General features: G+C 69.2%; 215 protein-coding genes, 2 tRNA genes and 7 pseudogenes (2 of these 224 running past the window's edge). 117 read left to right on the forward strand and 107 right to left on the reverse strand.

Annotation, left to right across the window (positions count from 1 at the left end):
* Positions 1–502, forward strand: the 3' portion of a protein-coding gene (locus tag ACRXBZ_RS30070; RefSeq protein ID WP_433881925.1) for an ROK family protein. Its footprint begins 431 nt before the window's first position; the window shows 502 of its 933 coding nt (coding positions 432–933); its start codon lies beyond the left edge, outside the window; the stop codon is at positions 500–502.
* Positions 503–629: 127 nt separating this feature from the next.
* On the opposite strand, the gene ACRXBZ_RS30075 is transcribed toward ACRXBZ_RS30070, so the two are convergent.
* Positions 630–1,100 carry a DUF308 domain-containing protein gene (locus tag ACRXBZ_RS30075; RefSeq protein WP_433881926.1) on the reverse strand — a complete coding sequence of 157 codons (471 nt, stop codon included), beginning with the start codon at positions 1,098–1,100 and terminating at the stop codon, positions 630–632.
* On the reverse strand, positions 1,097–1,864 hold the full coding sequence (locus tag ACRXBZ_RS30080) for an alpha/beta hydrolase (protein ID WP_433881927.1): 768 nt from the start codon (positions 1,862–1,864) through the stop codon (positions 1,097–1,099). The genes ACRXBZ_RS30075 and ACRXBZ_RS30080 overlap by 4 nt, the downstream gene beginning before the upstream one ends.
* Positions 1,865–2,056: 192 nt before the next feature.
* On the opposite strand from ACRXBZ_RS30080, the gene ACRXBZ_RS30085 reads away from it, so the two are divergent.
* The 10 genes from ACRXBZ_RS30085 (at position 2,057) to ACRXBZ_RS30130 (ending at position 10,310) form a co-directional block, all read left to right on the forward strand.
* A complete protein-coding gene (locus ACRXBZ_RS30085; protein WP_433881928.1) occupies positions 2,057–2,806 on the forward strand; it encodes a lysophospholipid acyltransferase family protein in 750 nt (249 codons plus the stop codon).
* Between the two features lie 44 nt (positions 2,807–2,850).
* Positions 2,851–3,348, forward strand: a complete 498-nt coding sequence (locus ACRXBZ_RS30090) for a polyadenylate-specific 3'-exoribonuclease AS (RefSeq protein ID WP_433881929.1) — start codon at positions 2,851–2,853, stop codon at positions 3,346–3,348.
* Positions 3,349–3,578: 230 nt separating this feature from the next.
* A complete protein-coding gene (locus ACRXBZ_RS30095; RefSeq protein WP_433884015.1) occupies positions 3,579–4,604 on the forward strand; it encodes a 6-phosphofructokinase in 1,026 nt (341 codons plus the stop codon).
* A 459-nt stretch (positions 4,605–5,063) separates the two neighbouring features.
* Positions 5,064–5,906: a helix-turn-helix domain-containing protein gene (locus ACRXBZ_RS30100; RefSeq protein ID WP_433881930.1), complete on the forward strand. Its 843-nt coding sequence runs from the start codon at positions 5,064–5,066 to the stop codon at positions 5,904–5,906.
* A gap of 29 nt (positions 5,907–5,935) precedes the next feature.
* Entirely contained in the window at positions 5,936–6,184 is a 249-nt protein-coding gene (locus ACRXBZ_RS30105) for a DUF397 domain-containing protein (RefSeq protein WP_433884016.1), read from the forward strand.
* A gap of 105 nt (positions 6,185–6,289) precedes the next feature.
* Positions 6,290–6,727: a hypothetical protein gene (locus tag ACRXBZ_RS30110; protein ID WP_433881931.1), complete on the forward strand. Its 438-nt coding sequence runs from the start codon at positions 6,290–6,292 to the stop codon at positions 6,725–6,727.
* Entirely contained in the window at positions 6,724–7,245 is a 522-nt protein-coding gene (locus tag ACRXBZ_RS30115) for a DUF3558 domain-containing protein (RefSeq protein ID WP_433881932.1), read from the forward strand. Before ACRXBZ_RS30110 ends, ACRXBZ_RS30115 begins: the two co-directional genes overlap by 4 nt.
* 11 nt (positions 7,246–7,256) lie before the next feature.
* On the forward strand, positions 7,257–8,726 hold the full coding sequence (locus tag ACRXBZ_RS30120) for a PPE domain-containing protein (protein WP_433881933.1): 1,470 nt from the start codon (positions 7,257–7,259) through the stop codon (positions 8,724–8,726).
* A gap of 172 nt (positions 8,727–8,898) precedes the next feature.
* Positions 8,899–9,717, forward strand: a complete 819-nt coding sequence (locus ACRXBZ_RS30125; protein WP_433881934.1) for an ESX secretion-associated protein EspG — start codon at positions 8,899–8,901, stop codon at positions 9,715–9,717.
* Positions 9,718–9,980: 263 nt separating this feature from the next.
* The gene (locus tag ACRXBZ_RS30130) at positions 9,981–10,310 is read left to right on the forward strand and encodes a hypothetical protein (RefSeq protein ID WP_433881935.1); all 330 of its coding nucleotides are present in this window, start codon (positions 9,981–9,983) and stop codon (positions 10,308–10,310) included.
* A gap of 1 nt (position 10,311) precedes the next feature.
* On the opposite strand, the gene ACRXBZ_RS30135 is transcribed toward ACRXBZ_RS30130, so the two are convergent.
* Positions 10,312–11,100 carry a hypothetical protein gene (locus tag ACRXBZ_RS30135; protein ID WP_433881936.1) on the reverse strand — a complete coding sequence of 263 codons (789 nt, stop codon included), beginning with the start codon at positions 11,098–11,100 and terminating at the stop codon, positions 10,312–10,314.
* Positions 11,101–11,290: 190 nt separating this feature from the next.
* Here ACRXBZ_RS30135 and ACRXBZ_RS30140 point away from each other — a divergent pair, with 190 nt between their 5' ends.
* Positions 11,291–11,767: a PPOX class F420-dependent oxidoreductase gene (locus ACRXBZ_RS30140; protein WP_433881937.1), complete on the forward strand. Its 477-nt coding sequence runs from the start codon at positions 11,291–11,293 to the stop codon at positions 11,765–11,767.
* A gap of 182 nt (positions 11,768–11,949) precedes the next feature.
* Positions 11,950–13,389, forward strand: coding sequence for a class II 3-deoxy-7-phosphoheptulonate synthase (locus ACRXBZ_RS30145; protein WP_433881938.1), 1,440 nt, complete (start codon positions 11,950–11,952; stop codon positions 13,387–13,389).
* A gap of 76 nt (positions 13,390–13,465) precedes the next feature.
* Here the strand turns inward: ACRXBZ_RS30145 and ACRXBZ_RS30150 are convergent, their stop codons facing one another.
* A complete protein-coding gene (locus tag ACRXBZ_RS30150) occupies positions 13,466–13,603 on the reverse strand; it encodes a hypothetical protein (protein WP_433881939.1) in 138 nt (45 codons plus the stop codon).
* 62 nt (positions 13,604–13,665) lie between these two features.
* On the opposite strand from ACRXBZ_RS30150, the gene ACRXBZ_RS30155 reads away from it, so the two are divergent.
* Positions 13,666–13,914 carry a LysR family transcriptional regulator gene (locus tag ACRXBZ_RS30155; RefSeq protein WP_433881940.1) on the forward strand — a complete coding sequence of 83 codons (249 nt, stop codon included), beginning with the start codon at positions 13,666–13,668 and terminating at the stop codon, positions 13,912–13,914.
* On the opposite strand, the gene mptB is transcribed toward ACRXBZ_RS30155, so the two are convergent.
* Positions 13,903–15,495 (reverse strand): polyprenol phosphomannose-dependent alpha 1,6 mannosyltransferase MptB, encoded by a 1,593-nt coding sequence (gene mptB, locus ACRXBZ_RS30160; RefSeq protein WP_433881941.1) that lies wholly within the window; start codon positions 15,493–15,495, stop codon positions 13,903–13,905. The genes ACRXBZ_RS30155 and mptB overlap by 12 nt on opposite strands.
* Positions 15,496–15,721: 226 nt before the next feature.
* Entirely contained in the window at positions 15,722–17,701 is a 1,980-nt protein-coding gene (pknB, locus tag ACRXBZ_RS30165) for a Stk1 family PASTA domain-containing Ser/Thr kinase (RefSeq protein ID WP_433881942.1), read from the reverse strand.
* Between the two features lie 171 nt (positions 17,702–17,872).
* Here pknB and ACRXBZ_RS30170 point away from each other — a divergent pair, with 171 nt between their 5' ends.
* Positions 17,873–18,238, forward strand: coding sequence for an Rv2175c family DNA-binding protein (locus ACRXBZ_RS30170; protein ID WP_210435026.1), 366 nt, complete (start codon positions 17,873–17,875; stop codon positions 18,236–18,238).
* A gap of 114 nt (positions 18,239–18,352) precedes the next feature.
* On the opposite strand, the gene crtI is transcribed toward ACRXBZ_RS30170, so the two are convergent.
* Both crtI and ACRXBZ_RS30180 read right to left on the reverse strand, forming a co-directional pair.
* Positions 18,353–19,816 (reverse strand): phytoene desaturase family protein, encoded by a 1,464-nt coding sequence (gene crtI / locus ACRXBZ_RS30175; protein ID WP_433881943.1) that lies wholly within the window; start codon positions 19,814–19,816, stop codon positions 18,353–18,355.
* Complete coding sequence (locus ACRXBZ_RS30180; protein ID WP_433881944.1) at positions 19,816–20,946, reverse strand: polyprenyl synthetase family protein; 1,131 nt, start codon at positions 20,944–20,946, stop codon at positions 19,816–19,818. Before ACRXBZ_RS30180 ends, crtI begins: the two co-directional genes overlap by 1 nt.
* A 236-nt stretch (positions 20,947–21,182) precedes the next feature.
* Here ACRXBZ_RS30180 and ACRXBZ_RS30185 point away from each other — a divergent pair, with 236 nt between their 5' ends.
* Entirely contained in the window at positions 21,183–22,052 is an 870-nt protein-coding gene (locus ACRXBZ_RS30185; protein WP_433884017.1) for a methylenetetrahydrofolate reductase, read from the forward strand.
* A gap of 3 nt (positions 22,053–22,055) precedes the next feature.
* Here the strand turns inward: ACRXBZ_RS30185 and ACRXBZ_RS30190 are convergent, their stop codons facing one another.
* The gene (locus ACRXBZ_RS30190) at positions 22,056–22,745 is read right to left on the reverse strand and encodes a DUF3153 domain-containing protein (RefSeq protein ID WP_433881945.1); all 690 of its coding nucleotides are present in this window, start codon (positions 22,743–22,745) and stop codon (positions 22,056–22,058) included.
* A 230-nt stretch (positions 22,746–22,975) separates the two neighbouring features.
* On the opposite strand from ACRXBZ_RS30190, the gene ACRXBZ_RS30195 reads away from it, so the two are divergent.
* Complete coding sequence (locus ACRXBZ_RS30195; RefSeq protein WP_433881946.1) at positions 22,976–24,655, forward strand: DUF885 domain-containing protein; 1,680 nt, start codon at positions 22,976–22,978, stop codon at positions 24,653–24,655.
* A 238-nt stretch (positions 24,656–24,893) separates the two neighbouring features.
* On the opposite strand, the gene ACRXBZ_RS30200 is transcribed toward ACRXBZ_RS30195, so the two are convergent.
* Positions 24,894–25,463 carry a GNAT family N-acetyltransferase gene (locus tag ACRXBZ_RS30200; protein WP_168587294.1) on the reverse strand — a complete coding sequence of 190 codons (570 nt, stop codon included), beginning with the start codon at positions 25,461–25,463 and terminating at the stop codon, positions 24,894–24,896.
* A 178-nt stretch (positions 25,464–25,641) separates the two neighbouring features.
* Between ACRXBZ_RS30200 and ACRXBZ_RS30205 the strand changes: the two genes are divergently transcribed.
* Both ACRXBZ_RS30205 and ACRXBZ_RS30210 read left to right on the forward strand, forming a co-directional pair.
* The gene (locus tag ACRXBZ_RS30205; protein ID WP_433881947.1) at positions 25,642–26,223 is read left to right on the forward strand and encodes an SAV_6107 family HEPN domain-containing protein; all 582 of its coding nucleotides are present in this window, start codon (positions 25,642–25,644) and stop codon (positions 26,221–26,223) included.
* Positions 26,220–26,990 carry a maleylpyruvate isomerase N-terminal domain-containing protein gene (locus ACRXBZ_RS30210; RefSeq protein WP_433881948.1) on the forward strand — a complete coding sequence of 257 codons (771 nt, stop codon included), beginning with the start codon at positions 26,220–26,222 and terminating at the stop codon, positions 26,988–26,990. Before ACRXBZ_RS30205 ends, ACRXBZ_RS30210 begins: the two co-directional genes overlap by 4 nt.
* 433 nt (positions 26,991–27,423) lie before the next feature.
* On the opposite strand, the gene ACRXBZ_RS30215 is transcribed toward ACRXBZ_RS30210, so the two are convergent.
* Complete coding sequence (locus tag ACRXBZ_RS30215) at positions 27,424–31,992, reverse strand: ATP-dependent helicase (RefSeq protein WP_433884018.1); 4,569 nt, start codon at positions 31,990–31,992, stop codon at positions 27,424–27,426.
* A 531-nt stretch (positions 31,993–32,523) separates the two neighbouring features.
* Between ACRXBZ_RS30215 and ACRXBZ_RS30220 the strand changes: the two are divergent.
* Positions 32,524–34,355: pseudogene (locus ACRXBZ_RS30220) on the forward strand (Hsp70 family protein).
* Positions 34,356–34,360: 5 nt separating this feature from the next.
* On the opposite strand, the gene ACRXBZ_RS30225 reads toward ACRXBZ_RS30220, so the two are convergent.
* The gene (locus ACRXBZ_RS30225) at positions 34,361–34,489 is read right to left on the reverse strand and encodes a hypothetical protein (protein WP_263399679.1); all 129 of its coding nucleotides are present in this window, start codon (positions 34,487–34,489) and stop codon (positions 34,361–34,363) included.
* Between the two features lie 37 nt (positions 34,490–34,526).
* On the opposite strand from ACRXBZ_RS30225, the gene ACRXBZ_RS30230 reads away from it, so the two are divergent.
* Positions 34,527–34,721, forward strand: coding sequence for a DUF3046 domain-containing protein (locus ACRXBZ_RS30230; RefSeq protein ID WP_150070255.1), 195 nt, complete (start codon positions 34,527–34,529; stop codon positions 34,719–34,721).
* Positions 34,722–34,933: 212 nt separating this feature from the next.
* Here ACRXBZ_RS30230 and ACRXBZ_RS30235 read toward each other — a convergent pair whose 3' ends face one another.
* Entirely contained in the window at positions 34,934–35,704 is a 771-nt protein-coding gene (locus ACRXBZ_RS30235; protein WP_246868314.1) for a DUF4383 domain-containing protein, read from the reverse strand.
* Positions 35,705–35,967: 263 nt separating this feature from the next.
* On the opposite strand from ACRXBZ_RS30235, the gene recA reads away from it, so the two are divergent.
* From recA to ACRXBZ_RS30250, 3 genes are all read left to right on the forward strand, one after another.
* Positions 35,968–37,008 carry a recombinase RecA gene (gene recA, locus ACRXBZ_RS30240; protein WP_093265124.1) on the forward strand — a complete coding sequence of 347 codons (1,041 nt, stop codon included), beginning with the start codon at positions 35,968–35,970 and terminating at the stop codon, positions 37,006–37,008.
* 27 nt (positions 37,009–37,035) lie between these two features.
* The gene (locus ACRXBZ_RS30245) at positions 37,036–37,656 is read left to right on the forward strand and encodes a regulatory protein RecX (protein ID WP_433881949.1); all 621 of its coding nucleotides are present in this window, start codon (positions 37,036–37,038) and stop codon (positions 37,654–37,656) included.
* Positions 37,657–37,852: 196 nt separating this feature from the next.
* Positions 37,853–38,491 carry an HAD family hydrolase gene (locus ACRXBZ_RS30250; RefSeq protein ID WP_433881950.1) on the forward strand — a complete coding sequence of 213 codons (639 nt, stop codon included), beginning with the start codon at positions 37,853–37,855 and terminating at the stop codon, positions 38,489–38,491.
* Positions 38,492–38,785: 294 nt separating this feature from the next.
* Here the strand turns inward: ACRXBZ_RS30250 and eda are convergent, their stop codons facing one another.
* The gene (gene eda, locus ACRXBZ_RS30255) at positions 38,786–39,421 is read right to left on the reverse strand and encodes a bifunctional 4-hydroxy-2-oxoglutarate aldolase/2-dehydro-3-deoxy-phosphogluconate aldolase (RefSeq protein ID WP_433881951.1); all 636 of its coding nucleotides are present in this window, start codon (positions 39,419–39,421) and stop codon (positions 38,786–38,788) included.
* A gap of 151 nt (positions 39,422–39,572) precedes the next feature.
* Positions 39,573–41,420 (reverse strand): phosphogluconate dehydratase, encoded by a 1,848-nt coding sequence (gene edd, locus ACRXBZ_RS30260; protein WP_433881952.1) that lies wholly within the window; start codon positions 41,418–41,420, stop codon positions 39,573–39,575.
* 177 nt (positions 41,421–41,597) lie between these two features.
* Here edd and ACRXBZ_RS30265 point away from each other — a divergent pair, with 177 nt between their 5' ends.
* Positions 41,598–42,212, forward strand: a complete 615-nt coding sequence (locus tag ACRXBZ_RS30265; RefSeq protein WP_433881953.1) for a transporter substrate-binding domain-containing protein — start codon at positions 41,598–41,600, stop codon at positions 42,210–42,212.
* 178 nt (positions 42,213–42,390) lie between these two features.
* On the opposite strand, the gene ACRXBZ_RS30270 is transcribed toward ACRXBZ_RS30265, so the two are convergent.
* The 4 genes from ACRXBZ_RS30270 to ACRXBZ_RS30285 all read right to left on the reverse strand — a co-directional run bounded on the left by ACRXBZ_RS30270 (position 42,391) and on the right by ACRXBZ_RS30285 (position 45,623).
* Positions 42,391–43,254, reverse strand: a complete 864-nt coding sequence (locus tag ACRXBZ_RS30270) for an amino acid ABC transporter permease (RefSeq protein WP_168587300.1) — start codon at positions 43,252–43,254, stop codon at positions 42,391–42,393.
* The gene (locus ACRXBZ_RS30275) at positions 43,251–43,898 is read right to left on the reverse strand and encodes an amino acid ABC transporter permease (RefSeq protein ID WP_433884019.1); all 648 of its coding nucleotides are present in this window, start codon (positions 43,896–43,898) and stop codon (positions 43,251–43,253) included. The genes ACRXBZ_RS30270 and ACRXBZ_RS30275 overlap by 4 nt, the downstream gene beginning before the upstream one ends.
* Before the next feature lie 67 nt (positions 43,899–43,965).
* Entirely contained in the window at positions 43,966–44,865 is a 900-nt protein-coding gene (locus tag ACRXBZ_RS30280; protein ID WP_168587301.1) for a glutamate ABC transporter substrate-binding protein, read from the reverse strand.
* A gap of 29 nt (positions 44,866–44,894) precedes the next feature.
* The gene (locus ACRXBZ_RS30285) at positions 44,895–45,623 is read right to left on the reverse strand and encodes an amino acid ABC transporter ATP-binding protein (protein WP_433884020.1); all 729 of its coding nucleotides are present in this window, start codon (positions 45,621–45,623) and stop codon (positions 44,895–44,897) included.
* A 243-nt stretch (positions 45,624–45,866) separates the two neighbouring features.
* Here ACRXBZ_RS30285 and miaB point away from each other — a divergent pair, with 243 nt between their 5' ends.
* The 4 genes from miaB to ACRXBZ_RS30305 are packed head-to-tail and all read left to right on the forward strand — an operon-like array spanning position 45,867 to position 48,576.
* A complete protein-coding gene (gene miaB / locus ACRXBZ_RS30290) occupies positions 45,867–47,342 on the forward strand; it encodes a tRNA (N6-isopentenyl adenosine(37)-C2)-methylthiotransferase MiaB (protein WP_433881954.1) in 1,476 nt (491 codons plus the stop codon).
* Positions 47,330–47,806, forward strand: coding sequence for an Rv2732c family membrane protein (locus ACRXBZ_RS30295; RefSeq protein ID WP_246868316.1), 477 nt, complete (start codon positions 47,330–47,332; stop codon positions 47,804–47,806). Before miaB ends, ACRXBZ_RS30295 begins: the two co-directional genes overlap by 13 nt.
* A 55-nt stretch (positions 47,807–47,861) precedes the next feature.
* A complete protein-coding gene (locus ACRXBZ_RS30300; RefSeq protein WP_433881955.1) occupies positions 47,862–48,092 on the forward strand; it encodes a tyrosine-protein phosphatase in 231 nt (76 codons plus the stop codon).
* Entirely contained in the window at positions 48,022–48,576 is a 555-nt protein-coding gene (locus ACRXBZ_RS30305; protein WP_490885443.1) for a tyrosine-protein phosphatase, read from the forward strand. Before ACRXBZ_RS30300 ends, ACRXBZ_RS30305 begins: the two co-directional genes overlap by 71 nt.
* Positions 48,577–48,629: 53 nt before the next feature.
* On the opposite strand, the gene ACRXBZ_RS30310 is transcribed toward ACRXBZ_RS30305, so the two are convergent.
* Positions 48,630–49,955: a DUF349 domain-containing protein gene (locus ACRXBZ_RS30310; protein ID WP_433881956.1), complete on the reverse strand. Its 1,326-nt coding sequence runs from the start codon at positions 49,953–49,955 to the stop codon at positions 48,630–48,632.
* A 352-nt stretch (positions 49,956–50,307) separates the two neighbouring features.
* Here ACRXBZ_RS30310 and ACRXBZ_RS30315 point away from each other — a divergent pair, with 352 nt between their 5' ends.
* From ACRXBZ_RS30315 to ACRXBZ_RS30335, 5 genes are all read left to right on the forward strand, one after another.
* Positions 50,308–51,012 (forward strand): class III extradiol ring-cleavage dioxygenase family protein, encoded by a 705-nt coding sequence (locus ACRXBZ_RS30315; protein ID WP_433881957.1) that lies wholly within the window; start codon positions 50,308–50,310, stop codon positions 51,010–51,012.
* A 297-nt stretch (positions 51,013–51,309) separates the two neighbouring features.
* A complete protein-coding gene (gene miaA / locus ACRXBZ_RS30320) occupies positions 51,310–52,221 on the forward strand; it encodes a tRNA (adenosine(37)-N6)-dimethylallyltransferase MiaA (protein WP_433881958.1) in 912 nt (303 codons plus the stop codon).
* A 100-nt stretch (positions 52,222–52,321) separates the two neighbouring features.
* Complete coding sequence (gene dapF / locus ACRXBZ_RS30325; protein ID WP_433881959.1) at positions 52,322–53,164, forward strand: diaminopimelate epimerase; 843 nt, start codon at positions 52,322–52,324, stop codon at positions 53,162–53,164.
* Between the two features lie 191 nt (positions 53,165–53,355).
* On the forward strand, positions 53,356–54,723 hold the full coding sequence (hflX, locus tag ACRXBZ_RS30330; RefSeq protein WP_433884021.1) for a GTPase HflX: 1,368 nt from the start codon (positions 53,356–53,358) through the stop codon (positions 54,721–54,723).
* Positions 54,720–55,778 (forward strand): NHL repeat-containing protein, encoded by a 1,059-nt coding sequence (locus ACRXBZ_RS30335; protein WP_433881960.1) that lies wholly within the window; start codon positions 54,720–54,722, stop codon positions 55,776–55,778. Before hflX ends, ACRXBZ_RS30335 begins: the two co-directional genes overlap by 4 nt.
* Positions 55,779–56,056: 278 nt before the next feature.
* On the opposite strand, the gene lexA is transcribed toward ACRXBZ_RS30335, so the two are convergent.
* Complete coding sequence (gene lexA / locus ACRXBZ_RS30340) at positions 56,057–56,779, reverse strand: transcriptional repressor LexA (protein ID WP_433881961.1); 723 nt, start codon at positions 56,777–56,779, stop codon at positions 56,057–56,059.
* Between the two features lie 212 nt (positions 56,780–56,991).
* Here lexA and ACRXBZ_RS30345 point away from each other — a divergent pair, with 212 nt between their 5' ends.
* The 7 genes from ACRXBZ_RS30345 (at position 56,992) to ACRXBZ_RS30375 (ending at position 64,988) form a co-directional block, all read left to right on the forward strand.
* Positions 56,992–57,456 (forward strand): LysM peptidoglycan-binding domain-containing protein, encoded by a 465-nt coding sequence (locus ACRXBZ_RS30345; RefSeq protein WP_433881962.1) that lies wholly within the window; start codon positions 56,992–56,994, stop codon positions 57,454–57,456.
* 367 nt (positions 57,457–57,823) lie between these two features.
* Complete coding sequence (gene nrdR / locus ACRXBZ_RS30350; protein WP_168587311.1) at positions 57,824–58,318, forward strand: transcriptional regulator NrdR; 495 nt, start codon at positions 57,824–57,826, stop codon at positions 58,316–58,318.
* Between the two features lie 163 nt (positions 58,319–58,481).
* Positions 58,482–61,307 (forward strand): vitamin B12-dependent ribonucleotide reductase, encoded by a 2,826-nt coding sequence (locus ACRXBZ_RS30355; protein ID WP_433881963.1) that lies wholly within the window; start codon positions 58,482–58,484, stop codon positions 61,305–61,307.
* A gap of 145 nt (positions 61,308–61,452) precedes the next feature.
* A complete protein-coding gene (locus ACRXBZ_RS30360; protein WP_433881964.1) occupies positions 61,453–62,412 on the forward strand; it encodes an MFS transporter in 960 nt (319 codons plus the stop codon).
* Positions 62,413–62,677: 265 nt separating this feature from the next.
* Entirely contained in the window at positions 62,678–63,814 is a 1,137-nt protein-coding gene (locus ACRXBZ_RS30365) for a methyltransferase (RefSeq protein ID WP_433881965.1), read from the forward strand.
* A gap of 22 nt (positions 63,815–63,836) precedes the next feature.
* Positions 63,837–64,160, forward strand: a complete 324-nt coding sequence (locus tag ACRXBZ_RS30370) for a methyltransferase family protein (RefSeq protein WP_433881966.1) — start codon at positions 63,837–63,839, stop codon at positions 64,158–64,160.
* A gap of 66 nt (positions 64,161–64,226) precedes the next feature.
* Complete coding sequence (locus ACRXBZ_RS30375; RefSeq protein WP_433881967.1) at positions 64,227–64,988, forward strand: SDR family oxidoreductase; 762 nt, start codon at positions 64,227–64,229, stop codon at positions 64,986–64,988.
* Between the two features lie 371 nt (positions 64,989–65,359).
* Here ACRXBZ_RS30375 and ACRXBZ_RS30380 read toward each other — a convergent pair whose 3' ends face one another.
* The gene (locus ACRXBZ_RS30380) at positions 65,360–65,659 is read right to left on the reverse strand and encodes a hypothetical protein (RefSeq protein WP_168587318.1); all 300 of its coding nucleotides are present in this window, start codon (positions 65,657–65,659) and stop codon (positions 65,360–65,362) included.
* 157 nt (positions 65,660–65,816) lie between these two features.
* Here ACRXBZ_RS30380 and ACRXBZ_RS30385 point away from each other — a divergent pair, with 157 nt between their 5' ends.
* A complete protein-coding gene (locus tag ACRXBZ_RS30385; RefSeq protein ID WP_433881968.1) occupies positions 65,817–67,598 on the forward strand; it encodes a Xaa-Pro dipeptidyl-peptidase in 1,782 nt (593 codons plus the stop codon).
* 322 nt (positions 67,599–67,920) lie between these two features.
* Positions 67,921–69,024 carry a DUF4192 domain-containing protein gene (locus tag ACRXBZ_RS30390; RefSeq protein ID WP_168587320.1) on the forward strand — a complete coding sequence of 368 codons (1,104 nt, stop codon included), beginning with the start codon at positions 67,921–67,923 and terminating at the stop codon, positions 69,022–69,024.
* Positions 69,025–69,068: 44 nt separating this feature from the next.
* Here the strand turns inward: ACRXBZ_RS30390 and galE are convergent, their stop codons facing one another.
* From galE to ACRXBZ_RS30405, 3 genes are all read right to left on the reverse strand, one after another.
* Entirely contained in the window at positions 69,069–70,031 is a 963-nt protein-coding gene (galE, locus tag ACRXBZ_RS30395) for a UDP-glucose 4-epimerase GalE (protein WP_433881969.1), read from the reverse strand.
* A gap of 87 nt (positions 70,032–70,118) precedes the next feature.
* A complete protein-coding gene (galK, locus tag ACRXBZ_RS30400; RefSeq protein ID WP_433881970.1) occupies positions 70,119–71,297 on the reverse strand; it encodes a galactokinase in 1,179 nt (392 codons plus the stop codon).
* Positions 71,294–71,989 (reverse strand): iron-dependent transcriptional repressor DtxR, encoded by a 696-nt coding sequence (locus tag ACRXBZ_RS30405; protein ID WP_168587323.1) that lies wholly within the window; start codon positions 71,987–71,989, stop codon positions 71,294–71,296. The genes galK and ACRXBZ_RS30405 overlap by 4 nt, the downstream gene beginning before the upstream one ends.
* A 122-nt stretch (positions 71,990–72,111) precedes the next feature.
* Here ACRXBZ_RS30405 and ACRXBZ_RS30410 point away from each other — a divergent pair, with 122 nt between their 5' ends.
* The 4 genes from ACRXBZ_RS30410 to ACRXBZ_RS30425 all read left to right on the forward strand — a co-directional run bounded on the left by ACRXBZ_RS30410 (position 72,112) and on the right by ACRXBZ_RS30425 (position 77,089).
* Positions 72,112–72,963: a sulfurtransferase gene (locus ACRXBZ_RS30410; RefSeq protein ID WP_433881971.1), complete on the forward strand. Its 852-nt coding sequence runs from the start codon at positions 72,112–72,114 to the stop codon at positions 72,961–72,963.
* Between the two features lie 75 nt (positions 72,964–73,038).
* Positions 73,039–74,214: an acetoin utilization protein AcuC gene (locus tag ACRXBZ_RS30415; RefSeq protein WP_433881972.1), complete on the forward strand. Its 1,176-nt coding sequence runs from the start codon at positions 73,039–73,041 to the stop codon at positions 74,212–74,214.
* Positions 74,183–76,909: a bifunctional acetate--CoA ligase family protein/GNAT family N-acetyltransferase gene (locus tag ACRXBZ_RS30420; RefSeq protein ID WP_433881973.1), complete on the forward strand. Its 2,727-nt coding sequence runs from the start codon at positions 74,183–74,185 to the stop codon at positions 76,907–76,909. Before ACRXBZ_RS30415 ends, ACRXBZ_RS30420 begins: the two co-directional genes overlap by 32 nt.
* A gap of 57 nt (positions 76,910–76,966) precedes the next feature.
* On the forward strand, positions 76,967–77,089 hold the full coding sequence (locus ACRXBZ_RS30425) for a hypothetical protein (protein ID WP_433881974.1): 123 nt from the start codon (positions 76,967–76,969) through the stop codon (positions 77,087–77,089).
* A gap of 51 nt (positions 77,090–77,140) precedes the next feature.
* Here ACRXBZ_RS30425 and ACRXBZ_RS30430 read toward each other — a convergent pair whose 3' ends face one another.
* Positions 77,141–78,385: a YeeE/YedE family protein gene (locus tag ACRXBZ_RS30430; RefSeq protein WP_433881975.1), complete on the reverse strand. Its 1,245-nt coding sequence runs from the start codon at positions 78,383–78,385 to the stop codon at positions 77,141–77,143.
* Positions 78,386–78,654: 269 nt separating this feature from the next.
* Here ACRXBZ_RS30430 and ACRXBZ_RS30435 point away from each other — a divergent pair, with 269 nt between their 5' ends.
* Positions 78,655–78,990: a hypothetical protein gene (locus ACRXBZ_RS30435; RefSeq protein ID WP_433881976.1), complete on the forward strand. Its 336-nt coding sequence runs from the start codon at positions 78,655–78,657 to the stop codon at positions 78,988–78,990.
* A gap of 96 nt (positions 78,991–79,086) precedes the next feature.
* Here ACRXBZ_RS30435 and ACRXBZ_RS30440 read toward each other — a convergent pair whose 3' ends face one another.
* Positions 79,087–80,739, reverse strand: a complete 1,653-nt coding sequence (locus ACRXBZ_RS30440; protein WP_433881977.1) for a fumarate hydratase — start codon at positions 80,737–80,739, stop codon at positions 79,087–79,089.
* Between the two features lie 201 nt (positions 80,740–80,940).
* Between ACRXBZ_RS30440 and ACRXBZ_RS30445 the strand changes: the two genes are divergently transcribed.
* Positions 80,941–81,663 carry a tyrosine-protein phosphatase gene (locus tag ACRXBZ_RS30445; protein WP_433881978.1) on the forward strand — a complete coding sequence of 241 codons (723 nt, stop codon included), beginning with the start codon at positions 80,941–80,943 and terminating at the stop codon, positions 81,661–81,663.
* 537 nt (positions 81,664–82,200) lie between these two features.
* Here ACRXBZ_RS30445 and ACRXBZ_RS30450 read toward each other — a convergent pair.
* The 3 genes from ACRXBZ_RS30450 to ACRXBZ_RS30460 form a co-directional block, all read right to left on the reverse strand.
* The gene (locus ACRXBZ_RS30450; protein WP_168587328.1) at positions 82,201–83,172 is read right to left on the reverse strand and encodes a sigma-70 family RNA polymerase sigma factor; all 972 of its coding nucleotides are present in this window, start codon (positions 83,170–83,172) and stop codon (positions 82,201–82,203) included.
* Between the two features lie 286 nt (positions 83,173–83,458).
* Entirely contained in the window at positions 83,459–83,884 is a 426-nt protein-coding gene (gene dtd / locus ACRXBZ_RS30455) for a D-aminoacyl-tRNA deacylase (protein WP_168587329.1), read from the reverse strand.
* Positions 83,881–85,395 carry a DUF7782 domain-containing protein gene (locus tag ACRXBZ_RS30460; RefSeq protein WP_433881979.1) on the reverse strand — a complete coding sequence of 505 codons (1,515 nt, stop codon included), beginning with the start codon at positions 85,393–85,395 and terminating at the stop codon, positions 83,881–83,883. Before ACRXBZ_RS30460 ends, dtd begins: the two co-directional genes overlap by 4 nt.
* Before the next feature lie 166 nt (positions 85,396–85,561).
* On the opposite strand from ACRXBZ_RS30460, the gene ACRXBZ_RS30465 reads away from it, so the two are divergent.
* Positions 85,562–85,756: a hypothetical protein gene (locus ACRXBZ_RS30465; protein WP_433881980.1), complete on the forward strand. Its 195-nt coding sequence runs from the start codon at positions 85,562–85,564 to the stop codon at positions 85,754–85,756.
* A gap of 165 nt (positions 85,757–85,921) precedes the next feature.
* Here the strand turns inward: ACRXBZ_RS30465 and ACRXBZ_RS30470 are convergent, their stop codons facing one another.
* The 4 genes from ACRXBZ_RS30470 to ACRXBZ_RS30485 all read right to left on the reverse strand — a co-directional run bounded on the left by ACRXBZ_RS30470 (position 85,922) and on the right by ACRXBZ_RS30485 (position 88,106).
* On the reverse strand, positions 85,922–86,242 hold the full coding sequence (locus ACRXBZ_RS30470; protein WP_433881981.1) for a hypothetical protein: 321 nt from the start codon (positions 86,240–86,242) through the stop codon (positions 85,922–85,924).
* A 493-nt stretch (positions 86,243–86,735) separates the two neighbouring features.
* The gene (locus ACRXBZ_RS30475; protein WP_433881982.1) at positions 86,736–87,380 is read right to left on the reverse strand and encodes a GNAT family N-acetyltransferase; all 645 of its coding nucleotides are present in this window, start codon (positions 87,378–87,380) and stop codon (positions 86,736–86,738) included.
* A 70-nt stretch (positions 87,381–87,450) separates the two neighbouring features.
* Positions 87,451–87,768, reverse strand: a complete 318-nt coding sequence (locus tag ACRXBZ_RS30480; RefSeq protein ID WP_433881983.1) for a helix-turn-helix domain-containing protein — start codon at positions 87,766–87,768, stop codon at positions 87,451–87,453.
* Complete coding sequence (locus ACRXBZ_RS30485; protein ID WP_433881984.1) at positions 87,765–88,106, reverse strand: type II toxin-antitoxin system RelE/ParE family toxin; 342 nt, start codon at positions 88,104–88,106, stop codon at positions 87,765–87,767. Before ACRXBZ_RS30485 ends, ACRXBZ_RS30480 begins: the two co-directional genes overlap by 4 nt.
* Positions 88,107–88,206: 100 nt before the next feature.
* On the opposite strand from ACRXBZ_RS30485, the gene ACRXBZ_RS30490 reads away from it, so the two are divergent.
* The 4 genes from ACRXBZ_RS30490 to istB all read left to right on the forward strand — a co-directional run bounded on the left by ACRXBZ_RS30490 (position 88,207) and on the right by istB (position 91,994).
* Positions 88,207–88,785 carry an HhH-GPD-type base excision DNA repair protein gene (locus tag ACRXBZ_RS30490; RefSeq protein WP_433881985.1) on the forward strand — a complete coding sequence of 193 codons (579 nt, stop codon included), beginning with the start codon at positions 88,207–88,209 and terminating at the stop codon, positions 88,783–88,785.
* Between the two features lie 6 nt (positions 88,786–88,791).
* Complete coding sequence (locus ACRXBZ_RS30495) at positions 88,792–89,334, forward strand: RNA 2'-phosphotransferase (protein ID WP_433884022.1); 543 nt, start codon at positions 88,792–88,794, stop codon at positions 89,332–89,334.
* A 417-nt stretch (positions 89,335–89,751) separates the two neighbouring features.
* The gene (gene istA, locus ACRXBZ_RS30500) at positions 89,752–91,224 is read left to right on the forward strand and encodes an IS21 family transposase (protein WP_433883877.1); all 1,473 of its coding nucleotides are present in this window, start codon (positions 89,752–89,754) and stop codon (positions 91,222–91,224) included.
* Entirely contained in the window at positions 91,221–91,994 is a 774-nt protein-coding gene (gene istB, locus ACRXBZ_RS30505; protein WP_433879554.1) for an IS21-like element helper ATPase IstB, read from the forward strand. Before istA ends, istB begins: the two co-directional genes overlap by 4 nt.
* Positions 91,995–92,019: 25 nt before the next feature.
* Here istB and ACRXBZ_RS30510 read toward each other — a convergent pair whose 3' ends face one another.
* On the reverse strand, positions 92,020–92,280 hold the full coding sequence (locus tag ACRXBZ_RS30510) for a hypothetical protein (protein ID WP_433881986.1): 261 nt from the start codon (positions 92,278–92,280) through the stop codon (positions 92,020–92,022).
* Positions 92,281–92,379: 99 nt separating this feature from the next.
* Between ACRXBZ_RS30510 and ACRXBZ_RS30515 the strand changes: the two genes are divergently transcribed.
* Entirely contained in the window at positions 92,380–92,748 is a 369-nt protein-coding gene (locus tag ACRXBZ_RS30515) for a hypothetical protein (protein ID WP_433881987.1), read from the forward strand.
* Here ACRXBZ_RS30515 and ACRXBZ_RS30520 read toward each other — a convergent pair.
* On the reverse strand, positions 92,715–93,389 hold the full coding sequence (locus ACRXBZ_RS30520) for a lysophospholipid acyltransferase family protein (protein WP_433881988.1): 675 nt from the start codon (positions 93,387–93,389) through the stop codon (positions 92,715–92,717). The two genes, ACRXBZ_RS30515 and ACRXBZ_RS30520, sit on opposite strands and share 34 nt — an antisense overlap.
* 148 nt (positions 93,390–93,537) lie before the next feature.
* Here ACRXBZ_RS30520 and ACRXBZ_RS30525 point away from each other — a divergent pair, with 148 nt between their 5' ends.
* The gene (locus tag ACRXBZ_RS30525) at positions 93,538–93,885 is read left to right on the forward strand and encodes a DUF3099 domain-containing protein (protein ID WP_433881989.1); all 348 of its coding nucleotides are present in this window, start codon (positions 93,538–93,540) and stop codon (positions 93,883–93,885) included.
* Positions 93,886–93,942: 57 nt separating this feature from the next.
* Positions 93,943–94,191: a DUF3039 domain-containing protein gene (locus ACRXBZ_RS30530; RefSeq protein ID WP_168587338.1), complete on the forward strand. Its 249-nt coding sequence runs from the start codon at positions 93,943–93,945 to the stop codon at positions 94,189–94,191.
* 25 nt (positions 94,192–94,216) lie between these two features.
* Here the strand turns inward: ACRXBZ_RS30530 and ACRXBZ_RS30535 are convergent, their stop codons facing one another.
* Positions 94,217–95,248 carry a YihY/virulence factor BrkB family protein gene (locus ACRXBZ_RS30535; RefSeq protein WP_433884023.1) on the reverse strand — a complete coding sequence of 344 codons (1,032 nt, stop codon included), beginning with the start codon at positions 95,246–95,248 and terminating at the stop codon, positions 94,217–94,219.
* A 341-nt stretch (positions 95,249–95,589) separates the two neighbouring features.
* On the opposite strand from ACRXBZ_RS30535, the gene ACRXBZ_RS30540 reads away from it, so the two are divergent.
* Together ACRXBZ_RS30540 and ACRXBZ_RS30545 are read left to right on the forward strand one after the other, a co-directional pair.
* Complete coding sequence (locus tag ACRXBZ_RS30540) at positions 95,590–97,359, forward strand: DEAD/DEAH box helicase (protein WP_433881990.1); 1,770 nt, start codon at positions 95,590–95,592, stop codon at positions 97,357–97,359.
* A 75-nt stretch (positions 97,360–97,434) separates the two neighbouring features.
* Positions 97,435–98,646, forward strand: a complete 1,212-nt coding sequence (locus ACRXBZ_RS30545) for a cysteine desulfurase-like protein (protein ID WP_433881991.1) — start codon at positions 97,435–97,437, stop codon at positions 98,644–98,646.
* A 142-nt stretch (positions 98,647–98,788) separates the two neighbouring features.
* Here the strand turns inward: ACRXBZ_RS30545 and ACRXBZ_RS30550 are convergent, their stop codons facing one another.
* The 4 genes from ACRXBZ_RS30550 to ppgK form a co-directional block, all read right to left on the reverse strand.
* The gene (locus tag ACRXBZ_RS30550) at positions 98,789–98,974 is read right to left on the reverse strand and encodes a DUF7455 domain-containing protein (protein ID WP_168587342.1); all 186 of its coding nucleotides are present in this window, start codon (positions 98,972–98,974) and stop codon (positions 98,789–98,791) included.
* 523 nt (positions 98,975–99,497) lie between these two features.
* Positions 99,498–99,806, reverse strand: coding sequence for a hypothetical protein (locus ACRXBZ_RS30555; protein WP_433881992.1), 309 nt, complete (start codon positions 99,804–99,806; stop codon positions 99,498–99,500).
* Positions 99,807–99,973: 167 nt separating this feature from the next.
* Positions 99,974–101,395, reverse strand: a complete 1,422-nt coding sequence (locus ACRXBZ_RS30560; protein WP_246869205.1) for an RNA polymerase sigma factor — start codon at positions 101,393–101,395, stop codon at positions 99,974–99,976.
* A 223-nt stretch (positions 101,396–101,618) separates the two neighbouring features.
* The gene (ppgK, locus tag ACRXBZ_RS30565; protein WP_433881993.1) at positions 101,619–102,380 is read right to left on the reverse strand and encodes a polyphosphate--glucose phosphotransferase; all 762 of its coding nucleotides are present in this window, start codon (positions 102,378–102,380) and stop codon (positions 101,619–101,621) included.
* Positions 102,381–102,482: 102 nt separating this feature from the next.
* Here ppgK and ACRXBZ_RS30570 point away from each other — a divergent pair, with 102 nt between their 5' ends.
* Positions 102,483–103,274: an inositol monophosphatase family protein gene (locus tag ACRXBZ_RS30570; RefSeq protein WP_433884024.1), complete on the forward strand. Its 792-nt coding sequence runs from the start codon at positions 102,483–102,485 to the stop codon at positions 103,272–103,274.
* An 87-nt stretch (positions 103,275–103,361) separates the two neighbouring features.
* Here the strand turns inward: ACRXBZ_RS30570 and cei are convergent, their stop codons facing one another.
* Positions 103,362–104,054, reverse strand: a complete 693-nt coding sequence (gene cei, locus ACRXBZ_RS30575) for an envelope integrity protein Cei (RefSeq protein WP_433881994.1) — start codon at positions 104,052–104,054, stop codon at positions 103,362–103,364.
* A 479-nt stretch (positions 104,055–104,533) separates the two neighbouring features.
* Between cei and ACRXBZ_RS30580 the strand changes: the two genes are divergently transcribed.
* On the forward strand, positions 104,534–104,833 hold the full coding sequence (locus tag ACRXBZ_RS30580; protein WP_010695032.1) for a DUF4193 domain-containing protein: 300 nt from the start codon (positions 104,534–104,536) through the stop codon (positions 104,831–104,833).
* A 203-nt stretch (positions 104,834–105,036) separates the two neighbouring features.
* Here the strand turns inward: ACRXBZ_RS30580 and ACRXBZ_RS30585 are convergent, their stop codons facing one another.
* Positions 105,037–105,543, reverse strand: coding sequence for a DUF3093 domain-containing protein (locus ACRXBZ_RS30585; RefSeq protein WP_190817298.1), 507 nt, complete (start codon positions 105,541–105,543; stop codon positions 105,037–105,039).
* 24 nt (positions 105,544–105,567) lie between these two features.
* Here ACRXBZ_RS30585 and dut point away from each other — a divergent pair, with 24 nt between their 5' ends.
* The 4 genes from dut (at position 105,568) to ACRXBZ_RS30605 (ending at position 108,007) form a co-directional block, all read left to right on the forward strand.
* A complete protein-coding gene (gene dut, locus ACRXBZ_RS30590) occupies positions 105,568–106,059 on the forward strand; it encodes a dUTP diphosphatase (RefSeq protein WP_168587348.1) in 492 nt (163 codons plus the stop codon).
* A gap of 4 nt (positions 106,060–106,063) precedes the next feature.
* Positions 106,064–106,702, forward strand: a complete 639-nt coding sequence (locus ACRXBZ_RS30595) for a DUF3710 domain-containing protein (protein ID WP_168587349.1) — start codon at positions 106,064–106,066, stop codon at positions 106,700–106,702.
* 193 nt (positions 106,703–106,895) lie between these two features.
* Positions 106,896–107,273 carry an OB-fold nucleic acid binding domain-containing protein gene (locus ACRXBZ_RS30600; protein ID WP_168587350.1) on the forward strand — a complete coding sequence of 126 codons (378 nt, stop codon included), beginning with the start codon at positions 106,896–106,898 and terminating at the stop codon, positions 107,271–107,273.
* Positions 107,270–108,007, forward strand: a complete 738-nt coding sequence (locus ACRXBZ_RS30605; RefSeq protein WP_168587351.1) for a DUF3159 domain-containing protein — start codon at positions 107,270–107,272, stop codon at positions 108,005–108,007. The genes ACRXBZ_RS30600 and ACRXBZ_RS30605 overlap by 4 nt, the downstream gene beginning before the upstream one ends.
* Before the next feature lie 98 nt (positions 108,008–108,105).
* Here the strand turns inward: ACRXBZ_RS30605 and ACRXBZ_RS30610 are convergent, their stop codons facing one another.
* Both ACRXBZ_RS30610 and ACRXBZ_RS30615 read right to left on the reverse strand, forming a co-directional pair.
* Positions 108,106–108,777 (reverse strand): potassium channel family protein, encoded by a 672-nt coding sequence (locus ACRXBZ_RS30610; protein WP_168587352.1) that lies wholly within the window; start codon positions 108,775–108,777, stop codon positions 108,106–108,108.
* A complete protein-coding gene (locus tag ACRXBZ_RS30615) occupies positions 108,777–109,442 on the reverse strand; it encodes a potassium channel family protein (protein WP_433881995.1) in 666 nt (221 codons plus the stop codon). The genes ACRXBZ_RS30610 and ACRXBZ_RS30615 overlap by 1 nt, the downstream gene beginning before the upstream one ends.
* Before the next feature lie 226 nt (positions 109,443–109,668).
* On the opposite strand from ACRXBZ_RS30615, the gene ACRXBZ_RS30620 reads away from it, so the two are divergent.
* The 8 genes from ACRXBZ_RS30620 (at position 109,669) to ACRXBZ_RS30655 (ending at position 119,963) form a co-directional block, all read left to right on the forward strand.
* Entirely contained in the window at positions 109,669–111,696 is a 2,028-nt protein-coding gene (locus ACRXBZ_RS30620) for an APC family permease (RefSeq protein ID WP_433881996.1), read from the forward strand.
* A complete protein-coding gene (locus tag ACRXBZ_RS30625) occupies positions 111,668–112,903 on the forward strand; it encodes a class I SAM-dependent RNA methyltransferase (RefSeq protein WP_433881997.1) in 1,236 nt (411 codons plus the stop codon). Before ACRXBZ_RS30620 ends, ACRXBZ_RS30625 begins: the two co-directional genes overlap by 29 nt.
* A gap of 208 nt (positions 112,904–113,111) precedes the next feature.
* Positions 113,112–114,254, forward strand: a complete 1,143-nt coding sequence (locus ACRXBZ_RS30630; protein WP_433881998.1) for a hypothetical protein — start codon at positions 113,112–113,114, stop codon at positions 114,252–114,254.
* A 1,031-nt stretch (positions 114,255–115,285) separates the two neighbouring features.
* Complete coding sequence (dxs, locus tag ACRXBZ_RS30635; RefSeq protein WP_168587357.1) at positions 115,286–117,226, forward strand: 1-deoxy-D-xylulose-5-phosphate synthase; 1,941 nt, start codon at positions 115,286–115,288, stop codon at positions 117,224–117,226.
* 185 nt (positions 117,227–117,411) lie between these two features.
* A complete protein-coding gene (locus ACRXBZ_RS30640; RefSeq protein WP_168587358.1) occupies positions 117,412–118,098 on the forward strand; it encodes a response regulator transcription factor in 687 nt (228 codons plus the stop codon).
* 4 nt (positions 118,099–118,102) lie between these two features.
* Positions 118,103–119,248 (forward strand): sensor histidine kinase, encoded by a 1,146-nt coding sequence (locus tag ACRXBZ_RS30645; protein ID WP_433881999.1) that lies wholly within the window; start codon positions 118,103–118,105, stop codon positions 119,246–119,248.
* Between the two features lie 62 nt (positions 119,249–119,310).
* Positions 119,311–119,562: a type II toxin-antitoxin system Phd/YefM family antitoxin gene (locus ACRXBZ_RS30650; RefSeq protein WP_433882000.1), complete on the forward strand. Its 252-nt coding sequence runs from the start codon at positions 119,311–119,313 to the stop codon at positions 119,560–119,562.
* On the forward strand, positions 119,562–119,963 hold the full coding sequence (locus ACRXBZ_RS30655) for a type II toxin-antitoxin system VapC family toxin (RefSeq protein ID WP_433882001.1): 402 nt from the start codon (positions 119,562–119,564) through the stop codon (positions 119,961–119,963). Before ACRXBZ_RS30650 ends, ACRXBZ_RS30655 begins: the two co-directional genes overlap by 1 nt.
* An 84-nt stretch (positions 119,964–120,047) precedes the next feature.
* On the opposite strand, the gene ACRXBZ_RS30660 is transcribed toward ACRXBZ_RS30655, so the two are convergent.
* The 3 genes from ACRXBZ_RS30660 to ACRXBZ_RS30670 all read right to left on the reverse strand — a co-directional run bounded on the left by ACRXBZ_RS30660 (position 120,048) and on the right by ACRXBZ_RS30670 (position 124,136).
* Positions 120,048–120,629, reverse strand: coding sequence for a Uma2 family endonuclease (locus ACRXBZ_RS30660; protein WP_433882002.1), 582 nt, complete (start codon positions 120,627–120,629; stop codon positions 120,048–120,050).
* Between the two features lie 109 nt (positions 120,630–120,738).
* Positions 120,739–122,898 (reverse strand): 3-hydroxyacyl-CoA dehydrogenase NAD-binding domain-containing protein, encoded by a 2,160-nt coding sequence (locus ACRXBZ_RS30665; protein ID WP_433882003.1) that lies wholly within the window; start codon positions 122,896–122,898, stop codon positions 120,739–120,741.
* Complete coding sequence (locus ACRXBZ_RS30670) at positions 122,895–124,136, reverse strand: thiolase family protein (RefSeq protein ID WP_433882004.1); 1,242 nt, start codon at positions 124,134–124,136, stop codon at positions 122,895–122,897. Before ACRXBZ_RS30670 ends, ACRXBZ_RS30665 begins: the two co-directional genes overlap by 4 nt.
* A 296-nt stretch (positions 124,137–124,432) precedes the next feature.
* Here ACRXBZ_RS30670 and ACRXBZ_RS30675 point away from each other — a divergent pair, with 296 nt between their 5' ends.
* A complete protein-coding gene (locus tag ACRXBZ_RS30675) occupies positions 124,433–124,981 on the forward strand; it encodes a TIGR03086 family metal-binding protein (RefSeq protein WP_433882005.1) in 549 nt (182 codons plus the stop codon).
* A 49-nt stretch (positions 124,982–125,030) separates the two neighbouring features.
* Here ACRXBZ_RS30675 and ACRXBZ_RS30680 read toward each other — a convergent pair whose 3' ends face one another.
* The 3 genes from ACRXBZ_RS30680 to ACRXBZ_RS30690 form a co-directional block, all read right to left on the reverse strand.
* Positions 125,031–126,278, reverse strand: a complete 1,248-nt coding sequence (locus ACRXBZ_RS30680; RefSeq protein WP_433882006.1) for an HRDC domain-containing protein — start codon at positions 126,276–126,278, stop codon at positions 125,031–125,033.
* A gap of 95 nt (positions 126,279–126,373) precedes the next feature.
* The gene (locus tag ACRXBZ_RS30685) at positions 126,374–126,934 is read right to left on the reverse strand and encodes a LuxR C-terminal-related transcriptional regulator (protein ID WP_029535248.1); all 561 of its coding nucleotides are present in this window, start codon (positions 126,932–126,934) and stop codon (positions 126,374–126,376) included.
* 568 nt (positions 126,935–127,502) lie between these two features.
* Positions 127,503–128,072: a DUF3000 domain-containing protein gene (locus ACRXBZ_RS30690; protein ID WP_433882007.1), complete on the reverse strand. Its 570-nt coding sequence runs from the start codon at positions 128,070–128,072 to the stop codon at positions 127,503–127,505.
* Between the two features lie 277 nt (positions 128,073–128,349).
* On the opposite strand from ACRXBZ_RS30690, the gene hemE reads away from it, so the two are divergent.
* From hemE to ACRXBZ_RS30715, 5 genes are read left to right on the forward strand one after another with little or no spacing between them, the layout of a single operon-like run.
* On the forward strand, positions 128,350–129,441 hold the full coding sequence (hemE, locus tag ACRXBZ_RS30695) for a uroporphyrinogen decarboxylase (RefSeq protein WP_168587366.1): 1,092 nt from the start codon (positions 128,350–128,352) through the stop codon (positions 129,439–129,441).
* The gene (hemG, locus tag ACRXBZ_RS30700; RefSeq protein ID WP_433882008.1) at positions 129,441–130,877 is read left to right on the forward strand and encodes a protoporphyrinogen oxidase; all 1,437 of its coding nucleotides are present in this window, start codon (positions 129,441–129,443) and stop codon (positions 130,875–130,877) included. The genes hemE and hemG overlap by 1 nt, the downstream gene beginning before the upstream one ends.
* 4 nt (positions 130,878–130,881) lie before the next feature.
* Positions 130,882–131,577, forward strand: a complete 696-nt coding sequence (hemQ, locus tag ACRXBZ_RS30705; protein WP_168587368.1) for a hydrogen peroxide-dependent heme synthase — start codon at positions 130,882–130,884, stop codon at positions 131,575–131,577.
* Positions 131,578–131,631: 54 nt separating this feature from the next.
* Positions 131,632–131,868, forward strand: a complete 237-nt coding sequence (locus ACRXBZ_RS30710; RefSeq protein ID WP_168590247.1) for a FitA-like ribbon-helix-helix domain-containing protein — start codon at positions 131,632–131,634, stop codon at positions 131,866–131,868.
* Entirely contained in the window at positions 131,865–132,266 is a 402-nt protein-coding gene (locus ACRXBZ_RS30715) for a type II toxin-antitoxin system VapC family toxin (protein ID WP_433882009.1), read from the forward strand. The genes ACRXBZ_RS30710 and ACRXBZ_RS30715 overlap by 4 nt, the downstream gene beginning before the upstream one ends.
* A 3-nt stretch (positions 132,267–132,269) precedes the next feature.
* Here the strand turns inward: ACRXBZ_RS30715 and ACRXBZ_RS30720 are convergent.
* From ACRXBZ_RS30720 to ACRXBZ_RS30745, 6 genes and pseudogenes are all read right to left on the reverse strand, one after another.
* A pseudogene (locus tag ACRXBZ_RS30720) lies at positions 132,270–132,483 on the reverse strand (peptide-methionine (R)-S-oxide reductase); the annotation flags it as partial.
* A 105-nt stretch (positions 132,484–132,588) separates the two neighbouring features.
* Positions 132,589–132,978 (reverse strand): hypothetical protein, encoded by a 390-nt coding sequence (locus tag ACRXBZ_RS30725; protein WP_433882010.1) that lies wholly within the window; start codon positions 132,976–132,978, stop codon positions 132,589–132,591.
* The gene (locus ACRXBZ_RS30730) at positions 132,975–133,139 is read right to left on the reverse strand and encodes a type II toxin-antitoxin system HicA family toxin (RefSeq protein WP_433882011.1); all 165 of its coding nucleotides are present in this window, start codon (positions 133,137–133,139) and stop codon (positions 132,975–132,977) included. The genes ACRXBZ_RS30725 and ACRXBZ_RS30730 overlap by 4 nt, the downstream gene beginning before the upstream one ends.
* A 119-nt stretch (positions 133,140–133,258) precedes the next feature.
* The gene (gene msrB / locus ACRXBZ_RS30735) at positions 133,259–133,675 is read right to left on the reverse strand and encodes a peptide-methionine (R)-S-oxide reductase MsrB (RefSeq protein ID WP_433882012.1); all 417 of its coding nucleotides are present in this window, start codon (positions 133,673–133,675) and stop codon (positions 133,259–133,261) included.
* A 45-nt stretch (positions 133,676–133,720) separates the two neighbouring features.
* Entirely contained in the window at positions 133,721–134,800 is a 1,080-nt protein-coding gene (locus ACRXBZ_RS30740; protein WP_433882013.1) for a winged helix DNA-binding domain-containing protein, read from the reverse strand.
* Between the two features lie 51 nt (positions 134,801–134,851).
* Positions 134,852–135,151, reverse strand: coding sequence for a hypothetical protein (locus ACRXBZ_RS30745; protein WP_168587373.1), 300 nt, complete (start codon positions 135,149–135,151; stop codon positions 134,852–134,854).
* Between the two features lie 390 nt (positions 135,152–135,541).
* On the opposite strand from ACRXBZ_RS30745, the gene ACRXBZ_RS30750 reads away from it, so the two are divergent.
* Positions 135,542–136,318, forward strand: coding sequence for a DUF4389 domain-containing protein (locus tag ACRXBZ_RS30750; RefSeq protein WP_433882014.1), 777 nt, complete (start codon positions 135,542–135,544; stop codon positions 136,316–136,318).
* Positions 136,319–136,321: 3 nt separating this feature from the next.
* On the opposite strand, the gene ACRXBZ_RS30755 is transcribed toward ACRXBZ_RS30750, so the two are convergent.
* Positions 136,322–136,864 carry an AAA family ATPase gene (locus ACRXBZ_RS30755; protein WP_433882015.1) on the reverse strand — a complete coding sequence of 181 codons (543 nt, stop codon included), beginning with the start codon at positions 136,862–136,864 and terminating at the stop codon, positions 136,322–136,324.
* 344 nt (positions 136,865–137,208) lie between these two features.
* The gene (locus ACRXBZ_RS30760) at positions 137,209–138,762 is read right to left on the reverse strand and encodes an alpha/beta hydrolase (RefSeq protein WP_433882016.1); all 1,554 of its coding nucleotides are present in this window, start codon (positions 138,760–138,762) and stop codon (positions 137,209–137,211) included.
* A gap of 177 nt (positions 138,763–138,939) precedes the next feature.
* Here ACRXBZ_RS30760 and ACRXBZ_RS30765 point away from each other — a divergent pair, with 177 nt between their 5' ends.
* Positions 138,940–139,875: an EamA family transporter gene (locus ACRXBZ_RS30765; RefSeq protein WP_433884025.1), complete on the forward strand. Its 936-nt coding sequence runs from the start codon at positions 138,940–138,942 to the stop codon at positions 139,873–139,875.
* Between the two features lie 196 nt (positions 139,876–140,071).
* On the opposite strand, the gene ACRXBZ_RS30770 is transcribed toward ACRXBZ_RS30765, so the two are convergent.
* The 12 genes from ACRXBZ_RS30770 to ACRXBZ_RS30825 all read right to left on the reverse strand — a co-directional run bounded on the left by ACRXBZ_RS30770 (position 140,072) and on the right by ACRXBZ_RS30825 (position 147,305).
* A complete protein-coding gene (locus tag ACRXBZ_RS30770) occupies positions 140,072–140,971 on the reverse strand; it encodes a 2-dehydropantoate 2-reductase (RefSeq protein ID WP_433882017.1) in 900 nt (299 codons plus the stop codon).
* Positions 140,972–140,981: 10 nt separating this feature from the next.
* A complete protein-coding gene (locus ACRXBZ_RS30775; RefSeq protein ID WP_433882018.1) occupies positions 140,982–142,094 on the reverse strand; it encodes an ATP-dependent DNA ligase in 1,113 nt (370 codons plus the stop codon).
* A 304-nt stretch (positions 142,095–142,398) separates the two neighbouring features.
* Positions 142,399–143,010 (reverse strand): alkaline shock response membrane anchor protein AmaP, encoded by a 612-nt coding sequence (amaP, locus tag ACRXBZ_RS30780; protein ID WP_433882019.1) that lies wholly within the window; start codon positions 143,008–143,010, stop codon positions 142,399–142,401.
* Positions 143,007–143,543 carry a DUF6286 domain-containing protein gene (locus tag ACRXBZ_RS30785; protein ID WP_433882020.1) on the reverse strand — a complete coding sequence of 179 codons (537 nt, stop codon included), beginning with the start codon at positions 143,541–143,543 and terminating at the stop codon, positions 143,007–143,009. The genes amaP and ACRXBZ_RS30785 overlap by 4 nt, the downstream gene beginning before the upstream one ends.
* Positions 143,544–143,546: 3 nt before the next feature.
* Entirely contained in the window at positions 143,547–143,942 is a 396-nt protein-coding gene (locus ACRXBZ_RS30790; RefSeq protein ID WP_168587379.1) for an Asp23/Gls24 family envelope stress response protein, read from the reverse strand.
* Positions 143,939–144,124 carry a hypothetical protein gene (locus ACRXBZ_RS30795; RefSeq protein ID WP_433882021.1) on the reverse strand — a complete coding sequence of 62 codons (186 nt, stop codon included), beginning with the start codon at positions 144,122–144,124 and terminating at the stop codon, positions 143,939–143,941. Before ACRXBZ_RS30795 ends, ACRXBZ_RS30790 begins: the two co-directional genes overlap by 4 nt.
* A 37-nt stretch (positions 144,125–144,161) precedes the next feature.
* A complete protein-coding gene (locus ACRXBZ_RS30800; protein WP_433882022.1) occupies positions 144,162–144,413 on the reverse strand; it encodes a hypothetical protein in 252 nt (83 codons plus the stop codon).
* On the reverse strand, positions 144,413–144,715 hold the full coding sequence (locus ACRXBZ_RS30805) for a hypothetical protein (protein WP_433882023.1): 303 nt from the start codon (positions 144,713–144,715) through the stop codon (positions 144,413–144,415). The genes ACRXBZ_RS30800 and ACRXBZ_RS30805 overlap by 1 nt, the downstream gene beginning before the upstream one ends.
* An 88-nt stretch (positions 144,716–144,803) precedes the next feature.
* Positions 144,804–145,319, reverse strand: a complete 516-nt coding sequence (locus tag ACRXBZ_RS30810; RefSeq protein ID WP_433882024.1) for an Asp23/Gls24 family envelope stress response protein — start codon at positions 145,317–145,319, stop codon at positions 144,804–144,806.
* 120 nt (positions 145,320–145,439) lie between these two features.
* Positions 145,440–146,006, reverse strand: a complete 567-nt coding sequence (locus ACRXBZ_RS30815) for a hypothetical protein (protein WP_433882025.1) — start codon at positions 146,004–146,006, stop codon at positions 145,440–145,442.
* Complete coding sequence (locus tag ACRXBZ_RS30820; RefSeq protein ID WP_433882026.1) at positions 145,999–146,556, reverse strand: RNA polymerase sigma factor; 558 nt, start codon at positions 146,554–146,556, stop codon at positions 145,999–146,001. The genes ACRXBZ_RS30815 and ACRXBZ_RS30820 overlap by 8 nt, the downstream gene beginning before the upstream one ends.
* Positions 146,553–147,305 carry a pyrimidine reductase family protein gene (locus ACRXBZ_RS30825; RefSeq protein ID WP_433882027.1) on the reverse strand — a complete coding sequence of 251 codons (753 nt, stop codon included), beginning with the start codon at positions 147,303–147,305 and terminating at the stop codon, positions 146,553–146,555. Before ACRXBZ_RS30825 ends, ACRXBZ_RS30820 begins: the two co-directional genes overlap by 4 nt.
* 93 nt (positions 147,306–147,398) lie before the next feature.
* On the opposite strand from ACRXBZ_RS30825, the gene zapE reads away from it, so the two are divergent.
* Positions 147,399–148,424: a cell division protein ZapE gene (zapE, locus tag ACRXBZ_RS30830; RefSeq protein ID WP_433882028.1), complete on the forward strand. Its 1,026-nt coding sequence runs from the start codon at positions 147,399–147,401 to the stop codon at positions 148,422–148,424.
* 21 nt (positions 148,425–148,445) lie between these two features.
* Here zapE and rocD read toward each other — a convergent pair whose 3' ends face one another.
* Positions 148,446–149,684: an ornithine--oxo-acid transaminase gene (rocD, locus tag ACRXBZ_RS30835; RefSeq protein ID WP_433882029.1), complete on the reverse strand. Its 1,239-nt coding sequence runs from the start codon at positions 149,682–149,684 to the stop codon at positions 148,446–148,448.
* Positions 149,685–149,822: 138 nt separating this feature from the next.
* Between rocD and ACRXBZ_RS30840 the strand changes: the two genes are divergently transcribed.
* Positions 149,823–150,914, forward strand: coding sequence for a lactonase family protein (locus ACRXBZ_RS30840; protein ID WP_433882030.1), 1,092 nt, complete (start codon positions 149,823–149,825; stop codon positions 150,912–150,914).
* 136 nt (positions 150,915–151,050) lie between these two features.
* Here the strand turns inward: ACRXBZ_RS30840 and ACRXBZ_RS30845 are convergent, their stop codons facing one another.
* A complete protein-coding gene (locus tag ACRXBZ_RS30845) occupies positions 151,051–152,712 on the reverse strand; it encodes a serine/threonine-protein kinase (protein ID WP_433882031.1) in 1,662 nt (553 codons plus the stop codon).
* Between the two features lie 226 nt (positions 152,713–152,938).
* On the opposite strand from ACRXBZ_RS30845, the gene ACRXBZ_RS30850 reads away from it, so the two are divergent.
* From ACRXBZ_RS30850 to ACRXBZ_RS30865, 4 genes are all read left to right on the forward strand, one after another.
* Positions 152,939–154,462, forward strand: a complete 1,524-nt coding sequence (locus tag ACRXBZ_RS30850; protein WP_433882032.1) for a sugar ABC transporter ATP-binding protein — start codon at positions 152,939–152,941, stop codon at positions 154,460–154,462.
* Positions 154,455–155,465, forward strand: coding sequence for an ABC transporter permease (locus ACRXBZ_RS30855; RefSeq protein WP_433882033.1), 1,011 nt, complete (start codon positions 154,455–154,457; stop codon positions 155,463–155,465). The genes ACRXBZ_RS30850 and ACRXBZ_RS30855 overlap by 8 nt, the downstream gene beginning before the upstream one ends.
* 143 nt (positions 155,466–155,608) lie before the next feature.
* A complete protein-coding gene (locus tag ACRXBZ_RS30860; RefSeq protein ID WP_433882034.1) occupies positions 155,609–156,625 on the forward strand; it encodes a substrate-binding domain-containing protein in 1,017 nt (338 codons plus the stop codon).
* A gap of 147 nt (positions 156,626–156,772) precedes the next feature.
* Positions 156,773–157,417 (forward strand): trimeric intracellular cation channel family protein, encoded by a 645-nt coding sequence (locus tag ACRXBZ_RS30865; RefSeq protein WP_433882035.1) that lies wholly within the window; start codon positions 156,773–156,775, stop codon positions 157,415–157,417.
* Between the two features lie 332 nt (positions 157,418–157,749).
* Here the strand turns inward: ACRXBZ_RS30865 and ACRXBZ_RS30870 are convergent, their stop codons facing one another.
* Positions 157,750–158,943 (reverse strand): low temperature requirement protein A, encoded by a 1,194-nt coding sequence (locus ACRXBZ_RS30870; protein ID WP_433882036.1) that lies wholly within the window; start codon positions 158,941–158,943, stop codon positions 157,750–157,752.
* A 66-nt stretch (positions 158,944–159,009) separates the two neighbouring features.
* Between ACRXBZ_RS30870 and ACRXBZ_RS30875 the strand changes: the two genes are divergently transcribed.
* Both ACRXBZ_RS30875 and ACRXBZ_RS30880 read left to right on the forward strand, forming a co-directional pair.
* A complete protein-coding gene (locus ACRXBZ_RS30875; RefSeq protein WP_433882037.1) occupies positions 159,010–159,810 on the forward strand; it encodes an Fpg/Nei family DNA glycosylase in 801 nt (266 codons plus the stop codon).
* Between the two features lie 273 nt (positions 159,811–160,083).
* Positions 160,084–160,947: a 3-hydroxybutyryl-CoA dehydrogenase gene (locus ACRXBZ_RS30880; protein ID WP_433882038.1), complete on the forward strand. Its 864-nt coding sequence runs from the start codon at positions 160,084–160,086 to the stop codon at positions 160,945–160,947.
* 178 nt (positions 160,948–161,125) lie between these two features.
* Here ACRXBZ_RS30880 and ACRXBZ_RS30885 read toward each other — a convergent pair.
* The 3 genes and pseudogenes from ACRXBZ_RS30885 to ACRXBZ_RS30895 all read right to left on the reverse strand — a co-directional run.
* Positions 161,126–161,317 (reverse strand): annotated as a pseudogene (locus ACRXBZ_RS30885) (alpha/beta fold hydrolase); the annotation flags it as partial.
* A 40-nt stretch (positions 161,318–161,357) separates the two neighbouring features.
* Positions 161,358–161,570: pseudogene (locus ACRXBZ_RS30890) on the reverse strand (alpha/beta fold hydrolase); the annotation flags it as partial.
* A complete protein-coding gene (locus ACRXBZ_RS30895) occupies positions 161,567–162,613 on the reverse strand; it encodes an alcohol dehydrogenase family protein (protein WP_433882039.1) in 1,047 nt (348 codons plus the stop codon). The pseudogene ACRXBZ_RS30890 and the gene ACRXBZ_RS30895, both read right to left, overlap by 4 nt.
* A 125-nt stretch (positions 162,614–162,738) precedes the next feature.
* On the opposite strand from ACRXBZ_RS30895, the gene ACRXBZ_RS30900 reads away from it, so the two are divergent.
* Complete coding sequence (locus ACRXBZ_RS30900; protein ID WP_433882040.1) at positions 162,739–163,299, forward strand: TetR/AcrR family transcriptional regulator; 561 nt, start codon at positions 162,739–162,741, stop codon at positions 163,297–163,299.
* On the opposite strand, the gene ACRXBZ_RS30905 is transcribed toward ACRXBZ_RS30900, so the two are convergent.
* Positions 163,300–163,953 carry a GntR family transcriptional regulator gene (locus ACRXBZ_RS30905; RefSeq protein ID WP_433882041.1) on the reverse strand — a complete coding sequence of 218 codons (654 nt, stop codon included), beginning with the start codon at positions 163,951–163,953 and terminating at the stop codon, positions 163,300–163,302. It abuts the gene before it with no gap.
* Positions 163,954–164,107: 154 nt separating this feature from the next.
* Here ACRXBZ_RS30905 and ACRXBZ_RS30910 point away from each other — a divergent pair, with 154 nt between their 5' ends.
* Both ACRXBZ_RS30910 and ACRXBZ_RS30915 read left to right on the forward strand, forming a co-directional pair.
* Entirely contained in the window at positions 164,108–165,289 is a 1,182-nt protein-coding gene (locus ACRXBZ_RS30910; RefSeq protein ID WP_433882042.1) for a CaiB/BaiF CoA transferase family protein, read from the forward strand.
* Positions 165,286–166,479 (forward strand): acyl-CoA dehydrogenase family protein, encoded by a 1,194-nt coding sequence (locus tag ACRXBZ_RS30915; RefSeq protein WP_433882043.1) that lies wholly within the window; start codon positions 165,286–165,288, stop codon positions 166,477–166,479. Before ACRXBZ_RS30910 ends, ACRXBZ_RS30915 begins: the two co-directional genes overlap by 4 nt.
* 230 nt (positions 166,480–166,709) lie before the next feature.
* On the opposite strand, the gene ACRXBZ_RS30920 is transcribed toward ACRXBZ_RS30915, so the two are convergent.
* Complete coding sequence (locus ACRXBZ_RS30920; protein ID WP_433882044.1) at positions 166,710–168,173, reverse strand: amidase; 1,464 nt, start codon at positions 168,171–168,173, stop codon at positions 166,710–166,712.
* Between the two features lie 188 nt (positions 168,174–168,361).
* On the opposite strand from ACRXBZ_RS30920, the gene ACRXBZ_RS30925 reads away from it, so the two are divergent.
* Positions 168,362–169,531 (forward strand): MFS transporter, encoded by a 1,170-nt coding sequence (locus ACRXBZ_RS30925; RefSeq protein WP_433882045.1) that lies wholly within the window; start codon positions 168,362–168,364, stop codon positions 169,529–169,531.
* 65 nt (positions 169,532–169,596) lie between these two features.
* On the opposite strand, the gene ACRXBZ_RS30930 is transcribed toward ACRXBZ_RS30925, so the two are convergent.
* Positions 169,597–170,403 (reverse strand): SAM-dependent methyltransferase, encoded by an 807-nt coding sequence (locus ACRXBZ_RS30930; RefSeq protein WP_433882046.1) that lies wholly within the window; start codon positions 170,401–170,403, stop codon positions 169,597–169,599.
* Between the two features lie 109 nt (positions 170,404–170,512).
* Here ACRXBZ_RS30930 and ACRXBZ_RS30935 point away from each other — a divergent pair, with 109 nt between their 5' ends.
* From ACRXBZ_RS30935 to ACRXBZ_RS30945, 3 genes are all read left to right on the forward strand, one after another.
* Positions 170,513–171,631: an S-(hydroxymethyl)mycothiol dehydrogenase gene (locus tag ACRXBZ_RS30935; RefSeq protein ID WP_433882047.1), complete on the forward strand. Its 1,119-nt coding sequence runs from the start codon at positions 170,513–170,515 to the stop codon at positions 171,629–171,631.
* Positions 171,631–172,260, forward strand: coding sequence for an MBL fold metallo-hydrolase (locus ACRXBZ_RS30940; protein ID WP_168587402.1), 630 nt, complete (start codon positions 171,631–171,633; stop codon positions 172,258–172,260). The genes ACRXBZ_RS30935 and ACRXBZ_RS30940 overlap by 1 nt, the downstream gene beginning before the upstream one ends.
* Positions 172,261–172,432: 172 nt before the next feature.
* Positions 172,433–172,846, forward strand: a complete 414-nt coding sequence (locus ACRXBZ_RS30945; RefSeq protein ID WP_433882048.1) for a DUF7134 domain-containing protein — start codon at positions 172,433–172,435, stop codon at positions 172,844–172,846.
* On the opposite strand, the gene tnpB is transcribed toward ACRXBZ_RS30945, so the two are convergent.
* Entirely contained in the window at positions 172,832–174,217 is a 1,386-nt protein-coding gene (tnpB, locus tag ACRXBZ_RS30950) for an IS607 family element RNA-guided endonuclease TnpB (protein WP_433882049.1), read from the reverse strand. The two genes, ACRXBZ_RS30945 and tnpB, sit on opposite strands and share 15 nt — an antisense overlap.
* 110 nt (positions 174,218–174,327) lie before the next feature.
* Between tnpB and ACRXBZ_RS30955 the strand changes: the two genes are divergently transcribed.
* From ACRXBZ_RS30955 to ACRXBZ_RS30965, 3 genes are all read left to right on the forward strand, one after another.
* Positions 174,328–174,714 (forward strand): histidine kinase, encoded by a 387-nt coding sequence (locus ACRXBZ_RS30955; RefSeq protein WP_433882050.1) that lies wholly within the window; start codon positions 174,328–174,330, stop codon positions 174,712–174,714.
* A gap of 268 nt (positions 174,715–174,982) precedes the next feature.
* A complete protein-coding gene (locus tag ACRXBZ_RS30960; protein WP_433882051.1) occupies positions 174,983–175,462 on the forward strand; it encodes a sensor histidine kinase in 480 nt (159 codons plus the stop codon).
* Positions 175,463–175,498: 36 nt separating this feature from the next.
* Entirely contained in the window at positions 175,499–176,194 is a 696-nt protein-coding gene (locus tag ACRXBZ_RS30965) for a response regulator (RefSeq protein WP_433882052.1), read from the forward strand.
* A 48-nt stretch (positions 176,195–176,242) separates the two neighbouring features.
* On the opposite strand, the gene ACRXBZ_RS30970 is transcribed toward ACRXBZ_RS30965, so the two are convergent.
* Positions 176,243–177,553 carry an IS701 family transposase gene (locus ACRXBZ_RS30970; RefSeq protein WP_433877961.1) on the reverse strand — a complete coding sequence of 437 codons (1,311 nt, stop codon included), beginning with the start codon at positions 177,551–177,553 and terminating at the stop codon, positions 176,243–176,245.
* Positions 177,554–177,752: 199 nt separating this feature from the next.
* On the opposite strand from ACRXBZ_RS30970, the gene ACRXBZ_RS30975 reads away from it, so the two are divergent.
* Positions 177,753–178,802 (forward strand): Gfo/Idh/MocA family protein, encoded by a 1,050-nt coding sequence (locus ACRXBZ_RS30975; RefSeq protein WP_433882053.1) that lies wholly within the window; start codon positions 177,753–177,755, stop codon positions 178,800–178,802.
* Between the two features lie 189 nt (positions 178,803–178,991).
* On the opposite strand, the gene ACRXBZ_RS30980 is transcribed toward ACRXBZ_RS30975, so the two are convergent.
* Positions 178,992–179,153, reverse strand: a complete 162-nt coding sequence (locus ACRXBZ_RS30980; protein ID WP_433882054.1) for a hypothetical protein — start codon at positions 179,151–179,153, stop codon at positions 178,992–178,994.
* A 147-nt stretch (positions 179,154–179,300) separates the two neighbouring features.
* On the opposite strand from ACRXBZ_RS30980, the gene ACRXBZ_RS30985 reads away from it, so the two are divergent.
* The 11 genes from ACRXBZ_RS30985 to ACRXBZ_RS31035 all read left to right on the forward strand — a co-directional run bounded on the left by ACRXBZ_RS30985 (position 179,301) and on the right by ACRXBZ_RS31035 (position 190,226).
* Positions 179,301–181,721: a phosphoketolase family protein gene (locus ACRXBZ_RS30985; RefSeq protein WP_433882055.1), complete on the forward strand. Its 2,421-nt coding sequence runs from the start codon at positions 179,301–179,303 to the stop codon at positions 181,719–181,721.
* Positions 181,718–182,809, forward strand: coding sequence for an acetate/propionate family kinase (locus tag ACRXBZ_RS30990; RefSeq protein WP_433882056.1), 1,092 nt, complete (start codon positions 181,718–181,720; stop codon positions 182,807–182,809). The genes ACRXBZ_RS30985 and ACRXBZ_RS30990 overlap by 4 nt, the downstream gene beginning before the upstream one ends.
* 617 nt (positions 182,810–183,426) lie before the next feature.
* The gene (gene ehuB, locus ACRXBZ_RS30995) at positions 183,427–184,311 is read left to right on the forward strand and encodes an ectoine/hydroxyectoine ABC transporter substrate-binding protein EhuB (RefSeq protein WP_433882057.1); all 885 of its coding nucleotides are present in this window, start codon (positions 183,427–183,429) and stop codon (positions 184,309–184,311) included.
* Positions 184,312–184,329: 18 nt separating this feature from the next.
* Entirely contained in the window at positions 184,330–185,022 is a 693-nt protein-coding gene (ehuC, locus tag ACRXBZ_RS31000; protein WP_168587410.1) for an ectoine/hydroxyectoine ABC transporter permease subunit EhuC, read from the forward strand.
* Positions 185,019–185,675 (forward strand): ectoine/hydroxyectoine ABC transporter permease subunit EhuD, encoded by a 657-nt coding sequence (ehuD, locus tag ACRXBZ_RS31005; protein ID WP_433882058.1) that lies wholly within the window; start codon positions 185,019–185,021, stop codon positions 185,673–185,675. Before ehuC ends, ehuD begins: the two co-directional genes overlap by 4 nt.
* Before the next feature lie 13 nt (positions 185,676–185,688).
* A complete protein-coding gene (gene ehuA, locus ACRXBZ_RS31010) occupies positions 185,689–186,447 on the forward strand; it encodes an ectoine/hydroxyectoine ABC transporter ATP-binding protein EhuA (protein ID WP_433884026.1) in 759 nt (252 codons plus the stop codon).
* A gap of 261 nt (positions 186,448–186,708) precedes the next feature.
* On the forward strand, positions 186,709–186,978 hold the full coding sequence (locus tag ACRXBZ_RS31015) for a hypothetical protein (RefSeq protein WP_433882059.1): 270 nt from the start codon (positions 186,709–186,711) through the stop codon (positions 186,976–186,978).
* 562 nt (positions 186,979–187,540) lie between these two features.
* The gene (locus ACRXBZ_RS31020; RefSeq protein ID WP_433882060.1) at positions 187,541–188,176 is read left to right on the forward strand and encodes a reverse transcriptase domain-containing protein; all 636 of its coding nucleotides are present in this window, start codon (positions 187,541–187,543) and stop codon (positions 188,174–188,176) included.
* The gene (locus ACRXBZ_RS31025; protein ID WP_433884027.1) at positions 188,127–189,029 is read left to right on the forward strand and encodes a group II intron maturase-specific domain-containing protein; all 903 of its coding nucleotides are present in this window, start codon (positions 188,127–188,129) and stop codon (positions 189,027–189,029) included. Before ACRXBZ_RS31020 ends, ACRXBZ_RS31025 begins: the two co-directional genes overlap by 50 nt.
* A 141-nt stretch (positions 189,030–189,170) precedes the next feature.
* A complete protein-coding gene (locus ACRXBZ_RS31030; RefSeq protein WP_433882061.1) occupies positions 189,171–189,776 on the forward strand; it encodes a transposase in 606 nt (201 codons plus the stop codon).
* A 30-nt stretch (positions 189,777–189,806) separates the two neighbouring features.
* Positions 189,807–190,226 carry a transposase gene (locus ACRXBZ_RS31035; protein WP_433882062.1) on the forward strand — a complete coding sequence of 140 codons (420 nt, stop codon included), beginning with the start codon at positions 189,807–189,809 and terminating at the stop codon, positions 190,224–190,226.
* A 227-nt stretch (positions 190,227–190,453) separates the two neighbouring features.
* Here the strand turns inward: ACRXBZ_RS31035 and ACRXBZ_RS31040 are convergent.
* Positions 190,454–191,188, reverse strand: a pseudogene (locus ACRXBZ_RS31040) (IS982 family transposase); the annotation flags it as partial.
* Positions 191,189–193,033: 1,845 nt separating this feature from the next.
* On the opposite strand from ACRXBZ_RS31040, the gene ACRXBZ_RS31045 reads away from it, so the two are divergent.
* The gene (locus ACRXBZ_RS31045; protein WP_433882063.1) at positions 193,034–195,031 is read left to right on the forward strand and encodes an APC family permease; all 1,998 of its coding nucleotides are present in this window, start codon (positions 193,034–193,036) and stop codon (positions 195,029–195,031) included.
* Between the two features lie 59 nt (positions 195,032–195,090).
* Here the strand turns inward: ACRXBZ_RS31045 and ACRXBZ_RS31050 are convergent, their stop codons facing one another.
* The 5 genes from ACRXBZ_RS31050 to ACRXBZ_RS31070 form a co-directional block, all read right to left on the reverse strand.
* Complete coding sequence (locus tag ACRXBZ_RS31050) at positions 195,091–195,621, reverse strand: LLM class flavin-dependent oxidoreductase (protein WP_433882064.1); 531 nt, start codon at positions 195,619–195,621, stop codon at positions 195,091–195,093.
* 88 nt (positions 195,622–195,709) lie between these two features.
* Positions 195,710–196,111 carry an MsnO8 family LLM class oxidoreductase gene (locus ACRXBZ_RS31055; RefSeq protein ID WP_433882065.1) on the reverse strand — a complete coding sequence of 134 codons (402 nt, stop codon included), beginning with the start codon at positions 196,109–196,111 and terminating at the stop codon, positions 195,710–195,712.
* A gap of 231 nt (positions 196,112–196,342) precedes the next feature.
* Positions 196,343–198,682 carry a hypothetical protein gene (locus ACRXBZ_RS31060; RefSeq protein WP_433882066.1) on the reverse strand — a complete coding sequence of 780 codons (2,340 nt, stop codon included), beginning with the start codon at positions 198,680–198,682 and terminating at the stop codon, positions 196,343–196,345.
* A 32-nt stretch (positions 198,683–198,714) separates the two neighbouring features.
* Positions 198,715–198,786: transfer RNA gene (locus ACRXBZ_RS31065), tRNA-Gly, on the reverse strand.
* A gap of 23 nt (positions 198,787–198,809) precedes the next feature.
* A tRNA-Pro gene (locus ACRXBZ_RS31070) sits at positions 198,810–198,881 on the reverse strand.
* A gap of 349 nt (positions 198,882–199,230) precedes the next feature.
* Between ACRXBZ_RS31070 and ACRXBZ_RS31075 the strand changes: the two genes are divergently transcribed.
* On the forward strand, positions 199,231–200,055 hold the full coding sequence (locus tag ACRXBZ_RS31075; RefSeq protein ID WP_433882067.1) for a hypothetical protein: 825 nt from the start codon (positions 199,231–199,233) through the stop codon (positions 200,053–200,055).
* Positions 200,052–200,252 (forward strand): annotated as a pseudogene (locus ACRXBZ_RS31080) (IS110 family transposase); the annotation flags it as partial. The gene ACRXBZ_RS31075 and the pseudogene ACRXBZ_RS31080, both read left to right, overlap by 4 nt.
* A gap of 337 nt (positions 200,253–200,589) precedes the next feature.
* Here ACRXBZ_RS31080 and ACRXBZ_RS31085 read toward each other — a convergent pair.
* The 5 genes from ACRXBZ_RS31085 to ACRXBZ_RS31105 all read right to left on the reverse strand — a co-directional run bounded on the left by ACRXBZ_RS31085 (position 200,590) and on the right by ACRXBZ_RS31105 (position 208,541).
* Complete coding sequence (locus ACRXBZ_RS31085; RefSeq protein ID WP_433882068.1) at positions 200,590–202,149, reverse strand: hydantoinase B/oxoprolinase family protein; 1,560 nt, start codon at positions 202,147–202,149, stop codon at positions 200,590–200,592.
* Entirely contained in the window at positions 202,146–204,095 is a 1,950-nt protein-coding gene (locus tag ACRXBZ_RS31090; RefSeq protein WP_433882069.1) for a hydantoinase/oxoprolinase family protein, read from the reverse strand. Before ACRXBZ_RS31090 ends, ACRXBZ_RS31085 begins: the two co-directional genes overlap by 4 nt.
* Before the next feature lie 272 nt (positions 204,096–204,367).
* Positions 204,368–205,378: a transposase gene (locus ACRXBZ_RS31095; RefSeq protein WP_433882070.1), complete on the reverse strand. Its 1,011-nt coding sequence runs from the start codon at positions 205,376–205,378 to the stop codon at positions 204,368–204,370.
* A gap of 59 nt (positions 205,379–205,437) precedes the next feature.
* Positions 205,438–207,246, reverse strand: coding sequence for a group II intron reverse transcriptase/maturase (gene ltrA, locus ACRXBZ_RS31100; protein ID WP_433877539.1), 1,809 nt, complete (start codon positions 207,244–207,246; stop codon positions 205,438–205,440).
* Between the two features lie 611 nt (positions 207,247–207,857).
* Positions 207,858–208,541, reverse strand: coding sequence for a transposase (locus ACRXBZ_RS31105; RefSeq protein WP_433877538.1), 684 nt, complete (start codon positions 208,539–208,541; stop codon positions 207,858–207,860).
* A 702-nt stretch (positions 208,542–209,243) separates the two neighbouring features.
* On the opposite strand from ACRXBZ_RS31105, the gene ACRXBZ_RS31110 reads away from it, so the two are divergent.
* A complete protein-coding gene (locus ACRXBZ_RS31110; RefSeq protein WP_433882071.1) occupies positions 209,244–211,982 on the forward strand; it encodes an ABC transporter transmembrane domain-containing protein in 2,739 nt (912 codons plus the stop codon).
* Positions 211,983–212,080: 98 nt separating this feature from the next.
* Here ACRXBZ_RS31110 and ACRXBZ_RS31115 read toward each other — a convergent pair whose 3' ends face one another.
* The 8 genes and pseudogenes from ACRXBZ_RS31115 to ACRXBZ_RS31150 all read right to left on the reverse strand — a co-directional run bounded on the left by ACRXBZ_RS31115 (position 212,081) and on the right by ACRXBZ_RS31150 (position 216,086).
* A complete protein-coding gene (locus ACRXBZ_RS31115; protein WP_433882072.1) occupies positions 212,081–212,449 on the reverse strand; it encodes a DUF4180 domain-containing protein in 369 nt (122 codons plus the stop codon).
* Positions 212,442–212,636 (reverse strand): hypothetical protein, encoded by a 195-nt coding sequence (locus ACRXBZ_RS31120; RefSeq protein WP_433884165.1) that lies wholly within the window; start codon positions 212,634–212,636, stop codon positions 212,442–212,444. The genes ACRXBZ_RS31115 and ACRXBZ_RS31120 overlap by 8 nt, the downstream gene beginning before the upstream one ends.
* A 58-nt stretch (positions 212,637–212,694) precedes the next feature.
* Positions 212,695–212,745: pseudogene (locus ACRXBZ_RS31125) on the reverse strand (helix-turn-helix domain-containing protein); the annotation flags it as partial.
* Between the two features lie 296 nt (positions 212,746–213,041).
* Entirely contained in the window at positions 213,042–213,764 is a 723-nt protein-coding gene (locus tag ACRXBZ_RS31130) for an MFS transporter (protein WP_433884028.1), read from the reverse strand.
* Positions 213,765–213,984: 220 nt separating this feature from the next.
* Entirely contained in the window at positions 213,985–214,317 is a 333-nt protein-coding gene (locus tag ACRXBZ_RS31135) for an MFS transporter (RefSeq protein ID WP_433882073.1), read from the reverse strand.
* Between the two features lie 34 nt (positions 214,318–214,351).
* Entirely contained in the window at positions 214,352–215,530 is a 1,179-nt protein-coding gene (locus tag ACRXBZ_RS31140) for a M20 metallopeptidase family protein (protein ID WP_433882074.1), read from the reverse strand.
* 49 nt (positions 215,531–215,579) lie between these two features.
* Entirely contained in the window at positions 215,580–215,810 is a 231-nt protein-coding gene (locus tag ACRXBZ_RS31145) for a hypothetical protein (protein ID WP_433882075.1), read from the reverse strand.
* A gap of 90 nt (positions 215,811–215,900) precedes the next feature.
* A complete protein-coding gene (locus ACRXBZ_RS31150) occupies positions 215,901–216,086 on the reverse strand; it encodes a hypothetical protein (protein ID WP_433882076.1) in 186 nt (61 codons plus the stop codon).
* A 249-nt stretch (positions 216,087–216,335) separates the two neighbouring features.
* On the opposite strand from ACRXBZ_RS31150, the gene ACRXBZ_RS31155 reads away from it, so the two are divergent.
* Positions 216,336–216,752, forward strand: a complete 417-nt coding sequence (locus tag ACRXBZ_RS31155; RefSeq protein WP_433884029.1) for a VOC family protein — start codon at positions 216,336–216,338, stop codon at positions 216,750–216,752.
* A gap of 343 nt (positions 216,753–217,095) precedes the next feature.
* Here the strand turns inward: ACRXBZ_RS31155 and ACRXBZ_RS31160 are convergent, their stop codons facing one another.
* The 4 genes from ACRXBZ_RS31160 to ACRXBZ_RS31175 are packed head-to-tail and all read right to left on the reverse strand — an operon-like array spanning position 217,096 to position 221,459.
* Positions 217,096–217,425: a hypothetical protein gene (locus ACRXBZ_RS31160; RefSeq protein WP_168587424.1), complete on the reverse strand. Its 330-nt coding sequence runs from the start codon at positions 217,423–217,425 to the stop codon at positions 217,096–217,098.
* The gene (locus tag ACRXBZ_RS31165) at positions 217,422–219,419 is read right to left on the reverse strand and encodes an nSTAND3 domain-containing NTPase (protein WP_433882077.1); all 1,998 of its coding nucleotides are present in this window, start codon (positions 219,417–219,419) and stop codon (positions 217,422–217,424) included. The genes ACRXBZ_RS31160 and ACRXBZ_RS31165 overlap by 4 nt, the downstream gene beginning before the upstream one ends.
* A complete protein-coding gene (locus tag ACRXBZ_RS31170; protein WP_433882078.1) occupies positions 219,416–220,150 on the reverse strand; it encodes a toll/interleukin-1 receptor domain-containing protein in 735 nt (244 codons plus the stop codon). Before ACRXBZ_RS31170 ends, ACRXBZ_RS31165 begins: the two co-directional genes overlap by 4 nt.
* A 34-nt stretch (positions 220,151–220,184) precedes the next feature.
* A complete protein-coding gene (locus tag ACRXBZ_RS31175; protein WP_433882079.1) occupies positions 220,185–221,459 on the reverse strand; it encodes a helix-turn-helix domain-containing protein in 1,275 nt (424 codons plus the stop codon).
* A 139-nt stretch (positions 221,460–221,598) separates the two neighbouring features.
* Here ACRXBZ_RS31175 and ACRXBZ_RS31180 point away from each other — a divergent pair, with 139 nt between their 5' ends.
* A complete protein-coding gene (locus ACRXBZ_RS31180) occupies positions 221,599–221,892 on the forward strand; it encodes a hypothetical protein (protein WP_433882080.1) in 294 nt (97 codons plus the stop codon).
* A gap of 184 nt (positions 221,893–222,076) precedes the next feature.
* On the opposite strand, the gene ACRXBZ_RS31185 is transcribed toward ACRXBZ_RS31180, so the two are convergent.
* Positions 222,077–222,955, reverse strand: the 3' portion of a protein-coding gene (locus ACRXBZ_RS31185) for an NAD(P)/FAD-dependent oxidoreductase (RefSeq protein ID WP_433882081.1). 216 nt of this gene lie beyond the right edge of the window; 879 of the gene's 1,095 nt are visible here — the last part of the coding sequence; the start codon falls outside the window, past its right edge; it ends in the stop codon at positions 222,077–222,079.

A 222,955-nucleotide genomic window follows, 5' to 3' on the forward strand; every position in this document is an offset into this window, starting at 1 on the left:
CCGCGGGGCCTACGGAATCGCGCCAGAGCTCGGGCACCTGCGCGTCGTCCCAGCCGGGCGGCCGTGTTCGTGCGGAAAACGCGGCTGCTGGGAGCGGTATTGCAGCGGCACCGCTCTGGCGGCCACCGCAGCGGAACTCCGGCAGGAGGAGCCGGGAGCGCCGGTCGAGCAGACCGGTGTCGAGGTGGCGCGCGCGGCGGAGGCGGGGGATCCGGTCGCCCGCCGCGCGGTGGCCGACCTGGCGCGCTGGCTGGGCGAGGGCCTCGCGCTGGTCACGGACGTCTACGACCCGGAGGTGGTGGTGATCGCCGGCGGGGTCTCCGACTCGGCGCACCTGTTCCTCGACGATGCCCGCGAGTACTACGCTACGGCCATCACCGGAGCCGGGCACCGACCGCTGGCGAGGATCGCGGTGGCCCACTACGGGGATTCGGCGGCCATGATCGGCTCGGCGGCCCTGGCCCGAGAACACGCCTTAACCAAAGCCCCACACCTGACCTGACGTCGCAATTTCAATGGAAATCGAAGGTCCGATTTCCATTGAAATTACGGAAGTTCTCCACAGCGTCCGGCGTGTCGGGCTCAACACACCGGAGTTCCGCAATTTCGATTGAAATTGCGGGATGACGTCAGACCTGGGCTCCGTCGTCGTTGCCGGAGTTCGGCGGGCCCTGGCGCAGCCGCAGCAGGAGCCATCCGATGCCCGCGCTGATCAGCACCAGCCCCAGCGGCATCGAGAGCGAGCTGGCCATCCCGGCCAGGCCGGGCACCAGCAGTACCAGCACGCCGACCGCGATCACCGCGATCCCCAGCAGCGTGGTGATGCGCGGGGTGGGCAGCGGTGGCGGTTCCGGCGGGACGAAGTGCTCTTCCTCCTCGTCGGGCTGCGGCGTCCAGTCCCGCGGTCCCGAGTCGCGCTCGGGCTGCGGCTCGACTTCGGCCGCGTCCGAGACCGCACTCGCGGTATTCGCGGAGCGGTCGGAGGGGACGTCCTCGGGCCACCGCGCGAACGTCGAGTCCCGCTCCAGGTCGGCGACTATCTCGGCGAATGCGGCGTCGATGTCCTCCGGCCCATCGGGGTTGTCGCGGCGCGTGTTCATACGACTTCCTCGGCCCGGTCGCGGTGGATTCGTTGCAGGAACTCGACGCTACCGGCGAACACCGCCCGCGCGTCATGGTCCAACGTCGCTACGTGGAAGCTGTCGGCCAGCACGACCTCCGCGAGATCAACGCTTGCGACCCCGTCCAGCACGATCGCGGAGTTGACCGGTTCGACGATGTGGTCGACGGTCGACCGGAACAGCAGTAGCGGCTGGCGCACCCGGCCGAGGTCGTCGCGCACGATCCCCCACAGCTGCTGGAGGCTGGCCATCGCGCGCAGCGGCAACCGGGCGTAGGCGAGTTCGAAACCGCCGGGTTTGGCGATGTCGCCGGGGATCCCGCCGACCGCCGGCCACAGCCGACTCAGCAGCGGCAGCAGCCGGGCAGTCTTGCGCAGCGTCGTCACCGAGGGGTTGACCAGCACGATCCCGGCGATTTCGGGATGCCGCTGGGCCAGTCGCAGGGTGAGGGTGCCGCCCATGGACTGGCCGAACACGAACACCGACCGGCACCGGTCGCGCAGTTCGGCGAGCGCGGCCTCGGTGGCGTGGTACCAGTCCAGCCAGGTGGTCCGGTTCAGGTCCGGCCACCGGGTGCCGTGGCCCGGCAGCAGCGGGCAGCGGACCGTGTATCCCTCCGCCGCCAGGTGCTCGCCCCAGGCCCGCATGCTCTGCGGGGTGCTGGTGAAGCCGTGGCAGAGCAGCACGCCGATGTCTTCCGATCCCTCGTGGACGAACGGTTCGGCACCGGGGAGCACGGGCACCGCGGCCTCCCAACAGCATCGGCGAGCCAGTACCGCCTCATCGTCGCATGCGAGGCCGACATGCGGGGCGGCCTTGGCGATTCATCCGCGATCGCACCGGCGAGATCACCGACGGCGAGGCCGCATTGTGCCGGTTCTCGGGGCTCCGTAGGCTGAGCAGGGAAGTCGGCGGGGCGAGGAGGCGGCGCAGCGGTGTTGTACTGGGTGATGAAGCACTTCTTGCTCGGGCCCTTGATGAAGCTGTTCTGCCGTCCGAAGGTCGAAGGCGTCGAGCACGTGCCGACCACCGGCGGCGCGATCCTGGTCAGCAACCACCTGGCGGTCGCCGACTCGTTCTTCATGCCGCTGATGATGCCGCGGCGGGTGACGTTCCTGGCCAAGCGCGAGTACTTCACCGGCAAGGGCTTCAAGGGCAAGTTCAAGAAGTACTTCTTCTCCGGCGTCGGGCAGGTGCCGATCGACCGGTCCAGCGGCGCCGCCGCGCAGGCCGCCCTGGACACCGGCGTCCGCCTGCTGCGTGAGGGGAAGCTGCTGGGCGTCTACCCGGAAGGCACCCGGTCCCCGGACGGCCGGCTTTACAAGGGCAAGACCGGTGTGGCGAGGATGGCGCTGGAGTCGAAGGCGCCGGTGATCCCGATCGCGATGTTCGGCACCGATCGGGTCAATCCAATCGGGTCGAAGATGTGGTACCCGCACAAGGTGGTGGTGAAGGTCGGCCCGCCGCTGGACTTCTCCCGCTACGAGGGCATGGCCGGCGACCGGTTCGTGGAGCGGTCGATCACCGACGAGATCATGTACGCCCTAATGGAGCTCTCCGGGCAGGAGTACGTCGACGTCTACGCCGCTAAGGTCAAGGACGACCTGGCCGCGCAGGGCAAGCACGTGGCGGGCTGGAAGACGCAGCAGCCCGCCGAGCGCCTCCCGGAGTCCAAGGCCGGCTGACGGCCCGCGACCGGACCGGAACCGCCGCCACCTAGGCTGACCTGGTGCGGTACTTCTACGACTGCGAGTTCATCGAGGACGGACACACCATCGAGCTGGTGTCGATCGGGGTGGTCGACGAGTCCGGCCGCGAATTCTACGCGGTGTCCACCGAGTTCGACGCGTCTCGGGCCGGTGCCTGGGTTCGGCAGCACGTCCTGCCGCAGTTGCCGCTGCCCGCCGATCCGTGCTGGCGCTCCCGCGCCCGGATCCGCGAGGACCTGTACTCATTCCTGACCGCGCGCAGCGGGAACATCGAGCTGTGGGCCTGGTACGCGGCCTACGACCACGTGGCGCTGGCCCAGCTCTGGGGCGCGATGCCGCTGCTGCCGTCGCGGATCCCGAAGTTCACCCGCGACCTGCGGCAGCGTTGGGAGGACCTCGGCAAGCCGAAGTTGCCCGCCGCGCCGGACAACGCGCACGACGCCCTGGCCGACGCCAAGCACAACCTCGAACGCTGGCGGGTGATGGAGGAGGTCCGCCGCAAGCGCGGTTTCGCCTGATTTCCGACTCGTGAGGGGGCCGGTTCCAGCTGGAACCGGCCCCCTTTTTTGCCGGATTCCTCGGGCTGGTGTTGCCGGTCGTCTGCCGGGACCGGTATCGCGACCGGTATAACGTCCCGGATACTTGCTGCAACGATCCAGTTCGTGCCACGCTGTGACGCAGGGGAGACGCAGATCACTCCCCGTCCGGGCTGGATCAGAGGAGGCGGGGAAAAGCGATGCCGACTGGAATGCGTGTCGGAGTGCTCACCGGTGGCGGCGACTGCCCCGGGCTCAACGCGGTGCTCCGCGCGGTGACCCGCAAGGGGATTTCGGTGCACCAGCACGAGATCCTGGGATTCCGCAACGGGTGGCGGGGCCCGGTGGAGGGCCTGACCACGCCGCTGACCCTCGACAAGGTGGAGGAGATCCTCAACCGGGGCGGCACCATCCTGGGCTCGTCGCGCACCAACCCGTACAAGGTCGACGACGGGATCGCCAAGCTGAGGGCGACCCTGGAAGAGAACCGGGTGGACGCGCTGATCGCGATCGGCGGCGAGGACACCCTCGGCGTCGCCGAGCAGCTCACTCACGACGGGGTGCCGGTGGTCGGGGTGCCGAAGACGATCGACAACGACCTGGACGCCACCGACTACACGTTCGGCTTCGACACGGCGGTGCACATCGCCACCGAGGCCATCGACCGCCTGCGGACCACTGCGGAGTCGCACCACCGGGCGCTGGTGGTCGAGGTGATGGGTCGGCACGCGGGGTGGATCGCGCTGCACTCCGGGCTGGCGGGCGGCGCGAACGTCATCCTCGTGCCAGAGCAGCCGTTCAGCGTCGAGAAGGTCTGCGCCTGGGTGGAGCAGCGCTTCGAGCGCCAGTACGCGCCGATCATCGTGGTCGCGGAGGGCGCGGTCCCGGAAGGCGGCAAGGAGCTGCTGCTGACGGGGGAGAAGGACGCCTTCGGCCACGTCCGCCTGGGCGGTGTCGGCACCTGGCTGGCGGAGGAGATCGCGGCGCGCACGGGCGAGGAGTCGCGCGCGGTGGTGCTCGGCCATGTGCAGCGAGGTGGCACGCCGACGGCTTACGACCGGGTGCTGGCGACCCGCTTCGGCCTGCACGCGATCGACGCGATCACCGAAGGCGACTACGGCAAGATGGTGGCGCTGCGCGGCACAGACATCGTGCGAGTCCCGCTCCGCGACGCGACGGCATCGCTGAAGACGGTGCCCCTGGAACGCTACGCAGAAGCCGAAGTCCTTTTCGGCTGACCCCTTTTTGATAGGCGCCGCCGCCTATTCGTACGTTCAAACCCAAACGAGATGCAGGTTCGACCGCCGCGACAACCGGCTGAGCGCGCCTCGGCGGACCGGAAGCTGGCCCGGACCCGACCGGATGCGCTGACCACATCGGCGCAGTCGTCGAACGCCATGCCCCAGTACTCGACCTGCGCGTCGTGACGATCGCCGAACTCCTCGCACAGGGCGAACAACCGTGGCGCGGTTTCCCTTGCCAGGTCATGAAGTTCGGCCATGAACTCCTCCCGACTCCCCAACGGCTTCCCCGGCATTGCGGCCTCCTCTGTGGTGATGATCACGACAGACCTAACGGTAGTGCTAACTTGTTAGCTAATCCATTACCTGATCGAGTGTGGCGTGCGCTGGTCACTCGAAAGAGGCGCGCAGCCGCCGTGCACACTTGGGACCTCTGTGTGGTGGGAGGTAGAAGACGTGGCTGAACGTGGCGATCCTTCTGCGTTGCGATGGCTGATTGGCAACGAACTCCGGCACTGCCGGATGCAGGCGGGCAGAACGGTGTCTGATGCCAGCAAGGTTCTCTCGTGCAGCCACGGGAAGATCACACATCTTGAGACGGGTCGCTATCAGCAGCAACCGTCCGAAATCGCGGAACTTCTTGAGTTCTACGGCGTTCCTCGACACGACATCGACCGGTTGGTCAGCCTGACGGGTAGCTCCGATGCGCGTACCTGGTGGGCACCTTGGGCGAACGTCGTGCCGGACTGGTTCAAAACCTTTGTAGGGCTGGAAGGTTTGGCCAGATCGGAGTTCAACTACGAGACTGCATTGCTGCCGGGCTTGCTGCAAACCGAGGAGTACGCCCGCGCAGCGACGGTTGCTACCGGCTTTGTTCGCCCGGATCACAGCGAGCGGTTCGTGTCCTTTCGGCTGGCACGGGCGGATCGTCTCACCTCTGATGATCCGCTCTCGTTGCATGCTGTGATCGAGGAATCGGCACTGGTGCGCAGCATCGGCACGCACGAGGCGAGGCAGAAGCAGTACCGTCAGCTGCTTGACGCTTCGGAACGAGCCAACGTCACGATTCAGGTGATCCGGCCGCAGGACGGGCCGCATGCGGCAGTGAGCGGGCCGTTCTTCCTCTTTGAGTTCGACCAGGCCAGGACCATCGGCTACACCGAGCTGCTCGACGGCGCTGTATATATCCAGGACCCTGATCAGGTCAACACTTATATGATGACTGCGAAGAACCTTCAGGAAACGGCCATGCAGCCTGACGATTCGCTCGCGCTGATCGAGTCGCTGATCGACACCTGACGTGGAGGCGCACAGTGCAGGTCCGCCAGATGAGCTTGCGGTGGCGAAAGTCCAGCTATAGCGGAAACAACGGTGCTTGTGTCGAGGTGGCGTTCGTCGATGGGCACGCGCTCTCAACGTGGCGGAAGTCCAGCTACAGCGACAACGGTGCCGACTGTGTCGAGGTCGCTCGCGGCCATGGGGTCGTTGCGGCTCGGGACTCGAAGGATCCGGCTGGGCCCGTGTTGGTGTTCTCACGGGCTCGGTGGGCTTCGTTCCTGGCTAGGCTTAACGGGTGATGTGAGCCCCCTCATGTGATCATCTTCCGGGTTCACCCGCGCGTGGGATGTCCGGTTCGCTAGGGTTCTCTCGGGTTGGGTGATCTGTGCCGGAGGGGGCTCGGGATGGCTGACGCGTACTTGTCTGGGGATCTGGGGTCGGCCGACGGCTTCGCCGGTGCTGGTGCGGCGCTGGGCGCGATCGCGCAGCAGAACGACCAGATGTCGCAACAGGTTTCGGCTGGCAAGCTGAAAATGAACCCCGACGCAGCCAACAAAGCCGCAGAGGTGTATGAGCGCGAGGCCGATGAGGTTGAGCGGCTAGCAATGAAGGCTGATGGGCTCAGCCGCGTGGAGGGGTTAGGGGAGTACCGCTCCGCGCAGGAGTTGGCGACCAAGTTTGGCCAGAAAGCTAAGAACGGTACGACAGGCGCTGCTGACCTGCTGCGGAAGCTAGCCGACGAGTTGAGGCGAAAGGCTGACCTCTTTCGCCAGGCGGCGAAGGACTACGTTGCCACTGACGAGCAGATCGGTCAGGACTTGCAGAGGGGTAGTCAGCCGTGAAGGTGTTTTCTCGGTCGGTGGTCGCAGCGTGCGCCGGTGCAGCCTTGCTGGCGGCAGCCGGTTGCGGCGGTGGTGCTGCTAAACAGAAGCCAGAGCCGACACAGGAAAAACAGGGGCTCTCGCAGGTTGATCCCTGCACGATGGTTCCGCCTGAAGTGCTGGAGTCGTTTGGTCTGCGGGGGCCCGGCGAACCAGACTCGAATACATCGTCGGAGCCTGGCTGCTACTTCAATGGCGAACGAATTGCTGGGATCTTCTACAAAAACCAGGAGAAGACGGTCGAGTCGTACGGCCGGCAGGACAATTGGGCGAAGTTTGACCGTGCAGAGGTCGATGGGCGTCCTGCAGCGAGTGCCATCGACAAGGGCTCGACGCAGGCGCGGATCTGCTCGGCGTTGTTCGATGCGGGTGGTGGCGTGATCATCCTTACTGTTACCGAGAAGCGCGACCAGGGACTTGATGAGTGTGCTGAGGGTTTGAAGATTGCTGAGGCTATTGCGCCTCGGATGCCGAGATAGCTGGGGGATCGATGGGGTTTTTGGAGTGGGCCGGGGGTGTGGCCGAGGACGTCGGCGGCGCCGTCGTTGATGGTGCCACCGCCGTGGGCAACGCCGTCGCAGAAGGCGCTGGCCAGGTCTACGACACCGGCGCGGACCTGTTCGGCTACAACTCCCGGGCACAAAACGCCCAGGGGGCCGCTGCTACTGCTTCCGAGGAGTACAACGAGAAGTTGCGCCAGCAGCTTGAGGCGCAGAACAGTGCGATGGGTAGCGGCCTGGAGTTCGACCCCGCATCGATCACCCAGCAGGAGAACTGGCAGTCCTACAGCCATCAGGACCTCTACGACACCAACCAGCGTTCGCTGGACCAGGGCAAGGCCACCGAAGCCGCCCAGCAGTGGCGGGAGGTTGCCGCAGAGCTGAAGGACATCGGGCCGGAACTACAGAGCGAGGCCGGTTCGGCGATCGCTGGTGGCTGGGAGGGTGACGCCGCCGATGCGGCCAACGAGTCGTCGGAACCGCTGGTCAACTGGATTTCCGGCAGTTCCGAGGCGTTCCACCTGACCGGTAACAAGATTGAGGAAGCCGCTTCGGCTGCCGGTCAGGTCAAGGCGATGGTTCCCGAACCCGAGGGGCACCACTACGGCCGGACCATGCTGGCCAGCATCCCGACCGGAGTCGTTGGTGGCGGTGTCGATGCGCTGGCGCAGATGCGGGAGCGGCAGCAGGCCGAGCGCGGGGCGCAGGAGACGATGGGGCGGGTGCTCAGTCCCACGTACTCCAATGTGGACACTTCGGTTCCGGCGTATCGGGACCTCAACAACAAGCCCCCGCCGCCGCCCCCGCCGCCGATCGAGCCGCCGCCCCCGCCGGTTCGCCCGAGGGACCGCAGGGGCAGCGGACAGCCCTCGACGCCTTCGGTCGCCAACGTCGGCGACATCATCGGCGGCGACCCCAACATTCCGGCAGAAACCCGATCGGCGTGGACACCGGGCGACTCGCCGGCGAGGCTGTCAGGTGATCTGACCGGGATCCGCACCGCCGGATTTCCCGGTCGTACTGGAAATGGGGACGTGGGCGTCGGCTACCTGCCCGGTCCCGGAGCGGGACGCACCGGACCTGGTGGCCCCGGCGGCGGACCGGGCCGCGGCGGGCCTGGCGGTGGCTCGGGAATGGGTCGCGGTGGTGCCGGTGGTGCTGGCGGCGGTAAGCCCGGCGGACTCGGCGCAGGTGGCGCCGGTCGGCCCGGTGCGGGTGCGCTCGGAGCCGGGGGTCGCGCCGGAGTCGGCGGGCTCGGCGCAGCCGGCGGCGCGGGCACCGGTGCCGCGGGTAGCGCGGCCGGACGCGGCGGCGCGGGCGCCGGTGGAATGGGTGCGGCCGGTCAGCGCGGCCAAGGCAGCGAAGACCAGGATCACGAGCGTCCCGGGTGGCTCGAAGAGCAGGACGACATCTGGCTCGAAGACATGCCCAAGACCGCGCCACCCGTGTTCGGCGCCTGACCACTCCGCAATTTCAATGGAAATTGCGGATCGTCGGCGTGTCGCACCACGACACGCCGACACCTGTGGACAACTTCCGCAATTTCAATGGAAATCGAAGGTCCGATTTCCATTGAAATTGCGGCAAATTCGACCACACCGACCACATCGATCACTCCTTGGGGGAGGACACGTGGCCATCGTCGGCCGCTGGCAACTGCACCCGCTGCACCTCTACCTCGTCCGCAGCTACCTCGAACTCGACGACCTGACGCTGCCGCTGGAAGGACCGGCCTACGGGCGCACCAAGCAGCAGCTCGGCGAGGTCGCCCAGCGTGAGGCCGGCACCATGGCGGAACTGGGCATCCTGGTGAACAACGAGGTCGACCAGGGCCTGGCGCAGGCGTTGAAGGTGCTCACAAAGCCGTACCTGTGGGTCGACTCGCTGTGGTTCCCGGACTTCGCCAGCGACGCTGCCTGGCGCACCGTCGCTGCCTTGACCGAAGGCGACCGGGTGGTGCTCGGCGTGCAGGGGCCGGGGGAGACCGACCGGTTCGGTGGTCCGCTCACCGTCGAGGTGCACGAGAAAATGCAGCTCTCCCAAGCGGTTCTGCCGACGCTGCCGCCCGCGCCGCCGGGCAACCGCCCCGCCGTGCGGGCGCCGGCCAGCTCCCTCAAGTCGGCCCCACAGGCCGAGGAGATGCCGGACAGCATGATGCAAGAGGTTACGCAGTCTCGCGGCAGCAGCGGTGACCAGCAGGTGGCCGCGTACAACGAGATCGGGAACGCGGTGCACGTGCGCGGCGGCCAGATCGCGGCGAACCTGCGCGACCCGCACGGCCGGGTCCGCCGGTCGCCGGTGGTGCGCTGGTTCGACAACGCCGAGCCCGACGGCCGTTACCTCGACCACGCCGAACGCGGCTCCACCGGCGAGCAGATGTTCGTGCTAACCCCCGCAGACGCAGGTCAGATCCGCAGCGGCATCGACCGGCTGATCGCCGCCGTGCGCTGACCTCGTCCCGCCATGTGGGCGCAGTTGTTCCACTGGTTAGGCGAGCTCCTCGCGAGTGGGCCGCGCACGGTCAACGACCCGAAGGGAAGCCGTGCCCACGCAACCGGTCGCCGAGCGCGAGCCGGTGCTCATCTGCTCGGCGCGGGACGTCACCGAACTGGTCAACTCGGGTATGCGGCACGGGGCAGCCACGCGAAGATGATCGTGCTGTTGGCGTTAGGCGCGATCTTCCTGGACGCCTACGACCTGATCGCTGGCCTTACGTGCTTTTCGCGATCTTCGCGCTGGGCGCGTTCATGTTCGCGCAGGCATCCGGGCCGGGCGCGCACTTCATGAGCTTCGCGTCGCTGAGCTGCCCGACGATGCGTGGCACTGGGATCGGCTTCAACCAGGGCACTCTGCGGGTCGGCTCCACGCTGGCGCTGTTCTTCTTCCCGGTGCTCGGCGCGTCCCTGGGCAGCGGCGTGTTCTGGGTGATCGCGCTCGCCCCGCTGATGGGTCTGGTGGCGCTGCTGGCCAAGCGCTGGGAGCCCGTGGGCTACGACGCGGCCGCGATCGAGGAAACCTGGCAGAGGGAAGCCGCGGCGCGCTGAGCTAGCTCGGCTTCTTCCAGACCACGACGTCCAGCACTAGCTGCGAGCCCTGGGCATCGCGGACGACGATCCGCCCGTAGGCGCCGGTGGTCGTCTTCACGCAGAACGCGGCGCCGGTGACGAGGTAGTTGCTGCTGATCGAGCTGTAGTAGCCGGCCCGCACGCAGTCCTCGAAGGTCGCCTGGGCGGTGGCCACCGCGATGTCCTCGCGCGCGTAGAGGTAGCCAGAGCTGTTTTCGAGGTCGTGCCCGGAAGAGTCCTCCGTCCGCTTGGCGACCCAAAGCGGTTCGGCGGAATCCAGATCCAGGGCGTAGCCACTGGTCAGCACGATCGGCTTGTCGCCGCTCTCGCGGCCGACCGCAGGGTCGACGGAGGTGGAGCTGGTCTGTGACGCCGAGGCGGTGGCCGGCGGCCGCGGTGTGGTCGGGTTGGGCGTGGTCGGGCTGGTCTGATGCGGCAGATCGGTCGCCTGGCCGCTCGCCTGATCGGGCACCGCCAGTAGTGATCGGGTGGCCACCACGGCGATCATGGCTGCCCCTGCCACGATCCCGGCGACCGACAGCACCACCCACCGGTCGACGGGTTTGCCGAGGCTCGCCCACAGATGCACCACGCCCAGCAGCAGTGCGATCGCGGCGATGACCACGGCGACGTTCTGCGTCGAGCTCATCAGCAACGCGACCACCGCGGCGACGTCGGCGAGGATGCTGATCGGCCACAACCGCTGCGACATCGCCTTGCGCTCCGGCTGCGCTTCCTGCCGTGGTTGCTGACCCGGTCCCCACGTCACCGGCCGCTCCTCTCGCGTCGTCGACGGGGCGAGAGCCTAGCGCCAGAGGTGTCGCGTCAGGGCCGGTTTGCGATGGTCGAGGCCGATTCGGATGATCTTCCCGGGCGGCGGCTCGGGGTCTGCGTTGACGCGGTGGGGTCTCCCGGAACAAGATCGACACACCATCGGCGCAGCGGAACCCGGAGCACGCATGTCGCGACGCGGCCAGATCACCATGTCCGAGGACGAGATCGTCGACTTCATCGCCCAGCGCCGGATCGTGGTGCTGGCGACGCTGAAGAGCGACGGGCGGCCACATCTGGTGCCGATGTGGTTCGTGCACGACGGCCCCGTGATCGAGGTGTGGTCCTACGGCCGGTCGCAGAAGACGTTGAACCTGCGCCGGGACCCGCGGGCCACGCTGCTGCTGGAGACCGGCACGGAGTACGGCGAGCTGCGCGGCGTCTCGCTGGAGTGCGACGCGGAGGTCCTGGAGGCCCCAGCGGACGTCGAGCGCATCGGCATGGGCCTGGCCGAGCGCTACGGCGGGGCAGCCCCGAGCGGTCTCGCGTCGAGCGAGGAAGCTCGGGAGGCCCTGCGCACCAAGGCGGCGAAGCGCGTCGGGCTGCGCTTTGCCCCGATGCGGACGATCACCTGGGACCACCGCAAACTCGGCGGCGCGCACTGAATCGAAGCCCACTGGGCGATCCGCTATGTGGGACGGCTCTCCCGGAGTTAAAGGGGTAGCGCCCAGCGCTTATTCTGTGAACGTGAACTGGACCGTCGACGTGCCGGTGGCCCATGGCTACGCGGCCCGGACGTCGCGCCTCCAGAGTTCTTGCTGACGCATCACCAATCGAGGAAAAGTTCATGTCCAATGACCCTGTAAGTGCAGCTCAAGGTGCCGATGCGTCGGGTTTGAAATCATGGACCGTCGACGTCCCCGTAGATGACCTGCCCGAGCTGCCACCGCTGCCGCCGGAGATGCGCGCCCGCCTCGACGACGCGCTGGCCCGTCCCGCCGTGCAACAGCCGCAGTGGCCGAACCAGGACCAGGCCGGCAACGTCCGGAAGGTGCTGGAGAGCGTTCCGCCGGTGACCGTTCCCTCCGAGGTGAACCAGCTGCGTCAGCACCTCGCCGCGGTCGCCAGGGGCGAGGCCTTTTTGCTGCAGGGCGGGGACTGCGCGGAGACGTTTGCGGACAACACCGAGCCGCACATCCGCGGCAACATCCGCACGCTGCTGCAGATGGCGGTAGTGCTGACCTACGGCGCGAGCATGCCGGTGGTCAAGGTCGGCCGGATCGCTGGGCAGTACGCCAAGCCGCGGTCCAGTAACACCGACGCGCTGGGCCTGCCGTCCTACCGCGGCGACATGATCAACTCGCTGACCGCCACCGAGCAGGCACGCCGCCACGACCCGTCGCGGCTGATCCGCGCCTACGCCAACGCCAGCGCCGCTATGAACCTCTCCCGCGCGCTGACCAGCGCCGGGATGGCCGCGCTGACCAAGGTGCACGACTGGAACAAAGACTTCGTGCTCAACTCGCCGGCCGGTGAGCGCTACGAGTCGGTCGCCGCCGAGATCGACCGCGGCCTGCGCTTCATGTCCGCCTGCGGCGTCGACGACTCCAGCCTGCACGCGGTGCAGTTCTACGCCAGCCACGAGGCGCTGGTGCTGGACTACGAGCGCGCCATGCTCCGGCTGGACACCTCCGGCGACCAGCCACGGCTCTACGACCTGTCCGGGCACTTCCTGTGGGTGGGGGAGCGGACCCGCCAGCTGGACGGCGCGCACATCGCGTTCGCCGAGCTGATCTCCAATCCGATCGGCATCAAGATTGGCCCGGGCACCACGCCCGAGCAGGCCGTCGAGTACGTCGAGCGGCTGGACCCGAACAACGAGCCCGGCCGGCTCACCCTGATCAGCCGGATGGGCAACGGCAAGGTGCGCGACGTGCTGCCGTCGATCGTGGAGAAGGTCACCGCCTCCGGGCACCAGGTGATCTGGCAGTGCGACCCCATGCACGGCAACACCCACGAGGCCAGCACCGGCTACAAGACCCGGCACTTCGACCGGATCGTGGACGAGGTGCAGGGCTTCTTCGAGGTGCACCACCGGCTCGGCACGCACCCGGGCGGTATCCACATCGAGCTGACCGGCGAGGACGTCACGGAGTGCCTCGGCGGCGCCCAGGAGATCTCCGACGCCGACCTGGCGGGGCGCTACGAGACGGCCTGCGACCCGCGCCTGAACACCCAGCAGTCGCTGGAGCTGGCGTTCCTGGTCGCGGAGATGCTGCGCGGCTGAACCAGCAGGACGCACGCGGGAGGGCCCGGAACCAAAACGGTTCCGGGTCCTCCCGCGTTTCGCGCAGCCCGATTCGTCACTTGGCGAGGGCGATGTCGAGGGCGTGCGCGACGTGCAGGCGGGTGGAGTCGAACAGAGGCAGCGGGCTGTCGTCCGGTCCGAGCAGCAGGGTGATCTCGGTGCAGTCGAACGACCTCGTGCCCGACAGCCTCACCCGCGGCCGCAGGTTCCGGTAGCCGGATCTTGCTTGGTGCGGGCCCAAGCGAAACTTGGGGCGTGGACGCGCAGCGGTTGTTGGTTTTCCGGGAGATCGTGCAGGCGGGCTCGCTCGGTGCGGCGGCACGGGCGCTGGGCTGGACCGAACCCGCCGTCAGCCAGCACTTGCGGCGGCTGGAACGCCAGGCGGGCACCGCGCTGGTCCTGCGTCATTCGCGCGGCGTTGCGCTGCCCGAAGCCGGGCAGGTGCGCTTGCCAGGCATGCCGAAGCACCGCGACCAGGCCGGGTGGGTTCGGTCAGCGCTGTGATCCGTGCACTTCGCGGGGCGGGCGACCAGTTGTGACCGTGCGCGACAGCTTGCCGAAGGTGCTGCTCAGACCCAGCGGGTCGAAGCGGACCAGCGACAGCGCGCCGAGCAAGGCGGCGCCGATCCCGACCGCGACGAACGGCCAGTTGTACATCGCCTGCTCGCCATCGGGGTAGTAGGCCAGCACCAGCGCGATCGAGGCGCCGACCACGTAGGACAGCGCCCGCGGAGTCCAGAGGAAGGCGCTGCCCAGGGCCAAGCCCCAGGTCGTGTACCACGGCAGCAGGACCGGCGACAGGAGCGCGCCGCAGCACAGCACGATGGCCGCCCGGCGCACCGCCTCGGGCCCGCCGTCGCGGGCCTGCCACCAGTTCCAGGCGAGGATCGCCACCAAAAGCACCGAGCCGAGCGTGCGCGTGGCACCCACGAAAGGCCAGATGTTGGTCTCGCCGAACAGCGACACCAGGCTGTGCAGCGCCTGCCCCACGGCGGTCGGCGCGGACAGGTAGTTGACGATCATGCCGGGCGCGGACAGCGCGGAAAGCCAGCCGAAACCGACCTTGGCGAGCGCCGTGCAAGCGCCGAAGACCACCACGAACACGCCCACCGCCGGGAACACGGCGCGGAGGAAGCGTCGCCACAGCGGCCCCTCCAGCCGGGATGCCCAGATCCACACCAGGAGCGGCAGGGCGAGCCCGGCGGTCGCCTTGATGGCCATCGCTGCCGACACCAGCGCGATCCCGGCGACGTTCTTGCATTCGAGCATCAGCAGCGTGCCGACCGACAGCAGCCCGATCATCAGCATGTCGTTGTGCGGGCCGCCGACCAGGTGCACCACCGTCATCGGGCTGGCCGCGACCAGCCAGAGCGCGACCGGCAGCCGCCCGCCGAGGTGCCGGACCAGGCCCGGGAGGGCGCAGATCAGCATCACCAGGCCGCCCAGCAGCACCAGCCGCATCACGATGACGCTGGCGATGATGTCGTGCCCGGCCAGCAGGATCACGCCCTTGGCGACGCCGATGAACAGCGGCCCGTACGGGGCGGGCGTGGTCTGCCAGGTCGGGTGCACATTCTCCGGGATCGGGCCGGTCAGCGCGGACGGGCCGACGCCATAGGGGTCGAGGCCGTTCAGCGCCAGCAGGCCCTGGCCCAGGTAGCTGTAGACGTCGCGGGTGAACAGCGGCGGCGCGATGAGCATCGGGCCAAGCCAGGCGGCGGTCGCCCACAGCACGCCGCGGGAGGTCACCAGGTGCGCGATCACCCCGCGGCCCAGCCGCACCCACGCCCACACGAGTAGTGCGAAGCCGACGTAGACGACCGTCACCGCCACATCGCGACCGTGGCCGTAGCGCAGCACCGACAGCGGCCCGGAACCGAGGACGGGGTCATTGACGAGCGTCCCGCCGGCGCCGAAGGAGCCGATCAGCAGCAGCACGGACCCGATCGCGCCCAATGCGATGGTGCGCAAGGGCAGCGGACGACGAGGTGGCCGACGTCCGCCGAGACTGGGCAGGTCGGCTGTGGTGTTGTTGGTCCGTTCGGACCAGTCGGGAGCCGACTCGATCGAAACACTCGGGGGCATTGTGCTCCCAATAGTTCCACAATCGTCCGTCCGAGCCGCCGTGACCAGGTCAGATCGGTCCTGTCGTGGCCTTCGGTCGCGCTTTTCGGTGACGGCCGCCCGTCGAGTCCCCGCTGGTAGACCCTGGCAGGGCGAAAACGTTACAGCGACGAGAAGAGATCAGGATCACATTGCGCGTCGTTCATTTCTGGCCGGTCGGCGGGTGCGCGCACCTGCGAACCGGTGCTCAGAAAGCGGTCGCGTGGATCGTCGTACCGGGCTCGACCCGGCTGCCGGGAAGCGGGTACTGGCCCAAGATCACCATGTTCGGCCGCTCAAAGAACGCCTGCACGCTCAGCTGCAGTCCCAGCGCGGCGACCTGCTGCTTCGCCTCGTCCACCTGAACACCGTTGAGGCTGGGCACCTGGACCGCGTTGGACAGCACCACGCCGATCCGCGGCTGGCCGACCAGCCGGAGTTCGCTGCCGATGGCCGGATCGGTGCTGATGACGTGGTCGCCGTCGACGCCGGAGTCGAACTGGCGCCCCGCCTCGTAGGGGTCGAAGCCGGCGTTGCGCAGCGTGGTGAAGGCGTCGTCCCGGCTCATCCCGCGCACGTCGGGCACCTTCACCGGGGGCGGGCCCTTGCTGACGATCAGGGTGACCTCGGCGCTGATGTTCAGTGCGGTGCCGGGGGCGGGGTTGACACTGATGACCCGGCCTTCGGGCACCGTGGTGTGGTATTGGTCACCGGACTCGTCGTGCTTGGGCTGCAGCTTGGCGTTGCGGATCGCGCTCTCCGCCTCGGCAACCGTGGTGCCCTCGGCGACCTGCGGAACCTTGGGCTTGCCCAGCGAGACGACGAGATCCACGGTTCCGCCGCTGCGCACCCGGGAGCCCTCGCCCGGGTTGGAGCTGATCACCACGCCTTCGGCGATGGTGTTGTTGTACTCCTTGGTGACGTTGCCGGTCAGCTCCGTGCCCTCCAGCGCCTGCTGCGCCGCTGCCTCCTGCTCGCCGACGACGCGCGGCACCTGCACGTAGCTGCCGATGCCCAGCCAGTACGCCGCGTCCCCCACCAGCGCGGCCAGCACCAGGACCACGACGGTCCACACCACGACCGTCCGCCTGCCGCGGCGGCGATCCCGCTCCGGCCCGCTGGGCGCAGCGCCGGAGAACTCCTCGGTGTGGTCGCCGGTGGCGGGGCGCGCCATCGCACGGGTGCGCTGCGGGCCGGCGGACGTGTCGCGGACGGCCGGGATCTGCTCGGTCGGCGGATCTCCGGCCGCGACCGGCGGCGTCAGCTGCCTGGTGCGCTCCTCGGACGCCGGGACCGGCACGGCCACCGGGGCGATGCCGAGTTCGGTGCGCACCCGCTCCAGCTCGGCGAGGAACGCCTCGGCGCTCTCCGGGCGCTGCGCCGGGTCGCGCCGCGTGGCGCGGAAGACGAGGTCGTCGACGGCCGGTGGGATCTTCGGGACCAGCTCGCCCGGCGGCGGGACGTCGTCGTTGACGTGCCGGTACGCCACCGAAAGCGCGGTGTCGCCGACGTAGGGCGGGCGGCCGGTCAGCATCTCGTAGAACACGATCCCGGCGGCGTAGACGTCGGAGCGAGCGTCGGCGGCCCCGGTGGTCACCTGCTCCGGCGACAGGTACGCGACGGTGCCCAAGATGACGCCGCCGCTGGTCGTGCCCGCCTCGGCCGCAGCCCTGACCAGACCGAAGTCGGCGACCATGACCGAGCCGCCGGTGCCGATCAGCACGTTCTCCGGCTTGACGTCGCGGTGCACCATGCCGGCCTGGTGCGCGGCGCCCAGCGCCGAGAGCACCGGCGCCATGACGCTCAGCGCCATCGCCAGCGGCAGGCGGCCACCCCGGTCCATGATCAGATCGCGCAGCGTGCAGCCCTCGACGAGCTGCATCACCAGGAACACGTGGTCGCCGGCTAGGCCGTGGTCCACGCCCTGGTCGTAGACGGCGACGATGTCGGGGTGGTGCAGCCGGGCCGCCGCACGCGCCTCGCGCTCGAAGCGCTCGACGAACGAGCGGTCGCCGGAGTACTGGGCGTCCATCACCTTGATGGCCACCGGCCGGTCCAGCCGGGTGTCCAGGCCGCGGTAGACCGTGGACATGCCGCCGCGGGCGATCAGCGAATCGACCCGGTAACGGCGTTCGAGCATGGCTCCGACGAGGCTCGCGCCGCCGCTGGAGCGTGTCTCAGAAGTCATCTTCCGCCAACCGCCGGGTAACCTTTCCAACCCGATTGTGGCAGGCCGCGCGGGCGGTCCGGGGAACACCTCCGCACTCGGATGTGGGAACGATCACGATCTTGATCGTAGGTCGACGATAATTCGTGCGGTGCACGGCATCGCGGTCGGTCATGTGGCAAGGTGTGCAGCGTGAGTGCGATCCCTGCTGCCCCGGATGTGCTCGCTCCCGATGTGGAGGTTGTCCCGCTGCCCGACGTCGCCGAGCGGCTCGGTCAGCCCGTGACCCGGGTGCACCAACTGATCCGAGATGGCCATCTGCTCGCTCTGCGCAGGAACGGCGTACTGGGCGTGCCCACCGCGTTCCTCACCGACACCGAAGTGGTGAAGGGGCTGGCGGGCACTATCACGCTGCTCCGGGACAACGGCTACCGGGAGGACGAGATCCTGCGGTGGCTGTTCACCCCGGACGACTCGCTGCCCGGAACGCCGATCGACGCCCTGCGCGGCGACCGCGGCCGGGAAGTGAAGCGGCGGGCCCAGGCGATGGGCTTCTGAGGCCATCGGAAGGGTTCGGGCGGCCCGGCGAGTCGCGAGCGCAGCCGGGCCAGTAGCCGTGAGTGCTTCTGGGGGCTATGGCGCCCAGAAGCACTCACGAGCTTTGAGCATCGGTCAGCCGGTGATGCGTTGTGCGGCGAGCTTGCCAGACAACAAGACCGGCGGAACTCCGACGCCGGGTGTCGTGCCGGAGCCGGCGAGCACGGCGTTGGCCAGGCCGCGCACCAGGTTTCGCGGCCGGAACGGCCCTGTCTGCGCGAAGGTGTGCGCGGCTGAGAACGGCGTTCCTGCTGCGTGCCCCTGGGCCGCCCAGTCCGCCGGGGTGACCAGTTGCTGCGCCTCGATCGCGGCACCGAAGCCGGCGAAGCCGCGCCGTTCCAGCGTGCCCAGCAGCTCGTCGCGGTAGGCCGGGCCGACCCGGTCCCAGTCGATCGGCCCCGTGCGCAGGTTCGGGCACGGAGCGAGCACATAGTGCAGCTCGCGGCCGTCGGGTGCCAGCGACGGATCGGTCGCGGTCGGGCGGGTGATCAGCAGCGATGGGTCGGTCATCAGCCTGCCGTCACGGATGATCTCGGTGAACGTGCCGTGCCAGGCCGCGCCGAAGGAGATCGTGTGGTGGGCGCCGGACCAGCCGCGGGTGGTCCCGGCGTGCAGCACCACCGCCGACGGTGACCAGCGCAACCGCCGTCGCGGGCGGTGGTCCAGGAGCTCGTGCACGACCGGCAGGTCGGGTGTGAGCACGAACGCATCGGCCGCGATGCGGGCACCGTCTGACGTGCGCACCGCGGCGATCCGATCGCTCCGCCGCTCCAGCTCGGTCACCTCGGCGTTGTAGCGGAACTCGACGCCCTCGCCCGCCGCCGCATCGGCGAGCGCGGTCGGGACCTCATGCATGCCGCCGCGCGGGAACCACACGCCGTTGACGGTGTCCATGTACGAGATGACCGCGTACATGGCGAGCGCGCGGCGCGGGTCCAGTCCCGCGTAGAGGGCCTGGAAGGAGAAGACCCGGCGCAGCCGCTGGTCCGACAGGAACCGGCCGATCGCCGGGCCGAGCCGACCGAAACCGCCGAGCGCCGCGAGACGCGCTAGCTCCGGCGACAGCAGGCCCAGCGGCGAGTCGAAGTTCGCGTCGATGAAGCGGTGCATCTCCGCCCGGTACACCTCGGTCAGCCAGCGCCGCAGCCGCCGGTACCCGGCCGCCTCCGCGGGCCCGGCGAACTGCCGCACCTCCTCCTCCATTGCTGTGGCGTCGGTGTGCACGTCGAGCGTCGAGCCGTCGGCGAACCGTGCCTGGTAGGCCGGATGCAGCGGGATGAGGTCGAGGCGCTCGGACAACGATTCGCCGACCGCGCCCAAGGCTTCGTCGACCAGCTCAGGCATGGTCAACACGGTCGGGCCGGTGTCGATCCGGTACCCGGCGAGCTCGTGCAATCCGGCCCGCCCGCCGGGCAGTCCGGCGCGTTCGACGACCGTCACGCGCCGCCCGGCGCCCGCCAGGTGCAGGGCCGCCGACAACCCGGCCAGCCCAGCGCCGACGACCACGACGTGATCGGTCCGGCCGGATACCGTGCGCATCAGTGGCTGCGGTCGGTGACCGCGATCGCCAGCTCGGCCAGCCGGGACGCGGCCGGTTCGGCCAACCCAGTGGTGTGCAGCGCGAGCATCGCCGACCCGGTCAGATCGGTGATCCGCTTCTCCACGGCCTCGACCGCGCCGAGCCGGGTGAGCACTTGTCGTGCCTGCTCGACGCGGTCTGCGTCCAGCTCGGGGTCGCCGAGCACGTCGCGCAGCAGGTCCAGCGCGGGCTGGTCAGCCTGCCCGCGGGCCGCCGCCACGGCCTCGGCGATCAGCACTGTCCGCTTGCCCTCGCGCAGGTCGTCCCCGGCGGGCTTGCCGGTCACCTCCGGGTCGCCGAAGACGCCGAGCAGGTCGTCGCGGAGCTGGAAGGCGACACCGATGTCGGAACCGAAGCGGCGCAGCGCCTGCAGCGCGTCCGGGCCTGCGCCGGCGATCTCCGCGCCCAGCTCCAGCGGCCGCTGCACGGTGTAGGAAGCGGCTTTGAGCTGGCAGATCTGCAGCGCAGCCTGCGGCGTCTCGTCGCCGCGGAACTGGCCGAGCACGTCGAGGTACTGGCCGGCGAGCACCTCGGTGCGCATCGCGCGCCACGGGCGCAGCGCGCGGGCCAGCGCCTGCGGCGCGATCCCGGCGCTGTGCAGCATGTCGTCGGCCCAGGACAGCGCGAGGTCCCCGAGCAGCACCGCGGCGGCCAGCCCGAACTGGGTGGCACCACCGGAGAACCCGGACTCGCGGTGGATCTGCTCGAACCTGCGGTGCACCGTCGGGTTGCCCCGCCGGGTGTCCGACTCGTCGATCAGGTCGTCGTGCACCAGCGCGCAGGCATGCAGCAGCTCCAGCGCGCTCGCGGCCCGCAGCATCGCCTGCGCCGTCGGCCCCTCGGCCGGTCCGCCGGCCGCGCGCCATCCCCACCAGGCGAAGGTCGGGCGGATCCGCTTTCCGCCGCCGAGGACGAACCCGGAGAGCTCGGCCACCGCAGCCGCGAACGCCGGGTCGAGGCCGGCTGCCTCGGCGCGGCGGGTCTGCAGGTATTCGGTCAGCGTGTGCTGGACCTGACCCGGGAGGTCGAGTTCCACGGCGACGTCTTCCTTGCCGGTTGCTTGCACAGCGGTCGAATTCGATGGGGGCACACCTCCATCCTCCGCGATGCCGCCGAGTGGTGACGGCCGGGTCCGAAGGGTGCTCGGAGTCACCAGGTTGACTCCGGAACGTAGCCGGATGTCCTTGCGGTGCCCTCTTCGAGCATTGCAGCGTGCGCCCCCGCAACCGGATGTGTGCGAATCGGCGTCGAGCGGCTGCTGCGCGGGCTGCTTGCTCGAACCGCCATGTGGGACCGGTCGTGGGACGGTTCACTATCCTGTTCGGCATGACGGCGGTGGTGGATCGGTTGAACACCGAGAAGACGACTTTTTCGGTGGAGTTTTTCCCGCCGCGCAGCGATGACGAGGAACGCATTCTCTGGCGGGCGGTCCGGGAGCTGGAACCGCTGGACCCCTCGTTCGTGTCGGTGACCTACGGCGCTGGCGGATCCAGCCGGGACCGCACCATCCGCACCACCGGTCGCATCGCGCAGGAGACCACGCTGACGCCGATGGCGCACCTGACCGCCGTGGACCACTCGGTCGCCGAACTGCGCAACGTCATCGGCTGGTACGCGGCATCCGGGGTGCAGAACGTGCTGGCCGTGCGCGGCGACCCGCCGGGCGACCCGAACGGTGAATGGCGCCAGCACCCCGAGGGGCTGACCTACGCCGAGGAGCTCGTCCGGCTGGTCCGGGAGCTCGGCGAGTTCTGCGTCGGGGTGGCGGCCTTCCCGCACGGCCACCCGCGTTCCACCGACCTGGACGTCGACGCGGACCACCTGGTGCGCAAGATCCGGGCCGGTGCCGGGTTTGCCATCGCCCAGCTGTTCCTGGAGCCGGAGTACTTCCTGCGGCTGCGCGATCGGATGGTCGCCCGCGGCTGCGACGTGCCGCTGCTGCCGGGCGTCATGCCGATCACCACCCCGCGGGTGCTGGGAAAGTTCGGCGAGCTCGCCGGGGTGCCGGTGCCTGCGGAGGTGTCGGAGCAGCTGCTGCCGCTGGCGGAGGACCCGGCGGGGTTCCGCGCAGCGGGCGTGGACCTGGTGACCCGGTTGTGCGAGCGGCTGATCGCCGAAGGCGTGCCCGCGCTGCACTTCTACACCCTCAACCGCTCGAAGGCGACGCGCCAGGTGGTGGCCAACCTCGGACTCTGAGGCTCAGGCGTTCTGCTCCGCCCGGGTGCGGATGTGGGTGCGTAGCGCGAGCAGCGCCACGACGATTGCGGCGCCGAAGGTGAGCGCGCCGACCAGCAGCGCCCAGCCGATCCAGTCCATGCCAGCGACGTTGGAGAACTGGTAGGTAGCCGACAGCTCGGTGACCGAGCCGGGCTGCAGCGACCAGGTGACCGTGCCAGCGCTTTCCTGGCCGTTGGTGTTGGTGATCTCGCCGGGTGCGCTGATCTTCAGGTCGGCGCCGGAGTCGGTGTCGGCCAGCGGGGTCAGGTCCGCCGAACCCTCGAAGAACACCAGCGAGCCGGATCGGGACAGGTGCAGCCGGTACCGGGAGTCGGTGGGGCTCAGCGCCTCGGCGAGCTGCTCGACCTCGGGGAAGGTCAGGTCGTGGAACGACAGGTGCGAGCCGGTCCGCCCGCCGTCGTCGTTCGGCGTGACCTGCACCCGGTCGGCGAGGTTCTCGGGCGGCTGCAACCGGAACGGGGCCTGGCCGTCGGCGATCTGGGTGGACAGCTGGACCTCGCCGGACACCAGGTCCTCGCCGGAGATGTTCAGCGCGGCGTTGACGTGCAGGCACCCGCTGAGCAGCGTGCCGAGCACGCCGATCAGGACCGTCAGGAGCGCGGCGCGGCCGCGCGGCGTCTTGGCGTCCACTCGGGCGATCTTCCCACCCACACCACGTTTCCGCTGCCCCGCGAACTTGAAAGAGTGCGCAGCCGTCCCAACACCGCGTGCGGATGGCCAGCCGGTGTGACGCAATTTCGCGAGAAATTGACGTTCACCCGGGTGACGGTCAATTTCTCGCGAAATTGCACCCCGCCCCGGCTGAGCGGGGCTGCCCCATTCCGCGGATCTGGCTTCGCCGCGGGGCGTGTGGGTCGTTGGTGCGCGATAGCGTGGCGGGCATGGGAGTTGACCACGACGGCGTGCACGAGATCAGCGACCGGTTCGTCACCGAGCTGGTCTCGCTCGATCCGGTCGCCGGAACCTACTTGGGCGTACCCGATCGGGAAGAAGAACTGACCGACTACTCGCCGGACGGGTACCGGGCCCGCGCGGAACTCGCCCGCCGCAGCCTGGCTGCGGTGCAGGCGGCCGAGCCGGCCGATGACTCGGAGCGGATCGCGCAAGCGGTGTTCGCCGAGCGGATCGGCCTGGACCTGGAGCTGCACGAGGCCGGCGCGGACATGGCGGCGCTGAACGTGATCGCCAGCCCGGTGCAGGGACTCCGGCAAGTCTTCGACCTGATGCCGACCGACACTCCGGAGCAGTGGCGCACGATCGCCCGCCGCCTGTCGGTGATGCCCGAAGCGGTGCTGGGCGTGCGCGCCGGGCTGCTGGCGGCGGCCGCCGACGGCAACGTTTCGGCGGTCCGGCAGGTCAGCAAGGTCGCGGAGCAGTGCGACACCTGGTCCGGGCGCGACGGGCAGTCGTTCTTCGCGGCGATGGTCGCGCGGGCCGAAGGCGTGGACGAGTCGCTGCGCCGTGACCTCGACTCCGCGGCCGGATCGGCCGCCGAAGCCTTCGCCGGGCTGGCCGACTTCTTGCGCGGCGAGCTGCTGCCGAAGGCACCGGAGAAGGACGCCGTCGGCGAGCAGCGGTACCGGTTGTGGTCGCGGTACTTCACCGGTGCCCGCCTCGACCTGCAAGAGGCGTACGAGTGGGGATGGCAGGAGTTCGCCGGCATCGAAGCGGAGATGAAGCAGATCGCGAACCGGATCAGGCGGGGCGCGTCGCTCGCCGAGGCCGCGGCCGTGCTGGACGCGGACCCCCGCTATCAGGTGCACGGGCAGGACCGGTTCGAGGCGTGGATGCAGCGGTTGTCCGACCAGGCGCTGCAGGACCTGCGCGGCACCCACTTCGAGATCCCGGACCCGCTGATGCGGCTGGAGTGCAAGATCGCCCCGCCGGGCGGCGGTGTCGGCGCCTATTACACCGGCCCGACTGACGACTTCTCCCGGCCCGGCCGGATGTGGTGGTCGGTGCCCGCCGACCGGCAGGACTTCCCCACCTGGCGCGAAGTGTCCACTGTGTACCACGAGGGGGTGCCCGGGCATCACCTGCAGGTCGCGACCGCGGTGCACGAGGCGCAGCGGCTCAACAAGTTCCAGCGGCTGGCCTGCTTCGTCTCGGGGCACGGCGAGGGCTGGGCGCTGTACGCCGAACGCCTGATGCGCGAGCTCGGCTACCTCGAAGACGACGGGGACCTGCTCGGCATGCTCAACGACCAGCTCTTCCGCGCGGCGCGCGTGGTGGTCGACATCGGCATGCACCTAGAGCTGGAGATCCCGGCCGGCACCGGTTTCCATGAGGGCGAGCGCTGGACCCCGGAACTGGGCCTGGAGTTCATGCTGAGCCGGACCATCACCGACCCGGCGCAGGTCCGCGACGAGATCGACCGCTACCTGGGCTGGCCGGGCCAGGCGCCGTCCTACAAGCTCGGCGAGCGCCTCTGGCGGGCGGCCCGCGACGAGGCCAGGCAGCGCCACGGCGCGGCTTTCGACATGAAGGATTTCCACACGCAGGCGCTGAAGATGGGCGGCATGGGCCTCGACACCCTCCGCGAGCAGCTAGCACTGCTGTGATCACGCGGTGAGGGGCGCCCCGTTACCCGATTGCCGGGTCGCTGGGTGCCCCTCACCCGTTTCCAGAACCATCCCGCGACGGGGTGGCTGAACCAGGAACCGCTTGGATCGCGCCCGATTGGGTTATGGGGCGGCGATTTCGCGCGAAATCGCCGCCTGCCACGCCTGCAGGCCTGGCGATTTCGCGCGAAATCGCCGGCTTCGCGAACGGGACCGCTGATCGAAGCGGGCGTCGTGGTCAGCGGGGTTCGAGGGGGAGGGAGCGGCCCAGGACCGCGAAGGGCCGCGGGTCGCCCGTGAAGCGGTAGTCGCGCAGGACGTCCCCGAAGCCGACCCGGCGGTACAGGCGCCAGGCTCGGGTCGGCCCTTCCGGCGTCGACAGCAGGACCTTGCTGCCCTGCGCCCCGGCGAGCAGGCGGCGCAGGACCTCTTCGCCGAGGCCGACGCCCTGGCTGCCCGGGTAAACGTGCAGCTCGGTCAGTTCGAAGTAGTCGTCCAGCCAGGCTTCGGCATCGCCGCCGCTGCTGAGCAGGCCGCGGCGAACCTGCTCGTGCCACCACTGCCCGGGGGCGCCCAGGTAGCCGTAGCCGAGGCCGACGAGCTCATCGCGGTCGTTGAACGCGCCGACGCACCGCCATCCCGCGCGCAGCATGTGCGCCGACCACATCGGGGCGCGCTGCTGGGCGGTCGCGGGTGGGTAGTTCATCGCGGTCACGTAGATCTGCAGGGCCTCGGGGAGCCGGGCCCGGAGCTGGTCCGTGGTCAGCTCGGTGATCCGATCGAAGCTGGGGGATGGCGCGGCGGTCACGGCCGAACACTAACGCCTTCCCAGCGCGCGGTCCTTCTCGCGGCCGATCCTGCCGCCGAGGCGGCCTCACCGGGTGCCGGATTCGGCCACTCGGGTGATCATCTTGTCTGATCATGCCTCGAACAGGTGAGCTACGGCGCATTGCTTGAGTCCGTCGGTTGGGCGAGCTAATCTGTAAGTGTTCGAACGCGAGTTCGATGACTCCAGTTCGGGCATCGAGTCCGGCGGTGGGGTGGGGGAAGCACCCCGCCGCCGGACCTGCCGGCTCCCCGCGGCAGGCGTGGACGGCTTCGTCGTGCAGAGGAGACTGCCGATGTCTTTTTCCACTGATCTCTCGATTCCTGCTCCGCGGCGCTCCGTGGAGAACCACGAACCGACACCAGAGGCCGAGACGCCGGCCGGCTCCCTGTCGTTGCTGCTCAACGCGCGAACGTGCTTGCACGAGGCGGAGGAGGCCGACCGCCCCGGGGAGCGGTACGTCGCCGCGCATGTGGCCGCGTTACGCGCGGCGACCGCGGTCGTCGTGGCGCGCTCCTGGCGGCGGGAGAACGGTCGTCCGGCCAGCGCGTGGACGTTGCTGACCGGGGCCGCTCCCGAGCTGCGGGAGTGGGCGGCGTACTTCGCGGCGCGCTCGGACCGGCGGGCCGCGGCGGAGGCTGGGGTGCCCACCATCACCTGGCTGGACGCCGACGGACTTCTGGCGCGCAGCCGGGAATTCCTCGACATCGTGGGGCGAAGCCTGTTGGGGGTGGCTAGATGAACGGTACTGAAGTGAGGCTCGACTACGGGCGGATGCTGGACCTGCTCGGCATCGAGGCCCAGCTGCTAACTGCGGCGACCGATGACGCGCACGTCCACGCGCCGGTGTGGGGCGCGTCCGGGAGGACCTTGGGGCAGACCGTCCGGCACCTGGGCGATCTGTGTGAGGACACGCTGTCCTGGCTGGGCTCGTCTGCCGTGGAGCGGCGCTGGGACCTGCCGGACCAGCCCGAGCTGCGCGAGGTGACCGGCCGGTTCGCCGTCCGGTTGGCGGATCTGCTCGCCGAGCTCGGCGCCAGGCCGCCGCACGATCCGTGTCCGACGTGGTGGCCGGAGCAGCACACCGTGCGGTTCTGGCTGCGCCGGATGCTGCACGCCACGACGGTGCACCGGGTGGACGTGCAGGCCGCAGCGGGGGTGCTGCCGACTCCGATCGAGCCCGACGTGGCGACCGACGGCATCGACGAGGTGCTGCGGCTGTGGTTCGGCTACCGGTTGCACGCGCTCGGCATCACCGCCACGCGCGCCTGTTCGGTCGGGGTGTACGTGGAGGGCCGGAATTGGCTGGTCACCGCCGACCAGAACGGGACCGCGGTGGTGAGCTCGGACGACGTGTCGACCGCGACGCCCGACGCGGTCGTCGGCGGCGATGCGCCCGCCGTCTACCTCTGGATGTGGGGTCGGCTGCCCGATCGCGCCGTGGAGACCAGCGGTGATCTCGACGCGATCGCACAGCTGTGGGGCCTGCTGCAGCTGGCCACCCGCTGAGCACGCCGCCCGCGGCCGGTCGCGGGTGTGCGACCGGCTTCGCCCCGCGGCACGTCATTCGCGTCGGCGGCACGGCTGGGTTCGACATGTGCGGGTGCCGCTTCGACGGGAAATTCCCGTCCATGCGGCCGCGTTCACGAAAACCGCTAAGTTGGGCCAGATTCGGGTGGAGGCGAGGTTCGTCCCCGGCTGCGTGCTCGCGTGCTTGCCGTCCACCCGGCGTCGTTCCGAGGCGAGTTCGCTTGCGGCAAGCCGATAATCTGAACTCCAATCGGCGGATACCCTGGCCTTCGGGCCGGGGAGGAGTCGATCCTGAGGTTGTTGGCCTCCTCCGTCTCGACGATCGGCTTGGCCGGGCAAGGGAGCTTGCCGTCGCCGCGCAATTCGGGGAGTTGATCCAACGGCACGTGAACCGCGGAACCGAGGCCCGTGCTCAGGCACGCAGCCGGAGGCCCTTGGGCGTGGCGCGGAATCCCGCTTCGGTGAGCACTTCGGCCAGGCGGGACCCCCAAGCGTCTTCGCCGTCGGCGCGTTGCACCGCGAGCTGCTCCAGCCAGCCGTCCCGGACCACCCGGGCCAGCCCGGCCGCCGCGCTGCGCAGGGCGGATTCGTCGTCGGTGAACGACAGCAACGACTTCCCGCCGCGTTCGACGTAGAACACGGCTTCGCCGGACACGAGCACCACGAGCGCACCGGCCTTGCGGCCCGGTCGATGCCGGGTTTCGCCCATCACCGCAGGCCATTCCAGTGCGCCCCCGTAAGGCTGCGCGGGATCGGCAGCGGCCAGCACCACCGCGTCGCCGGCACTGTCCTCGCGGGACATGGCCCGCAGGCGGTCGATCGCACCGGGCACCGCGAACTGCGCGGCGCCGAGGCCCTCGATGACGTACCCGCGTCGGCAACGACCGGATTCCTCCATGGCGCGAAAAACCTTGTAAACCGCGGAAAACCCGCCCGTGACGCGCTCGATGTCCAGCGCTCCGCGCGTCAGCACCCCGTGCCGCTCCAGGAAGGCCTCGGCCCGCGCGTGCGCTCGACGGGTCGGGTCGCCCGACGGTTGTGGCGCCAGCGACCAACGTCCGGACACCGTGGGCGGGCCACTGCGGCTGGGCATCGACGGACGGCCTGCGCGCAACCGCGCGTAGCGGCCGCGCGGTGCGCTCCGGCGTGGCTTGTGCGCCGCGCCGCGGCCGGAAACCAAGGCCCGCAACGGCGCCAGGGTGTCGTTGGTCGCCGTGCCGGACCAGACCAGGTCCCACAAAGCCGAAGTGACCGCGTCGTCGGTGGGCGTGGCCTCGCCCTGCTCCACCAGCAGGGCTCCCGCGCGATCCGCCAGCTGGCGGAAGAACAACGCGCCACCGTCCAATGCGGACACGACAGCGCGGTGCAGCGGCGAATCGGCGGCAGACTCCTCCGGCAGGTCCGGAAGCAGCAGGTCGGCGACATCGGTGGGCGTCAACGCGATCCAGCCGTCGCCGCCGGCCAGGGAGCCGGAGCCGACCCAGGTGACCTCACCGGTGGCGGTCAGCTCGTCGAGCAGCGCGGGGGAGTAGCCGGGCAGTCGGGCGGGCAGGATCAACGACTCCAACCCGCTCGCCGGAACCGGCGCCCCCGCCAGTTGCTCGACCACGGCGTACACGTCGTCCACCGTGGGTGCGGAGCGCAACCGGGCTCCGATGCCGTGCCACGCCGGCAGGAAACAGCCCAGCGCAGCCGGTTCCACCGGTTCGACCTCCGCGCGAAGCCGCGCCAGCGACGCCCGCCGCAGCCGCCGCAGCACTTCGGCGTCGCAGTACTCCAGCGCCCCGCCACCACCGGCCTCCAACGGCCGAAGCTCGCCGCGGACCAACCGCCCGCTGCCGGTCAACCGGTCCAGCACGCCGTGGACGACGGCCACTCCCAACCCGAATCGCTGCGCTGCGGCATCGGCGGTGAACGGTCCGCGGCAGCGTGCGTAGCGGATCAGCAGGTCGCCCAGCGGGTCGGCGACCGGCTCGGTGAACGCCTCCGGCACGCCGACCGGCAGTGCGACGCCCAGCGCATCGCGGACCTTGCCGGCATCCTCGATCGGAATCCAGCGCTCTTCGCCCGCGATGCGGACCTGCAGCACTCGTCGCTGTCCGGCCAGGTCGGCCAGCCACTCCGGCCGCACGCCCCGCGCCTCGGCTTCGGCCGCGGTCAGATCTCCCAGGAAGCGCAAAATGTCTATTGTGGACTCGGTGTCGCGGGCGTGCCGTTCCGGGGCGAGCCGTTGCAGGTGCTGCTCGATCTCGTCGAGCGCCTCCGGGTCGAGCAGCTCCCGCAGCGCCTCCGAACCGAGCAGCTCCGCTAGCAGCGTCGAATCCAGGCTCAATGCCGCCGACCGGCGCTCCGCCAGCGGCGCATCGGTCTCGTACAGGAACATGCCGATGTAGCCGAACAGCAGGCTGCGCGCGAACGGCGACGGGCTCGGGGTCTCGACCTCGACGACTCGCACCTTCCGCGCCGCGACCTGCGACATCAGCTCGGTCAACCCGGGCAGGTCGTAGACGTCCTGCAGGCATTCCCGCATCGCTTCCAGCACGATCGGGAACTGCTCGTACTGCGCGGCCACCGCCAGCAACTGCGCGGCTCGCTGCCGCTGCTGCCACAGCGGCGTGCGGCGGCGCGGATCCCGGCGCGGCAGCAGCAGGGCCCGCGCCGCGCACTCCCGGAACCGGGCCGCGAACAGCGCCGAGCCGCCAACCTCGTCGGTCACCACCTGCTGGACTTCTTCCGGCGGCAACAGCACGTCCTCGGCGGTCGGCAGCACTTCCGCGCCAGACTCGTCCAGCGCATCGGCCAGCCGCAGCACGATCCCGTCGTCGGAAGAGGCGACCTGCGGCTCGATCCCGCGCCGCTCCCGGATCCGGGCTCCGATGGCCAGCGCCCACGGGCCGTTGACCTTGGCGCCGAACGGTGAATGCACCACCATCCGCCAGTCGCCGAGCTCGTCGCGGAACCGCTCCACCACGATCGTCCGGTCGTCCGGCACGTGCCGGGTCGCCCGCCGCTGTTCGTCCAAGTAGGACAGCAGGTTGTCCTGGGCCCACTCGTCCAGCCCGGCCGCCGCGATGCGCGACCGCGCCGCCGGGGTGTCCGCGCCGATTAGATCCCGGACGAAGGCGCCCAGGGCGCGCCCGAGCTCCAGCGGCCGTCCCGGCGAATCGCCCTTCCAGAACGGCATCCGGCCCGGCTCGCCAGGCGCGGGCACCACCACGACCCGGTCGTGGGTGATGTCCTGCACCCGCCAAGCCGAGGTGCCGAGCAGGAAGGTGTCGCCGACCCGCGACTCGTAGACCATCTCCTCGTCGAGCTCGCCGACCCGCACCCCGCCCTTGCCCGCTTCGTCTGCGGGCGTGGTGACCGTGAACAGCCCCCGGTCCGGGATCGTGCCGCCGGAGGTCACCGCGAGCCGCTGCGCACCGGGCCGCGCGCGCAGCTCGTCGTTCACCCGGTCCCACACGATGCGTGCGCGCAGCTCGCCGAACTCCTCGCTGGGGTACCGGCCCGCCAGCATGTCCAGCACCGCGTGCAGCGCAGAGTCCGGAAGCCCCGCGTAGGGCGCGGCCCGCCGCAGCAGCGCCGCGAGCTCCGGCACCGGCCAGGTGTCCATCGCGACCATCGACACGACGTGCTGCGCGAGCACGTCCAGCGGGTTGCGCGGGAAGGACAGCGACTCGATCAGCCCGTCGGCCATCCGCTCCGACACCACCGCGCAACCGACGAGATCGCCCCGGAACTTCGGGAACACCACGCCGCGCGAAACCGCGCCGACCTGGTGTCCGCCGCGCCCGATGCGCTGCAGCCCGGAGGCCACGCTCGGCGGCGTCTCCACCTGGATCACCAGGTCCACCGCGCCCATGTCGATGCCCAGCTCCAGCGACGACGTGGCCACCACGCAGGCCAGCCGCCCGGACTTGAGCTCCTCCTCGACCACCGCCCGCTGTTCCTTCGACATCGAGCCGTGGTGTGCCTTGGCGAGGATCGCAGAGGTGCCGCCGCCGATACCGGAACCGCCCACGGCCTCGGCCGGGAACCGCTCCAGCGCAACCGGTTCCTCCGCGGCGAGCTCGTTGATCCCGGCGGTGAGCCGCTCGGCCAGCCGCCGCGAGTTGGTGAACACGATGGTCGAGCGGTGCTGCCGGATCAGATCCAGGATCCGCTCCTGCACGGACGGCCAGATCGACGTGTGCTGCTCCGCGCCTGCCGCCGGGCCCTCCACCTCGCCGGTCGATGCGCCCAGCTCGGCCATGTCCGGCACCGGCACCTCGACCCGTACCTCGACCTCCTTGGGGTGCGCGGGCTGGATAGTGCGCACCGGCCGACCACCGGCCAGGAACGTCCGCACCTCCTCCACGGGCCGGACCGTCGCGGACAGCCCGATGCGCTGCGCCGGCTGCGGCAGCAGGGCGTCCAGCCGCTCCAGCGACAGCGCCAGGTGCGCCCCGCGCTTGGTGCCCGCCACCGCGTGCACCTCGTCGACGATCACGGTCTCTATGCCGCGCAGCGACTCCCGAGCCGCCGAAGTCAGCAGCAGGAACAGCGACTCGGGCGTGGTGACCAGCACGTCCGGCGGGGTGCGGGCGAACGAACGGCGCTGGTCGGCCGGGGTGTCCCCGGTGCGGATGCCGACCTGGATGTCCGGCGGGGCGCCGCCCCGGCGTTGCGCGGCCTGCCGGATCCCGGCCAGCGGCGCGCGCAGGTTGCGCTCCACGTCGACGGCCAGCGCCTTCAGCGGCGAGACGTAGAGCACCCGGCAGCGCTGCTTCGCGTCGGCGGGCGTGCCCTCGACGGCCAGCTTGTCCAGGGCGGAGAGGAACGCGGCGAGCGTCTTGCCGGAGCCGGTCGGCGCGACGACCAGCGCGTGCTCGCCGTCGGCGATCGCCTCCCACGCCCCGCACTGCGCTTCGGTGGGCGCGGCGAATGCCCCGCGGAACCAGTCGCGGGTCGCTGCGGAGAAGCCGTCCAGCACATCGGTCACCAGGAAAACGTAGCGCGGGTGCCCGTCCTTCAGGGCAGGGAAGAAGCGCGCTTTGCCACGATCATGGGGTGCCGACCGGATATGCGCGGTGCCGCGGTCCACATGCCTCGCCAGCTTCCGGGTGGACTCGTGCGTCCGGACGGTACCGATGCGCGGTAGCGTCACACGACGACGGTCCCGGTCAACGAGTCCGAAGCTGCCGGTGGTGAAACGGCACGACAACACGGCACGTTTGCCCTTGAACCTCGCCGAAGCCCGGCTTGCGGCCCTTGCGTGTGCCCTTGCGCGATGCACGACCCGTTGACACCGCGTGCCAACGGTTCGTGAATGCGTAACCGTGCTGGAACAGCGTCGCCTACTCACGACCCCAACGCGCGGGGCGGGGTGACGGGAACCGCGTGCTCGGGACGGGACTGTCCACAAGGGCTCGACGTTGGTGTGATCCGCGACGAATGCGGGGATCTGTGCAATTCGCCGCTCCGAACGTGGCAGCATTCGACCCCGAAAGCGTCAGGCTTGGGAGGGGGACGGGTGCGCGTCCTGTCAGTGGATCTCGGCACCTCGAACACCGTCGCGGTGCTGTCCGCACACGGCCGGCCACCACGGGTAGTCGAAGTGGATGGTTCGGCGACCATGCCGTCCGCGGTGTTCGCCACCGAGGACGGCGCGATCATCGTCGGCCGCGACGCCGAGCGCCGGGCGCGGCTCGACCCGTCCAGGTTCGAGCCGAACCCGAAGCGCCGCGTGGACGAGAGCACCCTGCTGCTCGGCGACAACGTCATCACCGTCACCGATGCGCTGGCCGCGGTCCTGCACCGGGTCGCCGAGGAGACCACCCGGCAGCTCGGCGGCGCCCAGCCCGACGAGGTCCGGCTGACCCACCCCGCGCAGTGGGGCACGGTCCGCCGCAACGTGCTGCTGTCGGCCGCCCGGCTGGCCGGGTTCAGCTGCAACCTGGTGCTGGTCCCGGAGCCGGTGGCCGCCGCCGCGCACTTCGCGTCGTTTCCCGACCGCACCCTCGGCGCCGGCCAGGCGTTGGCCGTCTACGACCTGGGCGCGGGCACCTTCGACTGCGCGATCGTGGGCGCCACCCAGAACGGGTTCGCGGTGGTGGCCGAGGACGGCCTTTGGCCGACCTCGGCGGCCTGGACGTCGACCAGGCGCTGCTGGAGCACGTCGGGCGGCAGGTCTCGAACAAGGACCCGCAGCGCTGGCAGCGGCTGCTGCGGCCGGCGAGCACCGGCGACCGGCGGGCCCAGCGCGCCCTGCGCGAAGACGTCCGCGCCGCCAAGGAAGTCCTCTCCCGGCACCCGCAGACCGAGGTGCCGATGCCGGAACCCTTCGGCGACGTGCTGGTCACCCGTGCGGAGCTGGAAGCGCTGGTGCGACCGAGCATGCTGCGCAGCGTCGAGCTGCTGGCCGCAGTGCTGCGCTCCAACGGAATGGGGCCGGAGAACCTCGTCGGGGTGTACCTGGTGGGCGGCTCCAGCCGGTTGCCGCTGGTCGCCAGCCTGATCGGGGAGCAGCTGCGGATCGTGGCGACCACCCTCGACCAGCCGGAGACCGCCGTCGCGCTGGGGGCGCACCACGTGTCCCGAGACGGGGCGGCGATGTGGACCCAGGACTTCCGGAACAACCTGCCGTCGGGCCCGGTCGCCGTCCCGCAAACCGGGCAGCCGCAGGTCGGGTACCGGGAACCCGACACGGTGCGCACCTACCCCGTCGCGCCGCCGCAGCAGCAGCAACCCCACTTCCAGCAGCCCGCCGCCAAGCCCGGCTCGCGGCGCAATCTGCTGATCGGCCTCGGCGCGGTCGCGGCCGTCGCGGTGATCGTCGCGATCGTGGCGATCGTGTTCCGCGTCTCCGGCGGGTCGGGTGCCCCCAGCGCGGCGGAATGCCAGCAGCCCGGCACCGTCGACGCCAAGGGCTTCACCGCCTGCATGGCCAACCTGGCCGGCAGCGTTCCCGAGCAATCCAACTGCGCGCAGGGCTGGCAGCGGATCATGCCCGGCCTGCGGGAACTCGACGGGACCGTGGTGTCCTGCTCGATCGGCAACCCCAACTCGGGCACCCAGATCATCTATACCCAGCTGGGTTCGCAGGAGGCCGCGCAGAAGCGGGCCGACCTGCTGCTGGAGTTCAACGGCGTGACCAGCGGCCAGCAGGTCGAGGCGGAGTGGAGCGGCAACGGCCTGTCCCGCACCTACCGTGCGATCACCAGCGACACCTTCGGCACCTTGGTGTTCATCGTCGACGACCGCCCGCTGGTCGGCATGGTGCTCAAGCCCAACCACGACAAGAAGCTGGACCCGGGCAAGATGGCCGACGAGTTCGAGCAGAAGGTCCAGCCCGGCACCGCCTGATCGGCTCACCGCCGGTTGCGGTGCTCCCAGAAGAAGCGCACCGCGAGCGCGATGACGACGAGGAACCCGGCGCCGATTACCGCTTGGCCCAGCGGGCTGGACAAGCCAGTCGGATCGGCCAGCAGGAGCAGCACACCACCAGGGTACGGGCGCCGGGTACGCTTTCGGGCGATGCGCCACACAGCTTTCCGCCAACGCATGGCCGACGAATTCGGCCGGGTCCGCGCCGAGATGCTGGCCCAGGATCACGTTTTCTCGTCGCTCGGCGGGCGCACGGTCGACCAGGCCCTGGAAGCCGGGCTGTCGACCAAGGAGGTCTGGCAGGCCGTCTGCGAGGCATTCGAAGTTCCCGCCGAACGGCGCTAGGACGTTTTTATAAGCGGCGGCAGCCGCTTGCGGTGTGGGACTCAACTGACACCGCCGCGGGTTCTCAGAGGGCTGTGCCCGCCGAAGGGCTCTCGGCGAGGCCAGTCTCCGACGCGGTGAATTGGCATTCATGATGTCGGGGAACACCTGCGCGAGAAGGCCTCTGAGGTTCCGCTACCCGCACCGCTACGCAAACCACTTTCGAAACAGGCTCAGGACTCCGGGCCCTCCTGTCGCTCGGCGGTCGGCCGCTGCGCGGGTCGGCGTTCCGGCACCTCGAAGTCCGCCCACAGGTTCTGCGCGCTGATCTGCTGCTCGGGGGTGCGCCCCGCGTCCTGGTAGTGCTGGTAGGCCCGGCGCCGTTCCTCCTGCATGTGCCGGTACGCCTCGGACTGCACCAGCCGGTGCTGCTCCGGCGTTGGATGGCCCTCGGCGACGGCGACCTCGGCCCGGCAGATCTGTTCGAGCTCGGCGATCCGCCGTTCATCGGCCAGCCGCTGCTCCGGGACGTCCTGGGCGGGTGGCTCGTGGTGCCGGTAGCGCACGTAGGGGTTGTCCTGCGGCAGGCCGCCGCTGAGCCGGCCGTAGAACCCGAAGAACATCAGCAGCATGCCCGCGATCAGGCTGAACACCACGTTCGGCAGCTTGAAGGCGAACACGTTCCAGGGCGTGTTCAGCAGGCCCAGGTTGATCAGCCCGGACAGGAAGAACAGCACCCCGATGGCGGCGGTGGTGGTGGAGGCGACCGGTCCGCCCCAGGCCGCGGCGCCGATCAGGAGGACGCCGACCACGACCGAGACCAGGGCCAGCAGGCCGTTGCTGGATAGCCCGATGATGTCGATGCCGCTGGTGGTGAACAGCGGAACCCGGTTGGCCAGCCCGAACGCGCCGAAGACCAGCAGGAAGGCACCGAAGATGGCGGCCGCGACCCGGTAGAACCGGCTCAGCGGGTGGTCGGGTGGCAGGTAGCGGTCCATTCGCATGGTCGACACCTCCTCGGGGCCGGGCGGCAGGTTCACCCGATGGGCTATTCCGAGTGTCCACCTCGATCGCGCTGATCGCACCGTCACACGATCAGGTGGCGGAGCTGGCGTGTCGGGCCGGTGATCGAACATCCGTTCGTCTAAGATGGAATCGCACGGGCTCGAATCGGCGAAGCACCCCGCAGCCGGATTGTCGGTCCCTGCCCGTAGCGTCTGATCTGACACACGACGACCAAGTTCGACTCGACCGAGGTGGACCCCCGATGGCAGCGACACCGGACAAGGGCAAGGCGCTGGAGCTGGCGCTCGCCCAGATCGACAAGCAGTACGGCAAAGGGTCGGTCATGCGGCTCGGCGACGAGTCGCGCGCACCGATCGAGGTCATCCCGACCGGTTCCATCTCGCTGGACGTCGCGTTGGGGATCGGCGGTCTGCCGCGAGGCCGCATCGTGGAGATCTACGGCCCGGAGAGCAGCGGTAAGACCTCCGTGGCGCTGCACGCCGTGGCCAACGCGCAGAAGCTGGGCGGCACCGCGGCGTTCATCGACGCCGAGCACGCGCTGGACCCGGAGTACGCCAAGGCGATCGGGGTGGACACCGACGCGCTGCTGGTGTCCCAGCCGGACACCGGCGAGCAGGCGCTGGAGATCGCGGACATGCTGATCCGCTCCGGCGCGCTGGACATCATCGTCATCGACTCGGTGGCGGCGCTGGTGCCGCGCGCCGAGATCGAGGGCGAGATGGGCGACAGCCACGTGGGTCTGCAGGCCCGGCTGATGAGCCAGGCGCTGCGCAAGCTGACCTCCGCGCTCTACAACGCCAAGACCACCGCGATCTTCATCAACCAGCTCCGCGAGAAGGTCGGCGTGATGTTCGGCTCGCCGGAGACCACCACCGGTGGCAAGGCGCTGAAGTTCTACTCGTCGGTGCGCCTGGACGTGCGCCGCATCGAGACGCTGAAGGATGGCTCGGACGCGGTCGGCAACCGGACCCGGGTCAAGGTGGTGAAGAACAAGGTCGCCCCGCCGTTCAAGCAGGCGGAGTTCGACATCATCTACGGCATCGGCATCAGCCGTGAGGGCTCGTTGATCGACATGGGCGTCGAGCAGAGCATCATCCGCAAGTCCGGTGCCTGGTACACCTACGAGGGCGACCAGCTCGGCCAGGGCAAGGAGAACGCCCGCAAGTTCATGCGGGAGAACCCGGACATCGCCAACGAGATCGAGAAGCGGATCAAGGAGAAGCTCGGCATCGGGGCGACGCTGGACGCCGAGAACGCCGAACCGGCGCCGGTGGACTTCTGATCCCGCTGAGCACCTGCTGGACGTCGAATGCAGATGAACCGTGACGGTACGCGTCGGGGGAGCGGTGTACGGAGCCGCGTCCCCGACGACGCCTCGCCGGGTGGTCTCTCGGACGCGGCGGATGACGCGAAGCCGCGGCGCAAGCCGGACGACGCCGAGCAGCTGGCCCGCGACACGGTGTACCGGCTGCTGGCGGCTCGCGCGCGTAGCTGCTCGGAATTGCGACAAGCCTTGCTGCGCAAGGAGATCGACGAGGACGTCGCGGACGCGGTGCTGCAGAAGTTCGTCGACGCGGGCCTGGTCGACGACGCCTCGTTCGCCGAGGAGTGGGTGCATTCGAGGCAGCGGTACCAAGGGCTGGGGCGCAAGGCGCTCGGTTTCGAGCTGCGCCGCAAGGGTGTCGAAGAGCACGTGGTTGAAGCGGCGCTGTCCACTGTGGATGGCGATGCGGAGGTCGAGCAGGCGCGGGAGCTGGTGCAGCGCAAGCTCCGCACGATGGCGAACCTGGACCATGCGGCGAAGATGCGCCGCATGGTGGGCATGTTGGCACGCAAGGGCTATTCCGAAGGCCTGGCTTTCCGCGTGGTGCGAGAGGAAATTGAGCGCTCCGGCGCCGACGTCCCGGACCCGGACCTCGAATCCCCGTGACCGACCTCGTCGCGGCTGCGTTCGCCGGTTGCGTTCGCCGGTTGCGTTCGCCGGTTGCGTTCGCCGGTTGCGTTCGCCTGCTGAGCGAGCAGATCTGTCGAGCGGCCGGTGCGCGATGTGCACAGTCCTTCTGGGAGGTGGTACGGGAACGTCGGTGCGGGATCGTAGAGTGCCCGTCATGAAGTCGAGGCGACGCGTGAACCACATCGTGTGGGACTGGAATGGGACGATCTTTTCTGATAATCACGCCGTGGTCTCGGCGGTGAACGAGGTCTGCACCGCCTTCGATCGAGAACACATCGACCTCGACGAGTGGCGGTCCGTATTCAGCCGTCCGCTGTTGCAGTGCTACGAGCGGCTGCTGCGCCGCTCGCTGAGTGACGAAGACTGGGCGCGCATCGACGTGCTCTACCACGAGGCGTACCGGGATCTACTGCACACCTGCGGCCTGGCAAACGGAGTTCCCGATGTGTTGCAGGAGTGGACCACGGTGGGCCGCAGTCAGTCCCTGCTGTCCATGTGGTTCCACGATGAGTTGGTGCCGCTGGTGGCGAAGTACGAGCTCACTGCGCTTTTCAAGCAGGTTGACGGTCTTCGGGCCGGAATTGGAGGGGGGTCGAAGGCTGCCCACCTGGAGCGGCATCTGGCCGAGCTGGGCCTTGCCCCACAGGAAGCTGTCGTGATCGGCGACGTGGTGGACGATGCTGAAGCGGCGGCCCACGCAGGAGCCAACTGTGTGCTGGTGACAACTGGGGTTATGAGCCGAAGTGCCTTGGAAGCGGCTGGCGTCCCCGTCGCTGACTCCATTCAAGAAGCTGTGTCTTGGCTTTCATGAGTACTGTTATTGCAGTTCAGATCGTGCAGTCGATGTCGTGAAACCCATTGGACGGCGAGCTGGTCGTGACGATCCGGGTTCACGGTCCCGGGGGCAGCACGACGTCGTCGACGAACTGCCGGTCGACGACGTCGTGCTGCCCGTTGAGCTCGCGCAGGTCGAGGCAGCCGTTGAGCGCGGGCGAAGAGTCGGGGATCCCCGAGTCCAGGCGGCGTCTGATGCTCCGCTACCCGCACGCTACGCGGGACAAGTTTGAAACAGCCCTCATAGCACCAAAAGACTCACGGGCGGTTGCTAGCGCTGCGGGGAGCGCAGTGCGGCGGCTTCTCGGGCCAGTTGCTCGATCCGCGGCCAGTCGCCGGCAGCGAGTAGGTCCTTAGGCGCCAACCACGATCCGCCGACGCAGCCCACGTTGGGCAGCGCGAGGTAGTTCGGCGCGGTCTGCGGGCTGATCCCGCCGGTCGGGCAGAACTTCAGGTCCGGCAGCGGCCCGGCGATCGCCTTGAGGAACGGCACACCGCCGCTGGGCTCGGCGGGGAAGAACTTCATCGCAGTGGCCCCGCGCTCGGCCAGCCGCATCGCCTCCGACACCGTGCCCGCGCCGGCCAGGTACGGCACCCCGGATGCGTCGATGTCGTCGAGCAGCCGGTCGGTCGTCCCGGGCGTGACCAGGTAGCGCGCCCCGGCGTCGGCGGCCCGCTTGGCCTGACCTGGTTCGGTGATCGTGCCCGCCCCGGCGACCATCTCGGGCACCTCGGCGGCGATGCGCTCGATCGCGGGCAGCCCGGCCGGGGTGCGCAGCGTGACCTCGATGGTGCGGATTCCGCCGCGCAGCAGGGCTTCGGCCAGCGGCACGGCGTGCGCGACGTCGTCCAACGCCACGACCGGCATCACCGGGGCGAGATCCAGCACTTCAGCTGCAGTGTTCATGAGGTGGTTCATCCGTTCCTAGTGCGTGCGGCGTTCCGTCGAGTGCCCGTGAGTACTTTTGGGCGCTATCGCACCCAAAAGTACTCACGGCACGTAACCAGCGGAAACAGCCGCCTCTTCTCGTCGGGTTCGGCGCAGGTGGTCGCCGGTGTCAGACGGTCGCGTCGGTCGGCTGCGCCTGCAGTTGGGTGAACACGCTGGCGCCGCGGTCGGCCCGCCCGACAGCCTGCCGGAACGCCGCGAACAGCTCGCGGCCGGTGCCGAACTGGGCTCCGGGCGCGACCGGTGCGTTGTCGCGGGCGGCGAGCTCGTCGTCGGGCACCAGCACCTCCAGCGTGCCGCGGTCGGCGTCGAGCCGGACCACATCGCCGTCGCGGACGCGGGCCAGCGGCCCACCCGCGCTGGCCTCCGGGGTCAGCTGGATGGCCGCCGGGATCTTGCCGGACGCGCCGGACATCCGGCCGTCGGTGACCAGCGCGACCTGGTGGCCGCGGTCCATCAGCACGCCCAGCGCGGGGGTCAGCCCGTGCAGCTCAGGCATGCCGTTGGCCTGCGGGCCCTGGTTGCGGATCACCACCACGACGTCATGGTCCAGTTCGCCTGCCTGGAACGCGGCGGTGAAGCCGTGCTGGTCGTCGAAGACCCGGGCGGGCGCGGTGGCGGTGCGGCGCTCCGCGCTGACTGCGGACACCTTGATCACCGAGCGGCCGAGGTTTCCGTCCAGCACCCGTAGGCCGCCGTCGGGCGCGAAAGGCTCATCGACGCCGCGCAGCACGTCCGGGTCCAGGCTCTTCGCGGGCGCATCCCGCCACACGAGCTCGCCGTCCACCAGGAATGGCTGCTGCCTGTACCGGTCCAGCCCCGGCCCGGCGACCGTCTTGACGTCGGGGTGTAGCAGGCCGGCGTCGAGCAGCTCGCCGACGAGCGTCTGCACGCCCCCGGCAGCGGCGAAGTGGTTGATATCGGCCGAACCGTTGGGGTAGACCTTCGCTAGCGACGGCACGACTGCGGACAGGTCGGAGAAGTCGTCCCAGGTCAGCTCGATCCCGGCCGCGGCGGCGATGGCCACCAGGTGCAGCGTGTGGTTGGTGGAGCCGCCGGTGGCCAGCAGCGCAACTACGCCGTTGACGATGGCCCGTTCGTCGATGATCTCGCCGATCGGCGTGTAGTCGGCGCCGCGCCCGAGCTGCACGACGCGACGGGCGGCCTCCTCGGTGAGTGCCTTGCGCAGCGGGGTGCCCGGCGGCACGAAGCTCGACCCCGGAAGGTGCAGGCCCATGACCTCGACGACGAGCTGGTTGGAGTTGGCGGTGCCGTAGAACGTGCAGGTGCCGGGCGAGTGGTACGACGCCGCCTCGGCTTCCAGTAGGTCCTCGCGGCTGGCCTTGCCCTCGGCGAACAGCTGCCGGATGCGGCTCTTCTCCCGGTTGGGCAGTCCGGAGGGCATCGGCCCGGCGGGGACTAGCACGGTCGGCAGGTGCCCGAACGACAGCCCACCGATCAGCAGGCCCGGCACGATCTTGTCGCACACGCCGAGCAGCAGGGCACCGTCGAACATCTCGTGGGAAAGCGCGACACCGGTGGCCATCGCGATGACGTCGCGGGAGAACAGCGACAGCTCCATGCCGGTGCGGCCCTGGGTGATGCCGTCGCACATGGCGGGCACGCCACCGGCGAACTGGGCGACACCGCCGGCCTCGCGCACCGCGTCCTTCAGCCACGTCGGGAACTCGGCGTAGGGCTGGTGCGCCGAGAGCATGTCGTTGTACGCGGACACGATCGCGACGCCCGGTTTGGTGGCTCCACGCACCGCAACCCGGTCAGCACCGCTGCACGCCGCGAAGCCGTGCGCGAGGTTGCTGCAGGGCAACTCAGTGCGGGCCGGGCCGACTGCCCCGGCCGCTCGGATGCGTTCGAGGTACGCGGTGCGGGTCGCGGCACTGCGCTCCGCGATCCGGTGGGTGACTTGTTCGACGACGTGCTGCGTTGGCCGCGCCATTGATCGCCTCCGGAAAGGCTCGAAATGCGGGGCGACGACGCTGGCGCCTCATGACGGCAGTCACACTAATGGGTGTGGCCTGGATTTCACAATCGATACAGCAGGCGGGGATACGGTCCCGATCGGGCCACCCGGTGCGCGATCATGGGTGGTAGATCGAGATGTGAGGAGGGGCCGATGCGGATTCGCGCGCTCGTTGCGGTGGTGTCTGCGGCTGCCGTGCTGTCGGCCTGCGGGCAGGATGTGCCGCCCGGGTCGAACGCGTTGCCGCCGCCGAACCTGCCCGCCCCGACCACGCCGATGCCGGCGAGCCCGGCCTCGTCGGTTGGCGATTCGGTCGAGCTCGACACCTCGCCGACCATCGAGCGGATCAAGCAGCGGCGCCAGCTCCTGGTCGGGGTGCGGGTGGACGCGCCGCAGTTCGTCAGCCGCGATCCGGCGGGCGAGTACCAGGGCTTCGACGTCGAGATCGCCCGCGACCTGGCGAAGCGCATTGGTCTCGCCCCGACGCAGGTGCAGTTCCGGCGTCTGCCGCCGACCCTGCTGCTGGACGCGGTGGCCTCGGGCAACGTGGACGTCCTGCTCGGCGGCACCGCCGATTCCCCGCAGCTGGCCGTGGTCGGGCCGTACGTGGTCACCGACAGCAAGCGCTACGTCGTGATCAAGTCGGACGACAAGAAGCTGGCCGAGTATCTGCAGCAGATGCTGGACGCCGCAGTCGCCGATGGCTCCTGGCAGCGCGCCTACGACGCAACCCTGCGCCCGGCCGGGATCAACGCCCGCCCGCACTGACCTCAATGCCCGTGAGCGTTTTTGGGCGCTGTAGCACCCGAAAACGCTCACGGCCGAGCTGGCTGATCAGCGCGCTCCACGACGCCGGTGCCAGGGAAGACCCGCGGCTGAGTAACCAGCGGATCGCTTACTCTCGGCTGCCGGGACCCGGTTCAGGTCCCGGCAGCCGAGAGCTGTTTCAGTCTCCGAGCGGAGTCTCTGTAAGGGGCGTGGTAGCCGGCGCGATCTGTTTGGTCTTCTTCGTGCGTCGGTTTCGCCGATCGAGGTAGTTGGCGAACCACGTGAGCAAGAGGCATATCGAGATGTAGATTGCTGCCACGACCAGGCTCACCGGGATGATCGGCCGGTCGAGCGTGGGAATACCACCGAGGTACCGGGCGTAGTACAGCAATTCCTGGTAGGTGATCAGGAAGCCCAGAGCGCTGTCCTTGAGCAGCACCACGAGTTGGCTCACGATGGCTGGGAGCATGACGCGCACTGCTTGCGGCAGGACCACGTTGCCCATGACCTGGCTCTTGCGCATGCCGATGGAATAAGCCGCCTCGCTCTGCCCTGCTGGAAGTGCGTTAACCCCAGCGCGGAAGACCTCGGCAAGCACCGAGCCGTTGTAGAGCGTCAGGCCGAGCACGACCGACCAGTACTGGCCGAAGTTCACGCCCAGCCCCGGTGCCGCGTAGTACAGGAAGAAGATCAGGATGACCAGCGGGATCGCGCGGAACACCTCGACGATCGCCGTGCACGGCATCCGGATCCAGGCGTGGTCGGAGAGCCGACCGAGCGCGAACACCGCGCCGAACGCCAGCGCGAGCACGGCGCCCATGAGGAACGCGCGGACGGTGTTCCACAGAGCCCCGAGTAGTTCCAGCTGGATCTGCTCGTAGAGCAGCCATTCCCACTTGCTGGCGTCGAACTGCCCGGTGGCGTAGAAGCGGAGCACCACGTATCCGAGCAATGCAAGCACCACAACTGTGCTGACGACGCTGATGAGCCGGTTGCGCACGCGGGCGCGCGGGCCGGGAGTGTCGAACAGAACGCTGCTCATCGGGCCACGCTCCACCGTTTTTCGAAGCTGCGCTGGATCAGGGTCAGCGGGATAACCAGGATCAGGAAGCCGATGGCGATCCACACGAAGGCGTTCAGTGTTGGCTCACCCTGCTCGTTGAGGAACGGGATGACCGAGCCGACCTCTGCCACGCTGAACCCAGCCGCGACGGTCGTGTTCTTCAACAGCGCGATCAGCACGCTGACCAGCGGCGGAACCACGGCACGGAAGGCTTGGGGGAGGATCACGTTGGTCAGCGACTGGGCGAAGCCGAGCCCGATGGAGCGCGCCGCCTCGGCCTGTCCGACCGGCACCGTGTTGATCCCAGCCCGCAACACCTCGCAGACGAACGCTGAGGTGTAGATGGTCAGCGCGATCACGGCAGCGGTGAAGAACGGGAACTGGATCAGCTCCAGCTTGGGGTAGGCGAAGACGAAGAAGAAGAAGATCAGTGTCAGCGGCGTGTTGCGGAGCAAGGTCACGTACCCGGCGCCGACGGCCCGCAACGCTGGGACGGGGCTGACCCGCAGCGTTGCCAGGATCGTGCCCAGTACCAGCGAGGCTGCAGCGGCCAGCAGGAAAAGCTCGATCGTCCGCAGGAAGCCTCTGGCGAGGACGTCGCCGTACTCCACCAAGATGTTGATCAATGAGTACTCCTGGAGTAATCGGATGCCCAGGGCGCGCTGCGGCCCTGGGCATCCGATGACGGGATCAGTAGCGGTTCACCTTGGGGGGCTCGGCGGACGATCCGGACTTGCCGAGGGTGGCGTCGTAGACGCGCTTCCACTCGCCGTTGGTCACAGACTGCTCCAGGATGTCGTTGATCTTGTTGCGCAGCGCCGTGTCGTCGTGCGCGAGGCCGACCCCGTACGGCTCCTCGGAGAACGTCTTGCCGACGACCTTCAGCTTGTCCGGGTCCTGCGCGGCGTAGCCCTTGAGGATGGCGTCGTCCGTGGTGACGGCGTCGATCTGGCGGTCGAGTAGCTGCTGCACGCACTCCGAGTAGCGCTGGAACTCGACGATGTTCTGCGGCTCGGTGAGCTGGTCCTGCTTAACCCGCTGGATCGGGGTCGACCCGGTCGCCGAGCAGACCTTCTTGCCCTTGAGCGAGTCCTTGCCGGTGATGTCGGTGTTGTCCGCGCGGACGAGCAGGTCCTGCCCGGCCATGAAGTACGGCCCGGCGAAGCTGATCTGTTCCTTGCGCTTGTCGTTGATCGTGTAGGTGCCGACGTAGTAGTCCACTTCACCGGTCGAGATCGCCTGCTCGCGCGCGGTGGACGGGATCGGCTTGTAGTCGATCTGGGTGTTCGGGTCGAACCCGAGCTGCGCGGCGATCAGCCGGGCGATCTCGATGTCGAAACCGGAGTACTGGTTGGTGACCGGGTCGCGGAAACCGAGCCCGGGCTGGTCCTCCTTGACACCGATCGTCACACGGCCCTTCTGCTTCATCCGGTCGAACGTCGGTGAGCCTTGGACCTGCACGTTCTGGGCGACGTTCTGCTGGACTTGCGGTTCGCCGCCGCTGGGACCACCCTCACGTCCACAGCCGGTCAGCGCCAGTGCCAGCGATGCGGCCAGCACCGTCACCAACCGCAATTTCTTGGCTCGCATTTCGTCTCGCTGCCTCTCTCTGAAGTGGGTCAGTGGGTGAGGATCTTGCCCAGGAAATCCTTGGCGCGGTCGCTCTTCGGCGTGCTGAAGAACTTCTCCGGTGCGGCGTCCTCGACCACCTCACCGTCGGCCATGAAGAGCACGCGGTGCGCAGCACGGCGCGCGAAGCCCATCTCGTGTGTGACCACCAGCATCGTCATGCCCTCGGCAGCGAGATCGGTCATGACCTCCAGGACCTCGTTGACCATCTCGGGGTCCAGCGCCGAAGTCGGCTCGTCGAACAGCATCACCTTCGGCTTCATCGCCAGCGCGCGGGCGATCGCGGCTCGTTGCTGCTGCCCGCCGGAGAGCTGCGCCGGGTATTTCTCGGCCTGGTTCGCGATGCCGACCCGTTCCAGCAGTTGCAGCGCGTTGTCCTGAGCTTTGTCCCGGCTCTGCTTGCGGACCTTGATCGGGCCCAGCGTCACGTTCTCCAGGATCGTCTTGTGCGCGAACAAGTTGAACTGCTGGAACACCATGCCGACGTCAGCGCGCAGTTCGGCCAGCGTGCGGCCCTCGGCGGGCAGTGGCACCCCATCGACCTCGATGCGGCCGGAGTTGATCGGCTCCAGGCGGTTGATCGCCCGGCACAACGTCGACTTGCCGGAACCCGACGGCCCGAGGACCACGACGACCTGGCCCTTGGGGACCTCGAGATCGATTTCCCGCAGCACGTGCAAGGAGCCGAAGTACTTGTCGACCGCGGACATCCGGATCATCGGGACGTCCGTGGGAGCTGCGGTCATTCCTTCTCCTGAACGCGTCAAGTGGATTCGATGGCCGAAATTTAAGCCCCCGATGGGGGATAGTCCAGTCAGCTGCGGATAACGCTGATTGCAAGTTGGTTACGCTCCGGAGTCGCGTAGCCGGTCCGAAACCTCCGGTTCGACGCACGTCGCCGACCGCCGCGTACCCTCCCGGGCGGGTGAATCCGCGATCTGACCAGGCGCTACCGTGGAACGGTGAGCACGAGGACGTACGAGATCCGAACTTTCGGCTGCCAGATGAACGTGCACGACTCCGAGCGGCTGGCAGGCATGCTGGAAGACGCCGGGTACGCGCGGGCCGAGTCCGACGCCGCCGACGTGGTCGTGTTCAACACCTGCGCGGTCCGGGAGAACGCCGACAACCGCCTCTACGGCACCCTCGGGCACATGCGGCCGGCCAAGGACCGCAACCCGAACATGCAGATCGCGGTCGGCGGCTGCTTGGCCCAGAAGGACCGCGACACGATCGTCAAGCGGGCCCCCTGGGTGGACGTCGTGTTCGGGACGCACAACCTCGGTTCGCTGCCGGCCCTGCTGGAGCGCGCCCGGCACAACCACGAGGCCGAGGTCGAGATCCTCGAATCGCTGGACGTCTTTCCGTCCACCCTGCCCGCGCGCCGCGAGTCGGCCTACTCGGGCTGGGTGTCGGTCTCGGTCGGCTGCAACAACACCTGCACGTTCTGCATCGTGCCCGCGCTGCGCGGCAAGGAGAAGGACCGCCGCCCCGGCGAGATCCTCGCCGAGGTGCAGGCGCTGGTGTCCGAAGGCGTGCTCGAAGTGACGCTGCTGGGGCAGAACGTCAATGCCTACGGCGTCGAGTTCGGGGACCGCTTCGCGTTCGGGAAGCTGCTGCGCTCCTGCGGGGAGATCGAGGGGCTGGAGCGGGTCCGCTTCACCTCGCCGCACCCGCGCGATTTCACCGACGACGTGATCGAGGCGATGGCCGAGACGCCGAACGTCTGCCCGCAGCTGCACATGCCGCTGCAGTCCGGTTCGGACCGGGTCCTCAAGGCGATGCGCCGCTCCTACCGCTCCGAGCGGTACCTGAACATCGTGCGCAACGTGCGCGAGGCGATGCCGGACGCGGCGATCACCACCGACATCATCGTCGGCTTCCCCGGCGAGACCGAGGAGGACTTCGAGCAGACGCTGGAGGTCGTGCGGCAGGCGCGATTCTCCAGCGCGTTCACCTTCCAGTACTCCAAGCGGCCCGGCACGCCCGCGGCCGAGATGCCCGACCAGCTGCCCAAGGAGGTCGTGCAGCAGCGCTACGACCGGCTGGTCGCGCTGCAGAACGAGATCTCCTGGGAGGAGAGCAAGAAGCTGGTCGGCCGCCCGGTGGAACTGCTGGTCGCCGAGGGGGAGGGCCGCAAGGACGCCGAGACACACCGGCTCTCGGGCCGGGCCCGCGACGGGCGGCTGGTGCACTTCGCCCCGACCGGTGCCACCGACGGCGAGATCCGTCCCGGCGACGTCGTGCGCACCACGATCACGCGTGCCGCGCCGCACCACCTGGTCGCCGACACGGACATCACCGGCCACCGCCGCACCACCGCCGGTGATCACTGGGAAGAGGGCGTGCGGCCCAAGACCTCCGGAGTCAGCCTCGGGCTGCCGTCGTTCGGAACCCCGCCGCAGCAGCCGGCCGAGCAGCAGGGATGTGCGTGTTGAGCAAGGCGGAAGGTTCGGACGGGTCGCGCCGCGCGCTGACCGGGCCGGAACGTGAGGTGCTGCGTCGCATCGACCCCGGCAAGCGCGCGCTGGTGATCGCATCGGTGATGCTCGTGCTCGTCCTGTGCTCGCTGCTGCCGTGGGTCCGCGGTGCCGCGGGCTGGGAGGTGCTGATGGGGCAGGCCGACCCGGCGCTCAAGATCGGCCTGCTGCCGCGGTTGTTCGCGATCAACTCGACGATCGTGGGGATCGGCCTGGGCGCCCTGGCGCTGATCACCCGGCGTTGGATCTTCGCGTTCCTGGCCGGGCTCGCCGGTGTGGTGGTGACCTTCGAGGGCGTGATCGCGATCTGGTCGCGCCAGACGAGCGGCGCGGAGGGCCCGTCGATCGGCCTGCTGCTCGCGGTGGCGTGCATGGCCGTGTTGGCCGTGCAGTGGATGCGGATCGTCTGGTCCCGTTCCTGACCTCTGGTTCGCCCGGCCAGTGCAACCCGATCACCTTCGCGGGCGTCTCACCGGTATGTCACGTGATCTCCAGTGGGACGGCGGCTACAACGTGCGCGACCTGGGTGGGCTGCCCGCTGCGGACGGCCGCCGGATCCGCCAGGGTGCTGTCGTGCGGTCCGCGAGCCCTGCGTTCCTGACCGAATCGGGGTGGGGGGCAGGTCTGGGAGCACGGCATCCGCACCGTCATCGACCTGACCGAAGAAGGCAACGGCGCGCTGCCCGCACAATCGGCGCGCCCACCTGAGCTGACCGCCTTGCGGCTGCCGCTGAACCCCGTCGACGACGCCGAGTTCTGGGGCTACTGGGGCAAGCGGCTGCACGGCACGCCGCTCTACTGCAAGCCGTTCCTCGACCGCTTCCCGGATCGCACCGCCAAAGTCGTCACCGCGATCGCGCACGCCGAACCCGGCGGGGTGCTCGTGCACTGCAGCGCCGGCCGCGACCGGACCGGGATCATCACACTGGTGCTGGTCGCCTTCGCCGGGGTGGCGGCCGACGAGATCATCGCCGACCACGAGCTCAGCCACGACCGGCTCCGACCGCTGTTCGACAGGCTCGGCCGGCCAGACCAGGAACCGCTGATCGACGAGGCACTCGCCCAGCACGGCACCACCAGGGTCGAGGCGCTGTCGGCGGCCCTCGACTCGTTCCACGCAGCGGCCCACCTGCGCTCCGGTGGCTGCACCGACCATGACCTCACCGCCCTCCGGGCGAGGTTGCTCGCCTGACGGCGAGTTCGGTGCGCCGGACGCGCAGGCGGGCCTCCGGTGTCGCAACCCCGTCAGCGGCTGGCGATCGCCTGCTCCGCAGCCGTCAGCCACTCACGCCACTGGGCGGCCTGCTCCTCCGCCTGCTTCGCACGGCGTTCGTCGCCCGCCGCGCGGGCCTTCTCGGCCTGCGCGTCGAACTGCTCCACCCGGTCGCGGAACTGGTCGACCCGGGCCTGCGCCTCCGGGTCGGTGCGCCGCCACTGCGCGTCGGCGGCCGACCGCACCCTGTCGGCGACCGCGCGCAGCTTGCCCTCCAGCTCCCGCATCCGCTCCCGCGGCGCCTTGCCGATCTCGTCCCACCGCTCCTGGATCCGCTGCAGGTGGGCCTGCGCGGCCTTGAGGTCGGCGGACGGGTCGATCTGCTCGGCCTCGACGAGCAGCTCCTCCTTCAGCTTGGCGTTCGCGGCGAACTCGGCGTCACGCTCGGAGAACGCCTCCGACCGGCGGCTGAAGAACCGGTCCTGCGCGGCGCGGAAGCGCTGCCACAGCAGCTCGTCGCTGTCCTTCGGGGCGCGGCCGGCGGCCTTCCACTCCGTCATCAGCTGCTTGTAGCGGTTCGCGGTTTCGCCCCAGTCGGTGGACTCGGTCAGCGACTCCGCTTCCTCGACCAGCTCCTGCTTGTGCGCCTTGGACGCCGCGCGCTGCCGGTCGAGCTCGGCGAAGTGCGAGCCCCGGCGGCGGCTGAATGCGTCCCGCGCCTTGGAGAACCGGCGCCACAACTGCTCGTCGGTCTTGCGGTCGACGCCGCGGACCTTCTTCCACTCGTCGAGGATCTCGCGCAGCCGGTCGCCGGCGTTCTTCCAGTGCGTGGACTCGGCGGCGATCTGCTCGGCCTCGGCGACCAGCGCTTCCTTGCGGGCGACGGCGTCCGCCCGGGCGCGTTCCTTCTCGTGCTTGGCGCCCTCGACGGCCTGCTCGGCCTGCACCACCAGGTGCTCGATCCGGACGGTCAACGCCGCCAGGTCGCCGATCACGGCGGCTTCGGCCAGCGAGTCGCGCAGGTGCTTCGCGCTGGTCAGGGTGTGCTTCGGCTCACCGGCGTGGGTGCTCAACCGGGTTTCCAGCAGCTCGACCTCGGTGAGCACGTCGTCGAACTTCCGCGCGTAGAGGGCCAGGCCCTCGGCGGCATCACCGGCCTGCCAGGAACCGATCGCCCGCTCCCCTTCGGGGGTGCGGACGTACACCGTGCCGTCGGTGTCCACCCGCCCCCACTTGGCAGGGTCGGCGGAAGCGGTCGGTACCGCGGGCGCAGCCGTGGGTGACCCGGTGGTGCTGGTGGTCGAGTCCGCGGCCGCCTTGTTGGCGACTGCCTCGGGGGTCGTGTCCTGGTGCGTCATGGCCGGCTTCCTCCTTGCGTGCCCGCTCTGATGCCCGTGTCTGGCACGGGCGCCCCGCATCGGCGGGGCCCAGCAAGCGTCGACCCGAACCGTTCGGTGGTCCGGCCTCCGCTGGCGCATTCAAACAGGTCAGGGCGCGAATCGGTACTCCGTTGCGGAACCGGTGCGCCGGGGAGTCGGCGCGTACCGCGACGTGGTGCCCGGATCGAACTTGTGACCTGCACGGCTTCATTGTCATCAGGCACCCGTTCGGCCGCAGCGGGCAGGGGGCGGAAACCCGCCTCAGCCTCCGGCCGCCGGTTGCGGCTCCCTGCTCTAGCCAACTCGCCCGTGACCTCTACCGTGCACAGGTGTGATCACCCGTATCGCTGTGGTGCCTTACCCGCCGTTGCTGGTTCCCGCGTTGACCGTGCGGGCCGACCCGGAAACCGCTCGCTTGCGGGGCGCCTGTCTGCGCGCCGTGTCCAGTCTGACTGACTCTGCCGCCGAATGGGTGGCTGTCGGCGTAGATCAATCAGGGCCGCAGGTGCTCGGACCGGACACAGCGGGCACTTTCGCGGGCTTCGGCGTCGACTTCCCGGTGACGCTCGGTGGCGCCGGCACCCCTGATCCGGAGCTGCCGCTACCTGCGTTGATCGCCGGACTCCTTCGCGAGCAAGCAGGGGCGCTGGCGGTCACGACGCACCTGTTGGCGCCGGACACGCCGGCCGGGGATTGCCAGCGGCTCGGCGCGGAGCTGGCTGCCGGCGATGTCGGTCTCCTGGTGCTCGCCGATGGCACTAACCGCTCCGACGAGCGCTCGCCGTACTCGCCGGACGAGCGGGCCAAGCCGGTCGACGAGCAGATCCGCACCGCGCTGGCCGACGTCGACACGGCAGCGCTGTTTGCGCTGGAACCGGAACCGTGCGCGGAGCTCGGCGTCGCGGGCCGGGCCGCGCTCCAGGTCCTGCCCGGAGTCGTTGAGGCCACCGGCGGGACTTGGCGCGGCGAACTCCTGTACTCGGCCACCCCGTTCGGGGTCACCTACCATGTGGCGACCTGGACCCGCACAGCCTGAACAGGTGTTTCCGCAGGGGCTGCTGCCAGACTCGTCTTACGTGGCGATGCGGATGCGTCTGGTCTGCGGGCCTCCCGACTTGTGCATGACCAATACGCGGCTTCGGGACTGTCCTCACCGGACGACGTCTGAGAACCCGAGGCGGTGCGTTGCGAGGGTGCACCGCCCTACCGCACCCTCGGACGATCGTCCAATACAGCTTCTACAGCGCCCTAACCCAGTCGCGGCCCCTGGCCAGCAGAAATGCCGGGCGGACCGCTGTGCTGCGCGCCCGGCACGCGCTTCTAAGGTCGAGGGGTGCAGTCTTTCCCGCATCTGGTGGCGATCGTCGGTCCCACCGCCACCGGCAAGTCGGACCTCGGCATCGAGCTCGCCTCGGCCTTCGGCGGCGAGGTGATCAACGCCGACGCCATGCAGCTCTACCGAGGGATGGACATCGGCACGGCCAAGCTCGTCGTCGCGGAACGCCGCGGCATTCCGCACCACCTGCTGGACGTCCTCGACGTCACGGAAACCGCCTCCGTGGCGGCCTACCAGCAGCAGGCACGCGACGCCGTCGAAGACATCCTCACCCGGGGCCGGACCCCGGTGCTGGTGGGCGGCTCCGGCCTCTACGTGCAGGCCGTCGTCGACGACCTGTTTTTCCCCGGCACCGATGCGCAGGTGCGGGACAAGTACGAGCAGGAGCTGGTGCGGGTCGGCCCGGCCGAGCTGCACCGGCGGCTGCAGGAGCTCGACCCGGCGGCCGCGGAAGCCATCCTGGCCAGCAACGGTCGCCGCATCGTCCGGGCGCTGGAGGTCATCGAGATCACCGGGCGGCCGTTTTCGGCGAACCTGCCCAAGCCCGGACCACCCCGCTACGGAGCGGTGCTGATCGGCCTGGACCGGCCGGTCGAGGACCTCGACGACCGGGTGGACCGCCGGGTGACCCGGATGTTCGACGCCGGGCTGGTCGACGAGGTCCGGAGGCTGGAGAAGGCCGGGCTCCGGTGCGGCCGCACCGCCAGCCGCGCGCTGGGCTACCAGCAGGTGCTCGCCGAGCTCGACGCCGCGGGCGACATGGCCGCCGCCGCGGCCGAGACCGCGAAACTCACCCGCCGCTTCGTCCGGCGGCAACGCTCGTGGTTCCGCCGAGACGCGCGGATCAACTGGTTCGACGCCGCCGACCCGACGCTGGCATCAGACGTCCGCGCGCTGCTGGGCGAGTAGGGAACCAGCGCTTCTCCTCCGAGACGACGCCCCGAACGCGGCTTGCCGCAGGTCGTCGAGCCGCGCCAGACCGGCGACCCGGCGAACGTAGACTGGGCGCGTGCATTCCTCCCAGGGGCCCGAGTTCATCAAGGGCCACGGCACCCAGAACGACTTCGTCATCCTGCCCGACCCGGACGGCGCGCTGAAGCTCACCGACGAGCGGGTGCAGGCGCTGTGCGACCTGCACCGCGGACTGGGTGCAGATGGCGTGCTGCGGGTCATCCGCGCCGGGGCGCTGGAGGATGCCCCGGCCGACGTGCCGGCCGATGTTTGGTTCATGGACTACCGCAACGCCGACGGCTCGATCGCCGAGATGTGCGGCAATGGTGTGCGGGTGTTCGCCCGCTACCTGGTCGACGCCGGGCTGGCCGCACCCGGCGAGCTACCGGTTGGTACGCGCGCCGGCGTCCGGTGGGTCCGCACCCACGACGACGGCCAGGTCACGGTCGATATGGGCCCGGCAAAGGTCTTCGGCGAGTCCACCACGAGCGCCTCCGGGCACGCCTTCGCCGGAATCGCCGTCGATGTCGGCAACCCGCACCTGGCCTGCGTGAGCGACGTGGACCTCGCTGAGCTGGACCTCAAGACCGCCCCGCCGCACGACCAACACCTCTTCCCGAACGGCGTGAACGTCGAGTTCGTCCGGCCGCTCGAAGGTGACCACGTGCAGATGCGCGTGCACGAGCGAGGCGTCGGCGAAACCCGTTCCTGCGGCACCGGCACGGTCGCCGCCACGGTCGCGGCGCTGCGTGCCGCCGGTGCGGAAACCGGACGCCGGGTCGTCCACATCCCGGGCGGCACCGTCGACGTGGAGGTCACCACGACCAGCTCCACCCTGACCGGCCCCGCCGTGCTGGTGGCCCGCGGAAACATCGATCCCACCTGGTGGCAGCAGCCGTAACCGCCGCTGGCACGCGTCACACCAGTGCAAACGGGTAATGGCGGGCGTGAGGCGTGAAAATCGGTCGCGGGCCGTGGGACAATGGCCTCGATATGAAAAACTCTTTGACCTGGTCCGCCGAGCTCGACCGCGATGCGGACGAAGCCGACGAATACGAACCCATCTTCACTGCGGAACCGTCCACGGGCGAGATGGAGCTCGCAGACCGTGCGTCGCTGCGGCGGATCGGCGGTCTGTCCACCGAGCTCGCGGACATCACCGAGGTCGAATACCGCCAACTCCGCCTCGAGCGCGTGGTGCTCGTCGGGGTCTGGACCGACGGCGACGCCGCGCACGCCGACGCGTCGTTGACGGAGCTCGCCAGGCTCGCCGAGACCGCCGGCTCTGAGGTGCTGGAAGGCATCATCCAGCGACGCGACCGCCCGGACCCCGGCACCTACGTCGGTTCTGGCAAGGTCCGCGAGCTGCGCGACATCGTCGTCGCCACCGGGGCGGACACCGTCATCTGCGACGGTGAGCTCTCGCCCGGTCAGCTGCGGCAGCTGGAGGAGAAGCTCAAGGTCAAGGTGGTCGACCGGACTGCCCTGATCCTGGACATCTTCGCCCAGCACGCCCGGTCCAAGGAGGGCAAGGCGCAAGTCGAGCTCGCCCAGCTGCAGTACTTCCTGCCGCGCCTGCGCGGTTGGGGCGAGACGATGTCCCGGCAGGCCGGTGGCCGTGCCGGCGCCAACGGCGGCGTCGGCACCCGTGGTCCCGGTGAGACCAAGCTGGAGACAGACCGGCGGCGCATCCACAAGCGCATCAGCAGGCTCCGCAAGGAGCTTTCCGCGATGCGCACGGTGCGCGGCACCAAGCGAGGTCGGCGGGAGGCCAACGCGGTTCCCAGCGTGGCCATCGCCGGCTACACCAACGCCGGGAAGTCCAGCCTGCTGAACGCGTTGACCGGGGCCGGAGTGCTGGTGGAGGACGCGCTGTTCGCCACCCTGGACCCGACCACGCGGCGGGCCAGCACACCGGACGGCCGGAACTACACGTTGACCGACACGGTCGGCTTCGTCCGGCACCTGCCGCACCAGCTGGTGGAGGCGTTCCGCTCGACGCTGGAAGAGGTCAGCGGCGCAGACCTGCTGGTGCACGTCGTGGACGGCTCCGAACCGTCGCCGCACGAACAGGTCGCCGCGGTGCGCGAAGTGCTGAACGAGATCGCCGAGGATCACACGACGGCGATGCCGCCGGAACTGCTGGTCGTCAACAAGATCGACTCGGTCGATGCGACCCGGATGGCCGAGCTTCGGCGGCTGCTGCCCGACGCGGTGTTCGTCTCTGCGCACAGCGGCAAGGGCATCGAGGAGCTGTGCGAGGCCATCGCCGACCGGCTGCCCCGGCCCGGCGTCTTCGTGGACGCGCTGGTGCCCTACACCCGCGGCGAACTCGTCGCGAGGGTGCACGCCGAAGGCGAAGTGGTCGACGAGGAACACACCCCGGACGGCACCCGGGTCCGCGCCAAGGTCCGGCCCGACCTGGCCAGTGCGCTCCAGCCGTTCGCGGGAACCGGGTGAGCACTGCCGGTGCGGGCGGTGCGGCTGCGGCCGCACTGCTGCTGTGGGTGGGCTCGGGTACGGCGCCCAAGGCCGCTGCGGAGCAGGCGCTCGCGCCGGTCGAGAAATGCCGCGTTGATGACAAGCGCCTCGCCGAGTTGTCCGGTCTCGCGTCGGACGGCTCGGGCTGGTACGCCATCAGCGATGGCAGCAGCTCGCTGCGGGTGTTCGTGCTGGATCCGGCCGACTGCTCGATCCGCGGAATCCGGACGGCGTCGAACGACCCCTATGACGTCGAGGACCTCGCGTTAGGGCGCGACGGATCGCTCTGGCTGGCCGACACGGGGGACAACCGTCGCCGCCGGGACGACATCGCGCTGCACGTGATGTCGTCAGGCGGCGGCGCGACGTTGTACCGCCTCGCCTACCCGGACGGGCCGCACGACGCGGAGGCCCTGCTGCTCGACCGGACCGACGTGCCGCACATCGTCACCAAGGAAAGGTTCGGTTCGGCCGGTATATACCGTCCGGCCGGACCACTGGCGACGGATCGCACCGTGCCGTTGGAGCGGGTCGGTTCGATCTCGCTGCGTTCCACCCAGACACCGGGCGGCCCCTTGAACGGCTCGCTCGGCTCGGTTCTGGTGACGGGCGGGTCCGTGAGCCAGGACGGCACGGTGGTCGCGATCCGCACCTACACCGAGGCGTACGTGTACGACGCTCCGGACGGCGATCTGGTTGCGGCATTCCAGCGCGAACCGTTTCGCATCTCCTTGCCGAACGAGCAGCAAGGCGAGGCGATCGCGTGGGAACCGGACGGCGCACTGCTGTCCGCGTCCGAAGGCAACCAGCCGGTCCGGCGCATTCCCGGGGTGGCGGCAGCAGCGCGAGCCACCGGGGCGCAGGCCAAAGGCGACGGCTCGGCTAAGCCGGCGCTGGGCGGTGACGTTGACCGAGCGCAACCGGCGGACCGGACCGGCTCCGGGATGTCCGCTGGTCGAGCTCTGCTGCTAGCGGCCGCGGTGGCCGGACTGCTCATCTTCGTGGCCCGTCGGCTGCGCCGCCGAGCTCGCTGAGCGGCCGCGAGACTCGGGCAGGTCACCTGCTTGACCCGGATGTGTACTGGCCCGGAACCCCAAGCGAAGCGATGTCCGAAGTTCCGCTACCCGCATCGCTGCGCGAGCCAAGCCCCGCATACGCCAGGCCTACCGACTTCGGCAAGCGCGGCTGCGTTCATCAGACGTCACCCGGCCGATGCTCCGCCGCCTGCACGGGATGCACGAGTCGGCATCCCGCTGCGAGGCGGCGGAGGTCCGGTTGTCGGACGACCCGGCCAAGGCCGGCTGCCCGAAGGTCAGAGTCGCCGCAGCACCGCGACGACCTTGCCCAGGATCGCTGCGTCGTCGCCGAGGATCGGCTCGTAGGCCGTGTTGTGCGGCAGCAGCCACACGTGGTCATCGGTTCGCTTAAAGGTCTTCACGGTCGCTTCGCCGTCGATCATCGCGGCGACGACGTCGCCGTTCTCCGCGTCGGGCTGCTGGCGAACCGCCACCCAGTCGCCGTCGGTGATGGCGAGGTCCACCATCGAGTCGCCGACCACCTTGAGCAGGAAGAGGGTGCCGTCGCCGACAATCTCCTTCGGCAGCGGGAAGATGTCCTCGATGGACTCCTCGGCCAGGATCGGGCCGCCGGCCGCGATCCGGCCCACCACCGGCACGTAGGCGGGCTTGACCTGCCCGGCCAGCTCCGGGGAGTCCGGCTCGCCGCCGACGACCACGCCGACGGTGCGTGGTCGGTGCGGATCCCGGCGCAGGTAGCCCTTCCGCTCCAGCACGCGGAGCTGGTAGGCCACCGACGACGTCGAGGTGAGCCCGACGGCATCGCCGATCTCGCGAACGCTGGGCGGATAGCCGTGCTCGCGCATCCACTTCCGAATGGCCTCCAGCACCTTGAGCTGGCGGTCGCTCAGCTCGTCGGCCCCGCTGGCCTGTTCGGGCAGGTTGTGCACGTCGGCCCGGGAGTCGTCCTTGACGTCCTGTCCGCGGCCCTTGATCGAGCCGGTCGCATTACTCGCCACCGCTGCCTCCTGTCCGTGTGAACTGCGGTGCTTATTGCGGGGGAGTTCGGTCCGCCCGATTTCCACAGTAGACGGGAGAAACCCAGAGATCAAACACCTGTTCGAGTTAATTTCAGGCTCAGGTCTCGCCCTGTGGTGTGCTCGTGGTACACAATCGCACGCAGGTTCGATCGAACATCCATTCGATCATGGTTTCGGGTGTGGGAGGCATCATGACCACGTTCATCGATGCGGCGAGGCGAGCGCGTCCTGCCGAGCGGGAGGTCGTCGAGCGGCGGCGGGTGGGCGATGCGGTCGCGGTGTCACGGCCTTGCGGCGGCGCCCAGCGCGTTCCCGGTCGCGTCATCTTCCGCGCGCCCGGCGCATCCGTCGAGGGATCGGTCGCCGCGTGCGACCGGGCTCGTCGGCGGGGCGAGTGGCTCTGCCTGGCCTCGGTGGCGATCTTCACTTTCCTCATTGTCATGCTGATGGGGCTCTTCGGGCTCGGCGACGCGCCGGTGACCGGTGGTACCGCAGTCGTGGAAGTGCACGCCGGTGACACATTGTGGGGGATCGCGGACCGGGTGGCGCCGGGCCCCGACCCACGCGCCGTGGTCGCGAAGATCGTCGAGCTCAACGAGCTGGATGCGACCGCCGTGGAGGCCCGTCGGCTGCTGAGGGTTCCGGTCGGCGACTGATTCGCGCGACGCGGCTCGGTCGGGGGCTCGCCGGCGGGGGACGGCGGGGGACGGCGGGACGGCGGGACGGCGCCGATCATGGTCGGCCGGTGGTCGTCCGGCGGCTCGCGTCCGGTGGTTTCGGTGGCGACCTCGGTGTTTTCGCCGGCTGGGCCGATCGGTGGCGACCGGCCGGGCCAGAAGGGGCGTGTCGAGTTTGCTTCGCGGTACGCCGCCGTTTAGAGTCGACCACAACATCTAGTAGTTACGTCCGTGTATTTAGTCCACAGGTTGGGCTTGTAGGGTGCTCACGCACATACGGACGGTGAGTTGGGAGCTGGTTGCCAGAGGGCGACCGCGACCAAACTGGGGAAGGGGGTGAGGGCCGGTGCGATGCCCGTTCTGCCGCGGCGAGGACTCCCGGGTCGTCGATTCGCGCGAGGTCGAGGAAGGCCAGGCGATCCGGCGCAGGCGCTCGTGCTCGACGTGCGGTCGGCGGTTCACGACCATCGAGGAGCTCGTGCTCTCTGTGGTCAAGCGTTCCGGCGTCACCGAGCCCTTCAGCCGCGAGAAGGTGGTGCGCGGCGTGCGCCGTGCCTGCCAGGGGCGCCCGGTGGAAGAGGACGCGCTGCAGCAGCTCGCGCACCAGGTAGAGGACACGGTCCGGTCCCTCGGGGTTTCCGAGCTGCCCAGCCACGAGGTGGGGCTGGCCATCCTTGGACCGTTGCGGGAGCTGGACGAGGTCGCCTACCTGCGCTTCGCGAGCGTGTACCGGGCGTACTCCTCGGTGGAGGACTTCGAGAAGGAGATCGCCGACCTCCGCGCGGCGCGGCGCGGCGCGCAGGCCGGTGCGGAGCAGAACGCGGAGAGCGGCCGTGAGTAAGCCGCGTCGGCGCACCCCCCGCCGCGGGGGCGGAAACGCAAGACGTCAGCGGACGGCCCACGGCGGGGCGCCGCTGAACATTGAGGCACGACCGAACCGGACGGGGAGACCGGACGGGGCCGACGAAGCACGACGAGCGAAAGATAAGGAAGAGGGTCAGGTCATGACAGAGACCGTCGGTAGCCCGGCCGGCGCATCGGGGGAGCCGGAAGCAGGTGCCCGCGAGGGCATCCGGGTGCAACGCGTCTACACCACGGAGGGGGTGCACCCCTACGACGAGGTCAAGTGGGAGCGCCGCGATGTGGTGATGACCAACTGGCGGGACGGGTCGGTCAACTTCGAACAGCGCGGGGTGGAGTTCCCCGACTTCTGGTCGCTGAACGCCGTCAACATCGTCACCAGCAAGTACTTCCGCGGCGCGGTGGGCAGCGACACGCGTGAGAGCAGCCTCCGGCAGCTCATCGACCGCGTCGTGCTGACCTACGTCGCAGCGGGCGTCGAGCACGGCTACTTCGCGACCGATGCCGACGCCGAGATATTCGAGCACGAGCTGACCTGGATGCTGCTGCACCAGGTGTTCAGCTTCAACTCGCCGGTGTGGTTCAACGTCGGCACCAGCTCCCGGCAGCAGGTGTCGGCCTGCTTCATCCTGTCGGTCGACGACACGATGGAGTCGATCCTCGACTGGTACAAGGAAGAGGGCCTGATCTTCAAGGGCGGTTCCGGGGCCGGGCTGAACCTGTCCCGCATCCGCTCCTCGCGGGAACTGCTGTCCTCCGGCGGTACCGCGTCCGGTCCGGTGTCGTTCATGCGCGGCGCCGACGCGTCCGCGGGCACCATCAAGTCCGGCGGTGCGACCCGCCGCGCGGCGAAGATGGTGGTGCTCGACGTCGACCACCCCGACATCGAGGAGTTCATCGACACCAAGGCGCGCGAGGAGCACAAGATCCGCGCGCTGCGCGACGCCGGTTTCGACATGGACCTCGGCGGCGCCGACTCCAACTCGGTGCAGTACCAGAACGCCAACAACTCCGTGCGCGTCTCCGACGAGTTCATGCGCGCGGTGGAGAGTGACGGCCGGTTCGGGCTGCGGGCCCGGATGACCGGCGAGGTGCTGGACACGGTGCAGGCCCGCGACCTGTTCCGCAAGATGGCGAAGGCGGCCTGGGAGTGCGCCGACCCGGGCATCCAGTACGACGACACGATCAACGACTGGCACACCTCGCCGGAGACGGGCCGGATCACCGCGTCCAACCCGTGCTCGGAGTACATGCACCTGGACAACTCCAGCTGCAACCTGGCCTCGCTGAACCTGCTGAAGTTCCTGCGCGATGACCTGACCTTCGACGCCGAGCTGTTCGAGAAGGCCGTCGAGTTTGTCATCTCCGCGATGGACATCTCGATCTGCTTCGCGGACTTCCCGACCGAGGCGATCGGCGACACCACCCGGAAGTTCCGGCAGCTGGGCATCGGCTACGCCAACCTGGGCGCGCTGCTGATGGCGACCGGCCACGCCTACGACTCCGACGGCGGCCGGGCGCTGGCGGCGGCGATCACCTCGCTGATGACCGGTACCGCCTACAAGCGGTCGGCGGAGCTGGCTGGCGTGGTCGGCCCGTACGACGGGTACGCCCGCAACGCCGAGGCCCACCAGCGCGTGATGCGCAAGCACGCGGCGGCCAACGACCTGGTCCGCACCTACCACCGCAACGACGTCTCCGTGCACAAGCTGGCGACGAAGGTGTGGCAGGAAGGCCTGGAGATCGGGGCCCGCAACGGCTGGCGCAACGCGCAGGCTTCGGTGCTGGCCCCGACCGGGACCATCGGCCTGATGATGGACTGCGACACGACCGGCATCGAGCCGGACCTGGCGCTGGTCAAGTTCAAGAAGCTGGTCGGCGGTGGCTCCATGCAGATCGTCAACCAGACGGTGCCGCGCGCGCTGCAGGCGCTGGGCTACCAGGAAGAGCAGATCGAGGCGATCGTCGAGTACATCGCCGAGAACGGCCACGTGGTCGACGCGCCTGGCCTGCGGCAAGAGCACTACGAGGTCTTCGACTGCGCGATGGGCGAGCGCTCGATCGCGCCGATGGGCCACGTGCGGATGATGGCTGCGGTGCAGCCGTTCATCTCGGGGGCGATCTCCAAGACGGTGAACATGCCGGAGTCGGCGACCGCCGAAGAGGTCGAGCAGCTCTACTTCGAGGGCTGGAAGCTGGGCCTGAAGGCGCTGGCGATCTACCGCGACAACTGCAAGGTCGGCCAGCCGCTGTCGGCGGGCAAGGGCGACAAGGCCGAGTCGGAGAAGGCGGTCGAGAAGCAGATCGAGTACCGCCCGGTCCGCAAGCGCCTGCCGAAGAAGCGGCCGAGCCAGACGGTGTCCTTCACTGTCGGTGGCGCGGAGGGCTACCTGCACGCCGGTTCGTACCCGGACGACGGGCTGGGCGAGATCTTCGTCAAGCTGGGCAAGCAGGGTTCGACGCTGGCCGGTGTCATGGACGCCTTCTCGATGTCGATCTCGGTGGGTCTGCAGTACGGGATCCCGCTGGAGTTCTACGTCTCGAAGTTCCAGAACCTGCGCTTCGAACCGGCCGGGATGACCGATGATCCGGATATCCGGATGGCCAGCAGCGTGCTGGACTACTTGTTCCGCCGACTCGCGCTGGACTACCTGCCCTACGAGAAGCGTGCCCAGCTGGGCGTCTTCACCGTCGAGGAGCGGGAGGCGCAGGTCAACGGCACCGATGTGGTGCCGGCCGGGCAGAGCTCGGACGTCGACCTGGACACGATGCGTTCCACTGTGGACTACTCGAAGAAGTCCGAGCAGCCGAAGGCAGAGGAGCGGGCGGGCAGCTCGACCGAGTTGCTGGAACTGCGCCTCGGCAAGGCCGCGGACGCGCCGCTGTGCATGACCTGCGGCACCAAGATGCGCCCCTCGGGTTCCTGCTACCTGTGCGAGGGCTGTGGCTCCACCTCCGGCTGCAGCTGACAGCGGGGTTGCTTCTGATGCAACATCGAGCACTGGTCCCCTAACCGGACTACGTGCAGCTTGAAAGGGGAGTCGCCATCGGGCGGCTCCCCTTTCGCGTGGTTCGAACACACTGTCCACGACCATCGTCCGCGAGAACCAAGCGGTGTACGTCGAGGACCTGTGCGTCGTCGGTCTCGGCCGGACGAGACTGGCGAAGTCGGTGCACGACGCCGGGTGGGCCGCCTTCACCAGCATGGTGGAGTACAAGGCCGCCCGGTACGGGCGGACGTTCGGCCGGGTGGACCGCTACTTCCCGTCCACCCGGATGTGTTCGGCCTGCGAGCGCATCAACGACAAGACGGCCCCGCATCGTCCGATCATGGGACTGCCCGTGCGGCAGTCACCACGACCGGGACGTGAAGGCAGCGAAGAACGTGTTGGCCGCCGGGCAGGCGGACAACGGAAACGACCGTGGAGCGCACGTAAGACCAGGACTCGTCACGGCGGCGCGCAGGGAAGCGGTAACCCACCCGGACGCCGCGCGGTCCACGCGCAGCGTGGAGGGGATCTCCGTCCTTTAGCTTTAGGACGGAGAGGATGTCAATTCAACCCGATCCTCACCGAGGTCACCGGGTTCAGCCCCGGCGCCGTCCCGTTGCTGCTCGTCGCCTACGGTGCCGCCACGGTGGTCAGCAACACGATCGTCGGACGCCTCGCCGACCGGTACACGATCGCCGTCCTGCTCTGCGGCCTGGTCCTGAACCTGGGCTTCCTCCCCGGGTTCGCGCTGCTGGCCGACGTCAGCGTGCCCGCGGTGGTCTTCATGCTCGGCATCGGCCTGGTCGGCGTCACCATGAACCCGGCGACGATCACGCGTGTGCAGCGCACCGGCAACGCCCCGCCCCTGGTCAAGACGGTGCACTCTTCCTTCATCACGCTCGGCGTGATGATCGGGTCCTGGATCGGTGAGCTCGCCATCAGCAACTTCGGCCTGCGAGCGCCGCTTTGGCTGGGTGCGGCCCTGGCCGCGGTCGGCATCGTCACGCTCCTGCCCGACCTCATCCGCCGTCGAGCGGCTGCGCCCGAGGCAGCGCCGGCGCCGAGTCTCGCGGAAACGGCGTAGCGCAGCGCCGTGAGCGGCAAAGGCTACCGTTGCCGCTCACGGCGTCGATGGGCTGCGGAGCTAGACTTCGCGGCGTGATGACACCCGTTCATGCTGCTGTGGTCGGTTAGTCAAGGACTCCGGCCCCACCGGCCAACGCTGCCCGCGACCATTTCTCCGGTTCGCCGGGCCGTTCGCAGTGTGCTGGGGCGCAGATCGTCCATTTCCCACCTTGCGCAGGTCGGCCCGGCTGATCTGCGTTCGGCCGCATCAGCAGGAGCGGTTCATGAAATTTTCCGACGACAATGCTGCCTGCCAGCAACAAATAGGCGTGCTTCGCTGGCTCTCGGCGAACGGTTCCCGGCCGCCGGCCCGAATCGTCGATGCGGATGACCGGATATCCGCGAACGAGGCGTACGAGCTGGTGTCGCGCGGAACCGGTTTGCTGTGGCGCGGAGATTTCCACAACGCGCGCCAACTGCTCAGCGCGGTTGCGCGCCGTCTCCGGCAGACAAGGACACCCGGCCTGTCCGTTTCCGAGGCGTTCCACGCGCATCGGCGGGAGCAATCGCGTCGAGCCCGCACGCTGGCACTGGTCCTGGTCCGCCTCGACCCCGGTCATGTGCTGCCGCTTCGGCGCGCACCTGACGTTCGGTTGGCGTGCCACGAGGTCTACGGGCAGGCCAACGTCCCGTACGTGGTTCCGTTGCGGGAACTGCTCGGCGTGATCGGCGCGCACGAATGGCGCAAGAAGGGCATCTCGATCCCGGCACTCGGCGCGCGCATCCACGCCCACTACGGGGTTTTCGCTCCAACTCGAGGCGAATACGTGGATCTGATCGCCGAAACCCCGCTGCCGTCGGCGGAACTCGCCTTCGACATCGGCACCGGGACCGGTGTGCTGGCAGCGGTTCTCGCCCGGCGCGGCGTTGCGCGCGTCGTGGCCACCGACAGTTCGGCACGAGCGATCCGATGTGCCGAGGAAAACGTCCGGAACCTGGGGCTCGCCGGGCGGATCGACCTGGTGCAGGCCGACCTCTTCCCGGCTGGGCGCGCGCAACTCGTCGTGTGCAACCCGCCGTGGCTTCCGGCGCAGCCCCACTCGCTGCTGGACCATGCCGTCTACGACCCGGGCAGCCGAATGCTCCGGGATTTCCTTGCCGGGTTGCCCGGACATCTCCGACCGGGTGGGGAGGCCTGGCTGATCCTGTCGGATCTCGCGGAGCGCCTCGGGCTGCGCACCCGAACCGAACTGCTAGCCGCGATCAGCGGGGCCGGGCTCCGCGTCGCCGGGCGGTCGGACGTTCGGCCCAGCCATCCGCGAGCCTCGGACCCCACAGACCCGTTGCACACCGCCCGCTCCGCCGAGGTCACGTCCCTGTGGCGGCTCGCGCCGATTTGGGATCGCGCCACCCGGACGTAGCCTTGGGCAGTCGGAGGAGGCGGTGTGGTCATGCGCAGAACCACGCTGCCGTCGGCGGAGCGGTGTTCTTCGTCCTGGGGAACGGCTGGTCATCGGAGGTCTCTACCGCTGCGTCCGAAATCCGGTGTACGTGGCGTTGCTCACCGTCATCGCCGGGCAGGCACTGCTGCTCGGGCGATTGGGTTTGTTGCTGTACCCGGCTGTGTTCTGGCTGTTCGCGGCGGCGTTCGTGCGGTGCCGGGAAGAACCGGTGCTCGTTCGCCGGTTCGGCGCGGAGTCAGAACGGTACGGCCGCGCGGTGCCTGCGTGGGTGCCGCGGGCTGCGGCCGTGGCACCCGCCGCGTGAATGATCGTCACACCGGGCGGCTCCATCTCGTCGCATCGACGACAAGACTGCAGGAAGGACGAACGAATGCAGAAGCCGATGTTGGTGACGGGCGGGACAGGCACGTTGGGCAAGGCCGTGGTGCGCAGGTTACTCGACGCCGGGAACGACGTGCGTGTGCTGAGCCGGCGCCCGCGGCCAGCCGACGTTCCGCACGGGTGGGCGACCGGGGATCTGAGCACGGGCGAGGGCATCGCCGCGGCGACGTCCGGGGTGGACGCGATCGTGCATTGCGCCACCACGCTGGGGCGAAAGGACGTGGCGGCAACCCAACGCCTGATCGACGCCGCCCGACGCAACGGCGATCCGCACCTGATCTACATCTCGATCGTGGGTGTGGACCAGGTGCCGCTGTTCTACTACCGCGCCAAATTCGCCGCCGAGAAGCGCGTGGCGGGCTCCGGGTTGCCGTGGACGATCCTCCGGACGACGCAGTTCCACGACCTGGTCGCCCGCATGACCTCGGTGCAGCGGCGGTCCCCGGTGATCGGGGCCCTCGCCGGAGTGAATTTCCAGCCCATCGACGTCCGCGACGTCGCGGACCGCCTGGCCGAACTCGCGGTCGGAGAGCCGGCTGGCCGGGTCCCGGACATCGGTGGGCCGGAGATCCGCAGCCATCGAGATCTGGCTCGCGCCTATCTGGATTCGACCGGACACCGCAGAATTCTGCTGCCGGTCTGGCTGCCAGGTGCGGCGTTCGCCGGCTACCGCCGCGGCGGCCACCTGGCTCCGGACCAGGCGGTCGGCCGGATCACGTTCGACGAACTCCTGGCCGAGTGCAAGGCGTGATGATGCGCGCCTCCCTGCGGTCAGGCTTGTTCTTCCTGACATTCGTGCACGTAACGGTGGGTTCCTGGACGCTGTTCTTCCCACGTTCGTTCTACGGCGGAATTCCGGCGGTGGACGACTATCCGCCGTCAACGAGCACCTATTCCTCACCTATTCCGCGATTACGGTGCGATGAACCTCGCCATGGCGGTGGTGCTCTGCGCAGCCGCGGTCTTCCTGGAACGAACCATGGTCTACGTCGCGTTGACGTCGAACCTCTTTTGGGCGGTTCCGACCTGTGTTCCACGCCGCGCACCCGTCGCGGACAGCCGCGTCGATGCTGGTGGCGGCGCTGGTCGTGATCGCGGCGATCCCGTTGGTGCTGCTGTTGCTCACCCGCGGCGCTTTGCCAGCAGGTGAGCGGCGACGGCCGTCGCTCCGGTGACTGCGAGCACCGACGGCCAGGCACCGATCTTCTTGGCCAGCGGGTGCGAGCCGGTCAGCGCCGCAGCATAGGTGGCGCCCAGCGCGAGGGCCGGGGCAACACCCGTCCGGCGGCGGCATGCTTCCATCGCGCCGAGCCCGGCACCCGCGGCCACCACTCCGCCCCAGTGCCGGTGCTTGGTCGCGCGGGCGACCGCGAAGCCGCCGATCAATCCGGCCGAGGTCAGCAGGCTGGACGGAGTGGACATGCTCGCTCCTCGCGGGGTCGGTGCCGAATACCTGCTCCGACTCTACTGCGCGACGAGCGGATGTTTCTGGCGTAAACCCGCCGGAGCGGTGATTGACTTCGCGGTCTGCCCTGAGAAAAGTGCTGGTGTCGATTTCCCTTCGGCCTCAGGAGCGTGCATGCGTCGCGTTCGGATGGGTTTGCTGGCGGCGGTTTGCGTCCTGTCTCTTACCGGGTTGCCGGCGATCGCCGAATCACCGTGGGGCCCGGTGTTCCAGGACGGCGAGGCACAACCGGTGTTCGACCCGGCGCAGGCGGTGCGCGAGGACCTGTTCGTGACCGCGCCGGTGGACAGCGACCGGGACGGCCAGGACGACCTGGTGCACGTCCAGGTCGTGCGGCCGAAGGAGACCGAGCAGGGTCTGCGGGTGCCGGTTGTCTACCAGGCCAGCCCGTACTTTTCTAGCGGGAACGATGTCCCCAACCACAACGTCGACACCGAGCTGTACGTCCCCGAGCGGCCGGGCAACCGGACCATCCGCACCGCCCAGGGCGACCAGCTGATTTCGGCGGCCGTCGAAATCAGCTGGGCGTACGAGGAATACCTGCTGGCCAGGGGATACGCGGTGGTGTACGGCGAATCGCTGGGTACCGGTCAGTCCACCGGCTGCCCGACCACCGGGGCCGAGAACGAGACGATCGGCGCCAGGTCGGTGGTGGACTGGCTGAACTCCCGCGCGCCCGGCCACGACGCGTCCGGCGCGCCGGCCGACGCGGGCTGGGCGACCGGCAAGGTCGGCATGATGGGGGTGTCCTACAACGGCACCCTGCCCAACGCGGTGGCCGGCACGGGCGTCGAAGGACTTGAGGCGATCGTGCCGATCGGGGCGATCTCGAACTGGTACGACTACTACCGCTCCGACGGGGCGGTCGTGGCGCCCGGCGGCTACCAGGGCGAAGACGCCGACGTGCTGGCCAAGTACGTGCACACCCGCGCGGATCGCGAGCCGTGCCGAGCGGTGATCGACCAACTTTCCGCGGACGAGGACCGGATCACCGGCGACTACAGCGGATTCTGGGACGAGCGGAACTACCTCAACGACGTCGACAAGGTTCACGCCGCGGTGCTTTGCGTGCACGGGCTCAATGACTGGAACGTCAGGACCAGGCAGGCGGCGCAGTGGTATGCCGTGCTGCGGGAACACGACGTGCCGCACAAGATCTGGTGGCACCAGTCGGGGCACACCGATCCTCTCCGGCTGCGGGAGCAGGAATGGCTTCGCACGCTTAACCGGTGGTTCACCCGGTACCTGTACGACGTGCCCAACGGCGTCGAGGGCGAGCCGAGGGCCACCTTGCAGCGCGAGGACGGCAACTGGACCGAGGAAGCCGAGTGGCCGGCGCCGGCGGCGCGTGCGGTGGTGTTGCGGCCCACAGCAGGCGGTGCAGAGCGGGGCGGGCTCACCGAAGCGCGGGTTTCCGGCCGGGTGGTGGAGGCGCTGCGCGACGACGCGGGCCAGTTGGCGGACGACCTTGCGGCGACGCCGAGTTCGCCGAACCGGCTCGCCTACTTCAGCGACCCGCTGGCGGCTCCGGCCCGGGTCAGCGGCACGGTTCGGGCTCAGTTGGCGCTGACCTTCGACCAACCTGCCGCCAACGTGACGGCGCTGCTGGTGGACCAGGCGCCGGACGGCGCGGTCTCGGTGATCACCCGGGGTTGGGCGGACCCGCAGAACCGGCGCGCGATCGATCGGACGTCGCCGATCGAACCCGGAAAGAACTACTTGATCGACGTGGCGATGCAGCCGGATGACTACGTGTTCGCGCTGGGGCACCGGCTCGGGATCGTCGTGCTGTCCAGCGATCACGACTTCACGTTGCGCCCGAAGCCGGGAACCGGGCTGGAACTCGATCTGTCCCGCACGCGGATCCAGCTGCCGCTCGTCGGGTCCATCGGGTGAGGACCGCTCGGTAAGCGGTTTGCATTGCAGGCCGCTGCGGGAATGCCCGAGTCCCGCAGCGGGTGCGAGCCGAGTGCCGCAAGCATGCGGTTGTTGTCTCTTGAGAGGCCGGAATGTCCAGGGCAATTGCGACGAGGATTCACATTGAGTCATGGAAACTGAGCGTTAGCGTCGACAGAGTGACGCAAATGGCCCGGCTGATCGTCACTCCATAGTGGATTTTGCGGCCGTGCTCGGCCGAGTTGTCCACAGCGGACTGATTTGTCAACAGATTCCGAAAAAGCCCTTTCGCCGAGCCGTTTCGGCGTCGATCGTTTGCAGCATGACAACGCGACTCAACACCACCATTTCGCTCACCGAACCCGCCGACCTGCTCGCCGCCGTGCCACACATGCTTGGGTTCCACCCGACGCACTCGCTCGTCGTGCTCACCCTGCACGACTTGGCGGCCACGCCGACATTCGGCGTCACGTTGCGCACCGACCTGCCCTGCCCGATGCGAGTCTGCGGCTTCGGCGAGCAACTGCTCGCCGGCCCGCTGGGCCGGCAACAAGCCGAAGCCATCATCCTGGTCGTCGTCGGCGAAGAACCGAACGTCACTGCCTGCGGCGACGCCTGCGCCGGCCGCTGCCGAGAGTTCTCCACCGCAGACGGTGGAGATACCACGCCGCCGCACGCCGACCTGATCGACGTGGTCTCCGACGCGTTCCACCGCGCCGGGGTCGTGACCGCCCACGCGTTGTGGGTGCCGGAGATCCGCGCCGGTGCCGAGTGGGCGTGCTACGCGGACCCGGACTGCTCCGGCATGGTCGCCGACCCGAAGGGCTCGACGGTCGCCGCGGCGATGGCGGCGGCGGGCGCGGTGACCTTCGGCAGTCGGGACGAGCTGCGGGCGCTCGTCGCGCCCGAGTCCGCCGAGACCGTGTCGCGCTGGTCGGCGAAGCTCGACCTGCTGACCGAGGAACGCGACGGCGGCTACGACCCGGGAAAGGTAGCCCGCGACCTGCGGGCCGTGTTCGCCGCCATCCAACGCGTCGGCACCGGCGCCGCGTTGACCGAGGACGACCTGCTGCGCGTGCTGCTCGCGGTGTCCGACACCAGGGTGCGCGACATCGCCCTGGGCACCGCCTTGGGCGATACGGCAAGGGCAGCCGAAGAACTCTGGCTGACCCTGGTCCGCAAGGCCCCCGACCCGGAAATGGCGGAGGTCGCCGCGCTGCTGGCGTTCTCCGCCTACCTGCGGGGCGAAGGGGCGCTGGCCGGTGCCGCGCTGGAGCGGATCGAGCGCGCCTGCCCCGACCACCGGCTCGGGCTCCTGCTCCAGCAGGCCATCGAAGCCGGCATCTCACCGGCCGACCTGGCGGTCATCGCCCGCGATGCCGCCGAAGACGCCCAGATCATGCTCGAAGAGGACGGAGCCTGGTGATGAATCACGACGAGACGACCGAGAACGAAATGCCTTGGCGGCGTTCAGGATTCCTGGCGCAGCCGGGTGAACTCCCAAGCGTCCCGAACGATCACTTCGAGGTCGGCGCGCCACGGGGTCCAGCCCAGTTCCTCCCGCGCGCGCAGGCTCGACGCCACCAGCGTCGCCGGGTCACCGGCCCGGCGCGGCGCGACCTTCGCCGGAATCGGGTGGCCGGTCACCTTGCGGCAGGTGTCGATCACCTGCTTGACCGAGAATCCCGTGCCGTTGCCGAGGTTGTAGATCCGGTGCCGGCCCGGGGCAGCGCCTTCCAGCGCCAGGAGGTGGGCGTCGGCGAGGTCGGTGACGTGGATGTAGTCGCGGATGCAGGTGCCGTCGGTGGTGGGCCAGTCCTCGCCGAAGATCTGCACCTGCTCCCGCTGGCCGAGGGCGACCTGCAGAACGATCGGGATCAGGTGCGTCTCGACCGTGTGCCGCTCGCCGAACGCCCCGTGTGCGCCAGCGACGTTGAAGTACCGCAGGCTGACTGCGCCGATGCCGTGGGCGTCGGCGTACGAGGTGATCGCGTGGTCGATCGCCAGCTTCGTCGCGCCGTAGGTGTTCGTCGGGCGCGTCGCGGTGTCCTCCGTGATCGGCGTGACCTCCGGCTCGCCGTAGGTCGCGGCGGTGGAGGAGAACACCAGCCGCGGCGTGCCGTGCTCGCGCATCGCGTCCAGCAGCCGCAGCGAGGTGACCACGTTGCCCTGCCAGTACTTCTGCGGATCCTGCATGGATTCGCCGACCAGCGACTTGGCCGCGAAGTGCAGCACACCGTCGAACGGCTCCGCGAGCAGCTCGCTTGCCGCCGTCGCGATGTCGGCCTCGACGAACTTGCAGCCGGCCGGGACGGCGTCGGCGTGCCCGGTGGACAGGTCGTCGACGACGACGACCTCGTGGCCGACTTCCACCAGGCGTGCCGCGCACACGCTTCCGACGTAGCCTGCACCGCCTGTGACGAGGAGCTTCACCTGCGAACTGCCTTCCGTGGTAGATCTTCTTCGGGGGCCGTCAACCAGCCGTCGGCAGCGGGTGCCCGGTGTTCGGTCACCCGGTGGTCACCGGTCCCGCCCCGCACCGGCGGAGGGTACCGCTGTGAACGAACGAGGTGCCGCGAGGTGCCGACCGTCGAATGCGTCCCGGATGGCGTGCTCGATTCCGGGCCGGTGGTCGACCGGCACGAGCGCGATCGCGGAGCCCCCGAAGCCGCCGCCGGTCATCCGGGCGCCCAGTGCGCCGGCTGCCAGCGCGCTGTCTACCGCGAGGTCCAGTTCGGGGCTGGAAACCCGGTAGTCGTCGCGGAGGCTGGCGTGCGAAGCGTTCAGCAACGGGCCGATCTCGGCGTACCGCCCGACGCGGAGCTCGTCCACAGTGGTCAGCACGCGGTCGTTCTCGGTGACGACATGCCGCACAAGTGGCCGGAGTTCTTCCGGAAGCTTCGGCAGGGTCGCCGCGAGATCGCCGATGGCCACGTCGCGAAGTGCTTTGAGCCCCAGCAGCTCCGCCGCGCGTTCGCAGCCCTGACGCCGCTGTCCGTAACCGGACTCGCTGTGCGAGTGCTTCACGCGGGTGTCGATCACCAGCAGCTCCAGGCCCACGCCGCGGGGGTCGAACGGGATCTGCTCGGAGTCGCCGGACCGGACGTCGAAGAACAGCGCATGCTCCGCGGTGCAGGCCAGCGACGCGGTCTGGTCGAGCAGGCCGGTCGGCGCTCCGGCGAAGTCGTTCTCCGCCCGCTGCACCAGGCGCGCGATGTCGCCCAGGCTCGGCGCGTTCGGTTCGCCCGGCGCTTGGTGCGCGGTGTCGAGCAATGCCAGCGCCACCGCGCATTCCAGGGCGTGAGAGGACGACAGGCCGGCGCCGGTCGGCACTTCGCCGACGATGACCAGGTCGGCGCCTTCGAGCGGGAACCCGGCATCGCGCAGGGCCCACGCGACACCGGCCGGGTAGGCGACCCAACCGGTGGGATTGCCAGGGCTCAGCTCGTCGATATTTACGGGAGATGCGCGGTGCAGTCGGCCGTCGCTGCCGAGGGTGGCGACGGACAGGAGCCGGTCGGGACGGGGACGGACCGCGACGGCCGTGCGGTGCGGCAGGGCGAAGGGGAGCACGAATCCGTCGTTGTAGTCGGTATGTTCCCCGATCAGGTTCACCCGGCCAGGGGCGGACCAGACCGCGCTCGGCGCGCCGCCGTGCTCGTCGGCGAACAACGCTGCTGCGCGGTCCGCCGGGTTCACTTGGCGCGCACCATGACCGCGTGCGCGATGCCGACCGGCAGCTCGGTGCTGCCGGTCTCGCCGCGGACCTCGATCGGCTTGTTCGGCCCGACCACGGACAAGATCTCTACCTCGTTGCCCGGCACGACGCCGACTTCCTTCAACTCGGTCATCAGGTCGGGGTCGAGCTGGACGTGCTCAGCGATGCGGCGGATGACGGCGCGCCCCCCGCCGTTGCGGGCGATCTCGTCGATCCGCTGCAGGTCGCCGTCGGCCGGCGCCTCGACCTCGTCGACGCCGAGCTCGTCGAGACCCGGGATCGGGTTGCCGTAGGGCGAGGTCGTGGGACCACCGAGCAGCTTGACGAGCTTGCGCTCGACGGCTTCGCTCATAACGTGCTCCCAGCGGCACGCTTCATTGTGGACGTGCTCCCATTCGAGACCGATCACGTCGACGAGAAGCCGTTCGGCGAGGCGGTGCTTGCGCATCACGCTGGTCGCGCGGGCGCGGCCGGCCTTGGTGAGCTCGAGGTGCCGGTCCTCGGCGACGGTCAGCAACCCGTCGCGTTCCATGCGGGCGACCGTCTGGCTCACCGTGGGGCCGCTTTGCTCCAACCGTTCGGCGATTCGGGCCCGGAGCGGAACCACGCCCTCTTCTTCGAGGTCGTAGATGGTGCGGAGGTACATCTCAGTGGTATCGATGAGATCGTTCACGTCGGCTCCCCATTCAGTCCCAACCACGATGCTAGTCGCACCGGGCGACAGCGGTCAGTGGTCGGGGAGTTGACTTCCAGGATTTCCGACAGACCTCGTCGCCGGGCTACGAAAGGGCCGCCATGCATCCTTTGATCAGTACCGATGATCTCATGGTCGAGTTGCACCGGAAGTCGCCCCCGACCCTCCTCGACGTCCGGTGGTCGCTGCAGGGGCCGCCGGGCCGGGAGTCCTACGACGCGGGCCATCTGCCGGGTGCGGTGTTCGTCGATCTGGACACCGAACTGGCCGCCGAACCGGGTCCGGCGGGCCGTCATCCGCTGCCCGATCCGGGCGACCTGGAGGCGGCGTTGCGCCGGGCAGGTGTCGACGGCGACCGGCCGGTGGTCGTCTACGACGCGGACAACGGCTCGGTCGCGGCCCGTGCTTGGTGGCTGCTGCGCTGGGCCGGGCACGAGTCGGTGGCGGTGCTCGACGGCGGATACGCGGCCTGGAGGGAGGAGGGGCGGCCCACCACCACGGATGTGCCGCACCCCGCAGAGGGCGGCTTCCGAGTCCGTCCGGGCTCGATGCCGGTGGTGGACGCGGACGCTGCGGCCCGGCTGGCCCGGGAGGGCACCCTGCTGGACGCTCGCGCGCCGGAACGCTACCGGGGCGACGTCGAGCCGGTCGATCCTCGCGCCGGGCACATCCCGGGCGCGCGGAACGCGCCGTTCGCCGCGCACATGGAGGACTCCGGTCGGTGGCGTTCACCGGAGGAGCTGGCGAAGCACTTCGCGGACCTCGGGGTCGACACCGAGGGTCCGGTCGGGGCGTACTGCGGGTCGGGCGTGACCGCCTGCTCGGTCCTGCTCGCGCTGGAACACGCGGGCGTTTCCGGTCCCCAGCGACCGGCAGTGCTGTACGCGGGTTCGTGGTCGAACTGGTCCGCGGATCCGGCCAGACCGGCCGCGACCGGATCGGAGGCCGGATGAAAGATCAAACCGCCTGGACGGGCGGGCGATCCGGGCCGCTGTGTTCGGCGACACAGTGCAGGTAGCGTCCGGGGCATGGGTTCTCAGTGCGCGGTCGTGTGGGACGAGTCGGTACTCGGCTACGACCTGGGTGGTCACCACCCGCTGCATCCGATCCGGCTGGAGCTGACCATGCGGTTGGCCCGCTCGCTGGGGGTCCTCGACGGCGTCGAGATGATCAAGCCGGAGCCGGCCACCGATGCGGACCTGCAGCGGGTGCACACCGCCGAGTACATTGCGGCCGTGCGCTCCGCGCCGCTCGCGGGTTGGGAGGTCGGCCACGGCCTGGGCACCGACGACAACCCGATCTTCGACCGGATGCACGAGGCGTCGGCGTTGATCGCGGGTGCCTCGATCCGGGCGGCCGAGCAGGTCGTGTCGGGCAAGGCCGACCGGGCGGTCAACATCGCGGGTGGGCTGCACCACGCGATGGCTGATCGCGCGGCGGGGTTCTGCGTCTACAACGACTGCTCGGTGGCCATCGCGTGGATGCTGGAACAGGGCGTGGAACGCATCGCCTACCTCGACATCGACGTGCACCACGGGGACGGGGTGCAGGCGGCGTTCTATGACGACCCGCGGGTCATGACCATCTCGCTGCACCAGCACCCGCTGACGCTGTGGCCCGGCACCGGGTTCTCCACCGACGTGGGCTCCGGCGCGGCGGACGGCGCAGCCGTCAACATCCCGCTGCCGCCGGGGACAGGGGACGCCGACTGGCGGCGCGCCTTCCACGCGGTGGTGCCGTCGGTGCTCGACGCGTTCCGGCCGCAGGTGCTGGTGACCCAGTGCGGTGCGGACGCGCACCGGGAGGATCCGCTTGCGGACCTGTCGATGACCGTCGATGGGCAGCGCGCGACCTATCAGAACCTGCGGGAGCTCGCGGACAGCTGCGCGGACGGCAAGTGGCTGGCGCTGGGAGGTGGCGGCTACTCGCTGTTCCGGGTGGTGCCGCGCGCTTGGACGCACCTGTTGGCGACGTTGTTGGACCGGGACGTCGACCCGGCGACGACCATCCCGGAGGACTGGATCGCGCATGCGGTGCGGCTGGCGGACAACGTGCCGCTGCCGACTTCGATGACCGATGGGGCCGACCCGGCCTTCCAACGGTGGTCGGGGGTCACCGCGTCCGCGGTGGACACCTCGATTCGCGACACTCGGAACGCGGTGTTTCCTTTGCATGGTCTGGATCCGGCCGACAGCCGCGACTGAGGAGTCCGAAGTGGACGGAGTGGGGCAGCGGCAGGAGGAATTCCGCCAGGAGCAGGACTACCCACGGCGGTGGGAGGCGGACGTGGTGCTGTCCGACGGCGGCACCGTGCACCTGCGACCGATCGTCGAAGCCGATGCCGACAAGCTGGTGGCCTTCCACGGGCGGCTGAGCAACCGGACGAGGTACTACCGCTACTTCGGTCCCTACCCGCGGATGTCTCAGCGCGACGTGGAGCGCTTCACCCGTGTCGACTACGTCAACCGCGTGGCGCTGGTGGCGCTGCTCGGCGACGACATCGTGGCGGTAGGCCGCTACGACCGGCTCGGTGAGCAGCAGTCGGCCGAGGTCGCGTTCGTGGTGCAGGACCAACACCAGGGGCGCGGCCTGGGATCGATCTTGCTGGAGCACCTGGCCGCCGCAGCGCGCGAACGCGGGCTGCGGCGTTTCGTGGCCGAGGTGCTCGCCGAGAACTCGACCATGGTTCGGGTGTTCCGCGACGCCGGGTACCAGGTGAGCCGGGCCATGGAAGCGGGCGTGGTGCACCTGGAGTTCGGCATCGACCCCACCGAGGAGTCGGTGGCCGTGGCCCGCGCCCGCGAGCAGGCCGCCGAGGCCCGCAGCGTGCACAACCTGCTGCGGCCGCGGTCGGTGGCGGTGATCGGTGCGTCCACCGATCACGCCAAGATCGGCCACGCGGTGCTGACCAACCTGCTCACCGCCGACTTCACCGGCCCGGTCTACCCGGTCAACCCGGAGCACCGCTCGGTGCGAGGGGTGCGCGCCTACGCCTCGGTGCTCGACATCCCCGACGAGGTCGATCTGGCGGTGGTGGCGATCCCGGCCGCCAGCGTGACCGGAGTGCTCGACGACTGCCTGGCCAAGGGCGTGAAAGCCCTGGTCATCGTCAGCTCTGGGTTCAGCGAGACCGGCCCGGACGGTCGCGAGGTGGAACGCGAGATGGTGCGGGCGGCCCGCGTGCACGGCATGCGGGTGGTAGGTCCCAACGCGCTAGGCGTGGTCAACACCGATTCGGAGTTCAGGTTGAACGCGAGCCTTGCGCCGCAGCTGCCCGGCCGCGGCCGCACCGGCTTCTTCTGCCAGTCCGGTGCGCTCGGGGTGGCGATCCTGGCCACCGCCACCGAGCGGGGGCTGGGGCTGTCGACGTTCGTCTCGGCGGGCAACCGCGCCGACGTGTCCGGCAACGACCTGCTGCAGTACTGGCAGACCGACCCGGCCACCGACGTCGTGCTGCTCTACCTGGAGTCCTTCGGCAACCCGCGCAAGTTCGGCCGGCTGGCGCGGCGGCTGGCCCGCAGCAAGCCGGTCGTGGTGGTGAAATCGGGCCGCAACGCGGTGCGCCTCGGCCTGGCGGCCACGTCGGTGCAGATCGACGAGACCAGCGTGCAGGCGTTGTTCGAGCAGTCTGGTGTGATCCGAGTGGAGTCGGTTGCCCAGATGTTCGACACCGCGCTGCTGCTGGCGCACCAGCCGCTGCCGCAGGGCGACCGGGTCGCGATTGTGGGCAACTCGTCGGCGCTGGGCATGATCGCCGCCGACGTGGCACAGGCGCAGCAGCTGGAGCTGGCCTGCGATCCGGTCGACGTGGGTGCCTCGGCGGGGCCGGAGGAATTCGCCGCCGCGGTGCGCGACGCCGCCTTGCGTTCGGATGTCGACGCGTTGGTGACGGTGTTCGCCCCGCCGGTCGCGGTTCCGGGCACCGCGTACGCCCGCGCCTTGCGCGAGGCGTTGCAAGAGGCCGGCGTCGCGCGTTCGAAGCCGGTGGTGACCACGTTCCTGGCAGCCGAAGGCGTACCAGACGAACTCGTGGTACCCGGCCCGGACGGCACGACCGGCAAGGGATCGGTGCCGTCTTACCCGAGCCCGGAGCGGTCGGTGTTGGCGCTCGCGCGGGTGACCCGGTACGCGAAATGGCGCGCCGCGCCACAAGGCCACTTCGTGCGACCACCGGAGATCGACGAGGACCGGGCGCGGTCGCTGGTCGATGGCTGGCTGGCCGCGGGAGTCACCGCACTCAGCGACGACGAGGCGGTGCAGTTGCTCGGCTGCTACGGCATCCACGTTGTGCCGTTCCGGCTGGTCACCGGGGTTGAAGCAGCCGCAGCGGCAGCCGAGGAGCTGGGTTATCCGGTGGCGCTGAAGTCGGCGAGCGACCAACTTCGGCACCGCAACGACCTGGTCGGCGTCCGCCTCGACCTGGGCAACGCCCAGGCCGTGCGGGCGGCGTACGCCGACATCCAGCAAGTCTCGGGGCTCGACGAGGTTTACGTGCAGCGCATGGCGCCGCGCGGGACCTCGTGCGTCATCGATCTGACGGACGACCCATCCTTCGGCACGCTGGTCTCGTTCGGGCTTTCCGGGGTGGCCAGCGAATTGCTCGGCGACAAGGCGTACCGCGCACTGCCGCTGTCCGATGTGGACGTGTCCGCGCTGGTGCGCGCGCCGCGTGCCGCACCGCTGCTCGCCGGGTACCGGGGCACCGAGCCGGCGGATCTCGCGGCTCTGGAGGACTTGGTGCTGCGGGTGGCGACGTTGGCCGAGGACTTGCCGGAGGTGCGCGAACTGGCGTTGCAGCCGGCGCTCGCCTCGCCGACGGGTGCGGTGGTCGCCGGTGCCAGGGTGGGCCTCGGGGCGTCGCCCGCGGCGTTGGACGCCGGGCCGCGTCGGCTTCGCTGACCGCTCGACGAACCCACCGCGTCGTCCGAAACTGGCCGGTTCCATTAATCTGGCGGCGTGGATCAGGACACCACCGAGGCCTACGTTCAGAACGGTTCGGGCGACCGGGCCTCCGCCGTGCTCGAGCACGTTTCGGCCGGTGCCAACCGGATCACGGTGCGCGCAGCCCGGCCAAACTGACGTCCAGAACGCCTTGGCCGGCAATGGCCCGCCAAGGCAGTTCGGGCGGTATCAGCAGACGGAGTCGGTGGTCTTGGGGACGCCGAGCCCGAACAGTGGCCGCAACTTCAGGCCGATCCAAGTGCCGGCCAGAGCCAGCAGACCCCAGGCCCAGCCGTGCAACGAGAACGAGGCGATCCCCGAGAAGTAGGCGCCGATGTTGCAGCCGTAGGCCAAGCGCGCGCCGTAACCCATCAGCAAACCACCGATCATGGCCGCCAGCACCACCTTCCTGGGCAGTCGCTTGGCCAGCACGAAGGCGCCGGACGCAGCCGATGCCACGAGCGCGCCGACGATGATCCCGAAGTTCAGCACGGAGGTGGAGTCGGCCAGCACCGGGCCGGCCAGGGAAGCCGCCCGTTCCCCTTGCCAGTACGGCCAACTCGCCACGTCCACACCCAGGGCCTGCAAGGCCTTCGAACCCCACAGCACGAACGCCGAGGTGATGCCCCACGGGCTGCCGCGAGTCAGCAGCACGGCGGCGTTGAGCACCGCGAGCAGCAACGCTCCGACCCACAGCGACCACGAACCCCGCAGCACGCGCCACAGCCCGCGAGATGTCGGCGGCCGGCCGGCCGGAGGCGCGTTGTGCCGCCGTGCCCAACGCGTTGCGACGAAGCCGATCGCGCCCAGGACGGCGAGTTGCACCACCAGCGCGCCGAAGTAGCCGAGACCGGTGTCCTCAGCGAGGGAGAACGAACCGAGGGTGATCGCATCGGACATCCACATTGGAAGGTGCAGGGCGCCGAGCACCGAACCGCAGACGAAGAAGAAGAGCGTGACCACGAGCAGGGTGTTCCCGCCGCCGACCGCGAACAGCGTGCCCGATGCGCAAGCGCCTCCGAGTTGCATCCCGATGCCGAACAGGACCGCGCCGACGACGAGCCCGAGCCCGATCGGTGAGACGTTGCCCTCCGGCTCGGCGCCGAAGAACGTCACGCCGCCGGCCAGGATCGGGGCGAACAGGATCGACGCCGCGCCGAGCATCAGCAGGTGCGCCCGCACACCAGACGTCTGTCCAACCGAGACGAGTTGCCGCCAGGCGGAGGTGAAACCGAAGCGGGAGTGGAACAACGTCAGCCCGAGCGCGAGGCCCAGCCCCGCCAGCAAAGCGGATTTCACGCCGACCGCAGCCGCAGCGACCACAAGCGCCACCGCCGCGATCGCCCCGACGGTCAACGGAACCCACTGCGGCTCGTCCTGCGGTGCTTCTGGTGGTGTGGCAGCCGTTGTGGCCGATGTGGCGGTGGTGGACATTCCTCACTCCCGGGGTAGGAAGGGGTCCTGTCGACGAAACCACGCGGCGGAGACCGATCACCAGTGGTTCCGAAATGTGGGAAAGATGTGGATTCAATCCGGTGCCTATTCCGCGCAACCGCTCGCTCCGGTGCTTCCGTCCTTAGGGCATGAGACGCCTACACACCGCAGTGGGCGCAGGGGCTCTGCTCCTAGCGTTGGCAGCCTGCGCCCAACAGCCAACCAATGAAGTGGGTTTCGGCGGTCAGCCCCCGGCTCCGCCCGGACCGGTGCAGCCGAAGCCGGAACAGGAGCGCGCGCCGGTCGCCGAGACGGCGGTCGACGTTTCGGCGCTGCCCAAGGGATATCCGAAGAAAGTGTGGACACAGGACGACGGCGCGGTCATCGTGGCGACCGGTCAGGAAGGCGGCTGCAGCAAGGTGCACGCCGAACTGGCCGAGCAGACCGCAGACCACGTGAAGGTGGTGCTGGTCGAGGAAACCCCGGAACCGCCGGGAATCTGCACTATGGACCTGCGCTACCCGCCGGTGGCAGTGCAGCTCGATGCGCCGCTGGACGCGCGAAAGGTCGTGCTGGAACAACGAGATGTCAAGGTTCCCCGCTGATCGGTGACCACGCGATACCTGCCCATCGCGCCGATCGGTTGGGCTGAAACCGGTACTCCCGCAGGAGGTGCGGATCCTGCGGGAGTACCGGCGTTGTCAGCGGCCGAAGGAGATCTGCAGGGTCGGCTTGGTGGCGTTGGCGAAGAAGTCGTTGCCCTTGTCGTCGACTACGACGAACGCGGGGAAGTCTTCGACCTCGATGCGCCACACCGCTTCCATACCGAGTTCGGGGTACTCCAGCACCTCGACCTTGCGGATGCAGTCCTGGGCCAGGCGCGCGGCGGGGCCGCCGATGGAACCGAGGTAGAAGCCACCGTGGGTGTGGCAGGACTCGGTCACCTTCGCCGACCGGTTGCCCTTGGCGAGCATGACCAGCGAGCCGCCCGCGGCTTGGAACTGCTCGACGTAGGCGTCCATTCGACCGGCAGTGGTCGGGCCGAACGAGCCGGAGGCGTAGCCCTCCGGGGTCTTGGCCGGGCCCGCGTAGTACACCGGGTGGTCACGCAGGTAGTCGGGCATCGGCTCGCCGGCTTCCAGCCGCTCGGCGATTTTGGCGTGCGCGATGTCGCGCGCCACCACCAGCGGGCCGGTCAGCGACACCCGGGTCTTGACCGGCAGCTTGGACAGCTCCGCCCGGATCTCCGCCATCGGCCGGTGCAGGTCGATCTTGACGACCTCGTGGGAGAGCTGCTCGTCGACCACGTCCGGCAGGTAGCGGGCCGGGTCGCGTTCGAGCTGCTCCAGGAACACGCCCTCCGGGGTGATCTTGGCCTTGGCCTGGCGGTCCGCCGAGCAGGACACCGCGACACCAACCGGCAGCGAGGCACCGTGCCGGGGCAGGCGGATCACCCGAACGTCGTGGCAGAAGTACTTGCCGCCGAACTGCGCGCCGATGCCGAACTGCCGGGTCATCTCCAGCACCTGCTGCTCCATCTCGACGTCGCGCAGGGCGTGCCCGGACGCCGAGCCCTCCCGCGGAAGTTCGTCGAGGTAGCGGGCCGAGGCGAGCTTGGCGACCTTGAGGTTGAACTCGGCGGACATGCCGCCGACGACGATCGCCAGGTGGTACGGCGGGCAGGCCGCGGTACCCAGCGAGCGCAGCTTCTCCTCCAGGAACCGGCCGAGCCGCGTCGGGTTCAGCAGCGCCTTGGTCTCCTGGTAGAGGAAGGTCTTGTTCGCGCTGCCGCCGCCCTTGGCCATGAACAGGAACTCGTAGGCGGGGTCGGTGCCGGGCTTGTTGTACAGCTCGATCTGCGCGGGCAGGTTGCTGCCGGTGTTGCGCTCGTCCCAGAAGTTCAGCGGCGCCATCTGGGAATACCTCAGGTTGAGGTCCTGGTATGCGTCGAAGACGCCCCGGGCCAGCGCCTCTTCGTCGCGGCCGCCGGTGAGCACGGTTTCGGTGCGCTTGCCGATGACGATGGCGGTGCCGGTGTCCTGGCACATCGGCAGCACGCCCCCAGCGGACACGCACGCGTTGCGCAGCAGGTCGGCGGCCACGAACCGGTCGTTGGGGCTGGCCTCCGGGTCCTCGACGATCGCGCGCAGCTGCGCCAGGTGGGACGGGCGCAGCAGGTGCTGGATGTCCTTGATCGCCTCGGTTGCCAGGGCGGTGAGCGTGGTCGGCTCGACTTCGAGGAATCGTCGCCCGGTCGCCTCGACGACCCGGATCCCGTCCGTGGTCACCAGGCGGTAGTCGGTGTTGTCGGGGCCGAGGGGGAGCACCTCGGTGAAATCGAACGTGGTGGTCACGTCGCGGCTCCTTTGCGCGCGTTCGGGTTACGCGATGACCAATAAAACCGCGCGGTCGATCAGCGCGTCCACGGGGGGTGGCCCAGGTGTGACGGATCGCCCGCCGAACGAGGCCCTGGAAGCGCGGCGGCGCACCTGCGAGGCTGGCGACCGAACATCGTCGCCGCACTCCGATGCGGTACCCGAGCAATGGAGGTCGCCTTGTCGACGACAGATTCCCTCGATGTGCTGGTCAACCTGCGTGACCTGGGCGGGCAGCCCACCGGCGACGGTGTGGCGACCCAGGCGGGCGTGGTGTACCGCAGCGACGCTCCGCACGCCGGCGACCGGGATCCGGTGGACTTGTCGCCGTGGCCGCCGAAGGTCGTGGTGGACCTCCGCGATTCGGTGGAGACAGGTGACGAGGGACACCCGCTGGCGGCGGTGGCGACGGTGCACAGCGTGCCGTTGCTGGAGGAGGCACGGGACGCGGATGTCGAGCTCGACGAAGCCGCCCACGAGTTGACGGCGTTGTACCAGTCGATCGTCCAGGGCGCGCCGAAGAAGCTGGTAGAGGTGTTCCGCATCGTCCTGGACGCCGACGGTCCGGTGCTGATCCACTGCGCGGCGGGCAAGGACCGCACGGGGGTGGTCTCGGCGATGTTGCTGAGTGCGGTGGGGGTGCGCCGCGATGCGATCGTGGCCGACTACGTGCGCACCGACCGGAACATGCTCCGAGTCCTGCAACGCCTGGATGAGGTGCCGGCCTTGCCGCCGGGGGTGGACGAGGAGATGGTCCACGAGCTCCTGTCGACGCCGACGGAGGCGATCGAGAGCGTCCTGAACACCTTCGCCCAACACGAAGGTGGGGCGAGGGGCTGGCTCCAAGCCCACGGAGCCACGAACGAAGAACTGGACCGCTGGCAGACCAAGTTCACCGACTGACGGCTCCGAGACCAGCGACTGAAACAGCGTTGTGGGAGGGGCGGACGAAAAGGTCGGGAGGCCGGACCCGCCCGAATGACGGGTCCGCCCTCCCGGGGTAAGCGGCGGAACCCGCCGCAAAGACCAAGAAAACCGGCCGGAGAAGGGGTGAAGAACGATGTTCCCGCCCCAACCCGACAAGGTCAAAGAGCCATCCGGGTGTACCAATCCCCGAACCAACAAGACCAACAAGGAGAAGTGCCGAGACCCGCCAAAACCGACACAGAGCCAGTCGGCAAGTCCGGCCCGCCGAACCCCGAATTCACCGAGCAACGAAGGTTCCGGAAATCTGAAAGTCCCTGACCCCTGCCCCCTCGAAGGTTCGGAACTCCCGGAAGCTGCTCGGTGAGCAGACCGGGAACGCTCAAGAACGTCGGGAGCCCTCCCGAGGCGACCACCGCACCGTGGGGGTCTGCGGGGGCTCGGCCCCCGCGAAATCATCCTGACCGCGCCGTGGTCCGCGCTTTTCTGCGGACACACGGCGCCCCAAACGCGCGGTCAGCTCGCGTACGCGCGCAACCGGTCGGCGCGGTCGCCCTGGCGCAGCTTGGCCATCACTTCCCGCTCGATCTGCCGGACCCGCTCGCGGGACAGCCCGAACGCCTTGCCGATCTGGTCCAGGGTGCGCGGCTGGCCGTCGTCGAGGCCGTAGCGCATCCGAATCACCGCCTGCTCGCGCTCTTCCAGCGTGGCCAGCACGCGGCGCAGGTCGTCCTGCAGGAACCCGGAGATCACCGCGTTCTCGGCATCGGCGGATTCGGAGTCCTCGATGAAGTCGCCGAGCGGCGCGTCCTCCTCGGCCCCGACCGGCATGTCCAGGCTGACCGGGTCCCGCGAGTGGTCCATCAGGTCGAGGATCTTCTCCACCGGGATGCCGGCTTCTTCGGAAAGCTCCTCGTCCGTGGCTTCGCGGCCGAGCTTCTGGTGCAGGTCGCGCTTGATCCGGGCCAGCTTGTTGACCTGCTCGACCAGGTGGACGGGCAGCCGGATGGTGCGGCTCTGGTCGGCCATGCCGCGAGTGATGGCCTGCCGGATCCACCAGGTCGCGTACGTGGAGAACTTGAAGCCCTTGGTGTAGTCGAACTTCTCCACCGCGCGGATGAGGCCGAGGTTGCCCTCCTGGATGAGGTCCAGCAGTGGCATGCCGCGGCCGGTGTAGCGCTTGGCCAGGCTCACGACCAGGCGGAGGTTCGCCTCCATGAGGTGGTTCTTCGCCCGGCGGCCGTCGCGGACCACGGCGCCGAGGTCGGAGCGCCGCTCAGGGGAGAGGTTCTTGCTGGTCTCGAGCAGGTGCTTGGCGAAGACCCCGGCCTCGATCCGCTTGGCGAGGTCGACCTCTTCCTGTGCGGTGAGCAGCGCGGTGCGCCCGATGCCGTTGAGGTAGACGCGCACCAGGTCGGCTGATGGGCCCTGGGTGTCCAGGTCTTCGGCGACGGCGACGTCTGGCTTGGTGGTCTGCGGGACGGTCATGAGCTCCCTCCCTGACGGGCTGGCTTGGCGGGCGCGAATCACACCTGCGCGCCGTTGCGCGGTGTGAAGGACGCGTACGCTCGGTTGTACGAGCCCCGCGTCGACGTCTTCTCCGGTGCTGTCGATCGGTGCGTTGGCTACCTGTCGGCATGACCGTCGAAGCTTCGTTACCTGGAAAACGACCGGCGTGCCGAATTCGTTCCCGAGGTTGTGGTTAGGGAGACGTCATGGCGGTCACATCGGTTGCGCCCCAAGCCTGAGGATTTGCTGAGAGCTCTCGTTACATTTAGACCTCAACCAAAAGGGTGAATGGCCCGTCGTTCGCGCTCTCCACCGACATCATCGCGCCGAACACCCCGGTGGCGACCTTCGCGCCCCGCTCGCGCAGCTCGGCCACGACCGCCTCTACCAGCGGCTCCGCCTGTTCGGGACGGGCCGCCTCGGTCCAGGACGGGCGGCGGCCCTTCTTGGTCGAGCCGTAGAGCGTGAACTGGCTGACGACGAGCAGCGGTGCCCCGGTCGTGGCGCACGACTCCTCGTCGCGAAGCGCCCGGATCTCGTGGAGTTTGCGGGCCATTTTTACGACTTCCTGAGGCCCGTCGGAATGCGTCACGCCCAATAGCACTAACAGCCCGGGTTCTTCGATCTTGCCAACCACGACGCCTTCGACGGTTACCGAGGCGCGAGTGACCCGAGTGGCGATTGCTCTCATTGGTCACCGCCCGCCCATTCCGCCGGCAGCAGCATTCCGTGCCGGACGAGTTCGCGCACCATCGGAATCGCGGCCCGGGTCAGTTCCCCGGAGTCTTCGCCGTAGCCCATCGCGAGCAGTTCGAGGAGTTCGCCGAGCGGCAGCGCCCCGCGGCACCCAGCGAGCAGCCGCACGCCCAGCTCGTCGATCTCGTGCTGCCAGCCCGGCCCGTCGGTGCGGTGCAGCCGGTGCACCAGCGGGTGCCAGCCTTCGTCACCTGGTTCGGAGACGGCTTCCAGCACGGTGCTGTCCGCGGTGACCAGGCGGGCCGCCAGCAGCGCCTCGGCGGAGTCGTGCGCGCGCAGCCAGTCGACCCGGCGCAGCCACTGGTCCGATTCCGGGCCCAGCGGATCGTCGAAGGCGTGCCGGAGGTCCTCGCACACGACTTCGCCGCGCGCGTCGGTGCGGCGGAGCGTGACGAACCCGAAGCCGATCCCGATCACGTCGTTGGCCTCAAACCAGTCCAGCCACTCGGCGGCCTTCTGCAGGCCTTGCGGGCAGCGCTGGTCGTATCCGGCGTCGCGCAGCCAGGTGCCCACGTAGAGAGCGGGGTCGGCGACGTCGCGCTGCACGAACCAGGCGTCCACGCCGGCGCCCGGCGGCAGCCAGCGGGACACCCGGTCCTGCCAGTCCTCGCCGTCCCGGTGCACCCAGGAGGCCAGCAGCTGGCCGGTGCCGCTCTCAGCGAGGAGGCCGGGGAGCTGGCGCACGACGAGCGCGCTCGCGTCGTCACCGGCCAGCCCCGAGTCGCGGTAGGTGAAGTCGGTGCGCGGCGGACCGACCACGAACGGCGGGTTGCACACGACCTGGTCGAACTTGCGGCCCTGCACCGGGCCGAACCACTCGCCTTCGGCGAGTTCGACGTCGATGCGGTTGAGCCGGAACGTCGCCTCGGCCAACGCCAACGCCCGCTTGGACACGTCGGTCGCGGTGATCCGCTGCGCGTGCGTGCTCGCGTGCAGCGCCTGCACACCACAACCCGTGCCGAGGTCGAGCACCGAGCCCACCGGCCGCCGAGAGGTCGCCCGGACCAGGCTCAGCGACGCGTGCCCGACGCCGAGCACGTGGTCGGCCTCCACGGGACGCCCGCCGCGCAGGTCCGAATCCAGGTCCGAGACCACCCACCACGACTCGTCGTCGACGCCGTGCGGCCGGACGTCGAGCCCTGCGCGCAGCCCATCGCCGTCGTCGACGAGCAGCCCGGCGGCCGTTGCCCCGGAAAGCGGCAGCGGAGCCAACGCGGCTTCAACGGCAGCCCGCGACTCGGCCTGGCCGAGCAGGAACAACCGGACCAGGGTGCCGAGCGCGCCTGCGTCGGTGGTCGCGCGCAGCGCGGGAACGGGCTCGCCGCGGCCCAGCGCGGCATGCGCCTCGGGACCGAGGAGATCCACGACGCCGTCGGCGTCGTACCCGGCGGCCTGGAAGGCGTCGCGAAGTCGATCGATGCGGTCATGGGACAGGTCTGGAATCACGCCCCGATCCTCACACGACCACCCGTTAGTGCATCTGGGAGCACCCGTCCGCGGAGCTCGGAAATTCGATGGCGCCCGTCTCCTCTCCGGCGCGAACATGACCGGATGAGACCTGCGGTCGGCGCCGCCCTGGTTCGGTGCCGCGAATGCGGTGGCCACGAGTACGGTGGCGCACCCGATTGCGGCCGGCCGGTGCCGGGCGCTGGTCGACGACATCGTCGAGGACGAGTGGCAGCGCTTCCGTGCCGACTGGGGCGACGAATCGGCGGCGGAGGTCGCCGGACTGGTGGTGGCCGAACCCGACCGGCACGACTGGCAGGTGGTGGACGCCGCGCTCGACCGGATCACCTGCGATGAATGACCGTTCGTCGTGCAGCACTAGGTGCGATGACGCGAACGGCGCCGTTCACTGCAGCAGGGTGGCGTCCAACTCCGACAGCGGCTTGGCCTTCGGCCGCGCGCGTTTGGGCTTTCAAGAAGGAGTAAAAGGCGGCGAAGAAGTAGCCGATTTGCATCGGCACGGCATTCAGCTTCGTTGGAGTTCCTCGCGAGTGACGCGGCGGGCGATCTCTTCGACTTCAGCGGACGTGAGGCCACCGGAGTCGTGCCGGTGCACGGCCTGAGTGAGGAGCCGTCGGACGAGTGCGGATGTGGGAATGTGCTCGGCGGCCGCCCGGCGTCGCAACTCGGCGTCGAGGGACTGGCTGATGCGCAGATGGAGCGAAACGTCGAGGGCGGCGGCGTTTTCGGCTGCCTCCGCTTCAGCCGCTTCGACTTCTTCGTCGGCGACCTGAGCGCGGATGACGTCGTGTCGTGCCCGGCGGGCCGTCTTGGCGGGGTCGGTCATGGTCACCCTCCTTGCCTTCGAGGTACTCGCGGAGATCGGCCGCGGGTCTTCCACGCGGTCACCCCGGAGTTGTCTTCGGGGTCGACGATCACAGTCAGTACGCATCCGGCACTCGCCGAGTACCCGATGATCCGGGTGTAGCTGACATGACTCTTGGGGTCAGGGCCCGGTCAGGGTCGCGCACGATGCAGTGCGGGTCGGTGGCAGCCCCCAGCGTCCACGCGGGTCAACGACGACGAACTCGAATGCGAGTGCAGCGGGACTTCAGGCGACGGCCATGTCGTGGGCTTGTGGTCGGCGACGGCCCGGCAGACCAATGCGATTCCAGGCGCGCGTACCCATGCCTGGTCGGCGGTCCTGTACGTGATCTCGCCGCCCAGCGACTTCGCGTAGAACTAAGCCAAGGCATCGGCTCAACCTCACCGGCGATGCCGAAGCGGAAAAGCTGCTGTCCGACGACCCCGTTCGCCCTGCTCACGGGCATGCTGCTCGATCAGCGGATCGCGACACTTTGTAGATAAGTGTCAAGTGTTCCTGCTCGGCTCGGCTTGGCTGGATGGTTCAGCGGCTGAGCCGGTGTCGGAGTATCTCTACAGCTGATCTGCCGCGCCACGACTTCGTAAATGATCTCCAAGCCATCTTCGTCGTCCCACTGTTCGCCCACTCTGAGGAAGCCGTACTGCGACGCCAGCTGATAGGAAGCAGCGTTGTCGGGACTGATCGTGACGCGAACGGTACGTACTTCCGGCTCTCGGGCCGCACGTCGCAGCAATGTTTCGAGCGCGGCTCGGGCATAACCGCGTCGCCGGTGCGCGGGGTCGACGGCGTATCCGATTTCAACCATGCCCGATGCGTCGGGAGGCCCGTGGTATCCGGCCCATCCGACGGCCAGTTGCCGTTGCTCGTCCCAGACGACACCAGTGATCCAGTCCGCGCTGGACGGGTCCAGTTCGACCTGCCTGCTGCGCATCCGCCACAGCCTTCGCTGTTCAAGGGCGGTGAAGCAAGCCGTGACTGGCACCGGACTGACCGCATTGGTCGCAGGCAGATCGCCGGTGGCCAATGCCTGGAACGTCGGGCCGTTCAAGTGCACGATGCGTACGTGTCGAGCGGACGGGATGGACACGCGGTCGGTCACGGGCAACGCTCCTCGCTCGGCCGGAACCGGCTACTACGGTGTTGATCATGCCGCCGATGGTGGCCTTGACTCACGAGATGGCCGCGATGTCTCCGTCGTCGAAGTAGATCGACTGGTGCAGTCGGCCACCGAGGGCGGCGGCGTAGCGCGCGAGCACGTCCTGGCCTGCCAGCTTTCCGAGTTCGATCTGGGAAATCCGTCCCTTGGTCACACCCATCCGGTCGGCGACATCCTGCTGGGTGAGCCCCCGGTGGCGCCGGATCTCGGCGAGTCGATAGCCGCGAACCTCCGCTAGCATCGCCTCCTTGCCTGCGGCGACGGCCTCCTCACCGCCCGCGCGTTCTACGAATTCGCTGCGGACGTCCCGCCAGTTCGTGTATCCGGTCATCGCCGCCCCTCCTCGGCTCGCCGTTCCTTCAGATAGCGTTCGTACCGCTGTTCGGCGACGGGGATAGCCTCGCGGTACCACGTCTGCCATCGGCCTGCTTTGTCTCCGGCGACCAATAAGACACTGGAACGCCACGGATCAAAAGCGAACAGGATCCGCACGGTCCCGGGACGTAGTTCCTTCAAGTTCTGGATCCTCGAACCGGTGATCGTGTCGACAAGAGGTTGTCCCAGACCGGGACCGACTTCGGCAAGCACATCAAGTGCCTGCGTAACCCTGTCGCGATCGTCGGAGTCGAGGCGCCTGATCCATTCCAGTACCTCGTCGACGACATACATGTCACATTCACCGTGACTCACCAGCGCGAGTATAGCAATAGCTAAACTTACGTGAGTCTCGGATGAGCCTACTCGTAAGCCCACGTGCCAGTATGGTGTCATGCCAAAGCTCAACCTCACAGGAGACGCCGACGCCGACAAGCTGCTCAGTGAGGATTCGTTTGCGCTGCTCACGGGCATGCTGCTTGATCAGCAGATCTCCATGGAGATCGCGTTCGCGGGGCCGAAGAAGATCGCCGACCGGATGGGCGGGTTCAGCGTCGCCAAGATCGCGGAGTCCGATCTCGACAGCTTCGTCGAGCTTTGCGTGCAGAAGCCCGCGATCCACCGCTACGGCGGGTCGATGGGGCGGCGGGTGCACGCGTTGGCCCAGTACATCGTCGAGAACTACGACGGCCGCACCGACGCCATCTGGACCGAGGGCGATCCGGACGGCAAGGAGGTTCTGAAGCGGCTCAAGGCGCTGCCCGGGTTCGGCGACCAGAAGGCGCGGATCTTCCTAGCCCTGCTGGGCAAGCAGCGCGGCGTCGAGCCGGCCGGGTGGCGCGAGGCAGCCGGTGCCTACGGCGACGCGGACGCCCGCCGCTCGATCGCCGACGTCGTCGATGATCAGTCCCTCGCCGAGGTGCGCGCCTGGAAGAAGGAGCAGAAGGCTGCGGCCAAGGCAGCCAAGGACTAGGCGTCGATTGACGAGCGCAGGTTGGTGCGAGTCTCGAAGTACCTGGCCAAGCACCTGCGGCACCAGCCCGAGCGGATCGGGATCGAGCTGGACGAGCACGGCTGGGCGGCCGTCGATGTGCTGCTCGCGGCGGCGGCCTCGCACGGGTTCCCGATCTCGCGGGCGGAGCTGGTGCAGGTCGTCGAGACCAACGACAAGCAGCGGTACGTCATCGAGGGCGACCGGATCAGGGCCAGCCAGGGGCATTCGGTCGCGGTAGACCTCGACCTACCGGTGACCGAACCACCTGAGCTGCTGTTCCACGGCACGGTCTCACGCCACCTGGCGGGCATTCGCGCCGAGGGGTTGAGGCCGATGAACCGGCATCACGTCCACCTCTCGGTCGATCGCGAGACCGCGAAGCGCGTCGGCGCGCGGCAGGGGCGGCCGGTCGTGTTGACCGTGGACGCCGCCGGGATGCACGCGAGCGGGCACGAGTTCCGGGTCAGTGCGAACGGCGTCTGGCTGGTGGATCACGTCCGGCCCGAGTTCATCGGCTATCCGGACTGACGCGGCGGCACTACGGGTGGTAACCGGATAACGCACGGCAACGTCAACGCGGAACCCATGACAGGGCCAGTGACCGCACCGGCCCTTCGCACTGGGGGATCGCCTATGACTCGCTACGCCGTCGCCGCCGTATTGCCGGGCCTGATGTTCGCCATAGGCGCCTGCAGCACCGCACCGCCGAAGTTGCTACCGCCGCCCGTCGCGCCGTTTGTCAGCGGACACGGAAAAATCTGGGTGGGTGGACAGTTTGGTCCGGATCGGCGGACATGAGATTTCCGGGTGTGCGGACGTGTGATCTCCGGGACACGCCTGAGCAGTAATGCGGGGAGGGATCCCTCCGGCGGGGTTGGCTCTGATTGCTGATCAATGCCGACGTCGTCCTGGAGGGATCCCGTGACCAAGTCTGACAGGGAGATCATGGAGATTTTGGAAGCGTTCGACCTCACCCGCTGCGCGCACTCCGCTGCCCAGTTGGCTGGGGTGGATGAGAAGACCGTGACGCGTTACGTCGCGATCCGCGATGCCGGGCGGGATCCGCTGGTGCGAACTCGCCGGGCTCGCTCGATCGACCCGTTTGTGGGCAAGCTCGAGGAGCTGGTGGAGGCATCCCAGGGCAGGGTGCGCGCGGATGTGGTGCACCAGCGTCTGGTGGCGATGGGGTTCACCGGCACCGACCGCTCCACGCGGCGTGCGGTGGCCGAGGCGAAAGCGGCGTTTCGGGCCGGGCACCGGCGCAAGTACCGGCCGTGGGTGCCCGAGCCGGGCATGTGGTGCCAGTTCGACTGGGGCGAAGGCCCGCGGGTCGGTGGCCGCCGTACTCAGTTGTTCTGCGCGTGGCTGTCGTGGTCACGATACCGGGTGGTGCTGCCGGTGTGGGACCAGACTCTGGGCACCCTGGTGTCCTGTGTGGACATGATGCTCCGCAGGATCGGTGGCGCACCAACCTATCTGCTCACCGACAATCCGAGGACGGTGACGATTGACAGGGTGGCCGGGGTACCGGTGCGGCATCCCGACATCGTCGCCGCGGGCCGGCACTACGGCTGCAAGGTCGAGACATGCGAGCCGTTCGACCCGGAGTCCAAAGGCGGCTCAGAACACACGGTGAAGATCGCTAAAGCGGACCTGGTGCCCACGACGGCGAACCTGCTGCCGGACTACTCCTCGTTCACCGAACTCGCGGATGCGTGCTTTGAGTGGTGTGAACGCGTCAACGCCCGCCCGCACCGGGAGACCGGGACGGCACCGGTGCAGCGGCTGGCGGCCGAACGGCAGCATTTGCATGTCCTACCCGCCGAACCACACGCGATCGCGCTGGGCGAGGAACGTCTGGTGGACACCGATCAGACGATCCGGTTCGGGTCGGTGCGCTACTCCACCCCGGACGGATATCAGGGCAGCAAGGTATGGGTCCGGGTGACCGGCGACGAGCTGGTCATCACCGGCCGGAGCCCGGCCGGGCCGGCCGAGATCGCCCGGCACGAGCTGTCCACCCCGGGCAACCCGCGCATCGCCGACGCCCACTACCCGCACCATCCGGGCGGGAACCTGCCCCGCACGCCCAAGGTGCGCGCCCGCACCCCGGAAGAGGTCGCGTTCCTCGCTGTGGGCGAAGGGGCCAGACGCTGGCTGGTCGAGGCGGCTGCGACCGGCGTGACCCGCATCCGCGCCAAGATGGCCCGGGCGGTCGAGCTCGCCGCCCTGCTCGGCACCGACCGCGTCGACGAGGCGCTGGGGCTGGCCGCGATCGCCGGCAGGTTCGCCGAGGACGACCTCGCCTCGATCTGTGACCACATCACCGCCCGCGGACCGGCCGAGACGGTCATCCGGGCCGACGAGAACCACTCGGTCCAGCCCGGCACCCGGGGGTGGGAGGTGTTCGGCGCATGAGCAGCCCCAAAGCACCCGCCATCCCCGACGAGCTGGATCGTATCCTGCGCCGGATGCGGCTGCCCTACCTGCGCAAAGCCGCACCCGACGTGCTCGCCACCGCCCGCGCCCAGCGCTGGGATCCCGCTGAAGTCCTGCGTGTCCTGCTCGACGAAGAAGTCACCGGGCGAGCCTCGGCCACCCGCAGGCAACGCCGCAAGACCGCGAACTTCCCCACCGGCAAGACGTTCTCCTCCTGGCGGCCCGAGAAATCCTCGATTCCCGAGGCCACCCAGAACGCCCTGTCCACTCTGGAATGGGTTGGCAGGCAAGAGAATCTTGCGGTCGCGGGACCTTCCGGCACGGGCAAGAGCCACTTCGTCGAGGCCCTGGCACACGCGGCCATCGAAAACGACATGCGCGTCGCGTGGTTCACCCTGGAAACCCTGACCACCGCGGTCGGCAAAGCCAAAGTCGACGGCACCATAGCGCGCGCCATCAGCAAGATCTGCGGCTGCGACCTCATCGTCATCGACGACATCGGCATGCTGCCCACCGGGCAAGACGCCGCCGAAGCGTTCTACCGGATCACCGACGCCGCCTACGAACGCCGCTCCATCGCAGTCACCAGCAACATCCACCCCAGCGGCTTCGACTCGATCCTGCCCAAAACCCTCGCCACCGCGACAGTCGACCGGCTACTGCACCACGCACACCTCGTCACCACCAAGGGCGACTCCCACCGACTCGCCGAAGCACTCGCCGGCAAGGGGGTGATCCCGTTGAACTGACCACCCCCCGGAGAACCGCTGTCCATCAACCCGGAACACCGATGTCCACCACCCCGGGGGCCAACTGTCCACCCATCCGGACTACCAAACGTCCGTTGACACCGTTGGTGAGCCCGTTGCCGAGGAAGATGCCGTCTCGGGTGCCGCTCCCGTCGCCGAAGGCCGACCGCGCGCCGAACCCGGTCGGCGTCACTTGCGAGCCGGACGCCGCGCCGCGATTCGACGACCCGAACAACCCGAACGCCATCACGAACAAGGCGTGCGGCCATGTCAGCGGGAACGGCAATGCACGCTCGAGCGATCCATGGATCGACGACCAGCTGCAGGCCACGCGGGGAGAGCCGGCGATCGGGGCGGATCCTTGCGCCGGGCTGGCCTACGAGCAATGCCACGGCATCCAGGATCCGCCGGCGGGTTCCACGCCGGAGCAGCCGCCCGCCCCGCCCGCCCCGTCGACCACGGTACCGACGGCACCGACGGCACCGACGGCACCGACGGCACCGACGGCACCGACGGCACCGACGGCACCGCCGGCACCGACGGCGACCAGCGTCCCCACCGGCTCGCCGCCCGCGGAGACGACTTCAGGATCGCCGACCGATTCCAGGTCGCCTACAACGACTGGATCGCCCACGGCGTCCGATGCGCCGACCACTTCTGGTTCAGGACCAACCACGACAGGTCGGCCAACCGCTGGCTGAACGCCGGATGCGCCCGGGATCAGGCCGCCGCGGCGGCGCCGGGGCTCTGGTAGCGGTCGACATACTCCTGGTCGGAGAGCTCGGCGATGGCGTACATGATCTCGTCGGTGATCGAGCGCAGCACCGGCAGCGAACCCTCCATCCCGGCATAGCGGGCGAAGTCCAGCGGGTCGCCGAAGCGGACGGTGACCGGGTGCACCCGGGGGAGCTTCTTGCCCCCCGGCTGGAGCTTGTCCGTGCCGGTCAACGCGACGGGCACCACCGGCGCGCGGGTGCTCAGCGCCAGCCGCGCCACGCCGGTCCGCCCCCGGTACAGCCGCCCGTCGGGCGAGCGGGTGCCCTCCGGGTGGATGCCGAACGCGCCGCCGTCGCGGAGCACCTGCTCCGCAGCTTCGAGGGCCTCCTTCGCGGCGCGCCCGCGCCCGCGCTCCACCGGGATCGCGCCGAGTGAGCCGAACAGCCACTTGGTCAGCGAGCCCTTGAAGCCGGTGCCCTGGAAGTACTCGGCCTTGGCCAGGAACGCCACCGGGCGCGGCAGCACCAGCGGCACGATGAAGCTGTCGAGCACCGCGAGGTGGTTCGGGGCCAGGATCACCGGCCCGCTCGTGGGCACCTTGTCGGCGTCGATCACGGTCGGCCGGTAGATCGTCCGCGCCACCGCACCCACGACCCGCTTGCTTACCGCGTACAGCATTCGTCCTCCCGCACCGTTGATCCCGATCGAATCTAACCCGGCGAGGTTTCGGCGTTGCGTCCTGCCGGTCAACCTCTGGGTCAGGCCGATCGCTGGGGTTGCGGTGATCGCGAACCCGGGGTATCGGCGGAGGCGATCGGGTGGGAGCATGGAATGCGGAGGTAGCGTCGTGAATAACTCACATCGTGACGACACCCCGGTGCTGATCACCGAGGCACAGCCGTCCTACGACGATCAGCAGGCGCAGCGTCGCCGCAGGTACGCGATCATGATGGCCAGCCGCATCCCGTGCCTGGTCATTGCCGCAGTGGTGTTCCAGCTGTGGCAGTTGTGGTGGTTGTCACTGATCATCCTGGCTATTTCCATCCCGTTGCCGTGGATGGCGGTGCTCATCGCCAACGATCGCCCGGCGAAGAAGCGCGAGCACGTGAACCGGTTCCGCCGCTCGCGGCACTCGATCGAATCTCGTAACCACCAGGTCATCGAAGGCACCTGAGAGCTGCGCCCGGCCGGTCGGCGACATGCAGCGGTGCCGTACGGCATCATTGGGGGCATGAGCACGATGACGATGCCGGAGACCGATACCCGGACCGAGACCACTGATCAGACCAGTGACGACCGGCCGGAGATGTTCCACTACGTGCAGAAGGACAAGATCGCCGAGAGTGCGGTCATGGGCACGATGGTGGTCGCGCTGTGCGGAGATGTCTTCCCCGTCACGAAGTCACCGAAGCCGGGCTCGCCGGTCTGCCCGGACTGCAAGGAGATCTTCGAGTCCCTGCCCTCGGGCGGCAAGGACTGAACCATGGACTATCGCACGGCGGCGCTCAGCCGCCGTGCGGCTCGGCATGCTTGTCGTTCGGTTGCTTCGGCAGCGGGACGCCGTTGCGCGGCGGATCCGTAGCCGGTTTCGGCTTCTCGCCGCCCTCCTCGGCCTGCCCGTTGCGCCACGTGCGGTAGCCCTCTTCGGTGTGCATCCGCTGCGCGAGCCGCTTCATCTCCAGGCGCCGCCACCGCCGGCGCTCCCGGCGGGTCATCTTCGCCGGCCACATCTCCTGGATCGCGTTGTTGAACTGCGCGCCCATGATGATCGCCAGCCCGATGAAGAACGCGAACAGCAGGAACGCGATCGGGGTGGCCAGTGCGCCGTAGGTGTAGCCGGTGCTGGTCACCCACGTGATGTAGAGCCGTAGGCCGGTGCTGGCGCAGAGGAAGATCGCCATCGCCAGCAGTGCCCCGGGCAGGCCGCGGTGCCACGGCAGCTTCCGCGGTAGCGCCACCTTGTACAGCGTCGCGAGCGCGACCACCAGGCCGACGGCGGTCGCCGGGTAGTAGAACGCCTGGATCAGCCAGGCTATGTCGTCCTGGAAGTCCTGCGGGAAGATCGTCGGCAGCCAGTCCGGGCCCAGCGCGACCACCGGCAGCCCGACCACCGCGACGACCAGGCACACCAGGTACAGCAGCAGCGCGAAGATCCGCTGCCACACGCTGTTGCGCACCAGATACTGGTTGTAGGCGAGGGTGATCGAGTCGACCAGCGACGCCAGCGCCGAAGAACCCGCCCACAGCGAGATCACGAATCCGACCGAGACTATCTCGCTGCGCCCCTTGGTCAGGATGTCGGCGACCGTGGGGCCGATGATCTGGTCCACCACGTTCGCCGTGAACACCGTGCGGGAGAAAGCGAGAATCTTGTCGTGCACGGCATCGACGACCGTGGGCCCGAACCAGTCGCCGACGAAGCCGAGGCTGCCCAGCAGCCCGAGCAGCAGCGGTGGCATTGACAGCGTCTGCCAGAACGCGGCGGCCGCCGATTCCGAGAAGATGTTGTCCCACCACGCCTTGTCGAGCGTGCGCATGACCAGACGCAGCGGCCCGCGCCGCACCGGGACTTCCCGTGGTGCGACGGTCGCACTGCGCCCCCGGTGGTCTTGTGGACTCGGCTGACCCATGGCACCCATAAGGATGCTTCATCGGCTACCGCGGCGGGCGTCGGCCCGCCAAAACCGCCGGGAACGCGGAGTGTCGTGCAGGTCTCCTCCGGCCAATCCGGTGCGGCCCGGACCCGGAAGGTAAGCTGCACGGCGGCCCGCTTCGAGTTGATCGACGCCCATCGCGCGTGCGGGCGGCCGCGGGGCTGTGCAGTGGCGCGCCCTCGCCATTCAGCAGGGGAGACAGAAGGAAGGAGCGGCGAGCCGGCGTGTCCGAAGCGCAACTCGACCATTCCGTGCGATCCGTGCTCAGCGACCCCTCGCAGGCTCCTTCCCGGCCACTGCGCGCCTGGCAGCGGCGAGCCCTCACCAAGTACCTGTCGGGCAAGCCTCAGGACTTCCTGGCGGTCGCGACGCCGGGCGCGGGCAAGACGACCTTCGGGCTGCGGGTCGCCGCGGAGCTGCTGGCCGACCGCACGGTTGAGGCGGTGACCGTGGTGGCTCCCACCGAGCACCTCAAGCACCAGTGGGCGTTGGCCGCCGGCGGCGCGGGCATCCCGCTGGACTCCAACTTCCGCAACAGCGACGGCATCACCTCCAGCGACTACCGCGGCGTCGTGGTGACCTACGCGCAGGTCGCGGCGCATTCGACGCTGCACCGGGTGCGCACCGAACGTCGCAAGACGCTGGTGATCCTCGATGAGGTGCACCACGCGGGCGACGCGAAGTCCTGGGGCGAAGCGATCCGGGAGGCGTTCACCCCGGCCGTGCGGCGCCTGTCGTTGACCGGTACCCCGTTCCGCAGCGACGACTCGCCGATCCCGTTCATCGGCTACGAACCCGACGCCGACGGCTCGCTGCGCAGCCGCCCGGACCACTCCTACGGCTACTCCGACGCCCTCAACGACGGCGTCGTCCGGCCGGTGCTGTTCCTCGCGTACTCCGGCGAGGCCCGGTGGCGCACCAACGCAGGCGACGAGTTCAGCGCCCGCCTCGGCGAGCCGCTGACCGCCGAGCAGACCGCGCGGGCCTGGCGGACCGCCCTGGACCCGGCGGGGGAGTGGATCCCGACGGTGCTGCAGGCCGCCGACACCCGGTTGACGCAGCTGCGCAAGGGCGGCATCCCGGACGCCGGTGGCCTGGTGATCGCCACCGACCACGTCACGGCCAAGGCCTACGCGAAGACCCTGCACAGGCTCACCGGGTACGACCCGGTGGTGGTGCTCTCCGACGACCCGCAGGCGTCCGGGCGAATCGCCGAGTTCGCCGAGTCCGAGGACCGCTGGATGGTCGCGGTCCGCATGGTCAGCGAAGGCGTCGACGTGCCGCGGCTGGCGGTCGGCGTCTACGCCACGAGCTCCTCGACGCCACTGTTCTTCGCGCAGGCCGTGGGCCGGTTCGTGCGGTCCCGGCGGCCGGGCGAGACGGCGAGCATCTTCCTGCCGAGCGTCCCGGTGTTGCTTGAGCTGGCCAGCCAGCTGGAAGCACAGCGGGACCACGTGCTCGGCAAGCCGCACCGGGAAAAGGACGGCTGGGACGACGAGCTGCTGGCCGCGGCCAACAGCAAGCGCGACGAGCCGGGCGAGGACGAGAAGGCGTTCACCTCGCTAGGTGCCGAGGCCGAGCTGGACCAGGTGATCTACGACGGCTCGTCGTTCGGCACGGCCGCGTTCAGCACGACCGAGGAGGAGCAGGACTACCTCGGGCTGCCCGGCCTGCTGGAACCTGACCAGGTGCGCGCGCTGCTGCGGCAGCGCCAGGAGCAGCAGCTGGAGGACGTCGGCAAGCGCGAGGCGGTGGCGAAGGCGGCGAAGGTGGCTGAGCAGGCCGAGCAGCGCGCGCGGCCGCAGACCGTGCAGGAGCGGTTGCAGAAGCTCCGCAAGGAGCTGAACACGCTCGTTTCGCTACACCACCACCGCACCCGGAAGCCGCACGGCAAGATCTACAACGAGCTGCAGAAGACCTGCGGCGGACCGCCCACCGCGATGGCCACCGTCGAACAGCTCGAAGAGCGCATCGCAACCCTGCGTTCCTGGTGACCGCTCGGGCAGTGGACCCGAATGGTGCAACGGTGATCTGTTCGGTCGCCGACCTCGGTCTCATAGGGTCGGGGTATGGCTTTTGACGTGGAGAAGATCCGGGCGCAGTATCCGGCGTTGGCGGACGGTCGGGCGTGGTTGGACGGCGCTGCGGGCACCCAGGTCCCGCAGCCGGTGATCGACGTGGTCAGCGACGCTTACCGGGTCGGGATGTCCAACGTGGGCGGCCCGTACGACTCCAGCCGCCGTGCCGCCGGGATCGTCGCGGAGGCGCGGGCGTCCGTCGCCGACCTGGTGGGTGCCCCGGACCCCGCGTGCGTGGTGTTCGGCCCGAGCATGACCGCCCTGACCTACCGGTTCGCCGCCGTGCTCGCCGCCGGTTGGCGGCCCGGCGACGAGATCGTGGTGACACAGCTGGACCACGACGCCAACGTGCGCCCCTGGGTGCAGCACGCGCGGCGGGCGGGTGCGGCCGTGCGGATGGCGGAGCTCGACCCCGCGACGGGGGAGCTGCCCGTCGACCACGTCACCAGCCTCATCGGCGAGCGCACCAAACTGGTCGCCGTCACGGCGGCCTCGAACGTGCTGGGCACCATGCCCGACCTGCGGGCGATCACCGACCGGGTCAGGCAGGTCGGCGCCCTGTCCTACGTCGACGGGGTCCAGCACTGCCCGCACGCCCACGTGCGCCTGGCCGACCTGGGCCCCGACTTCTACGCGACCAGCGCCTACAAGTGGGCGGGGCCGCACCTGGCCGCGGTGGTCGCCGCCGACCCGTGGTCGCTGGAGAACCTGCACCCGGACAAGCTCATGCCCTCGCCGGACACCTCGCCGGAGCGGTTCGAGCTCGGCACCAACCCGTTTGCCGCGTTGGCCGGGGTAGTGGCCGCCGTGGAGCACCTGGCCGGGCTGGATTCCGACGCCGACGGCAGCCGGGCCGAGCGGCTGGCGGTCTCTCGCCGCTCAGTGCAGGCCCACGAGGACGAACTGGCCCGGGCGCTGTTCGACGGGATCGCCGCGCTGGACGGGGTGGTTCGCTACGGCGCTCCGCAGGGCGCATGCACTCCCACGGCGTTCTTCGGGCTCCCGGGGAAGGAACCCGCGGCCGTCGCGGAGCAGCTCGCCGAGCGCGGTCTGAACGTCTCCTACGGGCATTCGTACGCCTGGGAGGCGGTGCACGCCCTCGGCATCGGCCCGAAGGGCGGCGTGCGGGCCAGCCTGTCGCACTACACGAGCCGGTCGGAGGTGCAACGACTGCTCGACGCGCTGGCCGAAATCGCCAGCTGAGAACGGGCGGTTCCGCAGGTAGTCGGCCGTGAGTGTTTCTGGGCGCGATGGCACCGTAAAACGCTCACGGGGGAACCTTTGGAAAAACGACCGAGCCCCCGCAGGGAACCTGCGAGGGCCCGGTGTTCGGTCTGACGGGTTCTTACTGCTCGTCCTGCTGGAGGTCGGCCTGCACCTCGCGCAGCCCAGCCTCGTACGCACGGGCGTGGTGCCCGCAGAACAGAAGCTCGCTACCGGATGGCAATACGGCGCGAAGCTTCGCAGCGGCCCCGCAGCGGTCGCAGCGGTCGGCGGCGGTCAGCTCGGGGCGGGTGAGCGTTCCCGGCATCGTGATCTCCCTCCGTCCCGGCGTCGGAATCACCCGACGCCCTCGATCCTGCTACGACCACCGTCGGCCCACTGGCTGCGGGAGCGGTGCTCGTTGGCTCCACTCTTCCAGACGCTGCGGCCCCAGTCAGTGTTCCCGCGCCGGGTGGCGACGGTCGTCACCATGAAGTACCCGGTTGTAGCAGCACCGCTCGCGGAGCGTGATCAACACCGCGGAAAACCTCGTGACATGGGGAAATAACGCCTGGTGAGGCCGGTTTCCGGAGGTCGATGCCGATCAGGATCCGGAAATTTGGTGTTTCAGATCACAGGCCGGGCGCCGTTCCGCGGCCGCCGGTTCCGCTGGAAGCGAACAGAAAATCCCAACAGGTGGACGGTTTCAGCGGGGAAAGTACCCTACGACGGCCCTCTCCGGTGTCTCCAGCGAGAGTTCGGGCACCCCGCGCAACGGCGCGCTCAAGCGATGTGCCTCGACTGGTAGCTCCCGGTCGTGCGCGACGGCTCACCGCCGGGCGGAGATCGGCTCAGCGGGACCTGGGCCACTCAAGGGTGACGGTCTGCCCCGGGTTTCCGGCGGTCCCGGGCTTCGAGCCCGAGGTGCCGATTCCGGCGCTGCCAGAGGTCCCCGGCGTGCCGGTGGCGCCGGACGGGTCCGAGCGGAGCTCGAGCGGCTTCACCTGGTCGGTCAGCACGGGCGGCGAGGTCAGCACGGGCGGCGAAGCCGGTGGTTCCGCTGTGGTGGGCACCCGTGCGGGGAGCGCGGCGCCGGCCCCCAGCAGCACGGCCAGCGCGGCGAATGAGGTGAGCGCGAGGACGAGGAACCGAACGGACATGATGCGCACTCCCTTGTAAGGCTGCCTCTTGAGGTTCGGTTTCCCCAGGATGGGCTCCCACGCCCGGATGGACGCGGGCAGAACGTCCCGAGGTGATTCGGCACCCGAAAAGACCGATGCCGCCGACCCGCGAGATCGCAGGTCGGCGGCATCGGTCTAGATGAAACTCAGTCCAGGTAGTCGCGCAGCACCTGGGACCGGGACGGGTGGCGCAGCTTCGACATCGTCTTGGACTCGATCTGCCGGATCCGCTCCCGGGTCACCCCGTAGACCTGGCCGATCTCGTCCAGCGTCCGCGGCTGGCCGTCGGTCAGCCCGAATCGCAGCCGGACCACGCCGGCCTCCCGCTCGGACAGCGTCGCCAGCACCGACTGCAGTTGGTCCTGCAGCAGCGTGAACGACACCGCGTCGACCGCGACGACCGCCTCGGAGTCCTCGATGAAGTCACCGAGCTGGCTGTCGCCCTCGTCGCCGATGGTCTGGTCCAGGGAGATGGGTTCCCGGGCGTACTGCTGGATCTCCAGCACCTTCTCCGGGGTGATGTCCATTTCCTTGGCGAGCTCTTCGGGCGTGGGCTCGCGGCCCAGGTCCTGCAGCAGCTCGCGCTGGATCCGGCCGAGCTTGTTGATCACCTCGACCATGTGCACCGGGATGCGGATGGTGCGGGCCTGGTCGGCCATGGCGCGGGTGATGGCCTGCCGGATCCACCAGGTCGCGTACGTGGAGAACTTGTAACCCTTGGTGTAGTCGAACTTCTCCACCGCGCGGATGAGGCCGAGGTTGCCCTCCTGGATGAGGTCCAGGAACGCCATGCCGCGGCCGGTGTAGCGCTTGGCCAGGCTCACGACCAGGCGGAGGTTCGCCTCCAGCAGGTGGTTCTTCGCCCGCTCGCCGTCGCGCACGATCCAGCGCAGGTCGCGGCGCATCTGGGTGGTCAGCTGCTCGCCGGCCTCCTCGACCTGCCGCAGCCGCTCCGCGCCGTAGAGACCGGCCTCGATGCGCTTGGCCAGCTCCACCTCTTCCTCGGCGTTGAGCAGCGCGACCTTGCCGATCTGCTTCAGGTAGGCGCGCACCGAGTCGGCGGAGGCCGTCAGTTCGGCGTCCTTGCGCGCCTGCCGGAGCGCCTCGGACTCCTCTTCGTCCCAGACGAAGTCGCCGGATTCCTTGGTCTCCTCCTCCGGAACCGGCTCTTCCGGAATTTCCACCTCGACGTCGGCGAGGTCACCGACGTCCGGGGACGTCAGGTCGGTCTCGATCGGTTCGTCGATCTCCATGCCCTCGCCGCTGCCCTTGTCGGAAGCCGGCTTGGTCGACTTCTTAGCCGGGGCCTTGGCGCCCTTCTTGGCCCCCGCCGACTTCGCGGCGGTGGTCTTGCGGGCCGTCGACTTCGCACCCGTCGAGCTCTTGGGAGTGCTCTTGCGCGCGGCGGTGGAGTTCGTCTGCTCGGTGTCAGACGAAGCAGCCGCCTCCGAAGCTGGGGTGGCCTGGGACTGGCCCGACTGGGACTGGGCACCGCCGGTTGCTGCAGCGGAGCGTCGGGTTGCGGTTTCTGCGGCTGCCACGTACGCCCTTTCGCGACGGTCGATCAGGACAGGCCGGAGGGCGCGAAACCTCGGCCGCCAAAGGTCGGGGAACAACCCACCGGATTCAGCCCTGCTGTGTTGAGGAAACACCCGATGCCTGCCTCGGCTTTTTCCTCGACGAGGACTTCGAATCAAGTGGGCCGTGTTCCATTGTAGCTGCGATGCGGGGGTGCGGTTCCGCTGCAAGGCGGAGTCCGCGCGTCCCGACATGTGCTACGTGGTCGGCAGATCAGGTGTTATGCCTGGTCACGACTGCCGTCGCGGCCCCCACGATTCCCGCGTCGTTGCGGAGCGCCGCGGCCACCACGGGCGTGCGGGTCTCCAGCAGCGGAATCCACTTCTGACCCTTTCTGCTGACCCCGCCGCCGGCGATGATCAGGTCGGGCCAGATGAACTTCTCGAGCGCCTGGATGTAGTGGCTGACCCGCGGCGCCCACTGCTCGTAGGTCAGCTCCAGGTCGTCCTTCACCGAGGCCGCGGCCTGTTTCTCCGCGTCGCGACCGTCCACCTCGATGTGCCCGAACTCGGTGTTGGGCACCAGCTTGCCGTCCACGAACATGGCGCTGCCGATGCCGGTGCCGAAGGTCAGCACCACCACGAGGCCGCGGTGACCGGCGCCGGCCCCGCTGCGCATCTCCGCGGTGCCGGCGGCGTCGGCGTCGTTGAGCACCAGCACGTCGTCCCGGGTGCGGCCGAGCCGCTCCGCGAACAGCTCCTGGGCGTCCGTACCGATCCAGCCCTTGTCGATGTTCGCCGCGGTGAACGCGGTGCCGTCCTTGATCACGCAGGGCAGCGTGACGCCGACCGGACCAGTCCAGGAGAACTTCTCGACGATCTCCGCCACGGCATCCGCCACGGCGGACGGGGTCGAGGGCTGCGGAGTGGAGATCCGCATCCGCTCCTCGGCCAGCACGCCACCGGCGATGTCGACCGGGCAGCCCTTGATGCCCGACCCGCCGATATCAACGCCGAAACCGCGGGCAGTCGCCATGGCTAATCCTTCCTACTCGATTCAGATGAGGGTGTGCCGACCTTAACCGGGTTGTGTTGTGATGTGAACGTGGGATTGGCAGCAGAAGTAGACGCAAAAGACTTGTGCCAGGTAGCGGTGCGGATTGCTCGCGAGGCCGCAGATCTGGCCCGTACGGTGCGTGACGAAGCGGTCACCGATGGTGCGGTTCATACGAAGAGTACCGAGACCGATGTCGTCACGGCAGGTGATCGAGCGGTGGAGCGACTCGTACGGGAGCGGCTGGCGCAGCTGCGGCCCGGCGAGTCGGTGCTGGGGGAGGAGGAAGGCGGCGAAGGCGCGCTCGAAGGGCTGCGCTGGGTGGTCGACCCGATCGACGGCACCGTCAACTACCTGTACGGCTTCCCCTGGTACTCCGTTTCGCTCGCCGCGCAGCTCGACGGGCGTTCGGTGGCCGGTGCGGTGGTGGAGCCGGTTTCCGGCCGGGTGTGGAGCGCCGCCGCCGGGCACGGCGCCTTCCTGGACGGCCGCCCGCTGCGGGTCTCGAACGCCGACCGGCTCGACCTGTCACTGATCGGCACCGGGTTCGCCTACTCCGTGGAGCGCCGCACGGCGCAGGCCCAGGTGCTCGGTCGGCTGCTGGGCCAGGTGCGCGACATCCGGCGGGCCGGGGTGGCGTCGCTGGACCTGTGCGCCGTCGGCGCGGGCTGGTTGGACGGCATGTACGAGGCCGGCCTCAACCGGTGGGACTGGGCGGCTGGTGCGCTGATCGCCGCCGAGGCCGGTGCGGAACTGCGGCTGCCACAGCCGGGGTCGACCGACGGCTTGGGCGACGGGATGATCGTCTGCGCTGCGCCGGGGATCGCGGGGGAGCTGACCGACGCGCTGCTCCGCGCTGATGCTGGACGCGTCTGACCATCGGCGGATGACAGATGGAGGGCACGCCTGCTCGCCGCCTCCCGGGGCAGCGGGTGGAGGTGTCCTTCGCTCGGAACTGTTGCGTCAGCAGTGCACTTCGCGGGCCTTGTTGAGCAGCTCGCTATCGATCTGCGGCGGTGTCACCTCTTGGTGGGCCCCGCCCTGCTGGTCCCGCTGCGGCACCCAGTTCTCCAACTCCTGGAGCGCCTGCTTGGCTTCCGAGGTGGTCTTGATGTCGTCGAAGGCCGACCCCAGCGCGAAGTCGATGCTGGCGTCGTGGCGGTCGTCGCGCACCAGCTGGGCGCATGGCGCGATGAGGCTCAGCGTCCGCGCCCCGCTCACCCCGGCAACGCCGAAGCGGATCTGGCCGTGGCACTTCAGGTCGTAGTCGACGTAGACCGGATCGTTATCCGCGCCGCCCTTGGCGAAGCCGAGGCTGGCGAGCTCGTCGCTGACCAGCGACGCCTGCCGGGTCTCGCCGTTGCCGTTGAGCACCCGCACCTGCACGTCCTGCGGCGGGATCGGGTTGGTCGAATCGAGCGCGTTGCGCGGCAGCATCTGACCCAGCGGCACCGGTTCGGTGGTTTCTCCGCCCTGAGGCGCGGCGGTCGGCATCCCGGGCGGGTTGCAGGTGGTCGCGGCGTCGATGTCCTTCACCGAATCGAAGACCCGGGTCCACAGCAGTCCGGACAGCACCACGAGCCCGACCAGCACCGCCAGAGCGGGCAGTGGTCGACGCCGCCGGTAACGGGTTCGTCGCCCCGACCTTGCACTCACGGCTGACACGTCCCGCCCCTCCCTGGATGTTGCGACCAGCCTGCGCCCGTCTTCACTAGATCAGCCTATGCGTACAACTTGCGTCGCGCGGCGCTGGACGTCGCCACCGTGTCGCGGACGCCAGGCGTGGGCCGCTGAATCGATGCCGATGAGTGAACAGCCTGGGCACCGCATCACAAGGCGAATTGCTGGGCAACCGAAGAAGGCGACCGGGCGGCGCCGGAGGGTTGATCTTCGACGGCCCGCGGATGCAGCGAACACCACACCTATGGGTGACCCGATGCGTGCGCGGACTCGGCATGAGCTACCCTCTCGGCGCCTCACGGAGTGCCGGATGAGGCAAGTCGCTCATAACGGGGGAACTGAACGCGTTGCAGGGCGAGACCACGATCACTGTGCCAGCGGGCACAAAGTCGGGTCCTGGAACGTTTACCAGCGGCACACCATTGCAGTCTCCACTAACGCAGGGGTGAATCACGATGGCGACCGACTACGACGCTCCGCGCCGCGAGTCCGAGGACTTGGCCGAGGACTCGTTGGAGGAGCTGAAGGCGCGACGCAACGATGCGCAATCCGGCGTCGTCGACGAGGACGAAGGGGCGATCGCGGAGAACTTCGAACTGCCGGGCGCGGACCTGTCCGGCGAGGAGATGACCGTCAAGGTGCTCCCGAAGCAGGCTGACGAGTTCACCTGCTCGAGCTGCTTCCTCGTCCACCACCGCAGCCGGCTGGCCGAGAACCGCAACGGCCAGCCCGTTTGCCGCGACTGCGCCGCCTGATCCAGGCGGCCGGGCGTCGACGAGACCGGGAAGTGGCTGGGCACACGCTGACGGCGTGTGCCCAGTTGTTTTGCGGACCGATCCCGCACGGCCGTGCGTCGTCGTGCGACGAACGCGCGGCGGTGCCGGTTCGCGCGGGCCGAGCCGAGTCGCTGCGCCGTTTCGAAAGTACTTTCGGGACGGTCAGCGCTCGCCCGCCGCGTTCACGCCTTCTTCAGGGCGGCGATAAGTTCTTCGGGACGCCGGGTGCTGACCACCCAGTACGGGGTGGGGTCGTCCGGGTCGTTCAACCAGATCCGCACCGAGGTTCGGATCCACGAGCGGTGCACCATGAACGCGGCCGGGTCCAGGTCCGGGCCGAGCGCTTGCCGCTGCTCGGCGGGGGTGATGACCTCGACCTCGTCGATGAACCGCAGCGGCAGGTGGGCATCGCCGACCCACAGCTCACCCCCGGTGACCTCGACCTTGATCCGGCCCAGCCAGATCGGGATCGCGATGGCCAGCGTGATGAGCACGACGTAGGGCAACCACGCGCGCACGCCCGGGTAGCCCATGTGCACCGTAGCGGCCATGATCGCGGCACCGATCACCGGCAACGGCCACGTCCACCAGGACGCGTACAACCGTTCGCGGAACACCGGACGTCCCTCCGCATTCGCCTGACCGGGGGTGTCCCCGGCGATGCTGACCGCTTCTCCGCTTTCCGACACGGCTTCAGGGTAGTCTCGCCGCCCGTGTCGAACGTGAAGGTCCTGCTGACCCGACTTGACCCCGATGTGCCGCTGCCCGCGTACGCGAAACCAGGCGACGCCGGTGCGGATCTGGTGACCACCAGCGACGTGGTGCTCGAACCCGGCGAACGAGCCGTGGTAGGTACGGGTATCGCGGTGGCGCTGCCTGAGGGCTACGCGGGTTTCGTGCACCCGCGTTCGGGCCTGGCCGCCAAGGCGGGGTTGAGCGTGGTCAACGCACCGGGCACCGTTGATTCTGGGTACCGCGGTGAGATCAAGGTCTGCCTGATCAACCATGATCGTGAGGTACCGCTGTCGCTGCGGCGCGGTGACCGGATCGCCCAGCTGGTCGTGCAGAAGGTCGAGCAGGCGGTGTTCCAGGAGGTCGCCGAGCTGCCGGCGTCACAGCGAGGTGCCGGGGGCTACGGGTCCACCGGTGGGCACGAGGTGCTGGCGGTCTCGGGGGCCGAGGCCGGCCACAGGACGGAGGGCTGAGGGGATGTTCGGATGGGGCCGCGGGCACGGCAAACGCGCCGATGACGCCGCTGCGGACGCGGAGCTGAGCGCCGAGGAGCAGGACTTCGCGGAAGGTGGTCCGTTCGACGAGAGCGAGGCGCCCGACGACCAGGTGGAGCGGCTCGACCTCGGTTCGGTGCGGCTGCCGGTGCCGGACGGCGGCCAGCTGCAGGTGGAGGTCGACCCGGCCGGCCCGGTGCGCGCCGTGCACCTGGTCACGCAGGTCGGCCGGTTGACGGTCAGCGCGTTCGCAGCGCCGCGCAGCAGCGGGCTGTGGGCGGAGGTCAGCGCGGAACTCGCTGATCAGCTGCGCAAGGACGGTGCCCAGGTGCACGCGGAGCGGGGCGACTGGGGAACCGAGCTGGTGGCCGACTCGCCGAAGGCGGCGCTGCGGTTCGTCGGGGTGGACGGCCCGCGGTGGCTGCTGCGCGGCGTCGCGGCCGGACCGGCGGAGCACGCCGAGGAGTGCACGAAACTGCTGTACGCGGTCCTCGACGAGACCATCGTGGTACGCGGTGCCGAACCGATGCCGGTGCGCACGCCGCTGCCGATCCAGCTGCCGGAGGCGATCCTGCGCCACATTCAGCAGGCCCAGGCCCAGAACAACGGCCAACCGGGCTGAACCGGTTCGACCGGGCCCGAAACGGGAAAATTCCTGTTCTTTCCGTTTCGCGCGTTTCCGGTGGATCACGGAATAGCCGATCGGGCGGGTCAAGTTCGTAATCCCGCAGGGCCCGCGACGACGCCGTTGCGGACGGCTACGCTGGGGGTGCACGGGCTGCGAGTCGAGCCCCGGAAGCGCACAGGAGCGCTAGATGAGCAAGACCGACGGCGGCTACTGGCGTCGCCTCGTACGCCGCCTGACCAGCGACGTCGCCGAGCTTGACGCCGACGACCTCTCGCAGCGGTCCCAAGCCGGTGGAGCGCAGCGCGCGAGCGACTGCCAGTGCGGGCAGGAGGCCGTGGTGCTCGGCCGGGTGCGCAGCGTGGGCCTGTGCCCGAAGGCATCGGCCCCGACGCTGGAGGCCGAGCTGTATGACGGCACCGAGGATGTGACCTTGGTCTGGCTGGGGCGCCGCCGGATTACCGGGATCGAACCGGGACGCATCATCAAGGCCCGGGGCCGGATCGCGGTCCGCGACGGGCGCAAGGTGCTTTACAACCCCTACTACGAGTTGCAGAACACCGCATGAGCGAACGCGATGCATCCGCCGCCGGGCTGCCCGCCCAGGACGCGGCCGACCACCAGCCGGACCAGACCGCGCAGCGCGCAGCCGCCCCCGAGAAGACTTTGCTCGAACAGATGGGCGGCGTCGGGGGGCTCGCCTACTCGGCGGTCCCGATCGTGGTCTTCGTACTGGTCAGCTCCTTCACCTCGCTGATGCCGGCGATCTGGTCGGCGATCGGCGTGGCGATCGCGATCGCGATCTTCCGGATGGTGCGCAAGGAACCGCTGCAGCCGGCCATCTCCGGTGTTCTCGGGGTTGCGGTGTGCTCGTTCATCGCCTACCGCTCCGGCGACGCCAAGGGCTTCTTCCTGCTGGGCATCTGGACGAGCCTTATCTACGGCGGGGTGTTCCTGGTGTCGGTGCTGGCCCGCTGGCCGCTGGTCGGCGTGGCCTGGTCGGCGCTGAACGGGCTGGGCTTCTCCTGGCGCAAGCAGCGTCGAGCGCTGCGCGGCTACGACCTGGCGACGCTGGCCTGGACCGTGGTGTTCGCGGCGAAGTACGTGGTGCAGCAGTGGCTGTATGACTCGGACCAGACCGGCTGGCTGGCGTTCGCCCGGATCGCGATGGGCTACCCGCTGACCGGCCTGGCGCTGATCGTCACGGTCTGGGCGATCCGCCGCGCTGCGAAGGTCGCCGAGCAGGAGAAGGCCGAGGCCGGGCAGGCCGGAACCCTCGACTCCAAGCCCTCGATGGGCTGACCCCGGTGCTCTGACGACCCGGCGATTTCGCGCGAAATCGCCACCTGCCAGGCGTGCCGAACGTCGATTTCGCGCGAAATCGCCACCCGTGGAATCCGTCAGTCGGTGGGTTGGCGGTCGTGGATGATCGCCCGGATCTGCTGCTCGACGTCGGCGGTGGCCACGAACAGCATTTCGTCTCCCGCCTCCAGCGGGTCGTCGGCCTGCGGGACGATCACCCGGCCGCCGCGCAGAATGGTGACCAGCGCCGCATCGGAGGGCAGCTTCAGGTCGCGGACCCGGCGCCCGGCCAGCGGGGTGGTGTCCGGCAGCGTCACCTCGACCAGGTTGGCCTGGCCCTGGCGCAGCGTCATCAGCCGCACGAGGTCGCCGACGTTGACGGCCTCCTCGACCATCGCGGCCAGCATCCGGGGCGTGGACACCGCGACGTCAACGCCCCACGCCTCGGTGAACAGCCACTCGTTGAGCGGGTCGTTGACGCGCGCCACCACGCGGCGCACCGCGAACTCCGTCTTCGACAGCAGCGACACCACCAGGTTGACCTTGTCGTCGCCGGTGGCCGCGATGACCACGTCGCAGGACTCCAGCCCGGCTTCCTCCAGCGACGCCAGCTCGCAGGCGTCGGCGAGCATCCACTCCGCGCCGCGGATGTTCTGCGGGTGGTAGTTCTGGACGCTCCGCTCGATCAGCAGGACCTCGTGGTCGCCTTCGAGCAGCTCCCGCGCGATGGACTGGCCGACCGCGCCGGCGCCCGCGATCGCGATGCGCATTACTCGCTCTCCTCGGGTGTGCGGCGGGCCGCCGCCGTGACGTCGGTGACGGTGCCGGACAGCGCCGCCACGTAAACCGTGTCGTCGGCCTGGATGACGGTCTTGGCGTCCGGGAGCACCCCGTTGCCGAACCGCATTATGAACGCCACCCGGGCGCCGGTGGTGGCCTCCAGCTCGGCGACCCGGCGGCCGACCCAGCCGTCGTCGAGCGGCAGCTGCAGGACCGCGACGGTGCCGGAGGGCTCCCGCCACGCCGTGGCGACGCCTTCGGGCAGCAGCATGCGCAGGAACCGGTCGGTCGTCCACGGCACCGTGGCCACCGTGGGGATGCCCAGCCGCTGGTAGACCTCGGCGCGCTTCGGGTCGTAGATCCGCGCCACGACGTGCTCGATGCCGAAGGTCTCGCGGGCCACCCGGGCCGAGACGATGTTGGAGTTATCCCCGTTGGACACCGCGGCGAAGGCGGCCGCCTGCTCGATCCCCGCTTCGACCAGGATTTCGCGGTCGAAGCCGTTGCCGGTGACCTGCTGGCCGCGGAAGTCCTTGCCCAGGCGGTGGAACGCCTGCGGGTTCTTGTCCACCACGGCCACGGTGTGATCGAGCCGTTGCAGGGCCGCGGCCAGGGAGGCCCCGACCCGGCCGCAACCCATGATCACCACGTGCACGACGCTGTCTCCTCGCTGCGGGTTCTGGCGACGACCTCGCGATCGTCTGCCGACCGTACCTTCACGGACGCGGGTCCGGTCCGGTTCGCGCCCGTCGGTTCCGGGCTGCTGCACCGTACCGGGTGAGGCGTCTACATGAGCAGGGCGGAGGTCCGGATGTGACCTGAGAGGAATTCCGGCGACCAGGGTCGCCTGCCGACCCACCTTTGCGCTTACGCTCTGTGCCGTGTCCAAGCTCGCAACCGCGGCGAAACGGTTGATCGTCGGTCGCCCGTTCCGCAGCGATCGCCTCGCGCACACGCTGCTGCCCAAGCGCATCGCCCTGCCGGTGTTCTCCTCCGACGCCATGTCGAGCGTCGCCTACGCGCCCGAAGAGATCCTCCTGGTGCTCTCGGTGGCCGGCGTGTCCGCCTTCGCGGTGAGCCCGTGGATCGGGATCCTGGTCGCGCTCGTGATGGTCACGGTGGTCGCCTCCTACCGGCAGAACGTGCGCGCCTACACCTCCGGCGGCGGCGACTACGAGGTGGCCTCCGTCAACCACGGCCCCCGGTGGGGGCTGGTGGTGGCCAGCGCCCTGCTGGTCGACTACATCCTCACGGTCGCGGTGTCGATCTCCTCGGCCGCCGCGAACATCGGCTCGGTCATCCCGTTCGTCGCGCAGCACAAGGTGCTGTTCGCCGTCGGTGCGATCGTGCTGCTGACCGCGCTGAACCTGCGCGGCGTCCGCGAGTCCGGTTCGCTGTTCGCGATCCCGACCTACGCCTTCGTGATCGGCGTCCTCGGCATGATCGGCTGGGGCTTCTTCCGCACCTTCGTACTCGGCCAGGAGATGCCGGCCGAGAGCGCGAACTTCCAGATCTTGCCGGACGAAACCCAGATGGCCGGGGTGGCGTTCGTGTTCCTGGTGCTGCGGGCGTTCTCCTCCGGCAGCGCGGCGCTGACCGGTGTCGAGGCGATCAGCAACGGGGTGCCGGCCTTCCGCAAGCCGAAGTCCCGCAACGCGGCCACCACGCTGGCGCTGATGGGTGGCCTCGCGGTCACGATGTTCATGGGGCTGCTGATGCTGGCCCAGATCACCGGCGCGGTGATCGCCGAGGATCCGGCGCGCCAGCTGATCGGCGCGCCGCCCGGTTACGAACAGAAGACGTTGGTCGCGCAGCTGGCGGGCGCGGTGTTCGCGGGATTCCCGCCCGGCGTCTGGTACCTGGTGTTTTTCACCGGCCTGATCCTGGTGCTGGCCGCCAACACGGCGTTCAACGGTTTCCCGGTGCTGGGTTCGATCCTGGCGCAGGACCGGTTCCTGCCTCGCCAGCTGCACACCCGCGGCGACCGGCTGGCGTTCTCCAACGGCATCCTGTTCCTGGCCGCCGGGGCGATCACCCTGGTGTTCGCCTTCGAGGCCGAGGTCACCCGGCTGATTCAGCTCTACATCGTCGGCGTGTTCGTGTCTTTCGTGCTCAGCCAGAGCGGCATGATCCGGCACTGGAACCGGCTGCTGGGCAAGGAGACCGATCCGCAGGCGCGGCGGCGGATGCGGCGCGCGCAGATGATCAACACTTTCGGCCTGTTCATGACGGCCAGCGTGCTGGTGATCGTGCTGATCACCAAGTTCACCCACGGCGCCTGGATCGCGATCGCCGCGATGGCCGCGATCTACGTGCTGATGACGGCCATCCACCGGCACTACGATCGGGTCGGCGAGGAGCTCAAGCAGCAGGAGGCGGACGCGGTGCTGCCGTCGCGCAACCACGCGCTGATCCTGGTCTCCAAGCTGCACCTGCCGACCATGCGGGCGATCGCCTACGCGCGCGCCACCCGGCCGGACGTGCTCGAGGGCGTCACAGTCAACGTCGACGACGAGGACACCCGAGAGCTGACGAAGCGCTGGGAGGCGGAGGAACTCCCGGTGCCGTTGAAGGTGCTTGAGTCGCCGTACCGGGAGATCACCCGGCCGGTGCTGGAATACGTCAAGCGGATCCGGCGGGACAGCCCGCGCGACGTGGTGACCGTGTTCATCCCCGAATACGTCGTCGGCCACTGGTGGGAGCAACTGCTGCACAACCAGAGCGCGCTGCGGCTGAAGAGCCGACTGCTGTTCCAGCCGGGCGTGATGGTCACCAGCGTGCCGTGGCAGCTGGAGTCGTCTACGCGGGTCCGCCAGAAGCAGCTCACCTCGATGCCGGGCGCGACCCGGCGCGGGCTGGGTACGAACGGGAAGGTGAGCAGTGACCGAAAGGCCGGACTGGACCGGTAGGCGGCTGGAGATCGAGATCGGGCCGGTCGCGCACGGCGGCCATTGCGTGGCCCGGTATGAGGGCCGGGTGGTGTTCGTCCGCCACGCGTTGCCCGGCGAGGTCGTCGTCGCCGAGGTCACCGAGGACGCCGGCGGCGGCTTCTGCCGGGCCGATGCGGTCGAGGTGCTGACCGCGGCGGAGGGCCGGGTGAGCCCGCCGTGCCCGCTGGCGGACATGGCGCTCGGTCGCGACCGGTGCGGTGGCTGCGACTGGCAGCACGCCGCCGGCGAGACGCAGCGGGAGCTCAAGGCCGCAGTGATCGCCGAGCAGCTGCAACGTATCGCCGGGATCGACTGGCCGGTGCGGGTGCGGGAACTGCCCGGTGGGTTGCTGCGTTGGCGGAGCCGGGCGCGGCTGGCCGTGGACCGTAAGGGGCAGGCGGGATTCCGCGCGCACCGCAGCCACCGGGTGATCCCGGTCGAGGACTGCCCGATCACCGTCGGGGGCGCGCTGAGCGAGGTCACAAACCGCCGGTGGCGCCCGGGTGCGGAGCTGACGGTGGCGGCCGATGCCGCGGGCGAGGTGCACGTGACCGCGGTGGACAACAAGCCGCAGCGGCGTCACGCGCGCGCCGTCGTCAGGCAGGTGCAGGGCAGCGGGGTGGCTCGCGAATCCGCGGGCGGGCGGCCGTTCGACGTTGCCGTGCAGGGCTTCTGGCAGGTGCACAAGGCCGCGCCGGACACCTTCACCGAGGTGGTTTCGCGCCTGGCGGCAGCGCCGGAGGGTGGCGTGGCCTGGGATCTCTACGGCGGGGTGGGCTTGTTCGCGGCGCCGCTCGCGGAGCAGGTCGGCCCGGCGGGTTCGGTGGTGCTGGTCGAGTCGTCGAGGCGTGCGGTGGAGGACGCGGTGGCGAACCTGCGGGACCTGCCGCAGGTGTCGTTCCGCGCGGGCATGGTGGAGGATTTGGCCACCGACGAGGACCTGCCGACCCCGGACGTCGTGGTGCTGGACCCGCCGCGCAAGGGCGCCGGTCGGGATGTGGTGGACGCGGTGACGTCGCGTCGCCCGGCGCGGATCGTGCACGTCGCGTGCGATCCGGCGGCGCTGGCGCGGGACGTGGGGTTGTTCGCGGGGCGCGGCTACCGGATGACCGAGCTGGAGGCCTTCGACGCCTTCCCGATGACGCACCACATCGAGTGCATCGCTTTGCTGGAGCCGGTCGGCTGAGCGCCGTTTCCCGGCTCGCGCTGTTCCGCTCGACGGCGAGCTGTCGTCGCGGGGCGACGTGCGGTCGTTGACTTGCGCAGCGGGCCGCGCAAGCGTTCGGGGGACCGCAGTTCCGACCGGAACTGCGGTCCAGCCGGTGGGGCGCGGTTGAGATTGCCGCGCACCAGGTGCCGGCGGACGCCCGGTCCCAGAAACGGGAGTTCTTGAGATGACCCAACGCGAACACCTGCCGGAAGTCCTCCCGGCTCCGCCCGAGTCCGGAGCCGAGGTGCGGCCCGTCGCCGGCCAGGGAACATCCGCGCCGGAGGCCGTGCCGGGACGCCGGGTTATCGCGTTTCTATTGGCAGCACTGGGAATCGTGCTGCTCCCCGCAGGCCTGCTGGCGCTCGGTCTGTCCACTGTGCCCGGTTATTTCACCGGCTGGGCCGCGGGGTGGATCGGGACCGCGGCGGTGGTGTGGCTGGTGGACTCCCGCACGCCGCGGCGCTGGCCGGGCTGGGCGCTGCTCGCCGCGGTGCCGCAGGCGTTCGTGAACGTCCTGTTCGCCGCGCCGATAGGCCTGATCTCGCTGGTCGCCGTGGCCGCTTCGCCCGCCTTGGCGACGTTGGCGGGCCGGCGGTTCGCGCAACCGGCGAAGGATCTCGCCGAACTGGATGTGGAGATCCCGGTGCCACTCGACGCGCTCGGCAGCGGGCGCCTGCTGATCGGCCGGGACCGGATCGTGCTCGCCCAGACCGCTCGCGGCAGCGGCGGGCGGGTCCGGCAAGCGCTGCCGCTGGCCGAGCTGGCCCTCGCGCAGCCCGGCGAGATCGGCGGTGGCGAGGACGGCTGGTGGCCGCTGCCGGGAGGCGCTGGCATCCGCCTGCGCCGTGGGCCGGCGCTCCGCTTGGTCGCCGGGATGCAGCAGTGGATCGTGCACGTGGCCGACCCGCAACTGGTCGCCTCGATCGTCCGGCGGCGCGCCACCGCGGCTTGGCCGCTGCGCACGGGCCCGCAGGATTCCGCTTCCTGGCATCGGCTGCGCACCTGGGCCGTCGGTCGCATGACGACGGTGCGCCGCGGCCGCCAAGCACAGGCCTATCCGGGATTCCGGGCCCTGCTCGGCAGCGCGCTGGCGGTGTTCGGCTCGATGCTGCTGACCACCGCGATCGGCCGTGGCGTCGGAGATCCGGTGCTGTGGATTGTGGCGGTCGTCGTGCTGGGCTCGGGAGTGCTCCTGGCCGTCGGCTGGCTGCGGGTGCGCCGCCGCCTCGACCAGGCGGAACTGCACCAGCTACCACCGGGGAGCCCGCCGTGGGGAGACCTCCGCCCGGATCACGCCCCGATCCCGGACTGGCGCCCGTTCATGTGAAGCGTGCGGGGTGCCCTTGGCCGAGCTGCTGGGCTGTCCGAGCAACTGGGCGAAGGGCGCCCTCACCTCGAAAATCCACTCGCACGGATGAAGCGTGAAGGGCGTCTTTGGGCGAGGCAGTTGTTCGAAGGCACCCTTCGCCAGGAGAAATTCGCTCGTTCAGGTTCGTTGTTGGGGCCCTCGGGGAGGTCCAGCTTCTCCGGGGTCGACGGGGGTTGTGCCGATCCGTCCGAATAGGACGGGCTGCCGTCGTCGTCGTACGGGTTGTTGTCTACGTTGTCCGGGGCGCCGTCGCCGGGGATGTGCTGGCCGTGGATGGAATTGACGCTGCGGTTGTCGAGACTGTCCACATTGGCCCGTGCACCGCGCCCTCCGATGACTCGAACCGCCAGCCCTGGCTGTTCTCGCCCGACACCCGGCTGTCGCCGCGGCCGTTGCCCCTCCCACATCGCGCGTTCAGGCCCTCGTGCCGGCTCTGCATGCCGACGGTCACCCCGCCCACGCCGCCGAAGATCGTCCCCGAAGTGAGATCGCCCCAGCCCGGCGCTTCGCCAGTCCGGTGAAGGCATCGGCGGCCGACTGCGAGCCGGCCTCGTCGTTGCCCAGCACTCGCTTTCCGCCTGAAGCACCCCATTGAGCTTGTCCAGTGGCGCCTGAAGTTTGTCCGCCGCGCCGCCGCCTGGGCCTCCTGCGACTGCGCGGTCTGCCGCTGCGAGCCTTCCAGCAGTGACGACACCTGCTCGCGCATTGCCGCGTTGCGCGCCTCCAGCTCGGCCCTTCGTCCATCCGAATTGGTCATTTCGGCCCTTCCTGGGATGGTCCGCCGAAGGCCGGCAACATCGGCCGTTCGGCGGAACACGAACGCGCGGGCTCCCGGCCTCGGATCGCTCCGCGTTCCGTCACGCACCACACCGGGCCGTCGGCAGCCCGCTCCGTAGACTGGGGCGAGCTATGCATCGCGGCGGAGCCAGGCAGCCAGCCGGCCCCAGCGTGCGAATGAACCCGACCGGCACGACAAGTGAGGTGGAACGGTGACGCTGCTGGGGTCCGTGCACAGTCCGGCCGACGTCAAGCGACTTAAGCACGCTGAGCTGGTGCAACTGGCCTCAGAGATCAGGCACTTCCTGATCGAGAAGGTGTCCCGCACCGGTGGGCACCTGGGGCCGAATCTTGGCGCGGTGGAGCTGACCCTGGCCGTCCACCGGGTGTTCGACTCGCCGCAGGACGCCATCGTGTTCGACACCGGTCACCAGGCGTACGTGCACAAGATCATCACCGGTCGGCAGGACGGCTTCGACCGGCTGCGCAAGCGCGACGGCCTCTCCGGCTACCCGTCGCGCACCGAGAGCGACCACGACCTGGTGGAGAACAGCCACGCCTCGACGGCGCTGTCCTACGCCGACGGCCTGGCCCGGTCCTTCCAGCTCAGCGGCGAGCCGCGGCACGCGGTGGCGGTCGTCGGCGACGGCGCGCTCACCGGTGGCATGTGCTGGGAGGCGCTGAACAACATCGCCGCCGACCAGGAGCGCCCGGTGGTGATCCTGGTCAACGACAACGGCCGGTCCTACTCGCCGACGATCGGCGGCCTCGCCGAGCACCTCGCCGCGCTGCGCTTGAACCCCAGCTACGAGAAGGCGCTGGAGAGCGGCCGCCGCACGCTGCGCAACCTCCCGGTGGTCGGGCGCTCGCTCTACACCGGCCTGCACGCGGCCAAGAGCGGCATCAAGGACGCGATCAGCCCGCAGGTGATGTTCTCCGACCTCGGCATCAAGTACCTGGGCCCGGTCGACGGCCACGACCTGCGCGCGATGGAACATGCGCTGCAGATGGCCAAGTCCTTCGGCGGCCCGGTGATCGTGCACGCGGTGACCCGCAAGGGCAACGGGTTCGCCCCGGCCGAGAACGACCAGGCCGAGCAGATGCACCAGGTCAAGGTGATCGACCCGGAGACCGGGCTGCCGACCAAGCCGGCCCCGAAGACCTGGACCGACGTCTACGCCGAGGAGTTGGTGCGCATCGGAGCCGAGCGCCCGGACGTGGTGGCCATCACCGCCGCGATGCTCGGCCCGACCGGGCTGAAGAAGTTCGGCGAGGCCTACCCGGACCGCTGCATCGATGTGGGCATCGCCGAACAGCACGGCATGACTTCGGCGGCGGGGCTGGCGATGGGCGGCATGCACCCGGTGTTCGCGGTGTACTCGACGTTCCTTAACCGCGCGTTCGACCAGCTGCTGATGGACGTGGCGCTGCACAAGCAGCCGGTCACGGTGACTCTGGACCGCTCCGGGATCACCGGCGACGACGGCGCCAGCCACAACGGCATGTGGGACTTGTCGATCCTCGGCCTGATCCCGGGCATCCAGGTCGCGGCGCCGCGCGACGCGGTGACGCTGCGCGAGGAGCTGCGCGAGGCGGTCGCCGTCGACGACGGGCCGACCGTGGTCCGGTTCTCCAAGGGCTCGGTGATCGAGGAGGTCCCGGCCGTGGAGCGGGTCGGCGGGGTGGACGTGCTGCGCCGCCCGGCTGCCGGTGAGAGCGACGACGTGCTGCTGGTCGCGGTTGGCGCGTTTGGGGAGTTGGCGGTGGCCGCGGCGGAGCGGCTCTCGGCGCAGGGCATCGGGGTCACCGTCGTCGATCCGCGCTGGGTGGTGCCGGTGCCGGGGCAGATCGTCGAGCTGGCCGAGCAGCACCGGCTGGTGGTCACCCTGGAGGACTGCGGGCGGCACGGCGGCTTCGGCTGGGCGCTGGCGGCGGCGCTGCGCGACGCGGAGCTGGACGTACCGCTGCGCGATCTGGCGGTGCCGAACCAGTTCCTGACCCACAAGTCGCGCGACGAGGTGCTTTCCGAGCTGGGGCTGACCGAGCAGGACATCGCCCGCCGCATCACAGAGTGGGTCGCCAACCAGCGCGGGTCCCGCGTGTCGCTGCGGGTCGCAGCCGACAACGAGCGCCCGGAAGCGGCGAGCGGCTGACGCCGAAGAGCGCGATTTCCATGGAAATCGAAGGCCTGATTTCAATGGAAATCGCACCCGGTCGGTGTGTCGGGTGCCCGACACACCGGAGCCTGTGGATAACTCGCCGCGATTTCCATTGAAGTTGCGGTGGGGCGGCGAGTGGTCGGCCGGGCTGCGCCTGGCCGCTGTGGCAGGGTGAACGTGTGCGAATCCTGGTCGTCGAGGATGAGAAGCCGCTGGCCGATGCGATAGCTCGCGGGCTGCGCCGGGAAGGCATGGCCGTGGACGTCGCCTACGACGGAGAAAGCGGCCAGGAGAAGGCGTCGATCACCCGGTACGACGTGCTGGTGCTCGACCGGGACCTGCCGGGCATGTCCGGTGACGAGCTGTGTAGTCGGTTGGTGTCCTCCGGCGAGCTGACCCGGGTGCTGATGCTCACCGCCAGCGGCACGGTCGAGGACCGCGTCGCCGGGCTGTCCCTGGGCGCCGACGACTACCTGGCCAAGCCGTTCGCGTTCGCGGAGCTGATCGCCCGGGTCCGGGCGCTGGGGCGTCGCGCCACTCCGGCGCAACCGCCGCTGCTGACCGCGCTGGAGTTGGAGCTGGATTCCGCGCGGCGCACCGTGCACCGCGGGGACGGCGAGGTCGAGCTGACCCGCAAGGAGCTCGGCGTGCTTGAGGTGCTGCTGTCGGCAGGCGGCGCGGTGGTCAGCTCCGAGGAACTGCTGGAACGGGTGTGGGACGAGAACGCCGACCCGTTCACCACGACGGTGCGGGTCACGATGATGACGCTGCGCAAGAAGCTGGGGGAGCCGAGCATCATCGAAACCGTGGTCGGCTCCGGCTACCGGGTGCCGTCGGCGGGCCGCACCGAGCACGCTCGGGACTGAGCCGATGTGCGGGGCCGCCCGATCGATCACCCGCCGGGGTCCGGGACTGCGAACGCGGTTGACCCTGCTGGCGACGGCGCTGGTCGCTGCGGTCAGCGGGCTGCTGCTGTGGCTGGGATGGGTGCTGGTCGGCAACGTGGTGGCCGCGGTGCCCCGATTGCCCGCGGGACCACCGGTCCGGGTGCACGGCGTAGACGTGCCTGCGGAACTGCTCGGCGAGGCGTTGCGCGACTCCGCGCGGCAGCAGGTCCTGCTGATCGGCGGGTTCGCCTTCGTCGCCGTGGTGCTGGCGGCCGCGCTGCTGGCGTGGACGGTGACCGGCCGGGTGCTGCGGCCGCTGCACGACGTGACCGATGCCGCACGCCGGTTGTCCGCGGAGTCTTTGGATGAACGGATCGAGTTGACCGGTCCGCGCGACGAGGTCGCCGAGCTGGCCGACACCTTCGACGCGATGCTCGACCGGCTGCAAGCGGCGTTCGACTCGCAGCGCAGGTTCGTTGCCAACGCGAGTCACGAGCTGCGCACGCCGTTGTCGGTGATCCGCACGGAGCTCGACGTCACGCTGTCGGACCCCGACGCCGACGAGGCGGAGCTGCGCCGGATGGCCGATGTGGTCCGCGAGGCGACGGCGCGCGCGGAGCGGCTGGTGGAGGCCCTGCTCCTGTTGGCTCGCACCGAAGGTGCGGAGTTGGCGGTGAGGGAGCCGGTGGACCTCACGGGGCTCGTGGGACGCGCCCTGCGCGCGGTGGAGCAGGAGGCGCGGCAGCGCGGACTGCGCATCAAGTGTTGTGCGGAACCGGCGTTCGCCGTCGGCGATCCGGCGCTGCTGGAGCGCGTCGCGGGCAACCTGCTGGAGAACGCGGTGCGGCACAACGTCGACGGTGGTTGGGTGGAGATCAGCGCTAGCAGCGATCCACAGTGGACAACCGTGCGGGTGGCGTCGTCGGGGCCGGGAATCCCGGCGGAACAAGTGGAATCCCTCTTCGAGCCGTTTCGTCGGGCAGGAGTCCAACGAACGGCCCGGAACGGAGCGGGCCTTGGCCTGTCGATCGTCCAAGCGGCGGCGAAGGCCCACCACGGCCGAGTCCGGGCGGAACCCCTCCCAACCGGCGGCCTCGCGGTGACGGTCCAACTCCCCGCTGCGCCGTGACCTGGATGACATGTAGAACATTGGCGTTCTACACTCTGGTCATGAGCGAGGTGTCGGTCCGCATGCTGAACCAGGAGACGTCGAGCGTCCTGGCCAGAGTCAAACACGGCGAAGAAATCGACATCACCGAGCGCGGTGCCATCATCGCCAGGATCATTCCTGCGCATCCCCACCCTCTCGGCGAGCTGATCGCTTCTGGGAAGTTCCGCCCGCCGACTCTGGAGGGGGCGATGCCCCGGCCACTCGGCCCTGTTCGAACTGACGTGGACGCGAGCGCGCTCATCCGTGAGCTACGAGATGAGCAGCGTTACTAGTGATCTACCTCGACAGCGCTGCGCTCATCAAGCTGGTGAGACGGGAACGAGAAAGCGACGCACTGGCGGATTGGTTGGAGCAACAGCCGAATGTACCGTTGGTCGCATCTGCGCTCGTCGAGGTGGAGGTTCCGCGGGCACTACGACGGTACGAACCGAACTTGCTCAGCGCCGTCCCCGCCGTTCTGAAGCGGATCGGCGTCTACGACATTGACGACGTGGTACGAGCTACGGCCGCTGCGTACCAAGATGTCCTGCTGCGTTCACTCGACGCGATTCACCTTGCGACGGCACATGCGATCTTCGGTTCGCACCTGACGGCATTCGTGACCTACGACCATCGTCTCCACAAGGCGGCCGAAGATGTTGGATTGCCAGTCGCACAACCAGGAACGGTTTGAACGACGCGAAAGCTGCGACCCGCCCCGCAACGGAGCGGGCTTGGGTTGTCAGTCCAAGCAGCGGCTACGGCCCACGTTCGAAGCTCAAAGCCTCAGCGAGGCCACGTCGAGTTCGAACGGAACCGGGCTCGCGGCGATCCGCGCGCTCCCGTGACCGGCCTGTGTGGTTGCGTCGCACACGTACCGGCCGTTTTCGAGGCGGTACGCGGCCAGTTCGGTCGGCCCACCGCGGTCCTGAGCGACGCTCCAGAAGAACGGGATGCCAGCTCGTTCGCAGGCCTGGAACTTCTCCTGCTGCTCGCTGGAGGTGTTGCCTGGGGACCAGATCTCGCCGATGAGCAGGACGTTCCCGGGCTGGAACGACGTGCCGACGGGCGGCGTGTCGAGGACCACGAAATCGGGGATGAGGGCCGAGCGATAACTCGTGCTGATCTCGATGCCGATACCACCGACCGCGTAGAGATCGGTTCGCTTCGCCGAGTTGATGGCCTGGTCGAACATCGAGATGATGCGCTTCTCCGCCCACTGGTGCTGTCCGCTCGGCGGTGGCGTCACGAGCCAGTACCCCTCGATGAGTTCCAGTCGCGAACCGTCCTCACGGGCGGGGAGCGCGTGCCAGTCGGCGATCGTGAACGGCCCGAGTTCGTGCTGGACAAGCGCGGTCACCGGTCATCACCTCGTTTCCGTCCGCTCCATCATGGCAGAACAAGGGACTGGACTTCACGCGCGCGAACGGGGCCGGAGCGTTTGCCGCCCCGGCCCCTCTTGCACATGATCAGGCCGGGACGGAGGCCACTCCCGGGGCGAGGAAGCGCTTGCCGTTGACCTTCTCCGCGATGCCCGCGCGGTCCAGGTACGGCGTGACGCCGCCAAGCCAGAACGGCCAGCCCGCACCGAGGAGCATGCACAGGTCGATGTCCTGCGCCTCCGCGACCACGCCCTCGTCGAGCATGATCCCGATCTCCTCGGCCAGCGCGTTCAGCGCCCGCTCGCGGACCTGCTCGGACGTCGACGGCTTGTCGCCCTGCTCCCACAGCGCCGCGACCTCGGGGTCCACGACTTGCCCGCCCGTCGCCCGGCCATCCACGGAGGCGCTTCGCGCAGCTGACTGACTGGACTCGTCGGTGATCCACACCGCGGTCTTGCCCGCGTCGACGAACCGCTGCATGTTGTCGCTGAGGCCGAACCGGTCCGGGTAGGCCGCGTGCATCGTCTCGTTGACGTGCTGGGCGACCGCGGGGCCGACCAGCTGCAGCAGCACCATCGGGGTCATCGGCAGGCCCAGCGGCTCCAGTGCGTCGTCGGCCACGTCGAACGGCGTGCCCTCGTCGATGGTCGCGATGACCTCGCCCATGAACCGGGTCAGCAGCCGGTTCACCACGAACGCCGGCGCGTCCTTGACCAGCACGCACGACTTCTTCAGCTGCTTGCCGACCTTGAACGCCGTCGCCAGCGCCGCGTCGTCGGTCTGCTCGCCGCGCACCACCTCCAGTAGTGGCAGCATCGCGACCGGGTTGAAGAAATGGAAGCCGACGACCCGCTCCGGGTTCCTCAGCTTCGAGCCCATCTCGGTGATCGACAGCGACGAGGTGTTGGTGGCCAGGATCGCCTCGGGGGAGACATGCTCCTCCAGCTCGGCGAACACCTGCTGCTTGACCGACATCTCCTCGAAGACGGCCTCGATGACGAAGTCGGCGTCGGCGAACGCCCTCTTGTCCAGCGAGCCGGTGACCAGTGCCTTGAGCCGGTTCACCGCGTCCGTCGACAGGCGGCCCTTGGCGGCGAGCTTGTCGATCTCGCCGTGGATGTAGCCCACGCCGCGGTCGATGCGTTCCTGGTCGACGTCGGTGATCACCACCGGCACCTCCAGGCGGCGCACGAACAGCAGCGCCAGCTGACCGGCCATCAGCCCGGCGCCGACCACGCCGACCTTGGTGACGTTGCGCGCCAACGACTTGTCGGGCGCCCCGGCGGGCCGCTTGGCGCGCTTCTGGGTCAGGTCGAAGGAGTAGAGCCCGGAGCGCAGCTCGTCGGACATCAGCGCGTCGGTCAGCGCCTCGGTCTCGGCGGCGTAGCCCGCGTCGAGGTCGTTGCCCCTGGCCAGCTCGATCAGCTCGACGGCCTTGGTCACCGCGGGGGAAGCACCGTGGGTGCGGGACTCGACGATGCCCTTGGCGCGGGCGACGGCGTCGTCCCAGGCCTTGCCGCGGTCGATCTCCGGGCGAGTCACAACCTGCTCGCCGTTGACCACCCGGACCGCCCACCGCACCGACTCCTCCAGGAAGTCCGGGCTCTCCAGCAGCTCGTCGAAGATGCCCAGCTGACGGGCCTTCTTCGGGTTGAGCATCCGGTTCTGGCTGAGCGCGTTCTCGATAATCACCGACACCGCGGCATCCGGCCCGATCAAGTTCGGCAGCAGCTGGGTGCCGCCCCAGCCCGGGAACAGGCCCAGGAAGCACTCCGGGAACGCGATGGCGCCCGCGTTCGACGCCACCGTCCGGTAGTGGCAGGACAGCGCCAGCTCCAGGCCGCCGCCGAGCGTCGCGCCATTGACGAACGCGAAGGTCGGGATCTTCGACTCGGTGAGCCGGCGGAACACGTCGTGCCCGGCCTGGGCGATCTGGTGGGCGTGCTCTCGCTCGGTGATCCGCCCGATGCCGGAGAGGTCCGCGCCCACGGCGAACACGAACGGCTTGCCGGTGACCGCGATGGCCGCTGGCTCGGCGGCGAACGCCTCGTCCAGCGCGGCCTTCAGGCTGGCCAGACCGCCCGGGCCGAAGGTGGACGGCCGGGTGTGGTCATGGCCGTTGTCGATGGTGATCAGCGCGAGCTTGCCGCCCAGGCCGGGCACGTCGACGAGCCTGGTGAACGCCTTGGTCACCACTTCGTCGGGGAACAGCGCCGCGAAGTCCGTCGTCGAAGTTCCGACTGTCATCGGGCGCCTCCTGCGTTGTAGTTCGGGTTTTCCCAGATGACCGTTCCGCCCATGCCGAAGCCGATGCACATGGTCGTGATGCCGTAGCGCACCTCGGGGCGCTCGGCGAAGTGCCGGGACAGCTGGGTCATCAGCCGCACGCCGGAGGACGCCAGCGGGTGACCGCAGGCGATCGCGCCGCCCCACGGGTTGACCCGCGGATCGTCGTCGGCGATGCCGAAGTGCTCCAGGAACGCCAGCACCTGCACGGCGAAGGCCTCGTTGATCTCGAACAGGCCGATGTCGTCGATGGTCAGCCCGGCGCGCTGCAGCGCCTTCTCGGTGGCGGGCACCGGTCCGACGCCCATCACCTCCGGCTCCACGCCGGCGAAGGCGTAGCCGACCAGCCGCATCCCGACCGGCAGGCCGAGCTCGGCGGCGGTGTCCGCGTCGGCCAGCAGGCAGCCCGTCGCGCCGTCGTTGAGGCCCGCGGCGTTGCCCGGGGTGACCCGGCCGTGCGGCCGGAACGGCGTCTTCAGACCGCTCAGCGCTTCGACCGTGGTGCCCGGGCGTGGCGGCTCGTCGGTGGTGGCCAGGCCCCAGCCCTGCTCGGAGCGGGTGGACACCGCGACCAGGTCCGGCGTGATCTTCCCGGCCCGTAGAGCCTCGTCGTAGCGCTGCTGGCTCAGGGCCGCGTAGGCGTCGGTGCGCTGCTTGGTCAGCGTCGGGAACCGGTCGTGCAGGTTCTCCGCGGTCGAGCCCATGATCAGCGCCGACGGGTCGACGATCTGGTCGGAGACGAAGCGCGGGTTGGGGTCGACGCCCTCGCCCATCGGGTGGTTGCCCATGTGCTCGACGCCGCCGGCGATCGCCACGTCGTAGGCACCGAAGGCGATGCCGCTGGACACGGTGGTCACCGCCGTCATGGCGCCGGCGCACATCCGGTCGATGGCGAAGCCGGGGACCGACTTGGGCAGCCCGGCCAGCAGCGCCGCGCTGCGGCCGATGGTCAGGCCCTGGTCGCCGATCTGGGTGGTGGCGGCGATGGCGACCTCGTCGATGCGCTCCGCCGGCAGTTCCGGGTGCCGCCGCAGCAGCTCCCGGATGACCTTGACGACCATGTCGTCGGCGCGGGTCTGGGCGTACTGGCCCTTCGAACCGGCCTTGCCGAACGGCGTGCGTACGCCGTCGACGAAGACCACGTCCCGAACCGCTTGGCGGCTGCGGCTGTCGGCGGGTGCCGACGCAGGTGCGGCCACGGCGTGCTCCTCACTGGCTTGGTGGATGGTGCCGACCGGATCAGACCGTCTCTACCGGCCGGGAACCGCACTCTAGCGCTTATTACCCACCGGTAACCACATGGGCGCGCGTGTCGGCTGTCTCACATCTTGATCAGCGCCTCCGTCGGTGGCCACTTCTAGGCTGACTCCGTGCTGTACGTGCCTACGGCGGTGGCCCCGGACCTGGCTTCGGACCTCGCGCCCGGGCGCGCTCGTCGGCCGCTGAAGTCCGATCCGTACACGACAGGCGGCTCGTAATGGTTCAGGCTGACGGCATGAGCGAAACCTCCGAGCGCTACCGAGCGCTGGCTGCCGAGTTCACCCGCCGAGTCGAGGCGGTGCCCGCTGACACGTGGGCGACGCAGTCTCCCTGCGAAGGCTGGACCACGCTGGACGTCCTGCGCCACGTCATTGATCTGCACCGCGACATCCCCAGCTGGGCGGGCTTGACGGTCACCCTGGCGAAGGTTGTCGACGATAACCCGTTTGGAGCGTGGTTGGAGGCCCGCGACGCACTCCAAGCGCTGCTCGACGATCCGCAGCGGGCGCGGCAGGAGTACGACGGGATGTTCGGCCGCACCACGGCCGAGGCGACGATCGACCGGTTCCTGTGCTTCGACCTGCTCGTGCACGGATGGGACATCGCCAGGGCCACCGGACAGGACGAGCGGCTGCCGGCGGAAGAGGTGACGAGGGTGTACGCCGATGTTCTCGCCCTTGGGGACAACATCCGGCACAAGGGAGTCTGCGGCCCAGAGGTCCGCATCGCCGACGACGCGCCCGAGCAGGACCGCCTGCTCGCCTTCCTCGGCCGCAAACCGTAGTCGACGATCCCGTGCGGCGGCTCCGCGCGGAACCGCCGCCCGGCGAACGTCAGTCCGTGGCCGTCGCGTGGAGGGCCTTGCTCAGGGCCTCGGACGTGAGGTTGATCTGCCACTCGCGGGCGCCCTTGTCGCGCAGCAGCCCGGCCACGCCGTAGGCGCTGCGGTCCTCCGGCGGGGTCCAGCAGGTCCGCCGGACCAGGTCGGGGAGCAGCAGGTTCTCCACCGGCAGGTTGTTGCGCTCGGCGATCTTCGACAGCGCCGAACGCGCCGCGGACAGCCGCGCCGCGGCCGCCGGATCCCGGTCGGCCCAGCGGTTCGTCGGGGGCGGGCCCTCGTGCGGTGAGGCCGGGGCCGGCAGCTCGTCGTTCTCCAGCCGACGCGCCGCCCGCAGGGCCTGCAACCACATCGCGGCCCGGCGCCGTTGCTGACGCCCGCCGAACACCGGCAGGGCGACTAGGTCGGCCTCGGTCTTCGGATTGGCCTGCGCGGCCTGCACGATCGAGGAGTCCGGCAGCACGCGTCCCGGCGCGAGATCGCGATCCCGCGCGACGTTGTCCCGGGTCTCCCACAGGGCTCGAACGGCCGCCAGCTGTCGAGGATTGCGCACCCGGTGAATGCCGGACGTGCGGCGCCAAGGCTCGGCACGCGGCGCGGCGGGCGCGGCGGTGCGGACCGCCTCGAACTCCTCGTGCGCCCAGTCCAGCTTGCCCTGCCGCTCCAGCTCGTCGCGCATCGCGTCGCGCAGGGCGGTCAGCAGCTCCACATCCAGTGCGGCGTACACCAGCCAGTCCTGGGGGAGCGGTCGGCGAGACCAGTCCGCCGCACTGTGGCCCTTCTCCAGCCGGTAGCCGAGCATGCGCTCCACGAGCGCACCGAGCGACACGCGCTCGAACCCGGCGAGCCGACCAGCCAGTTCGGTGTCGAACAAGCGCGCCGGACGCAGGTCGAGCTCGGCGAGACACGGCAGGTCCTGCGACGCCGCGTGCAGCACCCACTCCGCGTCGGCCAAGGCCGGCAGCAGCGGATCAAGCGCACCGTCCAGCGCGATCGGGTCCACCAGCACGGTGCCAGCGCCTTCTCTGCGGAGTTGCACCAGGTAGGCGCGTTGCGAGTAGCGGTAACCCGAAGCGCGCTCGGTGTCCACGGCGACCGGTCCGGTCCCCGCAGCCAGTGCGTCTGCGGCCGCGTTCAACGCGGCCGGTGTGTCCACCACCGGCGGCACGCCGTCGGTGGGTTCGGTCAACAACACCGGCTCCGGGCGGTCGGACCCAACGGTCTCGGGGCTTGCAGCTTCCACGGCTACCAGACCTTACGTGCTTCGGCCCGCGCCGTGGGGCCACTCCACCCGAGCTCGTCGGGTCGACCGCCCGATGCAGGTGCGTCAGCGTCCGGTCATCGGATCACGCCGGCCCGCATGGCCAGCGCAACCATCTGTGCCCGGTCGCCGGTGCCCAGCTTGCGCCCTATCCGCGACAGGTGGCTCTTCACCGTGAGCGCGGACAGGTTCAGGGCCTCGCCGATCTCCTTGTTGGAGCGGCCGTCGGCCACCAACTGGAGCACCTCGACTTCGCGCCCGGACAGCTCGCGAGGCGTGTTGTCCGTTCCCGGCACGCGGGTACCGGCGGCAAGCACCGGAGCCACGCTGGGATCGGCGTACACGCCGCCGTCGAGCACGCGGCGCACACCGTCGGTGACCACCATCGGCGAGGCCGACTTCAGCAGGTACGCCTGCGCACCTGCCTGGAAGGCAGCCCGGACCGCATACGGGTCATCCGACGAAGCGAGCACCACGATCCGTGGCCAGCCCTGGCTCCGGAGTTCGGTTACCAGCTCGATGCCGGTCCCGTCCGGGAGCCCGAGATCGAGAATTGCGAGGTCGCAAGGACCGGTCGCCAGGGCGCGAGCCCTGGCTTCGGCCATGGATGCAGCCTCGTGCACCGTGCCGGCGCCCATCTGCAGCAGCCGGGCGGCGATTGCCTCCCGGAGCAGCGGATGGTCGTCCACCACGAGCACCGTGAACAGCTCTTCCCGCGGGTGCGGGACATGTTGGCCGGCAAAGTGCCGGCGGGCGTGGTTCGAGCGGCCTGACCTAAGCCGACGGCAGCCACGTCACTACCTCCCTGGAGTCGGTCGTGCCCCCCGACCGGCACCGGGACTCTCGACCAATCAGCCGCGCCACTGATCGACCGAAAGTGGTGTCGTCGGGGGCAGCGTAACCGCCCAAGCGGGTCAGCGGGACGATCAATCGGGTATCTATCCCGATCGAGTTGTTACCTGAACATGATCGTATCGCTCTTTTGGGTGACCGTGAGCTATCTCCGTAACGTCGGAGCGTGGCCAAGCGACGTAATATGGATGTGAATTGTGAAAAGTTTCGCAATCAACGGTTTCGGGGTCCCGCCAGGTCTTCGCGAAAGGAAATCGCGCTTCGGCGTGTCGCCGCCGCGAGGGAGCGGATCGGTTGCGCCGAACCTTACGCGCCGGAGTCGACCGGCACAGCCGGTGATCGGGCTATCCGGATTCAGTCTCGCGGAGCCGTGTCGCTGGGCCGTCCGCCGAGCATCGAGACGCCTTCCGGTGGCAAGCCCGCTGCACTCGCCATCAATACGTGGAACGCGGCCGCGTGCGGTTCCAGCTGAGCGTCGGTGGCCGTCCAGGAGCCGCGCAGTTCCAGGTCATGGCTGCGGGTCGGGCCCGCGATGTCGCCGAACCGGGCCGACGAGGTCAGCGTGACCGTGCCGCCAAGGGCGGTCCAGGACGCGCCGGAGTCCTCCAACGCGTCGGTCAGCCACGACCAGCCCACCGCCGGCAGCAGCGGGTCGGTGGCCAGTTCCGGGTCGAGTTCGGCCCGCAGGTAGACGACGAGCCGCAACACGCCGTCCCACGCCTCCTGACCCTCCGGGTCGTAGAGAAGCACCAGCCGAGCGGTGGCGAGCTCGCCGGCCGGCCCGTTCGCCTCCGCGGCGAGCGCATGCGCCCAGGGCGCCAGGCGCTTCGGTGGCCCGACCTCGCTCAGCTCGATCTCGGCCCGCGGGCGGAACGACGTCAACGCGGCAACAGCCTGCCGGAAGACTTCGGGCGTCGCCGACATCTCCGTCACGCCGGCGACTGTAGGCGGCCGAACGCGGGCGGTGGCGGAGGCACGCCGAACGGGGGATGCGCGAGCTTCGCGCTTGACTATGCGTGGCGGCGCGGACAGCGTGGCGGCGCGGACAGCGTGGCGTTCCGGGGCGAGGGCGTGTCAGCGGCCAACGGCAGACTCTCGGCCAGGGGCGGGAGGCAGGCGTGCGAAGATTGCCGCGCAAGCCCGGCCGGCCCGCCGCGGCGCCGTCCCAGGGATACCGATCGACATACGGACAGCGACCTCGATGACGAACTCCGCGAACTCCGCGCCGGTCTCGGCCCGCCGGGACCTCGCCGACGCCCCCCTGCTCGTCGCCGCTCGCGGCGGTACCCCCCGGCACACCCCGGTCTGGTTCATGCGGCAGGCGGGTCGTTCGCTGCCGGAGTACCGCAGGGTCCGCGAGGGCGTGCCGATGCTGCAGGCGTGCCTGACGCCGGAACTGGTCAGCGAGATCACGCTGCAGCCGGTGCGCCGGCACGGAGTGGACGCCGCGATCCTCTTCAGCGACATCGTGCTGCCGCTTTACGCGGCCGGCATAGGGCTCGACATCGTCGCGGGCACCGGCCCGGTCGTGTCGAACCCGGTGCGTACCGCCGCCGACGTCGCCGCGCTGCCGAGACTGGACCCGGCGCAGGTCGCTCCGGTCGCCGACGCGATCGGACTGCTGGTGCGCGAACTGGGGGAAACGCCGCTGATCGGGTTTGCCGGCGCCCCGTTCACGCTTGCCTCCTACCTGGTGGAGGGCGGCCCGAGCCGCAACCACGAGCGCACCAAGGCGCTGATGCACTCCGACCCGCAGACCTGGCACGCGCTGCTGGAGCGGCTGGCGGACACGACGCTGGAGTTCCTGGAGGCGCAAGTGACGGCCGGGGTCGATGCGATCCAGCTCTTCGACTCCTGGGCCGGGGCCCTGTCGCTGCGCGACTACCGCGAGTTCGTGCTGCCGCACAGCCGGCGGATTTTCGCCAGCATCGCGGAGATCGCGGACGTGCCGAAGATCCACTTCGGGGTGGGCACCGGCGAGCTGCTCGGCGCGATGCGCTCCGCCGGCGCCGACGTGGTCGGTGTGGACTGGAGGGTGCCGCTGGACGAGGCCGCGAACCGGCTGCGGGCGGCGTTGCCGGACGCGGCCGAGCCGGTGGTGCAGGGCAACCTCGACCCGGCGGTGCTGTTCGCCGGCTGGGACGCGATCGAGCGCGAGGTGCACCGGATCCTCGGCGAGGGCAAGGCCGCCGGCGGGCACATCTTCAACCTCGGTCACGGGGTGCTGCCCACCACCGACCCCGAGGTGCTCACGCGCGTCGTCGAGCTGGTGCACGCCGCGAGCGAGCAGTGATGGCGCACCGGATCGCGGTCGTCGGAGGCGGGATCGCTGGTCTCACCGCCGCCTACCGGCTTCGTCGCGAGCTGGGGCCGGATGCCGAGATCGTGCTGCTGGAGCAGGGTGACCGGCTTGGCGGCAAGCTCCGCACGGTCGAGCTGGCCGGTTGCCGCTACGACGTCGGGGCGGAGGCATTCCTCGACCGGCGCCCGGAAGTCCGGCAGCTCGTGGAGGAGCTCGGCGTGCCCGAAGAAGTCGTGCACCCGGGTGCGGTGTCCGCGACCGTGCGCGTCGGCGGCCGGACCTGCCGGTTGCCCGATGGGACCGTGATGGGCGTCCCGGCTTCGGCGGACGCGGTGCAGGACGTGCTTTCCCAGGCCGGGGTGGCCGCGGTCCGGGCGGAGGCGGACCTGCCGCCCGTTCGGCTCGGGGGCGCCGACATCTCGGTCGGCGAGCTGCTGCGCGGGCGGGTCGGCGACGAGGTCGTCGACCGCCTCGTCGAGCCGCTGTTGGGCGGCGTCTACGCGTGCAATGCGGACTTGCTCGGCTTGCGGGCGACAATTCCGGCGCTGGCCGCGGCACTCGACGCCGGAGCGGAGTCGATCACCGCTGCAGCGGCCTCGGCACTGCCCTCGCCGAAACCGGCAGACTCGCCGGAACCACCGGTTTTCGGCGCGTTTCGCTACGGCTACCGGGAACTGATCGACCGGCTGCTGATCGCCGCCGACGCCCAAGTGCGGCTGGGGTTCCCGGTGCGGCAGCTGGCACGAACCGATTCCGGCTGGCGCCTGGAGATCGGTGCCGCGCCCAGCCCGGAGTTCCTGGATGTCGACGCCGTGGTGCTCGCAGTGCCCGCACCGGCCGCCCGCAAGCTGCTCGACGACGCCGCTCCGGCGGCAGCGGCGAAGCTTGCGGCGGTGGAACAGTCGTCTTCGATCGTGGTCGGGCTCGCCCTACCGCCGGACACGCGGCTGCCCGAGGCATCCGGGGTGCTGATCGCGCGCGGCGAGCAGCACGCCGACGGGACCCCGTTCACCGCCAAGGCGTTCACCTTCTCCAGCAAGAAGTGGCCGCACCTGTGCGGAACGGACGGCGAGCTGCTCGTGCGCGGCTCGGTCGGCCGGTTCGGCGAGGCTGCGGAGCTCCGCCTGGACGACGCCGAGGTGCTGCGCCGGGTCGCGGCGGATTTCGCGGCGCTGACCGGGACCTCCGCGGTTCCGGTGGACTCCGTGGTGGTGCGTTGGGGCGGCGCCCTGCCGCAGTACGGAGTGGGTCACCTGGACCTCATCGCAGACGTCGAACGCGCCGTGGCCGAGGTGCCGGGGCTGGCGATCGCCGGTGCGGCCTTGCACGGCGTCGGCGTCCCGGCCTGCATCGCCACCGGGACGGCGGCAGCGACCGATATCACGCGAGACCTCCTGCGGGCCGGTCCCCGCGAAGTGGGACGATGAGGACATGGCGCGGCTGAACTACAACGAGCTCAACGACACGATCCGCTACACCATGTGGTCGGTCTTCCGGATCGAGCAGGGCACCCTGCCCGAGGACCGGGAGAAGGCCGCGCAGCAGACCCAGGAGTACCTGGACTCGCTGGCCGAGTCCGGTGTCGTGGTCCGCGGCGTCTACGACGTCTCCGGGCTGCGCGCCGACGCGGACTACATGATCTGGTGGCACTCGGAGCGGATCGAGGAAGTGCAGGCGGCCTACACCGGGTTCCGCCGGGAGACCCCGCTGGGGCAGGCGTCCGAACCGGTGTGGAGCAACGTCGCGCTGCACCGCCCGGCGGAGTTCAACAAGAGCCACATCCCGGCCTTCCTGGCGGGCGAGGAGCCGCGCAAGTACATCTGCGTGTACCCGTTCGTGCGCTCCTATGAGTGGTATCTGCTGCCGGATGACGAGCGCCGCACGATGCTGGCCGACCACGGCAAGGAAGCCCGGGACTACCCGGACGTCCGAGCGAACACGGTGGCCTCGTTCGCGCTGGGCGACTACGAGTGGATCCTGGCCTTCGAGGCGGACGAGCTGCACCGGATCGTCGATCTGATGCGCCACCTGCGCGGCACCGAAGCCCGCCTCCACGTCCGCGAGGAGATCCCGTTCTACACCGGTCACCGGGTCGGCGTACCAGACTTGGTGACCCGCCTCCCCTGACCGGGCGGCCGTGGGATTAGCGCGATAATAGCGCTGTTGCGCTATTATCGCGCTATGGCGACCATTCAGATCCGGGACATCCCGGAAGAGGCGTACGAGACGATCCGCAAACGAGCACGATCCGCTGGGATGTCGCTGCAGGCGTACATGCGCGATGAAGTCGTGCGCATGGCGTCGCGCCGGACGAAGGAAGAAGCACTCGCGGCAGTCGAGGCGGCACTCGCTCACGATCGCGGCACCGGAGTGACCGTCGAGAGCATCCTCGCGGCAAAGGATGCTGATCGGCGTTGAGCGAATTCGTCGTTGACGCCTCGACCCTCGTGTTGGCAACCACAGTCGTGTCGGACGGGGCCCGTGAGGTGCGCCGTCGGCTGCTGCAGAGCGAGTGCCACGCACCGCACCTTGTCGACGCAGAGGTCGGGAACGTGCTTAGAAGGCAGGAATTGGGCGGGCAGATCGAGGCGGAAGCCGCGACGACTGCGCTCCTCGCGATGAAGCACTTGGTCGACCACCGCTATCCCCACGTAGGTCCGCTCAGCCAAGCCGCGTGGGAGTTGCGTGGTGTGGTCACGTTCTATGACGCGCTCTACGTGGCGCTGGCTGCTGGCCTGGACGTGCCGCTGCTGACAGCCGACGCGAGGCTGTCCCGCGCTCCCAAGCTCCCGTGCAAGGTGGAATTGATCATGTGATCGTCACTCCGGTGGGACGAGGCGGACGGCGATCGAGTTGATGCAGTAGCGCTGGTCGGTGGAGTGGGGTAGCCCTCACCTTCGAAGACGTGGCCGAGGTCCCCGTGGCAGGCGGCGCACAGGACCTCGGTGCGGACCATGCCGAGGAGTGGTCCTCGCGGAGGATCACCGCGTCGCTGCCGGTCGGGTCGTAGAACGACGGCCAGCCGCAGTTGGCATGACTTCTCTGCGATCACTCCATGTACCGCACGGGATCGTTGATCTGATACGCCACCGCGTCGACGTCACCGACTTCGTTGCCCGCCTTCCCTGATCGAGTGCTTCAGGCTGCCTTGGGATTCCCGCTGACCAGTTGGTGTGCTCGCTGGTACGAGATGCCGAGGACTTCGCCGATCTCGCGCATCGACATCCCCTGATCGTGCAGAGTTCGGGCGGCACCGCGGAGTTCCTTGGCCGCCTGCCCTTGTGCATGGGTGGCTCGTGACCGGAGTTCTGCTGCGCGGTCCAGGCGCTCTTGCACCTCTGGTGGAAGCGAGATGGTGACGTCGAGGTCGATGGTCTCCGCAGATTCTCCGGTCATGATTTCGATGAGGTCCTGGGCCATCTCGCGAATCTCGCTGACCCTGCGCGCCTGGGTCCATCGTTCGATGGCAGGAACGTGGATCAACCAGAACTTGCCGTCCCGCGTGACTGTCACCTGATATGTAGTCATCGCTGCTTCCACCACTTCTCCCCGAGCTCCCCCTGGCATTCCTTGAAAATGCTGAGAGCGAGATTCTCGCCGAGTTCTGTGTGCCTCGGGACCGGAATGATCGTTGACCCAAGACGGTAGATCGCGTGGCTGCCGCCTTCACGGGCTAGCTCCCAGCCCACACCTCGTCGCTTCGCAGCCTTGGCGATCCTCTTTACGAGCTCTCGTTGCTTCAGCAGGCTACGTCTATAGCGGGCTAGACGCAACCGTCAAGCCGCGATAGACAAATGGGTGATCTTCCTTAGCGCGGTTCCAGCCGCAGCGCGATGGAGTTGATGCAATACCGCTGGTCGGTGGGGGTGCCGTAACCCTCGCCCTCGAACAGGTGGCCGAGGTGTCCGTGGCAAGAGGCGCACAAGACCTCCGTGCGGACCATCCCGAGGGAGCGGTCCTCGCGGAGGATCACCGCGTCGCTGCCGGTCGGGTCGTAGAACGACGGCCAGCCGCAGTGCGATTCGAACTTGGTGTCGCTGCGGAACAATTCCGCCCCGCAGCCGCGGCACTCGTAGACCCCGACCGCCTTGGTGTCAACGTACTCGCCCTGCCAGGCCGGCTCGGTGGCTGCTTGGCGCAGCACCGCGTACTCGTTCGGGCTGAGCTGTTCCCGCCACTCCTGCTCGGTTTTGGTGATCTTCGGGGTTCCTGAGACCGGATCCATGCCTCCACGCTAATCCGTCCGAAGATCGACTGCACAGATGCGGTGTCAGATCGAGTCGAACGCCACCACCGTCGATTTCGCGTCGCGGGTCGCGGCCAACTGCTCGGCTTCGGCGTCCACCTCGGTGCGCGTGGCGCCGGTGAGCGAGTGGAAGCCCAGCACGTCCACCTGGAGCTTGCTGCCCGCCTTCTTGGCCCGCCAGGTGCCGACGATCTCGCCGTCGACGAGCAATGCCCCGGGGGAGCTGACCGCCCGCCAAAGCGCCTTGCGGTGTTCGGGGTCGGGCACCAGCTGCGCGCGGTCCCGCGCTTGCAGGAACGGGTCGCCGGTGGGCAGCAGCCGAACGCCCCGTGGTGCCGGCGGTGAGGCGAGCGCGTCGGTGGCTTCCGGCACGAACCACGAGCGCTTGCCGTCGACCGCGACCTCGACGAGGTCTGTCGGCCAGACCGGCCGCAGCACCGCGGCGCTGGTGCCGAGGAACGCGGCGATGTCGGCGATCGAGCCCGGGCCGAGCAGGCGCAGGCAGTCCCGGATCAGCGCGTCCAAGCACGCGGTCTGCTGCGGGACGTGCCACTGCGGGGCCGCCGTGATCCGCAGCCGCCCGGATTGGCGGACGAGCCGGATGCCGGCGGCCAGCCCGGTTTGCAGGTACAGCGAGTAGAAGACGTGGGTCGAACCGCAGGCCCGGCACCACGCCGAGGCCTCCGGGACGTCGCGGGTCACGGCTGCGCTCAGCGAATTCCGATCCGTCGGTTCAAGGGAATGTTCGCGCATCGCCGCCACCGTCTTGCCGAACACGGCGAGCGGGGCGTCGACCGACTTCATGATCGGCATCCGGGCCACCGCGTCCGCGTCCGACATCGGGTATAGCCGCCCGGCCAGCTCCGGGAGGTCCGCGGCGCGGTGCAGGTGCGCGCTGCCGCGCACCGACCAGCCGAGGGCCAGCGAGTCGGGGAGTTCGGCTTTGGGCACCCGCGTGCGCACCGAGTGCAGGGCAGACCCCGCCGGGCTGTCCTGCACGCCGAGCGGCAGCACGGCGAGCTCTTCGATGTCGGTTGCGGAGCGGTCCAGCTGCTGCACGGCGTGCCGGTAGGCCAGGACGCGTTCTCGGTCGATCTCGATCATCACACCTCGATTCGGAGGAACGGCGCGAGCGTGCCCCAAGTCCCCGACAGATCAGCCGAGGAAGGTGCTGAACACGAACAAGACCGCGTTCCAGACCGTGAACAGCACTCCGAACAGGATCAGCACGACCACCACGACGGCCACCAAGCGGCGATGGCCGTCCGCCCGGTTCACGCTCTGCGCGAAGTCGTCCACGCCGCGCAGCATGCCCTCTACAGTGGCCTCGGAGTTCGGCCGCTGCATCCGGTCGCGGTGCGCGGCGAAGGCCTGCACCTCGGGATCGTCTGGGTCGAGCCCGTGCAGATCCTCCTCGAGGCGCTCGATCTCCTCATCCCGGTCGCCACGTTCCACGGCCCCACGGTAGCGCCTGCCGCCTCTGACCTGTCGCCAGTGACCTGTCGCCAGTGCGTGAGGACCGGCCAGGCTCTGGCGGCCCAATGGGTGTCGCGGTGCTGACGTGCGTGACCGCTGACGAGGTGACAACCTCGACAGCGTGATGAATGCGTTGATCGACATCGAATTTTGACAGTTGACCGAGCTCGTGGCCGCACATGGTTCCTCCTGATCGCGGGAATTGCTGCTCTCCGTTGAAAACGCGCCGAGATCCCGGGTTGTGAGCCCTCCGCTCGTGTGACCACTGGATCGAGTGATTGGGGCTGCGAGCCGCCGTCCGAACCCCGGTAGGGGCTCGGCAGCCATGGTTACAGTCGCGGCGCTCCACTGAGGACCCGGGAGGCGATGATGAGCGTGCAGCCGGCGGAGACCGACGGTCCGTTCCGGCCGGAGCTGGAGGTGACGCCCCCGGAGCGGCAGCGGCGCTGGACCGTCCTATTGCGGCTGATCTTGCTGATCCCGCACTTCATCGTGCTCTGGCTGATGTCCATCGCGGCCACCGTGGTGGTCATCATCGGCTGGTTCGCCGCGCTGGTCCTGGGGCGGCTGCCGGACTGGATCTCGGACTTCCTGGCCATGTTCATCGGCTACCAGGCACGAGTGGCGTCGTCGTACATGCTGCTCGTCGACGAGTACCCGCCGTTCGTCGTCTCCCAGCCGGACTACCCAGTGCAGGTCGACGTCCGCCCGGGCGAGCTCAACCGGTTGGCGGTGTTCTTCCGGATCATCCTGGTGATCCCCGCCGCGATCGTGAGCGCGGTCGTCGCCCAGGGGTGGGGCGTGCTGGCGTTCTTCATCTGGCTGATCGTGCTGGTGTCGGGCCGCAACCCCCGGCCGATCTTCGACGCCTCCGCGGCGGTGCTGCGCTACGGCTTCCGCACGAACGCCTACTTCTACCTGCTGACCGGCGCCTACCCGAAGAAGCTGTTCGGCGACGCTCGGGCGGAGGACAACCCGCCGCGCCAGTCGCCCGGCACCCGTCCGCTGGTGATGTCCAAGGGCGGCCGGGTCCTGCTGGTCGTGTTCATCGTGCTCGGCGTTATCGGCCTGGTCACCAATGGCGCCGTGCAGTCGGTGAACCAGCCGGACTTCCAATACCAGTACGAATACGCGTACGGCCGCTGACGGTCACACCGCGGCTTCGGACCAAGCTCGGCGGAGGATCTCCTCGACGGTCTCCTCCGGTGTCTGCTCGGAGGTGTCCAGCCACAGGCCGATGCGCGGCGTCTGCCCGTGCAGCACCTCGTTCAGCTCCGCGATCGCCCAGCTGTCGTAGGCCGTCTTGCCGCGACCTGCTTCGCGCTTCGCGATCGCTTCGGGTGACGGGGCGAGGACGACCACGAACAGCGGGCGGCTGCGGATCTCCTCGACGAGCTCCGCCAGGTGCTCGCCAAGGATCACGTCCTGCGCGACGACCGTGAACCGTTCGGCGAAGTACGCATCGGCCGTCTGCGCGGTGAGCCGGTGGCGCAGCCGCAACTGGCGCAGGGCTTCGTCGGAGGGCGTCGCGGACATCTCCTCGCGGCCGCCGATCACCATGCGCCGGAAGCAATCGCCGCGTACGTGCACCGAGCGCGGCAGCCGCTCCGCGACGCCTTGGGCGATGGTCGACTTCCCAGCGGCCTGGATGCCGGTGATCAGCAGAACGGCCTGGTCGTGCTCGTCGGGCATGCTGCCTCCTCGCGCCAAAGAGTTGATCTTGTCACCCGTTCGGCGCTGCTGTCATGCTCATTTCGCATCCGGTTACAGATTGCAATGCCTTCATGTGACCTGTTCAGCTCGTTGGCCGACAACGGTTCGCTCAGCCAGCGGTGTCCCGGTCGCTCCGTCGGCGAGCACCATCGCAACCGTTGGTATTCGCAGAAACGCGGGAGGCGATGATGGTCCGCACCGAAGCCGAGCGTTCTCCACAAGCCCAGGGTGGCTGCAGCTGTTGCGGCAGCTGCAGCGGTCCTTCCTGTGGCTGCTGCTCCAGCTGCGGCTGAGCAGGGGGCCTGCCCGGGGTGCTTGCGGGATCATCCCGGGCAGACCATGCCATCGGTCGGCACGGTGCCCTCGACCAGGAATCGGCTGACGGCCTCCGTCACGCACGGCGACCTGCCGACGGCGCCGTGCCCGGCGCCCTGCCAGCGCAGCAGCACCCCGGTCGGCATCTGCTCGGCCATATGATCGCTGCCCATGCCCAGCAGCGGGTCGTTTGCGGTGCTGATCACCGGGATCGGCGGCAGGTCAGGACGGCGCGGTGAGGGCAGCGGCTGCTGCGGGACGGGCCACGACCCGCACCAGACCATGCGCTGCGCGGCGGCACCGCCGAACAGCGGGAACCGGTTCACCCAGTCCAGCGCGAGTTCGCTGCTGCGTTGCGGCGGCACGCGCAACGTCGTGTCGTTGCAACTGGTGATCAGGTCGCCGTCGAGCCATGGCGGGTTCACGCCCTGCGGGGCGACCAGCGGCGCGCTGATCGCGGCTAGCTTGGCGCCATCGCCGTGGTCGGCGGCGGTCAGCGCCTCGGCCAGGGCGGGCCAGGTGGCCCGGTCGGAAAGGCCCAGCAGTATCGCCTGCACCACCCGGCCGCCGTTGACCGGGGAACGCGGTGCCGGGAGCGGCGTCGCGCGGGTCCGCTCGACGAGCTCGCTGACCGCCTTCCGCGGATCGGGGCCCAGCGGGCAGCCGCGGCTGACGCAGTCGGCGGCGAACGTGTCGAACGTCTGCTCCGCGCTCTGCGCTTGGGATTCCACTTGGCCGATGGAGTCTCGGGTCGGGTCCGGTGCCCCGTCGAGCACCAGGCGACCGACCGACCCCGGGAAGCGCTCGGCGAACGTCGTCAGCAGCCGCGCCGCCTCGCCGCGCCCGATCGCGTGCAGACGGGGCACGCCCAGTTCGAGGCGGAGCTCTTCCAGGTCGGAGGCTGCCCGCCAGGTGTCGTAGGCCTGCAGCCGCTCGTCGAGGTCGAGCAGGCACTCCTGGCTGGCTTGCAGCACCGATTCGAGCAGCCGGTCCAGCGCGGTGCGGTCGGTGGCGCGCGGATCGAAACCGACGATCGCGTCGCGCTGCGCGGGCGGGACGCAGTCGGCCGGGTCGGACTCGCCGGTGCCGCGCCGGTCCATCCCGATGATGTCGAAGGTATTGCGCAGCTCCGGCGGCAGTTGGGTGGCCAGCCGCGCCGCGTAGGTCGTGCCCGGCTCGCCGCCGACGTCGCCCAGCACCACCAGCGGGACGTGGCCGGACCCGGCTCGGATCAGCGCGATGCGGGCGGTGCCGCGTTCCGGGGATTCCGGCGCGTCCAGCGTGCTGAGCAGCCGCGCGCAGGAGAACGTCATGCCCGTCGGCAGGCCGCCGAGCTCACCGCGGGTCTGCTCGGTGCAGTCCTCCCAGTTCAGCGAGTCGTCGCTGGGCGAGCCAAGCGGCGGGACCGGTGCCGGTTTTGGCGGCTGCGGCGCGGGGACGACCTGTTGCTCGCCGTCGTGGTAGGCGACCGCGGGCCGCTCCGATGGTCCGGCCGAGCACGCGGCGATCACCAGCAGCAACGGCAGCAGCGCGACCCCGACCCGGTGAGTGGTGCGCGGCACGGGTGCTCCTCGTCGGCAGGCGCGGTGGTCGCTGGACCGGGTCAGCATCGCACGATCCAGGTGAGGCCCCGGTGAGGGCCCTGACAATCAGGTGACAACCACGGCGGGCCGCGAGATAACGTGCAGCGGGAGACAGCCGCAGCAGCGGCCGCGAATCGTCGGAGGCAGAGGGGCATCGTGCACGTCGCGCAGGTCGGCTCGGGGGCGTCGTCCAACAGACGACCGCTGTTCAGCGTGGAGAACGTCTCCGCGCGCGCACTCGGGGCAATCCCGCCACCGCTGCTGGTGCTGGTGGGCGTGATCAGCCTGCAGGTCGGTGCCGCGTTCGCCAAGCAGCTGTTCAACATGGCCGGGGCGTCCGGGGTGGTCGCGCTGCGGCTGCTTTTCGCCGCGATCATCCTGCTGGCCGTCTGGCGGCCGTCGCTGCGGATGGACCGCCGGACGGTGACCGTGGTCGCCGGTTACGGCGCGGTGCTCGCGGGCATGAACGTCTGCATCTACCAAGCGTTCGAGCGGATCCCGCTCGGCGCGGCGGTCACCATCGAGTTCCTCGGCCCGCTGGCGGTGGCGGTGATCGGCTCCCGGCGCAAGCTGGACATCGTCTGGGCGGTGCTGGCCGGGAGCGGCGTGGTGCTGCTGGCTCGTGTGGAGGGTGGTCTCGACTGGGTCGGGGTCGCGTTCGCGCTGATGGCCGGTGCGCTGTGGGCGGGTTACATCCTGGTCGGCGCCAAGCTCGGCAGCCGGACCAGCGGCGGGTCCGGGCTGGCCCTGGGCATGGCCTTCGCCGCACTGGTGGCGGCGCCGTTCGGCATCGCCGATGCCGGGACCGCGCTGCTGCACCCGGCGGTGCTCATCGCCGGGCTGGTGGTGGCGCTGATGTCGTCGGTCGTGCCGTATTCGCTGGAGCTGGAGGCGCTGCGCCGGATGCCGCCGAGGGTGTTCGGCGTGCTGATGAGCCTGGAGCCCGCAGTGGCGGCGCTGGCCGGGCTCCTCGTGCTGGGCGAGGCGCTTGGTGCCTGGCAGTGGGTCGCCGTCGGCTGCGTCGTCGCCGCTTCGGTGGGATCGGTCGGCACGACGAAGGACTCGGGCCCGAAGGACACCGGCGCCAACTGACCCGGGGGACCAGCTTCACCAGCCACGGTTTCCACTGGTCGTGGCGCGAGAGATCGGCCGTCGCCGATTTCGCGCGAAATCGCCACCTGGTACGCGTGGGGAGCGGCGATTTCGCGCGAAATCGCCACCCACCGGGGGAAACGAGCCGAGGTGATCACGTCGGCGTCGCCTTGGGGTGGTGCGATCGCGCCTCGGATCAGACGGCTGGGAACTGCATGGGGCGCAGGGCGCGCATCAGGGTCAGCAGGGTCTTGTTGAGTGGGACCGGGATGTCGTGCTGCTGTGCCGCTCGGACCAGTGCTCCCGTGATGTGCTCGTGCTCGGTGGGCAGGCCCGCCAACCGGTCGTAGAGCATCGACGTTCCGTTGGTCGGCGGGAACTTCTCGATGTAGTCGGCGAGTACTTGCTCGGCGTCGTCGTGGGTCAACCGGGCGCCCTCGGCGCGGGCGACCTCGACGGTCTCCGCGAGCACGCCTTTGCTGAGCTCCAGGACATCGGGCTCGCGGAGCACGTCCAGGCGGCGCAGGGTCAGCGCGGTGATGGGGTTCGGTGCCAGGTTCGTCAGCATCTTCCGCCACGACGCGGTGCGGAAGTCGCTCGTGGTCCGGGCCGTCAGGTCGCCGCCGGAGAGCAGCTCGACGAAGCGCTCGCCGATCTCGCCGGCCTCGACCTGCATGGTGGCGGGGGAGCGGCGCACCACGTGTCCGGGCCGCACCCGCTCGGCCGCCACGTAGATCAACGCGGGCAGTACCGGAGCCCGCAGCCCCATCCCGGCAACCGATTCGCGGTGCTCGACGCCGTTCTGCACCACCACGACGGGGGTGCGTCCGTCGTCCAGCTGCTGCAACCAGCCCGACGCGCTCGGCGCGTCCTGGACCTTGGTCGTCAGCAGGACCCAGTCGAACTCGCCGAGCGCGTCCGGCTCGGTCACCACCGAAACCGGGATCTCCTCGGTGCGGTCCGGGGTTTTCAGCATCAGCTCTTCGAACGGGGTCCGGACGCACATCGTCACCTGGTGCCCGGCGGAATGCGCTGCTTCCGCGAGAACCCCGCCGATGCCGCCCGAGCCGATCACCGCGATGCGTTGTGCTGCCACCGGCCAGAGATTACCCGTCGACGCGGACGCCCCGGTCCACGTCGCCGTACAGCACTGCTTCGAGGTCGTAACGCGTCGGCTCCTCGAGCTGGTCGTAGCCGCAGGATTCGGGGTCGCGGTCGGGGCGCCACCGCACGAACTGCGTGGTGTGCCGGAACCGGCCCGGGTAGGCGCCTTCGGTGTGGTCGTAGGAGACCTCGACGACGCGCTCCGGGCGCAGCGCCACCCACGGCTGTTCGCTGCTGCTCCAGCGGTTGATCGAACCGGGCAGCCGCCGTCCGTCCTCGGCGCCGGGCCCCAGCCACGGGTGCTCGCCTTCGGTGATCAGCTCGGCGAGTTCGGTGGCCAGCGCGCGCCGCTGCGCGGCCGGGAAGGCGCCGACGACGCCGACGTGATGCAGCACGCCCCGATCGTCGTGCAGACCGAGCTGCAGGGACCCCACGGCGGTGCCAGGTTCGGTCTTGGCGTGCCAGCGCAGCCCCGCGATGACGCAGTCCGCGGTTCGCGAGTGCTTGATCTTGAACATGGTCCGCTTGCCTGGTACGTACTGGCCGCCGGTGGGCTTGGCGATCACGCCGTCCAACCCGGCGCCCTCGAACACCCGGAACCACTCCGCCGCGGTCTCCGGGTCGTCGGTGACCGGCGTGGTGCGCAGCCCGCCGTGGTCCAGGCCGAGGCCGGCGAGCAGTTCCCGGCGTTCGGTCTGCGGCGCCGACGTAAGGTCCCGGTCGTCGAGCGCGAGCAGGTCGAAGGCGATGAAGGTGGCCGGTGTCTTCCCGGCCAGCATCCGAACCCGGCTGGCGGCCGGGTGGATGCGTTCGCCCAGCGCGTCCCAGTCCAGCCGGTCGCCGGCGTCGTCGCGCCGGATCACCACGAGCTCGCCGTCCAGCACCGCCGGCCGGTCGAAGTGTTCGGTCACGGTCTGCAGGACTTCGGGGAAGTACCGGTTCAGCGGGCGGCCGGTGCGGGACTGCAGCAGCACCGGCTGCTCGGCCTGCGGGTCGGCGAACACCAGGCACCGGAAGCCGTCCCACTTCGGTTCGAACAGCAGGCCGCCCTGCCGGGAGATGCCGTCTACCGGGCTCGCCAGCATCGGCTTGACCGGTGGTTGCAGTGGAAGCACCGAGTCCTCCTCAGAGCCTTTTTCGCGGCAGCGGGCTGCCGCGACGTTCCAGCTTTGCCGATTGCGCAGTATGCCCGCCGCGGAAGCCGAAGGCGCGGCGCACTCGACGAGAACTCCAAACCAGTGTGCGCCCGTCCAGGGTCCGCTTGATCGTCCTGGAGGATGGCGCTCAAGTTGCCGGGTCGGAGGTGCGTGCTTCGGAAGGCGCGATTGAGCACGCGGTCGCCCATGCGGATGGCGTACTGGATGCGGGGCGCGCGGCGCAGCGACGGGATGCCGCGGCAGATCTGCGCCGCCGGGGCGGTCAGCGGACGCGTTGGCGGGGTGCGCGATCCAGCTGCAGGCGGATCGTCGTCGGCAGGGTATCCACGCCCAGCGACTCCCGGGCGCGCGAAAGCACCTTCTCGTCGAGGTCTTCCCAAACGTGGCGCACGTTGGTGCCTTCCTGCAGCGACAGCGTCAGCCGCAGTGCCGGGTGCTGCTCGCTGCCCGCCATCCGCACCCGTGCCCGCTTGACGCCGATGACCCGCTCGGCGTCGGCGCGCACGGCTTCGGTGAGCGCCGCGCTCGTCACGGTCAGGTCGCCGTTGCCGCGCTCCAGCCGCAGGTCCGGTCGGGCTTCCGGCCGCAGGGCTCGCACCACCCACCACAGGCCGAGCACGAACAGCACCACGCCGAGCACGATCGCGACGGCCGTCGCCAGCTGCCAGTGGTCCCGCAGCCACTGCACCAGGATCGGGTCGGCCAGCGGCCGCTGCGCCCGGAAGGCGCCCAGCCAACCGGTTCCGACCAGGAGCGCGAGGACGCCGACGACCAGCGCGAGCAAGCCGACGGCGGCCGTCACGCCGCGCTCGAAGGCCAGCCCGCGAGCGACCGGTGTCGTGCTCGGCTTGATCTCCCGCTTGGTCTCGGTCATCGCCGCTCCTTCGGCGCGGCCACCGACACCAGCACCTTCGGGGTGGTGCGCAGCGGCAGGTCTCGCACGGCGTGTTCGGCGGTCTCGGTCAGCTGGCCCCGCAGGTCGCCGGATTCCCGGAACTGCGCGGTCGCCCTCACCTGGACCCGCTTCGCCCCGGCGGTGACCGACGCACTCGCGACCCCGTCCTGGTCGCGCACCTGATGCCCGACCAGCCGGGCCAGCGAGCGCCGGTCGGTGGTCACGGTGACCTCCGGCGCGGGATCGTGCAGCCGGAGGTCCTTGTTTCCCGCGTTGATCGCGACGAGCACCAGCAGTAGGCCCACCACTGCGACCACCGCCGCAGTGGCGAGCACCGGCGCGTCGTGCCAGGACAGCGAGCTCAGCCCGAGGTGGGCTTGCTGCCAAGGGACGACGAAGCCGCCGTTGCCGGGCCGCAGCAGGAACCACACCGCCTCGCTCGCGAGCAGCGCCCCGGCGGCCGCGACGGCCAGGCCGAACAGCGTGGTGATCAGGCGTACCAACAGGCGCATGGCTCACTCCACCCGCGGCGGTGCGTCCGCGGGAACGAGGGCGGACACGGTCACATCGACGGTGCGGACCCGGAAACCGGTGATGCGCTGCAACTCCGAATCCACCCGCTCCCGCATCGACGCCACGGTCCCGCGCACCGGCGCGGGATAGCGCAGCGCGACCTCCAGCCGGATCCGCAGGGCGTCGTCCGGGCCGGACACCTGCGCCGTGGCGCCGTGCTGGCCCAGCCCGACCCCGGCGAGCCGACGGCGCGCCCGGGCACTCCCCGGATCCTGGTCGGCGGCGTGCTCGGCGATCTTGCGCACCACGGTGCGGCCGATGTGCAGCCGGCCCCGGTCAGCTGGGTCTCCTCCCCGGCCAGTGCCCTCGGCCGCGGTCTGCTCGGAGGCGGCCGTCATCGGTCCCGACCCCGGCCCCGGCCCAGGAGGTCGCCGATCTCCAGCTCCCCGTCCAGGACCCGGCCGATCACCAGGCCGATGGCGCCGACCACCAGCGCGATCAGGAACCCGGTGAAGCCGCCGACCGCGCCGGCGATGCCGAGAATGAGGCCGGCGAACAAGCCGGTCTGCGTCGCATTCATGGGTGGAACCCTCCTGCTGAGGAACTGACTTGGAAACTCACCGGACTCGCGGGAGCCGCCTCCGGCGCTCCCACCGGGCGCGCATCCGGCGCACCAGCCCCTGGATCCCGCGCGGCCGGTGCACCACGACCACCGGCGCGTCGTAGCGGTCGCGCGGCCGGCGGTCCCGGAGCTCGGCCAGCCCGGCGACGAAGGCTTCCGGGTCACCCCCGACGTCCGGGTGGTTGGCCCGGACGAACGCGCGGATCGCCGCCCGCGAGGTGGCCGGATCGTGCTGCACGGCCCCCATCATGCGCTTCCCGCCGGCTCGTCGGTGGTGATCACGTCGGCGACGGTGATGTCCACCGGGACCTCGTCGAGCAGTTCGACCAGCGCGCTGCGGATCTCGTCGAGAATCTCTGGCAGCGGCCGGTCCAGGCGCAGCACCACGCCGATCTCCGCGGCACCCCCATCGGGCAACCGGACCCCGATGACCTTGCTGCCGGGCAGATACGACGCGATCTCGCCGAACTGCCCGCCGTGCAGCCGCACCACAGAGGGGTGGGCGAGCACCCGCTCGGCCAGTTCGCCGGCGGTAACCTGCTCCGGCATGTCGAAGTCGTCCTCCACGGGAAGCGGGTGGTCTGGCGGCGTCCGAGGTCGCGGACCGCCGCGCCGGACATCATCTACCCGGCGGCGGTCATTCGACGCGGGAGGTGGTCTGCTGGCCAGCCTCCTCGCCGTCCTCGTCGGGCAGGTGAATGTCGTTGACCGCGATGTTGACCTCGATGACCTCCAGCCCGGTCATCCGCTCCACCGCGGTGATCACGTTGCGCCGCACCGCACGCGCGAGGTCCACGATGGACGCGCCGTACTCCACGATGATGTCCAGGTCCACCGCGGCCTGCTTCTCGCCGACCTCCACCTGCACCCCGGAGGTGGAGGACGTCCCGCTACCGCCCGGGATCCGCTCCCGGATGGCGCCGAAGGCCCGGGCGACCCCGCCGCCCATCGCGTAGACGCCGGAGATCTCGCGAGCCGCGATGCCGGCGATCTTCTGCACCACGGACGCGGCGATGGTGGTCTTGCCCTGGGAGGTCTCGTCGGCCAGGCGGGCGGGCGCGTTGCCGGCCCGGGTCTCCGGGATGCGCCGGGTATCGGTGCTCCGTTCGTTGGTGGCCTGTGCGTTCTGCGGGGTTCCGCTGTCCTGGGCCATGGAAATCCAGCTCCTTCACGGTTCCGCCGATGCCGGACGGCTCGGCGGGGTCTGCTACAAGGTCTGATGCGCGCCCCCGGCGTGGCCTTTCGCGGTTGTGCGCCACATCACCCATTGTGCTCATCCGGCTCCAGGCTGCTCGACGTCGACCACCCGAACCCACACGGCCGGGGCGCCCGCGCCGAGCGCCTCCTGCAGCTCGGCGGTCAGCTTCTGGTGGATCGCCTCGGCCAGTTCCGGGGCGGGCAGCGGATAGCGGATCGTCAGATCCACCTGCACCTCGTCGACGTCACCGATGCAGCCGCGCAGGTGCACCCCGGGGCGCTCGGCGAGGAGTTCCAGGCACAACCGCCGCGTCAGCAGCACCACCGCCTGCTGGGCGATCCGCAGCTTGCCGCCCTCCTGGTCGAGCTCCACCGGCGCCGCGCCATGGCCGCCGCGCACCCCGCGCACCGCCGTCAAGGCGCGCTCCACCAGCCCATGCGGCGGCTCGATCGGCAGGCTCGCGGTGCGCCGCACCTGCGCCCAGTCGGAGTCCAGCTCGGCGAGTTCGGCTTCGCAGAACCGGCAGGTCGGGATGTGCTCGGAGAGCTCCGGCGGCGCGCTGTCGGCGAGGAAGTCCAGCAGCATGCCGTCGGTCCGGCCGCAGGGCAGGGCCCGGTCCGGATCGAAGGAGCGGTCAGCCATCGCGCATCTCCTTCAGCCTCGCGAGCAGCGTCACTCGTGCCCGGTGCAGCCGGGACCGGAGGGCGGTCACCGACACGTCGAGCATCTCGGCGATCTCCTCGTAGCGCATGCCCTCCAGTTCGCGTAGCACCAGTGGGATGCGCTGCGAAGGTTCGAGCGTCGCGATAGCGCGGTGCACGCGGGCCACCTCCTCGGTGCGGAGCGCGTGGCCCTCGGGACCGAGGGCGGCGCCGTCGGAGATCAGATCGTCGGTCGGCTCCAGCGGGACCGTAGGCCTGCGGCGGCGCAGGCTGACGAGGGCCGCGTTGGTGACCACCCGGTACAGCCAGGTGGTCGGCGCGGACTCGCCGCGGAACCGGTCCAGCGACCGCCACACCGCCACCCACGCCTCCTGGACGGCATCCTCGGCCTCGGCGGAATCCCCGAGGATCCGGTACGCGACCCGGTACATCTTGGTGGTGTGGCGGCGGACCAGTGCGTCGAACGCCGTCGCGTTGCCGCGTTGGGCGGCAGCCACGAGGGCTTCATCCGGACCGGTCCCAACTGTCACGGCCGCATTCTCGCGTAACGGAGCAGGAGCAGCGATTCCGCGTGCAGCGCGGACCGCAGCTGCATCTGCCGGGGTGCGGGGACACCCCCACCTGCCGAGATGCGGCCCGCGTCGCCGCTGGCCAGCAGGGGGGACATGGTCAGGCACAGCTCGTCGACGAGATCCTCGTCGATGAGGTTGCCGAACAGCGTCGGGCCGCCTTCGCACCCGATGCGGCGCAGCCCCCGCGCGTCCAGCGCGTCCAGCGCCGCCCGCAGGTCTACCCGCTCGTCGCCGGCGACGACGACGTCGGCGCCCGCGTCGGCGAGCGCGGCGCGGCGCGCCTGCGGAGCGGCGTCGCAGGTGAGCACGATCGGCGGCACCACGGTGTCGGTGAGCAACGGCGAGTCGGGCGCCAGCGAGGCGCGCCCGGTGACCAGCGCGATCGGCGGCACCTCGGTCAAGCCGAGCCGCTGCCGCCGTTCGGCGCGCACCTCGGTGCGCTTGACCCCGCGATAACCCTCGACCATCGCCGTGCCGACGCCGACCAGCACCACGTCGGAGAGGTCCCGGATCAGCCCGAGGACCCGCTGGTCGATCGGCGCGGACAGCCCGCGCGAGCTACCCCGGACGGTCACCGCGCCGTCGAGGCTGGAGACGAAGTTCACCCGCACCCAGGGCCGCTCCGGGCGCTCCGGGTAGGCGTAGAAGTCCTCCAGTTGCTCGTCCACCTGCTGCGCGCCGTCGACCGGCCAGAGCTTGTCCACCACGGGGCAATCCCACCACGCGCGCCCGTCCGGCGGGTGAGCAGGAGCACGCGACCGCACGGCCGGGAAGCCCGTGTTCGGTTATAAGGTCGGCGCATGAGTTCTCCCCGTCTGGTCGACCGCCGTCCCGAGATGACCCCGGACGAGCTGGTCCAGGCGATGACGCCGCCGCCCATGTTCGACGCGGTGCGCTTCGACACCTACGTCCCGAACCCGGACGAGCCGAGCCAGGAGCAGGCGGTGCGGGACTGCTCGGCCTTCGCCGACCGGATCAACGCCGCCGCCGGTGGCGGGTCCTGGCTGCGCGGGGTGTTCGGCCGGAAGAAGAACGACGACGTCCGGCGGGGGCTCTACCTGGACGGCGGGTTCGGCGTCGGCAAGACGCACCTGCTCGCGTCGCTGTGGCACGCCACCGAGGGGCAGAAGTCCTACGGCACGTTCGTCGAGGTCACCAGCCTGGTGGGGGTGCTCGGCTTCGCCGAGACCATCGAGCGGCTCTCGGCGCACCAGCTGCTGGCCATCGACGAGTTCGAACTGGACGACCCGGGCGACACGATGCTGGTCACCCAGCTGATCGCGAAGCTCACCGACGCGGGCGTGCACGTCGCCGCCACCTCCAACACGCTGCCCGACAAGCTGGGCGAGGGCCGGTTCGCCGCGGCGGACTTCCTCCGCGAGATCCACGCGATGTCCGCGCGGTTCGGCGTGGTGCGGGTCGACGGCCCGGACTACCGGCACCGCGGGTTGCCGGACGCGCCGCCGCCGATGAGCGAGGACGAGCTCGCCCGGCTCGCGGAGGCCACCGACGGTTCGACGCTCGACGACTTCGACGAGCTCTGCGACTACCTGGCCGGGCTGCACGCCTCGAAGTACGGCCGCCTGGTCGACGGGATCACCGCGGTGCACCTCAGCGGCGTGCACGCGGCGCCGGACCAGGACGTGGCGCTGCGGCTGGTGGCGCTCGCCGACCGGCTCTACGACCGGGCCATCCCGGTGCGGGTCTCCGGCGAAGCGCTGACGGCGCTGTTCACCGACGAGATGCTGCACGGCGGCTACCGGAAGAAGTACCTGCGCGCGATCAGCCGCCTGACGGCGCTCTCCCGCGACCTCGCCAAGTCCTGACCCGGCGGGTGACGGGGCGGGTCAGCGGGTGAGGACCGCTTCGATCGCGTCGAGGCCCGTGTCGAGCTCGTCCCGGTTGATCACCAGCGGTGGGGCGATGCGCAGCGTCGTGTCCTGCGTTTCCTTGCACAGCACACCGCGCTCGGCTAGCGCCTCGCTGGCTTGGCGGCCCGTCGGCCCGCCTGCGGCGAGCTCCACACCGGCCCACAGGCCGCGGCCTCGCACCTCGACCGCTCCGCGGCCGACGAGTTCGCCGAGGCGCGCGTGCAGGTGCGCTCCCAGGTCGCGCGAACGCTCCTGGAACTCGCCGGTGCTCAGCAGGCGCACCACGGCTCGGCCGACCGCGCAGGCCAGCGGGTTGCCGCCGAAAGTGGAGCCGTGCTGGCCGGGTTGCAGCACGCCGATCACGTCGTCGCGACCGACCACTGCGGACACCGGCATGATGCCGCCGCCGAGCGCCTTGCCGAGGGTGTAGAGGTCGGCGCGGATGCCGTCGTGCTCGCTGGCCAGCAGCTCGCCGGTGCGGGCGAGTCCGGATTGGATCTCGTCGGCGATGAGCAGCACGTCGTTGTCGTCGCAGAGCCTGCGCAGCCGGGGCAGGTAGTCGGCGGGCGGCACGATCACGCCAGCTTCGCCCTGGATGGGTTCGACCAGGACGGCGGCGGTGCGTTCGGTGATCGCGGCCTCGACCGCGGCGGCGTCGCCGTATTCGGTGACGACGAATCCCGGTGTGTACGGGCCGAATTCGTCGTGCGCGACCGAGTCGGTGGAGAACGACACGATGGTGGTCGTGCGACCGTGGAAGTTGGAGCCCGCCACGATGATCTCGGCCTGGTTCTCCGGCACGCCCTTGACCCGGTAGGCCCACTTCCGGGCGATCTTGATGGCGGATTCGACGGCCTCCGCGCCGGAATTCATCGGCAGCACCCGATCGGTGCCGGTGAGTTCGGCGAGTTCGCGGCAGAACAGTCCGAGCTGGTCGTGGTGGAAGGCTCGGCTGGTGAGCGTGACGCGGCCGAGCTGCTCGGTCGCGGCGGCGACCAGGTCCGGGTGGCGGTGCCCGAAGTTCAGCGCCGAGTACCCGGCCAGGAAGTCCAGGTAGTGCCGTCCGTCCACATCGGTCATCCAGGCGCCGGATGCCTCGGCGATCACGACTGGCAGCGGGTGGTAGTTGTGCGCGCTGTACTGCTCGTCGAGCTCCCGGAACCGGGCGGCCTGCGACGAGGCTTCGAGGTGCGACGGAATGACAGTCATGACCATAAGGTTATGTCGATGATGGCGCAGATTTCAGCCGCGAGACATTGCTTGAAGCGTGGATACGTTGCGTCATTTCGCTCTGTTTCGGCAGTTCATTGTCTCGGCGAGGAAGGGCGGCTGCCCCTTGACATCATGGACCCGGTGAGTGTTCCCCGGGACTGGGAAGGCGAGGCGCTGATGCCGGACAACGGTGAGTACCGGATCTACCTGGGCGCGTACACGAGCGCGGAATCGGCGGCCGGCGGGATCCGGTTGGCGATCGCCGACGCCGATGGCGCTTTGCGGTGCACCGAGAGCGTCGCCGAGGCCTCCGACCCCTCGTTCCTCGCTATGGCACCCGATGGGGCGACGCTGTTCGCGGTGAGCGAGCTGCGGCAAGGCCGGGTCATCGCCTTCAAGGTGCACGACGACGGCACGCTCACCGAACTCAACTCGCGGCCGTCGCTGGGTGCCGCGCCGTGCCACCTGAGCGTGCACCCGTCCGGCAAGTACCTGCTGACCGCGAACTACCAGTCCGGGAACCTGGTGGTGCATCCGATCGCCGACGGCGGCGTACTGCGCGAGCCGTGCCACGTGGTGCAGCACAGCGGGAGCGGGCCGAACCCGCAGCGCCAGGAGGGCCCGCACACGCACCAGGTATTGCCCGACCCGTCCGGCCGCCACGTGCTCGCGGTGGACCTGGGCACCGACTCCGTCTACGTCTACGAATTCGATGTGGACAGCGGACACCTGGCGCTCAAGCACGAGGTTCCGCTGCGGGCGGGTGCCGGTCCGCGGCACCTGGCGTTCCACCCGGACGGCGAGCGGGCGTACGTGATCAACGAGCTGGCGTCCTCGATCACCGAGTTCGGCTACGACGCGGACACCGGGGTGCTGGAGCCGGGCCGGACGCTGTCGACGCTGCCGCCGGACTACGGGCGGCCGAACCTGGCGGCCGAGATCGTGGTGACGCCCGACGGCCGGTTCGTGTTCGGGTCGAACCGGGGGCACGACAGCATCGCGGTATTCCGCGCAGACTCCAGCGACGGGGAGTTCCGGCTGGTCGACATCCGCCCGGCGGTGGTGGCCGAACCCCGCCACATCGCGCTTTCGCCGGACGGCCGGGTGCTGTTCGTCGCGGGCCAGCGCAGCAACGACGTGCAGGCGTTCGACATCGCGGACAACGGCGACCTGACCCCGCTGCGCGAACCGGTCCCGACGCCGACCCCGGTCTGCATCCTCCCGGTGGTTTGACCCGACAGGATGCAGGATTCGGCAACCGCAGGCAACACCAGGATTCCGAGGATTCGGCGCCGGGGTTGGCCATTTCGCGCGAAATGGCCAACCCCGGTGACAGGTGCCGGCAGGGCGCTTGGGAAGGACCGCGCGGTTACGGTCGGCGGGCGCCGTAGCGGCCGAAGGCGTACTGGGTCAGAGCCGTTCGGGCCCGGCGGGTTTCCTGGCGGCGGGTCAGCCAGCCGCCCGTGGCTCCGATCGGGAAGATCCGGGCCCCGCCGTGGTACGCGCGGGCGCGATGCCACCACAGGGAGTTGGGCTTCGTGCCGTCGGCCAGCCACACGGCGACCGCCGTCCGCTTGCCATCGCCGACCACGTCGACCCGATCGACCTGGCTCCACGGGATCTCCCGGGTCAGGCCCATCCGGGAGATCAGCAGCCCGTCGCTGTTGATCTTCAGGTGCAGGCTCGGCAGCAGCACCTTCCCGATCGACCAGAGCATGCTGATGCCCAGCAGCAGCATGCCCAACCGGAAGATCGCGACGCGGTCGTGCGAAAGCCCGCTGAAGCCGTAGGTCTGGAACAGCCTGCCGGCGCCGAGGATGATCATCCCGCAGATCACCGCCGACATTGCGGCGCGGAACCGACCGCCGGTGGCGAACACCGGACCGGGGTTGTCCTTGCGCACCCGCTGCGGCGTCCGCGTGGTCTCCCTCGGACGTGCCGGGACGATCCTGTCCCGCATCGGCGCGGGAGCGGCGGGGGCGGGCGAAACCGGCGAGGGCGCGACGGACGCGGGGATGACCGGCGCGGGGATGACCGGCGCGGATGGGACCGGCGCGGGTGAAACCGGTGTCGCGTCGTGCGCGTGCGTGTAGGACCGAGTCCCGGGCTTGGGTGTCGGTTGCGGCGGGGCGGTGTCAGGCAGCGGCGCGTTCGCCGTCTGCCGCAACTGGGTCGCGTGCTGGGTGATGACGTCGCTGATCGCGGGCGGTAGCCAGGCATTGCCCTGCGGGCTGGCTTCGCCGATCTGGTCGAGCAGGTCGCTCGGGGTCGGCCGGGCGGCCGGGTCCTTCGCGAAGCAGGCCGCCAGCAGCGGTCGCAGGCCCTCCGGCACCCGGGACAGGTCCGCGTCGGTGTGCACGACCCGGTAGAGCAGGGCCGCTGTGCTCTCTTGGCCGAACGGGCCGGTCCCGGTAGCGGCGAAGACGAGTACCGCACCGAGTGAAAACACGTCGCTGGGTGGGCCGACTTCGGTGCCGAGGGTCTGCTCGGGGGAGAAGAAGCCGGGCGTGCCCAGGAACATGCCGGTCGCGGTTAGGGCGTTGCCGGTCATCGCCCGCGAGATGCCGAAGTCGATGACGCGCGGTCCGTCCGGGCCGAGCAGGACGTTGGCCGGTTTGAGGTCGCGGTGCACCAGGTGTGCGCGGTGGATGGCGCCGAGCGCTTCGGCGAGCCCGGCGGCGAGGCTGCGGACGGTGGCTTCGGGCAGCGGGCCGTGGTCCGCGACGGCTTGGTGCAGCGTGGGGCCGGGCACGTATTCGGTGGCCAGCCAGGGCTGTTCGGCGTCGGGGTCGGCGTTGACCACCGCGGCGGTCCAGAATCCGCCGACCGAGTGGGCGGCCAGCACCTCCCGGCGGAACCGCTCCCGGAACTCCGCGTCCTCGGCGAGGTCCGCCCGGATGACTTTCACGGCCACCACTCGGCCGCCGCGCGAGCGGCCCAGGTAGACGCCGCCCATCGCGCCGCGGCCAAGCCGGGCGAGCAGCCGGTAGTCGCCGACCCGGTTCGGGTCGCTGGCCAGCAACGGCTGCACAGGACCTCAGCCTCCTGCCTCGAAGATCTCGGTTCTCGTCCCCAACGAGCTTACGGACCCGCCGCGCCTGCGTGTGCCGATCCGCCGGACCCGCCCCGGCCGGGTGGTGCTGGTAATCGAATACTTGGCTTCGTTCCAACTCTTTCTCCGGATGGGCGTTGTCGGTATGATCCGGCGCACTGCGAACCCGAAGGAACGATCACGCGGATCCGAGGGGAGGCGCTCCGTGACGTCCACCGAGCAGGGTCGTCCAGCCGTGGCGCTGCACGGCGTCGGCAAGCGGTTCCCCGGAGTGGTCGCGGTCTCCGACGTCACGCTCGCCATCCCGCCCGGCGAGGTGCACGTGTTCGCCGGGGAGAACGGGGCGGGCAAGTCGACGCTGATGAAGCTGATCGCGCAGGTCGAACAGCCCAGCAGCGGACGCATCGAACTCGACGGCGCCGCGGTCGCCTACCAGGGGCCGGGCGCGGCCCGGCGGCTCGGGGTCTCCATGGTCCACCAGGAGTTCGCGCTGGCGCCGGACCTGTCGGTGGCCGAGAACCTGTTCATCGGCCACGAACCCGGCCGCGGCGGGTGGATCTCACGGGCCGAGGAGCGCCGCGCCGCGCGGGAACTGCTCGGCCACGTCGGCCTGAACATCGATCCGGGACGGCGCGTAGCGCTGCTGTCCACTGCGGAGCAGCAGCGCGTCGAGCTGGCGAAAGCCCTCGCGGTGCAGGCGAAAGTGCTCATCCTCGACGAGCCCACGGCCAGCCTCACCGAGCGGGAGGCCGAAGAGCTGTTCGGCATCGTCCGCGAGCTGACCGCGAGGGGCATCGCGGTGCTCTACATCTCGCACCGGCTGGACGAGATCTTCGAGATCGGCGACCGGGTGACCGTGATGCGCGACGGCGCAATCGTCGCCACCCGGCCGGTCACAGAACTGGACGAAGACCGGCTGGTGCAGCTGATGGTCGGCCGCGACGTGGAGAACCTCTACCCGCGCACCCACAACGAGCCCGGTCCGGTGCGGCTGGAGGTCCGGGGGCTCACCCGCGCCGACGCCGTCCGCGACGTGTCGTTCGAGGTCCGTGCGGGCGAAATCGTCGGGCTGGCCGGGCTGGTCGGGGCCGGGCGCACCGAACTGGCGCGCGCGGTGTTCGGCGCGGAGCTGCCGGACGCGGGCACGATCGCCTTGGACGGCAAGCGGTTGCGCATCCGCGGCCCGTCCGACGCGATCGACGCGGGCATCGGATACCTCACCGAGAGCCGGAAGACCGATGGTCTTGCCCTACCACTGGGGGTGGACAAGAACATCACGCTGGCGAAGCTGCCGATGCGGGCCGGATTGATCGACCTCGCCGCGGAACGCAAGATCGCCGAGCGGGAGCGCGACGGCCTCCGGATCCGGGTGCCGTCGGTGGGGCGCCCGGTGCGGACGCTCTCCGGCGGCAACCAGCAGAAGGTGATCCTGGCGAGGTGGCTGGAAACCGGCGCGGAGGTGCTGTTCTTCGACGAGCCCGGCCGCGGCATGGATGTCGGGGCCAAGTCGGAGATGTTCCAGCAGATGGATTCCCTCGCCGCGCGGGGCAAAGGGGTCGTGTTCATCTCCAGCTACCTGCCGGAGCTGCTGAACATGTGCGATCGGATCCTGGTAATGCGCGGTGGGCGGATCACCGGAGAGGTCCCCCGCGCGGAGTTCTCCGAGGAACGTGTCGTCGCGCTGGCAACCGGGGCCCGCAACGTCGAAAACGGGGGCAACCATGACTGAGCAGACCAAGGCACCGTCCACTGAGGACCACGGCCTGCTGGGCGGGCTGGGGGACCGGCTATCCGGCGCGGTCTCGCAGGTCGCCGCGGCCGGCGCGCTGATCGTCGTGTTCATCGTGCTCTCGATCGTCGCGCCGTCGTTCCTCACCGCGGACAACCTGTTCAACCTGGGCTCGCAGACCTCGGTGAACGCGGTGATGGCGGTCGGTGTGACGCTGGTGATCATCACCGGCGGCATCGACCTGTCGGTGGGTTCGGTGGCGGCGCTGTCCGGGGTGCTCGGGGTGGTGCTGATGGCCGACTACGGGTTCAACCCGATGGTGGGCATCATCGGCGGCGTCGTCGTCGGCGCGGTGGCCGGGCTGGTGAACGGGCTGCTGGTGTCGGTCGTCGGGCTGCCGCCGTTCATCGCCACCCTCGGGATGCTCAGCGTCGCCCGAGGCCTGGTGCTGATCGCCACCGGTGCGGTCGCGGTGTTCGGCGCGTCGGAGTCGTTTCGCTTGCTCGGGCAGGGCGTCATCGGCGCGATCCCGATCCCGGTGCTGCTCATCGCGCTCGTCGCGGTGGCCGGGCACGTGGTGCTCACCCGGACCAGGCTCGGCCGCTACGCGTACGTGATGGGGTCCAATATGGAGGCCGCGCGGCTGTCCGGTGTGCCGGTGCGGCGCTACACCACCGCGGTCTACGTGCTCTCCGGCGCGCTGGCCGGGCTCGGCGGCATGATCGCGGCGTCCCGGATCTACTCCGGGCAGCCGAACTTCGGCGAAGGCCTGGAGCTCGACGTGATCGCGGCGGTCGTCATCGGCGGGGCGAGCCTGTTCGGCGGCCGCGGCACCGTGTGGGGCTCGTTGATCGGCGCGTTCCTGGTCGCGGTCATCCGCAACGGGGCGGTGCAGCTCAACATCAGCACCTTCTACCAGAACGTGCTGATCGGCGTGATCATCTGGCTGGCGGTCTGGTGGGACCGGTACCAACGACGCAAGCTCGGTGGCGACGCCGGATGAGGAATTTGTTGCACAACTCGTTTTGCGTAGCGGTGCGGGTAGCGGCGGTGCGAGTTGTGGGGGTGGGCTGAGCGGCTTTCGCCGCTTCAAGACAAGACCCGGACACCAACTCGGTAAGCCGCGATGAGCAAGGGAGCTCGGCGATGAAGAAGGTACTGACCGCGACGTCCGTGCTGCTTTCGGTGGCCGCTTTGCTGGGCACCGCCGCGTGCAGCGTCGGGGTGCGCGAGCAGACCGGCGGCGGTGGCCAGCAGGGCGGGCCGATCAAGCTCGCCGTGGTGCCGAAGGCGATCGGTTTCGACTTCTGGGAGAAGGTGCGGGTCGGCGCCGAGTGCGCGGGCTCCAAGCACCAGGACGTGACGGTCCATTGGGACGGGGTGCACGCCGAGAGCGACGTCAGCGGCCAGCAGAGCCTGCTGCAGGACATGCTGTCGCAGGGGGGCGTCAAGGGCCTGGTGTACGCGGCGACGGACGCCAAGGCGCTGGCCGACATAACCAAGTCCGCGCAGGGCCAGGGCACGACGGTGGTCAACATGGACTCCGGCACCACCCCGCAGCCGCCGGACGTGCCGGTGTTCGCGACGAACAACGTCGCCGCCGCCGAGCAGGCCACCGACGTGCTCGCCGAGCAGCTCGGCGGCAAGGGCAAGGTGGCGTTCATCGAGTTCCAGCCCGGCACGAGCACCAACGAGACGCGTGCCGAGGGCTTCAAGAAGGGCATGGCCAAGCACCCCGGGCTGCAGCTGGTCGCGCAGCAGTCCAGCGACAGCGACTACAACCGGGCGTTGCAGGTCACCCAGGACATCCTGACCGCGAACCCGGACCTCAACGGCATCTACGCGGCGAACGAGCCCAGCGTGCTCGGCGCGGCGGAGGCCGTGCGGCAGGCGGGGAAGCTCGGGCAGGTGAAGGTCATCGGCTGGGACACCTCGGAGGGTGAGATCCAGGGGTTGCGGGACGGCGTGATCACCGGGTTGATCGCGCAGAACCCGTTCAAGATGGGCTTCGCGTCGGTCAACGCGGCGATCGGCAAGATCCGCGGTTCCGCGGACCCTATGCCCAATTCGGACACCGGCTCGATGCTGATCACCAAGGGGAACGTCGACAGTCCCGAAATCCAGAAGCTGCTGAACCCCACCTGCGAAAACCCACCCGCCTGAGCGATTCTTCACGAGGTGAGGGGACCCTTGGGCGACTGTGCCACCGACTGTGCCGCTCGAGGGTGCCCCTCACCCATTGCACGATCGGGTAGGAGTGAAGGCGCCCACCACCCCTCCCGCTGTCGGGGTGGTGGCGAGAATGTCGCGGTGGTTACCGCGATCGTCAATCCGCTCGTGCAGGAGATCCTGGATCTGGTCGGGATCTTCGCCTTCGCGCTCTCCGGCGCGCTGCTCGCCGTGCGAAAGCGCTTCGACGCCGTCGGCATCGCGGTGCTGGCCGAGGTGACCGCGCTCGGCGGCGGGCTGTTCCGGGACCTGGTGATCGGCGCCGTGCCGCCGGTGGCTTTCACCAACATCGCCTACTTCACCACGCCGCTGGTGGCCTCGGTGGCGGTGTTCTTCTGGCACCCCAGGCTCGCCCGGATCCGGCGGTTCGTGATGTTCTTCGACGCCGTCGGCCTTGGTGTGTTCTGCGTGGCGGGCAGCATCAAGGCGCTGAACTACGGCATGCACCCGCTGGCGGCGATCGCGCTTGGCGCGGCGACCGCGATCGGCGGCGGCGCTGCCCGGGACGTGCTCGCGGGAGAAATCCCGGCGCTGCTGCACCCGAAGAGCGAGATCTACGCGGTGCCCGCACTGCTCGGCAGCGCGCTGGTCCCGATCCTGGCAGTGGCGAACGTGTTGACGCCGATCACCAGCACGCTCGCTGCGCTGCTCGCGATCATCGTCCGGCTGCTCGCCTTGCGCTACGGCTGGCGGGCGCCGCTGGCCCGGGGGACGACGCTGCCGTGAGCTACGGGTTCTGCCGAAGCGCTTTCAGCGCCGCGTCGGCGTGCGCAGCCATCCGGAACTCGTTGCGGAGCAACGAGAGCGCCCGACGCTGCTGATCGATGCGGTCCGCAGATCGGACAGCTTGCGCTCGGTGTCGTGCTGGTCGTGTAGCACGGAATCCGCCACCACGTCGCCTTCGCGCACCGGGAACAGCGGCGATTTCGCGCGAAATCGTCTTTTGCCAGGCGTGCGGGGCGGCGATTTCGCGCGAAATCGCCGCCGATCGCACCCTGGCCACGCTGGCCACGCTGGCATGCTGGCCACGTTGGCATGCTGGCACGCGGGTGCCGGAGTCACCTTGCCGGCTCGCGCCGTCCCGCGTGCTGGATGAACAGCCCGGCCACCAGCAGCAGGGCCATCAGGATTCCCATCACCAGCACTGTGCCCGAGATGCCCAGACGGTCTGCCAGCAGCGCCGTCGCCACGAGCAGCGCGCAGCCCACGGCCGTCGCCGCCAGGATCGCGACGCCCGCATCGGCCGTCAGGGATTGCAGGATGCCCGTCGTCACCAGGTAGATGATCAGCGGGATCGCGACGGTCAGCGCCGCGGCGACGGCGCTCACGTGCGCCTTGTGGGCGCTGCTGTCGATCGCCACCTCCAGCCCGGCGCCGACCGCGGCGATCCCGGCGAACACCAGGTAGTGGCTGTAGCCCCAGGCCAACGGGGCGCTCAGCGTATTGCGCAGGTGCTCGACGGCGGAGTGCTTGAAGTAGGTCCACCACATCGCGAAGATCACCAGCAGCCCGCCGAAGCCGATCTCCAGCAGCTCCACCGACCAGCCGCCGTCGGCGACGTCCTCCTGGATCGCGGCGGTCACGGCGAGCACCACCTCGCCGAGCACGATGATCGTGAACAGCCCGTAGCGCTCCGCGATGTGGTCCGGGTGCCAGGCGGTCCGCCGGCGCTTCTCGGCGAATGCCGGCACCGCGAGTTCGGCCAGCACCAGCACCACGAATCCGACCTCCGCCCACGGGTGCGGCAGTGCCAAGCGCAAGATCCAGCCGACCTGCACCACGGTCACGCCGCCCGCGTAGCGCAGCGCGGCGGTGCGCCCCTCGGGATGTTGCCGGGCGGCGCGCAGCCACTGGGCGACCATCGCCACGCGCATCGCCACGTAACCGATGGTCACGATGGTGAAGTCGTAGTCGTGGAACGCCCCGGGCACCCCGGCGGCGAGCACGAGCACCCCGGCCATCTGCAGCAGCGTCAGCGCGCGGTAGGCCACGTCGTCGGTGTCGTAGGCGGAGGCGAACCAGGTGAAGTTCATCCACGCCCACCAGATCGCGAAGAACACCATGAGGTAACCGATGCCGGTGGTGGCGAAGTGGCCCCCGGCGAGCCCGTGGTGCAACTGCACGGCGGCCTGGCCGACGGCGGCTACGAAGCACAGGTCGAAGAGCAGTTCCAACGGCGTGGCCACGCGGTGCTGCTCGGCGGGGTCTCGCGCGACCATGGGACGCCGCAGGGGTGGGATGTGCTCGCTCATGGTCGAAATTGTCTTCGAAGGCGCCTCGAACTGCTAGGACGGCGCCCCAGCGGGTAGCCAGGTCACATGCCCGAATTGCCCGATGTAGAAGGATTCCGCCGGGTCGCGGAGCAGGCGACCGGCCGGCAGGTGCGCGAGGTGCGCGTGCACGACGCGCAGGTGCTGCGTGGTATCGGCGCAGATGCGTTTCAGCGCGCACTGCGGCGCAGGTACTTCGCCGAACCTCGGCGGCACGGCAAGTGGCTGCTGATCGCGACGGCGGCCGCCGCGAACGCCTCGCCTGCGCCGCCGACCTTGCTGCTGCACTTCGGGATGACCGGGAATCTCCAGTGGTGCGCCCACCGCGACGAACTGCACCGGCACGACCGGCTCGTGTTCGACTTCGCCGCGGGCGAACTCCGCTACCGGGACATGCGGAAGCTGACCGGGATCCACCTCGCGCGGGAGCAGGACGAAGTGGACGATCTGCTGGCCGAGCTCGGCCCGGACGCGCAGGAGGTCGGCGCCGACGAGTTCGCCGAGCGGCTCACCCGCACCCGGCGGCGCCTCAAGCCGGCCCTGATGGACCAGTCGGTGCTCGCCGGGCTCGGCAACATCTGCGCCGACGAGATCCTCTGGCGGGCCCGGATCGATCCGAACCGGTCCACCGCGGACCTGGTCGCAGCGGACCTCGATCGGCTGCACCGCGAGATGCGGGCGATGCTGCGGGAGGCCGTTCGCGTCGGCCGGGTTCCGGATGGTGCGTCCTGGCTGACCGGGCACCGCGACGAGCCGGACCGGCGGTGTCCGCGGTGCTCGTCGGCGCTGCGGCGGATGCGGATCGGCGGCCGCAGCACCTTGTGGTGTCCGACGTGCCAGCCAGCGTGACCAGCGGGAACCCAGGCCCGGTGTGCATGCGTTCATGCGGGTACCGGTAACCTGAAAATACTTCAGGGGGTCAGTGGCGGATCGGGGGGTCCGACCGCGCGGAGCCGGGTCCGGGGGTTGTGGCCCGGCTTCGCAGGGCCACCTTCCGCCCGCGGTCGTGCGATCGACGTGGCCTAGCGCACTGTTTACCGGTCGGTAACCGCTGTTTTTGGCATGATCTGCCGACGACGGCCGTGCGTCGGCAGCGCAGCCGGAAGCGGAAGGATCGGTGTGATGACGAAGATCGAACGCCTGGGAGTCATCGGCGGCGGGCAGATGGGCGGCGGCATCGCGGAGGTCGGCGCCCGAGCCGGCATAGACGTGATCGTGTGCGAGGTCAACGCCGAAGCCGCCCGAGTCGGCCGCGCCAAGCTGTGGAAGTCGCTCAACCGCGCGGTGCAGAAGGGGAAGCTCACCGAGGCCGAACGCGACGAGACGCAGTCCCGGCTGCACTTCACCACCACGCTCGCCGACCTCGACGACCGGGACATGGTCATCGAGGCGATCGCCGAGGACGAGGGGTTGAAGCTCGAGCTCTTCGCCGAGCTGGACAAGGTCGTGGCCGACCCGGAGGCGATCCTGGCGTCGAACACCTCCTCCATCCCGATCGCCAAGCTCGCCGCCGCCACCAAGCGCCCGCAGCAGGTCCTCGGCGTGCACTTCTTCAACCCGGTGCCGGTGCTCAAGCTCGTCGAGCTGGTGCCGTCGCTGTTGACCTCCGAGGTGACCGTCGAGCGGGCCGCGGCGTTCGCCACCGAGCAGCTGGGCAAGGAGACCGTCCGGGCCAAGGACCGGTCTGGGTTCATCGTCAACGCGCTGCTGGCGCCGTACCTGCTGTCGGCGATCCGGATGCTGGAGGGCGGTTTCGCCAGCGCCGAGGACATCGACAAGGGCATGGTGCTGGGGTGCGCCCACCCGATGGGCCCGCTGCGGCTGTCCGACCTGGTCGGCCTGGACACCCTGAAGGCCATCGCGGATTCGTTGTACGCGGAGTACGCCGAACCCACCTACGCGGCCCCGCCGCTGCTGCAGCGGATGCTCGACGCGGGCCTGAAGGGCAAGAAGTCCGGCAAGGGCTTCTACACCTACGACAACTGACCGGGCCCCGGATCGGGTGAACTGCGACGGGCCCCCCTTGCCGAGCGGGTTGGCCGAGCGGGTTGGCAAGATCCGCGTCGGTGCGGTCAGGGTTTTCAGTCGCCATCCGGGTCGGGTCTGCGACCGTCATGGCCAGCTGGCGGGTCAGCATCGCTTCGAAGTCGGCCCGGGGCATGGCGGCGTAGTCGTCGAGGTGGTCTCGGATGATCTTCCGCCAGGTGCTCGACGGCCAGGAGTTGTAGCTGACCGAGTCGATCAGCATCAGGCGCTGGACCCGGTCCGGGTGGCGGGTCGCGAAGATCTGGCCGACCGCGCCGCCGATGTCGTGCGCGATCAGCGTGCAGCGCCGGATTCCCCGCTGCGTCAGCACTTTCCGCCAGCAGATCCGCCTGGGCAGTGACCGAGGTGTCGCGGTTCGCCGGGCGTTCGGAGGCGTCGTAGGTCAGCAGGTCGTAGGCCAGGGCGCCGTGCCCTGCGGCGTCGATGGCCGGGATCACGTTGCGCCAGATGTGGGAATGCGACGGCGTTCCGTGCAGGAACACGACCGTTTCGCCGGTGCGCCCGGCGGTGTGCCGGTAGGCCAGCCGGGCCCCGTCGACGATCATGTGCTGTGCCAGGATCATGCCGAGCCTTCCACGGTGATGACGATCTTGCCGAAGAAGTCCTTGGCGCCGAAGATCTTCTGCGCTTCGGGCAGCTCCTGCAACGGGTACGTCTCGGCCAGCAGTGGTGTCAGCTCGCCGTCGGCGATGTGCTGCCGGAGCTGGGCGAAGTCCTCATGGGTGCCGAACGACGAGCCGATCAGCTGCAGCTGGCGGAGGTAGACCGTGCGCAGGTCCGTCTCCACTAGCGGTCCGGCGATCCCGCCGGCCACGACGTAGCGGCCGAGCGGCGCGAGCATCCGCAGCAGCACCGGGAAGCCCGGCCCGGCCACGACGTCGGCTACGACATCCACCCGGTCCGCAACGGCGCGCACCGCCGCCTCCAGGTCGGCTGCGCGGCGGTCCACCGTCGCATCCGCTCCGAGGCGCAGCGCGCGCTCCCGCTTCGCGGCGCTGGTGATCGCCACGACGCGCGCTCCGCGCAGCGTCGCGAGCTGGATCAGCGCCGAGCCGACTCCGCCGGAGGCACCGGTGACCACGACGGTCTCGCCGTCGCGGACGCCTGCCCGGTTCAGCATGCGCATCGCCGTCGCGTAGGCGGTGGGGAAGGTCGCCAGCTCCGCGTCGCTGAGGTCGCTGTCGATCGGGTGGGCGTTCTGGGCGGGCACGGTGGTGAATTCGGCGAATCCGCCGTCGCGCTCGCTGCCCAGGTACTCGGTGTCGACCAGTTCTCGTTCGCCGCCGGTGTAGAGCATCGGGTCGACGATCACCCGCTCGCCCAGCCGGGATTCGGGCACGTCCGCGCCGATCTGGTCGATTCGGCCGACCACGTCGGCGCCCTGGATCCGTGGGAACTCCAGCGGCTCCCGCCGCCAGCCCGCGCTCGCCCCGGGGTCGTCGGGGGAGCCGTACGCGCCCTCGCGGGTCCAGATGTCGGTGTTGTTGATGGCCGTGGCGGCGACCCGGATCCGCACCTCGCCCGGTCCGGCGTGCGGCTCTGGCACGTCCTCGCGGTACGCCAGCTTCTCCGGCCCGCCGAAGCCGGTGAGCAGCACTGCGCGCATTGGGAACACTCCGTTCTGGGTCCTCGTTGCGGCCAGGAGAGGTATACCGACCGGTATGGCTACCACCGTAGCCGCTCGCGGTCGGCCCATGTCAACCCACCGGTCGGTATAGTCTGGACGTGGAGATGTTGGAGAAGCTGACGCCGGCCGGGCGGCGGGTGCTGGACGTGGCGGCCGAGCTGTTCTACCGGCAGGGCATCCACGCCGTCGGGGTCGAGGCGATCGCCGCCGGGGCCGGGGTTACCAAGAAGACCCTGTACGCGTGCTTCGGCTCGAAGGACCAGCTCGTCACCGCGTACCTGGTCGAGCGGGACCAGCGCTGGCGAGCCTGGCTGCAGCGGTGGGTCGTCGAATCCGCGGCCCCGCCGCGGGAGAAGCTGCTGGCGGTCTTCGACGCGCTCGACGCGTGGATGGACCGCGCGGACTTCCGGGGCTGCGGATTCGTCAACGCCCTGGCGGAGACCCCGGATCCGGAGCATCCGGCCCACGCCGTGATCATCGGCCAGAAGCGGTGGATGCGGCAGTACTTCGAAGAGCTCGCCGCGGCAGCGGGATTGGCCGGCCCGGCGGACTTCGCGGACGGCGTCCTGCTGCTCTACGAGGGTGCGACGGTGGCCGCCTCGGCCGGTTTCCCTGACGCGGTCCGGAAAGCGCGCAGAACCGCGGAGATCCTCCTCAAGGCCTGATCAGTCCACTTCGGACACGATGGTGGTGCGCAGTGCGTCCACCGCGTGGCGGCGGTGTTCGTCGAGCAGCCGGACCAGTTCGCCGGCTCGGCGCTCCGCGACCGCCGCCACGATCGCGTCGTGTTCGTGGCGGACGCGCTCGCGGTTGGTGTCGGAGTTGTAGTACACCGCGCGGTAGGCGTCCGTGGCGTCCCAGAGCGTGCGCACGATGCGCAGCAGGCGGGGCATACCGGCGGGCTCCAGCAGCGCGAAGTGGAATCGGCGGTTCGCCGTGGTCATGGCCACCAGGTCGCCGCTGTCGGCGGCCTTCTCGACATCGCGCTGGGCGTCGGTGATCCGGGCCAGGTCGGCATCGCTGAGCCGCTCGGCCGCCACCTCCGCGGCCTCCGATTCGAGCAGCTCGCGCATCCGGTAGACCTCCAGCAGGTCGCTCAGCGACAGCTCGGCCACCGAGTAGCCGCGATGCGGCTGGTAGATCACCTGCCCCTCGGCCTCCAGCGTCTTCAGCGCCTCGCGCAGCGGAACCCGGCTCACGCCGAGGCGCTGGGCGATGGTGTCCTGCCGGATCGGTTGGCCCGGCGCCAGGTCGCCGGACACGATGGACTTCCGGAGCTCGTCGAGGACGAACTCCTGGGTGGTGGGTGGTCGCTGCATCCAGGCTCCCCAAGTTTTCGGGCGTCTTGACTGTCGCCCGATCAACTGTATATTGGATCCAAAATCGCGGTGAGGCAAGCCCCTTTTACGGTCACCGCGCTGCACTGGTATCGGTCGGCCGGTTCGCCGGCCTGCCGGGCGGAAGGGTGGGTGCATGGAGACGCTGCCGATGGACGGCGTGGTCGTCGCGGACTTCAGCCGGGTGCTGGCCGGCCCGTACGCGACCATGCTGCTGGCCGATCTCGGCGCGACCGTGATCAAGGTGGAGCGCCCCGGCGAAGGCGACGACACGCGCTCGTGGGGACCGCCCTGGACCGAGCACAGCTCCGCCTACTTCGAGTCGGTCAACCGGGGCAAGCGCAGTATCACCCTCGACCTAGCCGACCCGGAGGACCAGGAAGCCGCGCGCCGGCTCATCAGCCGCGCCGACATCCTGGTGGAGAACTTCAAGCCCGGCTCGCTGGCCCGCTACGGCCTGGACCACGAGAGCGCGCGGGAGCTCAACCCGCGGCTGATCTACACCTCGATCTCCGGGTTCGGCAGCAAGGAAGGCGCACGCCTGCCCGGCTACGACTTCGTCGTGCAGGCGCTCGGTGGGCTGATGAGCATCACCGGCGAACCCGAAGGCGCGCCGATGAAGGTCGGCGTGGCGGTGGTGGACGTGCTCACCGGCAAGGACGCGGCGCTGGGCATCATGGCCGCGCTGCGGCACCGCGAACTGACCGGCCACGGCCAGCACGTCGAGGTGAATCTCCTGTCCAGCCTGCTGGCGTCGCTGGCGAACCAGATGAGCAGCCTGCTGACGACCGGCATCGCACCGCAGCGGATGGGCAACCGGCACCCCAACATCGCGCCGTATGAGGCGCTGCGCTGCGAGGACGCGTTCCTGGCCGTCGCGGTCGGCAACGACGCGCAGTTCCGCAGGCTGTGCGAAGCGCTGGGGTTGGTGTCACTGGCCGGCGACCCGAGGTTCGCGACCAATGCGGAGCGGGTGGCCAACCGCGAGGAACTGGCGCGGCAGCTGGAAAACGTACTCGGCGCGCGGACCGCTGCGGACTGGCAGCAGCGCCTGCAGGGCGTGGGCATCGCGTGCGGCCAGGTCAACGACCTGTCGCGGGCGGTGCACTACGCCGAGTCGCTGGGGCTGCGGCCAATGGTCGATCCCGGCGGCGGAGCCGCGATGCAGGTGCGCACCCCCATCGACTTCTCCGACCACGGCAGCGCCGAGGTGACACCGCCGCCGCTGCTCGGCGAACACACCAAGGAAGTCCTCGCGTGGTTGGAGGACTCCGAGCAAGAGCTTTCCCCGCTCGTCTCAAGGAGGAGCCCGCAATGAGTGCCAGTGGAAAACGTCCCGCGTTCGACCCGCGCGATCCGCTGGGGATCGACGCCGAATTCACCCCGGAGCAGCTCGCGATCCGCGACAGCGTGCGCGCGCTGTGCCGGGACCACGTGCAGCCGCACGTCGCGGAGTGGTTCGAGCGCGGCGAGTTTCCGCAGGCCCGGGAACTCGCCCGGGAGCTGGGCAAGCTCGGCGTGCTCGGCATGCACCTGGAGGGCTACGGCTGCGCCGGACTGTCCGCAGTGGACTACGGAATCGCCTGCGAGGAGCTGGAGGCCTGCGACTCCGGCCTGCGCTCGCTGGTATCGGTGCAGGGTTCGCTGGCGATGTTCGCGATCTGGCGCTGGGGCTCGGAGGAGCACAAGCAGCACTGGCTGCCGCAGATGGCCGCGGGCGAGGCGATCGGCTGCTTCGGCCTGACCGAGCCGGACCACGGCTCCGACCCGGCCTCGATGCGCACCGTCGCGCGCCGCGACGGCTCCGACTGGGTGCTAAACGGCCGCAAGATGTGGATCACCAACGGCACGGTCGCCTCGGTCGCGGTGGTGTGGGCGCAAACCGACGAAGGGGTGCGCGGTTTCGTCGTGCCGACCGACACGCCGGGCTTCTCGGCGCCGGAGATCAAGCACAAGCTTTCGCTGCGCGCCTCGGTGACCAGCGAGCTGGTGCTCGACGACGTCCGGCTGCCCGCCGACGCGGTGCTGCCCGAGGTCACCGGCCTGCGCGGCCCGCTGTCCTGCCTCAACGAGGCGCGCTACGGCATCGTGTGGGGCGCGGTCGGCGCCGGGCGCAGCTGCCTGGAGGCGGCGCTGGACTACGCGACGACCCGCGAGCAGTTCGGGCGGCCGATCGGCGGTTTCCAGCTCACGCAGGGCAAGCTCGCAGACATGGCGGTCCGAGTCCAAAATGGACGGTTGTTGGCGCTGCACCTCGGCAAGCGCAAGGACGCCGGGCAGCTGGTCCCGCAGCAGGTGAGCTTCGGCAAGCTCGACAACGTCCGCGGCGCGCTGGAGGTGGCCCGCGCCGCCCGAACCATCCTGGGTGCCAACGGGATCTCGCTGGAGTACCCGGTGATCCGGCACATGACGAACCTGGAGTCGGTGCTGACCTACGAGGGCACCAGCGAGATGCACGCCCTCACCATCGGCCAGGCCCTGACCGGCCTGTCGGCCTTCCGCGGCTGAGATGCTCTCCGCAACTTCCATTGAAATCGAAGGTCTGATTTCCATTGAAATTGCGGGAGTTATCCACAACCTCCGGCGTGTCGTCGCCCGACACGCCGGAGGGCCGCAATTTCCATTGAAATCGGAGATCTGCGTTGCATCGGGCCCCTTCTCGCTTGGCCGTGGTGGCGGCCTGCGGGCATGGCACCGAGGCCACCGGGCCACGGCGACGTGAAATCGCGGTTCGGGCCTTACCGCAGCAGGGGTGGCAGGACTCGGTGGGTCCAGTCGGTGGCTCGTTCGTAGGAGTTGGCCAGCTGCAGAAGCGGCCATTCCGCGTGGTTTCGGCCGATCAGCTGGACTCCCATCGGCAACCCGGCCTCGTTGAACCCGACCGGCAGGCTGGCGATCGGGAGCCCGGACAGCGTCCACGGCGCGACCGTCTCCATCCACCGGTGGTAGGTGTCCATCGACCGGCCGGCGATCTCCTGCGGCCAGCGCTGGTCGACGTCGAACGGGAACACCTGCGCGCTCGGTGCGAGCAGGAAATCGTATTCGTCGAACAACCGCGACACCGCGGCGTACCACTCGTCCCGGCCGGTCAGGGCGCGTGCGATGTCGTCGGCGGTGAGCTGCTGGTAACCCTCGACCTCGAAGACCACCTCCGGTTTGAGCATCGCCCGGGTGGCCGGGTCGGCGTGCAGGTCGATGTTGTCGCGCCCGACCATCCACGAGCGCCACAGCAGGAAGGTCTCCCAGGCCTGCTCGACCGGCAGCCGGCGCGACACCGGCTCGACCTCGCAGCCGATCTCGGCGAAGGCGCCGAAGGCTTCGGCGCACAGGTCCAGCAGGCCCGGCTCGGTGGCCAGGTATCCGTCGAAGTCGCCGACCCAGCCGATCCGGGTGCCCTCGAAGTCGCGGTCCAGGCTGCCGGTGAACAACTCCGGATCCTGCTCGATGCTCAGCGGTGCACGCTTGTCCGGACCGGCCATCGTGGACAGCAGCATCGCGACGTCGCGCACCGTGCGCCCCATCGGGCCGACCACCGAGGGCTCGCTGAGGAATCCCTCGCTCGGGATGCGGCCGAAGCCTGGCCGCAGCGACACGAGGTTGCCCCATGCCGCGGGGTTGCGCAGCGACCCCATGAAGTCGCTGCCATCGGCGACCGGCAACATCCGTAGCGCCAGCGCGGCCCCGGCGCCGCCGCTGCTGCCGCCCGCGCTGCGCGTGGTGTCGTAGGCGTTGAGCGTGGTGCCGAACACCGGGTTGAAGGTGTGCGAGCCAAGGCCGAACTCGGGGACGTTGGTCTTGCCGATGACGATCGCGCCGGCGTCCCGCATCCGCCGCACGTGCAGGGCGTCGGTCGTCGCGAGGCTCTCGGCGAAGATCGGTGAGCCCTTCGTGGTGGGGAACCCCGCCGCGTCGGAGAGGTCCTTCACCGCGATCGGGAAACCGTGCATCCACCCCGCGCACTCGCCGCGGTCGAGTTCCTTGTCGCGCTGCCGCGCCTGGTCGATGAGCTCGGTCTCGTCGGCGCGGGAGACGATCGCGTTCACCGCCGGGTTGATCCGGTCGATGTGTCCGAGATAGGTCTCCATCGCCTCGACGCAGGAGATCTCCCGGCGGCGGATCAGCCAGGACAGCTCCACGGCGTCCAGCAGCACCAGATCGGGGATCTGCGACGCGGGGAGTCCGGAACCCGGTGCCACGGTCACGCTGTCCTCCTGTTGTCGATCAGCTCCACTGACCCTTGCGCCTCCGCGGGGTCGACGTCAACCCGGGTGCCTCCGGCCGGGGGAGACACGTCGGCCGGGGAGAGGCGTGCGTCACGTTAGCGTTGCTAAAAATTCTGTCGGTTCCCACGCTGGTAAGACCAGCACACCGCAAGCGCCGAGGAGGACGCATGCCCTCAGTGGCCGTCGCCGGGCAGGTGCCGCGGACCATCGGGATCCTGCGGGTGCTGTCGTCGGTGGCCGCGGTGGTCACGGTCGGGGTCTTCCCAGTGTTCCTCGTCGGCGGCATGGGCGTGCAGCTGCAGCAGGACCTCGCGTTCGGCGCGGCGCTGCTGGGAGTGGGGGCGGCCGGTTTCTTCGGCGTCGCATCGCTGTCGTCCCGGACGATGGGGTGGCTCGTCGAGCGGATCGGTGCCCGCCTGGGCATGCGGCTGGGCGCGCTGGGCAGCTCGCTCTGCCTGTTCGGCCTGGCCTGGGCACCCGATGCGCCGTGGCTGCTGGGGCTGCTGTGGGTGGCCGGACTGCCGAACTCGCTGGCGCAACCGGCATCGAACCTGCTGATCGCCCAAGGGATTCCGGCCAACCGCCGAGGCATGGGCTTCGGCGTAAAGCAGTCCTCCATCCCGGCCGCGACGCTGCTAGCGGGCGTCGCGGTGCCCGCCGTGGCGTTGACCGTCGGATGGCGGTGGGTGTTCGTGATCGCCGGGCTGGTCGGCCTGGTCGCCGCCGTCGCAGTGCCGCGGCTGCTGGACGCCGAGCGGCCCGTCATCAAACGCGGCGACACCGCCGGTCGCAACGACGCCCGGGGCGCGCTGCTGTTGCTGGCGATCTCCGGCGGCCTCGGTTCGGCGGCGGCCAACGCGCTCGGCGCGTTCGTCACCACGACGGCCGTCGAGGTCGGGTTCAGCCCGGCGGTGGCCGGGCTGGTCCTGTCGCTGGGTTCGGCTACCGGGCTGACGGTCCGGCTGTGCGCGGGCGTGCTCGCGGACCGCAAGAACCCGAACCTGCTGCGGGTGATCACCGCGATGCTGCTGATCGGCTCGATCGGCTTCGGACTGATGGCGGTGGATTCGCCGGTGGCGTTCCTGATCGGGGTGTCCATCGGCTTCGGCGCGGGCTGGGCATGGCCGGGGCTGCTGAACTTCACGGTCGCCAAGATCGCCCCGGACCGGGTCGCCAGCGCCACCTCGTTCACGCAGACCGGCATCTACCTCGGCGGCAGCCTCGGACCGCTGCTCTTCGGCATCTTCGCCGAGCAGGCCGGACTGGCGGGCGCCTGGCTGGCAGCGGGCATCGCAGCGATCATCGCGGGGGTCCTGCTGCTGTTCATCCGCCGCTGACCTACCGCGACGCCGCAATTCCCTTGAACCCGCCGGTTCGGTTTCAAGGGAAATTGCGTCACGAGTCAGTGCTTGCGGGCGACACCGCCGTGGAGGAGGCAGTAGGGCTGCTTCGCGGTCGTCCGACCGGGTTCGGGGCGCCAGTCCGACAGGAACGTCGTGCCGGGCCGCACGACCTCGAAGTCGCCGAACAGCTTCTCGATCCATTCCACTTCGCGCGGCTGCAACGGGTCTGCGGTCTCCGCGTAGTGGCCCGCGAGGATGCGCATCTCGTCCGGGGCGTGGCTGCCGGTCAGGTGCGAGATCACCAGGTGGCTGCGGGGGACCAGCGCGTCGCGGTAGGTCTCGACCAGCGCCACCGGGTCGTCGGAGTCGGGGATGAAGTGCAGCACCGGCGCCATCAGTAGCCCCACCGGCTCGGCCGGGTCGAGCAGTTCGGCGGCCTCCGGGGATTTCAGGACGGAATCCGGGTCGCGGCAGTCCGCCCGGATGATCTCGACGCGCGGCTCGCCGGCCAGCAGCGGCTTGCTGTGCGCGACGGTGAGCGGCTCATTGTCCACGTAGAGCACCCGGAAGTCGCGCGTCCGGCGCCGCGCCACCTCGTGCACGTGGCCGATCGTGGGGATGCCCGAGCCCAGGTCGATGAACTGGCGGACACCTTGCGCGAGCAGGTACTCCACGACCCGCCGGAGGAACGCCCGGTTCTCCCGGTATGTTTCGCCGATGTCCGGCAGCTCCCGTTCCAGTCGCTCCGCGAAAGCCCGCTCGCAGCCGAAGTTGTGGCTACCGCCGAGGAACGCGTCGTAGACCCGGGCGGCACAGGGCCGATCGATGTCCATCTCCCGGACGGGCGGGATGCGCGTGTCGACCATGATCGTCCTCCCCCTTTTACCCGGAATCGTACAGTAGTTAATCAGTGACTTAGCGTGTTTGAAATCGACGGGAGGTTGCTCTTGCTGATGCTCGTGCACGCATATGACGATGGTGGTTGTAAACGACGAAATGCTGGAGGTGCTCGTGGCCGACGTCCGCGCAGTGGTGGCGACCGGGAAAGGCCGACCGGTCGAGGTGGTGACCATCAATGTTCCGGATCCGGGACCCGGTGAGGCGGTGGTGCGGGTGCAGGCGTGCGGCGTGTGCCACACCGATCTGCACTACCGCGAAGGTGGGATCAGCGATGAGTTCCCGTTCCTGCTCGGGCACGAGGCCGCGGGTGTCGTCGAAGCGGTCGGCGAAGGTGTGCGCGACGTGGAACCCGGCGACTTCGTGATCCTCAACTGGCGTGCGGTGTGCGGGGTGTGCCGGGCCTGTAAGCGCGGTCGGCCGCAGTACTGCTTCGACACCCACAACGCGGCGCAGCCGATGACGCTGACCGACGGCACCCCGCTGTCGCCCGCGTTGGGCATCGGGGCCTTCGCGGAGAAGACGCTGGTGCACGCCGGGCAGTGCACCAAAGTGGACCCATCGGCGCGTCCGGCGGTGGCCGGACTGCTGGGTTGCGGCATGATGGCCGGGATCGGGGCCGCCGTCAACACCGGTAACGCCGGGCCGGGCGACACGGTCGCGGTGCTGGGCTGCGGTGGCGTCGGGGACGGCGCGATCGCGGGGGCCAGCATGGTCGGGGCGCGGCGGATCATCGCGGTGGACACCGATCCGAAGAAGCTTGAGTGGGCGCGCCAGATCGGCGCCACGCACACCGTCAACGCCGCCGAGACCGACAGCGTCGAGGCGATCCGCGAGCTCACCGGCGGTTTCGGCGCCGACCTGGTCGTCGACGCGGTCGGCCGCCCCGAGACGTTCAAGCAGGCCTTCTACGCCCGCGACCTGGCCGGCACCGTGGTGCTGGTCGGGGTGCCCACCCCGGAGATGAAGCTGGAGCTGCCGCTGCTGGACGTCTTCGGCCGCGGCGGCGCGGTGAAGCCCAGCTGGTACGGCGACTGCCTGCCGGAACGCGACTTCCCGATGCTGATCGAGCTCCACCAGCAGGGCCGGTTGCCGCTGGAGAAGTTCGTCAGCGAGGAGATCGCGCTGGACCAGGTGGAGCAGGCGTTCGAGAAGATGCACCGCGGTGAGGTGCTGCGTTCGGTGGTGGTCTTCTGATGGCGGTGCGCATCGATCACGCGACCACGTCGGGCACGTTCTCGCTGGACGGCCAGACCTTCGACGTCGAGAACAACGCGTGGGTGGTCGGCGACGACCACGAGTGCGTGATCATCGACGCCCCGCACGACGTCGAGGCGATCCGCCGGCTCGTCGGCGACCGCCGGGTGCTGGCCGTGCTGTGCACGCACGCCCACGACGACCACGTGCGCAGGGCGCCGGAACTGGCCGACGTGGTCGGGGCGCCGATCTTCCTGCACCCAGACGACCTGGTGCTGTGGAACCTGGTCCACCCGGACCGCCGACCCGACCGGGAGTTCGCCGACGGCCAAGTGGTCGAGGTCGGCGGCATCGGGCTGCAGGTGCTGCACACGCCCGGCCACGCGCCGGGCGCGGTGTGCCTGTACTCGCCCGAGCTGGGCGTGGTGTTCACCGGCGACACCTTGTTCGCTGGCGGGCCCGGCGCCACCGGTCGGTCCTATTCGGACTTCGGGACGATCACGGCGTCCATCCGGGACCGGTTGCTGCCCTTGCCAGAGGACACCGAGGTCCGAACGGGACACGGGGAGAGCACCACGATCGGCGCGGTCCGGCCCCAGTTCGACGAGTGGGTCGCGCGCGGATACTGATCGTTGCGGCCCCGTCGTTGATCGCGAGCGGGTAGGTTTCCCGTTACGACTTTCGGCGGATGAAGCGCCTCGCGGCAGTGCGCAGGATCTTGGTCCGTGAGCGGCTGTGCCGCTCACGGACTCATTCTGGCTCGCCAGGGAGCCGATCCACGCACCGTGTGAGGCAGGTTCGATGGTCGATCATGGGCTTGGCCGCTCCGCTGTCGCGAAGCCGCGGACGAGTTTGCTGGCCTGGATCACCGCGCGCCGCGTGGTGCTCGGCGATGTCGTGTTCGTGGTCGTGCTGTGCGTGTTGCACGGCTTCGACCTCTCCATCGGCGAGCATCCGCCGTGGATGGTCTGGTGGTGGCCGCTGCTGGTGAGCGTGCCGGCCACCAGCATGCTGCGGCTGCGGCGACGGGTGCCCTGGCTGGTGCTATTCGTGCTGCTGGCGGTCACCGTCGCGCTCACCCTGCTCAAGCTCTACATCGGCGGGCTGAACCTGGTGATCCTCGTCGCGGTCTACTCGGTCTGCGTGCGCGGATCGCGGACCGCGTCGGTGATCGCCGCGACGATCGCGATGGTCTACCGTTCACGAAACGTGTGAAAGCGTGTCGTGAGTCGGCACCTTGCGGTGTCGACGTTGGCCCGCGCTGTTCGGTGCGGGTCTTCCCGTGGCGATATCCGCTGCCCGCGTGGTGCGGGTCTTGTGTGGGTTTCCATCGGGCTCGTTTTCCGTCGCCCCGCAACTCGGGGAGGACGTCGTGGCGTCAACCAGGTTGGCGAGGTTGTGGGCCGCGTTGAGGTCGCGATCCATGCTCATCCCGCAGGACGGGCGGGTGAAGATACGGTCGGACAGGTGCAGCTTGGTTCTCACCGCACCACAGTCCGAGCACGTTTTAGAGCTGGGATACCACCGGTACGCGATGTGCACGCGCAGCCCGGCCCAGGAGGCTTTGTACTCGACCTGGCGTCGGAGTTCGGCCATGCCGACACCCGCGACCTGCCGCGTCAGGCGGCGGTTGCGGGTCATGCCCGCAACGTTGAGGTCTTCCAGCACGATCGCACCGAAGGTCCGCACCAGCCAGGTGGTGAGCTTATGCAGCCCATCGCGGCGCGCATTGGCGACTGTGGTGTGCAGCGTGGCGATGCGGGCTTGGGTTTTGCGCCACCGGTTCGACGGCTTCTGTCCGCTACGGTGGTCTGGGCCAGTGCGCCGGGAGGCTTGCCGCTGCAACCTCCGCAACTCACGCAGGGCGACTTCGAGGTGTTTCGGGTTGTCGATCACTTCACCGGTCGAGAGCACGGCCAGGGACTTGATCCCGAGATCCACACCCACCGTCACACCGGGCTGGGCGGGGGCGGGATCGTTGCGGGTGATCTCCACCGAGAACGACACAAACCACCGTCCGGCCCGATACGACACCGTCGCCGAGCGGATCCGCGCGGCACCCGTGTCGACGCGCCGCGCGAGTTTCCGGGTGGACTCGTGGGTGCGCACCACCCCGATGCGGGGCAGCTTCACATGGCGCCGGTCGTGGTCAGCGAGACCGACGCTGCCGGTGGTGAACCGGCACGACAACCCGCTGCGCTTGCCCTTGAACCTCGGGAACCCGAGCTTGCGGCCCTTGCGGTTGCCCTTCTTCGAGTCGCCCCAGTTCTTCAGCGCCGTCGCGAGGTTCGACAGCCCGGACGAGTACGCTTCCTTCGAATTCTCCTGCCACCACGGCGCAACCGTGTCCTTGGCCTGGTTCCAGTCTTTACGCAGGCCGTAGGCCGACCAGCCCACCGGTGGCGTCAACTCGTCACCGTCCAGGCCGTACGAGGCTTCAGCTTTCCGCTGCTCACAGTTGGCTTTTACCTTGCCCAGCCCCCAGTTGAACGCGAACCGCTGCGCACCACAATGCGACCGCAACCCGGCCTCTTGCACAGGGTTCGGGTCCAACGCGAACCGGTATGCCTGCAACACCACGCTCATCACCGGGCACAGTATCGGCGGGCACCGACAATCCCCGCGATCTACCGAACCAGCACATTCCCCAACGCTTTGACACATTCCACCGAACAGTTCACAACCCCGTCACCGAGATGGTCGTCTACGAGCTGTCGCCGGTGGAAAGCCTGCTGCGGATCGCAGGCGCGGTGGTGAACCTCGTCATGGTGATCGGCTGGGCGCGCGCGATGCAGGTCGGCCGGCGCCGCGCGAGGCAGCTGGAGCGGACCCTGGCGCTGCTCGACGAGGCCCGCGACCAGCTCGCCGCCGATGCCGCGGCCATCGAACGGGCCCGCATAGCAAGGGAGTTCCACGACATCGTGTCGCACAACCTGTCCGTGGTGGCGTTGCGGGCGGGCGTCGCGCGGGCGCTGATCGACCGCGACCAGGAGCACGCCCGGCAGACCTTGCAGGAGCTGGAGCAGATCTCCCGCGGCGCGCTGGGGGTAACCGACAGTTCCGGATCCTGTGTCAATGTGTGACAGAGCGTGGTGTAGTGTGTTGCTTGCTGACCGAGCGAAAGCCAAGCCCGGTCAGCGGTTTTCCTGCGGCGGCAGGTGAAACACGTCAGGTACCGCGAGTTGCGTGGGAACCGGCCGCAAGGCCAAACGCACGTGGAGACCGTGTCAGACCAGCGTTCGTGCTGGCAGTGGTCGAGGAAGCGTGAAGGCCACCAGTCTTCCTGATGGTCAACGCAGGTGGCGCAAGTCATCTGCTCACGGAACGTTTTGACACGTTTCGTGAACGGAGATGCGCAACCTGCTCAACGTGCTGCGCGATCGCAACTCCGCCGGTCAGGACCCGATGGACTGGCAGCCGACGCCCAGCCTGGACGGCGTGGACAAGCTGGTCGAGTCGGTGCGCGGCGGGCGCGTGGTGTGGAAGCTCGACCGGCGCGGCCAGGTCCGCGAGCTGGGCTCCGGGGTGGAGATGACCGCGTACCGGATCGTGCAGGAGGCGATGACCAACGTGCTCAAGCACGTCGGCTCCGGGCGGGCGCGGGTGCTGCTGGACTACGGGCCGGACGCGTTGCGGATCGAGGTGACCAATCACCTCGGCGGTCTGGACGTGGTGGAGGCCCGACCGGTCTCCCAGCAGTCGGGACACGGGCTGATCGGGCTGCGGGAACGCATTGCGCTGCTGGGCGGAACCTTGACCGCGCATCCGGTTTTGAACGGGTTTCACCTTGAAGCCGTGCTACCGTGCGCGGAAAATTCGGACCTGTCCTGAGCCGGAATTCCGGGGGCCCGGACCGAGGAGGCCAGGGTGGAAACTGCGGACACGACCGTCCTGGTAGCCGACGACCAAGCGATGATCCGTGCGGGGCTGGTCGCGCTGCTGTCCAACGAACCGGGCCTGCGCGTGCTGGCCGAAGCCGCCGACGGTGAAGCGGCGCTGTCCGCCGTGCGCCGCCGGCGGCCCGACGTGGTGCTGATGGACGTGCGGATGCCGGGCAAGGACGGCATCGCGGCGGCCCGCGACATCATCGCGGAAACCGGCGGCGAGACCTCGGTGATCATGATCACGGTGCATGACCTCGACGAGTACGTCTACGCCGCCTTGCGCGCCGGGGCCAGCGGTTTCCTGCTCAAGGACGCCACGCCGGAGGAGCTGGTCAAGGCCGTGCACACCGTCGCTGCTGGGGATGCGCTGCTGTCGCCGCGAGTCACCAAGCGGCTGTTGCGGCGCTTCGCGGCGCTCGGCGTCCGCGACGCCCGCAGCGAGTTGAGCGCGCTGACGGAGCGGGAGCTGGACGTGCTGCTGGAGGTCGCGCGCGGCGGGTCGAACGCAGAGATCGCCCGCAACCTCGGGCTGGCGGAGCTGACGGTGAAGTCGCACCTCTACCACGTGATGCAGAAGCTGCACCTCAGCTCGCGCACCCAGCTGGTGATCATGGCCTACGAGACCGGCCTCGTCTGCCCGGGCCAGCCCAACGTGGGCCCGCGCCGGGCCTCGGCCTGACCTGGCGCCGCAATTTCCATTGAAATCGGACATTCTGAGGTTTCGCGGTTATGCGGCGGTGGGGGTGCTGGTCGGGGGACTGGTCGGGTTTTGATCAGGTGTGTTGTGACCTGCGCTGATCGTTGTTATTCGGGCTCGGCGGAAGGCGATGAGCATGTCGTCGATGCTGATGTGGGTCTTGCGGCGGTACCAGGGTCGGCCGGCGTGGGCGATGGCCAGGTCGGTCACGGCGTTGCCGTGCTGGGCGTACCAGAGGATAAGGATGGTCAGGCCCAGCATGGTGAAGGGCACGCTGCGCTGCACGGCGGCGGGTACCCGGTTGGCGGTCTCACCGGTGCCGAGGAGGGTTTTACAGTCCTTGATCGTTTGCTCGATCGACCAGCGGTCGGCGTAGCGGGCGATGAGGGCTTCGCCGGTGGCGGTGGTGTCGGTGGAGACCACAGCGATGTCGTAGGGCTTGGTGGAGTCGGGGGTTTTGACCAGCACCACGACCACCGGGGTGGTGTACAGCGATCCCCACCACAGACACGGGATCACCGCGATCAGCACGGTGTCGGTACTGCCGTAGCGGCGCACCCGGGTGCGCCGCCAGGTGGCGGTAGCGGCCAGGTCCGCGGGGGTACCCAGCCGGTCGCCTTTGAGCCGGGGGCGCCCGCGCCGGCCGGTGCGCGGCGGGCGCGGGCCGTACAGCACGGCGTTGGAGGCCAGGCGGGTGGTGAAGGTGACCTTGGCCGGGAACGGGGTGCGCCAGGCCGGGCCACGGTAGGCGGCATCGACGACGACGTCGATCTGGCGTCCGGGAAACGCTGCCGCCACAAGCCCTACCAGTTCCCGCGCGAGATCGGGTTTGGAGATCCCGGACTTGTTCTTGGGGATGTACAAGCGAAACAGCACCGGCAGGCACACCTGGCGTGCCATGAACGGCAGTGTCACGATCAGCCCGGCGACCACGAAACAGTTACCGCGGCCGATACCGTCACGGCCTTTGGCCGAGCCGTCGTGCTGCCAGAACACCCCGTGGGTCTTGGAACCGTAGCGGTGGAACAGTGTGTCGTCGATGCCGACCCGCAACGGCCGGCCGTCATCGACGAGACGGGCCACCACCAGCCGGGCCAGCGCCAGCCCCAGGGCGTCCGGACTCCAGCGGGCATCGGAGAAAAACCGGTGCGCCCGCGCGTGATGCGACACCCCCGCCAGCCCCGCCGCGCCCCACATCCCGGTCACCGTCCGCGGGCCCGTGGCCGCCAAAAGCCCCGTCACCAGCTGCGTGAACGTGATGAACGTCGGCGCGGTGAACACCAACCGCACCCCCTCCAGCACAGACAGTAAGGACGCGAGTACGGTTCCAGCAGGAAGCATCGGCGAATCTCCCCATCAGCGGGCGGTTAGTAGCACGCCGATGCTTCCGCTATCTCCGGCCCCGCCACCCCCACCCGACACCAAGATCAACCGATCGTGTCACCACCAAAACTGCGAAACCTCAGGACATTCGATTTCAATGGAAATTGCGGGGTCACCGGGGACGGGGCCGAGCTGGTGGCGGGGGTCTAATGGGGGCATGAGCTCTGCACTGCGAGTAGGACTTGTCGGATACGGTCTCGGTGGCGCGATCTTCCACGCTCCACTGATCGCAACCCACCCGTCGCTGCGGCTGGCGGCGGTCGTCACCGCCCACCCCGAGCGGCAAAAGCAGGTGCGCGCCGAGCACCCGGAGGCCGCGGTGGTCGGCGACATGGACGCGCTGCTTCGGCGCGGGCCCGACCTGGTGGTGATCGCCAGCCCGAACCGCACGCACGTCGAGTTGGCCACCGCCGCGCTGGACGCCGGGCTGCCGGTCGTGGTGGACAAACCGTTCACCCCGACTTCAATCGAGGGGCGGCAGCTGATCGAGCACGCGGCGGCCAAGGGGCAGCTGCTGACGGTCTTCCAGAACCGCAGGTGGGACAGCGACATGCGCACAGTGCGCAAGCTACTGGACGGCGGAGAACTGGGCCGGGTGCACCGCTTCGAGTCGAGGTTCGAGCGGTGGTCGCCGACGCCGAAGCCGACCTGGCGGGACTCCGGCGGCGCGGAGGACGTCGCGGGCATCCTCTACGACCTGGGCAGCCACCTCATCGACCAAGCCCTGCAGCTGTTCGGACCGGTCGCCGCGGTCTACGCCGAGATCGACTGCCGGCGGGCCAGGGTGCGGGCCGACGACGACACGTTCATCGCGCTCACCCACGCCAACGGCGTGCGCTCGCACCTGTGGATGAGCAAGGTTGCGGCGCGTCCGGGCCCGCGCTTCCGGGTGCTCGGCGATGCGGCCACCTTCACCAAGTACGGCTTGGATCCGCAGGAAGCCGAGCTGCGCGCCGGGCGCCTGCCCGTCGACGACAGCTGGGGCCGGGAACCGGAGGACCTGTGGGGTGTCCTGGGCGTCGGCGACGACGTCCGGCGGGTGCCCAGCGAAGCGGGCGACTACCTGGCGTTCTACGACGGGGTCGTCAAGGCACTGCGCGACGGCACACCGCCGCCGGTGGACCCGGCGGACGCGGTGGCGGCCCTGGACGTCATCGCGGCGGCCCGGCGCTCCGCCGCCGAGATCACCGTCGACCGCCTCCTCTAACGGATCGGGCAAGGGCTCCGTCCTCCAGTTGGCCGGTCACGGGTGCCTGTCACCCCGTCGCCGAATGCGTTGGTGCCTTCACCAGGCTTCGGGCCGACCGTCTGCGGGACGGACATGAGCAGGACAGTCCGAAGTGGATCGCTCCAGGTTCCCCGATTTGCCTTGCTCTGCAACGGAACGAAAGCTTGATCACCAGCACTCGCCATCGATGATCAGCGGCACGAGGTCGTTGCGCAGCGGCTTCCCGGTCCGCAGCGCCCGGGCGGTCTCCAGCATCGCCACGAGCACGGCCAGCGCCCACGCCAGCCCGGCCGCCAACCGGAACCGCGTGTAGATCGACTTTCCAGTCACGGTGCGAAAGCTAGGGCGGCGAAGCGGGTCGCGGAATGCGGGGCGCAGCACGACTGATCAGCCATCGTTTTCCGCAGGATCCCCGAGTTGCGAACCAGCTGGTGCCCAGCACGCTGAATGGCGGGGTGCCGAGCATTAGGAGCCGGGATGAGCAGTGAGATCAGCACCGAAACCACCGGGGTCACCTGGACCACTACGCCCGCCGTGTCCGAACACCTGGACGCGCAGGAGGTCGACGGGCTGCAGCTGTGGTGGCGGGCCGCCAACTACCTGTCCGTCGGGCAGATCTACCTGATGGACAACCCGCTGCTGAGGGAGCCGCTGCGCCCCGAGCACATCAAGCCCCGGCTGCTCGGGCATTGGGGCACCACGCCGGGCCTGAACTTCATCTACGCCCACCTCAACCGGGCGATCCGGGCCCGCGACCTGGACATGATGTACGTGATCGGGCCGGGGCACGGCGGCCCCGGCCTGGTCGCGGCGGCGTGGCTGGAGGGCACCTACAGCGAGGTCTACCCGGACGTCGCACAGGACTACGAGGGCCTGCGCCGCCTGGTCACCCAGTTCTCCTTCCCCGGCGGGATTCCCAGCCACGTGGCGCCGGAGACGCCGGGCTCGATCCACGAGGGCGGCGAGCTCGGGTACTCGCTCTCGCACGCCTTCGGCGCCGCCTTCGACAACCCCGACCTGATCGTGTCGTGCGTCGTCGGTGATGGCGAGGCGGAGACCGGACCGCTGGCCACCAGTTGGCATTCCAACAAGTTCCTGGACCCGGTCACCGACGGCGCGGTGCTGCCGATCCTGCACCTCAACGGCTACAAGATCGCCAATCCGACGGTGCTGGCGCGCATCCCGGAGGACGAGCTGCTCGCCATGCTGCGTGGCTTCGGCTACGAGCCGTACCTGGTGTCCGGTTCGGAGCCGGAGCCGATGCACCACCTGTTCGCCGCGACGCTGGACCGGTGCCTGGACGAGATCGCCGCGATCCAGCGCCGGGCCCGCCGGGACGGCCGGATGCTGCGGCCGCGGTGGCCGATGATCGTGCTACGCACCCCGAAGGGCTGGACTGGACCGGCCACTGTGGACGGTAAGCAGGTCGAGGGCAGCTGGCGGTCGCACCAGGTGCCGATCAGCGACCCGCGCAACGACCAGGCGCACCTGCGCCAGCTCGAATCCTGGATGCGCAGCTACGAACCGGCCGCGCTGTTCGAACCCCACGGCGCGCCGGTGCAGCGGATCAAGGACCACAACCCGTCCGGAAAGCGGCGGATGAGCGACAACCGGCACGCCAACGGCGGTCTCCTGCTGCGCACGCTGCGGATGCCCGACTTCCGGCAGTACGCGGTGCGGGTGGACGAACCGGGCGCCACCATCGGCGAGGCCACCCGGGTGCTGGGCGGTTTCCTGCGCGACGTGATGCGCCTGAACGAGGACGAACGCAACTTCCGCGTCTTCTCCCCGGACGAGAACAACTCCAACCGGCTCAACGCGATCCTCGACGCCACGTCCCGGACCTGGGACGCCGAAACCGCACCGGGCGACGACTCGCTCGCCCCGGACGGCCGGGTGATGGAGATCCTCTCCGAGCACACCTGCCAGGGCTGGCTGGAGGGCTACCTGCTCACCGGTCGGCACGGGTTCTTCTCCTGCTACGAGGCGTTCGCGCACATCGTGGACTCGATGGTCAACCAGCACGCCAAGTGGCTGAAGGTCACCGACCAGCTCGCCTGGCGGCAGCCGATTGCGTCGCTGAACTACCTGCTGACCTCGCACGTGTGGCGGCAGGACCACAACGGCTTCTCGCACCAGGACCCGGGGTTCATCGACCACGTGATGAACAAGAAGGCCGAGGTGGTGCGGGTGTACCTGCCGCCGGACGCGAATACGCTGCTGTCGGTGGCCGACCACTGCCTGCGCAGCCGGAACTACATCAACGTGGTGGTGGCCGGCAAGCAGCCCGCGCCGCAGTACCTGGACATGGATGCGGCGATCGTGCACTGCACCAGGGGAATCGGGATCTGGGACTGGGCAAGCAGCGATCAGGACGGCGAGCCCGACGTGGTGATGGCCTGCGCTGGCGACGTGCCGACGATGGAGACGCTGGCGGCCGTCGACCTGCTCCGAGACCACTTCCCGGACCTGCGCATCCGGGTGATCAACGTGGTGGACCCGATGCGGTTGCAGGACGAGCGCGAGCACCCGCACGGGTTGTCCGACGCCGAGTTCGACAGCCTGTTCACCCGCGACCGGCCGGTGATCTTCAACTACCACGGCTATCCCTGGCTGATCCACCGGTTGACCTACCGGCGGCACAACCACGACAACATCCACGCCCGTGGCTACAAGGAGGAGGGCACCACGACCACGCCGTTCGACATGTGCGTGCTTAATCAGATCGACCGGTTCAACCTGGCGATCGACGTGATCGACCGGGTGCCGCGACTGGGCCCGTCCGCGGCGTACGCGAGAGAAGCGTTGCAGACCAAGCTGATCGAGCACCGGCAGTACGTGTCGACGCACGGCGAGGACATGCCGGAGATCCTGGACTGGGTGTGGTCGGCGCGATGAGGGTGCTGACCGTGAACGCGGGCTCCAGCAGCCTCAAGCTCGGGTTGCTGGACGGCGACGAGGCGGTCGCGGAGGAGACCCTGGAGCGTTGGGAGGGCGGGGCGGAGCCGATCCGCAGGTTCCTCGACGAGTACGGTGCGGACGCGGTGGGGCACCGCGTGGTGCACGGCGGCACGCGGATCGTCGCGGCGACCGTGGTCGACGACAGGGTGCTGTCGTATTTGGAGTCGTTGACCGAGCTCGCCCCGCTGCACCAGCCGCGCGCGATCGCCGGGCTGCGCGCGGCGCGCACCGCTGAGCCGGACACGCCGTCGGTGGTGTGCGTGGACACCGCGTTCCACGCTGGGCTTTCGACGGCTGCGGCCACCTACGCGCTGCCCCGGGAGTGGAACCGCAAGTGGGGGTTGCGCCGTTACGGGTTCCACGGCTTGTCGCATTCCCACGCGGTGGTCCGTGGCGCGGAGCTGGTGGGTTTGCCGCCGCGGCAGGGGCGGGTGCTGTGCTGCCACCTCGGTGCCGGTGCGTCGATGGCGGCGGTGCGCGACGGCCGGTGCGTGGACACGACGATGGGTTTCACGCCGGAGGAAGGCCTGGTCATGAACACCCGCAGCGGCACCGTGGATCCGGGCCTGCTCGGCTGGCTGCTGAACACGAAAGGCGTTGCGCCGCAAGATCTTTTCGAAGTGTTGGCGCAGCGCTCCGGCCTGGCCGGGCTGTCCGGGGTTTCCGGTGATCTGCGCGATGTGCTGGCCGCTCGCGACAGCGGCGACGCGGACGCGACGGTGGCCGTAGACGTGTACCTGCACAGCCTGGTTCGGCACGCCGGGTCGATGATCGCGGTGCTCGGCGGGTTGGATCTGCTGGTGTTCACCGGCGGGATCGGGGAGCACCAGCCGCCGGTGCGGTCGGCGGTCTGCGAAGCGCTGAAATTTATCGGAACCAAGGTGGATTCGGGACTGAACGAGGAGGCGACCCAGGACGCCGACATCTCCGCGCCCGGTGCTGCGGTGCGCACGGTGGTGGTGCAGGCCCGCGAAGACGTGGAGATCGCCCGCCAAACCCGCGCCGCGGCAACACTGGCCACGTGACATCGCACCTCACCTGATCGTTGAGTCGGCGCGGGGTTGCCGGGAGCTACCGTTACCATGTCGATCAAGGACATCCGGGGTGAGAAGGCCGTTCTGGCGCAGATGGAGGCTCCTGTTTCCCGGGAAGCCGTGCAAGAACGGCTCGCGGAGCTCGGAGTGCACGTGGTCGATTCGGGATCCGTCCGACCGGATGTGGTGCTGGCCGGGAAACCTTCGAGTGGATCAAGCAGCGGACAGGTCCCGCGGCTCGGTGGTCATGGTGTGCGCTCCTGGTCGTTCCGGGGATCACAGCGCACCCGGACCGTTCGGACTGCTTCGCATTGCGGAGAGTGAGCATTGTGGACAGATGTCCGCATCCCGCGAGTCGGCGGATTTCGCCGGATCGGCCCAGGCGGAACGGCTCGCGGCGACGCTCTGCGCAGGGGCCCGGCGGTTGGCTTTTGGTGTGTTTTGGCTGGTGGTCCGGTATCTTGCGACCTTTCGTACCGCTGATCGGCCGATTCCGGTGGTAACGCATCGTCAACAATCCGTTCATTGACAGGTTGAACCGGGCGACCTAGCGTCTCTCCCCAAAGCATCACTCGAATGGGTGATGCATGCGAGGGAGGCGTGAGCCGGTGCGCAGAGACGAAATCTCCCGACGACAGTTGCTCCGCGGTGGCGCGACGGTCGCCCTGGCCCTGCCTGCGGCCGGATTCCTCGCCGGGTGCAGCTTCACCCAGCCCGGTACCGGCCAGTCAGCCGGATCCACATTGGACCAGGTTCGCAAGCAGGGCTTCGCCCGCATCGCCATCGCCAACGAACCGCCGTACACGCAGATCAAACCGGACGGCACGGTCACTGGGGCGGAACCTGACGTGGTCGCCGCCGTGCTGAAGCGGATGGGAATCCCGGAGATCCAGGGCGTGGTCACGCCCTACGAGTCGATGATCCCGGGGCTCAACGCGAACCGGTGGGACATCATCGCCGCCGGGCTGTTCATGAAGCAGTCGCGGTGCGGACAAATCCTCTACTCCGAACCGGAAATCGTGTCGACGGAGTCGTTCGCCGTGCCAGCGGGCAACCCCAAGAACCTGACCAGCGTGGCATCCGTCAAGGCCGATCCGACGGTGAAAGTTGCCGTGCTGCCAGGCGGTTTCGAGGACGGCGCACTGAAGACGCAGAACGTGCCGGCCGCGCAGATGGTCAACATCCCCGACGGCCGCAGCGGGATCGAGGCGGTGCAGGCCGGGCGGGCCGACGCGTTCTTCCTGCCGACCCTGTCGCTGAACTCGCTGAAGACCGACGGGATCGACATCACGCCGCCGATCCAGGACGTGCAGCAGACCGGCTCGGGCGCCGGTTTCCGCAAGTCCGACCAGGACCTGGTCAACGCCTACGACGAACAGCTGCGCGCGCTGAAGGCCAGCCCCGAGTTCGACCAGATCCTCTCGAAGTGGGGATTCTCGGCTGACGCGGCCCGGAGCGTCACCCGCGACCAGCTCTGCGCCGTTGCGGGCTGACCCGGGGGAGCCCAGCGCATGTCCCAGATCCTCCCGTTCCTACCGCTGCTGCTCAACGGCCTGCTAATCACGCTCGCGCTGACCGCGGTGGGCATGGTGATCACCGTGGTCGTCGCCTTCGCGGCGGGCCTGTGCCGCATGTCGCGGCGACGCTGGCTGAGCTGGCCGGCCGGGGTGTTCATCGAGATCTTCCGCGGCACGTCGATGCTGGTCCAGCTGTTCTGGCTGTTCTTCGCCCTGCCGTTCTTCGGGGTCCAACTGGTGCCGTTCGCCGCGGCAGTGCTGGCGCTCGGGCTCAACGAGGGCGCCTACGGTGCGGAGATCGTGCGCGGTGCGATCATCGCGTTGCCGCGCGGCCAGCGCGAAGGCGCGATCGCGCTGAGCCTGACCCCGTACCAGCGGCTACGGTTCGTCATCCTGCCGCAGGCGATCCCGGCGATGATCCCGCCGTTCGGCAACGTCTTCGTCGACCTACTGAAGAACACCTCGCTGGTGTCGCTGGTGACCGTCGCGGACCTGACCTTCCGGGCTCAGATGGTGCGGGCGACAACCGGCGCCACCGCAGCGGTTTTCGGCACCATCCTGGTGCTGTACTTCGTAGTGGCGTACTTGTTGTCCATCGCGACGGCCTGGTTCGAGCGCCGGATGGACCCGGCTCGGCCCGCACCGCGGCGGCGCGTGCTCCGTCCGAGGCGGGTGGTCGGCCCATGATCTGGGACTGGTCCTTCGCGGCGAGCATCGTCCCGTCCCTTTTGGACGGGTTGTGGGTGACCGTTGAGGTCACGCTCATCGGCACGGTGATCGCGCTGCTGCTCGGGCTCGTGGTGGCTGTCGTCCGGTACTCGCGGATTCCGGTGCTGGGCAAGCTGTCCGGCTTCTTCGTCCTGTTCGTGCGGGGCACGCCGCTGCTGGTTCAGGCGTACTTCGCCTTCTACGTGCTGCCCAACGTCGGGGTGCAGTTCTCGCCGCTGGTCACCGGCATCGTCGTGCTCGGCATCAACTACAGCGCCTACACCGCCGAGGTCTACCGCGCCGGGATCCAAAGCGTGCCCGCCGGGCAGTGGGAGGCGTCGACGGCGCTGAGCCTTTCCGCCTGGCAACGCTGGCGTTTCGTGGTGCTGCCGCAGGCGGTGCGCGACGTGATCCCGGCGCTGGGCAACTACGTGGTGCAGATGTTCAAGGACTCGGCGATCCTGTCCGCCATCACGGTCTTCGAACTGCTCAGCCACGCGACCTCGATCGGGTCCAGCAGCTACCGCTACCTGGAGCCGCTGACCATCGCGGGCCTGCTGTTCCTGGCGGTCAGCCTGCCGGCCGCGAAGCTGATCAAACGATTGGAGCTGCGCCTTGCGCATCCGCGATGAGGACGTCCAGCCGATGATCTCGTTCGCCGGCGTGGGGAAGTCGTTCGGCGACAACCAAGTGCTGTGCGAACTGGACCTCGACGTGGCCGCTGGGGAGAAGGTCTCCATCATCGGACCGAGCGGCTCCGGGAAGACCACCATCCTGCGGCTGCTCATGACGTTGGAGCAGCCGGACAGCGGGCTGGTCGAGGTCGACGGCGAGGCGCTTTGGGACTGTCGTGGCGACGTGGGCGCGGTGGACACCCGGCAGCAGGCGGCGGTGCGGCGCAAGATCGGCATGGTATTCCAGCACTTCAACCTGTTCCCGCACATGACGGTCCTGAACAACGTCACCTTGTCGCCGATCCAGGTGCTGGGAATGCCGCGGGAGGAGGCCGAGCAGCGCGCGGTCGACCTGCTGCAGATGGTCGGGCTGGAGAAGCACCTCGGCCACAAACCGGGCCAGCTCTCGGGCGGCCAGCAGCAACGTGTGGCGATGGCCAGGGCTTTGGCCATGCGCCCCAAGGTGATGCTCTTCGACGAGGTCACCTCCGCCCTGGATCCTGAGCTCATCGGCGAGGTCCTCGCCGTCATCCGGGACCTCGCCCACACCACCGCGATGACGATGCTGCTGGTGACCCACGAAATGCGCTTCGCGGAGGAGATCTCGGACCGAGTCCTGATGTTCGACTCCGGGGCAGTGATCGAGTCGGGTCCACCCTCAACGATCTTCGAGAACCCCCAGCACGAAAGGACCCAGCGTTTCCTCAAGGCAGTCCTCGAACGTAAGTGACCGAGGTGAGGGGCACCCTTGGGTGACTGTGCCGTCGACTATGCCCGGATCCACCGGTGTTGTGGTGAAAGTTTGTGCAGGCGGGGTCGTGTCGTGGTGGGGCAGATGCCCTCTGGCCTGGGATGATTGTTCTTGGAAGAGAGACAATCGGTTCCTGGATGAGAGGGCATCTGCTAGATGCAAGCATCGCATAGTGCCGGCGCGGTGTCGGTGAGGTTCGATGATCCGAATCTCGTGTCGTGTGCGGGATTGGTGCCGGTATTGCGGCTGGCCGAGCAGGTCGGTGTGGCTGATCTGGCTGAGCAGACGGTGAAATTGTCGCCGGATGTGGGGTCGGCGGGGGCGAATCCCGGTGTGAAGGTGTCCTCGATCGTGGCGGGGATGGCCTGTGGTGCGGACTCGTTCGAGGATCTGGGTGTGATCCGCCACGGTGGCATGTCGCGGTTGTTCGACGGGATCCGGGCGCCCTCGACACTGGGCACGTTTCTGGTGCGCCACGAGGCGCTGTTGTTTTTTTTCGGATGGAGGTGAGAGACCGTCCATCTCCTCGCCGTCGTAGCGGTGGGGTGAAGCTGGAGGCAGCCCGATCCGGGGGTCGCCGGGGAGGGCAGGAGCAGCCTCGACAAAGTCGCGTCGGTTCAGCACTGCCGGATGGGCCGGGCGCGGTGAGCGAGACGGGAAGGTATACGCGAGAAACCGGTGTTGTTACGCCTCTTGAGTGCCCGCCAGCTCTAACCCGGTGGATTCGGGCTGGTTCGCGGTGCGCACCCGTTCCGCTTTTTTTGCGGGCGGGCAACTCCGGGCTGGGTCTCAGAAGTCTGGGCCCGGAGGCCACGGTGAATTGTCTACGGCGTAGCCGATGGCGATGCCGCAGGGGTAGAGCCGGATGCCTAACCCGTCGACCGGACAACAGTGAACGTGGGAACCATCCGCGTACGTTCCCTGCCTTCCTCCCGTCCACGGAGGCTGGGGCGGGGATAGGTGCGACGCCGGCTGAAGGCGTGGATGGGACGGAGCCGTCGTAGTACTCCGAGCGCGGGAGAGCCGCGTACATGGGAAAGGGCGGCAGCGTGTCAGTCAAGGAAGGGAAGCAATGCCCGAAGACGCGCCGGTGAATACCAGCGCCGTGACGTGGCCGGATCCTGATTCGGCTTATTTCGCGGTACGGAGGATGCAGACCAAATTGCACCGCTGGGCGGGAGAGGATTCCTCCCGCCGGTTCGGTGACCTGTTCAACCTCGTCTATGACCCGGCGTTTCTGGTGCACGCATGGGAACGTGTCTCCAGGAACAAAGGTGCCCGGACCGCAGGGATCGACGGGGCGACAGCAACCCACGTCGAGACCTGGATCGGGGTCGAGGCTTTCCTGGGCCAGATCCGGGACGCGCTGAAATCCGGCGCTTTCCGGCCGGTCGAAGTACGACAGGTGACGATACCGAAGGGAAAGACCGGAAAATTCCGGAAGCTAGGTATTCCAACCATCATCGACCGCGTGGTACAAGCAAGCCTGAAACTGGTGCTTGAACCCATCTTCGAGGCGGACTTCAAGCCGTGCTCGTATGGGTTCCGCCCGAACCGGCGCGCGCAAGACGCTATCGCCGAGATCCATCAATTCACCTCGGGACGAAGCAGTTACCTGTGGATTCTCGAGGCACGACATCAAGGCCTGTTTCGACGAAATTTCGCATACGGCTTTGATAGACCGGCTCCGGATGAGGATCAAAGATAAGCGTATCTGCGCGCTGGTGAAAGCGTTCCTGAAATCCGGGGTATTCACTGAACTTGGAGATCGGGAAGAGACACTCACCGGGACCCCGCAAGGCGGTATTCTTTCACCGTTACTCGCCAACATTGCCCTGTCGGCGCTGGACGATTATTTCGACCAGCGATGGCGGCAGGAAATGGAGACAGACGGGCAACGGAAAGCACGCAAAAGACAGGGCAAGGCAAGCTGGCGACTCATCCGCTACTGCGACGATTTCGTCCTGCTGGTGGCTGGGGACCGCCACCACGCCGAAGCCCTGCGCGAGGAGGTGACCGCCGTGCTCGACCTACTCGGGCTACGGCTGGCACCGGAGAAGACCGGCGTGGTCCACATCGACGAGGGCTTCACCTTCCTCGGTTTCGACATCCGCAGGATGCGCAAGCGAGGCACGATGAAGCAGTATGTCTATACCAAACCGTCCAAGAAGGCGATCCAGTCGATCAAGGACAAAGTTTCGGCCAAGACATACAGGTCAACCCGCCACATGAGCCTGGACGAGCTGATACTCAGCTTGAACCGGTCCCTGACGGGGTGGGCGAACTACTTCCGGCACGGCGTATCCAAGGCAGTGTTCAGCGCGGTCGACTCCCACACGTGGAACCGGCTGATGCGCTGGACGCGCGCCAAGTACGCCGGAAAGACCGGGCTGGGAATGAAGCAGCTCCGACGTCGCTTTTGCGACCAAGGATGGCGGTTCGCCCACAACGGGGTCGTATTCACCGGCGCATCCAGCGTCAAGGTGACCCGCTACCGCTACCGCGGCAGCAAAATCCCGACCCCATGGACCCCGAAACCAGCAGCTGCCACCAGCGGCTAACCAGCGAGTAAGACACGTGGAGAGCCCGGTACTGAGAGATCAGTACGCCGGGTTCGGGAGGGGGTTCCCGGGAAACGGACCGGCGGCAACACCGACACCGCGCCCGGGAACCTACCTCACCGTGGGTTCACCTATGGTCATGTGGCGCAACTGGAGAAGCTGGGCCGGATCGTGCTGGAACGCCTGGCCGGGCGGTGCGGGTTGTTGCCGGGGGCCGATGAGCTGGTGTTCGTCGATATCGACTCGAAGATCAAAGAGGTCTACGGGGCGGCGAAGCAGGGCTCGGCGTATGGGTACACGAAGGTGCGGGGCCTGAACTATCTGATGGCCACGATCTCCACCCCCACTGCGGCGCCGGTGGTGGCGGCGACCCGGATACGGGGCGGTAACGCCAATTCCGCCCGCGGCGCGGCGTCACTGATCACCTCGGCGATCAAGACGGCCCGGGCGTGTGGTGCGACGGGGACGATCGTGGTGCGGGGTGATTCGGCGTTTTTCACGGGCCCGGTCATCGCCGCGATCCGCAAAGCCGGGGCGTTTTTCTCGGTCACCGCCAAACACACCGCGTCCGTGAAGGCCGCGATCGCCGGGATCGAGGAGAACACATGGCAGACCGTGCGTTTAAACGGCCGGTCTTCGACGACCGCGCCAAGCAGTGGATCTATGAGGGCGAGATCGCCGAAACGACACTGGAGGCGTTCACCAACGTCACCCAGAATCCCGGCCGTGCGGTCACCGCCCGGCTGATCGTGCGCCGCACCCGGATCACCACCACCGATGCCACCGGCGAGTTGTTCCCCGTCTGGCTTTATCACGCGATCTTCACCGACTCCCCGCACGAGCTGCTCACCGCCGAGCCCGAAGCACCGCGGCCGTGCCGGGACGATCGAGCAGATCTTCGCCGACCTCAACGATTCCGCCGCGGCCCACCTGCCCTCCGGGCAGCTCGCCGCCAACGGCGCCTGGCTGTCCCTGGCCGCGCTGACCCACAACCTGATGCGCGCCGCAGGCAGTCTCGCGTCGGAGTTCCACGCCAAAGCCCGCACCGCCACCCTGCGGCGGCAGCTCATCACGATCCCGGCCCGTATCGCCCGCTCCGCCCGCCGCATCGTGCTGCACCTCCCGGCCGGCTGGCACTGGAAACAGGCTTTCACCAGCCTGTTCACCGCAACCCACTCCCCGCCGGCCGGGGCCTGACCCTGACCACACCCGCCCACAAGGCGCCGACCGGAGACCACAGTGGATAAGCCGGACCACAGGCCGGCGGACCCCGCACACCCACCACCAGCATGATCGATCAACACCCCCCAAACCTTGATCAACAACCCACGCCCAAACCAACTCGGTGGATCCGGGCTATGCCGCTCAAGGGTCCCCTCACCCATCACACGATCGGCTAGATGATTGAGTGCGTGAAGTTGGTGTTAGTGATCGAACGCGATCAGTGATCGTTTGCTGGTCACGCCGGTGGTCCAGTTGTGCCAGATACCGGCGGCCATGGCCGGTAAACGCTGGGCGACGCGGGGAACACGCCGGCCGGGGTGCGTCCGCCGTGCTGCTCGAGACCGAGTTGTCCCTTGAGTGTCTGGTTGACCGACTCGATCCACTGGCGTATTCCGCCAAGGTTGCCGTTGCGGTAGGTCTCGTCCTTGCGGTCCGGGCGCAGCAGACGCAGAGCCAGCGCCTCAGTGGGTTTCTTGAAGTCCTTGCCGGAGATGCCCTTGTCGGCCAGCAGGACTTGGCGGTCACGGATCAGCGGGTGGTTGTGGTCGAGCAAGGCCGCCAGCACCTCACGTTCGCCGATCTTGGGGTTGGCCAGGCACCACATGACCGGCATCCCGTCCCCGGTGCACACCAGAGAGAGCTTCAGGCCCCAGTACCAGCGCGAATGTGACGTACAGGAGCCGTAAACGGCGTGCCCCGCGAGATCGGAACGCTTGACGGTCTCGCGGGACATGCCGCACGGAACAGGCGTGGCGTCGGTGATCCACAGGTCGTCGAACCAGGATGGACAGCACGCGGCCAGTGTGATAATCGCTTTGCATAGCAATGGTTCCGCGTTCCTCAAACGCTTGTTGTATCCGGACTGCTGTCGCGGATACGGGGAACAGGGCACGCCATTGCTGATCACTGTGGATATGCCGAATCCAGCGACGCTCATCGTGATATCGCGGTCGCGACGTCTTGGGCAGCCGGTCTTGCGGTGTCCGCATCGGATGGTTGGGTGTGCGTGGTGCAGGAAAGGCCGTGAGCGTTTTTCGGTGCTATGGCGCCCAAAAACGCTCACGGCCAGGTGGCGACCTTCGCCGCGGCCGCGCCGCAACGGGGTCGCGGGTCTGCTTCTCGTCGACGCCAGGGCTGTCGCCGATAACGACGAGCAGCGTGCCCACCGCCTCACGGTCGCGGATCGAGCGGAACGCGAGGGCTCCGGCGGTCGGCTCGCGGAGAGCACCCTGCCGGATCTGCTGGGAAGCATGACGCACGAACCACGGCCAGAGGTCGTCGCCAGCGTCCGAGTCCCTGTGCGGGCGGGAACAACGTGGTCGTCGACGAGCACGTAGAGTGCGGTCAGGAGGGTGTTTAGTTCTTTATTCACACATTGATCTTGAACACCCTTCTCCGCTACCCACTCACCGACCCCTCCCTTCACGTGATCTTCACGGAATCAGTCATCTAGGAGTGACGGGCACCTTTTGTCTGCTATTCCGGTCGGCTATGCCTGTTGAAGGTGCCCTTTGTATCGGGCACCTGGCGGGATCTGCAGCAATGTTCGAGTATGCACTCTGACCAGCACAAATAGTGCTGAGGGGGACCGATGTGTACCGAGAGTTTCCGGCCCTTGGACCCCTGTAGACGGCCTGGCGTGGCCTGGCGGTGAGCCAGTGGCCCGGTTGCAAGACGGCGATTTCCTGCCAGGTGATAGCGCGGTGATCGCTATGGCTGGCGGTGTGATGGCGGAAGCGGTCATAGAGCTTGTGGGGGCTCAACACCGTCGCTGGGCGCTGGGACGTGCGTGGTGGGCCTGGCCGGTGAGCCGGCGCGGCTTGAAGCAGCGTTAGAGGTTCTGGAAACCGCGCTGACGGGGGCGCGGCGGAAGGTTGCTTCGGTAGCTGTCGGGCCTCGTCGGCGGGCTGGCCTTGCTGGAGCTGAAGCGGGCCAAGTCGTGGTGAGTGGCGGGGCAGATCCTTTCCGGACTGCTCCGCCACTTGTATGCGTGAGTGTGATCACCTACAAGGGAGTGACTCTGTCCTCTTCCCGCCGACCTGCCGGGGGACGGGCGGGGCCGGGGACGGCGGGCGCCCCAGGAGCTCGCGGTCGAGCCGGATGTTGATCGAGCGGGTGCTCACTGGTCTTGGTCTTGGCGTGTCTCTTCGCGGGGTATGGGCCACCCGTGAAATGGCGGTTCCGCAGTCCCATCGAGCAAGGCTGCGAGGTCGCGGCGCAGCTCCTTTTCGGTGTCGTACGCGACAGTGACCTCGGGACGCCCCGGCACGCGGAAGGTGACTCGCCAGGTGTCGGTGGGCGTCCTTTCGATCTGCATTAGAATTTCGTGTCCTGCCCCCCAGCGAATAACTGTCCCGTTCACAGCGTGCCGCTCCCCTTCTCGCACGGGCTTTACGTTATGCGTCGTGACGGTCGCACGGCAGAGTCCTTCGCCTGGGAGTGCAGGGCCGCTTGACTGAGCCCGAGCCTGTCGGCCCCTGGAGTGGCGAGGCCGGATTTGACAGCCACCCCTGAGGCGCTCCCTACGCCGTCCCAAGGCGGTCGCCGGGGGTGCGCCGGGCACGGTCGGCCGCCAAGCCGCAGGCGCAAGCCCGTGAGGGTCCCCGGCGGGCGTCGCCTTGGCGGCGCTCCTTGATCTATCAGAGAGGAATTCGGAAGCGAACGGCCTGTTCGCCTCGATAGGCGGCACACATCATCACTGTCCGTTGGCTTCACCCACCAGCACCTTCCAGAACACGCGCGATAGCGCATTTGACGGCGGTTGCTCCTAGCCTGGTGGGGTGGCTTCGGCGTTTCACGTGCTGAAGCGGCTGGTGCTGGGGCGTCCGGTGCGCAGCGACCGGCTGCGGGAAACACTGCTGCCGAAACGGCTCGCTCTGCCGATCTTCGCCAGCGACCCGCTTTCCTCCATCACCTACGCGACGCAGGAAATCCTGCTGATCCTGTCACTCGGCGGGCTGGCGCTGCTGCACCTGACGCCGTGGGTGGCGCTGGCGGTCGTGGTGCTGCTCGCCGTCGTGGTTGTTTCTTACTGGCAGGTCGTGCACGCCTATCCCAGCGGCGGCGGGTCCTACGAGGTCGTGGCGCGCAACCTCGGCCGCAATCCGAGCCTGGTGGTGGCCGCCGCGTTGATGGTCGATTACGTGATGACGGTCGCGGTGTCGGTCGCGGCCGGTGTCGACAACCTTGTCTCGGCGGTGCCGTCGTTGTACCCGCAGCGGGTTTGGATCGCCGTCGTCGTCGTGGTGCTGATGATGGCGATGAACCTGCGCGGAACTCGAGAGTCCGGCCAGGCGTTCGCCGTGCCGACCTACCTGTTCGTTGCGTCGATGGGCCTGACCATCGTCGTCGGCCTCGGGCAGGCTGCGGCGGGGCATCCGCCGGTCGCGGAGAGCGCCGGTTGGGATATCCGGCCCGAGCAGCTCGACGTCACCGGGCTGGCGCTGATCTTCCTGCTGTTGCGGGCTTTCTCCTCGGGATGCACGGCGTTGACCGGGGTCGAGGCGATCTCCAACGGGGTGCCCGCGTTCCGGCGGCCGAAGGACGTCAACGCCGGCCGCACCATGATTATCATGGGGGCGTTGGCGATCGGCCTGTTCAGCGGCGTGACCGCGCTGGCGATGGTCTCCGGTGTGCGGATCGCGAACAACCCGTGCGACCTGATCGGCTTCCCGGCGGACTGCCACAGCACCGGGCAGCGCACCGTCATCGCGCAGGTGGCGGGCGCGGTGTTCGGGCTGGACAGCGTGCTGTTCTTCGTCGTACAGGCTGGCGCGGCGCTGATCCTGCTGCTGGCCGCGAACACCGCCTTCAACGGCTTCCCGATGCTCGGGTCGTTGCTCGCGCAGCGCCGGTACCTGCCGCGCCAGTTGCACACCCGTGGCGATCGGCTGGCGCACTCCAACGGAATCGTGCTGCTCGGGTTGGTCGCGATCGCGCTCATCGCGGCGTTCGCGGGGTCCGTGACGGCGCTGATCCAGCTCTACATCATCGGTGTGTTCACGTCGTTCACGCTGAGCCAGATCGGCATGGTGAAGCACTGGAACCACCTGCTCGCCGACGCCTCCGACGCCGCACACCGGGCGCGCTACCACCGGTCGCGGCTGGTCAACGCCGTCGGCGCGGTGCTGACCGCGACGGTGCTGGTCGTCGTGCTCATCACGAAGTTCACCCACGGTGCCTACCTGGTGGTGATCGCGATCCCGCTGCTGTACTTCCTGATGCGGGCCATCCACCGGCACTACCGCGACGTCCGGCGCGAACTCGAACCGGAGCGCGACGGGATCACCCTGCCCAGCAGGGTGCACGCGGTGGTGCTGGTGTCCACGTTGCACAAGCCGACGCTGCGCGCGTTGGCGTTCGCCCGCGCCAACCGGCCGGACACGCTGACCGCGCTCACCGTGAACGTAGACGACGCGGAAACGCATCTGCTGCGCAGCGAGTGGGAACGGCACGGCATCGGCGTGTCACTGAAGGTGGTGGAGTCGCCCTACCGCGAGATCACCCGGCCGGTCATCGACTACATCAAGCGGATCCGTCGCGAAGGCCCGCGCGACCTGGTGTGCGTGTACATCCCGGAGTACGTCGTCGGCCGCTGGTGGGAGAACCTGCTGCACAACCAGAGTTCGCTGCGGCTGACCTGGCGGCTGCGCTTCGAGCAGGGCGTGATGGTGGTCAGCGTGCCCTGGCAACTCGACTCCAGCCACCGCCGTGACATCGACCGCGTCCACCACATCCCCGGCCACACCCGCCGCGGCATCACCACCCCACCCACCTGACCCGGCCCCAGCCACCGATTTCGCGCGAAGTCGTAGTTTGGCGTTGCTGGACGGCGTCGTCAGGCTAGGGCGGCGAGGAGGCGGTAGGAGTCGAGACGGTCCTCGGGGTCGTAGGCCGTGGTGGTCACCAGGATCTCGTCGGCCCCGGTGCGCGCGGTGAGGTCCTTCAGCGCGACGGCGACCTCGTCTGCCGTGCCGAACACGTGGCCGTCCAGCGCGCGTTCGAACCGGGTGCGTTCGCGGTCGGACATCTCACGCGCCAGCACCTGCTCCGGTGGTTCCAGCGGCGGGAATTCGCCGCGAGTGTGGGAGAAGGCGGTCGCCCAGGCCTCCGGGACGAGTAGCCGCCGGGCCTGCTCCGCGGTGTCGGCGACCGCGACGGACCGCGCGATGACGACGTACGGCTGCGCCGCCCATTCCGATGCCCGGAAATGCTCGCGGTAGGAGTCGATGGTGCGGATCATCCGGTCGTCGCCGTGGACCGCCGCGATCACCAGCGGCATTCCGAACTCGGCGGCGGTGCCGGTCCCGGAGCCCGTGGCGAGCAGGAACACCGGGAGCCGCAATCCTTCGGCCGGGACAGCGTGCACCCCGGGGAACCTGCCGGGCTGCCGGGACAGCGTGCACCCCGGGGAACCTGCCGGGCTGCCGGGACAGGTACCCCAGCAGGTCGGCGAGCTACTCGCCGAACCCCTCGGCGGCGTCCTTGTCGCGCCCGAGTGCGCGCCGGATGCCGCTCGTGAAGCCCACCGAGCGCCCCAGCCCGATGTCGATGCGGTCCGGGAACAGCGACCCGAGCACGCCGAACTGCTCGGCCACCACCAGCGGCTGGTGGTTGGGCAACATGACGCCGCCGCTGCCGACCCGGATGTGGGTGGTCGCGGCGGCGACGGCGGCGGCGAGCACGGTCGGTGCCGCCCCGGCCACGCCGGGCACACTGTGGTGCTCCGCCACCCAGAACCGGTGGTAACCGAGGGCCTGGGCCTCGGCCTCTTGTGCGAAGTGCACGGTCTCCCGCAGGGCTCGCTGCGGGCTCTGGCCCTGCCAGATGTGCGAGCGGTCCAGCACGGAAAGACGCATGGTCACACCTATGTCAACACCCACCGAGCCGCAGGATTCCAGTCACCGCTGAGGCGAAGCACACCCCGCCGCCGGTTTCGCGATGCGAAACCCATGCCCAGGCCTCCGCTGGTGAGCATTTCGCTACGCGGTGCGGCGATATCGCGCGAAATCGCACCGGGACACCCGAATCCGCGAGTGACGCCGAGCCCAGTTCCGATGCCTGGACAGCTGTGCAGGCATGGGAGTTCTTCAGCTGTCGTGGGTGAAGTACCAGTGTTGGCCGGCGGTCCAGCCCAGGAAGCGTCGGCCGTGGCCGTGCGGGACCGTGCCACCTTCTGCGAACCGCCCGCCGTCCAGCACGTGCGCCAGCCCGTCGACCGCCGGACCGAACCGGGCGTGGAGGCCCATCGCCTGGACTTCGTCGCTTAACCGCTGCACACGCGCCAGCTGAGCCGCGGGGTCGCAGAAGCTGAGCAGGAAGATGCCCTGCCGCCAGGCGTAGGCGGCGTTCTTCACCTGGATCAACGCGGAGTGGTAGTCGTCGGTGCGCTGGGCGAGCCGACGCACCACCCAGCTGAACGTCCGAGCCGCCAGCTCCGGAGCGTGCTCGCGAAGCCGGTCGGACAGGTCCAGGTGGTCGATCAGCACGGCCAGGTTGTGCGTGGTCAGGATCTGGCTCTGCTCCAGCACGGCACCGTTGCGGGCCACGTAACTTCCGGTCCGACCGGCTTCCGCGGCCCGCACGGCGCAAAGCTCGGCGAAGTCGTTCTCGGTCGCCTTTCCCCATCGGAGGACCGACCGCCGCGACCGCGTCCACCGGTATTCCGCCGGCAGGTCGTAATACGCCGCGTAGGCGGTGCCGGACATGGTCCGACCGGCCACCGCGGCGGCATCCCGCCACTTGGTCGTAAAGGTGCCCATGAAGATGTCCGCGGCGACCTCTTCGACCAATGGCATGCGTACCCCTGCCTGGCCGGCCAGCACGCCCAGTTCGCGGATCAGCGGGTTGGGCAGCAGAGCCTGCGGGAAAGACGTGAGCGCGAGCATCGTGGCCTGCTGCAACGCGAGGTAGCCGGGGCGTGAGCTGTCCAGGCGCGGTGTCCGGCAAAGACCAAGCGCTCGGGCCCAGGGGAGCTCGTCGAAGCGCACCTGGTGCTCCAGGTTGAGCAGCAGGAGACCGCGGCGGCGCCGGAAGGCGGCGTAGAGCTGCTCGTACAGCCCGGCCGGCACCGGGTCGTCGAACCGGGCCGCGATCAACCGGGAGGTGAGCTGCGGCAGCACCCGCGCGAGCACGTCACCGGAAGTGATGACGCCACGGCGCACCAGCTCGTCCACCGGTGCTTCCAACGCTCGGGACGCCTTCTCCAGCAGGTGCGCCGGAAGCGGCGTGCCCACCGGAACCGCATCGGTCCGATCGTCCTCTTCGGACACATCGATGGCGACCGGGTCGAGCGACGGCAGACCGCCCCCACCCGGGTAGCGCTCCAGCCGCGCGGCCAGCACCCCGGCCAGTGCTGCGTAGGTGGGTGCCATGGCGGCAACGGCCTGCTGCGCCCTGACATCCTCGCGAAGTTCGGACCCGACCAAGCCGTGGCGGGTCGCCGTGTTAGCCAGCGCGCGGCGGATCCAGCCGACCTCCCGTGCGGAAAGCGCGTCGCTGCCATCGAGACAGGCCAGCAGGGCAGCGCGCAGCCGGGCGAAGTTGCCCTTCGGGTGGGCGTGTCTGCCGGTGGGCCGGTGCTCCTCGCACGCCTGCTCGTAGTCGGCGAGCCACCGAGTGCGCTGATCCGCCCAGTTCCCCGGCCAGCGCCGGCACGGCCAGCCACCGCGCACCTCGCCATCGTCGTCGAGGCTAGGCAGTTCGCCGTCCACGGTGCTGCACCAAAGGGCGACGAGCCTGTCGTAGAGCGGGTTCCACACCCCGAGCGTCGCGCGCATCGCGGCCAGCTGCGGCGGCACCCGCGTCGCCCGCAGCGAGCCGACCACCTCGGCCACCGGAACCAGCCGCACGGCCGTGCCGCTGGGACGGGCCACCGGCTCGAAACGCGGGGTGAACCGCAGCCGGTGCATCATCGGCTGCAGCTCGGCGACCAGGTCCAGAGCCTGCGCGGGAAAGCCCTCGTCCAGCAGCACCGCCGCCACGGCGAGCGCGGCTTCCTCTGGCACATCCACTCGGTAGTGGCCATCGCGCAAGGCCTTCAGCAACTCCGCCTGGCCCGCGTCGCCGAGATACCAGCGGTTGAGCCGTTCCCTGTCGGAGTCGCCGGGAACGCCTTCCGGCAGCACGGCCAGCCGCGCCGCTTCGTCCTCCGACAGCGGCACCTCGGCCAGGTAGCGACCGGTCGCGAAGCCACCGTGGGCGACCTCCAGCGTCACCCAGGCCGGGGTGTCCGCGACCGGGACGCGGGAACCGATCGCGAGTCGGCCGCTGGCCATTCCGGAGAGCACGTCCTCCCAGCGGCGCACCTTCTCCCGCGCGCGGTCGGCGGCGTCGCCGGATTCGGCCGCCGTCCTTGCCGCGGCCACGGCCTCGGCCCACCTGCCGACCGCGTAGGCCGGCGAGGCGGAGCGGAAAGTCCGATCGGACATGGAAATCTCCAACAGTCCAGAATTGCTGCGAGGCCTGGCGGCGAGGCTCGAACCCGCGCCCTCCCGGTTGGAAGCCGGGTGCTCTACCGCTGAGCTACGCCAGGGTGCGGCGGAAACCGCCGCGTCGACATGGAGGCGGGATTCGAACCCGCGCCCTCCCGGTCCCAAGCCAGGTGCTCTACCGCTGAGCTACTCCACGAGAACGCCAAGATGCTAGCAAGCGAGCCATCCCGCCGAAAACCTATTTTCGGCCAACAGGTCTCGGGCACCCGAAACATCCTTCCATGCCACTGTGGACAGTCTGGTGGCATCCGTGCTTTCCCTGCACAGGAATGAAATTCATCGTTGTGCGGTGAATTCACGTCATGGGCGTTACCTGCGCCGAGAACTCGGCCGGGCGCGAGGCCGCCTTCGTGCGATACCGGACGCACCCGAAGCGTTCAACCTCGACCCGTCGGCGAAGGCGGACGCCGGGATCCCCGACGGGCGGCCGGGCCAAGAACGCGGTTCACGTCGCGCGCACCGCGCCGGCGTGGCACGTTGATCCCGTGGAGCTGCAAGACCTGATCCGCGAGCTGTACGCGGCCGCACCCGCCGAATTCGTCCCGGCCCGCGACCGGCACGCGGCGGCGGCCGCCGAACGCGGCGACCAAGACCTCGCAACCCAGCTCAAGAAGCTGCGCAAACCCACCGCGGCGGCCTGGGCGGTCAACCTCCTCGCCACCCAGGATCCCCGAAGCGTGGCCGCGTTCCTGGAGCTGGGCGGGAAGTTGCGAACGGCGCAGCGCGAACTACGCGGCGACGACCTGCGCGCCCTGGCCGCGGACCGCACCCGCCTCCTGCGCGAGCTCACCAGCAGAGCCACGGAACTCGCCGGGCAGCACGGCCACCGGCTCACCGAACCAACCCGCCAACAAGTCGAGCAAACCCTGACGGCCGCCCTCTCCGACCCCGAAGCCGGGCGCGCGGTGCAAGCCGGGAGCCTCGTCAAACCGCTCGAATACGGCGGGTTCGGCCTCGACGAACTCGCCGTCGCGGCCATCCGCCGCACCGCCGCCCACCCCAAGCCAAAGCGCAAGGCGGAGCCGCGTGAGGCACAGCGCAGCGCCGAGCTGCGCGAGCTCCGCGAGCACCTGCGACGCACCGACGAGCAGCTCGACGAAGCAGCCGACTCCCTGGAGCTCGCCGAGCGCGAGGAGCGCGAGGCCGAGCAACGCTGCGAGGAGCTGCGCGACGAGCTCGCCCGAGCGGAAGGCGAGCTGCGCGAGCTCCGTCGCAAAGCGAAAACGGCGCGCCAGCGCCGCGAGCGCGCCCAGCACGACCGCGACGCGCTAGCGGAGCGGCTGCGCAGCGCGGAAGCGCGGGAGCGCTGAGCACGCGGTATCCGCGAAGCGGATCGAGGGCCCTTGAACGGTACGGCTCGGCCGGTAACGAGGACGACCGCTTCGACGCCTACGTGCTGGCCGGCACGCTGCGCACGGACCGCGCGAGGCTGCGGCCCCGGCAACCGGATGGCCCGGCCACCGCCACGCTGCGGGCCACCGTGCGGGCCCGCAGCGACCTGGTCGCCCACCTGCAACGCGCTTTCCCCGCGGCGGTTGGGCTCTTCGCCGAGCTGGACAGCCCGATCGGCCTGGCCTTCCTGGCGCGCTTCGTCTGCCAGGACCGCGCTGACTGGCTCTCGCCCAAACGGCTGGCAGCCTGGCTGACCAGCGTGGGCTGGATCCCAGCGGCGACGTCGCCACGTTTGCAGGCATGGTCACACTGTGTCTCGACCACTGACAGCGCGGGGCCGTCTGGGATGTGGAAGCCTCCGGCCGCTGGGGTCGGAGGCTCCGCCGGACCGGGAAGTTCGGAAGCTCCACGTGCCAGCGCGGAGCGCCCGGTCGACACCCCCAGGGTAGCGCTCAGCGGCCGTCGCCGGGAGCTCCCCAGCCGCCACCACCCGGGGTCTCGATGCGGACCCGGTCGCCTCGGTGCAGCGGCCAGGTGCCCTTGGCGGGCAGCCGCTCCTCGGTGCCGTCCGCCCGGATGAGGACGTTGCGGCCCACCTCGCCCGGCTCGCCGCCCCGGGCTCCCGGCGGGGCGTGCCCGCGGCGTTCCGACTGAATGGTGAGCGTGCAGTCGGCGAGCGCTTCGATCTCCCGCACCAGGCCATCACCGCCGGGGTGCCGACCCGCGCCGCCGGAGGACGGGCGGAGCTCGTAGCGCCACACCCGCAGCGGGTAGTCCAGCTCCACCGCCTCAGCCGGGGTGTTCTGGGTGTTGGTCATGCCCGTGTGCACCCCGGACATGCCCGGGCGCGCGGGGGTGCCGCCCTCACCGCCGCCGAGCGTCTCGTAGTAGCTGAACGCCGGGTCGCTGCCGCCGATGAGCAGGTTGTTCATGGTGCCCTGGCCCGCCGCCGGGACCCGGTCGGGGATCGCCTTGGCGAACGCGCCGAGGAGCACGTCCACGATGCGCTGGCTGGTCTCCACGTTGCCCGCCGCAGTCGGGGCCGGGAACGTCGGGTTGACCACCGTGCCCTCCGGCGCTTCGACGCGCAGCGCCCGGTAGCAGCCGGCGTTGGGCGGGGCGTCGGGGTCGGTGAGCATCCGGAGCACGAACATCGACGCCGACAGCGTCACCGCAAACACCGCGTTGCAGTTCACCGGGATCTGCTTGGCGGTGCCGTCGAAGTCCACCGTCACCTCGTCGCCGGACACCGTCACCGCCGCGCGGATCGGGACCCCGTCGCCGATCTCCAGCAAGTCCTCGTTGCGGTAGCACCCGTCTGGGATGTCGCGGATCGCCGCGCGCACCCGGCGGTCGGAGTAGTCGCACACCGCTGCCATCGCCTCGCGCAGCCGCTGCGCTCCCATCCGCTCGGCGAGCTCGCGCATCCGCACCACGCCGACGTGGTTCGCCGCGAACTGGGCGCGCAGGTCGCCGCGGCGCTCCTCGGGGGTCCGCGAGTTCGCCGCGATCAACCGGACCACGTCCTCCCGTTCGCCGTCGGCGTCGGCGATGCGGATCGGCGGGATGCGGACTCCTTCCATCGCGATCTCGGTCGCCGACGCCGGCATGGAGCCCGGCGCGGCACCGCCGACGTCGGCGTGGTGGGCGCGGTTGGCCACGTACCCGAGCAACTGGTCGTCGTATCCGGCGGCGGCGACGATCGTCAGGTCCGGCAGGTGGGTGCCGCCCAGGTAGGGGTCGTTCACGCAGACCTGCTGGCCCGGTTCGAGCCGCCCGCAGGTGTCCAGCACGGCGCGGACGCTGGCCGGCATCGCGCCCAGGTGCACCGGGATGTGCTCGGCCTGCGCGACCATCTCGCCGTCGGCGTCGAACACCGCGGCCGAGCAGTCGGCGCGTTCCTTGATGTTGGGCGAGTAGGCCGCGCGGCGAAGCGTCACGCCCATCTCATCGGCGATGCCGGCCAGGGCGTGACGGAACACCTCCAGCTCGACGGCGGTCAACTCGGTCATGTCAGCCGCACCACCAAGTTCCCCGATCTGTCCACTGTGGCCAGTTCGTCGCCGGCGAGTAGCGTCGTGGTGTCGGGCTGCTCGATCAGCGCCGGTCCGGCGACCTCGTCGCCCGGCCGCAGCTCGGCCCGGGACACGATCCGCGCCCGCACCGCCCGGTCGCCGATGCCGATTTCGCGGTCCGGTTTGCGCTCCGGCTCGCCCTGGTCCCAGTCCTGCGGCGGGTCCGCGAGAACCGGCTCGCCCTGCGCGATGACCCGCAGCGTGACCACCTCGACCCGCTCGTCCCGCATCTCGTACCCGTACGACTCGCGGTGCGCAGTGTGCAGCAGCTCGCTGAGTTCCGCTTGCTCGGCGACGTCGACCCGCAGCTCGTGCGACTGTCCCGCATAGCGCATGTCGGCCACCTTGGACAGTGAGATCTCCGTTGTCACGCCTTGCTTCTCCAGCTCCCGGCGCGCTTCGGTGGACAGCTCCGACCATGCTTGCGACAGGTCTTCGCGGGCATCCACCAGCACGGTGCGCGACGCCTCGAAACGCGGCGGAGCTAGCAGCAGGCCGAGCGCGCTGAGCACGCCGGGCGCGGGCGGCACCACCACGGCGGGGCAGCCGAGCTCCCGGGCCAGTGCCGTCGCGTGCAGCGGGCCCGCGCCACCGTAGGCGACCAGGGCCAGCAGCGCCGGATCGATGCCGCGCTCGGTGCTGACCTTGCGCAACGCCCGCGCCATCGTCGCCCGGACGACCGACAGCACCCCGGCGGCCGATTCCGGCAGCGCATCCAGCGCCCGGTGCGCCGCATCGACGTCCAGCCGCAGGCCGCCGAGCTCGCGAGCCGGGTCGAGATGCCCAAGCGCGCAGTGCGCATCCGTCACCGTGGGCTCCTCGCCGCCGAGGCCGTAGCAGGCAGGACCCGGGTCGGCACCGGCGGAATGCGGGCCGACCCGCAGCGCGCCGCCGGTGTCCACCCAGGCGATCGACCCGCCACCGGCCCCCACGGTGTGGATGCCGACGGCCGGGGTCCGGAACGGCAGCCCGGCGATCTCCGACGACGTCGACACGTCCGGGCGGCCCTCGCGGATCAGGCACACGTCGGTGGACGTGCCGCCCATGTCGAATGCGATGGCGTCGTCGAACCCGGCCGAGCGCGCGACCGCCCCGGCGGCCACCACGCCGGCGGCCGGGCCGGAGAGCAGCGTGTGCACCGGGGCCGTCGCGGCGAAGTCCACCCCGGCGGTGCCGCCGCTGGAGGTCATCACCGTGATCGTCGGATCGGGCAGGCGGGTGGTCAGATTGGACAGGTAGCGGCGCATCACCGGCTCGATGGCCGCGTTGAGCACGCAGGTGGACGCGCGCTCGAACTCGCGGAACTCCGGCAGCAGCGCGCCGGACCGGGTGATCGGCACGCCGAGGTCGGCCAGCGCCGAGCACAGCCGCCGCTCGTGGTCGTCGCGGACGTAGGAGAACAGCAGGCTCACCGCGATCGACTCGGGTTCGAGGCGGGCGACCGCGTCCACCACCCGCTCGATCTCGGCGTCGGTGAGCTCGATGATCGCCTCGCCCCGCGGGCTCATCCGCTCCGCGACGGTGACCACCCGCTCGTGCGGCACCAGCGGTTCGGGCTTGGTCGCGGACAGGTCGTAGAGGGCGGGGCGGTTCTGCCGGGCGATCTGCAGGACGTCGGTGAAGCCGTCGGTGGTGACGAAGGCGGTACGCGCGATCTTGCGCTCCAGCACGGCGTTGGTGGCGGTGGTGCTGCCGTGCGCGAGCAGCCGCAGCACGCCGCCGGGCAGGCTCTCGGCGACGCCGCGCTGGACCCCTTCGGCCTGGTTCGCCGGAGTGGTGGGCACCTTCACGGCCTTCGGCCGGTGACCGGGGGCGTGCACGACGACATCGGTGAACGTGCCTCCGACGTCCACTCCTGCACACGGCCCGGCCTGTCCAGACATCACAGTCACCTGCGGTCAATCATCCCGCATGGTCACCGGTCGGGCAGCTTCGCCGCGGGCGCTGCCGGGCCGGGCGACGAGGGCACCTAGGTGGCTGGTGTCGAACGGGGGTTCGTGGGGCTTGATCTGTTCTGTGTTTGTTGAGCGGGTCGGTGTGGTCGCGGGTTCTCATCGATCGGGCTTGGTGGTGTGGCGGGACTCGGGCGTGATCGTTGCCGGTATGCCCTGACAACGGGGGCTCGTGCGTGTCTGGCGGGCCCGCCGGGGCCGGGTCAGGCGGTGGTCGTGGTCCATCCGGTTGCCGTGCGGGCGATCCCGAGCATGCCGAGGCGTGCGAGGTTGACCGCGGCGGCCAGTAGTGAAAAGTCGGCGGCTGTTTTCAGCAGTCCTCGGACGCGGGCTCGGCGCCCGCCGTGGCGGTGGCGCATGAGATGAGCGATTTTGCGTTCGACTTTGGGGCGGGTGGCGCGGTAGTCGGCGCGCCAGGCGGGGTCGGTTTGACGCGCCCGCCCGGCTTGCAGCGCGGCCTCGTGGGCACTGACGGTGATCGTGCGGCCGGTCTTCGCGGTGGTGCACTGCGCGGCCAGCGGGCAGGCGGCGCAGGCGGCGCCGAAGTTGGCCACTCCGGCGTGACGCTCGCGGGCGCGGATAGGTGCGGTGTGCCCGGCAGGGCAGGTCACTGTCCGCGCATCGAGGTCGATGTCGAAGCGGTCCTTCGGGAAATGACCTTTCACCGCCACCGGCGGCTGCACCTTCAGTCCATTGTGGATATCGGCCTCGTCCAGCCGTTCCAGCAACTCGCCCGCACCGTAGGCCGCATCCCCATACACCGCCGCCCGATCCTCAACCTCAACCTCAACCTCAACCTTAGCTTCGGCTTCGGCTTCGGCTTCGGCTTCGGCTTCGGCTTCGGCTTCGGCTTCGGAGGGCAGTATGTCAGCGAGCAGGGGCTCGGCGGCCTCGGCGTCACCGCTGTTTCCGGCCGTGACCTCGGTGGCGGTGATGATCTCGGCATCGGGGTCGATCGCGAGATGCCCTTTGTAGCCGTCAAAACCGCGAGCACTGGTCTTGTGCCCGTGACGGGCCTCGGGGTCCACGGTGGAAATGATCCGGTCCGGGGCGACCTTGCGGGCGATGCGGAACACCCCGTCGCCGTCGTCGGCCAAGTCCTGGCCCAGCACGGTGGCCAGCAGCCGCACGGCCTTGTCCACGCCCTCGCCCAGCTCATGGTCGTCCAGCAGGGCCAGCAGCGCGTACCCGTCCCGAGCCCGGGAGTCGATCAATTCCTCCCGGGCGTCGTGGTGTCGGGTAGCGGTGGGCGCATTGCTGCGCCCACCGCCCCCTAAGAACCGGGCGAGCGGGCTTTCCCCGCACCTCGGCTCAAGCAAGCCCCATTGGGCTTCGCGGGCGATGTTCCCGGATTCTTGCGACCCCGAGCCAGTAGGCTGCGATTGCAAGAAGTGTGCACCAGGCGTGTTCGTTTGCCGTCCGGCGTGCCGCGTCGTTCGTGGGTGAGATAGTCGGCGGCTATCGCCCGTCGAGCGACGCCCAGCCACCAGCGTTCCCATGCATGTGGGGATTGCGGTGGTTGGTCGGCGGTGAGGAGGGGCTCCCGACAGAGTGAGCAGCGACCGTCCTGCGTGGCAAGTAAGCCCAGGTTGTAGCTGTCCAGCGGGGGCTTGACCTTCCGCCGTCGTTTGGCCCAGTACTCGATCAGGTCGGGGTCGTCTGGGGACGCCCCGCCGGTGACGAGCTGGTGCCGGACGATGTTGGTCCAGGAGAATTTGACCATGTAGTGAACGTCGCCGCGGTCGTTGTCCGACGTGCGGTCGCCGAACACCCAACGGTCATTCCTGAACCTGTTGAACTTGCCGAAGTAGCGTTTGACGATCCACTTTTTCGACTTCTTGGGGTGCATGCGTCTGGCCCATCGATAGGTGAGCCACCACATGTAATGGTCCAGCGCGGTGAAGATTCTGCTGGATACCACCCCTCGATAGTAAGCGGCCCAACCTCGGATGATCGGGTTGAGCCTGGCGATGACCGCCATCGCGTTCGAGCCGCGCAAGTTGCGCATCTCGTCGGCGAGCCGCTTGCGAATCCGCCTGACCGCGTCCAGGCTTGGTTTGATCAACAGCTTGCCGCCGCGTGGGTAGTAGCGGACATTGAACCCGAGGAAGTCGAACGAGTCTTCTCGATGGGCGATTCGTGTCTTGTCCTCGTTGAAGACCAGCCCCCTCGGCGCCAGCCACTCAGCAAGCTGTGCCTTGACCTGCTCGGCTTGCTGCCGCGAGTAGCAGCAGACGGTGAGGTCGTCGGCATATCTAACCAAGATCGGAGTACCATCAACCGCCTTCCCGGCATGAACACCAGTGGTGCGATAGCGGACACCTGCGGCCTCCTCCAACCCATGAAGTGCCACGTTCATCAGCAACGGACTGATCACACCGCCTTGGGGCGAGCCCTCTTCGGTCGGTGAGTACCGTCCATTTTCGACCACTCCAGCCTTGAGCCAGCGCGCGACCAGTTCCCTGGCTGGAAACCCGCCGAGGGCGGCTAGAAGATGCGAGTGCCCGATCCGATCGAACGCGGCCGACAAGTCGGCGTCCAGGATCCACACTCTCTTGGCACGAGTGCCGCTGAGAGCGTTGAACAAGGCACCGATCGCGTCAGCGCAGCTTCGTCCCGGCCGAAACCCATAACTCCTCGGCTCGAACCGAGCCTCCCACTCCGGCTCTAGTGCGTTGCGGACCCGAGCTTGATGACACCGGTCCATGATCACGGGAATGCCGAGTGGGCGCCGCTTTCCATTGGCCTTCGGAATATGCACACGCCGGACCGGCAACGGGTCCCAACAGCGGCGTGTCCGATGCACCCGCACCGCCACTTCCGCCCTGGCCTCGGACGACAGTGCCACCTGACCGTCCACCCCGGCCGTCCGACGTCCGGTATTGCGCTGGGCCGCCTGCCGCACGCTCAGCAGCGTGTTCGACCACGACCCCAGCATCATCCTTTGCAGGGACCGGACCTTGGTCCAGTCCTGCTCCCGCGTCGCCTTGAAGATCCTCCGCCGCAGCCTCACTACGTTCTGCTCATGGATGCGCCACTCAATGGCGTCCCAATCCAGTACGTCCTCGGGTCCGTTCACCACGGTGGTGTCCAACTTGCCCCTCGGTTCGATAGGCACACGGCCTCAGCGTTCAAAGGCTCACCTGCCCACGTCAGCGCCCTTTCGGGCCCGGTCGTATGACCGGCATCCGGCCGGTTCCCCGGTGACCACCGCCTGGAGGAGCGGTCTGGTGTCACGGGTCCCGCTGCCTTTCGGCCACCGGCATCCGCTTGTTGGGCATCCTGTCCCGCCGAGGGTTTCCGCCCCTCTTTCGATCGGCCTACCGGGCCGCGACGACCCGGACCCCGACGGGGTTTCCACGTTCCGCGCACGCGAGATGTGACCGGGGTGGGCGCCTCCCTAAACCCCGAGGCCAGCGGTGTTCACACGATCGGCGGGGACGGCTCTGATCGTCGCTTGCCGCCTCTTCCAACGGCCAGGCCCTATCACCCTGGTCTTCGTCCCGTCGTCCAGAGCTATCGATGACGAGGCATCATCGGGAGGTTCACTTGCGTTCACCCGTCCGGTCTTCCCCTTGCCCGGTTGCTCCTCTGGACGGAACAGAGGCCCTTGGGCGTCTTCCCTGAGCTTCGCACCCTGGCAGGCGGGACCTACCAGCGCACGTCAAGGCGGGGACGGATCTCGAACACTGATCAGGAACTACACATCCGGCACTGCCGGCCTCCAATCTGCGAGTTCACTCGCCATGCGCGACTTCGTGTCGCACCGTCCCAGTCGATCTGTGGTTTCGCCGTGCTGGCGTAGTCATCCCCAGAGGTGATCACCACCCGCAGCCGGGCGGCCTGTTCGGCATCGGCGGCAGCCAGCAGACCCCGGATCGCCGAACGGATCAACGTGATGGTGTCCATTGTGGCCACCGCGTCATACAACGGGGTCGAGTCCAGCACACGCTTGCGGCCCACCAGCCCGGCCTGCCGGGCCACGTCCAGGACTGCCTCGAAGACCCGCTCCGGCCGTGCAGAGCGGGCCAGCCTGGCCCGCATGTCCACCAGTACGGTGTGCACGAACCCGGGATAGTCGAAATGCAGGCCACCAGCAGCGTATTTCCAGCGGGCGTCGAAAGCGAACCGGTCGACCGCCTCCCGGTCCGACAAGCCCTCGATGCGTTGCAGCACCATCACCACCGCCACGATCATCGGCGGCACCGACCGGCGACCCACATCGGTGAACAGGTCAGCGAACATCTCATCCGGGAACAACGCGAAGCACTCCCGGTGCAGCACACCGTAGATCGAATCCGCCGGGACGCGGTCCTGGCAGTAGTCCACCGTCGACCGCAGCAGGTCAGTCTGGCGAGGCGCACGTCCCAACGTCACCCGACCATCCTGCCAAAACGATCACCTCAACCGGGCGAGACACACCGATCCTTAGCAACCAAAAACACCAGCCACCTAGCCCCTATCTCCGGCCAGCAGTTCAGCGGCACCTTGGATCAGTACCGGAAACCGAGGAACGATTCTCGCGCTCCCCGGGGTCGAACGGGGGCAAAATGGCAAAGCGCCTCTTCATCGCTTACCTACCCGCCGCAACGAGGCGCAGGGGAAACCGGAGCCTGCATACTCCCAACTCCAGCCGCTGCAAGAAGCCGGGCGGCTGCCCGGCTGAGATCGTCTACTGATCTGGCGGCGACTCAGGGGTAGATGCCTAGCGTTGTTGCGGCCCTGATATCGACGCGACGCAGCCGTTTGGTGGAACTTTGCGAGCTGCGTTGGTTACGCGTCGCCGGGGTGCCCTGAACAGAGGGATTTGGTCTCTGCTGCGGGAAACGGGCCGGCGCAACGCTGTGTGGCGGAAGGCAGGGGATTCGATTCGCCGTTGATGCTAGGGAGTAGCCATGGCCAAGAGCTTGTTTGCTGCGCACTTGCCCGCCGTCAGGGGGCACGGGCCCCACTCGCGCTCACGCCGCTCGATGCGGTTCACGGCTTCGCGCCGTCGGCGCACCGCTTCGTTCCGCCGTACGCGCTACTGATCCACTGACCGGCGGCGGTGGTTCGGGATACCGCCGCCACAAGTATGCCATGACTCGGATAGCTGCGTTCCTCGCCAGGCTGCGGGCGTTGCTGGCCGTGCCCACCCCCGAATCCGGTGGCCTGGTCGAGCAAGCTCCGGTGGTCGGCGTTCGGGAGATCTTCCGGCGCTTCTGGCCCTACACGCGCCCGTACCGGTGGTGGGTGCTCGTGGTGCTGCTCGTGCTGGTCGGGCCTGTGCTGGACACCGTGACGATCTGGCTGTTCAAGATCCTCGTCGACCAGGTACTGGTGCCCAGGGACTTCGAGCTGTTCTTCGCCCTCGGCGGCGCCTACCTGGGGATCACGGTGCTGTCCGGGATAGTCGGGTTCACCGACGAGTACATGTCAACCTGGGTCGCCGAGCGGTTCCTGCTGGACCTGCACACCGATCTGTTCGGGCACCTGCACGGGCTGTCCATCGGCTTCCTGGACCGGCGCAAGACCGGCGACACGTTGTCCCGGCTCACCGGCGACGTCAACGCGATCGAGAACCTCGTGCTGTCCGGGACGATCCAGGCGCTGTCGTACCTGTTCAAGATCGTGCTGTTCACCGGGGCGCTGTTCGTCCTGAGCTGGCGGCTGGCCGTGGTGTCGCTGATCGCGGTGCCGGCCTTCTGGGCGTCCGCGCGGTACTTCTCCCGCCGCATCAAGGCGGCTTCGCGGGAGAAGCGGCGGCGCGGCGGCACCATCGGCGCTGTCGCCGAGGAAAGCCTTAGCAACGCCTCGCTGGTGAAGGCGTACGGCCGGGAAAGCGCCGAAACCGACCTTTTCCACCGCGAGAACCTGGGCAGCTTCGCGGCCGAGATGGTGGCCACCCGGTTGCACGCGTTGTTCACGCCGCTGGTCGACCTGCTGGAAATCTGCGGGGTGCTGCTGATCGTCGGGTTGGGCACCTGGGAACTGTCCCGGGGCTCGATCAGCCTCGGCGGGCTGCTGGTGTTCCTCGGTTATCTCAGCCAGCTCTACAGCCCGGTGCGGGGATTCGGGCGGCTGACCAACACCGTCTACGCGGCCTCGGCCGGCGCCGAACGGATCATCGAGCTGCTGGATGAGATTCCCGAGGTGCGCGACCCGGTCCGGCCGCGGCGCCTCGGCCGGGTCCGCGGCGACGTGGTCTTCGACGACGTCAGCTTCCGGTACCCGAACACCGACCGCGACGCCCTGCACCGCATCAGCTTCGACGTCCACTCCGGACAGACGATCGCACTCGTCGGGGCCAGCGGGTCTGGCAAGTCCACCGCGGGCAAGCTGCTGCTCCGGTTCTACGATCCGGATTCCGGCGCCGTGACCATCGACGGAGTCGATCTGCGCGAAGCCGAGCAGCAGGCGGTGCGGCGCAACATCTCGATCGTGCTGCAGGACGCCCTCGTGGTGGACGACAGCGTCTGGGAGAACATCGCCTGGGGGCGGCCCGACGCCACCGAGCGGGACGTGCTGGAGGCGGCTCGTGGCGCGGACGCGCACGAGTTCATCACGGCGCTGCCAGACGGTTACCGCACCAGGGTCGGGGCGCACGGAAGTCTGCTGTCGGGCGGGCAGCGGCAGCGCATCGCCATCGCCCGAGCGATGCTGCGCGACGCGCCGATCCTGCTGCTCGACGAGCCCACCGTCGGGCTCGATGCGGCATCCAGCGCGCGAGTGCTGGCCCCGCTGCGCCGGCTGATGGCCGATCGCACCTCAATCGTCAATCGTCGTGTCGCACAACCTGATCACGGTCCGCGATGCGAACCTGATCCTGCTGCTCGACCACGGCCGGATCGCGGAATCCGGCACGCACGCCGAACTGATGCACCGCGACGGCGGCTACGCGTCCCTGTACCGGCTGCAGCAGCGGGGCTCGCCTGTACCGCAACGGGAGCCGGCATGACCACTTCGACTTCGCCCGCACCGCTGCGCCGAGGCCAGGAGATCGCGGCGGGCTATCCGGTGATCGAGCACATCCGGCGGGGCGAGGGATACGACTCCTACGACGCATGGAGCACCCGGCGCCACAGCCGGTGCTTCATCAAGGCCGTGCGTCCCGACTGCGCAGCCCGCGCCGAAGCGTGCGAAAACCTCGTGGTCGAAGGGAACCTGCTGCTGAAGTTCACGCATCCACACATCGTGCGCGCGTACGAACTCGCGGAAGCGGCGGACGGTTCGCCGGTGCTGATCATGGAGACGCTGGCCGGGGCGAGGCTGGACAGCCTGCTCGACGGCGGGAAGCGCCGCCTCACCGCCCGCGAACTCGGCTACCTCGGTCAGCACGTGTGCTCGGCGATCCGCTACCTGCACGAGCGCGGCTACCTGCACCTGGACCTCAAGCCCGGCAACATCATCGCCGAGTGCGGCCGCGCGCGCGTTATCGACCTGAGCCTGGCCCGGTCACCGGGCCTCAGCTGCGGCGGGGCCGGAACGCCGTGCGCGATGGCGCCGGAACAGGTCCGCGGCGGGATGCTCGGGCCGGCGACCGACGTCTGGGCCATCGGCCTGGTGCTCTTCGAAGCCGCGGCCGGATTCAACCCCTTCGAGGTGCCGGGGCAGGCACAGCGGACCGGGGAGGAGCTGTTTCCCCAGCTGGAGAAGGCCGCGCCACCCATCCGCGCTTCGCGGCGGCTGCCTCGAGCGCTGGCGGATTCGATCGACGGTTGCCTGCGGTCGGACCCCGATCAGCGCCCGACGCTGGTGCAGCTCGATGCGGTGCTCGCCGCGATCACCGGCGACGAGGACCTGCGGACTCTCGGCGGTGCCGCGGCCCCGGAGCGCTGATCGACCGCCTGGCGCTCCTGACAGCGGGCCCTCCTGGCTTCGTCGCCGACCACGAACTGTCCCCCGGCGGGAATGGGGATCATGCCGGGGCTCACCGCTCAGCCGGCGTCGCGCAGCCTGGCGTCGAGCGCGTCGAGGTCGGGGACGAACCAAACGTGGTCGGCCTTGTTCGACTCGTGCACGAGGGCCCGCAGGGCCGAGCTGGCCGCCAGGTGCCGGGAGATGTCGCCGACGACGACCAGGCGCACCCGGTAGTTGACGAATTTCTGCATGACCTCGCCGGCGAAGCGGGTGCCCAAGGTGAAGAAGCGCTCGTCGAGCCGGCTGGCGGGCACCGCGACCACCTCGGCGTCGGCGTAGGACGCGCCGATCAGGTCCAGGGCGTCCTGCGTGGTGGTCACCGGCGGCCCGGCCGGGTCGCACACCAGCACCTGCACCCCGGCCCGCTCCTCGATCGCGTCAGGCACCGCCGACCTCCCCGGAGAGCAGGCCGTTGTCGCCGTCGAGCACGGCTTCGATCAGCTGCAAGACCTCGGCGGTGGCTCCTGCGCCGCCAAGGACCACGAACTTCATGCGGTTCCGCTCCTCGTCGTAGACCGTCTGGATGCGCAGCGGGTGCGCGGGGTTGCTGGCGGAGTTCGCGCCGGCCAGCATGAGCGTGCTCAGGCGGTCGCACCGCTTTGAGCCGTCCGGAGCGGATGTAGCCGCGTACGGTGCGAACGTGCAGTCCGAGTCGGTTGGCGACCTGTTCAACCGAGTACATTTCATCACTCAGGGGATTGGCGCTCCATCATAGTCGGGATAAGGAGGGATAAGGAGGGATAAGGAGGGATGGGGAGGGATGGGTGGGGATGGGGAGTTTGTTGTGTGGATCGTTGTTTGCGTGAGTGTTTTTGGGTGCTAGAGCCCCCAAAAACGCTCACGGGTTATGCGCTGCACGTAAGGGAATCCGGCTGGCACGAGCACCGGCTGCTCCGGAGCCGGAACCCGGCCCTCAACCTGCACGTGTTCTCGACGGGGTGCCCCGAAGCCAGCGGATGCTGCTCTTCCGCGACTAGCTCAGCCGAGGGTGATGTCCTTGGTCTCCGGCATGCGGTAGGCGACGACGGCGCTGATCACCAGCAGCACCACGGCGTATCCGAGGAAGACGTCGCCCCGACCACCGCTGGCGAGCCAGGTCTGCAGGTACGGCGCGCTGCCGCCGAACGCTGCCGTGGCGATGGCGTAGGGGAATCCGGTGCCCGTCGTTTGCATCCGGGTCGGGAACAGCTCCGCGAACACCGTGGGCATGATCGCCGGACCGGGCGCGATCACGAGCAGCGCGATGATCATCGCCACCGCGAACTGCCAGACCTGGTCCTGGACGAGCCAGCTGAGCGGGTAGCTGACCACTGCGCTGCCCACCAAGGAAAGCAGCAGCACGGGCCTGCGGCCGATGCGGTCCGAAAGCGCCCCGAACAGTGGCAAAGACAGGATGAACACCGCGTTGGCCGCGGCGCCTACCCACAGCGCCGCGGCCGGGTCGACCTCGTGGATGCTGATCGCCTGCGCGGGCGCCGAGACCATCCAGGTGTAGAACACCACGGTGCTGCCGACGGTCAGCCCGATCACCCGCAGGCACGCGGTGCGCTGCTCCCAGAAGCTCCGCCACAGCGGCGGCCGGGCCTCGGTCCGCTGCCGGTCGAAGGCCTGCGTCTCAGCCAGCCGCAGCCGCATTACCAGGGTGTAGAGGCCGACGACCCCGCCGAGCAGGAACGGCACCCGCCAACCCCATGCGCTCATCGCGCCAGGCGGCAGTGCCGTCGTCAACGCCGCTGCGAGGGCGGAGCTGGCCAGGATTCCGCAGGTGCCCGAGACCTAGACGAGGCTGGACCAGATCCCGCGCCGACCCTGCGGCGCCATCTCGGCCACGTAGGGTCTGCACCGCCGGCATCTCGCCGCCGTGCCCGAGTCCCTGGCCCAGCCGGGCGACCACGAGCAGCAGCGCCGCGCCGATGCCGATCTACTCGTAGGTCGGCGCGATGCCGATCAGCAGGCTGCCGCCGGAGGCCAGCGCGATGGAGCCGACCATGGCGGTTCGGCGACCGAGCCGGTCGCCGAACCGGCCGAACAGCAGCCCGCCCAGCGGCCGCATCAGGAACCCGACCCCGAAGATCGCCAGGCTGGACAGCACCGCGCTCGTGCTGTCGTGGGCGGGGAAGAACTGCGCGGCGAAGAACGGGGTGAACACCGCGTAGGCGTTCCAGTCGAACCACTCCAACGCGTTGCCCGCGCCGGTGCTGACGATGGTCCGCCACTTCCGTGGCGTCGCGCGCTGGTCGGTCTCGATGGTCAATGCTGCCTCCGGATTTCTCAACGCTGACAACGAATTACGCGCGGGCCAGGCGGTGGATGGCGAGTTCGGCGTAGAGCGCAGCGCCGTCAGCGAGCACGCTGTCGTCGAAGACGGCGAACTGGGAGTGGTTGTCCGGCGCGGTGTCCGGGTCGCGGTCCGGTGGGCAGGCGCCGAGGAAGATGAACGCGCCCGGCACCTGTTCGAGCACCCGGGAGAAGTCCTCGCCGCCGGTGACGGGGCGGTCCAGCCAGGAGAACCGGTCGCCGCGAAGCTCCGTCGCGACCTGCGCGGCGAACTCGGCCTCGGCGTCGTCGTTGATCGTGGCGCGCACGTACTCGCTGAGCTCCACGTCCACCTTGACGCCGTGTGCTGCCGCGACGCCGTTGCAAACGGAGGTGATCCCGTCCCACACCGCGTCCCGTGCGGACGCGGAGAACCAGCGCAACGAGCCGTCGAAGACCGCTTCGCCCGGGATCACGTTGCCCGCGTTGCCGGAGTGGAAGCTGCCGATGGTCAGCACCAGCGTCTCGAACGGGTCGATGGTGCGCGCGACCAGCGCCTGCAGCGCGCCGACCATTTCGCAGGCCGGGGCGATCGGATCCTTGGCCCGGTGCGGGGTGGAGCCGTGACCGCCCGCGCCGCGCACGGTCACCCGCAGCAGGTCGCCGCCGGCCATGAGCGGGCCGCGCCGGGTGAGGAAGGTCCCGAGGCCGTGGCGCGCGGCCATGACGTGCATGCCGTAGGCGGCCACCGGGCGGGACCCGGAGGCTTCCAGCACGCCTTCGGCGATCATCTTCCCCGCGCCGTCGCAGCCTTCTTCGCCGGGCTGGAACATCAGCACCACGTCACCGGCCAGCTCCGCGTGCCGTTCGGTCAGCAGCCGCGCGGCGCCGACCAGCATCGCGGTGTGCAGATCGTGCCCGCACGCGTGCATCCTGCCGTCGAACCGGGACGTGTAGTCCAGGCCGGTCCGCTCCGTCACCGGCAGGGCGTCCATGTCGCCGCGCAGCAGCACCGTCGGCCCCGGACGAGAGCCGCGCAGCACCGCGGTGATGGAGCTCAGCCCGGTGCCGGTGGTGATCTCCAGCGGTAGCCCGTCCAGCGCGGCCAGCACTTTCTCCTGGGTGCGCGGCAGGTCCAGCCCGATTTCGGGCTCGGCGTGCAGCTGCCGCCGCAACCGGACCAACTCGTCTTGCAGCTCGCGCTCGGACAACGGCCGTCTCCTCACCTCGTGATCACGCCACGGCCATGATGACCGGCCGTCATCCGCCGAGCACCAGAATGTCGGGAAACCGTTGCGGATGCGCGTTCGCGCGCCGGAAACGCTCGTCTTCAGCCGGGAGCGCCTCGCGGCGTACAAGTGCCCGCACGAGGTCCGGGTCCTGGACGAACTCCCCAAAGGCTGGCTGGAGCAGGACAACACGGTGCTGACCTGGCTCGTCGTACCGAAGCCTCGGAGTGGCCCGACGCAGTCCCAGCGGGAAGAGCCTCAAGAAGTCCCTCCGCTAGCGCCGGGCCGGCGATTTCGCGCGAAATCGCCGGTCGCTGTGAGGCGGAGGCGGCGATTTCGCGCGAAATCGCCATCACTCCGGGTGACCACGGCCCCGGCGGTCAAATGTGCTCGGCGTCGTTGGCGAATGATCGTCCCGCCAGCCGTCCACGTCGCACTCGTCCGGGATGGCCAGGAACGGCGCCACGTCGACCGAGTAGCGCAACACCCGGCCGTGCTTCTCGGCGAACCGGGCGTGCGGGCCGTCAGCGAAGCCCAAGCGGGATTGTCGAGCAGCGGGGATGTCATCGGCGACGCACCTCGCCCGTCCGGAACCTCAGCCCTCCACCTTTTCGCTCGATGCCACGCCGTTCAAGCATCCGCGCGCCGTCGCTGTTCCCATATCGCCAGGTGGGAATCCGGTTGCGGACGGACGCCGACGCCTGCCGACACAACCGGCTTGACGCGCTGAAAGCGTTTGTGGTCTGATCCGGGCAGCGTCGCGTGTCGGTGGCAGCCTGTGTCAGGCATGGAGGCGCGGGTTCGAAGGGTCTTCATGACCACTCTTTTCAATCACACCATCGTCGCCGCGCGCGACAAGCAGGTATCGGCATCCTTTTTCACGGCGATGTTCGACCTCCCGCCGGCGGAGCCCGGCGGCCCCTTTCTCACGGTCTACCTGGATGCGGAAGTGACGCTCCTGTTCGCCGAGCCGCGCATCGAATTCCCGCCGCAGCACTACGCATTCCTCGTCACGGAGAAAGACTTCGACGGCATCTACGCCCGGATCCAGGAGGCGGCGCTCGACCACTGGGCGGATCCGCACCGAAAGCTCCCCCAGCGGTACAACACCAACCACGGGGGCCGAGGCGTCTACTTCCTGGACCCGTCGGGCCACTACCTGGAAGCGATAACCCAACCCTACGAGGCAGATCCGCAGAAGTGACCGAAGTGGACGATCAGTAGCAGCGCGGTGCCCGCCCGGTCTCGTATCGGGCGGGCACCGCGTCTGCGGGCCGAACCTGTTGTAGCGCTGGTGGTGGCTGGTACCGTCGGGGGAGCTTCGGGCGGAGGGACTGGTTCGCGATGGTGGGCAGGCATCCCGAGGTTCCGCCCGACGGCGAACGCGACGACAGCTTGTTGATCAGCGAGGAGCGGCAGCGCGATCTGCTCTCCCAGCTCGTCGAGATCGAGCACGACGTCCACCAGGCCACGAGTGGACGAGGTGTTCTGCCCCCGAAGCACCTCCCGGCCAACCCCAGCAGCGCTACGACCGCGGGCCTCGGTTGCTATCCGAGCGGGCGTGGTGCGTCGAACTTCTGGCGGACTTCTTCGGCCACCCCGGGATTCCCGGCTGCTTCGATCAGCTTGGCGAGGCGATGGGCGGTCAGAGCACGCACCGGGTTGTCCCCGTACAGGCCAATCCTGTCCAAGACCACGCCGACGTGGTCGCTGGTGGTCCTGTTCCCGTGCATGAGCTTGCGGTAGATCCCATACAGCACCGCTGCGGACAGCGGAACTGTGACCCAGGCCGGCCACTCCAGCAGCAGGCCGAGCAGGAGCGGTATGACGGCCGCGAGTGCCAGACCGCCGTACAGGATCCGGTTTTCCTTGCTCATCGAGCAGCCTCCTCGGGTACTCGGTTGAACGTGTAGTCGGTGGCGTGCAGGCCCTGCGCCATGTCGATCAGCTGGGACAACCGCACGAAGACCTCGGCGCGTCCGTTCGGGGTGCGGCTCCAATCGCGCGCGAGGACGTGCAACGAACCGAGCAGGTGGAGGTGCTGGCTCGCCGCGTCCGCCAGGATGCCGAGCAGCAGGTCGTACGCCGCAGTGCGGCCGGCGGCGTCGAACCAGTGGCAGACGCGTGGCGCGACGATGTCCGGGCGGGCGAGCATGGTCGCACGCCAGCAGAAACCGAGCTGGGAACGGATCGTGTGGTCCGCCGCGAGGGGTTGGGAACGCTTGCTCGAATCGGCAAGCCGCCACGGGTCCGCGACGGCGAGGAACAGGAAGTGATCGGCGGGCGACGGCTGCTGCTTCGGCAGATCTGCTGTGAGCCTTTCGAGCAGCAGCCGCAGCAGTATCGGATCGCGAGAGATCAGCTCGACGAGGGCCTGGTGGGCTGTCGGGGCGCCGGTCCCGTCTTCGCGGCGAGCCCGGTGGTGGAGCCGGACCAGAGCTTGTTCCGGGTAGGTCGGAGCGATCACCTCGGTGCACACGTCCACCACGATCTGCCCGACGTCGCCAGGAAGGTTGTCGCGCCGCGACCACTCGTACACCAGGCGCCGGAAGAAGTGACCGTGGCGCTCGTTCTCCAAACCGGCCAGGAGGGCTCGTACCCCGTAGTCGCGCAGTACGTTCGGCGCTCCGTTCTGCCTCGGAAAGATCCACTGGTCGATCAGCCACTTCACGTGCCCCGGCGAGTTGGTGCGCAACGACTGTTCCACGAACCGGTCGACCAGGTTCTTTCGGTCCTGCACGGTGAACTGATCGATGCGGATGATGCCGTCCACCCACCGGCAGAACGGCTCCCGGAGATCCGGGTAGTTGTCCCAGAAGTGTTCGCGCAACGCCCGGTCGTAGCTGAGCCGGCTGAACTCGATCCGGTTGTTCGGCGCGACATCGATGTTCAGATCACCGAGCTGGGTGCGGTAGCCCTCCTGTTCCATCCGGGGTTCCTCGCGTCCGTCGAGGCTCAACGAGCTCACCAGGCGGTGGGAGGCGAAGAACACCGCGTCGCTCGACGCTCCGCGGCACATCGCTGCGGCGAGCAGCACCGTACGCTGCCTACCGCCTGGCACCTTGTTCAGTTGCTCCGTCACCTCGTCGCTGCGGTCGATTCGGGCGGAAACCGCTTCACTGAGCCAGATCGAGAGATCGCCGCCTCGGTTCGTGTCCCGGGCGAGCACCACCATCTGCGCGAGGTTGGCGATCTCCGACATCGGTGCGGACAGGATGCGTGCGAGTTCCTTCGAAGTCAGCTGCTGCTCGGAGAGGAAGATCCCCTCCGCTTCCAGGTGCCGTCGCAACACCGAGGCGCTGTGTGGCCGGTCGATCCGGGCCCCGAACTGCGCGAGGTCCGGGTCGAGGTGGTGCTTGCGGAAATCGGGCACGACGACGGCGAGAAAAGCCTTGTGTTGCTGGAGGACCGTGCGAAATGAGAGAAGATCTCGTTGCCGGGCGCGGAACACGTCCTCGTTGCTGTCCGAGAGGTCCAGCACGAACAGGTGCCCGGGCTGGACCTTCAACTTGTCCAGGCTTTGGTCCTGCTTGTGCGCCTCGTCGTCAAGCACGGTGAATGGGGTGTGATCGTCGGCGAGTTCGTTCAGGAGCATCTTCGCCGCAGTGCGTCGACCGCTTCCCGGTAGCCCGGTGAGTACGACGGTGCGGGACTGCCGCAACATGTCCCGCGCGACGCCCAAGTTCGGTGGCGGCTCGAACCGGCGCTTGAGCCAACGCAGATCGTCCTTCGGGGTCAACCGTGACCCGCGAGCCTGCTGCTGGACGCTCTCGTGAATCGTGAAGTAGATCGGGTTGATGTTCTGATCGCCGGAGCCGGCGTGGATCGGGCTGCCCTGCGTGTCGTGGAATTCGTTGTTGGTTTCGGTCACCGGTGCTCGCCTCGCTCGCGCTTCGAGCCGAACTTGTGGCGGATTCCGCCGGTGTTCTTGCCCGTGATGTGGGTCGCCCCGTCTCCGTAGGAGATGTGCTGGTCACCGCCGTCGGTGCTCACCGGGCCCGTTGGGCCGTTGAACGCCGTGTTGGTTATCGATCCGCCGCTCATGTCGCGAAGCTGCACGATGTTTCCGTTGACCGGACCGCCGTTGGTGGAGTGCACGCCGTCGGTCGAGGACGCTTTCGCAGTCCGGTCGACGAGCCCCGGAACCAGGTCTATGAGTTCGGCGGCGATCCGATCGAGACCGGCCTCGGCGCTTCCAGTGTCGTAGGTCAGGGACTGGAGGTCGGCCAGCGATGCCAGGGCACGCGGAAGATCGGCGGCCACCAGTCGAGGCAGCTTCCGTCCACACAGGATCGGGATGATCCGGGCACCGCCGCGCATGGCGTTCAGGATCTCCTTCCGAGTCCAGTCATCCTTATTGCTCAGTGCGCGATTTCCGTCTCGATCACGAGCGTCGAGCCATTTCGGGCCGATCAGCACAAGTAGCACGCGGGCACTGGAGGACGCCGTCGACAGCCCAGTGCGGTAGTTCTCGCCGGGGCGGATGGACTTGCTGGCGCGGAAGACCTGTTCACGGCCGAACCGCGCGGACAAGTTCTGTTCGATCGCTACCGCGGCATGTTCGCAGTCTCCGGTGCGGTAGTTGATGAAGATATCGGGCACAGCGGTACCTCACTTCTGTGGGAATGAAGAGTTCTCAGGCGGTCTGGTTGTGCAGCGTGGCGACCAGCCTGGGCTGCAGCTCACGCACCGAGGATGCTGTGTGGAACCGCGAGAGCACGCGGGCCACGCGCCGGAGATCGGTACTGATGGTGGCGGAACTGACGGTGTCGACCATTCCGAGGACCTGCACGAGCAATGTGCAGGCGTGGTCGATGTCGCCCGCCGTGGCGTGCGCGAGGGCGCGGCGGACGCCGTAGCGCGCTTGGGACCGAAGAGCGTGCGGCGGAACTCGTTCGACTTCCCGGTCGAGGATCACCGTCGCATCCCTCGGGCGTCCCAGATCGTGAAGGCACCATCCGGAGACCATCGCGACCGGGTCGGTCAGGTTCGCTGTGCCGAGTACCGGTCCGGCTTCGGGCTGGGCCGCGCTGAGCAGATCGCGAGCTCGGTCCAGGCTTCGCATGCAGGCGTCGTAGGCTCCGGCCAGCGCGTGGCCTTGTGCCTCGCGCTGCGCGGCGAGTCCGCGAATGCGGGCGGACGTTGCGATCCGTTGGGCTTGCTGGGCGAGGTCGATCGTCGCCAGTGCGTCCTCTCGGTACAGAGTGACCAGCGCTCGGCGCACCAGGGAATATGCCGCCAGTGACCGGTCCTGTCCTGCATCCGCGAGCTCCACGGCGCGGTCGGTCCACCACAGGGCGGCCGCGTTGTCACCCGACTCCTGCGCCATCCAACCCGCGAACTCGGCATACCGCGCGCCCAGCACCAGGAGTTCCGCACTCGCCGCGGGTTTGGCGCGGGCGGCGAGTTCGCGGAGGGTGTGGGTCTGCGCGATGAGCGCGGGCAGCACCACCGACGGGCTCGCCGTCTGCCCCAGCCTGCGGAACTGGTCGAACATGGTGCGGAACGTTGAGACCGTGCCGTCCTCGGCGATTGCGTGACCGCCGCCCATGCCGAAGGCGAGCACCGAGGCCGCGCCCGCCGCCAGCACCTGCCGCCGGTCCATCGGCCGGAACCAGCTTCTCCCGCCTGAATCGAGACTCATCAACCACACCTCACCGTCGCCGTTCACCTCGGGCAGCGGCGCTTCGGAAGACCGCGCGGGAACCAGGTTCGCGAGTTCCCCACCGGCTTCGAGGATGGAATCACAACGCCGGGCGAAGTCCGGTGTCGGTCCTTTCCCACCGGTTTCGATCTTGCTGACGTAGCCCTTGCTGTAATGCAGCAGCGCGGCCATTCGAGTGAGTGAAAGACCGGCCGCGGTGCGCAGTCTTCGAAGCTCTGCCCCAAACAGTATGGGCTGTTCAGTCACATCGTCCTCCGGGTTTCCCGTTGCCTGGTTCGGCAAGCGACGGGAAACGGCTGTTGGTCCCGAGCGGTTTTCGCGCACGGTGAAACGTGCCGGTCCGGCGGCTGGCCGACCGGACCACCGGCAGACCTTAGGAGAAGAGATGATCAAGGATGAGCTCGTCCGAGAATCGACACCCGAACGGCGCAATCCGTCCCTGGCGAGGTCGCTCGGACGGGTGATGCTTGCATTCGTGTTCACCGCCGCGCAGGCGTGGGCGTTGTTCGTCCTCGCCGGCATCGCCCTTTCCGGTGTTGAGTTGTTCGCCTTGGTGCTGGTGCTCTCCGCCGCATTCATCGCAGTCCTCGACGCATGGAGGGAAATCAGGTCCTGCGCGGCTGCGCGCCGCTCGTCGGAGGATTGTGGCGGAGAACTGGACTCCCGAGCCGGAAAATAGAGCCGTTTCCCGTTTCCCGTTGTAGAAGGCAACGGGAAACGGTGTTTCACCGGATCATTTCGGATGTGCGTGCGTCATCCCGGTCGTCGACGCGACTCGTGAGTGGTGTCGGACTCAAGAGCTGCAACAGCGGCAGGCTGCAACAGCGGCCAAGGACACTCACGAACCGGTAGTCCCCGCCTTTTCAGGCGGTGGGGCCGAACTGCTTGGTGAAGCGGCCGGTGAACAGATCCGCGCCCTTGTACTCGGAGACCATCGCGGCAGGGGCGGCGACCGGGCCATCGGGAGAGGGCAGCTGTCCGACACCGCCGCTCGTGCCGAGCGGGAGCAGGATCATGGGGAAGGGCGGGGGCTGGTAGGTGGCCGTGGGTTGCTCACCGTTCAGTTGGGCGGTGATGTTCTTGGCGACCACCTCGGCGTGCTGCATCGCGTAGGCCGCCATTTTGGCCTCCGCGACATCGGTGATGTCGCCGACCGCGTAGACGTGGTCGTGCCCCTTGACGTTGAGGAATTCGGTCACGGGAACCTGGCCCTGCGGCGTACGGGGCGTGAGCTTGCCGTCGGCGAGGTAGTCGCTGTTTATGCTCGTTCCGTAGGCGCGGAACCAGATGTCGGCGGTGATCTCGTCGCCGTCGGTGGTGGTGGCGGTGAAGGCACCGGCCCGGCCGGCCTCGGCGCTCGGCGACGCCGCCAGGCCGGTGCCGAGGTGGACCTCGACGCCCAGCGCGTCGAGTTGGCCGCGCAGGTCCTCGACCACCTCCGGCGTGAAGCCGGGAAGCAGCTCCTCGGCAGGGTCGGCGATGGTCACGTGCTTGTCCGGCCAGACTTCCTTGATTTCCCCGGCCAGTTCCAGGCCGACCGGGCCGGCGCCGAGGATCAGCACCTTGTCGGCCCGGAGCAGTTCCTTGTGCGTCCGGCGGAGGTCGTCCAGCGCCTCGCCGATCGAGTCGGAGCTGGGCTTGGCCGGGTAGGCGTAGCTGGAGCCGGTGGCCAGGACCACGTAGTCCGCCGCGACATGCTCGCCCGAGGCCAGGGTGACACCGGTGGTGTCCACCGAGACCGC

The sequence above is a fragment of the Saccharopolyspora hattusasensis genome, assembly GCF_050972075.1.
Lineage (GTDB): Bacteria > Actinomycetota > Actinomycetes > Mycobacteriales > Pseudonocardiaceae > Saccharopolyspora > Saccharopolyspora hattusasensis.

Excerpts from the sequence above, each read along its gene's own strand:
- ACRXBZ_RS30900 (WP_433882040.1), top strand. The coding sequence starts at position 162,739 with ATGTTGGAGAAGCTGACGCCGGCCGGGCGGCGGGTGCTGGACGTGGCG.
- ACRXBZ_RS30605 (WP_168587351.1), top strand. The coding sequence starts at position 107,270 with ATGAGCGAACGCGATGCATCCGCCGCCGGGCTGCCCGCCCAGGACGCG.
- ACRXBZ_RS30915 (WP_433882043.1), top strand. The coding sequence starts at position 165,286 with ATGAGTGCCAGTGGAAAACGTCCCGCGTTCGACCCGCGCGATCCGCTG.
- hemE (WP_168587366.1), top strand. The coding sequence starts at position 128,350 with ATGACGAACTCCGCGAACTCCGCGCCGGTCTCGGCCCGCCGGGACCTC.
- ACRXBZ_RS31020 (WP_433882060.1), top strand. The coding sequence starts at position 187,541 with ATGCCCGAAGACGCGCCGGTGAATACCAGCGCCGTGACGTGGCCGGAT.
- ACRXBZ_RS30925 (WP_433882045.1), top strand. The coding sequence starts at position 168,362 with ATGCCCTCAGTGGCCGTCGCCGGGCAGGTGCCGCGGACCATCGGGATC.
- ACRXBZ_RS30930 (WP_433882046.1), bottom strand. The coding sequence starts at position 170,403 with ATGGTCGACACGCGCATCCCGCCCGTCCGGGAGATGGACATCGATCGG.
- ACRXBZ_RS31130 (WP_433884028.1), bottom strand. The coding sequence starts at position 213,764 with ATGAGCGCATGGGGTTGGCGGGTGCCGTTCCTGCTCGGCGGGGTCGTC.
- ACRXBZ_RS30810 (WP_433882024.1), bottom strand. The coding sequence starts at position 145,319 with ATGGCCCAGGACAGCGGAACCCCGCAGAACGCACAGGCCACCAACGAA.
- ACRXBZ_RS30790 (WP_168587379.1), bottom strand. The coding sequence starts at position 143,942 with ATGACGGCCGCCTCCGAGCAGACCGCGGCCGAGGGCACTGGCCGGGGA.
- ACRXBZ_RS30800 (WP_433882022.1), bottom strand. The coding sequence starts at position 144,413 with ATGGGGGCCGTGCAGCACGATCCGGCCACCTCGCGGGCGGCGATCCGC.
- ACRXBZ_RS30805 (WP_433882023.1), bottom strand. The coding sequence starts at position 144,715 with ATGCCGGAGCAGGTTACCGCCGGCGAACTGGCCGAGCGGGTGCTCGCC.
- ACRXBZ_RS30945 (WP_433882048.1), top strand. The coding sequence starts at position 172,433 with ATGGTCGATCATGGGCTTGGCCGCTCCGCTGTCGCGAAGCCGCGGACG.
- mptB (WP_433881941.1), bottom strand. The coding sequence starts at position 15,495 with ATGCCCCCGAGTGTTTCGATCGAGTCGGCTCCCGACTGGTCCGAACGG.
- ACRXBZ_RS31085 (WP_433882068.1), bottom strand. The coding sequence starts at position 202,149 with ATGACCGAGTTGACCGCCGTCGAGCTGGAGGTGTTCCGTCACGCCCTG.
- ACRXBZ_RS31090 (WP_433882069.1), bottom strand. The coding sequence starts at position 204,095 with ATGTCTGGACAGGCCGGGCCGTGTGCAGGAGTGGACGTCGGAGGCACG.
- rocD (WP_433882029.1), bottom strand. The coding sequence starts at position 149,684 with ATGGTCATGACTGTCATTCCGTCGCACCTCGAAGCCTCGTCGCAGGCC.
- ACRXBZ_RS30195 (WP_433881946.1), top strand. The coding sequence starts at position 22,976 with ATGGGAGTTGACCACGACGGCGTGCACGAGATCAGCGACCGGTTCGTC.
- ACRXBZ_RS30420 (WP_433881973.1), top strand. The coding sequence starts at position 74,183 with ATGGTCTGGATCCGGCCGACAGCCGCGACTGAGGAGTCCGAAGTGGAC.
- ACRXBZ_RS30880 (WP_433882038.1), top strand. The coding sequence starts at position 160,084 with ATGACGAAGATCGAACGCCTGGGAGTCATCGGCGGCGGGCAGATGGGC.
- ACRXBZ_RS30515 (WP_433881987.1), top strand. The coding sequence starts at position 92,380 with ATGCCACGGCATCCAGGATCCGCCGGCGGGTTCCACGCCGGAGCAGCC.
- ACRXBZ_RS30875 (WP_433882037.1), top strand. The coding sequence starts at position 159,010 with ATGCCCGAATTGCCCGATGTAGAAGGATTCCGCCGGGTCGCGGAGCAG.
- ACRXBZ_RS30270 (WP_168587300.1), bottom strand. The coding sequence starts at position 43,254 with ATGAGCAGCGTTCTGTTCGACACTCCCGGCCCGCGCGCCCGCGTGCGC.
- ACRXBZ_RS31160 (WP_168587424.1), bottom strand. The coding sequence starts at position 217,425 with ATGAGCAAGGAAAACCGGATCCTGTACGGCGGTCTGGCACTCGCGGCC.
- ACRXBZ_RS31060 (WP_433882066.1), bottom strand. The coding sequence starts at position 198,682 with ATGTCCGATCGGACTTTCCGCTCCGCCTCGCCGGCCTACGCGGTCGGC.
- ACRXBZ_RS30750 (WP_433882014.1), top strand. The coding sequence starts at position 135,542 with ATGAGCGTGCAGCCGGCGGAGACCGACGGTCCGTTCCGGCCGGAGCTG.
- ACRXBZ_RS30345 (WP_433881962.1), top strand. The coding sequence starts at position 56,992 with ATGACCACGTTCATCGATGCGGCGAGGCGAGCGCGTCCTGCCGAGCGG.
- ACRXBZ_RS30600 (WP_168587350.1), top strand. The coding sequence starts at position 106,896 with ATGAGCAAGACCGACGGCGGCTACTGGCGTCGCCTCGTACGCCGCCTG.
- ACRXBZ_RS30355 (WP_433881963.1), top strand. The coding sequence starts at position 58,482 with ATGACAGAGACCGTCGGTAGCCCGGCCGGCGCATCGGGGGAGCCGGAA.
- ACRXBZ_RS30595 (WP_168587349.1), top strand. The coding sequence starts at position 106,064 with ATGTTCGGATGGGGCCGCGGGCACGGCAAACGCGCCGATGACGCCGCT.
- ACRXBZ_RS30295 (WP_246868316.1), top strand. The coding sequence starts at position 47,330 with ATGTGCGTGTTGAGCAAGGCGGAAGGTTCGGACGGGTCGCGCCGCGCG.
- msrB (WP_433882012.1), bottom strand. The coding sequence starts at position 133,675 with ATGGATCCGGTCTCAGGAACCCCGAAGATCACCAAAACCGAGCAGGAG.
- ACRXBZ_RS30095 (WP_433884015.1), top strand. The coding sequence starts at position 3,579 with ATGCGTGTCGGAGTGCTCACCGGTGGCGGCGACTGCCCCGGGCTCAAC.
- ACRXBZ_RS31120 (WP_433884165.1), bottom strand. The coding sequence starts at position 212,636 with ATGCTGGCCGGCGCGAACTCCGCCAGCAACCCCGCGCACCCGCTGCGC.
- ACRXBZ_RS30675 (WP_433882005.1), top strand. The coding sequence starts at position 124,433 with ATGAGCGAAACCTCCGAGCGCTACCGAGCGCTGGCTGCCGAGTTCACC.
- ACRXBZ_RS30310 (WP_433881956.1), bottom strand. The coding sequence starts at position 49,955 with ATGACGCACCAGGACACGACCCCCGAGGCAGTCGCCAACAAGGCGGCC.
- ACRXBZ_RS30235 (WP_246868314.1), bottom strand. The coding sequence starts at position 35,704 with ATGCGAATGGACCGCTACCTGCCACCCGACCACCCGCTGAGCCGGTTC.
- amaP (WP_433882019.1), bottom strand. The coding sequence starts at position 143,010 with ATGACCGAGACCAAGCGGGAGATCAAGCCGAGCACGACACCGGTCGCT.
- ACRXBZ_RS31055 (WP_433882065.1), bottom strand. The coding sequence starts at position 196,111 with ATGCGTCTTTCCGTGCTGGACCGCTCGCACATCTGGCAGGGCCAGAGC.
- ACRXBZ_RS30665 (WP_433882003.1), bottom strand. The coding sequence starts at position 122,898 with ATGACAGTCGGAACTTCGACGACGGACTTCGCGGCGCTGTTCCCCGAC.
- ACRXBZ_RS30985 (WP_433882055.1), top strand. The coding sequence starts at position 179,301 with ATGAGCAGTGAGATCAGCACCGAAACCACCGGGGTCACCTGGACCACT.
- ACRXBZ_RS30470 (WP_433881981.1), bottom strand. The coding sequence starts at position 86,242 with ATGACCGACCCCGCCAAGACGGCCCGCCGGGCACGACACGACGTCATC.
- eda (WP_433881951.1), bottom strand. The coding sequence starts at position 39,421 with ATGAACACTGCAGCTGAAGTGCTGGATCTCGCCCCGGTGATGCCGGTC.
- ACRXBZ_RS30870 (WP_433882036.1), bottom strand. The coding sequence starts at position 158,943 with ATGAGCGAGCACATCCCACCCCTGCGGCGTCCCATGGTCGCGCGAGAC.
- ehuA (WP_433884026.1), top strand. The coding sequence starts at position 185,689 with ATGATCTCGTTCGCCGGCGTGGGGAAGTCGTTCGGCGACAACCAAGTG.
- ACRXBZ_RS30630 (WP_433881998.1), top strand. The coding sequence starts at position 113,112 with ATGACCCAACGCGAACACCTGCCGGAAGTCCTCCCGGCTCCGCCCGAG.
- ACRXBZ_RS30855 (WP_433882033.1), top strand. The coding sequence starts at position 154,455 with ATGACTGAGCAGACCAAGGCACCGTCCACTGAGGACCACGGCCTGCTG.
- ACRXBZ_RS30245 (WP_433881949.1), top strand. The coding sequence starts at position 37,036 with ATGCAGATGAACCGTGACGGTACGCGTCGGGGGAGCGGTGTACGGAGC.
- pknB (WP_433881942.1), bottom strand. The coding sequence starts at position 17,701 with ATGACTTCTGAGACACGCTCCAGCGGCGGCGCGAGCCTCGTCGGAGCC.
- ACRXBZ_RS30365 (WP_433881965.1), top strand. The coding sequence starts at position 62,678 with ATGAAATTTTCCGACGACAATGCTGCCTGCCAGCAACAAATAGGCGTG.
- ACRXBZ_RS30490 (WP_433881985.1), top strand. The coding sequence starts at position 88,207 with ATGCCAAAGCTCAACCTCACAGGAGACGCCGACGCCGACAAGCTGCTC.
- hemQ (WP_168587368.1), top strand. The coding sequence starts at position 130,882 with ATGGCGCGGCTGAACTACAACGAGCTCAACGACACGATCCGCTACACC.
- ACRXBZ_RS30545 (WP_433881991.1), top strand. The coding sequence starts at position 97,435 with ATGGCTTTTGACGTGGAGAAGATCCGGGCGCAGTATCCGGCGTTGGCG.
- tnpB (WP_433882049.1), bottom strand. The coding sequence starts at position 174,217 with ATGAGCGTGGTGTTGCAGGCATACCGGTTCGCGTTGGACCCGAACCCT.
- ACRXBZ_RS30785 (WP_433882020.1), bottom strand. The coding sequence starts at position 143,543 with ATGCGCCTGTTGGTACGCCTGATCACCACGCTGTTCGGCCTGGCCGTC.
- ACRXBZ_RS30960 (WP_433882051.1), top strand. The coding sequence starts at position 174,983 with ATGCGCAACCTGCTCAACGTGCTGCGCGATCGCAACTCCGCCGGTCAG.
- ACRXBZ_RS30480 (WP_433881983.1), bottom strand. The coding sequence starts at position 87,768 with ATGACCGGATACACGAACTGGCGGGACGTCCGCAGCGAATTCGTAGAA.
- ACRXBZ_RS30375 (WP_433881967.1), top strand. The coding sequence starts at position 64,227 with ATGCAGAAGCCGATGTTGGTGACGGGCGGGACAGGCACGTTGGGCAAG.
- ACRXBZ_RS30555 (WP_433881992.1), bottom strand. The coding sequence starts at position 99,806 with ATGTCCGTTCGGTTCCTCGTCCTCGCGCTCACCTCATTCGCCGCGCTG.
- ACRXBZ_RS30280 (WP_168587301.1), bottom strand. The coding sequence starts at position 44,865 with ATGCGAGCCAAGAAATTGCGGTTGGTGACGGTGCTGGCCGCATCGCTG.
- ACRXBZ_RS30935 (WP_433882047.1), top strand. The coding sequence starts at position 170,513 with ATGGTGGTTGTAAACGACGAAATGCTGGAGGTGCTCGTGGCCGACGTC.
- ACRXBZ_RS30910 (WP_433882042.1), top strand. The coding sequence starts at position 164,108 with ATGGAGACGCTGCCGATGGACGGCGTGGTCGTCGCGGACTTCAGCCGG.
- ACRXBZ_RS30975 (WP_433882053.1), top strand. The coding sequence starts at position 177,753 with ATGAGCTCTGCACTGCGAGTAGGACTTGTCGGATACGGTCTCGGTGGC.
- ACRXBZ_RS30530 (WP_168587338.1), top strand. The coding sequence starts at position 93,943 with ATGAGCACGATGACGATGCCGGAGACCGATACCCGGACCGAGACCACT.
- ACRXBZ_RS30685 (WP_029535248.1), bottom strand. The coding sequence starts at position 126,934 with ATGGGCGCCGGCACGGTGCACGAGGCTGCATCCATGGCCGAAGCCAGG.
- ACRXBZ_RS30145 (WP_433881938.1), top strand. The coding sequence starts at position 11,950 with ATGTCCAATGACCCTGTAAGTGCAGCTCAAGGTGCCGATGCGTCGGGT.
- ACRXBZ_RS30895 (WP_433882039.1), bottom strand. The coding sequence starts at position 162,613 with ATGCGCGCAGTGCTGCTCACCGGCTTCGGCGGGCCGGAGAAGCTGGCG.
- ACRXBZ_RS30580 (WP_010695032.1), top strand. The coding sequence starts at position 104,534 with ATGGCGACCGACTACGACGCTCCGCGCCGCGAGTCCGAGGACTTGGCC.
- ACRXBZ_RS30795 (WP_433882021.1), bottom strand. The coding sequence starts at position 144,124 with ATGAATGCGACGCAGACCGGCTTGTTCGCCGGCCTCATTCTCGGCATC.
- ACRXBZ_RS30955 (WP_433882050.1), top strand. The coding sequence starts at position 174,328 with ATGGTCGTCTACGAGCTGTCGCCGGTGGAAAGCCTGCTGCGGATCGCA.
- istA (WP_433883877.1), top strand. The coding sequence starts at position 89,752 with ATGGAGATTTTGGAAGCGTTCGACCTCACCCGCTGCGCGCACTCCGCT.
- ACRXBZ_RS30120 (WP_433881933.1), top strand. The coding sequence starts at position 7,257 with ATGGGGTTTTTGGAGTGGGCCGGGGGTGTGGCCGAGGACGTCGGCGGC.
- ehuC (WP_168587410.1), top strand. The coding sequence starts at position 184,330 with ATGTCCCAGATCCTCCCGTTCCTACCGCTGCTGCTCAACGGCCTGCTA.
- ACRXBZ_RS30300 (WP_433881955.1), top strand. The coding sequence starts at position 47,862 with ATGTCACGTGATCTCCAGTGGGACGGCGGCTACAACGTGCGCGACCTG.
- ACRXBZ_RS31180 (WP_433882080.1), top strand. The coding sequence starts at position 221,599 with ATGATCAAGGATGAGCTCGTCCGAGAATCGACACCCGAACGGCGCAAT.
- ACRXBZ_RS30860 (WP_433882034.1), top strand. The coding sequence starts at position 155,609 with ATGAAGAAGGTACTGACCGCGACGTCCGTGCTGCTTTCGGTGGCCGCT.
- ACRXBZ_RS30520 (WP_433881988.1), bottom strand. The coding sequence starts at position 93,389 with ATGCTGTACGCGGTAAGCAAGCGGGTCGTGGGTGCGGTGGCGCGGACG.
- ppgK (WP_433881993.1), bottom strand. The coding sequence starts at position 102,380 with ATGGCGACTGCCCGCGGTTTCGGCGTTGATATCGGCGGGTCGGGCATC.
- ehuD (WP_433882058.1), top strand. The coding sequence starts at position 185,019 with ATGATCTGGGACTGGTCCTTCGCGGCGAGCATCGTCCCGTCCCTTTTG.
- ACRXBZ_RS30380 (WP_168587318.1), bottom strand. The coding sequence starts at position 65,659 with ATGTCCACTCCGTCCAGCCTGCTGACCTCGGCCGGATTGATCGGCGGC.
- edd (WP_433881952.1), bottom strand. The coding sequence starts at position 41,420 with ATGGCGCGGCCAACGCAGCACGTCGTCGAACAAGTCACCCACCGGATC.
- recA (WP_093265124.1), top strand. The coding sequence starts at position 35,968 with ATGGCAGCGACACCGGACAAGGGCAAGGCGCTGGAGCTGGCGCTCGCC.
- ACRXBZ_RS30550 (WP_168587342.1), bottom strand. The coding sequence starts at position 98,974 with ATGCCGGGAACGCTCACCCGCCCCGAGCTGACCGCCGCCGACCGCTGC.
- ACRXBZ_RS30650 (WP_433882000.1), top strand. The coding sequence starts at position 119,311 with ATGCTGAACCAGGAGACGTCGAGCGTCCTGGCCAGAGTCAAACACGGC.
- ACRXBZ_RS30415 (WP_433881972.1), top strand. The coding sequence starts at position 73,039 with ATGGGTTCTCAGTGCGCGGTCGTGTGGGACGAGTCGGTACTCGGCTAC.
- ACRXBZ_RS30410 (WP_433881971.1), top strand. The coding sequence starts at position 72,112 with ATGCATCCTTTGATCAGTACCGATGATCTCATGGTCGAGTTGCACCGG.
- ACRXBZ_RS30525 (WP_433881989.1), top strand. The coding sequence starts at position 93,538 with ATGGAATGCGGAGGTAGCGTCGTGAATAACTCACATCGTGACGACACC.
- crtI (WP_433881943.1), bottom strand. The coding sequence starts at position 19,816 with ATGCGCACGGTATCCGGCCGGACCGATCACGTCGTGGTCGTCGGCGCT.
- ACRXBZ_RS30230 (WP_150070255.1), top strand. The coding sequence starts at position 34,527 with ATGCGCCACACAGCTTTCCGCCAACGCATGGCCGACGAATTCGGCCGG.
- ACRXBZ_RS30905 (WP_433882041.1), bottom strand. The coding sequence starts at position 163,953 with ATGCAGCGACCACCCACCACCCAGGAGTTCGTCCTCGACGAGCTCCGG.
- ACRXBZ_RS30210 (WP_433881948.1), top strand. The coding sequence starts at position 26,220 with ATGAACGGTACTGAAGTGAGGCTCGACTACGGGCGGATGCTGGACCTG.
- ACRXBZ_RS30450 (WP_168587328.1), bottom strand. The coding sequence starts at position 83,172 with ATGACCGTCCCGCAGACCACCAAGCCAGACGTCGCCGTCGCCGAAGAC.
- ACRXBZ_RS30430 (WP_433881975.1), bottom strand. The coding sequence starts at position 78,385 with ATGTCCACCACCGCCACATCGGCCACAACGGCTGCCACACCACCAGAA.
- ACRXBZ_RS31110 (WP_433882071.1), top strand. The coding sequence starts at position 209,244 with ATGACTCGGATAGCTGCGTTCCTCGCCAGGCTGCGGGCGTTGCTGGCC.
- ACRXBZ_RS30535 (WP_433884023.1), bottom strand. The coding sequence starts at position 95,248 with ATGCGCACGCTCGACAAGGCGTGGTGGGACAACATCTTCTCGGAATCG.
- ACRXBZ_RS30265 (WP_433881953.1), top strand. The coding sequence starts at position 41,598 with ATGCGGATTCGCGCGCTCGTTGCGGTGGTGTCTGCGGCTGCCGTGCTG.
- ACRXBZ_RS30390 (WP_168587320.1), top strand. The coding sequence starts at position 67,921 with ATGACAACGCGACTCAACACCACCATTTCGCTCACCGAACCCGCCGAC.
- ACRXBZ_RS30710 (WP_168590247.1), top strand. The coding sequence starts at position 131,632 with ATGGCGACCATTCAGATCCGGGACATCCCGGAAGAGGCGTACGAGACG.
- ACRXBZ_RS31035 (WP_433882062.1), top strand. The coding sequence starts at position 189,807 with ATGCCACCGGCGAGTTGTTCCCCGTCTGGCTTTATCACGCGATCTTCA.
- ACRXBZ_RS30990 (WP_433882056.1), top strand. The coding sequence starts at position 181,718 with ATGAGGGTGCTGACCGTGAACGCGGGCTCCAGCAGCCTCAAGCTCGGG.
- ACRXBZ_RS30110 (WP_433881931.1), top strand. The coding sequence starts at position 6,290 with ATGGCTGACGCGTACTTGTCTGGGGATCTGGGGTCGGCCGACGGCTTC.
- ACRXBZ_RS30140 (WP_433881937.1), top strand. The coding sequence starts at position 11,291 with ATGTCGCGACGCGGCCAGATCACCATGTCCGAGGACGAGATCGTCGAC.
- ACRXBZ_RS30285 (WP_433884020.1), bottom strand. The coding sequence starts at position 45,623 with ATGATCCGGATGTCCGCGGTCGACAAGTACTTCGGCTCCTTGCACGTG.
- ACRXBZ_RS30610 (WP_168587352.1), bottom strand. The coding sequence starts at position 108,777 with ATGCGCATCGCGATCGCGGGCGCCGGCGCGGTCGGCCAGTCCATCGCG.
- ACRXBZ_RS30485 (WP_433881984.1), bottom strand. The coding sequence starts at position 88,106 with ATGTATGTCGTCGACGAGGTACTGGAATGGATCAGGCGCCTCGACTCC.
- zapE (WP_433882028.1), top strand. The coding sequence starts at position 147,399 with ATGAGTTCTCCCCGTCTGGTCGACCGCCGTCCCGAGATGACCCCGGAC.
- ACRXBZ_RS30185 (WP_433884017.1), top strand. The coding sequence starts at position 21,183 with ATGACGGCGGTGGTGGATCGGTTGAACACCGAGAAGACGACTTTTTCG.
- ACRXBZ_RS30740 (WP_433882013.1), bottom strand. The coding sequence starts at position 134,800 with ATGATCGAGATCGACCGAGAACGCGTCCTGGCCTACCGGCACGCCGTG.
- istB (WP_433879554.1), top strand. The coding sequence starts at position 91,221 with ATGAGCAGCCCCAAAGCACCCGCCATCCCCGACGAGCTGGATCGTATC.
- ACRXBZ_RS30815 (WP_433882025.1), bottom strand. The coding sequence starts at position 146,006 with ATGGCTGACCGCTCCTTCGATCCGGACCGGGCCCTGCCCTGCGGCCGG.
- ACRXBZ_RS30970 (WP_433877961.1), bottom strand. The coding sequence starts at position 177,553 with ATGCTTCCTGCTGGAACCGTACTCGCGTCCTTACTGTCTGTGCTGGAG.
- dtd (WP_168587329.1), bottom strand. The coding sequence starts at position 83,884 with ATGAGAGCAATCGCCACTCGGGTCACTCGCGCCTCGGTAACCGTCGAA.
- ACRXBZ_RS30105 (WP_433884016.1), top strand. The coding sequence starts at position 5,936 with ATGAGCTTGCGGTGGCGAAAGTCCAGCTATAGCGGAAACAACGGTGCT.
- ACRXBZ_RS30755 (WP_433882015.1), bottom strand. The coding sequence starts at position 136,864 with ATGCCCGACGAGCACGACCAGGCCGTTCTGCTGATCACCGGCATCCAG.
- ACRXBZ_RS30940 (WP_168587402.1), top strand. The coding sequence starts at position 171,631 with ATGGCGGTGCGCATCGATCACGCGACCACGTCGGGCACGTTCTCGCTG.
- ACRXBZ_RS30075 (WP_433881926.1), bottom strand. The coding sequence starts at position 1,100 with ATGAACACGCGCCGCGACAACCCCGATGGGCCGGAGGACATCGACGCC.
- ACRXBZ_RS30385 (WP_433881968.1), top strand. The coding sequence starts at position 65,817 with ATGCGTCGCGTTCGGATGGGTTTGCTGGCGGCGGTTTGCGTCCTGTCT.
- ACRXBZ_RS30645 (WP_433881999.1), top strand. The coding sequence starts at position 118,103 with ATGTGCGGGGCCGCCCGATCGATCACCCGCCGGGGTCCGGGACTGCGA.
- hemG (WP_433882008.1), top strand. The coding sequence starts at position 129,441 with ATGGCGCACCGGATCGCGGTCGTCGGAGGCGGGATCGCTGGTCTCACC.
- hflX (WP_433884021.1), top strand. The coding sequence starts at position 53,356 with ATGGAGCTCGCAGACCGTGCGTCGCTGCGGCGGATCGGCGGTCTGTCC.
- ACRXBZ_RS30725 (WP_433882010.1), bottom strand. The coding sequence starts at position 132,978 with ATGACTACATATCAGGTGACAGTCACGCGGGACGGCAAGTTCTGGTTG.
- ACRXBZ_RS31155 (WP_433884029.1), top strand. The coding sequence starts at position 216,336 with ATGGAGGCGCGGGTTCGAAGGGTCTTCATGACCACTCTTTTCAATCAC.
- ACRXBZ_RS30690 (WP_433882007.1), bottom strand. The coding sequence starts at position 128,072 with ATGTCGGCGACGCCCGAAGTCTTCCGGCAGGCTGTTGCCGCGTTGACG.